The organism is Pseudarthrobacter sp. MOO14 (genome assembly GCF_058267675.1).
This window is the reverse complement of sequence record NZ_CM177849.1, coordinates 4,082,985-4,313,670: the sequence shown is the minus strand read 5'-3', so window position 1 is coordinate 4,313,670 and position 230,686 is coordinate 4,082,985. Positions and strand designations below refer to the sequence as shown.

Below are 230,686 nucleotides of genomic sequence, written 5' to 3'. Positions count from 1 at the left end.
AGAGCACACGATCTCATCGGGCCGGAGACTGTGTTGCACGACCACTGCCGGGGCAGGCTCGCAGACCTGCGGTCAGACCTGCGCGATCTGTTCACCGCGCACACCACAGGGGACGTCCCCACGACAGCGGCCGTGCAAGCTCTCAATTGTGCGCTGACTTGTGCGCCCGGTGCACTCCTGCTTCAGTTTGACCCGGATTCAGGGTTTACCCGCAGCGCCAACCACCCCGTGACGCAGGTCGTCGAGCACGTCATGGCCCTCATCGCCGACGACGCTGCCTCACTGCTTAGCGGCGACCAAGCATCGGTGCTCGCTTCCTGCGAAGCGGACGGGTGCCAGCGATTCTTCCTCCGCACCCACGCTCGACGGCAATGGTGTTCAACCCGCTGCGGCGACCGCGTCCGCGCCGCACGCTCCTACGCGCGCAAACGGCGCGCAGCTCCAAAGTAGCTATGTGAGCGAGGCCAGACCCTGGCGCAGTGGCCTTGGGGAGCATTCCGTCGCGCTCTGAGCCGCCTCGGAAAAGGGAATTTCTCTCAACCGGCTCTTGTGACTTGCTCTGGTGCACGGCCGCCTCAACGTCAAGCCGGAAGACTCCCGGATGCGGTCGCGAGATCGCAAAGGTAACAACTTCAGCGGCGCCAGCGGGTGACGGTTTACGTGTTCTGCGATGCCCTAGGGATGGCCCCAGAAGGAATCTTCCGATTGGCTGTCAGCTGAGAAAAGCCTCACCTCCGCGATCTTTCCCTCACGGATCGTGAGGAGATCGACGCCGGACATATCCATCGATGCATCCGCGCGCTTGCCTGAGAACTGCACCGGAACGGCAACGAGTTCTCCGTTAGCCATTGCCGGCCCGGTGACGGCGATGGCGAAGGTCCCCTGGCTCGCTTCCATCATCCCGCCGAGCAGCGCACCCACGCCGTCGACCCCCGTGTGATCACCGGAAAACCGGTTGGAGCCCGGCTGATACCAGACGACGTCCGGGCTGAACAATTCCATTGCCGAGGGCATATCACCCCTGCTGAGGGCGTCGAAGTACGCTATTGCTACAGCAACGGGTGTCTGGTCAGTCATCTTGATCTCCTAGATTGGGTTACGATCCCTATGGTTACATTCGGTAACCTGTTACCTCAACGTAACTAAGGAGGCCGACTCTATGAACGTACCTGCCTGGAACGTCATGGTGGCCACCTGCCCCTCGCGGACCTCCCTCGCGAAAATAGCCAACAAGTGGACTGCGATGATCATCATCGCCCTGAGCGGCGGTCCACTGAGGTTCGGTGAACTGCGTGATGCCGTGGACGGTGTCAGCGGCAAAGTCCTGGCCGATACCCTGCGTGATCTGGAGCGTGATGGCATCGTAGAGCGAACGGCCTATGACGAGATGCCCCCGCGGGTTGAATATGAGCTAACCACCCTGGGCCAAACGCTTCGAGAGCCACTATCGGCGCTTGGCCGCTGGGCTGAACAACATATCGAAGCTGTACTGTCAGCCCGGGAATCCTACGACAACCGGGCCGACCCAACGACCCTCAATAGGCGCGCGTAGTTGGGCGGTCACACCCTAGCGGCCCATGTCGAGAAACGTCCCCAGCCGAGGCGCTGGAAGCACCGTTGTCGTTCCCGAGCACACCCCACCTGGCGGCGGTGCTGCAGTAGACCATCTCGCGCTGGGGCAGCCAAGCAAGCCGTCGCTCAGACGCCGTTTCGACGCCCAACCCCGGGTCTGGCTCCGGGCGCTGATTCCGAGTGCTGGCTCTTCCGCCACGTGTCAGTCCTTCAAGTGACGGGAGAGGCCGTTCGTTCGGGATTGAGGGGGACCCGGTCGGCGGGGCGGTTGATCCGGCCCACCACTTCGGTTTTGTACGTCTGGGATGAGTCCATGCTGCCGCGGAACCACACGACGGCGTGGACGGCCGGTTCTCCCGGGACCACCATGGGGCGGAGGTTGTCCGCGTCCGAGTTTTCCGTCACCTCCGACCATTGCCAGGAGGCGCCGTTGTCGGATGTGCGCCCTCTATAGATCTCGTAGTGGCCAGTGGCTTGACTGGTCCCCGGGTGTAGGGGTGTGGAGATGTACACCTGGTCCAGATCGTTCGGATCCACGGCGCCGAGCCCCGTGTAGTCCTGTTCGTGGGGCAGCAGCGCCGAGCCCGCGGCGGCCAGCGGGTGTACCAGCCAGCGCGTCCCGTCGAAGCGCGCGTAAAGCAGCCGATGGTCGTCGACCTCAAGCCGCTGCAGACGCTCGAGAGGTCCGTCGACGTCGTTGGCGCGGCAGCTGATAATTGCCGCGAGTTGGTCGCCCTTCCCTCGCAGGTCCGTGGTCCAGGCATGGGTGAGGACATCACCGTCGATCCTGGTGCCGGATTTGAAGACGGTCGTGAGAGCATTCTGGTTTATGCCCGCCGAGCCCAGGAGAGGTTTTTCCATGACCCTTCCAGCGGCGTCGTGGAGGGCGTTGTCGCGGATAAAGCCGTGGTAGATGCTGTTGTTGTAGTCGCGGGGGTGGTGGTCCGTGGTGATGAGGTCGATCCGGTCCACCCCGTTACCCCAGTACCGGGTGTAGCCATTGACGTAACCCACCTTGGGCCGGGTGAACAGCTTGCCGCCGTAGCGCCACGTCCCGCCGTCGTCGTCGGAGACCATCATGCTCGGGTCGTCGTTGACGGCACGGACAAAATTGTAGACACGCGATTCGGCGTCCAGGCGGTGCAGGTTGGAGTAGGTGGCCCCGCGTCCGCCAGCCAGGTCTGTCCAGTCAAAGGCGTGCTCCGGGCCCCATTCTGATGCGTCGTGCGGACGCAGTGAAACCCGCCAGCGCGAGTAGTTGTCGGTCTTGTGTTTGGCGTACATCGCCACGTACCTGCCGTCGGGCCTTATCAGCAGGGCGGGTGCATTGTGGTCGTCCGATTCCAGTCGCTGGTGGAGCACCTGGACGCGTCTTTGGCCCGTTTTCAGGTCCACCACGGCGATTTCTATGTTGCCTCCCCGGGTCTCACCGCCGGGGCCTTCGGGTGCGGCTACGGAGCCTACCAGCAAGGTGTTGTTGGCGGGATCGATGAGGGCGCGTTCGTCCTGGAACCAGCACCACGCCCCGTTGTCGTTGATGCGAATTTGACAGCCGTTCTGCTTGTTAGGGAAGGTCTTGTTCTTTATTCCAGCAGGGGAAGACAAGGATGGAAAGGGCTTTCCGCGTATGATGTGCCGGCTCTCCTGCGCCGGTCATCTTTCAGAATTCCGTCTTGATCACGGCGACGCCTGAGGGTTCGAGGGTGAGGGTTTGACCCTTGCACACCGTCTGTCCGGCAAGGAGCTCCCAGCCGCTGATTTCCGCCTCAAGAATCCTTGTTTCCTCTGAATGGTTAAGGAAGAAGAGATACTTGTGCTCTCCGGTGCGGCGTTCGGTGACCTCCACGTCGTCGGGCGCCCCGTGAGGGGCTTCCACCCGTGCACGGGCGATGAGTGCTGAGCAGACTTCGTCCAGGGCGCGTTGGGGTAGGTGCGTTCCAATGTAGATCGCGCTGCCCTCCCCCATTCGGTGGTCCAGGATCGCTGGTTTGCCGTCAAGGTGCCCGCCTACGTACCTGGCCGCGACGCTGGCTCCTTCGGGTGCTATATCGTCCTGCCAGCGGCTTGTGTCCGTTGAGAACGATTGGCTAAGCAGCTCTGCTTCCGGCAGCGCCTGGACTAAGGCGGTCTCTTCTGCCGGCAGGGGTGCAAAGTCGCGGACGTGAGCGCCTATTACATCGCGAAGACCGCCCGGGTAGCCGTTACCGATGATCTGGTCGTTTTCGTCGACGATGCCGGAGAAGTACGAGATGAGCGCGTGGCCGCCGGCTTCCACGAAGGATCGCACAGCCGTGTGCTGTTCATCGCTGATGAGGTACTGATTTGGTATGACCAGGACGCTGTACTGGGATAGGTCCGAGGTGAGGGTTACGACGTCGATGGAGGCATTGGTCTTCCAGAGGGCCCGGTAATGGCTGGTGACCACCTCCTTGTAGCTGTAGTTGTTCAGGGGATGGGCAGGGCCTTCGACAGCCCACCAGTTATCCCAGTCCCAGACGATCGCGACCTTCGCGGTGCTGCGGGCGCCGGCAACGGCGTCCAGCAGCGATAGTTCGTTGCCCAATGCCTTTACTTCTTGCCAGCCTCGGGTTTTAACGCCGCCGTGCGGAAGCATGGCGGAGTGGAACTTTTCTTGGCCAAAGCGGGCGGCCCGCCATTGGAAGAACATCACGGCGTCGGCCCCGTGCGCGATCGCCTGGTAGGAGCCCAGCCGCATTGCCCCAGGCTTTTTGGGCACATTTACCGCCCACTGGCTGACCGCACCGGCGGCTTGTTCCATCATCATCCAGGGTGATCCGTTACCGAGATGGCGCATGAGATCGTACTGCATCGCGGCGTCTGAGAGTGCCTCGGGGTTGGCAGGATCCGGATAGATATCGAGGGCGATGACGTCAAGCTCTGGCGCCCATCTGCGGTAGTCCTGAACCGGGAAGAATTGGACGAAGTTGGTTGTCGCCGGGATGTGGGGGGTCACTTCCTTCAGCAGGTCCCGTTCGCGCCGGTAGAGATCGATCTGGATATCGCTGTTGAAGCGGGCGTAGTCGAGTTCTCTGGCAGGGTTCACCCAGCCGCGTACAGGTTTGGGTACGTGCAGCTGCGACCAGTCGCTATAGGACTGGCTCCAGCAGCTGGTGCCCCAGCGTGTGTTGAGTTCATCCAGCGTCCCGTACTTCTGCTGCAGCCAGTGACGGAAATTGTCGTCGCAGAGGTCGCAGAAGCAGTACTGGTGATACTCGTTGCCGACGTGCCACATGGCGAGGGCGGGGTGGTCGCCATACCGTTCGGCCAGGAGCCGTGCGATGCGCTGGCTGCGGTTGCGGTAGACCGGCGAGGAGGGGCAGAAATGGCCTCGGCTGCCAATTGCCATTCGTGTTCCCGATCGCTCGACCATGAGGGTCTCCGGAAAAGAGGAGGCCAGCCAGGGTGGTGGAGCGGCGTTCGGGGTGGCCAGATTAGCGGAAATTCCGTTCGTGGCGAGCAGATCCATAATCTCGTCGAGCCAGTCAAAGGTAAATGCCCCGTCCGAGGGCTCCAACATCGCCCAAGAGAACACGCCCAGGCTCACAAGCCGAACTTTGGCCTCGCGCATCAGCCGGACATCTTCGTGCCACGTTTCCCGCGGCCACTGTTCCGGGTTGTAGTCACCGCCGTAGATGATGCCCGGGAGGCGTTGGCGGAAGGAGGCAAAGTCAGCAGGGTGCATCGTCGAGGTCTCTCGTGTTGGAGGTGGAAGCGTAAAGGTCCAAGCCGCTATGCCGGTTGCCCGCAGGCCCCGTGCCACGGGGCCTGCGGTTACCTACATGGCGGCTTTGACTGTCTTGATCAGTTGGTCGGCTGCCTGTTCCGGGGTCATTCGGTCGAAGACGACTTCTTGGGACAGCCGCTTGACCGTGTCGATGAGGACGCCCCCGGCTTTGGTGTTCGGGACGGCGTAGGGCGGGGTGCCCAGATCATTCACGCGCGTGACGTAGTCGGCGACCTTTTTCTCGACCGGCGTCAGGGACGGGGTGATGGCTTCCAGCACCTTGGAGTTGGAGGGGACACCTCGGTCGAACTTCAGTAATTCGGCAGCATCGGAGGAGTTGGTCATGAAGTCGATCAGCATTGCCGCTTCCTTTGGGTGTTCGCTGTTGGCGGCTATTGAGTAGTAGATGCCGGGTTTGGTCCAGCCCCCTTGCGTGGAGAACTGTTTCTCGCCCGGGAGTCTCATCAGTTTGAATTCCTGGCCCGCGGCCTTTTCCAAGTTGCCTACCTGGTTCACCGAGACCAGTGCCATTGCTTTCTTGCTCATGGCAAGCGGGGACTGTTCCAGGGCGACGCTGGCGGATTCGAGTTCTGCCTCCACTGACTGGGTGCCACCACTGTCACGGACCTTTTTGACGAATTCCCACCAGTCCTTGGCGGTATCGGCAGAGAATCCGATTTCCGTTCCGTTGTTCTTCCAGTAGTCCTCCCCGTGCTGTCGGATCCACATGTTCATGGTCTGCTCGTCCATGGGTATGGACGTGCCGGCCACGCCTGGAAGAGCCTTGGAGAGGGCAACGGCTTTGTCTATGTATTCGTCCCAGCTCCACGTGTTGTCGTCCGGCAGCGGAACCCCGGCCTTTTCGAAGAGGGCGGGATTCAGCGCGATACCGAAACCTGAATCACCGGACGGGATTCCATAGAGCCCATCGTTGATACTTGTTCCGCCAAGCGAGGACTTGGAGAAGTCCGACGTCGGCAGAACGTCGGAGAACTTCTTGAGATCCAATATCTGGCCGTTGTCAATGTACGAGTACATGTAGGGATCGGTCTGCTGCATCACATCGGGCAGATCCCGGGATGCAGCACCGGTCGACAACTTGTTGAAGTAGTCGGAGAAGTTCGAGAACTCCGGCTGGACCTTGATGTTGGGATGTGCCTGCTCAAACCGGTCGATTGCGGCTTGGGTCTGTTTGTGCCGGGCGTCCGAGCCCCACCAGTTGAAGCGAATCGTAACGTCCTGATTGGAAGACTGGGAGTCTGGGGAACCGCACCCGGCCAACATTGCAACACAGGTCAGGGCGGAAAGGATGCCAGCAGCCATCCTCCTGCGGGCCGGACGTGCTTTTCTTGCTCGCATGCGTGAGCTCCTTTGCTTGGTGATGGGGAGGCGGGACGGCTATTGAAGTCCTGCTGCCATGCTCGGCGGCGTGGTCAGGCGTCTCGACGAAAATTGAGCTAGTGACCGGTAACCATTAGATCACTGACGTCTTTCAGAGGTTCTAAGGACCTGATCAAGAACACTAGTGACCGGTAACGTAGCCGTCAAGACCTTGACGAAAGCGTTTTCCCGATGTCATGCTCGACTGCACCCGACCAGCCACAAACCTATGTCCGGAGTACCCATGTCAACGCTGACGCCTCCCAAACGGAGCACTGCACCCTCTCGCATGGTGCCACCGAAAGGGCGCACCCTCATGAAACGGTTGGAAGAACGAGCTGCCTGGTCTTTTCTGCTTCCGTGGTTTCTGGGAATGCTCGTCATCACCATCGGCCCGATGATCGCCTCGCTGTATTTTTCGTTCACTGACTACAACCTGCTCCGCGCCCCACAATGGGTCGGGTTGGACAACTACGAGCAGATGTTCAATGACCCGCGCCTGCACAAATCCCTCGGCGTAACTTTTGTCTATGTTCTGATCGGAGTGCCCTCCCTCCTGGTCGTGGCACTCTCGCTGGCGATGGTCCTGAATAAAGGCATCCGGGGCTTGGCTTTCTACCGGTCGGTGTTCTACCTGCCCTCCCTGCTGGGCGGTTCGGTCGCCGTTGGCGTCCTGTGGCGGCAGGTATTCGGCAGTGGCGGGCTGGTCAACCAGTTCCTCGCCCTTTTCGGCATCCAAGGGCCGGGGTGGATTTCGAACCCGGACACTGCTCTCAGCTCGCTCATCATGCTGCATGTCTGGAGCTTCGGTTCCTCGATGGTGATCTTCCTTGCCGGCCTTCGGCAGATACCGGAAGATCTCTACGAAGCTGCGTCACTCGACGGGGCAGGACGGTGGCGCCAATTCATTAGCGTCACCTTGCCGCTCCTGACGCCCATTCTTTTTTTCAACCTCATCCTGCAAATCATCAATTCATTCCAGACCTTCACCCAGGCGTTTGTGGTGAGTGGCGGAACAGGCGGCCCGGCTGATTCGACCCTCTTCTATTCGCTCTATCTCTACGAGCAGGGATTCGGACGCCTGAACATGGGCTACGCCTCCGCGATGGCCTGGCTGCTGGTGGCGATCATCGGCATCTTCACGGCCATCAATTTCTATTTCAGCAAACGATGGGTGTACTACAGTGACCGCGATTGAGACAGAGACAGTCAAAAGCCTGCGCCGGAGCAACACCCCTGAGCCGGTACTCCGGAGGCAAACCCACCGGTTCAGGGGTGCCCTGAAGCACGCCGCCCTGATCCTGGCGGCGGGACTAATGCTTTACCCGCTGCTGTGGATGGTTGCCAGCTCGTTCCGCCCCGAAGCACTGATATTCAGGGACCCTGGCCTAATTCCCACCGAGGTGGACACAGGCCATTACGCAGACGGTTGGACGGCGCTGGCAAATCCGTTCAATGTCTACCTGCTGAACTCCGCCGTGGTCGTCGCAGGATCCCTCATCGGGAATCTACTCACTTGCTCCATGGCCGCCTACGCCTTCGCCAAGCTGGAATTCCGTGGCCGGAACATTTTCTTCGCAGCCCTATTGCTGACCCTTATGCTGCCGATGCACGTGGTACTGGTCCCTCAATACGTACTGTTCGCCAACCTCCACTGGGTCAACACCTTCCTGCCACTGATAGTGCCCAAATTCCTGGCCACGGATGCCTTCTTCGTATTCCTCATGGTCCAGTTCTTCCGCGGACTGCCAAAGGAACTGGACGAAGCCGCCAGGCTTGACGGGGCAGGTTACTGGCGAACCTATTTTCAAGTCATACTGCCCCTGTCAGTGCCTGCGCTGGCGACGACCGCAATCTTTACCTTCATCTGGACTTGGAATGACTTCTTCGGACAGCTGATCTACCTGACAAAACCCGCGCTGCACACCGCGCCGGTGGCACTGCGCAACTTTGTCGATGCCACGAGCGGCGCCTCCTGGGGCTCCCTGTTCGCGATGTCCATCGTGACGTTGATCCCGGTCTTTGTGGTTTTCCTTCTTGGACAGAAGTATCTCGTCAAAGGCATTGCCACAACCGGGCTGAAGTAACAAGGAACGTAAGCTAGAGAGATAATGAGGCACCAAAATGAGGACCCGCCGGCCAGCCTGACCATGCGGCGCGCTACCATCGTGGACGTGGCAACGGCTGCCGGTGTCTCGAAACAGACAGTGACCCGGGCTATGAACGACATGCCCGGCATCAAAGCCGAGACACGCCAGCGAATAAGGAAAATAGCACAAGAGCTCGATTACGTACCCAGCAGATTCGCCAAGGGCCTTGCCCAAGGAACCGGCACTTCCCTCGGACTTGCTGTCCCAGGGCTCTCGAACCCCTACTTCCCCTCTTTCGTTTCAAGCGTCGTCGAGCAAGCAACTAAGCGTGGCTGGCAGGTCGTCATCAACGACTACGGAGACGGAGCAGTCGACCCCGTCTCCGCAATTGCACAGCTCGCACCGAACGTGGATGTCGTCATCGGCTGGCTCGGCGATGAGCACGGCGCCTCCCAAAAGGCCCTTGGGAGGCGCCCCCTTGTGCTCCTGGACCTGGCCGATGCCGGGGCTGCTGGAGAGGTAACCTTCGACTACACCCACGCCGCCCAACTGGCGCTGGACCACCTCCGCGCTCAGGGCCACGAGAAGATCGTGTACTTGGACTACGTCCGCCACCAGGGCCTGTCCGTCCGCGCGCAGGCCTTCGCCCGATACGCCGGAGAACAAGGTCTTCCCCTAACATTCAAAAATTCCAAAGACTCCGCCTTTGGAGCCCGGCAAGCAGTGATAAACATGCTGGAAAGCGGCACCGAACCCGACGCCATCATCACCTTCAATGACGTGATGGCCATCGGAACAATCAAAGCCCTCACCCAGATGGGCAGGTTGGTTCCCCGGGATTGCGCCGTCATAGGCATGGATGGCATCCCACTCGGAGAACTCTTCATGCCCGAACTAAGCAGCCTATCCATAGACTTCAAAGAAACAGGAGCGGCAGCGGTACAACTGGCAGAAAGGCTACTTTCCGGCCAGACAGTTGCCGGCACGCCCGACGCCAAGACCGTACTCAAACACAAGCTCTGCCTCCGCCAGTCCGGTTAGCGCACACCCAACCTGACGTCAGGGGTGCCCGCTAACGGCAAATGACGCCTGGGCGCGGAGCTCCGGCTTTCTTGGAGGAGCCCACCGGCGTGTCCTATGGCGGGGGTGCCCAGCGGGACAACATGAACGACATAGCTTACTACAGCCAGTCCGGTACCGAGCTTTTTACCGACGACGCCGACAGCATGGGCTCGACCAAAAACCTCCCCAGGTTCCAACACCTACGTCGCCGCAAGCCCCGGATGGTCGCCCATAGCTGGCGAGGTGCTGGCGGACCAGCCTCGGTAGGGACGGACAGGCGATGACGGATCCTACCGTCGGTGAAGCGGCGCGAGAGCTGCGTCCTCGCCCTCTGGTGAGTACGCACCAAGAAACGTGATGGAGGCGACGCCAGCGATGATCCCCGTTGCACCACTTGCCACTGATTGATGGTGGACACCGATACAACGGGACCATGGTTCGAGCTCGTGCTCGTCAGGAGGACTAGCCCCGTCACGATCTGTCCCGTGGGTCTGGACAAATCGGCGGCATGCTTTGGCCACTCCTAGCGCCCGTAACGGAGGTATGCGCTCATGGAACCCGCCACAGGCAACGCGATCCGGGCCAGGTCCGATAGGGTCGTGCCCGCACATCTCCAGCTGTCATGGCGAGCATCGCAACGATCATCGTGATCGCGCCGGCAACGGCGGTAAAGGAGGGGTGTCGGCTGTGTTCTTCATAGGTGATGACGCTGCGAATTCAATTGTTTGAGCGGTACGAAAGGTGCTCGCGCAAGTAGCGCCCAGTGATGCTGGAGGGGTTATTCGCGAGCTCGTCGGGTGAACCTGTTGCGATGATGCGGCCGCCTGCGGTACCACCGCCGGGCCCCATATCTATGATGTGGTCAGCGTTCGCGATCACGTCCAGGTCGTGTTCAATCACGACGACGGTTGCACCTTTGTCTATGAGTCGCTGCAGAACTCCCAGGAGGGTTCGAACATCGAGGGGGTGGAGGCCGACGCTGGGTTCGTCGAAAACGAAGATGGCTTTGTGTTGGTCTCGATGGAGTTCCGTAGCGAGCTTGAGCCGCTGTGATTCTCCTCCGGAGAGTGCAGGAGTACCCTGTCCAAGGGTGAGGTACCCCAGTCCTAGATCAATAAGTGCCTGGAGTTTTTTTCGGACCTTGCGGATATCCCGGAGGTTGGTGAGCGCTTCGGTGAGGGACATGTCCAGCAGTTCCGGCAGCGACACTCCGGACCCTTCAGGCTTCTGCTGCGACGGGCGTCGAATGTCGCCAGTCTCGGGTGCATAACGCGTTCCGTTGCAGTCGGGGCATTCAATGTCAACGTCGGGCAGGAATTGCACGTCAAGGACGATCTGGCTGGTCCCTTCGCAGAGCGGGCACCGCAAGGAGCCGGTGTTGTAGGAAAAATCGGCGGCGCTCAACGCACGGTCCTTAGCGGCTCCCAGGGATGCGAATGCCCGCCGCAGATCATCCATTATCCCGCTGTAGGTGGCGATGGTGGAGCGTACGTTGACCCCGATGGGTGTTGCGTCGACGACGTGGACTTGCTCGATCCCCGCGACGTCGATGCTTTTGACATGTGCGGGGGCTTTCGAGTTCTTCCCGGTCTGGAGGGCGGGGACAAGGCTTTCGAGGATAAGCGTTGTCTTGCCCGAGCCGGACATCCCGGTGACGGTAGTGAGCTGCCCAAGAGGAATGTCGGCAGATAAGGCCTTGACGGTATGCAGAGGGGCTGTTTCGAGGTGAATGGCGCCTCGGTGGAAAACCGTACCGGGCGCCGTACGCTCGCGGACGATAACCGGCTCCTTCCCGGTGAGAAACCCGCCTAGGAGTGATGCGGGATTTGTTCCGATGTCGCCGACAGTTCCAGCAGCCAGGACCGTGCCACCCTGCGGACCAGAGCCCGGACCGATCTCAATAACAAAGTCTGCTTGCCGCAGGACCTGGACATCGTGATCGACAAGGACGACTGAGTTGCCGTCCTTCAGCAGGTCGCGCATGACGCCGGTAAGGCCGTCTACGTTGGCCGGGTGCAACCCGATCGAGGGTTCGTCAAGGACATACAGGACCCCGGTGGTCTCGTTGCGTACAGCCCGGGCCAATTGCACCCGCTGTCGTTCACCAGTGGATAGAGTTGAGCTGGTCCTGTCAAGGCTTAAGTAGCCCAGCCCGAGATCGATGAGGCGCACGGCCATGTTCTGAAGCGTTGCGACGAGGTTTGTGGCCATCTGCCGCATTGCCCCTGGCAAGCTGTCAGGAACGATAGATGCCCAAGAGATCACCTCTTCCAGGGTCATGGCTGTGACCTCAGCGAGATTCAAACCAATAACCTGGCTACCTCGGGCCTTCTCGCTGAGTCGGGTGCCGTGACAGTTTGGGCAGGTGGCCGCGGTGATGAATCGTTCGACCCGGTTCAAGCCTTTCTCAGTTGTCGCGTTATCGAGGGCTTCCTGCACTGCCTGGCGCGCATTGCGGTAGGTGAAGTTGAGTTCGAACAGTTTTCCGTTCTTCGATGGCACGGTGACACGCCTTTGTTCCGCAGGGCCCTGCATGACGATCCAGCGTTCATCGTCTGTAAGGTCGCGGTATGGGATGTCGGTGCGGACGCCGAGGTCAGCGGCAACACGGGGCATCACGGTCAGGCCGAACATGGACCACGGCGCCACCGCGCCTGCATCGATGCTCTTGTCATGGTCAGGAACCAGCGAGGCCTCGTCGATTCCGCGGGCGACGCCGGTGCCGGAACATGCCGGGCATGCCCCGTCCGAGTTGAAGGCCAGTACCTCGGCGCCTGGCGGGTAGAACGCCACTGCGCATTTCGGGCACACAAGGTCCTTATCCTGTGCCACCTCAATTGTTGGTGCCAGCCGGTGGCCGTTCGGGCATAAGTGCGAGCCGAGCCGGGAGAACATGAGGCGCAACACGTTCAGCAGCTCTGTCGACGTTCCGAAGGTAGACCTGACGCCCGGCGTACCAGGACGCTGACGCAGTGCGAGTGCCGCGGGAACATGCCGGACGGAATCGACTGCCGGCCGGGGTGCATGCGACATGCGCCGGCGAGTATACGTGGATAACGCTTCTATGTAGCGGCGGGAGCCTTCAGCGTATAGAACCCCCATCGCCAGCGAGGATTTCCCTGATCCCGACACTCCCCCGATCGCGACCAGTTGGCGGGCCGGTACGGCGATGTCGATGTTCTTCAGGTTGTGAACCCTGGCGCCCCGAACTTCTATAGCCAGCGGTGTCTTCGCGCTGACATCCTTAAATTCCGCCATCGGTCTCCTGTCATAGGTTCTTCGGTGCCCTACCAGTTCCTTCCCAGGGAAACTAACTTCACACTGGGTTTCGGACCGGAGCGCTGGCCCTAAGCAGCTTCAGGTTCAAGGACATCCGCTCCAGTTCCGCGCGCCCGAGTACGGCGCTAAAGCGGCGCTCCAGTTCATCCTCAAATGTTGGTATCGACGCCTGAAGCTTCGCCTCACCGGACTCTGTGAGTTCGAGCAGCGATGATCGTCGATCGTCCGGATTCCGAAGACGGCGGCAGTAGCCGGCCTCTTCGATCCGGTCGATCACTTTGCTGACGCCTCCAGCGGAGATCGCGAATTCTTTCCCGATGTCGTGAACGCGCCGTCGGGGCGTAACCGAGAGGAACTGCATGACCTCGAACCAAGTCAGGTGCAGCCCGCAGTCCCGGCGGAGCCTTACATCCAAAGCCGCCCACAGTTCAGTTTCAAAACGCACCAGGTCGTGGTAAAGGTCTTTCAGTTCGGCCACAAGCCCACCCTTCAGTCGCATCGACAGCTTATTGGACACACCCTAGTATAGTTTTCACGGAAGATTCTTCCAAGGAAATATCTGATGCTTTGAAGGAGCAATACGTGACCACCGCTCATGCTGCCGAGGTACCGATAAGAGTGTTGAACGGCCCCACCGTGCTGATCGAGTACGCGGGGTTGCGATTTCTGACGGATCCAACCTTTGATGATCCGGGCGAGTACCCCACCCCGGTCCCTGGTTTTTCGTTGATTAAGACATCATCCTCCACCGTGCCCCCGGCAAAGGTTGGACATGTTGACGCCGTACTTCTCTCGCACGACGAACACGACGATAACCTCGACCATAGTGGTCGGGAATTTATCGGCCACGTCCCCCTGACGCTGACGACAATCAGCGGGGCAGGACGTCTCGGCGGGTCGTCCAGGGGGCTCGGGTTCTGGGGAGAAGTTCACCTGACCGCACCCGACGGAACAGAAGTTACGATCACTGGGTTACCCGCACTCCATGGCCCCGAGGGCAATGAATCAATATCTGGTGATGTCATTGGCTTCCTGCTCACTGCCGCCGGCCACCCCAGCGTATACATCAGTGGAGACAACGCTTCGATGGAGTGCATCGAGCAGATCGCAGAGCGGCATGGCCCCGTGGACATCGCAGTGCTCTTCATTGGCGGTGTTAGGCACAAACCATTCTTCGATGGTGCGCTCGTGACCATCAACAACGCGATGGCGGCCCAAGCCACGAAGGTCCTCGGGGCCCGTCGGGTTGTGCCGGCCCACTTTGAAGGATGGGCACACTTCAGTGGCGGGCGCCAAGAGCTGGTTGACGCCTTCTCTGCTGCCGGCCTGGGGGATCGTCTCAGCTTCGACTAGGACAATCCGGCCGGCTGCTGGCCGCTCAAGTGACAACTGACGGAATGGCAGCTCCTCAAGGAGGCAAAAGTACCAGTGCGGTGCATGGAGCCCGAAAAGAGGGCCTGATCTGCCAGGGAAGCCGCTAACATGCTTCCTTCGCGCACGTCAGGACCCTGTGCAGCGCTTCCGCGCCGACGAGACCTTGTGCGTGTCAGCGCTGGTCGAAAAGTGAGCCATTTCGCTGGCTGAAAACTGAGCCACTTTGACGTTGGTTATTCTGCCGTATTTTCCGGTCTTGTCGAGGGCAGCGAGTCGACCTGAGTGTGTTTGAGCCGGTAGCTGGAGCCCTTGAGGGTGATGACTTCGGCGTGGTGGACGATGCGGTCGATCATGGCTGACGCGACGACCTGGTCGCCGAAGACGTCGCCCCAGCGGGCGAAGGGCAGATTTGAGGTCAGGATCAGCGAGGCGTGTTCGTAGCGCGATGAGACCAGTTGGAAGAACAGGTTCGCGGCGTCCTGCTCGAACGGGATGTAGCCGACTTCGTCGACGATGATCAGTCCGTAGCGGCGTAGCCTGACCAGTTCTTGGGGCAGCCGGCCGTTCTGGTGGGCTGCCTGGAGCCGGGCGACCCAGTCGATGGCGGTGGCGAACAGGACGCGGTGACCGAGCTGGGTGGCTCGTAAGCCCAGCCCGGTGGCGAGGTGTGTTTTGCCGGTGCCGGGCGGTCCGAGCAGGACGATGTTGGACGCTTCGGTGAGGAACGCGCCGGTGGCCAGGTGCGCGATGGTGTCGCGTTTGAGGCCGGGTTGGTGATCGAAGTTGAAGTCCTCGAGTGATTTCCGGGCCGGGAAACCAGCTGCCCGGGCCCTGAGCTCGGCGCCGGAGGCTTCTCTGGCTGCGACTTCCCGGGACAGGACAGCGGCGAGGTATTCCTCATGGCTCCAGCCTCCTTCACGGGCCTGGTCCGCGAGCCGGGTTGCTGCTTCCCGGATCCGGGGTGCCTTCATCGCCCGGGAGTAGTACTCGATCTGGCCAGTCGTTTCTTTGACGTTGGCCATCAGGCGACCTGCCCGTCATCGAGGACCACACCGAAGGCGCGGTCGTAGTCCGCCAGGTCCCGCAGCCCGGTTGTTTCGCCCGCGGGCGGTGGGGTTTGGAAGGCCTTCCGCAATGCCCTTGCCGCCTCGACGTGGGCCGGGTCGGTGATGGTCAGTCCGGAGCCCCACGACCGAGGGTGGGTGCCGACGGATCTGCCGTCCAGGCTGATCATGACGGTCGTCAGGTCCGCGGTGACGTCGACGAACCGGCCGATGGCCTGCGGGTGAACGGAGTAATCATTTGATCCCATCCTGACGTAGTAGTCCCTCGGCAGGCGGACCCGCGCGACGAATCCCGTCACCGGTGGAACCGGCGGCAGCGCCAGCATGGCTGCTTTGTCCGCTGCGAGCAGCTCCGTGGGCCGGGCGCCGATCCGCCTGACCATCCGGGCGTTAGCCTTCGGCAGCCACTGCCCGAGCTGATTATTGAAGTCTTCCGGCGAGGTGAAGATTCGGCCCGGCAGGAAGGACGTCTCCAGGAACTGGTTGGCCCGTTCGACCACGCCCTTGGTTTCCGGGTCGTAGGGTTTGACCTGCACGACCCGGGTGGCCAGGACACCGGCGAACGCGGAAACGCCGGCAGCGTAACTGTTCCGGCGGCCGATGCCGGTTTCGTTGTCCCAGATCAGCCGCCGCGGAACAGCCCCCAATCCACCGAGCAGTTCCCACATTCCGGCCAGCAGGTCCCCGGTCATCCGGGACGGGATCATCCGGGCCATGATGAACCTCGAATGGGAGGAGACCATCACCAGTACCGGCAGCACCCTGGCTTTGCCGGCGCCAACGGGTATTCGGACCTCAGGGAACCACAGGTCGCACTGCGCCTGGTCCCCGGGCTCGTAGCTAACCCGGTCTGCAGGATCAGCTGGGGCATATTCCGGCCGGATCCTGGCCACGTTCTCCCGGAACCAGGCTGCCGATCCGGACCAGCCCACCCGCTCAGCCAATACTGTCGCCGGCATCCGCGGGTTCTCCAGCAGCAGCGCACGAATTGCCGGTTCCACAGCTTTGATCCCGGAGTTCCGCGGCGCACGGACGTACGCCGGCGGACCATCAGCACTGACAGCTTTCGCGACGGTATTCCTGGAGATCCCCAACCGTGCCGCTATCGACCTCATCGACTCACCCTCGGCAAGATGCAACCGCCGAATAAGCGCCCAATCCTCCACTGTGATCACCCACCCAATCGTTTGGAACGGGTGGCTCAGTTTTCAACCGTCACAATGGCTCAGTTTTCGACCGTCACCGACAGTGCGACAGCGCGACTGACAGACATTGACGTTCAGCCTCATAACCGACCGCCGGCTAGGGACTAGTGGCATGCCTCGTACTTTTTCTCGAGTCCGCGTGCAGTAACAACCCTGCCTTGCAGTAATGAGCATCCCGGGCTGCTTGCATCTCGTCCCGGCGGGCCTCGGCGCAAGCTTAAGAGCAATGGGGATTCCAAAGTTCGCCTCGGATACACCCAGGCACGACGTTGGCGACATCAGTCTTGAGGTGGTAGGGCCCCGGGCTAAGTCGACCCACGCTGAAATCGATTCGAGAAGGCGCGGCCACGGCTGATGAGCAGTGACTTCTGAAACGGGATCCCCGGCGTAAGCCGCTCCCATTCAGGCTCCCGGTTTGTGCCCCTTCGCCCTTTTCTGGCGTAGTTATCGACCGTCTATCGCTCGATCAGTGATCAGAGGAGATGGGTGGACCTAGGGTAGGTAATCGAATACGTGCTCGGACCATCTCCATACCTGCGGGCCAGTGATCAGGCGGCCATGAAAGGTGCCGAGATTCAAACACTCCGGTGCTGGTTCTGCCTTCCAGCATTGGTATGTGCCCGAATATTCAACGGTGGGGCCGTCGTGCCGAAGGCTGAGGTTGCTTGTTGTGATAAAAGTGCTGATGTTGTCCTGGACGAGTCGGTCGATTGTTTCTTCGGGAGTCAAGAGATAGAGCTCGCCGTCAACATCCTCCGCCAGTGTCCTTCCACCCTGGAGCACAGTATTTAGCCCTGCCCGATCTCTTCTGCTCAGCGAATCAAAGAAGGCGGCGAGAAGGTTCTCGACATAGTGTCGGGCAACTGGGAGGCTGGACTGGAATACCATCTCCTGGTTGGCTCCAGCGAGAAGGGCAGAGGGCACTCGCCGTTTTTCGAGGCAAGCGACCTTCATATCAGCTGAGCACAGGCAGGTGATGGGTCAACTGATACCCGCTGCCGGCGGGAAGGGCTCCAAGCAAACAGCCCAAGGAGCACGGGCCCGGTACTGGCCGCGCCTAAATAACTTTGATAAGAGCTGTGCTGGTCTATCACTGGTCTACGTGCCCCTTAGTTCTCATCGTTCCAACTCGTCCTATGGCGAGTGCTGTTCGTAGTGCTTTAACGTGTTGCTCGACTTTCCCCGTAATTACGCTCCTACAAAGAGGAAGTTTTGCTTGCAGCCGAAGCTTCCTCTTTGTAGGGCTTTCTAGCTCCAGGTTGTCTTGATGCTCTGGATGAAGTTTCTGAACTGTGCCACCATTGAGAAACTTCCGGGGGCGCACAGCCATTGCTGCTGAATGCCATCCATGACGGCAATGGTGTTGTTCACAAGGAAGGTCACGGGGGCGTCTTGTTTGACGTCGCCCTGGATCTTGCCTTGTTCGAGGGCTTCGCTGAGCCACTGGCGCAGGCTGCTGTAATGATCCAGGAGCCACTGGTGTGCTGGGTGTCCGGGCTCGGTAGCCTCCGCCGATAGCCTGACAAAGAGCCCTACCCAGTCAGGACGTGTGGAGTTGCGGGCCACGAGCGAGACGAGGGCGTCGAAGGCCTCCCACCCAAGAGGAGCCTGTTCCCCACCGAAAAGAAAATCTGTGTCCTCTTTGGAACGGTGCTCAAGGACGGCCGTCAATAAAGCCGTTTTAGAAGGGAAGTGGTGGAGCAGTCCGGATTGAGAAAGTCCCGTTTTGGCGGCGACGTCGGCAATGGATGTTCCGCCGTAACCGCCGACGGCGAAAAGCTCGATCGCGGCATGGATGGCCTTGAGTCGCGCGGCTTCGCCGCTGCTTCGCCGTCGGGGGCGTTCCCGTTCGATCCGGTATCCCGCTGGATACGACATGCTTACTCCTTTAAGTCCCAGCCGTCACGGCTGTGTTCTGAACGAGAGACAGTTCAAGTCTGACATCGCCAAGGCCACGGGCGACCACGATCCGGCCTCCTGTGATTTCCTTCCATTGGCATGACGGAGTATGCCAAACCCGTTGCGCCCGGCTGTCGCAGCTGACCTCGATGGTGGCTTCCTCGCCCGGCTGGAGATGCGCCTGGCGCCAGCCGATGAGCCGAGGCGGAACGGTCGGATCATCCGGGAAACGATAAATTTGGACAGTTTCCGTTCCCGGGTACTCTCCGGTATTCCTGAGGGTCACCTCAACGGCAGTAACATTTTCCTCTTGGGTGGCAGTGATTTCCGCTTTTTTGTATTCCCACTCGGTGTACCCGAGTCCGTGGCCGAACCAGAACAGGGGCTTGTCCTTGGACCGGCTCCAGCCCCGATACCCGACGTCGGTGTCCTCCGTGTAGGACAGCTTGCCGTCGCGTGGCGTGACGGACCATGCCGGTCCTTGGCCATCCTGAGCCGGGAAGGTTGTCACCAGACGGCCGGCGGGCTCAATGTCCCCGGTCAGCGCGGCAGCGATGGCGTTGCCTGCTTCCTGTCCGGGCAGACCAGCAAACAGTACGGCGTCCACATCCGCGATCCACGGCATCAGCACGGGCGTGGCAGCGTTGACAACAACAACTGTGCGTTTTGCCACTGCGGCCACTGCGGCGACCAGGGCATCCTGGTCACCTGGGAGTGCGAGGGTGTTTTTGTCCTGCCCTTCCGTTTCTTGTTCCTGGGTATTGCCGACGACGACGATGGCCGTGTCCGCCCCTGCAGCGGCCGCGACGGCGTCGCGGATGGCTGCTGCACTGTTCTTCAATGCAGGCTCTACCACCAGCCCGATGAGGCGGTTTTCGTCTTCGGCGTCCGTGACGGCGGTTATGCGGGCACCCGGTTCGACTTCCAACGGTACGGCGTGGCTTTTTGGACGGAAAAAGCCGCCGCCGGGACCGTTGTGGAACGGCGTCCGTACCGATTCGCTGTGTCCAGGAGTAGAAATTGTCCAGTTGCCGGCCCCCCGGCTGCCAATCATCATCTTGGCACGCCGATCGATGGCCAAATCCGCGGAGAGCTCAATGGACGCTGCCCCTGCAGCCCAGCTTTCCGCGCTGATTTCCAACTCTGGAACGTCCAGGTGACGGGTCTTGAGCAGATTTCCTTCCTTATCAAACGTGCGTGCGCGTGCTCCCCGTGTTCCGCTTACCGGATCCCTAACAAGATCGGGATTCGCTGCCAACCATTGCGTTCGGGTCTGGACGCCGTCCACGACGGTCACGCGATCCTTGCCAAGGGCCTCGGTGATGCCCTTCGCGGCGCTGATAACGTATGGCGGCCTCACGATAGCCGATCCGCCACCTTGCGCGACTGTGTCAATGGCATGGCGACCGATGACCACAATGCGCTCGTCAGAATCTTTGCTGAGCGGGAGGGTTCTGTCACGATTGACCAGCACCGACATGCCGCCGGCGGCGAGCCGGCGGAGCTGCTCGCGGCGTGTTGGACTGTCGGGGCTAGGCACATTCCGCGCCCAAGTGCGGGTGCCAGTGAAGGCACCCACCCGGTGGGCGAGCCTCAGGAGCCTGCGAAGATGATCGTCTATTGTTTCCTCAGTAACGTCGCCGGCTACCACCGCCGCCACAAGGGACCGACTCCACGGGGTATCCGGGCCTGGCATGACGAGGTCAAGGCCTCCGTTAGCGCTCTCGACCGCCGTTTTGGTCGCGAGCCAATCGGACATCACCAACCCATCGAATCCCCACTCCTCCTTCAGGATCTTGTTCAGGAGCTGATCGTGTTCGGTGGCGGTGGTTCCGTTTATGCGGTTGTAGGAGGCCATGATCGTCCACGGTTGGGCATCCTCGACAATAATCTGGAAGGGCAGCAGATACAGTTCCCGGAGTGCAGAATCCGAAACCACGGAATCCACGGTTGTTCGTTCGGTTTCGGATTCATTAGCCAGGAAGTGTTTCGGCGTTGCGCCGATGCCACGCTTTTGAAGGGAGCGCACGTAAGCTGCCCCGAGATGGCCCGTGAGAACGGGATCCTCGCTGAAGCACTCAAAGAGGCGACCGCCCAGCGGAGTTCGATGGAGATTCACAGTTGGGCCAAGAACCACATGCGTCTGTTGGTCCTCGGCTTCATCGGCGAGAATCTCCCCCACCTCGTCCATGACGTCCACATTCCAGCTCTGGGCAATGAGGGTCGCGTTCGGCAACAGGCAGCTGACCCGTCCACCGACAACCAGTGGCCCTCGCACCCCTGTTGGCCCATCCGACATAACTATTTCCTCAAGCCCGATTGCGGGCTCACCCCAGAGGCTGAACATCCGGGCACCCGAGAGAAGCTTGACCTTTGAAGTCAGGTCCAGGGTTGCGATTGCATCTTCAATTGCCTTGTTGCTCGTGTTACTACTCATTCGTGGACTCCTGTCCTGTTTGTGCGCTTGTAGTAGACGCAGCCGCTTAGCGGACCTTCTTCACAGGGAGGATGGCCAGTGCGCCAAGTAGCGCGACGGCAGCCGCCACGGTAAGCAGGAGGTCATAACCGCCTCCACCGAGTCCGAGCAGCGCTGCCGAGATCGCCGGCGCAATGGTTTGGGGTCCTGCCATGGCGATGTTGAATACTCCCAGATCTTTGGCGGCGTCATCGGGGCTGGGAAGAACATCGACTACGAGGGCAAGGTCAACTGCGACGTAGACGCCGAAACCTATGCCAATGACAAGTTCGGCCCAGTAGAAACCGGATGCTGAGCCGGCTTGGCTGAGTATCCATGTGCCGAGGCCGAAGATGACGGCTGAGACCCAGATGAAGACCTTGCGGCGTCCAAGTCGGTCCGAAAGCCAGCCTGCGGCCTGGCCGGCGATCATGAGTGCCACGGTGTAGATGAGCACGCCGGTCGCCATAACGCTGACGGCATCGGCTTTCTCCAGCTGCAGGTCCTGCTGCAGGTAGAGGAGACGGAAAGTGACAAACATGAACATCGCCAGCACCACGAGGAAGCGGGAGATCCAGGCGAAGGCGAAGTCAGGGTGCTTGGCAGGGTTGACCCAGAAAGTCTTCAGAACGGTGCGCAACCCCCCTTCCGATGCTGGGCGACGGGACATTGGCTGGTCTGGCAGCACAAAGGCGAAGACAGCCACGAGCAGCAGTCCTACGACTCCCGGCACGAGAAAGAGAAGGAGCATGTTTTGGCCCAGGAAGCTCGCAGAATATGCTGCGCCCAGTCCGGCAGCTTGCTGGGCGATGCCGATCATCCCACTGACCTTGCCGCGCTGCCACTGCGGAATCTGGTCTGCCAGGGACGCGGTGTGCGCGGCAACCGCAGCGTTGCCAAGTGCCTGAGCGAAGAACCATCCAAGGCCCAGGACTACGACGTTCGGCGCGAGAGCGATAACCACCAGGCTCGCCAGCAACCCCAAAGAACCGAAGACGAGCCAAGGGCGCCGGCGCCCGAATCGGCCTACCGTACGGTCACTGAGCCGGCCAAACACCGGATCAAAAAAGAGTGCCGCGAAGGCCCCCATGGAAATGACCGAGCCAAGCGTTAGGGCCACGTCGCCAGGAGCCACCAAGGTCTGCACCTTGAGGGTCATTCCGGCCAGCGCCGGAGTGCTCAGAGCAAGCATGATTCCCAGTCGGGCGGCCACCATGGCGGCGATAACGCTGGCCTTGGCCTTTTCTTTGGGGACAGAGACAACAGGGGACGGCAACGTCGCTCCTGCAGCCGGATCAGACACAACCATGGGTCTCATCGCTTTCTATGTGTGGTGAGGGACCGGAGTACCAAGTCCCGACGTGATGGAAACCACAATATCACGAAACGGACCGTTCACTCGGTCTGTTGGGAAAGATTTTTGCCCATACTCACCCTCACTTAGCTGGAAGTTACTGCGCCGACCCGCCTGGCGGTATTTACAGACCGAGTACTCGGTCTGTATGCTTGGGGCCGTAAGCCGGCCATATGCGTCCCGAAATATGCTTGCCCGTCAAAGGCGGCCGGAGTGGCGTCCTCGAAAATTCAACGAGTGATAGGAGTCAATACGATGCTGATCAGCGTTGGAATACTTGGTTTGGTCATCGGCGGACTAACGGGACTACTGGGCGCAGGAGGCGGAATCCTAGCGGTCCCTGCACTGGTGTACCTGGTCGGGATTCCTCTTGGGACGGCTATCTCAACGTCACTGGTGATGGGCGCCGTCGGACCCGTGGCCGCCCTCCTTCCGCGTCTGCGCGCGGGCGTGCAATGGCAGACCGTGCTGGCGGTTAGTGCCGCCGGAATCCCTACCGCGTTCCTTGGCACACTCGCAGGGGCTTCTCTTCCAGAGAACGTCGTGCTGCTCGCCTTCGCGGTCCTTATGATCGCCGCAGGCACGCAGATGCTCAGGAGCCGTCCACGCGGCAAAGACATTGGCGTTCGCCCGAGGCTTTGGCTAGTACGTGGGCTGGCTGTGGGCGCGCTCGTAGGTTTCCTTACCGGATTGCTCGGAATCGGAGGCGGTTTCATCACCGTTCCGGCGCTCATGCTGATCCTCGGTCTCCCGATTGGACTGGCTATCGGAAGCTCGCTCGTCATCGCTATCATCAACTCTTTTGCCGGAATCCTTGCACACGCGGGAACCACGAGTCCTGACTGGGCAGTAGCAGTAGCATTCGTAGTGCCATCAATGGCGGCAGCGCTAGTATCGGCGCAACTATCCAAGCGGGTCAGCGGGCCTGTCCTGCAGAAATCATTCGCCGGCCTTGTGCTAGTGGTGGCGGCTATCACCATCACTCGGGTAATCCTTACTGCAACGACATCCTGACCGGAAGAGCATCAAGTTCCACCTGACCGGGGGCCGGAGCCGCTGCGGTTTTGCGGCCGCGATCTTCGCCTGCCAGCAGCCCAAGTCCCCACCCACAAGGGCGATTCTGAGCGGGACGTGGCCAACGAATCAGGAAATGCGCATGTCGGGAGGGCACACGCCGCGAACGCACCTGGACAATCGGCCCGACCCTGCTGCGATGTCCGCCGCCTTGGGCACCAATCACGAACTGTCTGAAATCGTTGACGAAGACCTCCTGTCCCTCAGCGAACAGACCGGTGAAACCATCACGCTCGCCCTCTATGACGCCTACCAAGAAAGGGCCTACATCGCCAGATCCCACATGTGCGCCCGGAATGTCCGGTACGTGCTGGATGAAGGATCGGAAACACCGCTTACAGCAGGAGCGGCAGGCAAGGCAATCCTCGCCTACCTACCGCAGACCACGAGCGCACCGATCACCCATGAAGCCAATGCCCGGGCAGAAGAGCTGGAAGACATCCGCACGCGGGGTTGGGCCACCACCGACAGCGAAAGAGTCCCCGACGCGCACGGAATAGCAGCCCCGTTTTTCATTAACGGCGCCGTCGGCGGATCAGTCACAGCCACGATTCCCAACCACCGCATCGCCGGAACGCCAGCTGAAGAGCTTATTACCGCCGTCGTCCAAGCAGCACACCGGTTTACCCGCCTGCTGTCCACGGACCCACACCCGCCAGCCCACGAACCCGAAGCAACAAACTCGTCGGAAACCCGAACTCGAACGGTCATCGCGTAATAACGGTCATCGCGTAATAAAGGGCGGCAACCGTCAGAGCCACCGGGACTCCTCCGGGAGACGCTGATGCCCAAATCCTCACTGTCCATAATTGGGGTCAATTGCGGTCATCCACTCTCTTCAGCACCGAGAGTGTTGACGTCGATACCTTTAGGAAAATACTGGCGAAGAAGGCCGTTGGCATTCTCGCTGGAACCGGCGCTCCCTCTATTGGAATGTTGCGAGAATGATGTCGGCAACTTTTTCGACGATTCCACGCGTGACGGGTTGGCGGACCAGCCATGTCTCAAGGGCCATGGCTGGGTCCACGAGTTGTTTCCAGTGCCAATCGGGCAGGAGGCGGTGTGCGCTTGCTTCGGTCAGCATTACGGCGACGGACGACGTGGAGTCCGCACACGCCCGGGCGTGCTCGTTGAACGTGGCGATTCGCCAGGCTGGGGCCCAACCCATCTCATGGGAGGTTGCCAACAGCCGGTCATGGCCGAGGGGGAATTGCTCCCTGGAATGAATCAGCACTGGTTGGTCATGAACGTCGGCCAGCCGGCAGCTTGTCTCGTCGCCAATCGCCGGAAGGCCCGGACGGCAGGCGAGCCCGAAGAACTCCTTCCGGACATGGCCGCCGACCAGGTCCTGGGAAGGCTCCTGATGAACCAAGCCAATATCAAGGCGCCCTTCCCGGACCATCCTTAACTGGCTTGTCGTGTCTCCGTCCGTCAACTCCAGCTCAGCCAAGGGAACCTGTGCACTTACCGTCGTCAGGAGCCGGTCCACCCACTCGAAAGGCAGGCCCGGCGCCAGCCCAACAGCAACAGGTTGCCTGACTGGCCCAGCTTGGCGCGCTACCTCTCTGGCAGACCCGGCCATCGCAAGCATGGTGAGCGCGTGTTTGTGCAGGGCCACGCCGGCGGGGGTGGGGAATGTGCCCTTCGGCAGCCGCTCGAAGAGGGGCGTTCCGCATTCGTGTTCCAGGAGGCGGATTTGTCTGGTCAGGGCCGGCTGGGATATGAGCAACTGTTCAGCGGCCCGGGAAATCGACTTCTGGTTGAACACGGCCACGAAGTAGCGCAGTTGCCGAAGTTCCATGCCGCTTCCTCTCCACTAAGTATCTGAGGTGGTGGACCCATAACTTCAGGGTATGCCCCCTCGTGGAAAAGAGTATTGGATACCTGCAATTCAGGGCTTCTATATTGTGATGTGCGACATAGAAGCGGCCCCTGGTTATGGGAACGACTCTAGACCGTCACAGCAGGGACCAGCTGCAGCAGCCCTTTCATCCTTCTGTTAATTGCCTCAAAGAAAGAAAGTCAATGACGACTTCGCTACCTGCGATCCGCCAGTCACCATACCGTTGGGTGATCCTGACATTGGCCTGGGCTGCTTTCACCATGACCTCGGTTGACCGCGCTACTTGGGGCCCCGCGGCGGGCTTTGTTGGCGAGGACCTGGGCGTTGCCGTGGCCGGCCTGGGCCTGTTCGCGACCACCTATTACATCGGCTACGTCGTTTCCAACCTCTTCGGTGGTTTCCTTGCCGACTGGCTGGGTGGCCGGCTCATAGTCGGACTAAGCATATTGCTCTCCGGTTCCTTCATGCTCGCCTTCGGCGAATCGACATCCAAAGACATGGGCCTTGTGTTCCAAGCCTGTATCGGGTTGTTCGCGGGCGCAGAATTCGGCGGAGGCGTCAGGCTCATCGCCAACTGGTTCCGGCCGGAAAAGCGCGGCACGGCAATGGGCATCTTTATGACGGCAACCTCCCTGGGCCTCGTCATCGCCAATGCCGTGGTCCCGTCCCTGATCCAGCAATCAAGCTGGCGGACTTCCTACCACCTGTTCGGATTCATCTCCCTCGGCCTCGGTATTCTCTGCTTGATCTTCCTGCGCGGCGGAAAACGACAAGCAGAACCCCAAGAGAAAACCCGGCCCCAGATCATGCCGCTCCTGCGCAACAGGAACCTCCTCATGCTCGGCCTGGCCGGTTTCGGCGCCCTCTGGGGCACCTACGGGTTCGTCACCTGGTCAAACCTCCTCATGACCAAAGGCATCGGCATCAGCCCAGTTCAGGCCGGCGTTGTCGTCGTGATCTTCGGCTCCGCCGCTATCTTTTCAAAGCCCCTCATCGGCTTCGTTTCCGATGCCATCAAGATGTCCCGACGTAACCTCACCATCATCATCCTGCTGGCATTCTCGGCCACCCTGGTCGCATTCAGCATGGCCACCAACAACGTGCAGTTCCTCTGGATCGCACCTTTGCTGGGCATCGCCGCCTACGTCTACAGCCCCATCATGCTCGCCATGATCCCCTCCCTTGCGGGAGAAAAACTCGCCGGATCCGCCGCCGGCGGCATCAACGCCTTCTGGCAGCTGGGCAGCACGATTGTCCCTACGGTCATCGGGATGATCTTCGGCGCCACATCCTCCTTCCAGCTAGCCTTCCTCGCCCTGGCGGCAGGACCCCTGCTCGCCGTCATTCCCATGCTGGCAATCCGCCCGGCAAACACCACCAGTGGCAAGAACGTTCCGGTGGCAGCCACCGAGCCGGCCCGGTAACACCTCTACACCTGAAGCAACACTTGAAAGGCAAGACTTTGGACAACCATTACGACGTCATTATCGCCGGCGGCGGCTCGGCAGGAGTGGCTGCAGCCATCGGCGCCAGTCGTACCGGCGCGCGCACGCTGCTCCTTGAGAAGGGGCCCTGCCTGGGAGGCGCCGCAACCCTCCGCAATGTGGTCACCTATGCCGGGATCTTCACCCAGGAAGACCAGCGGCAGGTCGTGTTCGGCGTGATGGAAGAGGTCTACGCGAGACTCCGCGGGCTGGGGGCTGTCAGCGAACCACGGAAATACAACGCGGTCACGGTCGTCTTCGAGCCAGAAGACGTGAAATTCGTCCTCGATGAGCTGTGCGCCGAGGCCGGTGTCGACGTTCGGCTTCACACCCTCATCGTGGGTGCCGAGACAGATGACAACGGATCGATCACCGCGGTGAACGTCGCAGACCACGAAGGACTGCACTACTTCACAGCCGCCGCGTTCGTCGACGCTACCGGAGATGCAGACCTCGCTCACCACAGCGGGGCGGAAGTGCGATATGGCCGGGACGGCAAAGTCCAAAACGGCACCCTCGGAGTCCGCTTCGGCGGCATACCCCTGGACGTCGATGCCGGACGCGCCGCACTGAAGAAAGCGGTCACTGCCAGCAAGGCGGCCGGCATGCCGAACCTCCTCGCCGAAACCGGACTCGTCGCCCGACTCCCGCTCTCCGGAGACATCATCACCTACCTGGTGGACGAGGGCTACGACGCCCGTAGCGCCACGGACACCAGCCGCGCAGAAGCCCACGCCCGCCTGCAGGCCCAGGCATACCTCCAAGCGCTCAAAACTGTGCCCGGCTGCGAGAACGCCTACATCGTCTCCACCGGACCCGAGCTCGGCACCCGGGAATCCCGACACGTCGTCGCACCCCTGCGCCTCACGGAAGAAGACATCCTCCTCCCGGAACCCCGCGAAGACGCCGTAGCCATTGGAGCCTGGCCAATGGAATACCACCCCGGCCCCGGAGTCCCCTCGATATGGAAATTCATCGCCGACCCGGGCTACTTCGGCATTCCCCTGGACTGCCTCAAGAGCGTAAACCGGACCAACCTCTTCGCCGCCGGCCGAGTCCTCGACGGAGACCAAGCAGCCGGGTCATCACTAAGGGTCATGGGCACAGCGTTCGCCACCGGCCACGCGGCCGGGATCGCCGCCGCCCACATCGCCTTGGACAGGCTCTGCGACACCTACACGGTGCAGGCAGAGCTCCAACGTCAGGATGCCCGACTCCCGCTCCCCGTCAGCTCGGCAGCTCACCTCGACGTGGCTGCCTACTAGCCCACTCCCAACCCTTTCTCGGTCTGGCCCTACGGCCACACCGCCCTTCACCTATGCCAAAGGAATGAACATTCATGGTTGCCAAGATCGCCCTTGAAGAGCACTTCGGTGCTACCGACCCCAACATCGTTGAGCAGTCCGCGGAGCACTTCACCGCCGACGCATGGCCCGCACGCCGGGACATGCTGCTCGACATCCACGAAGACCGGCTTCGCCTGATGGACAAGTGCGGAATCGAAAAGTCCGTGCTGTCGCTGCTGTCGCCCGGCATCCAGTCGCTGCACAATTCCGAGCAGGCCGTGGACTGGTCGAAGCGACTGAACGATTACGCCGCCAAACAGGTCTCAAACAATCCGGACCGATTCGCTTCCTTCGCAGCACTTCCGATGCAGGACCCCGACGCCGCCGTCGCGGAGCTGCGCCGCGCCGTGACTGACCTGGGCCTTGTCGGGGCCTTGGTGAATGGCTATTCGCAGATCGGTACCGAGGACACGGTGGTGTACCTGGACGACGCGCGGTACGCCGAGTTCTGGGCCACGGTCGAGGAACTCGATGTGCCCCTCTACCTTCACCCCCGTGACCCGCTGGCTTCACGCAGCCCGCAGTACGACGGACACCCGTGGCTGTACGGGTCCGCCTGGGCATTCTCCGTCGAAACCGGCACCCACGCGCTGCGGCTGATGGGCAGCGGACTGTTCGACAAGCATCCAGGAATCCAAATCATCCTCGGCCACCTGGGCGAACTGCTGCCCTTCAACATCTGGCGCACCGACCACAGGGTCGCCGTCGCTCCCCGCGGCATCTCCATCGAAAAGACCTTTGGACACTACCTGCGCAACAACTTCCACCTCACGACCAGCGGCAACTTCCGAACCCCTGCACTGCTGAACACCATCCAGGAGATCGGGGCAGACCGGCTGCTGTTCTCCTCCGACTACCCGTTTGAGCGCATGGATGAGGCTGCGACCTGGTTCGACAACCTCGAAATCAACGAAAACGATCTGACCAAGATCGCACGCACCAACGCTGCGAAGCTCCTGAAGCTCTAGCGAACTCAACCTTTAGCCAATCAAGTATTAGGAACAAAGACATGAGCGCACAAGCAACCGCTGCCGCCTCCGGCGCTAACGCAACACAGCGATTCCGTGAGAACAAGCAGACCAGCGCAGCCGCCAACCAAGAGCGTGTCGCCCTGCTCGCCGGCCGGCTGATTAAGTCCGCGAACGATATCGTGCTCGAGGAACGGGTCACGTACGAGGAGTACAACGCTCTCAAGGCCTGGTTGATCCAGGTCGGTGAGGACGGTGAATGGCCGTTGTTCCTGGACGTCTGGCTGGAGCACTCCGTCGAGGAGGTCGCAACCAGTCACCGCAAGGGCAACAAGGGATCCATCGAAGGGCCCTACTACGTCCCGAACTCGCCGGAACACCAAAGCCCGGCAACTATCGGCATGCGCCCTGAGGAGAAGGGCACCCCGCTGCTCTTCCAAGGACAGGTCCGCAGCACCGACGGCAGCCCCCTCCCGAAGGCGAGGATCGAGCTGTGGCACGCCGACGAGGACGGCTTCTACTCCCAGTTCGCACCGAACATCCCCGAGTGGAACCTGCGCGGCACGTTCATCGCCGATGAGGAGGGCAACTTCCAGATCAATACGATCCAGCCGGCCCCGTACCAGATCCCAACCGACGGGGCATGCGGTCACCTGATCAACGCTGCGGGTTGGCACGCCTGGCGCCCGGCCCACCTGCACCTGAAAGTCTCAGCTCCAGGGCACGAGCTTCTGACCGCGCAGCTCTACTTCCCGGGAGACCCGCACAACGAGGACGACATCGCCACCGCAACCAAGCCAGAGCTCATGCTCGACATCCAGCCTGGCCCCGATGGGCATGGAGTTCAGACCAGCTACAACTTCATCCTGGACCCCTCTTCCTAACCAGAAGCGAAGGTCCGAGCTGCCGTTGCGGGATCTGTCCCTGGATCCCGCAACGGAAGTTCCCGTCCCACGCCAGCATTCAGACCCCCTCTTGCGCTGCCACACCCTAGGCTGAGACCGGAAGGACCGCCCCGTGAAAATCGAGCGGATCGAAGCGATCCCGTATGCGATCCCTTACACGCACCCTTTGAAATTCGCCAGTGGCGAGGTCGCCACCGCCGACCACGTCCTCATCCGCGTCTACACGGACGACGGAGTCGTGGGAATCGCTGACGCTCCTCCCCGCCCCTACACCTACGGGGAGACCCAGGAATCCATCACGGCGATCATCGACAAGGTGTTCGCTCCACAGCTATTGGGCACCGAGGTTCTGGACCGGGAACGGATTCACGCGGTACTGGGGCGGACAGTTAACAACCACGTCGCCAAGGGAGCCATCGACATCGCCATATGGGACGCGATCGGCAAGACTCTCGGAACACCGGTCCACAAGCTCCTCGGCGGCTACACCGACCGCATGCGGGTCAGCCACATGCTCGGCTTCCGCCCGGCGGTAGAACTACTCGACGAGGCACAGCGCTTCGGCGAGACATACGGCATCACCACCTTCAAGCTCAAGGTAGGGCGCCGGCCGCTCGCACTCGACATTGAGGCGTGCCGCGTACTGCGCGAAGGGCTGGGGGAGGACGTCGAGATCTATCTCGACGCCAACCGTGGCTGGACCGCAAACGAGGCCCTGGAAGTTCTCCGCCGAACAGAGGGACTGGGCCTGACACTGCTGGAGGAACCGTGCGATGCCAAAGAACGATTTCGAAGGACTGGCCGTTGGCGTCCATCAACCTCTTTAGGGTTTCAGCCTCGGTGAGACTAGCGACTGTGAGGCCCTGTTGCTCGCGGCTCTTCGGGTCCCGCCACAGCACCATGTAGGACGATGAACCGTCCTTTTTGGTGCGTTTGCGAATGCTGGCCACACAAAAACGGTACGCCGCTGTCAACACTTTGGGCGTTTTTGTCAACACCCAAAGAAGAAACAGGCCCTTGACCTGCGTAAACACTGTGCCCGAGGTGGGACTCGAACCCACACACCTTTCGATACCGCATTTTGAGTGCGGCGCGTCTGCCAATTCCGCCACTCGGGCGCGGAATACATGGAGTGAAACACTACGCCCACAGCTGACTGTGAGCAACGCGATCGCTTCACGTACGCGGAATTACTCTACATGCAGATAGGCTGAATTCCAGAATCGCGCCGCCGTCGCCGCAAACAAACCCTGCAAGCCAAGTACAGCCGCGGTGGCACCTAAGATAGTGATGTCCCGCCGTACCTTTTCAAGGAGATCCCGTGACTGAACAGACGGAGTCCAAGCCCACGTCCCAGCCGGCGCGCCGCGTTATTGTGGCGGAGGATGAAACCCTCATCCGCCTCGACATCATCGAGATCCTGCGCGGCGAAGGCTATGACGTTGTGGGCGAGGCGGACAACGGTGAGAAGGCCGTCCAGCTCGCCGAGGAACTGAAGCCGGACCTGGTCCTCATGGACGTCAAGATGCCCGTCATGGACGGCATTTCAGCGGCCGAGAAGATCGTCAAGGCACGCATCGCCCCCGTGGTGCTGCTGACCGCCTTCAGCCAGAAGGAACTGGTGGAGCGTGCCCGCGACGCCGGCGCCATGGCCTACGTGGTGAAGCCGTTCACGCCCGCCGACCTCATCCCGGCCCTGGAGATCGCGCTTTCCCGCCACGAGGAAATCAAGGCCCTCGAGAGCGAGGTTTCCGACCTCCAGGAGCAGTTCGCCACCCGTAAGCTCGTGGAGCGCGCCAAGAGCCTGCTGACCACCAAGATGGGCCTGACCGAGCCGGAGGCCTTCCGCTGGATCCAGAAGACCTCCATGGACCGCCGCCTCAGCATGCGCGAGGTCGCCGAAACCATCATCAACCAGGTCAACTAGCGCTCCGGCCGGGGCCCAGAGAATTACGACGGCGGCCCGGGCCCCACGCGTAAAGTCCCCTAACGCGCACAGCACAAAGCAAAGGACCCCTGCCAACCGGCAGGGGTCCTTTGCTTTATCCGAAGACCAGGCTAGGCCTTCTTCTTCTTTTCCGGCCAGGGGCCGAGCTTTTCCTTGTTGCTGCTGACTTCACCGGCGCGGGTGGAGTCGGCCAGGTCGCCTACCTTGTGCACCTTCAGCGAGTTGGTGGAACCGGCCTTTCCGGGAGGCGAACCGGCGGCGATGACCACCAGGTCACCATCTTCCACCAGGCCCATTTCCTCGAGGCTGCGGTCCACCTGGGCGGTCATGGCGTCCGTGTGGTCCACCATCTGCACCAGTACCGGCTGGATGCCCCAGGTGAGCGCCATCTGGTTCCAGACCTGTTCCACCGGGGTGAACGCGAAGACCGGCTTGATGGGCCGCAGGCGGGACAGGCGGCGGGCGGAGTCGCCGGACTGGGTGAACGCACAGATGTACTTGGCGTCCAGCTGGTCGGCGATTTCGACGGCGGCACGGGTGATGGCGCCACCACGGGTCTTGGGCTTGGTCCCCAGCGGGGGGACGCGCTCCAGGCCGTGGACCTCGGTGGATTCGATGATCCGGGCCATGACCTTGACCGTTTCGATCGGGTACTTGCCCACACTGGTCTCACCGGAGAGCATGACGGCGTCGGCACCGTCGAGGACGGCGTTGGCGCAGTCGGAGGCCTCTGCACGGGTCGGGCGCGGGTTGTCGATCATGGACTCGAGCACCTGGGTGGCCACGATGACCGGCTTCGCCCAGCGCCGGGCGAGCTCGATGGCGCGCTTCTGCACGATCGGCACTTCCTCCAGGGGAAGCTCCACACCGAGGTCGCCGCGGGCCACCATGATCGCGTCGAACGCGTCGATGATCTCCGGCAGCTGCTCGACAGCCTGCGGCTTCTCGATCTTGGCGATGACCGGCACGCGGCGGCCTTCTTCGTCCATGATCTCGTGCACGCGGGTGATGTCGGACGCATCCCGGACGAAGGACAGGGCCACCAGGTCCACGCCCCGGCGCATTGCCCAGCGGAGGTCGTCCTCATCTTTTTCGCTCAGCGCGGGAACGTTGACTGCCACGCCGGGCAGGTTGATTCCCTTGTTGTTGGACACCATGCCGCCGACGGTCACCTCGGCAACCACCTTGACGTCGTCGACCTCAATGGCGCGAAGGGCCACCTTGCCGTCGTCGATCAGCAGTGCGTCTCCCACCTTGACGTCCTCGGTGAGGCTCTTCAGGGTGGTGGAGCAGATCTCCTGGGTGCCGGGGACGTCCTCGGTGGTGATGGTGAAGATGTCACCAACCGCGAGTGCGTGCGGGCCATCCACGAAACGGCCCAGGCGGATCTTGGGGCCCTGCAGGTCGGCCATGATGGCCACGGCCTTGCCCAGGTCCGCTGCCGCCTTGCGGACGTTTTCGTAGGTGTTGTCGTGCACGGTGTAATCGCCGTGACTCATGTTCATGCGGGCGACGTCAACGCCGGCCTCCAGCACAGCCAGGGTGTTCTCGTAGCTGGCAATTGCCGGGCCAAACGTAGCCACAATTTTTGCGCGTCTCATATACCTACCCTATTGGTCTCTTGCATTGGTTAAGTTGTCGGCGAGGTGAACCCTCGATGCACCCCTAGAGGACGGCGATGGCGCGGTCCGTCGGCGCGACGGGAGCGGGAAGGATAGTGCTTCCCATCAGGTACTTGTCCACGGCTGCTGCGGCGGCGCGGCCCTCGGCGATGGCCCACACGATCAGGGACTGCCCGCGGCCGGCGTCACCGGCAACGAAGACACCGTCGGTGTTGGTCATATAGTAGCCGTCGCGGGCCACGTTGCCGCGTCCGTCGAAGTCCGCGTGCACCTGTTCGGTGAGGCCGGCCGGTTCGGCTCCGGTGAACCCCAGGGACAGGAACACCAGGTCTGCGGGGATGACCCGCTCGGTGCCCGCCTTGGGGAGTCGCTTGCCGTCGACGAATTCGGTTTCGGCCACCTTGACGCCGGTGAGCTTGCCGTTCTCGCCAACGAATTCCACGGTGGACGCGAGGTAGGTGCGTTCGCCGCCTTCCTCGTGGGCGCTGGCCACTTCGAAGAGGTTGGGGAACGTGGGCCACGGCTGGTGGCTGGCACGTTCGGCCGGCGGCTGCTTGCCGATCGCCAGCGTAGTGACGGACGCTGCGCCGTGCCGGTGGGCGGTGCCGAGGCAGTCGGCCCCGGTGTCACCGCCGCCGAGGATCACCACGTGCTTGCCGTTGGCGTGGATCTGGTTTTCGATGGCTTCCCCGGCCACCACGCGGTTGGCGGGTACCAGGTAGTCCATGGCGAAGTGCACGCCTTCCAGGTCCCGGCCCGGGATGGGCAGGTCCCGCGGGACGGTGGCGCCGGTGCACACCACGACGGCGTCGTAGCGCCTGCGCAGCTGCTCCCACGTCACGTCGGTCCCCACGGCCACGCCGGTCCGGAAGCGGGTGCCTTCGGCCTTCATCTGCTCGACGCGGCGGTCCACCTGCTCTTTTTCCATCTTGAAGTCGGGGATGCCGTAGCGCAGCAGGCCGCCGATCTTGTCGTCCCGTTCGTAGACAGCGACGGTGTGGCCCACGCGGGTCAGCTGCTGGGCGACGGCCAGGCCCGCCGGCCCGGAACCCACCACGGCGACGGTCTTGCCGGTCAGGCGCGTCGGCGGCAGCGGGTTGACCCAGCCGTTCTCGAACGCCTCGTCGATGATGGAAACTTCGACCTGCTTGATGGTGACGGCGGGCTGGTTGATCCCCAGCACGCAGGAGGCTTCGCAGGGGGCGGGGCACAGCCGGCCGGTGAACTCGGGGAAGTTGTTGGTGGCGTGCAGCCGCTCAATCGCTTCCTCGCCCTTGTCCCGCCACATGAGGTCGTTCCACTCCGGAATGAGGTTCCCCAGGGGGCAGCCCTGGTGGCAGAACGGAACGCCGCAGTCCATGCAGCGGCCGGCCTGCGCCTTCAGGACGCCTTTCTCCTGCGCTTCGTAGACTTCCTTCCAGTCCATGATGCGCACGGGAACGGGACGGCGCGGCTGGGTTTCACGCTGGCGTACTTTCAGAAATCCGCGTGGATCAGCCACCGGTCACCTCCAGGATTCGAGACCATACTTCTTCGCCGTCGGGGTCAAGGCCCTCTTCGATGGCGTCAAGACGGGTTTGCAGCACGGCCGCGTAGTCGCGCGGCAGCACCTTGGTAATGCGGGCAGCGGTGTCGTCAAAGTTTTCGAGGAGCCGCGCCGCCAGCTGGGATTCGGTTTCTTCGATGTGCTTCACCAGCAGTCCATGGACAATGTCGCGGTCCTCGGCGTCGAGCTCGCGCAGCTGCAGCTCGCCGGACTCGAGGGCCTGCTTGTTGACACGGGTGGTCCGCAGGTCCAGCACGTAGGCGGTGCCGCCGGACATGCCGGCGCCGAAGTTGCGCCCGGTGCGTCCCAGGATCAGCGTCTGGCCGCCGGTCATGTACTCGCAGCCGTGGTCCCCGATGCCTTCGACGACGGCCGTGGCACCTGAGTTGCGGACCAGGAAGCGTTCGCCCACCTGGCCGCGCAGGAACATCTCGCCGCTGGTGGCGCCGTAGCCGATGACGTTGCCGGCGATGACGTTGGTCTCTGCCTTGAAGACGTTGGTACGGTCCGGCCGGACGATGATCCGGCCACCGGACAGCCCCTTGCCCACGTAGTCGTTCGAGTCGCCGAACAGCCGCAGGGTGATGCCCGCCGGCAGGAAGGCGCCGAGCGACTGGCCGGCAGTGCCGTTCAGCGTGATGTCGATCGTGTCCGTGGCCAGCACGTCGGTGCCGTAGGTCTTGGTGACGACGTGGCCCAGCATGGTGCCCACGGAACGGTCGGTATTGATGACGTCCACGTTGATCTTCACGGGGCTGCGGTCCGTCAGCGCCTCGGTGGCCATGGTGATCAGCCGCTGGTCAAAGTGCTTGTCCAGCTCGTGGTTCTGGCCGGTCATGTTCCGCAGCGGCGCGTCGTCGTCGAACTCCAGGCCGTGCAGGATCGGGTCCAGGTCCAGGCCGTCGGCCTTCCAGTGGTTGACCGCGTCGCGGGCATCCAGGACTTCCGCGTGGCCAATGGCCTCTTCGAGGCTTCGGAAGCCAAGCTCGGCAAGGATTTCACGGACTTCCTCAGCCAGGAACTCGAAGAAGTTGACCACGAACTCCGGCTTGCCGCTGAAGCGGGCACGAAGCTCAGGGTTCTGGGTGGCAACGCCCACCGGGCAGGTGTCCAGGTGGCAGACGCGCATCATGATGCAGCCTTCCACCACGAGCGGGGCGGTGGCGAAGCCGAATTCCTCGCCGCCCAGCAGGGCGGCAATGACGACGTCACGGCCGGTCTTGAGCTGGCCGTCGACCTGGACCACCACGCGGTCGCGCAGGCCGTTGAGCATCAGCGTCTGCTGGGTCTCGGCCAGGCCAAGTTCCCAGGGGACACCGGCGTGCTTGAGCGAGTTCAGCGGCGAGGCGCCGGTTCCGCCGTCGTGCCCGGAAACCAGGACGACGTCGGCCTTGGCCTTGGTCACGCCGGAGGCCACGGTGCCGATCCCCACTTCGGACACGAGCTTCACGTGCACCCGTGCGGACGGGTTGGCGCGCTTGGCATCGTAGATCAGCTGCGCCAGGTCCTCGATCGAGTAGATGTCGTGGTGCGGGGGCGGGGAAATGAGTCCGACGCCGGGAGTCGAGTGGCGGGTCCGGGCCACCCACGGGTAGACCTTCTGCGCCATCAACTGGCCGCCTTCGCCGGGCTTGGCGCCCTGGGCCATCTTGATCTGGATGTCGTCGGCGTTGGTCAGGTAGAGGCTGGTGACGCCGAAACGGCCGGAGGCGATCTGCTTGACCGCGGAGCGCCGCTTGGGGTCCAGCAGGCGGTCCACGTCCTCGCCGCCTTCACCAGTGTTGGACTTGCCGCCCAGCTGGTTCATGGCGATGGCCAGCGTCTCGTGGGCTTCCTGGGAGATGGAGCCGTAGCTCATGGCTCCGGTGGAGAACCGCTTGACGATGCTGGAGACCGGTTCCACTTCTTCGAGCGGAACGGAGGGGCGCTCGTTCTTGAACTTGAGCAGCCCGCGCAGGGTCATCAGGTTGGTGGACTGGTCGTCCACGCCCTTGGTGTAGGCCTTGAAGATGTCGTACCGGCGCTCACGCGTGGCGTGCTGCAGCCGGAAGACGGTCTCCGGGTTGAACAGGTGCGGTTCGCCGTCGCGGCGCCACTGGTACTCGCCACCGCCCAGCAGGGGCCGGTGCGGCTGTTCGATGCCGCCTTCCGGGTATGCCATCTGGTGGCGTGCGGAAACTTCGGCAGCGATAACGTCCAGGCCAACGCCGCCGAGCTGGGAGTGCGTGCCGGCGAAGAATTCGTCCACCAGTTCCTGGCCCAGGCCCAGTGCCTCGAACGTCTGGGCGCCGGTGTAGGACGCAACAGTGGAGATGCCCATCTTGGACATGATCTTCAGGACGCCCTTGCCGAGGCCCTTGATCAGGTTGTAAACGCCGTCCTGCGGGGTAACCCCGGTGACGTCGCCTGCGGCAATGAGCTGTTCCACGGATTCCATGGCCAGGTAGGGGTTGACGGCGGACGCGCCGTAGCCGATCAGGACGGCCACGTGGTGCGTCTCGCGGACGTCGCCGGCCTCCACCACCAGGGCGGTCTTGGTGCGGTTGGCGCTGCGCAGCAGGTGGTGGTGCACGGCGCTGACCAGCAGCAGGGACGGGATCGGGGCCCACTGGGCGTTCGAGTCACGGTCGGAGAGCACGATGTACTGGACTCCGCGGTTGATGGCGCCGGAAACCTGCTCGCAGATCTCGGTCAGCCGGGCGCGCAGTGCGTTCTCGCCACCCTCCGGGCGGTACAGGCCGCGGACCTTCATGGCCACGCGGTTGCCGTCGGCGTCCTCGATGTTGGCGATCTTGGCGAGCTGGTCGTTGTTGATCACCGGGAACGGCAGCTGGACCTGCGGCTGGCGCACCTGCTTGGTGTCCAGCAGGTTGCCGTTGGGGCCGATTGCGCACGTCAGGGAGGTGACCAGTTCCTCGCGGATGGCGTCCAGCGGCGGGTTGGTCACCTGCGCGAAGGACTGCACGAAGTAGTCAAAGAGCAGGCGGGGGCGCTTGGACAGGACCGCCACCGGGGTGTCGGAGCCCATGGCGCCGAGGGGCTCGGCGCCGGTGCGGGCCATCGGGCCCAGCAGGATCTTCAGTTCCTCGGTGGTGTACCCGAAGGTGCGCTGGCGGATGTTCACCGACGCGGCGGTGTGGACCACGTGCTCGCGCTCGGGCAGGTCGTTGAGGTCGATCAGGTTGTCCTTGACCCACTCGGCCCACGGGTTGGCCGCGGCGACTTCGGCCTTGACCTCTTCGTCGTCGATGATGCGGCCGGCCTCGGTGTCCACCAGGAACATCTTGCCCGGGGAGACGCGGCCCTTCTTGACCACCTTGGAGGGCTCGACGTCGATCACGCCCACCTCGGAGGCGAAGACGATCAGGCCGTCTTCGGTGATCCAGAACCGGCCGGGGCGCAGGCCGTTGCGGTCAAGGGTGGCACCCACCAGGTTGCCGTCGGTGAAGGAGACGGCGGCAGGGCCGTCCCACGGTTCCATCAGCAGTGAGTGGTACTCGTAGAACGCGCGCCGTGCCGGATCCATGGTGGCGTGGTTTTCCCACGCCTCGGGGATCATCATCATGATCGAGTGCGTGATGGGGCGGCCGGAGAGCCAGAGCAGCTCGGCGACCTCGTCGAAGGACGCCGAGTCGGATGCACCCGGGGTGCAGATGGGGTACAGCTCTTCGGGAGAGTCGCCCAGCAGAGGGTTGGCCAACTGTGACTGGCGGGCACGCATCCAGTTCCGGTTGCCCTTGACGGTGTTGATCTCACCATTGTGGGCGATGGTCCGGAACGGCTGCGCCAGGGGCCAGGACGGAAAGGTGTTGGTGGAGAAGCGTGAGTGGACGATTGCCAGCTTGGTCTTGAACCGCTTGTCCGAGAGGTCCGGGTAGAACGGCTCCAGCTGCGCGGTGGTCAGCATGCCCTTGTAGACGATGGTCCGGGAGGACAGCGAGGGGAAGTAAACGCCGAACTTGTTCTGGGCGCGCTTGCGGATCCGCCAGGCGCGGGAGTCCAGTTCGTTGCGGTCCAGTTCCTCACCATTGGCCGAGGCCAGGAAGGGCTGGGAGAAGTAGGGCATGCAGGCGCGGGCCATGGCGCCCACGAGGTCGGCGACAACAGGTACCTCACGCCAGCCGAGGACCTTCAGGCCTTCGTCGGCGGCGAGGCCCTCGATGCCGGCCTTGGCTGCGTTGGCCTCACGCTGCTCGGCAGGCAGGAATGCCGTGCCCGCCACGTACTGGCCGGGGGCAGGCAACTCGAACTCGGTCACCGCCCGGAAGAACTCGTCGGGGATCTGCATGAGCAGGCCCGCGCCGTCGCCCGTGCCCTCGTCGGCACCCACGGCACCGCGGTGTTCAAGGTTGCGCAGGGCCGTCAGGGCGGCATCGACGATGTCATATCCGGGCTCGCCGCGCAGGGTCGCGATGATGGCGAGGCCGCACGCGTCCTTTTCCTGCTCCGGGTTGTAGAGCCCGGCAGCTTCCGGCATGGCGGCGAAGCGCTTGAACGGCGACAGTGCAGTCTCAGGCTGGTCCGGTTCGGACCAGCTGGGAGTGTTAAGAGTTTGGGTCATGGGAGACGTCCTTCCTCCTGATCGTGCGTATGGAAGGGACACCGTTGGCCCCACTCGTCGGCGCCGTTGCAAGGGCACAACAAAGTGTTGATTACTGGAAATTGTAGGTCAGCGCAGCCTGCTGAACTAACGGTTACGCAGGCACCTGCCCGGGGCTTCATCCGTCAGCATCTCTTTGCTGCCAGGAGTGGCCCCATGCCACGACATTGTGGTTTCGGGCCCTTCGAGCGGTGGCTCTGCTGCCCTGCCTGGCCGGCTTCCTATTTACCGGCGCCGGCCTCTGATGCGGGTCCTGTGGCTGTGCTGCCGGATGTTCCGGAAGCCGTGGCATCCGTGCCAGGCTTGGAGCCTGCCGGAGCCGCCGCGGGTTCTTCCGTGGAATCGGAAGCATGCCGGGAACCGCTTTGGTTATCAGGGAGATTACCACGCGAATCACTATCTGAGACAACAGTGTCCGGATCACGGACCTCCTGTGCGTCCTCGGCGGCTGCCCCGGGCAGGGCTGCTTCGGCCGCGGCTGCTTCGGCCGGTTCACGGCCGGGCAGGTAAACGGTGTCCGGCTCCGGCCGGCCCTTGAGCCCCAGCAGGAGGAAAGCAAGCAGGGCGGCCAGGAACACGAAGATGCTGGTCCACACGTTGAGCCTGGTGGTGATGCCGAGGATGTTGATCTGTTCGGCGTCGTCGATGCGCAGCAGTTCGATCCAGACGCGGCCCAGGGTGTAGTACATGGCGTAGAGCCAGAAGAGCCTGCTCCGGCGGAAGTTGAAGCGCCTGTCCAGGGCGAGCAGGATGAGTACCCCTGCCACATTCCAGAGCGATTCGTAGAGGAAGGTCGGGTGGAACAGGGTATCCGCCGGCAGGCCGGCCGGGAAGTTCGGGTTGTTGGCGTCGATCTGCAGCCCCCACGGCAGCGTGGTGGGGCCGCCGAAGAGTTCCTGGTTGAAGTAGTTGCCCCAGCGTCCCAGGGCCTGGGCCAGGAGCAGGCCGGGTGCGGCGGCGTCGACGAAGGCGCTGAGCTTGACGCCGCTGCGGCGGCAACCGATCCAGGCACCGACGGCGCCCAGGACGACGGCGCCCCAGATTCCGAGCCCTCCACGCTGGATCTGCGGAATCAGCGAGAGGTCGCCGGTGCCATCGAAGCCGGGGCCGAAGTAGGCATCGGGGGACGACACCACGTGGTACAGGCGCCCGCCAATGATGCCGAAGGGAATGGCCCAGATGACGATGTCCCAGACGCTGCCCTCGGGGGCCCCGCGCTTGGCCCAGCGGACCGAGGTCAGCCACAGGCCAACCACGATGCCGGCCAGGATGCACAGCGCGTAGGCGTGGATCCGCAGGCTGCCCCACGGCAGGGGGATGTCGAACCCGGACCAGCTGGGGCTGGGGATGCTGCCCGGCACCAGTGCGGGTGCCAGGGCGGCTGCCTGGATCAGTGCCTGCATGGGTTATGCCCCGTCCGTGGTGTGGCCGGCTTCCGGCGCGAGGCCGGTGCTGAGGTCCTTGGTGAGCGTAGCGACGGCATCCACTCCCCCGTCGCGGAGGGCCGCAACCAGGGCGGTGCCCACAATGACGCCTTCGGCGTAGGCGGCGATCTCGCGGACCTGGTCCGCGGTGGAAACTCCGAGGCCTACGCAGACGCGTTCCGCTCCGGCGTCGTGCGCGGCGGCAACGACGTCTTTGGCGGCGGTGCTGACGGACGTGCGGGCACCGGTGACGCCCATGATGGAAACGGCGTAGACGAACCCGCGGCTTGCATCCACGGTCCGCTGCATGCGCTCGGCGGTGGAGGACGGGGCAACCAGGAACACCCGGTCAAGGCCGTACTTGTCCGACGCTGCCATCCACTCGGCGGCCTCGTCCGGGATCAGGTCCGGCGTGATGAGCCCGGCTCCCCCGGCCTCGGCAAGGCGGCGGGAGAATTCGTCCACGCCCATGCGGACCACGGGGTTCCAGTAGGTCATGACCAGGACGGCGGCGTCGGTCTTGCTGGTGATGCCGGCGACGACGTCGAAGACCTGCTTGACGTGGAAGCCCTTGGCCAGTGCCTCGGTGGTGGCAGCCTGGATGACCTGGCCATCCATGACGGGGTCGGAATAGGGGATCCCGATCTCGATCAGGTCCGCGCCGTTCTCCGCCAGGGCGATGCCGGCGGCGATGGTGTCCTCGACGCTGGGGTAGCCGGCGGGGAGGTACCCGATCAGTGCCGAGCGGCCCTGGGCGCGGGCGCGGTCAATGGCGGCTGCCGACTTGCTGGTCATCTCTGCGCTGTTCACAGCTGCTCCCCCTCTTTGCCGATTTCCGATTCGGCGGAATCCTTGTCAAGCAGGTCAAACCATTCGGCGGCGGTGGCCACGTCCTTGTCGCCGCGGCCGGAGAGGTTCACGATGATGATCTTCTCCGCCGCGGTGGCGGGGTCTTCGGCGGCGAGCCGTTGGCCCACCTTGATGGCACCGGCCAGCGCGTGCGCGGATTCGATGGCGGGAATGATGCCCTCGGTGCGGCACAAAAGGCGGAAGGCTTCCATGGCTTCGGTGTCGGTGATGGGTTCATAGCTGACCCGTCCGATGTCCGAGAGGTAGGAGTGTTCCGGGCCGACCCCGGGGTAGTCCAGGCCGGCGGAGATGGAGTGTGATTCGATGGTCTGCCCGTCGTCGTCCTGCATCAGGTAGGAGCGGGCGCCGTGCAGGACGCCGGGCTTGCCCAGCGAAATGGTGGCGGCGTGCCGGCCGGTCTCCACGCCGTCGCCGCCGGCCTCGAAGCCGTAGATCTTCACGGACGGGTCATCCAGGAAGCCGTGGAAGATGCCGATGGCGTTGGAGCCGCCGCCGATGCAGGCGCAGACGGCGTCGGGGAGCCGGCCCTCCTGCTCCAGGATCTGGGCACGGGCTTCCTCCCCGATGACCTCGTGGAAGTAGCGGACCATGGCGGGGAACGGGTGGGCTCCGGCCGCTGTCCCGAGCAGGTAGTGGGTGTTGGCGACGTTGGCCACCCAGTCCCGGAGGGCGTCGTTGATGGCGTCCTTGAGGGTCTGTGATCCGCTGGTGACCGGGATGACCTTGGCACCCAGGAGCTCCATCCGGGCAACGTTCAGCGCCTGCCGGCGGCAGTCCTCGGCGCCCATGTACACCACGCAGTCCAGCCCAAGCAGGGCAGCGGCGGTGGCGCTGGCCACGCCGTGCTGGCCGGCGCCGGTTTCGGCGATGATCCGGGTTTTGCCCATCCGCTTGGCGAGCAGCGCCTGGCCCAGGACGTTGTTGATCTTGTGCGAACCCGTGTGGTTGAGGTCCTCCCTCTTGAGGAACACCCGCACTCCCCCGGCATGCTGGGAGAACCGCTTGGCTTCGGTCAGCAGCGACGGCCGGCCGGAGTAGTTCTTGTTCAGGTCGGCAATCTGGGCCCGGAAGTCGGGGTCGTCCTTGGCCTTGTTGAAGGTTTCCTCAAGTTCGTCCAGGGCGGCGATCAGGGACTCGGGCATCCACCTGCCACCGTAGCCGCCAAAGTACGGCCCCGGCGCGTGGCGGAGGGATCCGCCCTGCAGGAATGCTTCCGCGGTGTTGTTCTCAGCGTGCCCTGAGGGTGCGTCGGCCATCAGTCCCGTCCTGTTCCAAGTTGATCGGTCAAAAGTGTGCTGTTCCAGCCTGGGCCGGATCGGTGATTGCAGGCACTGCGGTGCCGGCCCGTGCCGGCACCGCAATGCAGGGTGCGCCGGGGTGCCGTCAGCGCGCGGCGATCGCGGCGGCACCCGCGGCAGCGAATTCGGCGATTCGTTCCCGGGGAGTCGCATGGCTCACCAGGGCCTCGCCCACCAGTATGGCGTTGGCGCCGTTTGCGGCGTAATGCGTGACGTCCTCGGCGTCGCGGACGCCCGATTCGGCGACCACCACTGCGTCGCCCGGGATCAGGCCCGCCAAGGAGGCGAAGACTGAACGGTCGACGTCGAGCGTCTTCAGATTGCGCACGTTGACGCCGATGATCCGGGCGTTCGCCGCCACGGCGCGCTCGATTTCCTCTTCGGTGTGGGTCTCCACAAGCACGTTCATGCCCAGTTCGGCGCTGAGGGCGCTGAACTCGGTGAGCTGGGCGTCGGAGAGTGCGGCAACGATCAGCAGGATGAGGTCGGCGCCGTGGGCACGGGCCTCCCAGACCTGGTACTCGTCAAGCGTGAAGTCCTTGCGGAGCAGCGGGACGTCGACGGCGGCGCGCACGGCGTCAAGGTCGGCGAGGGATCCGTTGAAGCGGCGCTGTTCGGTGAGGACACTGATGACGGACGCGCCGCCGTCGGCGTACTGCCTGGCCAGCGACGCCGGATCCCCGATGCTGGCGAGGTCGCCCTTGGAGGGGCTGCGGCGCTTGATTTCCGCGATGACTTTCAGCTGTTCCCGGGTTGCGGAGGTGCCGCCGAGGGCCGCCCAGGCGTCGCGTGCGGGCGCGGCGGCCTGGGCCCGGTCCTTCAGCTCAGCCAGCGAAACTAGACGCTTCCTGGCCTCCATGTCCTCCCGGACACCGGCGTTGATGTCGTCGAGAACAGTTGCCATCAGTGGCCGGAGTTCTTCAGCTTGCTGCCTTCGACGCCGTAGCCTGCCTTGCGCATGACGTAACCGAGGATCAGCCCGATCACCATGACCACGGCTCCGCCGATGAAGATGGGGGTGCTGGCGATGACGAACGCGATGGCTGCGATGAGCGCGCCGACGAGCATGACGATGACGCAGGTCCAGGCGGCCGGGCTGTTGCCGTGGCCAAGTTCCTGGCTGTGGTCAATGACGCCGGGGGCCACCGTGCGGGTGCCGGACGTGGAAGCGGACGCAGGTGCTTTGCTCATGGAAATCTCCTCAGGATGGATACTGCTTACATTCTGCCATTTTTTGGTTGCCGCCCGCGTACCGTCAGGCGTCCCGCCGGTTCCGGCGCCGGCGGCGGCGCCGCTCAGGTGGGGTCGTCGCCGCGCGACAGCCGGTCCCAGCTGTCGATCTCGTCCACGGGTCCGGCCGGCGCCGCCTGCCCGGCTGCGACGGGCGCGTCATATTTGGTGCGCGCCTTCCAGTGCCGGGATGCGGGAATGATCAGCAGGGCGCCCAGGGCCAGCAGGCAGCCGGCGACGACGGCCACTGCCGGGAAAGCGGTGAGTTCAACGTGCGCCTGGCTGCCGGAGACGCCGGTGGCGGTGGCAATCGTTCCCTGCGCCGCTGCCAGCGGGTCCGCAAGGACGGTGGCGGCGGCAGTCAGGATGCCGGCCGAGGCAAGGACGATGATGGCGGTGATGACCCACCGGGCGATCCTGCCGGCAATGGACGCTGCCAGCCCGCCGGCCAAGGCCACCAGGGCCAGGGCCGTGACGGTGGTGGCCGCTTTGCTCCCCTGCACGGGCAGGACGCTTTGCGCGGCGCCTGCCTGGTTGGGGTCCAAGGTGGCGGTCATCCACGTCTGGGTGGTGGTGCCGAACGCGGCCAGGGCCAGGAGGGTGATCAGCAGGACCAGCGTGGACTTGCGCGCCCACGCGGGTGTGGTCCGGCCTGCCTTGGCTTTGCCCGCTTTGCCTGCTTTTCCTGCATTGTCCGCTGTTCCCGCGCTGCCGGCAGCCGCTCCGGAGTCAGCCATCAGGACTCCGTCCGGCCGGGAAGGGATTCCGCAGAGATGTTGTGCAGGGAGCCGGCGGTGTGGACCGCGCGCAGCGGGGCGGCGGCCTTGTTGACGGTTTCGAGGGCCTCCGTGGGATTCACGGAGTCGGCCACGATGCCGCCGCCGGCCTGGACGTAGGCCCGGCCTTCGCGGATCAGGGCGGACCTGATGGCGATGGCCATGTCCATGTCGCCGGCGAAATCGAGGTAGCCCACCACGCCGCCGTAGATGCCGCGGCGGTGCGGTTCGAGTTCGTCCAGCAGGCGCAGCGCCCGGGGCTTGGGCGCGCCGGAGAGGGTGCCGGCCGGGAACGTCGCTTTCAGGACGTCGTAGGCCTCGGCCTGCGGTGCCAGCCTGCCCACCACGGTGGACACCAGGTGCATGATGTGGCTGAAGCGCTCCACCTCCATGAACTGGGTGACGTCCACGGTGCCGGCCACGCAGACCTTGGAGAGGTCGTTGCGGGAGAGGTCCACCAGCATCAGGTGTTCGGCACGTTCCTTCTGGTCGGCGAGCAGTTCCTCGGCGAGGGCCTTGTCCGCTTCCACTGTCTTCCCGCGGGGACGGGATCCGGCGATCGGGTGGGTGATGACTTCCTCGCCGGTGACCGTGACCAGGGCTTCGGGCGAGGATCCGACGATGGAGTATTCGCGGCCCTCGGCGTCGGCAAGGCTGAAGATGTACATGTAGGGGCTGGGATTGGTGTTGCGCAGGACCCGGTAGACGTCCAGGGCGGACGCGTGGCATTCCATCTCGAACCGTCGCGAAATCACCACTTGGAAGACCTCGCCGTCCACGATGGCTTCCTTGCCGCGGTCCAAGGCGGCCAGGTACTCGGCCTCATCCCAGCGTTCCTGGACGCTGGACGCAAAATCCAGTGCCGCCGGTTCCAGAACGGAGACCGGCTGCGGGACGGGGGCGCTGATCTTGGCCAGGAGTTCCTTTACCCGCGCGACGGCGTCGTGCCAGGCCTCGTCCACGCGCTCGGAGCTGTTGTCGAAGTTGATGGCGTTGGCAATGAGCAGGACCGTGCCGTCAACGTTGTCGTGCACGGCCATGTCGGTGACCAGGTTCAGGGCCATCTCCGGCAGCTGCAGGTCGTCCTCGGGCGGGCTGACCAGCCGCTCCCAGTGCCGGACGGTTTCCCAGCCCAGGAACCCCACCAGGCCGGAGGTGAAGGGCGGGAGCCCCTCGAAGCGGTCGGTGCGCAACGCGTCGATGGTGTCGCGGACGGCGTCGACGGGGCTGCCGCTGACGGGGACGCCGGCGGGCGGCTCGCCCAGCCAGTGGGCCTGTCCGTCCTTGGTGGTCAGGGTGGCGCGGGACCGGGCACCGATGAAGGAGTAGCGGGACCAGGCGCCGCCAACGGCCGCGGATTCCATCAGGAACGTTCCGGGCTGGCCCTGCGCCAGCTTGCGGTACAGGCCGATGGGTGTTTCGGCGTCGGCCAGTACCTTGAGCCTGACGGGGATGACCCGGCTGTGGCCGGCGAGTTCCCGGAATTCCTCAAGGCTTGGGCTGATGGTTCCAAGGTCCTGCATGGCTATGCTTGTCCGCCTGTTCTTCTGAAGGGCCGGCCGCGCCGGACTCCTTGAGTGTGCTTGCTGGGTTGGCCGCGGCCGGCTGGGACGCCGTGGCCCGGCAGCCGGTCCGGCCTAGCGTGCGTGGCCTGTGACGACGGTGAGGTCCCTGCCGTCGAAGCAGGTGCGGGTGCCGGTGTGGCAGGCGGCACCGACCTGGTCGACGCGCACCAGGAGTGCGTCGCCGTCGCAGTCCAGGGCAACCGACTTGACCCATTGGACGTGGCCGGAAGTGTCGCCCTTGCGCCAGTACTCCTGGCGGGACCGCGAGTAGAACGTGACGCGTCCGGTGGTCATGGTCCGGTGCAGTGCCTCGTCATCCATCCAACCGAGCATCAGGACTTCGTTCGTGTCGAACTGCTGGACCACCGCTGCCACCAGGCCGGCGGCGTCGCGCTTGAGCGCGGCTGCCACGTCCTCGGGAAGCGGTCCGGAGCCGGGTGTTGCCGGGTCGGATTCAGCGGACGACGACGGTACCTGGGATCCGTTGGATCCAGCGGTTGGGGCGGGGGTTGGCTGCTCAGACATCGGGTCAAGTCTAGTGCCTTTGGCGGCCGCCCTCCCGATGTGAACAACGGCACGCCACCGGGCGGTGGGATGCTGCCCAACTTCGCGGCTCTCGTGCTAGTTTCACAAGTGATGCATTTCGTCGAACCGTCCCGAGAAGTCCTGGCCGAGACCCTGCTTGCGGCCGGCCCTGATGCGCCCACGCTGTGCAAGGGCTGGCGCACCAGGGACCTTGCCGCGCACCTCTACCTGCGGGAGCGCAAGGCCGCCGTCGGGCTCGGTTTGATCATCAAGCGACTGGCCAAGGCCTCCGACCAGGCCACTGCCAAGCTTGCGGCCAAGCTGACCACCACCGAAGACTACGCCCGGCTGGTCAACACCTTCCGTGCCGGGCCGCCGGCCCTTTCGCCGATGAGCATCAAAGCCCTGGACGAAAGCGCCAACCTGATCGAATACTTCGTGCACACCGAGGACGTCCGCCGGGCAGTGGACCGGTGGGCGCCGCGGGCCCTGGACGAGGCGTACTCTGATGCGCTCTGGGACGAACTGGTCAAGCGTGCCGCCATCCTGTACCGCGGCGTGGACCTCGGCATCGTGCTGGTCCGTCCGTCCGGTCCCCGCCACGTCGCCAAGCGGGCACCTGTCTCCGTGGCCATCGTGGGCGAGCCGGGCGAACTGCTGATGCACGCCCACGGCCGCACGCGCCACGCCCTGGTCACCTTCGAAGGCCAGCCGGACGCCGTCGCCCTCCTGCAGTCAGCCGAAGTAGGCCTCTGACCGAAACCGGCTTGCAGTTGTTGCCGTTAAGAGCATTCGTAACGACAACAGCTGCGAGCCAGTCGGGTTAACGGACTTCGAAGCCGGCGTCCCGGATGGCGTCCTTGACCTGGGACATCATGTCGTCCGGGCCCCAGTGGAATATTGACGCCGCCAGCACGGCATCCGCGCCGGCAGCAACCGCCGGCGGGAAGTGTGCGGGCTCCCCTGCGCCGCCGGAGGCGATGATCGGCACCCTGACCGCGGCCCGGACCAGCTTGATGAGTTCGAGGTCGAAGCCGTCCTTGGTGCCGTCGGCGTCGATGGAGTTGAGGAGGATCTCCCCCACGCCGCGGTCGGCGGCTTCCTTCGCCCACGCGATGGCGTCAATCCCGGTCCCGGTGCGGCCGCCGTGGGTGGTCACTTCGAATCCCGACGGCGTGGGCCGGGACCCCGGGCGGGTGCGGCGGGCGTCGACGGACAGAACGAGCACCTGGGATCCGAAGTGGCGGGTGATTTCGTCGATGACGTCCGGCCGCGCCACGGCAGCGGTGTTGATGGAGGCCTTGTCGGCGCCGTACCGGAGGAGTTTGTCCACCTCGGCGACGCCCCGGACGCCGCCGCCGACGGTGAGCGGGATGAAGACTTCCTCGGCGGTGCGGCGGACCACGTCGAAGGTGGTCTCGCGGTTTCCGGAGGAGGCCGTGACATCGAGGAAGGTCAGTTCGTCGGCGCCGGCATTGTCGTACCGGTGGGCCAGTTCCACGGGGTCCCCGGCGTCGCGGAGGCCCTCGAAGTTGACGCCCTTGACGACGCGTCCGGCGTCGACGTCGAGGCAGGGAATGACGCGTACTGCTACTGCCATGGGAACTCCTGGATTTTCAGTGCTGCTGAGGGTCGCCGGTGATCAGATGCGGCAGGCGTGGATGCTGCTGACCAGGATGGCGCGGGCGCCGAGGTCGTACAGTTCATCCATGATCCGGTTGGTTTCCTTCTTGGGAACCATGGACCGTACGGCGACCCAGTCCGAGTCCCGGAGCGGCGAGACCGTGGGCGATTCCAGGCCGGGGGTCAGGCCTGCGGCCTTTTCCACGAGTTCCTTGCGGATGTCGTAGTCCATCAGCACGTACTGGCGCGCCACCAGGACACCCTGGAGGCGCCGGATGAGCACCTCGATTTCCTTGGCGGTGCCGTTCGCCGCGCCGCCATTGCCGGTGCGCCGGATCAGGACGGCTTCGGACTTCAGGATGGGCTCGCCGAAAATTTCCATGCCGGCGGCCTTGAGGGTGTTCCCGGTCTCCACGACGTCGGCGATGGCATCCGCGACGCCAAGCCGGACGGAGGACTCAACGGCGCCGTCGAGCCTGACCACCTTGGCGTTGATGCCCCGTTCGGCGAGGTAGTTGCGCAGGAGTCCGTCGTAGCTGGTGGCCAGTCGCTTGCCTTCGAGCTCTGCGGCAGAGCTGAAGTCGCCCACCGGACCGGCAAAGCGGAAGGTGGAGGCGGCGAATCCAAGCGGGAGCAACTCCTCGGCTTCCACCTCGGCGTCCAGCAGGAGGTCGCGGCCGGTGATGCCGACGTCGAGCGTTCCCCGGCCGACGTAGACCGCGATGTCACGGGGGCGGAGGAAGAAGAACTCGATGTCGTTGTCCGGGTCCACCATGACCAGTTCGCGGGTGTCGCGGCGTTGGCGGTATCCGGCTTCGGACAGCATGGCGGAGGCGGCTTCTGACAGGGAGCCCTTATTGGGGACGGCTACTCGCAGCATGGGGAATTCTTTCTGGGCTGGAAGGTCTGGATTTTCAGGCAAATGAAGGCCACAGCGGGGCCGGCGGCAGGCGCCGGACCAGTGGCTACAGATGCTTGTAGACGTCTTCCAGGGTCAGGCCTTTGGCGAGCATCAGAACCTGCAGGTGGTACAAAAGCTGGGAAATTTCCTCTGCCGCGGCTTCATCGGATTCATATTCGGCAGCCATCCATACTTCGGCTGCTTCCTCAACGACTTTCTTGCCGATGCCGTGAACACCGGACTCCAATTCTGCGACGGTGCGGGAGCCTTCCGGACGGGTGGCTGCCTTCTCGCTGAGCTCAGCGAACAGCGTCTCGAAATTCTTCACGCCCTCCAGCCTACTTGCTGCGGCCGCACGGGCGCTTCCCGGGCCGTTGCATGACGGGCGCGATGTGAGCGAATACACACCGCGCCCGCCACCTGGACATCGGTGTTAGGCGTACTGCTTCAGGACCACGGCCGTGGCCAGGGCAGCGGTCACTGCCTCATGCCCCTTGTCTTCCTTGGAGCCGGGAAGTCCGGCGCGGTCCAGGCCCTGCTGTTCGTTGTCGCAGGTGAGCACGCCGAAGCCCACTGGCACACCGGTGGAAACACTGACATCGGTGAGGCCCGACGTCGCGGCCTGGCAGACGTAGTCAAAGTGCGGCGTTCCACCGCGGATCACGACGCCGAGGGCCACTACGGCGTCGAAATGCGGGGCCAGGCGTGCGGCCGCCACCGGCAGCTCGAAGCTGCCGGGAACACGCAGGACGGTGGGTTCGCTGATGCCTGCGTCCTTCGCGGCCCGCAGCGCGCCGTCCAGGAGGCCGTCCATGATCTGCGTGTGCCAGCTGGCCGCCACGATGGCGAGCTTCAGCTGCGAAGTCTCGGCCGGGTTGAGGGTGCTGAGGTCGATGTCGGGGGCGCCGTGTCCGCTCATGGGTGTGTGGTGTTCCGTTCAGTCTTGTTCGTGGTCGTAAGGGGATTCGGGGGCCGGTACAGGCACCGGTGCGACGCTGGTGTCCAGCAGGAGCCGGTGCTCCATCCGGTCCTTCTTGGTGCGCAGGTACCGGATGTTCTGTTCGCGGGAGGGGACCTCGGTGGGGACCATTTCCACCACCTTGACGCCGGCCTGGGCCAGCCTGTTCTGCTTGTCCGGGTTGTTGCTCAGCAGCCGGACCTCGTGCAGGCCCATTTCGGCGAGGATCTGGGCTGCGGCTTTGTAGCACCGCGCGTCAACCGGCAGGCCCAACTGCTCGTTGGCTTCCACGGTGTCGAAGCCCGCTTCCTGCAGCGCGTAGGCCTTGATCTTGTTGGCGAGGCCGATGCCCCGGCCTTCCTGCCCGCGCAGGTAGAGCAGGGTGCCGCCGTTGTCACGGATCAGTTCCAGCGCGAAGGCGAGCTGCTCGCCGCAGTCGCACCGGTAGGAACCGAAGACGTCACCGGTGAGGCACTCGGAGTGCAGCCGCACCAGTGGTGCTTTGCCGTCCGTGGGGGCGTTGGGTGAGCTCACGGCCAGGTGCTCCACACCGGTGAGGACGTCGGTCCAGGCCTGGGCCACGAAATCGCCGAAGGCGGTGGGCAGTTGCACAATAGGACCTCCGCTGACGGGGTAGGTCCCGGCACCGGGTACCGAGTGGTGGTCCCTGTGGCCGTCCTGGTGGCTGTCGTCTCTGGCTGCCGATGCCGTCATGGCTTCTCCTTCTCTTCGCCCGGCGTGACCCGGACCTTCTCGCGCTGGGTTCCCCCGGCCCCGGCTTCAAGATACGCCACCAGGTCCTCGATCGAGATCAGCGGGCACCCATGGTCGGCCGCAAAAGTCCTGAGGCCGTCCAGGCGCATCATTTCACCGTCGTCATACACTACTTCCGCGATCACCCCGACAGGCTCCAGGCCGGCAAGGCGGCACAAGTCCACCGCGGCCTCGGTGTGGCCCTGGCGTTCCCGCACACCTCCCTCAACCGCGCGAAGCGGGAAAATATGCCCCGGCCGGGTCACAGAGGCCGGAACCGCGTGCGGGTCCGCCAGGATGCGGGCCGTCAAGGCACGGTCCGTCGCGGAGATTCCCGTGCTCACGCCGGTGGCCGCGTCGCAGGAGACCGTGTAGGCGGTGCCCTTCGCGTCCTGGTTGACGGCCGTCATCGGGGGAAGCTCCAGGGCATCGGCCCGGGCGCCCGTCAGCGGCACGCAGATTACGCCCGAGCTGTAGCGGATGGTCCAGCCCATCAGCGCCGGTGTGGCGTGCTGGGCCGCGAAGATGATGTCGCCTTCGTTCTCGCGGTCCTCATTGTCGACCACCAGCACCGGCCGGCCGGCGGCCATGGCGCGCACAGCGTCCTCGATCGGGTCCAGGCCTTTGCCCGGCGCCTGGGCCACCGGCTGGCCGGTGGCCGGGTCTCCGGCGACGGGCGTGTCCAGGTGTACCGCGGCGTTCACCGTGCACCTCCAGCGGTGGCAGCCTCGCCGGCACCGGCCGCGGAGGCCGGTTCGCGGAAGGCCAGCAGCCGTTCGGTGTACTTGGCCAGCACGTCGACTTCCAGGTTCACCCGGCTGCCGGTGTGCTTGGTGCCCAGGCCGGTCTCAGCCAGCGTCGTGGGAATGAGGCCTACCTCAAACCAGGGTTCCTGCTCGGCCGCGGGGCTGACGGCAGTAACCGTGAGGGAAACGCCGTCGATGGCGATGGAGCCTTTTTCTGCAATGTAGCGGGCCAGGTTGGCGGGAACGCCGAAGCGCAGCCGCTCCCAGTTGCCTTGGGCTTCCCTTTCCAGCAGGACACCTACGCCGTCCACATGGCCTTGCACCACATGCCCGTCCAGGCGGCCGCCGGCGGGGACGCAGCGTTCCAGGTTGACGGAGTCGCCGGCAGCGAGTTCGCCGATGGTGCTCCGGAGCAGTGTTTCGCCCATGACGTCGACGCTGAACTCCTTGCCGTCAATGGCGGTGGCCGTGAGGCAGACCCCGTTGACGGCGATCGAACCGCCAAGTGCCAGGCCCTCCGTGGACCCGGGTGCGTGGAGCCGGACGGTGGCGCTGGTGTCGCCGTCGCGCTCAACGGACAGCACCTGCCCCTGCTCGGCGATAATTCCAGTGAACATCAGCGGCCTCCCTGGGCTTGCTCCGCGGTACCGCGGGTTGGTTGGTGGTCCAGTGCAACTCTGCGTTGCGGTCTTAGGTGAAGTCTCAGGTCCCGGCCGAGCGTCCGCACGGCGCCGCCGTCGGACTGGTCCCATTCCCATTGCTGGGCGTCGGCAAGGGTGGTGATGCCCAGCCCGTCCAGGGCCGGGGTGCCCGAGCCCAGCAAAGTGGGGGCGAGGTACATGATCAGTTCATCCACGAGCCCGGCCGAGAGGAATGAGCTGAGGATCCGTGATCCTCCCTCCACCATGATGTGGCGGGCGGCTGCGTCGTACAGCATGGACAGGGCCTCGGCGGGGTCGCGGGTGGGCAGGTGGACGGCCAGGCCGTCATCGCCGCGGATTGCTGCGTCGTCGGGAATGTCCCGGAGCCCCATGACGGCCCGTACGGGCTGTTTGGCGGCCAGCCCACCGGAGGGGTTTCGGGCGGTCAGGCGCGGGTTGTCCACCAGCACGGTCTGCGTGCCCACCAGGATGGCATCGATGCGTCCGCGGATCCCGTGGTTGTCCGCCAGCGATTCCGGGCTGGAGATCCACTGGCTGGTGCCGTCTTCGGCAGCGATCCTGGCGTCCAGGGTTTGTGCGATGTGCAGCGTGACGAAGGGCCGCTTGGCCGCGACGGCCTCAAACCATTGCCGGTTCAGGTCCAGCGCTTCCTCGGCGCCGAGGCCGCTGCGGACACTTACCCCGGCGGCGCGGAGGGTGGCTGCTCCCCCGGCGGCAGGGTCATGGGGGTCGTCGATGGCGTAGACCACGTCGGTGATCCCCGCGGCGATGATCGCTTCCGTGCACGGCCCGGTGCGGCCCACGTGGTTGCAGGGTTCGAGCGTGACCACCATGGTGCAGCCGGAGAGGTCCATGCCGACGGCGGCAGCCTGGGCTATGGCGTCGGCTTCGGCGTGGGCGGTGCCGGCACCGCGGTGGTGGCCGGTGACCAGGTGGCGGCCGTCGGGGCCGATGACGACGGCACCCACCAACGGATTGGCGCCGCGCGGACCGCGCAGGGCTGCCTCGAGGGCTTCCTCCATGGCCCGGATTTCATCCGTGCTGAAGGCTGTGACTACTCCGGCGGCTGGTTTCAGTTCAACTGCACCGCTCATGCGGCGGCCGTCGGGGAGTTGGTGCCTGCCGTGGAAGCAGCAGGACTTGTGGCGTTGAAGAGCCATCGCTGGGGGTTCATTCGTGTCGTTCCTTCCCTCTCGAACCGCGATGGCTCCGGGGATATACGACAGCAGAACGCTGCGGAGCCCAAAGGCCCGCAGATACAGCTGTACGTGCTTCTCTCATCCAGACTTTAACTGTCGGTACCGGAATTCCACCGGTTCAACCGTCTGCCGGGTCCCTGTGGAAAGGGCACCGGCTCGCGGGTCGCGGACTGTCACCGCCGGTTCGGACTTACACCGACCCCGGAGCACGTATGTGTGTTGTTATTGTGCCACAACCGGCAGGGCCAGCCGGTTATTCCGTCGCCGCACGTAACGTCCGGCTGGCCTTTGCACGGAGCAGCTCGATGGCTGCGGCCGGATCCTCCGCACCGTAGACCGCGGAGCCGGCGACGAAGACGTTGGCGCCGGCTTCGGCGGCGCGGGCGATGGTGTCCTCCGAAATACCGCCGTCCACCTGGATGGCGACTCCCAGTCCCGAACCGTCCACCGCTTCCCGGGCCCTGCGGATCTTGGGCAGCGTGATATCCAGGAAAGCCTGGCCGCCGAAGCCCGGCTCCACGGTCATGATCAGCAGCATGTCCAGTTCCGGCAGCATGTCCAGGTACGGTTCAACCGCCGTGGCCGGCCGCAAGGCCATCCCGGCCTTGGCGCCCCTGCTACGCAGTTCCCGCGCGAGCTTGATGGGGGCGATGGAGGCCTCGGCGTGGAAGGTGACCGAGGCGAGCCCGGCGTCGGCGAACCCGGGCGCCCAGCGGTCGGCATCGGCAATCATCAGGTGCGCATCCAGCGGAACGGGGCTGACCGCCTGGATCCGCTGCACGACCGGCAGCCCAAGGGTGAGGTTGGGGACGAAGTGGTTGTCCATCACGTCCACGTGCACGGCGTCGGCGTTGCTGATCCGCTGGAGTTCGGCCTCAAGGTTGACGAAGTCGGCGGAGAGGATGCTCGGGTTGATGCAGCATTGCGCCACGGAAGTGCCTTTCGCTGAAGGTGTGGGGGTGTTGCCGGGAGTGTCCCTGCCCTGGCAGGGACACTCCCGGTCAGGATGTCTTTTTGATGAGGGCCAGGAACATGGCGTCGGTGTGGTGGACATGGGGCCAAAGCTGGGCGGTCAACTCATGTCCGGCGCCAAGGTTGCCGGTGAGGCTGACCGCGTCCAGGGCGGCGCCGGCATCAAGGAGCTCAAGGTCGTCGCGTTTCCGGAGTGCGTCAGCCACGACGGCGGTGGTTTCGGCCGGATGCGGCGAACAGGTCACGTAGGCAACGACTCCCCCGGGACGGACCGCGGCCAGCGCGGATGCCAGCAGCTCACGCTGCAGCGGGCCGAGGTCCGCGATGTCCTTGGGTGAGCGCCGCCACCGTGACTCCGGACGGCGGCGCAGCGCTCCCAGGCCCGTGCACGGGACGTCCACGAGGACGCGGTCGAAACCGCCGGGCTGCTCCGTTCCGACATCACGGCCGTCTCCGGTGCGGACCTGCCAGCTGTCGCGCGGGACGGCGGCCAGGGCCTGGCCCACGAGCTTTGCCCGGTGCGGTGCCGGTTCGTTCGCCAGGAGCGTGGCATCACGCTGGTGGGCCAGGGCCCCCAGCAGTGCCGCCTTCCCGCCGGGCCCCGCACAAAGATCAAGCCACGCCTCCGGGGACTCGGCCGCCGTCGGCCCGCCAGCGGCATCCGCCGCTGGGCCGAGGTCGACGGCGGCAAGCGCCCTGGCCACCAATTGGGAACCGACGTCCTGCACGCGGGTGGTTCCGGCCCGGACAGAGGCCAGGCGGCCCAGGTCCCCGCCGCTGGACAGCGCGGATCCCTCCACCAGTTCACCGGGCGTGGCACCGGTTTCCAGGGCTTCCTCCAGGCTCCCGAGCCCGGGCAGCGCCACCAGGTTGACCACGGGTGCCGCATTGTCAGCTTCGAGCAGCGCGTTGATCTCGGTGGCGGGGCGGCCGTGCGCCACCAGCGATTGCCGCATGGCCCGGACAATCCACTCCGGGTGGGCGTACCGCAGCGACGCGATCTTCGTGTCGTCGGTTTCGCCCGCCACCAGAAGGTCCAGCCATTCATCAAGGGTGCGGGCCGTGACCTTGCGCAGGACTGCATTGATCAGTGCCGAAGGGCCTGCACCGATGACGGCGCGGGCCAGTCCAACCGTTTGGTCCAATGCCGCATGGGCCGGGACCCTCATGGCCAGCAGCTGGTGGACGCCGATCCGGAGGGCGTCGAGGACGGCCGGATCAAGCTGGTCAAGCGGCCTGTCCACGCACCGGGCCAGGATGGCGTCGTAGGTGCCTTGGCTGCGCAGCGCACCGTAGCTCAACTCGGTGGCGAAGCCGGCGTCCCGCTTGTCCAGGTGGTGGTGCCGGATCCGTGCGGGCAGCACCAGGTTGGCGTAGGCATCCTCCTGTGCGACGGCGCGCAAAACCTCGAAGGCCACCAGCCGTGCGGGGTCGGCGCGCCGGGTCCGCTGCGACGGCGCCTGCTCGGTGAAGCTCCGTTGCGGCCCGCGGTTGCGTTCCCGTCCCTTGGCGTTCCGCCGGCTGGCATCGCCGGAACCGCCGCTGCCTCGACCGCGGCCGCCGGAAACGCCGCTGCCGCCTTGGCCGTTCCGCCCGGCGTTCCCCCGCCCTCCGGGCCTGCCCTGGCCGCCCGGGTTTTCTCCGGAACCGCTCATTCGAACACCACGCCCTCCATAGAAGCCATCCCGCGCGCCCAGTCGGCGGCAGCCATCATTTTCTTGCCGGCGGGCTGGATCCGGGTGAGTTCCACCGCGTGCGATCCCGTTCCCACCATGACGCTCTTTCCCTGGACGGACACCGACCCCGGCGCCAGGCCAGCAACATCCGGCCGGAGCCGGACCGGCTCAAGCTTGATCCGCTGGCCATCCAGCATGGTCCAGGCTCCCGGCTCGGGGGTGACGCCGCGCGCCTGCCTGCTGATGGCAAGCGCCGGGTGGGCCCAGGTGAGTCGGCCGTCGTCCAAGGTCAGCTTCGGGGCGAGGGTGACATCGCCCGTTTGCGGCTGCGGCACCGCTTGTCCGGCGTCGATGGCGGACAGTGTCTGGGCCAGCAGGACCGCTCCGCTGCGCGACAGCCGCTCGAGCAGGTCGCCCGCGGTGTCGTTGGCGCCCACCGGCTCGGTCAGCGTCCCGAAGACGGGACCGGTATCGAGCCCCTCTTCAAGCCGGAAGGTGACGGCACCGGTGAGGTCGTCTCCGGCCATCACGGCCCGCTGCACCGGCGCTGCTCCACGCCACGCCGGCAGCAGGGAGAAGTGCAGGTTGACCCAGCCGTGGCGGGGCACGGCCAACGCGGCCGGCGGGACCAGGCCGCCGTAGGCAACGATGGCTGCCACGTCAGGCGCGGCAGCCGAGATGCGTGCGGTGGTGCCGGCGTCCACCTTGGCCGCGTGGATGATATCGATGCCCAGCTCAGCCGCGCGCCGGGCAACCGGGGAGGGCGTCAGCACGCGCTTGCGCCCCAGCGGCGCATCGGGGCGGGTCAGGACTGCGACGACCTCAAAGCCGGCGTTGACCAGGGCATCGAGCGAGGGAACGGCGACTGCCGGAGTACCGGCAAAGAGGACCCTCATTCGGCGTTGCCAAAGCTGCCGGGGGCACCAAAACTTGTGCCGCCGAAGCTGGACCCGACGCTCTTGGCGCGCTTGGCCGTGGTGCGTTCGGCGACGGCGTCGTAATTGGCATTGCGGATGGAGCGCAGCGCTGCCTTCCGGTCTTCACCCTCCAGCCGGTCGGTGTAGAGGATGCCGTCCAAGTGGTCGTTTTCATGCTGGAAGCACCGCGCCAGCAGACCCTCGCCGTCGACCGTCACCGGATTGCCGTGCATGTCGACGCCGGTGACCCGGGTGGTGCGGAAACGGCGGACCGGGAAGCCGAGGCCGGGGATGGACAGGCAACCCTCCACCTGGTCCGGTTGGTAGTCCTCGCTGTTCTCCAACACCGGGTTGATGATGTGGCCCTCCACGCCGTCAATGCGGTAGGTGAAGACACGCTTGCTGACGCCGACCTGCGGCGCGGCAAGGCCGGCGCCTTCCACATCCTCCATGGTCTCGGTCATGTCGGCGACCAGTTTGGCAAGCTCGGGTCCGAATTCCGTCACGGGATCGGCCACGGTGCGGAGCACGGGATCCCCGATGATGCGGATATTCAGGATAGCCATGCGCAGTTATTCCTCACGGTTGGCGGCAAAGGGAACCTGTCCAGTTTAGGTGCAGTCCCCCGCCGCTCGGCTCGGTCCTAGGCGGTACGGGCGGCCTGTGCCAGCGGCGGCGGCGCGATGGGCAGCAGCGCCGTGCCGGCGCTGAGGGTGTCCGCGGACAGTTCCCACACCCGGCGCAAGGCGCAGAACTTCCACCAGTGGTGCTTGAGGACTTCGGGATTGGCACGGACCGGACGCACCTCGGTTACACCGATGGCGACAGCCAGCAGGACCGGGTTGTCGCCGTATTTCCAGGGCTCCCAGGTTCCGGCCTCCGCATCCACCAGGCTTTCCTCCGCCTTCATGCCGGCAACCAGCTGCATGACCACCTTGTCATCGAGCGGTTTGACCAGTCCGTCGCGGGTGGTGCCCTTGGTTTTGTAGTCGATCAGGCAGACTCGTCCGTTGATCCGGGCCACCAGGTCAAGGGTGCCTGCATAGCCCACCGTATTGTTCCAGACCGTGATCTCGGGGGCGATGGGCTCCACCCGGAAGAGCTCCCACCACTCGTCAAAGCGGACGGCGAAGGCTTCTTCCCCGTTCGCGGCCAGGGCCTCGCGGGCTTCCTTCATGGTGTGCGGGCGACCCAGCGCGCGGAGCGCCACCTGCTCGCAGTAGTTGTGGACCCGGTCCCCCCGCCTGGCGGCGTCGTCCCGGTAGGTCTCGGCTGCCTTCGCCGCGCGGTTGACGGCCTGCTTGATTTTCGCCGGACTCCCCAGGCAGTCCGCGAGCAGGGGGTCGTTCGCCAGGCTGCTGGCACCCATGTATCCGAACCAGCCGTCCAGGCCGTGCGGCTGCTGGCTGATGACGGTGGTGATGGACGGCACGGAAAACTGTTCAGACGTGGACCGTGCGTACATCCGGCCGTATTCAGTAGCGTGGGCAAGAAGCGGATCAGTCATACAAAAGACTCTTTCACAGGGGGCCGACAAAATCTCCGGACGCTGGATCCGAACGCAAAAAAGGTCCGTCTCCGCTGCGTATGAGCGGAAACGGACCTTTGCGGTGGGCGATACTGGGTTCGAACCAGTGACCTCTTCGGTGTGAACGAAGCGCGCTACCACTGCGCCAATCGCCCCGATGCATTTGAATGCTAGCCGACCTTCCGGACATTTCAAAAATCGGCTTCCCGAGGCAGGACGCATGCCCGGGGGTCGGGGGCTGGGCACTGCTTCCGTCACCCTCGAGAGAGGCCCGGGTCGAGGTGGACGGTGGGCCCGCGGAACCTATGCGCGGCAAACGCACCATGGTGGAGGCACCAGGGTGAGCCCCCGCGGCCGCTTCCGCCGGATCCCGGCCACGGTCGAATTACACGCTTGTAAGTCACAAAATCCGCGTCATGACGCCGAAGAGGAGCCGCATGACCATTGCCGGCCGGAGGCAATTTGGAGAATCCCGGAACCTCCTATATTGTTTTTACTCGTTGGAACGCGAGGAAATGCCGGAAACGGCAGGGAATCAAGCCTCCAAAATGCGGACGTAGCTCAGCTGGTAGAGCACCACCTTGCCAAGGTGGATGTCGCGAGTTCGAATCTCGTCGTCCGCTCGCAGGACACTGTCACAGCAAATATTCTTCGGAATTGACGCTAACACGGTGGGTTGGCCGAGAGGCGAGGCAGCGGCCTGCAAAGCCGTATACACGGGTTCGAATCCCGTACCCACCTCGGTGAAAACCATGGTTTCCGGGTTACCGGAGGCAATGGGCGATTGGCGCAGCGGTAGCGCGCTTCCCTGACACGGAAGAGGTCACTGGTTCGATCCCAGTATCGCCCACTCGGCAAGGAAACTTGCCGGCAGTACCACCGGAATATCCGGGACAAGCTGCAAAATGCGGACGTAGCTCAGCTGGTAGAGCACCACCTTGCCAAGGTGGATGTCGCGAGTTCGAATCTCGTCGTCCGCTCTCTTTTATCCCATACCGGTCTTCCGGTTCCGGGCGATTGGCGCAGCGGTAGCGCGCTTCCCTGACACGGAAGAGGTCACTGGTTCGATCCCAGTATCGCCCACACTTATGCAGCAGCTCTCCGGAGCTGCTTTTTTGTTGCCCGGGGATACGCTGCGGGCGAACGGGATTTCCTTGGCATGCCTTCCCGCCGCGGCTAGGATCGATTGCGCGAGGAGCGACCTGGCTCCGCGATCGAAGGGAGGTGCTCGTGGGTTTACTTGACGATCTAAAGGGCAAGGCTCAGGGTCTGATCCAAGGCAACGAGCAGGCCATCAAGGACGGCATCACCAAGGCCGGCGATTTCGTCGACACCAAGACCGGCGGCAAGTACGCGGGCCACGTCGACAAAATCCAGGATGGCGCTTCGAAGCTCGTTGACAAGAACGGAACTCCCGGCCAGGCACCTGCCGCCGGGCAGGTTCCGCCGGTTGCTCCTGAAACCCCGGTTCCGCCGGTTGACAGGACGCCCTAGAGGATTTGGCCAGGGGCCCGTGCCCCGGCACGTCAAGGAGGTGCAGGTCCCGCCGGGAGGCGGCACCTGCACCTTTGTCGTTTAACGGCAGGCCCTCGCTGCGACCAACCAGCGGAGCACCCAATTGCCGGTTCGCCAAGCCGCGCCGGTAACCTGCCGGTATGCCAAAGTCCGCAGCATCTCCCACAACAGCCTGCGGTGGGCGGTCCCGGATGGACTCCCGGCCCGTGGTCGCCGGAATCGTCACCGCGCTGGTGGGCTTTACGTCGTCCTTTGCTGTGGTCCTCGCCGGCCTGAGGGCGGTGGGTGCCGATCCTGCCCAGGCTGCCTCCGGTCTGCTGGCGGTCACGCTCGCCGTCGGGCTTGGTGTGCTGCTGCTTGCCTGGCGCTCCAAAGTTCCGGTGACGCTGGCATGGTCAACGCCGGGCGCCGCTTTGCTGGCAGCTTCGGGAATGCCCGACGGCGGCTGGCCGGCCGCCGTCGGGGCCTTCCTCGTGGCGGGGGTACTGCTGGCGCTGACCGGCCTGGTGCCCGCGCTCGGCAGGCTGCTGACAGCCATCCCGCCCACGCTTGCGCAGGCGATGCTGGCAGGTGTCCTGCTTCAGTTGTGCCTGGCGCCCTTCAAGGCCTTGGGCACGGTTCCATGGTTCGTAGCCCCCGTGATCCTGTGCTGGCTGGTGATGATGAGGTTCGCTCCACGGTGGGCCGTGCCGGCCGCGCTGCTGGTCGCCCTGCTGGTGATCGGGATCCATGTCGCGGCCGGCGGGACTGCCCTCAGCGCCGCGACCCTCATCCCCACCCTGGTGTGGACCACACCCGCCTTCACCCTGCAGGCGTTGATGGGCATCGCGGTCCCGTTGTTCGTGGTGACCATGGCATCCCAGAACGTCCCCGGGGTGGCAGTCCTGCGGTCGTTCGGATATGAAACCCCGTGGCGGCCGGCCATGCTGGTGACGGGTGCGGGGACCGTCCTGGGGGCACCGTTCGGCGGCCATGCCATCAACCTTGCAGCGCTCAGCGCGGCTCTTGCCGCCGGCGAGGAGGCAGGCGCGGACCGGAGCAGGCGGTGGATCGCCGGTTTCGTGTCGGGCCCCGCGTACCTGCTGTTGGCAGCGTTTTCCGCTGCCCTCGTGGCCGTGGTGGGTGCGGCACCGGCGGGGATGCTGGAAGCAGTGGCCGGGCTCGCGCTGCTGGGGACCCTCGCCTCGGCGGTGTCGGCCGCGCTGGCGGACCCGGAAGACAGGATAGCTCCTGCGGTCACGTTCCTGATGGCGGCGTCCGGCCTGGCCTTCGCCGGAATCGGGTCCGCGTTCTGGGCGCTCCTCGCCGGCCTGGCGGTGCGGGCGCTGCTGGTTCCACGACGGCGCGCCGCCCCGGAGAGGGCCGGGAACTAGGAGGGTTCGTGGTTCTGGCCTTCACGGGCCAGCGCGGTGAGGCGGGAAACAGCGCGGAAGTACTTCTTCATGTATCCGCCGGTCATCATTTCCTCGGTGAACAGCTTGTCGAACGGGACACCGCTGGCCAGGATGGGAACGTCCTTGTCGTAGAGCCGGTCCGCCAGGACGACGAACCGCAGCGCCACGGCCTGCTCGCTGATGGTTTCCACGTTCCGCCACACCACGCCGTCGATGCCGTCGATAAGTTGCCGGTAGCGGCTGGGATGCACGCCCGCCAGGTGGTGGATCAGGGTGGCGAACTCGTCCTGCGCCACGGTCTTGCCGTCGAACTCCGCTTTCATGTGCGTGTTCAGTTCGCTGTTCTTCAGCGGTGCCGGGGCAGCGGGAAGGCCGCGGTGCCGGAAGTCCTCACCGTCGATGCGGATGACCTCGAACTGGTCCGCAAGCACCTGGATCTCGCGCTGGAAGTCGACCGCCGCGAAACGGCCGTCGCCCAGGGAACCGGGGAGGGTGTTGGACGTGGCAGCGAGCTTGACGCCGGCGTCGGCCAGTTCCCGCATGAGCCGGGACATCAGGACGGTGTCGCCGGGATCGTCAAGTTCGAATTCGTCGATGCAGACCAGCTTGTAGCTGCTCAGCGCTTCCACGGTCCTACGGAACGACAGGGCGCCCACCAGGTTGGTGTACTCCACGAAGGTACCGAAGGCCTTGGGACCGGGCGCAGCGTGCCAGAGCGATGCGAGCAGGTGGGTCTTGCCCACGCCGAATCCGCCGTCGAGGTAGATGCCTGCCCTGGATTCGTCCTTCTTGCCGAACAGCTTCTTGAACAGCCCGCCCCCATTGCCCGCTCCCACGCCGCCGGCAAATTCCTCAAGGGCGCGCACTGCTGCGGCCTGGCTTGGCTGCTTGGGGTCCGGGCGGTAGCTCGAAAAGGAAACCTCCCCGAACCGCGGCGATGGGTAGAAGCCTTTGAGGAGCTCGTCCACCGAAACTGCCGGCGTACGGGCGGCAAGCTGTTCGATCTGTACCAAGGTGGTCCGTTCTGCTCGTGGTTGGTCCCCAGAAAGGATACCGGCAACCGGGACCGCACCCGGGGTTGGCGGTATCTCCGGCACGCCCGCGTGACCAAGCCAACATTTCGCCCTGTTAACGGAATACGGACAACGCCGGGGGCGCTGGCTAGGGTGGGAACAGGTTCCAATGCCGGTCCCACGGTTTTCCGTGCCCTTAGTGAAAGGCCAACGCCATGCCCTACCCGGTTGAACAGAATGAGAAGTTCGCAGCCTACGCCCACCCCGAACGGCTTGTATCCACGGAGTGGCTGGCCGCCGCCATCGAAGGCGGCGCGGTAGCCAACGGCGAGCTCATCGTGGTCGAATCCGACGAGGACGTGCTCCTGTACGAAACCGGGCATATCCCCGGTGCCGTGAAGATCGACTGGCACACGGACCTGAACGACGACGTCTCCCGCGACTACGTCAACGGCGCAGCTTTTGCCGAGCTCGCGGCGTCGAAGGGGATTTCCCGGGACAGCACCGTGGTGATCTACGGCGACAAGTCCAACTGGTGGGCCGCGTACGCCCTGTGGGTGTTCACGCTGTTCGGCCACCAGGACGTCCGGCTGCTCGACGGCGGCCGGGACAAGTGGATTGCCGAAGGCCGCGAACTGACCAGGGACAAGCCCTCCCCCGCACCCGGCAGCTACCCGGTGGTTGAGCGCGAGGATGCGCCCATTCGCGCGTTCAAGGACGACGTCCTGGCGCACTTGGGCAAGCCCCTGATCGATGTCCGCTCCCCCGAGGAATACACCGGCCAGCGCACGCACATGCCGGCCTACCCGGAGGAGGGCGCCCTGCGCGGCGGCCACATCCCCACTGCCGCATCCATCCCATGGGCCCGTGCGGCCGCCGAGGACGGGACGTTCCGCAGCCGCGAGGAACTCGAAGCCATCTACCTTGGCGAGGCCGGACTGACGGAGGGCGACGACGTGGTGGCGTACTGCCGGATCGGCGAGCGGTCCAGCCACACCTGGTTCGCCCTGAAGTACCTCCTGGGCTTCGAGACCGTCCGCAACTACGACGGTTCCTGGACGGAATGGGGCAACGCCGTCCGCGTGCCGATCGTCAAGGGCGCCGAGCGCGGTTCCGTTCCGGTCGGCGTCGGGGCCTGACGCCCGGCGTGCCCGCGTAGACTTGGAACGATGAGTACTCAAGCGTTGCCCACCGCCCTGGCGGCGATCGTGGACGATTTCCAGGCCCTGTCCGAACCCGAGCGGCTCCAGCTGTTGCTGGAGTTCTCGGAGGGGTTGCCGGAACTGCCCGACCGCCTCAAGGACCACCCTGAACTCCTTGAGCAGGTGGTGGAGTGCCAGTCACCGCTGTTCCTCACCATCGAGACGGAGAAGAACGACGACGGCCCGGCCGGCGTGGTGCACCTCTACTTCAAGGCCCCGGCCGAGGCTCCCACCACGCGGGGTTTCGCCGGTGTGCTGCACGAGGGCCTGGATGGCTTGTCCGCCGGGGAAATCCTGTCCGTCCCCGATGACATGCCGGAACTGCTGGGCCTCACCCGGGCCATTACCCCGCTCCGCATGCGGGGCATGACGGCCATGCTGGGCCGGATCAAGCGCAAGGTGGCCGCCGCTTCACGCGTCCACAGCTGAGAGCGTCCACCCGATGGCGCGCAAGAATGCTTTCCAGGGAACCCCGGCCACGGCGGCATTGACCGCGGCCGGGGTTCCTTTCGTGCTGCACCCGTACATCCATGACCCGGGCGCCGGCAGCTACGGCGCAGAGGCAGCCGCCGCCCTGGGAATCGATCCGTCCAAGGTTTTCAAGACCCTGATGGTGGACGTGGAGGGGAGGCTTGCTGTCGGCATCGTGCCGGTCAGCGGCACCCTTGACCTCAAGGCAATGGCCGCGGCGCTCGGGGCAAAGAAAGCGTCCATGGCTGATCCCGCTGCCGCCCAGCGGCGCACCGGCTATGTCGTGGGCGGCATCTCGCCCCTCGGCCAGCGCCTGCCCTCCCCCACGGTCCTGGATTCCTCCGCGTTGCGGCTGGAGACCCTGCTGGTCTCCGGGGGCAGGCGCGGACTGGACATCGAACTGGCGCCAGCGGACCTGATCCGGCTCACGGACGCTGTTTCGGCGCCCATTGGTTCGCCGGCTGCGGGCAGCTCCCGTCCATAGCAGTGCAGGGGCTGGGAGCCCCCGGCTACTCGATCAGGTACCGCTGCATCATGTCGTTGTCCTCGTGCTCCAGGATGTGGCAGTGCCAGACGTATTCACCCGTGAAGGAGGTGCCCATGGCCAATGGGGCTCCTCCTGCCGCGGCCGCACCGAAAGGCACGCGGATCCGCGTTACTTCGCCAGGCATCGCCACCACGGTGTCCTTCCATCCCTGTTCATTGGCCGGCGCGGCCTTGGGACGGCCGATCAGGAAGGGCTTGACCGGTACAGCGCACCCCCTTCCGGGCGTGACGAGTCCGGTTTTGGGGTCCACGAAGTCCGAGGCCTCAAGGTAGGAGTCGGCATCAAACTTTTGCCGGTTGAGCACCTGGAACTGGGTGAAGTGAAGGTGGATCGGGTGGGCGTCCACGGTGGTGTTGATGAGCTCCCACTGCTCAAGTGTGTCTTGCTTCACTACCGTGATGTCGGGGCTGTCGAACATCCTGTTGTTCAGCAGCGCCATGATGGGAACGTCATCCGCGTTCGCCACTTCCACCAATGCCATGGACCTGGTCGCCACGGTGGGCAGTTCCACGAGCCGGGTGAGAGGCTCGGACCGCAGCTGGGCCGGCAGCGGCACCGTGTAGCCGGAGTGCGCCAGCACGGTGAACTGCATGATCTGTGGGAGCGGGATGGCGCCGCGCTGGACAGATTCCGGCCCGTTCGGGAAGGGCACCCGGGCGCTGTTGGCCAGGACCACCTTCGAACCTGGCTTCAGCCCGGCGAAGTCCACCACAATGTCTGCCCGCTCACCGGGTCCCATCACCAGCCTGTTGAGCCTGACCGGGGCGTCCAGCAGGCCGCCGTCGGACCCTATCTGGTGGAAAATGGCCGCGTTGCCGTCCGCGATGAATGTGAAGTCGTAGAACCGCGCGTTGGAGCCGTTGAACATCCGGAAGCGGTACTTGCCGCGGGCCACGTCCAGGTTGGGCCGGCATTTTCCGTTGACCGTGGCAACGTCGCCGAAGAACTCAGGGGCCCAGGGCCGGGCCGTTCCGTCTGCGCCCACCAGGTCAGGGTTGGGCGGGTAGGCAAACGAGCCGTCCTGGTTGAACATGCGGTCCTGGATGACCAGCGGCAATTCATATGGCGGCGGTGGAAGATGTGTCCCGTCGCCGGTGTCGATGCCCGTGCTGCGGTTGTCCCGGAGCAGGTAGCCACCAGCCAGCCCGGCGTAGACATTCAGGCGGGTGAGGCCCAGCGCATGGTCGTGGTACCAGAGGCCGGCCGCATCCTGGGTGTTGCCATAGTGGTAGGTGTACGAGGCGCCGGGCCGGAAAGTCTGTCCAGGGCCGCCGTCGGACGTTGGTGCAGTGTTGCCGCCGTGGAGGTGGACAGCCGTCCTGGGAGATCGGGCGTCGTTGCTGCCGGGCGGGACCAGCTCGGGGTCGATGGCGAAGGCAAGGGGATGCCGCCCAATATCGTTGTGGACGGTGAGGCTCAGGGGCGTACCCTTCCGGGCAATGATGACCGGCCCGAGGTAACTCCTGGATGATGCAGCGTCCTGGTACGTCAGCGTGTCGGTAAGGCCCATTTCGGCCTGGAAGCGGTGGCGGGAGTTGCGGGCCCACAACTCAAGGTTGCCGCCGGACCGCATGTCGATAACCCCCAGGTCGGCGAGCGTGGGAAGCTGCTCCGTAAAGGTGCCGGGCGGGGAACCAGGGGCCGCCAGTCCCGGGCTGGCCCCGGATCCATAAGCCTGGGTCAGAACACCTGCACCGGCCACAGCGCCGGCCTGCAGCAGTTGTCGTCGTGTGATGCGCATTTTGGGGCCCCATTTCTTCGCAGCGGTATCCCCCCTTGGGCAGCAGGATAAACCTGTGCTTTAGTCCGTCATAGGGTCCCGGGTCCCCTCTGTAAGGGGGTGGGCCACCCCGGTATTCCCTCCAGTCCGCCCCGCGGCCCGGCCGGTGAAATGGTCCATGGTTTGGTTGACCCCCAGCACGTCCATGACCCGGTCGAAGACGCCAACCGGAAGGATCCGCAGCACGGGCAGCAGGTTGACGACCGGCGGCAGGAACAGCTTGCGGCGGCCGGCCTCGACGGCGTCAAGGACGCGGCTTGCCACCTGCTCTTCGTGCAGGATGGGCAGGAGCCGCGGCCACCGGGTCCGGACGCCGTCGAACATCCCGGTGTCAATGTAATAGGGGCAGACCACCAGGGTGTTGACCGGCGTGTGCGCGGCCCGGAGCTCGGCGCGGAGGGACTCGTCGAAGCCGAACGCGGCGAACTTGCTGGCAGAGTAGTCCGTCTGCCGGGCGACTCCAACCAGTGCGGCAGCACTGGCGACAGTCACCACGGTCCCGCGGCGCCGGCTCACCATGCCGCCAAGGAACGCGCGCGTGACCCAGTACAGGGAAAGGACGTTGACCTGCATGGTCCGTTCGATGTCCTGGTCCGCGGCCTCCAGGAGCCTCCTGCCGCTGACCACGCCGGCGTTGTTGACCACAATGTCCACGGACCCTGCCAGTTCTGCGGCAGCCTTGACGGCCTGGTTGTCGGTGACATCCACGGCCTGTGAATCGGCGGCGCCGCCGGCGGCGCGTATTTCGTCGCGGACTGCTGCACCCCGTTCGGCGTCGACGTCCCAGATCACCACCCGGCTCCCGCGTGCGGCGGCACCAAGCGCCAGGCGCCGGCCCAGCCCGCGTCCGCCTCCCGTGACCAGCAGCGTTGCACCGGAAAGCCGGGTTCCTTTGGCCATGTCATTCCTCCTGGGATGTCGGCGCCTTAGACACTGTCCTAGCGGCCTCTGGGAAGTCGGCCCATCAGGGTGATGGCCCGTTTCATGATGCGGGCGTATGCCTTGTTCGACATGCCGGCGGCCGGAGCCACCCGCAGCAGCCGCTGCACCGCAATGGTCTGCGGCTCGGTGTACTTCAGCATGCCTTCCCGGCCGTGGCGGCGCCCGGCCCCGGAATCCTTCATGCCGCCGATCGGTGCGTCATGGGAGGCCCAGGTGGCGGCATAGCCTTCGTTGACGTTGACCGTGCCCGTCATCAGCCGGCGGCCAACCTCTTCGCCGTGGCGGGCGGACCAGACGCTGGCGTTCAGGCCGAAGTCGGAGTCGTTGGCCTGGGCGACTGCTTCGTCGTCGTCGGCAGCCCGGTAGATGGCAACCACCGGACCGAAGGTTTCTTCGCGGGCCATAAGCATGTCGTCGGTCACGCCTGCCAGGACGGTGGGTTCGTAGAAGAGCGGTCCAAGGTCAGGCCGCCGGCGTCCACCGGCCAGAAGTTCAGCGCCCTTTGCGAGCGCGTCCTGGACGTGGCGGTCCACCCGATCGACCTGTGCCTGGCTGATAAGCGAGCCCATGCCGATGTCCCAGTCGGGGCCCGGCCCCAGGCGGATGGCCTTCACCCGGGCGGTAAAGGCGGCCACGAAGGGGGCGTGGACTGCCGCGTGCACATAGATCCGTTCAATGCTGACGCACAGTTGGCCGGAGTTTGAAAAGCAGGCGTGCACCGCACCCGCGGCCGCCCGGCCAACGTCTGCATCTGAGAGCACGAGCATGGGATTCTTGCCGCCGAGTTCGGCGGAGAAGCCGATGAGCCGGGCGCTGCACTGCCGGGCGACGGTCTTGCCGGTTTCCGACGATCCGGTAAACATCAGGAAATCGACCTGCCCGATCATCGCGGGGCCAATCTCCGTGCCGGGCCCCGTCACCACCTGGAACAGGGCTGCCGGAAGTCCGGCATCCCGGAGCAGCCTGAGCATCAGGAGGGCCGTGAACGGCGTCTGCGAATCCGGTTTCAAGACGACGCTGTTTCCGGCCAGCAGCGCAGGAATGGCGTCCGAGACCGCGAGCGTCAACGGATAGTTCCACGGGCTGATGACGCCCACCACGCCCTTGGGCAACAGATATTCGGTGGTGCGGGTCAGGACCGGCAATGCTCCCTTCCGGCGGCGCGGCCGGAGGTACCTTTCCACGTTGCGTTGGTAGTAGTCCGCCGTCATCACGACGTCCGCAAACTCTTCGAAGGCGCTCAACCGCGATTTTCCGCTTTCGGCCTGGACCAGGTCCAGGACGTCCCGCTCCCGGTCCAGCAGGAGCTCCCGGAACCGCCGGATGACTGCCCGGCGTTCGGCAACCGGCATGGCCGCCCAGCTACGCTGTGCCTCGCGGGCCGTGCCGACGGCGGTTTCGACATCAACGGTGCTGCATACCGGGACGTCCCCTACCGGCGAGCCGTCGAACGGTGCATTCGTGGCGTGCCGCGGGCGGCCCGGAGCCGCGGACACCAACCCTTGGAGTCCGGCAGCCAGGTCCCGGCCGCGGGCCGTCAAGGCGGCGACGCCGTCCGGCGCGCCCAACTCAGGCTCCGGCCGGGGTGACCCGGCCAACCGATCCCGGATTGAGCCGGGGTGCGAGTTGTTGCCGGAGCCACGCTTTGACCAGGCGCTCCCAGCGGTCCGGGTCAACATTCCATTCCTTGGTGTGCCGCGCGTGGTTGAACGTCTCGAACGTCACCATTTCGGGGTTGCGCTCGGCCAGCATGGCTGAAGGTCCATAGGGCACGTACTCGTCATCCACGCTGTGGATCACGAGCGTGGGGGTCCGCAGCTCGACGGCACGGGACACCCAGTCCATGATTTTCAGGTCAACGGGAGCCGAGAGGCCGGTGAGCCGGCGTCCCAGCGGATGGCCCAACATCAGTTGGCCGTACCGGCCCACCAGCGAGGGGATCCGGTTCAGCTGGGCGTGGTGGGCCAGCACCGTCACCCAGTCGATGACCGGCGCATCAAGCACCATGGCCCGGATCAGGTGCCGGTAGCGGGACAGGTCCGCAGTCTGCAGGCAGATGGCCCCGCCCATGGACCAGCCGAACAGGACCACTTCCTCTGCGCCGTTGGCCAGGGCGTACTCGATGGCGGCTTCGATGTCCTGCCATTCCGTTGAGCCCAGGCCGTAGCGCCCGTCATCGGCCGATGGCGCCAGGCCGTCGTTCCGGTACGACACCAGCAGGCTGGTCAGGCCCAGTTCCAGGGCCGGGCCCACCGCGCGCAGGGCTTCCTGCCGGGTTGCGCCGCGGCCGTGGACCATGATGGCCCACGTCCGCGCAGCCCCCTTGGCCCGCACCAGCCAGGCGGGCGCCTCCCCGCGCTCCACGGGGATGGGCACATCCTCGAACGGAATCCCGGCCGCGGCCGGGTCGGGATAGGTGGCGCCGCTCCACCATCCCCAGCGAGCCGATGCGAGGTCCCCGCTGTAGACGGCTTCCACCTCGCGCAGGACTGTCCGCTCCGCGGGCGAGTAGGACACGATCCGGCCGATCCGGGCGTGGCCCTTGCCGCCGTCGAAAAAGAAGCCGTACACACCGTCAACGGTGGTGTCGTCGTTGGCTGCCAGGATCACCTGTTGTTTGTGGCCGTCACGGATGACGGCCAGGACTTCCTTGTCCGCCGTGCGCTGCCGCGCCGGAGTAATTACCCTGCGCGCGAAGTAGACGGCCAGGGCGGAGGAACCGGCTCCCAGGAGGCCGGCCAGTGATCCGCCGGCAATCGCGCCGCCCACTGCCCACTTCGCTCCCGGCGACATCCCGCCGGAATCCCGGGTGGGTGCAGTCATTGCAGGGCGCGCTCGCCGGAAAGGTGCCATGGCTCTATTCTTACCGGCGTTGAGTCAGATACCCGCATTCCCTGCCGGCCGCGGCATGCCCTGCGGCAATCCGCCGGTGTCCGCGGGGCGCGGTGCAGGCGTGCACGGGCCCGACTAGGCTATGGCCATGAGTGATCCAATCATCATCCTGACAGAAGAACCCCTGGGCGCGGACGACCGCCTGAACATCGAACAGCTCGTGGACGGGTCCGACAGCAGCCTGGTGGTCCTGGTGCCGGCCAACACCGAGCGGCACCTGCTGGTGGACTTCCTGGAAAACCTCTCCATGCTGGACGTGGCGAAGGCGTTCCGGGAGCTTGCGGGCGGCACTCCGGATGACGCCACCGAGCGGGCTCATGCGGATGAGACGCTCGCAGCCTCCCTCGCAGCACTGGCGGGGCTGGGCTCAGGGGTCACCGGACAGGTGGTGGCCGGCAAGGCGGTGGACAGCCTCGTCGCCAAGGTCAAGGCAACCGGTGCCTCGCAGGCGGTGGTGATCACGCGGCCGCATGCCGTGGCGGATACGTTCCACACCGACTGGGCCAACAAGGCCCAGGACCAGCTCGGCGTTCCCGTCCTGCACCTGTACGCGGGTTCGGGATTTATCGGCGACTCCTGAGCGTTGGTATTGCCATGAGCATCTTTGGAAACAGCATTTTCGGTCATAAGGCAACGGGCATGGTGGATGTTGGCGGGCAAGCGGACACCACGGCAAGCGCGACTGAATCGCCCGTGCAGAAAAGCGATGCCCAATGGCGGGAAGAACTGACGCCGGAGGAGTACCGGGTCCTCCGCCAGGCCGGCACGGAACGTCCCTACACCGGCGAATACTGGGACACACATACGGCTGGGGTCTACCAGTGCCGCGCCTGCGGGACTGAACTGTTCACCAGCAGTGAGAAGTTCGATTCCCATTGCGGCTGGCCTTCCTTCTGGGCACCCCTGGCCGAGGGAACCGTGCGGTACATCCACGACCGGACCTTGGGCATGGACCGCGTGGAGGTCCGCTGCGCCGCGTGCGACTCCCACCTGGGCCACGTGTTTGAGGGGGAAGGCTATGGCACTCCCACCGACCAGCGGTACTGCATCAATTCCGTGTCCCTGCGGCTCGTGCAGAAGGAAAACGCGGACGACGTTCCGTCCGGGAACTGAAGGACTCCCCTGAGGCCACCGATCAACCAGTTCCATGCAGGCCTCGACGGTCGTGAAAGCACATGGAGACCAACAGTTTCTTACGCTCAGCACTGCCAGGCATAAGTCATTCTGGTTGCTTGTTACGCTCGCCAGAGAAGCAAGCAACCAGAAAGGCAGCCGACGATGACAGAGGCCCTGACCACCGCTGTGGCGGGAATTTCCGCCCGGAACGAAGACTGGCTCCGGCTCAAGGGTGCCGCGACCGCCCTGCAGGCCCTCCAGGCCCAGGACGGCTCGGTTCCCGAGGCCGGAAACCACCCCGAGGCCTCCCGGCAGGTGTCCGCCATCGTCGACGCCATCGAGGCCCTCGCTCCCGCGTTCCCCCACGACGCGGCCTACCTGGACGCCCTTCGCCAGGACTTCTCCGTGTGGGCTGCCGGCGGGTTCGCCGTGCCTGACTTCCTGGCCTCACTGCTGGCGTTCCAGCCCCAGCAGCAGCGCCAGGATGGCCTCCAGCACCTGGTGGTCTTCCCCATGTATACCCAGAACGGCAGCAGCCACCGGCTGGTGGAGGCCGTGCTCATCGAGGTCATCTGGCCCGAATTCATTGCCGGGCTGGAGGCCGGGGATTATTCGAACAAGCTGTTCGTCCCCATCCGTTTCCTGGACTTCACTCCCGGCTACGACACCAACTCCGCCGTGCTCTTTCCCGAGACCGTGGCGGTCAGCCAAACTCCCACCTTCACCTGGGGCGCCATCTTCGCAGACCGCGAAGCAGCGAGGTTCCGCCGCGTCCTCAAGGCCGCGGCGGACATCACCTCGCTGGAACTGCCGCCAGGCGCCGCCGAGCTGCTGGCCGACCAGGACCTGACCGAAGCCACCTTCGTCATGTGGGACCTTATCCACGACCGGACCCACATGCGCGGCGACCTGCCCTTCGATCCGTTCATGATCAAGCAGCGGATGCCCTACTTCCTGTACTCCCTCGAAGAACTTCGCTGCGACCTCACGGCCTTCCGCGAATCTGTCCGGATTGAGAAGGACGACGACGCCGACCCGCAAGCCCGGCGCCATGCGAAGCTGGTGCAGTACGCCATCATCTTCGACCGGATCTTCCGCTTCGCCATCACCGGCAGCCGGGTCAGGAACTATGACGGCCTGGGCGGCCAGCTCCTCTTCGCCTGGCTCCACCAGCAGCATGTGCTGCACTGGACGGACACCCGCCTGACCATCGACTGGGACGAGGTCGCAGACGCCGTGATCGCCCTGGGCGAAAGCATCGACGAACTCTACTGGCGCTCGATCGACCGGCCCAAGACAGCACACTGGCTGGCCGCGTATCAGCTGGTGTCGGCTACCGTCACCCCCAACCCGGCCTCCGTCTGGGCCAAGGGACCTGACGCCCTGCCGTTGGCTGGAACCCCGCGCGGACTGACGGACCAGGTGCTGGACGACGAATTCCCGCTGTCCATGTTCTACGAAGCATTGGAGAAGAAGATGCGCCCGGTCATCGATTCGACCGCGGGAATCACCGGCCGGTCAGCACTGTGAGCCAGTTGCCGGACGGCACGGCATTGACCGTCCTGGTCGCCGGCGGCAGCGGTGCGTCCGGAATTGCCGTTGCCCGGGCCCTGGCCGCCGCCGGGCACCGGGTAGCCACGGTGGGTTCTGATGCAACCCGCATCAAGGCGGCCGCAGGGGAGGCGGGCGACGGCGTCACGCCCTTCACGTGCGACCTCGCCGAGATGGCCGGGGTCCGCCGGCTGCGCGATGACGTCGGGGACGCCTTGGGGACGGTCGACGCGGTGATCCACCTGGTGGGCGGCTGGCGGGGCGCCACGGGCATCGCCGACCAGTCCGACGACGACTGGGAGTTCCTGGAACGGAGCGCCATCACCACCCTGCGCAACGTCTCCCGCGTCTTCTTCGACGACATCGCCGCCTCCACGCACGGCCGCTTCGCGATGGTGTCCTCCACCTCACTCGATAAGCCCACCGCAGCGGTGGCCAGCTACGTGGCCGCGAAGGCAGCCGCCGAAGCCTGGACCATGGCCATGGCGGACGGCTTCCGAAAGGCTTCGAAGGACGGGGGCGGGCAGGCAGCCGCTGTGGTCCTGGCAGTGAAGGCCCTGGTGGACGACGGACTGCGCCGCAAGCATCCGGAGCGGTCCTTCCCGGGGGCGACGGACGTGGCTGACCTCGCTGCCGCCGTCGTCCGGCTGCTCGGCACCCCGGCCGCCGAACTGAACGGTGCCCGGCTCCGGCTGGCGGACTGACCGCCGCGACTGTCCCTACACTGAAAGCGTGAGCAATCCAATGACGACAACAGCAGAAACACGCGCCCCGCAGCGGCTGCACGACCCCGGCGTGCGCGGGTTTGCCTCCGACAACTACTCGGGGGTCCACCCCGAGATCCTGGCAGCCCTGGCCGCCGCCAACGAAGGGCACCAGGTCTCCTACGGCGAAGACGACTACACCGCGCGGCTGCACGAACTGATGGTTGACCACTTTGGCCCGGGCATCGAATGCTTTCCGGTCTTCAACGGCACCGGCGCCAACGTGGTGTCGCTGCAGTCGCTGCTCCCCCGCTGGGGCGCCGTGGTATGCGCCTCCACGGCCCACATCAACATGGACGAGAACGGCGCACCGGAACGCATCGGCGGCCTGAAGCTGCTCCACGTCCCCACCCCCGACGGCAAGCTGACGCCGGAACTCATCGACCGGGAGGCCTGGGGCTGGGGTGACGAGCACCGCGCCCAGCCACTGGCAGTCTCGATCACCCAGACCACGGAACTGGGCACCTGCTACACCCCGGAGGAGGTTCGGGCCATTGCCGACCATGCCCACGCGAAGGGCATGAAACTGCACATGGACGGGGCGCGGCTGGCCAACGCGGCCGCCCACCTGGGCGTCCCGCTGCGGGCCTTCACCAGCGATGCGGGCGTCGACATCCTCTCCTTCGGCGGCACCAAGAACGGGCTGCTCTACGGGGAGGTGGTGGTGGCCCTGAACCCGGAGGCGGCCCACGGCCTGGTGTACCTGCGCAAAATGGACATGCAGCTTGCCTCGAAGATGCGATTCCTGTCCACCCAGTTCATCGCCTTGCTCGAAGGCGACCTGTGGCTGCGTTCGGCCTCGCACGCCAACGCCATGGCCACCCGGCTCCGCGCCGCCGTCGACACCATCGACGGCGTCCGGCCCACCCAGGACACGGAGTCGAACGGCGTATTTGCCGTCCTTCCCCCCGGCGTGGCCGACCGGCTCCGCGGCTCCTTCCGTTTCTACGACTGGGATGAGGCAGCCGGCGAAGTCCGGTGGATGTGCTCCTTCGACACCACGGAGGAGGACGTTGATGCCTTTGCCGCCGCGATCCGGCACGAACTCCGGGACTACCGGGACGGCCGGACCGGGTGACCGGGTGACCGGCCCGCGACGGCGAGCCTTCCCGCGGTGCCGCGTCCGGCCCCGTAATCTGCCAAGGTGAACGCACTTGACCAGGTTCCCCCGGCTTTCGTCCATGCCTTGGGAACCCTCAGGAAGGCACAGTGCCGCAGTGAACTGCGCCTCGCCGAGATCCCGGCACCCGCCCGCCTGGCACCCTTCGCCGTCGCTCTGGGCGCCGAAGTCATGGCGCCCGGCGCCGGCGCCCCCGCAACTCCGGTGCACGGCCCGGCAGCCATGGCCTTCGCCTCGGCCCCGGCCTCGGGGGACGAGGACGAAACGGAACTCGCCACGGGGCGTTTCATCCTGCTCCACGACCCCGACGGCTCGGCCGTCTGGGACGGCGAGTTCCGCATCGTCACCTATATCCGCGCTGAACTCGAACCGGACATGGGCAATGACCAGATGCTGGGGACCGTGGCCTGGACCTGGCTGGTGGAGGCGCTCGAAAACCACAAGGCGGCCTACCGGGCGGCCGGCGGCACCGCCACGCGTGTCCTCTCCGAAAGTTTCGGCACCCTGGCCGGCCGCCCGGGCTCCATCGACATCGAACTCCGGGCCTCCTGGACACCGGATTCCTCCGACGTCCAGGCCCACCTGGAGGCGTGGTCGGACATGGTGTGCACCTTCGCCGGGCTGCCGCCGCTCCCCGACGGCGTCACCGCCCTCCCGCACCGGCGCCGAAGCTGACCGGGCTTTGACGGACCTGCCCGGTAAACTGGGGAAACCATGACCCCAAACATTCCGGAAAACACCACAGCCGGCGTCCCGGCTGCTGCTGCCGCACCCCATATCACCGTGGAGGGCTTCGACAGCCCCATCCCCGAAATCATCGACCTTGACTCGCCCCGCGACGGCGTTCCCCTGGTCATCGAAACGCAGTCCGGGCTGGAACGCTGCGCCGCCGCCATCGCCGCCGGCACCGGACCGGCGGGGGTGGACGCCGAGCGCGCTTCCGGATTCCGCTACGGCCAGCGGGCGTTCCTGGTCCAGATCCGTCGCGAAGGCGCCGGGACCTGGCTGATTGATCCCGAACCCTTCGGGAACCTGGGCATCATCAATGACGCCCTGCGCGGTGTGGAGTGGATCCTGCATGCCGCCAGCCAGGACCTGCCCTGCCTTTCGGAACTTGGCATGTGGCCGGACAAGCTCTTCGACACCGAACTCGCCGCACGCCTGGCCGGGCTGCCCCGGGTGGGCCTTGCCGCCGTCATCGAGCAGCTGCTGGGGTTCGGGCTGGCCAAGGAGCACTCCGCGGCCGACTGGTCCACCCGCCCGCTTCCCGAACCCTGGCTGCGTTATGCCGCCCTCGACGTCGAGGTCCTCACGGAGCTGCGCGAGGAACTCATTGAACTGCTGCAGGCTGACGGGAAGCTGGAGTACGCGGAGCAGGAGTTCGCCGCCATTCTTGCTGCCGGGATCGCTCCCCCGCGGGTGGATCCTTGGCGGAAAACCTCAGGCCTGCACCAGATCCGGGACCGCCGGCAGCTTGCCGCGGTCCGGGAGCTCTGGCTTGAACGCGACTCCCTCGCACAAAAGCGCGACGTCGCGCCTGGCCGTCTCATTCCGGACTCCGCCCTGGTGGCAGCGGCCAAGGCCATGCCCGCCACGGTGCCCCAGTTGCTGGGAACCAAGGGCTTCCACGGCCGGGCGGCGCAGCGCGAGGCACCGCGCTGGCTCCGGTGCATTGCCGCCGCGCGGGACCTCGAGGACCTGCCTCCCCTGCACCTGGCCACCAACGCCCCACCACCGCCGCGGGTCTGGGCAGACCGGGATCCGGAGGCCGCCGCCCGGCTGGCCACCGCGCGGCCGCTGCTCCAGGAGAAGGCCGAGGAACTGAAGTTGCCCCTGGAGAACCTGCTGACGCCGGACTTCCTGCGGCGCGTGGCCTGGCGCCCGCCTGCCGAGGTCACGGAGGAAACCATTTCCGCCGAACTGCAGACGCTCGGTGCCCGCCGGTGGCAAGTGGAACTGGCGGCACCGCTGATCGCGGCGGCTTTCCTGAACCCGCAGCCGCTGCCGCCCAGGGAGCCCAAATCCGCTGCCGCCGCGGACGACCAGTAACCAAGGCCTCCGGCCCTTGCGGCCTAAGTTACTCACGAGTAACATCGGTGGAACCGACGCCATGCTGCTGCCGTCCTCCGGCATGCATCCGGCGCTACGTCTCGATGAGGAGTTACACGTGAGCCAGCACGGAAGCGGCGCATCCCCGCGCACTGTCCGCGACGTCGTCTTTGTGGACGGCATCCGCACACCCTTCGGCAGGGCCGGCGAGAAAGGAATCTACGCCGGGACCCGGGCCGATGACCTGATCGTCAAATGCATCCGCGGCCTGCTGCGCCGCAATCCGTCCCTTCCGGCGGAGCGGATCGATGAAGTAGCTGTCGCCGCCACCACCCAGACCGGGGACCAGGGGCTCACCCTCGGCCGGACCGCCGCGCTGCTGGCGGGACTTCCGCGCACGGTCCCGGGCTTTGCCATCGACCGGATGTGCGCCGGCGCCATGACCGCCGTGACCACCACGGCAGGCAGCATCGGTTTTGGCGCCTACGACGTGGTGATCGCCGGCGGAGTGGAGCACATGGGCCACCATCCCATGGGCTCCGGCGCAGACCCCAACCCGCGGTTCATGTCCGAGCGCCTGGTGGACCCGGCGGCCCTGAACATGGGCAACACCGCCGAAAACCTGCACGACCGGTTCCCGGCGATCACCAAGCAGCGTACCGATGCCTACGCGGTGGCCTCTCAGGACAAGCTTGCCGCCGCCTACCAGGAAGGCAGGATCCAGCCGGACCTGGTTCCGGTGGCCGCCCGGAAGCCGGGCCAGGGCTGGACCGTCCACAGCAAAGATGAACCACCCCGCCCCGGCACCACGATGGCGGACCTCGAATCCCTTCGCACGCCCTTCCGCGCGCACGGCAGGGTCACCGCCGGAAACGCCGCCGGGCTGAACGACGGCGCGACAGCCGCTGTCCTGGCGTCCTCCGAGGCCGCCGTCGAACTGGGGCTGCCCGTGAAGATGCGGCTGGTCAGCTACGCGTACGCCGGCGTGGAACCCGAGGTCATGGGCATCGGACCGGTACCGGCCACTGAGAAGGCCCTCAAGAACGCCGGCCTGACCATCGACGACATCGGCCTGTTCGAGATCAATGAAGCTTTCGCCGTGCAGGTCCTAAGCTTCCTGGACCACTACGGCATTGCCGACGACGACCCCCGGGTCAACCGCTACGGCGGGGCGATCGCCGTGGGCCATCCGCTGGCATCATCAGGAGTCCGGCTGATGATCCAGCTGGCCCGACAGTTCGAGGAGGACCCCTCGGTGCGCTACGGCATCACCACCATGTGCGTGGGACTGGGAATGGGTGGCACAGTGATTTGGGAGAACCCGCACCACCCCGACTACAGCGGAGCCCCCTCGGGGCAGACCGCCGCCACCACCGTTTCCGAAGGAGCCACCGCATGAGCGCCGCAGATTACCGCAAGTTGGCGGATCTTTTCCCCAACGAAACTGTCACCCACTCCTACGTGCAGGACATCGTCCTTCCGGGCACGGACGGCAAGCCGGGACCTGGCACATTCGCCCTCATCACCCTCGATAACGATCTCGACCACACCAAACCCACCACCCTGGGCCCCAACACGCTGGTGGAACTCGGTACGGCCCTGGAGGGCCTGCGCGAACGTGCTGTTCGCGGCGAGATCGTGGGCGTCGGCGTCACCGGAAAACCGCACTACCTGGTGGCCGGTGCGGACCTCTCCGCGGTGAAATCGCTGGAAAAGCGTGAGCACGGCCTGTGGATGGCACAGCTGGGCCACGACGTCTACGCCACCCTGGCCAACCTTGGCGTCCCCAGCTTCGCCTTCATCAACGGGGCAGCGCTGGGCGGTGGCCTGGAAATCGCCCTGCAGTCCACGTACCGCACCGTGTCCACCGGCGCCGGGGCCCTGGCCCTGCCGGAGGCATTCCTTGGCCTCGTTCCCGGGTGGGGCGGCGTCTACATCCTCCCCCGCCTGGTGGGCCCGGAGAACGCCGTCAAGGTCATGATCGAAAACCCGCTCAGCAACAACCGGACTTTGTCCGGCCCGCAGGCGTTCGCGCTGGGCATCGCCGACGCCCTCTTCGAACCCGCGGATTTCCTGGAACAGTCGCTGGCATGGGCCGCGGACGTCATCTCCGGCGGCGTCGTTCCGGAACGCGCCAACGCCGTCGACCCTTCCGCCACCGGGGTGGAAGCCCGCTGGCAGGCCGCAGTTGCGGCCGGCCGCAAGTTCGTGGAGGCCAAGACGTCGGGCGCGTCGCCGGCGCCGGGCAAGGTCCTTGACCTCCTCGAGGCCAACCGCACCATGACGGCGGCGGAGTCCGCCGCCGTTGAGTGCGAGACGCTGGCCGAGTTGATGCAGACCGATGAGTTCCGCTGCACCGTGTACGCGTTCCTGGACCTGGTGCAGAAGCGCGCCAAGCGGCCCGCCGGGGCGCCCGACCGCAAACTGGCCCGCCCCGTCACCAAGGTGGGCGTGGTGGGCGCCGGACTCATGGCCGGCCAGCTGGCGCTGCTCTTCGCACGCCAGCTCAAGGTGCCCGTTGTGCTGACGGACATCGACCAGGCCCGCGTTGACAAGGGCGTGGCCTACGTCCATGCAGAAGTGGACAAGCTGCTGGGCAAGAAACGCCTCAGCCAGGACGCTGCCAACCGCACCAAGGCGCTGGTGACCGGCTCGGTATCCAAGGACGCCTTTGCGGATGCGGACTTCGTGATCGAGGCGGTCTTCGAAGAACTCAGCGTCAAGAAGCAGGTGTTCAAGGAGGTTGAGGCGATTGTCTCGCCGGAATGCATCCTGGCCACCAACACGTCCTCGCTGTCCGTGACGGCGATGGCCGAGGACCTGGAGCACCCGGAACGCCTGGTGGGGTTCCACTTCTTCAACCCCGTGGCCGTGATGCCGCTGCTGGAGGTTGTCCGCGCCCCGCGGACAGACGACGCCGTGCTGGCCACTGCATTTGAACTGGCGAAGGCCTTGAAGAAGAGCGCCGTGCTGGTCAAGGATGCGGCCGCGTTCGTGGTCAACCGCATCCTCCTGCGGCTGATGGGAGAGGTCACCGCGGTATTCGATGAGGGAACCCCGGCCGAGGTGGCCGACAACGCCTTGCGGCCCATGGGACTTCCCATGACCCCCTTCACGCTCCTGGCCATGGTGGGCCTCCCCGTGGCACAGCACGTCCAGGAGTCACTGCACGCAGCATTCGGCGGACGCTTCCCGGTCTCCGCCAACCTGGCTGCGCTCATCGACAACAACGTCAAGGCGCTCTGGGAAACTGCACCTGACGGCACCCGGGCTATCCCCGCCTCCACCCTTGAACTGCTGTCCTTCGGCTCCAGCCCCTCCACCGGGGAGCAGGTGCTGCGGCGCGTCCAGGATGCACTGGCCGAGGAGATTGGCCTGATGGTGGACGAGGGCGTCGTGGCAGGACCTGAGGACGTGGACCTGTGCATGATCCTTGGCGCCGGCTGGCCCCTGTTCCTCGGTGGCATCACGCCTTACCTGGACCGGGTGGGAGCGTCGGAGCGTGTGAACGGACGGCGTTTCCTGGCCCCCGGCGTGGCGTCCCGCCCCGCCTAGGCGCTTCGGTCCAACCTGGCCATCCCCACCAGGCGCTGCGGGCGGGGATGGTCAGGCAGGAACCAGGCGGCCGCCGTCGAGCGCCAGAAGGCGGTGGGCCGCCGAACGTGCGTAGCCCAGGTCATGGGTAACCAGCACGACGGCGGCGCCTTCCGCGGCTGCCCGGCGGACGGCTGCATCCAGCAGGGCCAGCCCGTCGCCGTCCAGCGCCACAGTGGGTTCATCCAGTGCCAGGACGGCCGGCTTGCGCGCCAGGACGGTGGCCAGGGCCAGGAGGCGCTGGGCTGACGCCGGCAGTTCGGCGGGGTGTTCGCGCGCAGCGCCTGCCAGCCCGACTGACTCCAGCGCCGCCGCAGCACGGCGGGCTGCCTGGGCCGGACCCACCAGGCGGTCAAGGCCAAAACCGACCTCCCGCACGGCGGACCGTTCGAACAGTTGGTCGCGGGGCTGCTGGAACAGCAAGCCCACCGAGGCCGCCGTCCGCCCCACGGGTGCGCCGGAGATGTTGGCACCCCGCACCTGCACCGACCCCGCGCTGGGGCGAAGCAGTCCGTTGAAATGCCGCAGGAGGGTGGATTTTCCCGCCCCGTTGGGTCCGGTCACCGCGACGATCTCCCCCGGATGGACGGCAAGCTCGACTCCCCGCAGCACGGGTGCAACGCCACCCGGATGCCCCGCTTGAACAATTCTTCGCCGCCACCTGCCGGCCCCCGGCCCGCCCGGGTACGCGAAGTCGACACCCCGCAGCTCCAACGCGGGGGTACCCGTCTGCGGCACCACGGGACGGGGTCCGGCAACCGCTGCCGCCGCGGCGGCGGGGCGGCGGATGGCCGGCGGCACCACCCCGGAGCAGGCCCCCATGGCGGCGGGCGGACCGCTCGCGGTGACGGTCCCCCCGGACAGCACCACCCACGTCCCGGCCTCCAGGAGCAACGGATCGATGGACTGGCTAAGGATGACGACGGCGGTCCCCCGGGCCAGGAGGTCCCGCACCACAGCGGCGAGCCCGTCGGCGCCGGCCGCGTCAAGGGAGGCGAACGGCTCGTCCATGACCAGCACCGGCGGCCCGGTAATGATGGCGCAGCCGATTGCCAGCCGGCGGAGCTGGCCGCCCGAGAGCCGGGCCGGGTCCTGTTCCAATTGATCGTGCAGGCCCAACAACGCTGCGGTGCGCCCCACCGCGGCTTGCATGGCGGTACGTTCCATCCCGGAGTTCTCCAGGCCGAACGCGAGTTCCTCGGCCACGGTGGACCGGACGGTGGACAGGACCGTGGCTGCATCCTGTGGAACGAAACCCACGTGCCGGCCCCACTGGGCGGGATCGATCCGAGGGTCGTCGGGGCCGCCGTCGAACTCGAGCCGGGAACCGGACAGCTCCAGGAAGCCGGCCAGCGCTCCGTGGCCACCCGGCGGCAGCCACGCAGCCATCAGGCGGCCCAAGGTTGACTTGCCGCTGCCGGAGGCACCCAGGATCGCCGTGAAGGAACCTGCCGTGAAGGAAACCGTGACGTCGCGCAGGGCCGCTGTTTCGTCGTCGTGGAATGTGAAGGACCGGATGCCGGCCGCCAGGACCGGGAGGTTGCCGTGAACGGCGGTGTCGGCGTCCCTCAGGCGCTCAGGCACTGGCACCTGCCTGTACCAGCCGCAGCACCAGCGCCGCCGCGGCCGCCAGCACCAGGACGGCCCGTGCCGTGCGCTGCAGCCGCGAGTCGGGCACTTCCCGGTAGCTGGTGCGGGGTCCGGTGTTGCTGAGTCCCCGTGCTTCCAGGGCCGCGGACCGGGTGCCGGCATCCTCCACCAGGGACAGGACCAAGGGGACAGCCTGGAGCCGGAACGCGGCAAGCCTGGACAGGAGGTTCCGTGTCACTACCAGCCCCCGCGACTCCTGGGCCTGGCGGATCCGCCGCGCCCGGGCGCTGATGGCCGGCAGCAGGGTCAGGGTGGAGGCCAGGACGAACGCAAACCGGCCCTGCACGCCGCGGGCGGACAAAGCCGCCACGAGGTCCGGGAGGCTGACGTTGAAGGAGAAGACCAGCAATGCCAGGACCACGGCGCCCAGCTGGAGGATCCGCTGGCTGGCGAACCCGAGTCCTTCCGCCGTGACCCGCGCAGGCCCCCATGCGGCCAGGACGGTGGTCCCCTCGGGGAAGAACAGCCCGTGCATCATCAACAGTGACAGGCCCAGGGGAACCAGGATTGCCGCGGCGGCAGCCAGGACGCGGCGGGCGGTCCCGCCTGCCGCCGAAAGACCCAGGGAGGCGCCAATCACGGTGAGCGACAGCGGCCAACTGCCGGCCGCCGTCGTGATGACCGCTGTACTCCCGGCAGCAGCCAGCAAGGTCAGCGGATTCAGGCGCACCGGCCTGGCCGGTCCGGCGGCACTGCGTTCAGGGGATGCGGTCACGGCGGTGCGGTCAGTGGTCCCGGGCAGCGCCCTGTGCCGGCGCCTCGGTGGTCCCGGCCGGGGCCTTGCCTGCCAGGACACGGTGGCGGCGCAGGAACGGGAACTGCTGCCGGGCCCTGCGCGGCAAAGCATAGACGAGGATGGCCACGATGGTGAACACGATCGCCTTGTCCATGGGGTCGGAGATCAGTGCCTGCTTGGTGATGGCCGCCAGGAGGGTGTCACCCATGGCACGGAAGGCGCTCACGATCGCGCCGGTGGCCACGCCCGAGGTTCCGCCGAAGACAAACGCGGCCACGGGGGCAGACACCACACCGGCGATGATGCCGGTGACGAAGCCGGCCACCGGGGCGAGGTAGAAACGGCGGAAGAGGCCGTAGCGGGCGGCGAGCCCGGCCAGGCAGCCGATGAGTGCGGCGCCTGCCGCGAAAGGCAGCACGGTGGGGTTGAAGAACGACCAGACGATGCTGCTGAGGGCGCCGGTGGCAGCGCCCGCGGCGGGACCGGCCAAGACGGCGATCAGCACGGTACCGATGGCGTCAAGGTAGAAGGGCACCAGGGTGCTGCCGACGAACTGGCCCAGCACGATGTTCAGGACCAGCGCCACCGGGATCAGCACCAAGGTGGATGCGGGAAGCGTGGGCAGGACGGCCGCGATGAGCAGGACCGCCCCGGCCAGGAAGCCGGAGAGTGCGATCAGGGCCGAGGCACTGCCGGGGCCTCCGGTGATGTCCGCGGGCTGGTTCAGGACCAGGTAGACGTAAGTTGCGGCGATGGCCAGGGCGCCGAGGATCTCCAGCAGCCGGCGGCGGCGGGCCGCCGGGCGTTCCTGGGACGGAAGCGTCAGGGAGGGCGATGACATGGGAAATGTTCCTTCGGGTGCGGGCAGTGGCCCGGCAGAACCGGGCTGGGGTGGGGCTGCCTATGTCACCTCGGCAGCAGCCGGCGGCAACTGCGCCGGGCCGGTCCGTGGCCCATTCTACCGGGCATTTCGGGGGTGGAAGCCGGCCGCGGTCCGGTAATCCTTCGCCGCCTGGTGGGCAGTCAGGCCGGCAGCCAGGCCAGCGGCCGTCCCAGCCGCCGGGCCAGGCCGCCGACGGCGGACACCAGCTCGCGGAAGGCCTGCTCCGGGCTGTTGCCGGAAACAATCCTGGCGTTCGGCGGAGCGCCCCATAGTCCGCGGAAATCGGCCACCGTGGTTCCCATCAGCAACGGCGAGCTGGTTTCGACGTCCACCGTGGCCGGGCGGACGTCGTACTCGAGCGTGCCGGCGGCAACTCCGGCGGCGAAGAAATCATGGACGTGCGCCACATAGCCCTGGCCGTACAGCCGGTGGAACTCGAAGTAGAACCGCAGTGCGTCGGACAGATGGCGGATGAGGGCGTTGCCGGACGTGCTGCGCAGGCCCTCAGGCTGGTCCGGCAGGACCAGTTCCGGCACGGCTGCACCGGCGGCCTCGGCGAGTTGCCGGACGTGTTCCGGGCGCAGCTCCATCCGCTCGGTGGTGTCCAGCGAACAGACGATCGGCAACTTGGCCAGCGGCTTGCCGCGGTACGCCGCGAACACCTCCTTGGCCGCGTGCGGGTCCACATGCGTGTTCCACTCGGCCGTCGGGGTGGTGTTCCCCTGGTGGTAGAAGCTCCCGCCCATGATCACCACGCCGGCCAGGAGGTCCGGCAGGCCGGGCTCCCGGCGGAGTGCCAAGGCGAAGTTGGTCAGCGGCGCCGTGATCAGGGCGGTGAGCTCCCCCGGCCTGGCGCGGGCGTGTTCGATCCACAGGTCGACGGCGTTCCGCGCCGAGACCTGTCCGGCGGGCTCGGGCAGCACCGCGTATCCGATCCCCTGCGGCCCATGCGTTTCGGGGGTGGTGGTCAGCGGAATGGACAGCGGCCCGCGCGCCCCGATGGCCACCTCGACGCCCGGCCTGCCGCACAGCTCCAGCAGTGCCAGGGTATTGCGGGCCACCTGGTCGGCGTCCACATTTCCCGGTGTCGCAGTGACGGATACGAATTCCGTCTCCGGCAGCGCGGCGAGGTAGGCCAGGGCGAGGGCGTCGTCGATGCCGGTATCGACGTCGAGCAGATATGAGGTCACAGTCGCGGTACGGGGCGTGTGGGTCTCCGGTGTCCTAGAAGAGTGCAACCTTGGGAACGGTGGGGAAAATCGCATCCAGCTCTGCGAGGTCTTCGGCCGTGGGCTGCCAGTCGGCGGCCGAGGCGTTCTGGCGGACCTGCTCCGGTTTGGTGGCACCCGCGATCACGCTGGCCACGGACGGCTGTGCAGCCAGCCAGGAGAAGGCCACCTCCACCTCGGTCAGGCCGCGTTCCTTGGCAAACAGGCTGAACCGGCCCAGCTGGTCCCAGTCGGCGTCCTCCACCATGTTGGTGCGTGTGTGGCTGAGGCGGGAACCGTCGGGCGCGTGGCCGGGCGCGTACTTGCCCGTGAGCAGGCCGTTGGCCAGCGGGAAATAGGGCAGGACGCCCAGGCCAAGGGCTTCGGCGGCGGGGGTGACTTCCTGCTCTGCCCGGCGGTCCAGGAGGTTGTAGTGGTTCTGGGTGGAAACGAAGCGTGCGCCGCCGAGTTCCCGGGCCACGTACTCGGCCTGGGCGATCTGCCAGCCGGCCCGGTTGGAGTGGCCGATGTACCGTACCTTGCCGCTGCGGACGAGGTCGTCGAGAGCGGCGAGGGTCTCGTCGATGGGCGTCAGCGGGTCCGGGGTATGGAACTGGTAGAGGTCGATCCAGTCGGTGCCGAGCCGCCGCAGTGACGCTTCGACGGACTGGATGATGTAGCGGCGCGAGCCCCGGTCACCGAAGTCGGGGCCGTTCGCGCCCTTGGCGTCCATCCCGAACTTGGTGGCCACCACAGCCTGGTCCCGCCGGTTTCCCAGCGCCTTTCCCAGCATGGTCTCGCTCAGTCCCGGTTCCCGGCCGTAGTTGTCCGCGACGTCGAACAGCGTGATCCCGGCCTCCAGGGCTGCGGAGACGACGGCGTCCGTGCCTTCCTGCGACTCAGTGGCGGTGTTGGCGCGGCCCAGGTTGTTGCATCCGAGGCCCACCGTGGAGACGGTGAGGCCTGATTTTCCAACGCGGCGGTAACTGGTCACGGACGACTCCTAGAGGCTGAAGCTGTTGGCGGGCTTGGCTGAGTGCTTGAGTTTGAACTGCCCGGGTTCGGTATAGGGGGCGGCACCAATGCTGAGCTTGGTGAAGTCAAGGTCCTCGCCGCGGGCGCACACCTTGATGGCATTCACGGCCTTGTTCACCTCCGGGCAGAGGCAGAAAATGTTGAGTTTGTAATCCGTGAACTCAGACCGTTCCACCGTTCCAAGGCCCCGCCAGGCAAGGTGGCTGATGAGGGCATCCTTGGCCTTCTGCTCCAGGTAGCGGTCCCGCTCCGTGCCCTCCCTGGTCTTGAGGCCGAACTGGGCCACCACCCAGGACTGCTCCTCGTTGGGGATTTCGGCGTAGCCGTCCTCCTGGCACTGGGCTGCGAAGGCATCCAGCAGGCTCTCGGCACCCTCGGCGTCGCTGACGTCGGTTTCCTCGGTCTTGCTCTGGTGCCCCACGACGCCGAAATTCATGACGAACTGGGAGTACTCCTCATCGAACCAGGCTTCCCGGAAGTGGAGGGTGCCCTCGTCGTCGCGCTTGTAGACCCTGACTATGCCGCTCATATGCGTCCCTTTGTAAACCATTCAACGTCGGTACCGTCGAAAGGCGCCTGCTGCGCCTTCACGGCATGGAAAAGCTCATCCGCGGCCGCCTGGATGTCCTCGACCAGCCGTTGGGGGTAGCGCATGGACACGCTGTGCTCGGCGAATTCGTCTTGGTCGTCGATGAAGACGCCGCGAGATTCGGTGCGGATCACGTCCAGGTCCATGTCGATCACATGGAACTCCGTGACGGCGGGCCGGATGTCCGTCCATTCGTGGCCCACGGCGAGGTCGATGTAGAGCCGCACGCCGGCGGGATGGGCAGAATCGTAGAACGTGGCCACCCAGTCGCCCTGCCGCGGCACCAGGAGCACGGCGTCCGAGCGCGTATAGAACGCGGCGCCGGGGCGCGAACAGAACTCGTTGGTGCCCTGGAAGATCCACCAGCCGTGCCGGTCTTCGCCAAGGTACCGGCCGGGGACCACCCAGTGCGCCTTGCCGTTCCATTTCCGGTTGCGGGAGACCACCAGCTGCCCGGGCTGGAGTTTGCCGGGCACGCGGGTGGTGGTGGTATGCAGAACCGGCCCCGACTCCCCCACGGCCCCCGGGTATTTCAGTGCGTCTTCGTCCCTCACAGGATCGGGAGGCTGCCAGTGGTGGGGTGCTGCTGCCCGGGCAGGGGACGCGCGAACGGGACCTTTGTACCCAAAACCTGCGCGACGATGTCGTGCGTTATTTGCTGGGCGGTGAGCCCCACGCGCTCCATGACCTGGGCGCGGGTGCCGTGGTCGAGGAACTCGACGGGCAGGCCAACCTCGTTCAGGGCGGTGTCCACCCCTGCTGCGCGCATTTCCTGCCGGATGCGGGAGCCGACTCCGCCGGCCCGGACGCCGTCCTCGATGCAGACCACCAGGCGGTGGTGCGAGGCCAGCGCGATGATGGAGCGGCGGACCGGGAGCACCCAGCGCGGATCCACCACTGTGCTGCTGATGCCTTGGGCACCGAGCCGGTTGGCGACATCGAGGGCGAGCTCGGACATGGCACCCACGCTGACGATCAGGACGTCGTTCTCCGTGGATCCGGAGGGTCGGCGGGCCAGGATGTCAACGCCGTCGCTGAGCCGTTCGAGGGCGTCCACTTCGGGACCCACGGATCCCTTGGAGAAGCGGACCACACTGGGCGCGTCGCTGATGGCCACCGCTTCCCGCAGTTCTTCCCGGAGGCGGCTGGCGTCGCGTGGTGCGGCGAGGTGGAGGCCAGGAACGATCTGGACCATGGCCATGTCCCACATGCCGTGGTGGCTGGCGCCGTCCGGGCCGGTCACGCCGGCGCGGTCCAGCACGATGGTGACGCCGGCCTTGTGGAGGGCGACGTCCATCAGCAACTGGTCGAAGGCCCGGTTCAGGAAGGTGGCGTAGACGGCGACGACGGGGTGGAGGCCGCCGAACGCCATGCCGGCAGCAGCGGTGAGGGCGTGCTGCTCTGCGATGCCGACGTCGACGACGCGTTTCGGGTGCTTGACCGCGAACTTGTGCAGGCCCACCGGGATCAGCATGGCGCCGGTGATGCCGACGATGTCTTCACGTTCGTCGGCAATGGCGGCGATCTCGTCGGCGAAGACGGACGTCCAGGACTGCGCGCCGCCGGTACCCGTTGGTTCGCCGGTTTCGGGATCGATGATGCCTACCGCATGGAACTGGTCCGCTTCATGGGCGCGGGCCGGCGCGTAGCCATGGCCCTTTTCGGTCATGGCGTGGACGATGACCGGGCCGCCGTAGTTCCTGGCGGTGGAGAGCGCATGCTCCATGGCCTGGAGGTTGTGGCCGTCCACCGGTCCGATGTACTTCATGCCGAGGTCCTCGAACATGCCCTGCGGAGCCCACCAGTCCTTGATGCCTTTTTTCATGGCGTGCAGGCTCTTGTAGGTGAACTGTCCTGCGGGGCCGCCGTTCTGGAGCTTCTTCTTCCACCAGTCCAGGGCGCCTTCATAGGCGGGTGCGGCGCGGAAGGAGTCGATGGTGGGGCGCAGGGACGCGAGGTAGTCGGCAAATCCGCCCACGGTCGGGGCGTAGGAACGGCCGTTGTCGTTGACTACGATGACAACCCGGCGTTTCTTGTCCGCGGCGATGTTGTTGATGGCTTCCCAGGCCATGCCACCGGTCAGGGCGCCGTCGCCCACGATGGCCACCACGTGCCGGTCGCCTTTGCCGGTGAGCTGGCGGGCCCGGGAGATGCCGTCCGCCCAGGACAAGGATGAGGATGCGTGCGAGCTTTCCACGATGTCGTGTTCGGACTCCGCGCGTGAGGGGTAGCCGGAGAGGCCGCCTTCCTGCCGGAGGGTACTGAAGTCCTGGCGTCCGGTCAGGAGTTTGTGGACGTAGGACTGGTGGCCCGTGTCAAAGACGATGCTGTCGCGGGGGGAATCGAAGGTGCGGTGGACGGCCAGCGTCAGTTCCACCACGCCAAGGTTGGGTCCGAGGTGTCCGCCCGTCTGTGAGACGTTCGTGATCAGGAACTCCCTGATCTCCGAAGCCAGCTGCTCCAGCTGTTCCTCGGTCAACTCGTTCAGGTCCTGCGGATTCCGGATGGTGTCCAAGATTCCCAATGACCCCTCCTTCGGGTGGTAGACGTGCCGTTTAACTCTAACGCCTTGGCTTGGTTGCAAAGCCGAAGCCCCGGCTGGTCGGTGACCGGCCGGGGCTTCGGGGAGGATGCTGGCTGCCCAGCTGTTCCGCTAGTTCGCGGAGATCTGCCGCAGCACGTACTGCAGGATGCCGCCGTTGCGGTAGTAGTCGGCTTCACCCGGGGTATCGATGCGCAGGACCGCGTCGAAGCTCGTGGTGGTGCCGTCTTCGGCCGTCGCGGTGACCTTCAGGGTCTTCGGCGTGGTGCCTTCGTTCAGGGCGGTGACGCCCTCAACCGCGAAGGTTTCCGTGCCGGTCAGGCCCAGGCTGGCGGCGTTCTGGCCGGCCGGGTACTGCAGCGGAAGGACGCCCATGCCGATCAGGTTGGAGCGGTGGATGCGCTCGTAGCTTTCGGCGATGACGGCCTTGACGCCCAGCAGCGCCGTGCCCTTGGCGGCCCAGTCGCGGGACGAACCGGAGCCGTACTCCTTGCCTGCCAGGACCACCAGCGGGGTGCCGGCTGCCTGGTAGTTCTGCGCGGCGTCGTAGACGTAGGCCTGGGGGCCGTCTGCCTGGGTGAAGTCGCGGGTGAAGCCGCCCTCGACGCCGTCGAGCAGCTGGTTCTTGATCCGGATGTTGGCGAACGTGCCGCGGATCATGACCTCGTGGTTGCCACGGCGCGAACCGTAGGAGTTGAAGTCCTTGCGCTCCACGCCGTTGGCCAGAAGGTACTGGCCCGCCGGGGTGTCGGACTTGAAGGAACCGGCCGGGGAGATGTGGTCGGTGGTGACGGAGTCGCCAAGCTTCAGCAGCACGCGCGCACCGGTGATGTCCTTGACCGGCTCCGGCTGGGCCTGCATGCCCTCGAAGTACGGGGGCTTCCGGACGTAGGTGGACTTCTCGTCCCAGGCGAAGGTGTCGCCGGCGGGGGTGTCCAGGGCTTTCCAGCGGTCGTCGCCTTCGAAGACGCCCTCGTAGCCGCGGGCGAACATGCCTTTGTCGATCGAAGAGTCGATGACCTGCTGGACCTCGACCGGATTCGGCCAGATGTCCTTGAGGAAGACATCGTTGCCGGCCTCGTCCTGGCCCAGGGCATCGTTTTCGAAGTCGAAGTCCATGGTTCCGGCCAGGGCGTATGCGATGACCAGCGGCGGGGAGGCCAGGTAGTTCATCTTGACGTCCGGGTTGATCCGGCCTTCGAAGTTGCGGTTGCCGGAGAGGACGGCGGTGACGGAGAGGTCGTTGGCCTGGATGGCCTCGGAGATCTCGGGGTCGAGCGGGCCGGAGTTGCCGATGCAGGTGGCGCAGCCGTAGCCCACGATGTAGAAGCCGAGCTTCTCAAGGTACGGAGTCAGGCCCGACTTGTTGTAGTAGTCGGTGACCACCTTCGAGCCGGGAGCCACGGAGGTCTTGACCCAAGGCTTCGCGGCCAGGCCCTTTTCCACGGCGTTGCGGGCCAGCAGTGCGGCGGCCAGCATCACGGAGGGGTTGGACGTGTTGGTGCAGGAGGTGATCGAGGCGATCGACACGGCTCCGTGGTCCAGTTCGAACTCGCGGCCGTCGGCGGTGGTGACAGCCACCTTCTTGGACGGACGTCCGTTGGACTTGGGACCGTGGGCGTGCGGGGCCTGCTCGGTGAGGTGGGTCGCCGAGGCGGTGAAGGACGGCGAGTCGGAAGCAGGGAAGCTCTCGTCGATCGCTTCGTCCAGGCTGCCGTCGGCGAGGTCCACCTTGACGTAGTTGCGGAGGTCCTCGCGGAACTGGGCCTTGGATTCGGTGAGGATGATGCGGTCCTGCGGGCGCTTCGGTCCGGAGATTGACGGAACGACGGTGGACAGGTCCAGCTCGAGGTACTCGGAGAACTTGATCTCACGGGAGGGATCGTGCCAGAGGCCCTGTTCCTTGGCGTAGGCCTCGACCAGGGCGACGTTCTCGTCTGACCGGCCGGTGAGGCGCAGGTAGTCGAGGGTGACGTCGTCGATCGGGAACATGGCGGCGGTGGAACCGAATTCGGGGCTCATGTTGCCGATGGTGGCGCGGTTGGCCAGCGGCACAGCCGCGACGCCTTCGCCGTAGAACTCAACGAACTTGCCCACCACGCCGTGCTGGCGCAGTTGTTCGGTGATGGTGAGGACGACGTCGGTGGCGGTGGCACCGGCCGGGATGGATCCGGTCAGCTTGAAGCCGACGACGCGCGGGATCAGCATGGAGACGGGCTGGCCCAGCATGGCAGCCTCGGCCTCGATGCCGCCGACGCCCCAGCCGAGCACGCCCAGGCCGTTGACCATGGTGGTGTGCGAGTCGGTGCCGACGCAGGTGTCGGGGTAGGCGCGCAGGGCACCGTCAACCTCGCGGGTCATGACGGTGCGGGCCAGGTATTCGATGTTGACCTGGTGCACGATGCCGGTTCCCGGCGGGACGACCTTGAAGTCGTCGAACGCGGTCTGGCCCCACCGGAGGAACTGGTACCGCTCGCCGTTGCGCTGGTACTCGATCTCCATGTTGCGCTCCAGTGCGCCGGAGTTGCCGAAGGCGTCGATCTGCACGGAGTGGTCGATGACCATTTCCGCCGGTGCCAGCGGGTTGACCCGCTTGGGGTCGCCGCCGAGTTCCTTGACGGCTTCACGCATGGTGGCGAGGTCCACAACGCAGGGCACGCCAGTGAAGTCCTGCATGATCACGCGCGCCGGCGTGAACTGGATTTCAGTGTCGGGCTCGGCGTTGGGATCCCAACCGGCCAGTGCGCGGACGTGGTCGGCCGTTATGTTCGCGCCGTCCTCGGTCCTCAACAGGTTTTCAAGCAATACCTTGAGGCTGAACGGAAGGTTTTCTGCACCTTCAACGGAGTTCAACCGGAAAATTTCGTAATCGGTTCCGGCTACATTAAGTTTGCCTTTTGAACCGAAGCTGTCCACAGTGCTCATCGCAGGACTCCTCTCGCAACAGTTTCATCTTTGTCGCGCGGTTGACCGCCTGCTAGTTAGGATGCCCTAAGTAGTTCGAGGGCCCGAAAATTGCACACGGCCGGCCGAGAATTCGGGCGCGACGTGGGACTACTACGGCCATCGTAGTCCAAAACGCCGGTGGCATCACGGACCGGGAGCCAGCAGTGCCACGGTCTCCAGGTGGTGGGTGTGGGGGTACAAGTCGAAGGCACGGAGCCCGGCGAGTTCCCAGCCCGAGCGTCGAAAGTAACCGAGGTCACGGGCAAACGACGCCGGATCGCAGGACACATAGGCAATGGCACGGGGCTGCGAGGCAATGAGTTGCCCGACGACGGCTTTCCCTGCCCCCGCACGGGGCGGATCGAGGATGAGGGCGTCGAAATTCCGCGGTTTCTGGCGGAGCACGCGCTCCACGCGGCCCTGGACCACCTCCACCTGCGGAGCGGAATGGAGGTTCTTGCGTGCATCGCGGCTGGATCCGGGCGCACCTTCGACCGACAGGACGGACCCGGTCTCCCCCACGGCATCGGCCAGCACGGCAGTGAACAATCCGGCCCCGGCGTACAGATCCGCCACCACCGCCCCGGGGTGCAGGAAGCCGCCGCCGCGCAGGAATTCCGTGACGGCGCCCACAAGTGTCCCGGGCGCGTCGCGGTGGATCTGCCAGAAGCCCGCGCCCGACACGCGGTAATCGTGGCCGGCCGCCGTTTCCTGCACCCACGTCCGTCCCCGGACCTGGGTCGCGTCGCCGCTGACCGGATCGAACGCCGCCACGGATACCTCCGCCGGCAGTCCGGCGGCAATGGCCCGCAGCCGCTTGTCCTTGGTTCCCGGCGCCGGAGCCAGGAGCACCAGTGGGCGGGAGCCGTTCGCCGGAGCCGCCACCTCAACGCGTTCGATGCCCTGCAGGTCCAGCTCCCACAGGCGGAGGGCGTTGACCGCTTCCGTGGCCAGCGGCATATCCCGCACCGGAACGATATGCCCGGAACGGTGCGCGTGCATCCCCAGCTTGCCGCCGGGGGTGACCGAAAAGCTCGCCCGCGTCCGCCACCCGAGGCCGGAGCCGTCGTCGTGCGCCTCCCCCACGGCTTCGACGCTGCCGGCCCACACGGACGGTGCAGGGTCAACGCCGGCGAGCCGGGTGAGCTGCTCGGCCAGGACGTCCGCCTTGAGTTGCCGCTGCCGGGCCAGCGTGATGTGCCCGAATTCGGCGCCGCCCACCGGCGGATGGCCGTGGCCCCAGGCCCGGGCTGAATCGGCGAGGTGCCAGAAGTGCTCCACCCGGTCCGGGGACGCTTCGAGGATCTCCACGGCGTCCGCCCGCCAGAACTTGGCGTGGTCTCCGGCATCGGTCAGCCGGACACGGACCTTTTCGCCGGGGATGGCGTGCCGGACAAAGACCACCCGGCCTTCGTGGCGGGCCACGCAGTGCCCGCCGTGGGCAACCGGCCCGACGTCGAGCACGGCTTCTTCGCCGGCGTGGCCGGCCTGGTCGGATGCCGGCACTGCCGTGGGCGAGGTTCTTGTGGTCACTGGACGTCCTGCAGGTTCTTGGCTTCTTCGGATGATTTGAGCTGCCAGGGAACGCTGGCCACCATGACGCCGGGTTCGAAGTGCAGCCGGGTCTTGATCCGCAGCGCGGTCTGGTTGTGCACCAGCTGCTCCCACCATTTGCCCACGACGTATTCCGGAATGTAGACCACGATGAGGTCCCGCGGGGAGTCAAGGCGCATCTGCTTGACGTAGTCCATGATGGGCGTGACCGTCTCGCGGTACGGGCTGGCAAGGACCGTCAGCGGGACCGGGATTTCGAGCTTTTCCCAGTCGGTAATGGTGTGGGCGGTCTCTTCCGGATCGATGTCCACCGTGATGGCGTCCAGCCGTGAGGGCCTGGACGCGCGGGCGTAGGCCAGGGCACGCAGCACGGGCTTGCGGACGTGCGAGACCAGCAGCACGGCGTGGACCCGGGTGGGCAGCGCGCGCGGCGAGGAGTCCTCGTCCACGGCAAGTTCCTTGGCCACATTGTCGTAGTGCGCCCGGATGCTCCACATGATCAGGAAGAGGATGAACATGGCCAGCAGTGCGATCCAGGCGCCTTGCTGGAACTTGGTGATGAGGACGATGACGAGCACCAGGCCGGTCATGCCGAACCCGATGGTGTTGATGGTGCGGGATTTCAGCATCCGGCGCCGGACGGCCTTGTCCTTGACGAGTTTGAGTTCGCGGCCCCAGTGCCTGATCATGCCGAGCTGGCTGAGGGTGAAGGAGATGAAGACGCCCACGATGTAGAGCTGGATCAGCTTGGTGACGTCGGCGTCGAAGGAGATGATCAGCACCAGGGCGCCGGCGGCAAGGGCCAGCACGCCGTTGCTGAAGGCGAGCCTGTCGCCGCGGGTGCGCAGCTGCCGGGGCAGGTAGCCGTCCTGCGCCAGGATGGAGCCCAGCACTGGGAAGCCGTTGAAGGCGGTGTTCGAGGCGAACACCAGGATGACGCCGGTGGCTGCCACCACGATGTAGAACGGGATGGAACCGGGGCCGAAGATGGTCTGTGCGATCTGGCTGATGGCGGGGTTCTGGATGTAGCCCTCGGGCAGCGGCTTGCCGTCGAGCAGGAACTCCTTGGCCGGGTCCAGCACGATGTGGACCTTCGTGGCGTTCGCCAGGTAGATGATGCCTGCGAGCATCGCGGCACCGATGATGCCCAGGAGCAGCAGGGTGGTTGCCGCGTTCTTGCTTTTGGGGTGCCGGAAGTTGGGAACGCCGTTGCTGATCGCTTCGACACCCGTCAGTGCCGCGGCGCCGGAGGAGAAAGCCCGCAGGAGCAGGAAGGCACCGGCGAGGCCCACGAGGCCCTGGTCGAAGCCTTCGGTCGGGACGATGGTGAAGGCTGCAGACGGCGCCTGGCCAAGCTGCCCGGTGGCCGCCTGGAAGATGCCTACCGCGGTCATGCCCAGGATGGAGGCCATGAAGATGTACGTGGGGACCGCGAAGACGCTGCCCGCTTCCTTGATGCCGCGCAGGTTCACCAAGGCAAGGATGACGACGCCGATGGTGGCAATGATTGCCTGCTGGCCGTGCAGCGACGGTACAGCTGTGGTGAGGTACGCCGCGGCCGAGGACATGGACACGGCAACCGTCAGGACGTAGTCCACCAGCAGCGCGGAGGCAACAGTCAGGCCCGCGTACTTTCCCATGTTCACGTTGGCAATCTCATAGTCGCCTCCGCCGGAGGGATAGGCGTGGACGTTCTGCCGGTAGGAGGCAACGACGGTCAGCAGGACCACCATCACGGCCAGGCCCACCAGCGGTGAAATCGCCACCGCACTGACGCCGGCCAAGGCAAGGGTCAGCAGGATCTCATCCGGGGCATAGGCAACGGACGACAACGCGTCCGACGCGAAGATCGGCAGTGCGATCTTTTTCGGCAGCAGGGTATGGGCAAGGCGGTCATTCCGGAAAGGCCTGCCCACCAGCACGCGTTTGACGGCGTTCAGTATTGTCAACACCCCACAAAGCTAGTCGGAATCGCGGACGATGTCATGACGGAGCCGGGCCGGGCCGAACCGCGGACGTGCCGGTAGAGTTCTAGCTGCACGATCGTGACGTACATACAGAGGAGATACGGTGGCGCATTTCGTGATCATGGGATGTGGCCGGGTGGGGGCAACGCTGGCGCACACGCTGGAGGATGCCGGCCATTCCGTGGCCATCATCGACCAGGACGACCGAGCGTTCCGCCGGCTCCGCCAGGGGTTCACGGGCCGGAAGGTCACGGGGGTGGGATTCGACCGGGACACCCTGAAGCAGGCCGGCGTCGGTGAAGCCTATGCCTTCGCGGCGGTGTCCAGCGGCGACAATTCGAACATCCTGGCCACCCGCGTGGCCCGCGAGACGTTCCATGTCCCGCACGTGGTTGCAAGGATCTACGACCCGGGACGTGCCGAGATTTACCAGCGCCTGGGCATTCCCACCGTGGCAGCCGTCCGCTGGAGCGCGGACCAGGTATTGCGTCGGATCCTGCCCGAGCAGCACCTCGCCGGCGATTTCCGCGAACCCTCCGGGCGCCTGGTCCTGGCTGAGCTGGACCTCGACGGTGGCTGGATCGGGCACCGGATCAGCAGCATCGAGAAGGCAGCCGGTGTCCGCGTGGCCTATCTCACGCGGTTCGGCGAAGGCCTGCTGCCGGACGCGGGCACCGCGTACCAGGACGGCGATACCGTGCACGCCATGCTGCAGGTGGACCGCAGCGCCCTGATCGCCCAGATCCTCGCCAAAGCCCCTGCCAAGGAGTATCAGTGAAAGTAGTCATCGTCGGCGCCGGCAGCGTCGGATCATCCATTGCCCGGGAGTTGCTGGCGCACAAGCATGAGATCCTCCTGATCGACCTGAAGCCGGAGGTGATCGGGCGCAGCGGCCTGCGCGGTGCCCATTGGCTGGTGGGTGATGCATGTGAGCTCTCGACGCTCCAGGGCGCCAAGGTGGAAGATGCCGACGTCGTGGTTTCCGCTACGGGTGATGACAAGGTCAACCTGGTGGTGTCGCTGCTGGCGAAGACGGAGTTCGGCGTGGGCCGCACTGTTGGCCGGGTCAACAACCCCAAGAACGACTGGATGTTCAACGACTCCTGGGGCGTGGACGTGGCGGTCAACACCCCGCAGCTGATGACTGCCCTGGTGGAGGAAGCAGTTGAGATCGGCGACCTTGTCCGGCTTCTGACGCTCCAGACCGGCGTTGCATCGCTGGTGGAGTTCACAGTGCCGCACGACTCGCACGTTATCGGCATGACCGTTGGGGACATCCACTGGCCGGAAGACGCCACCCTGGTGGCAATCCTCCGCGACCAGGCCCCCATCACCCCGAGCCGGGACGATGTCATTGACGGCGGCGACGAACTCTTCTTCGTCACCACGATCGCCGCCGAGGACAGGTTGCGTGAGCTTCTCTCCTCGGCTCCTGGCAGCATCGACGCCGGCACCCCGCCGCAGCCCGCCGTCGGCGTCCAGCATGCCGCAAGCGAATACGGTCCGGTGCCGGACGACGACGGCTTCGACGGCTAGGTGCCCCGGGCCCTGGGTCCTCAGGCGGCTGGGGGCATCAGGTGTCCTGGCCGGCGCCTGCCCGGTCTTCGGCTTCGGCCGGAGCCGGGCGGGTGACGAGCCACGCCACCCACACTCCAAGAATGTACAGGGGCGCGCCCATGATCAGGCGCGTCGTGGCGAGGGCGGCCAGGCCGTCTGAGCCCATCAGGTACAGGGGAACCTGCACGATGAGCCGGAGCGCCAAGACCGCAACGATGATCCAGGTGCCCAGCCGGTAGGCCTTGACCCGGTCCGGGTCTTTGCGCCATTCCACTCCCTCGTTGCGGATGAAACCGAAGAGGAGCCCGGCGACCGGCCATTTAACGATGATTGAAACCACCATCGCCAGGATGTAGGCGGCGTTGGTGAAGAAGCCGGGCAGGTAGAAATCCTCAGCCTTCCCGGTGGTGTTGGCCAGCCATGCCGAAATGCCGACGCCCACCACGCCCGCCAAGGCCTGGGTCAGGGGGCGCCGTTGTGCCAGCCTGGCGATGGTGAACGCAGCTGCCGATGCCAAGGCAGCAACCAGGGAGAGTGTGAGCTCCCGTGTCACGGTGAACGCCACGAGGAAAACCAAACCGGGAACAATGCTTTCCGCAATGCCCTGGACTCCCCCGGCGCTTCGCAGGACGTCCACCCTGCCGTCGTGGGTGCGGTGGACCCCCGCCTTGGCCGCGTACTCCGCGGCCAGCCCGGCTACCGGCGACGGCGCGGCTGCCGGTGACGGGTCCGCCCCCTGCCGCCGGCCCGGGGCGGCGTTTTCGGAGGACTGTTCGGGCTGCTGCTCGGTCATTCGTGCTCCTGGCGGGACATGATCTCGTAACGGGGATTAAAGATGGTGGGCATGTCCTTGCCGCGGGCAAGCATTCCTTCGACCCGGATCTCGGCGCCCGCTTCGATGCCCGGCACCCGTCGTCGGCCCAGCCACACGATGCGAAGCCGTGCGGGCTTGTTCCGTCCGGGGCCGGGGCCTGGCCGTCCGGTTCCGGTCTCGGAGACGATGGCAATGAACTCTGCCGTCCGGTCCGCGGGTACGAAAGTCACAGATTCGATGTGCCCCTGGCACAGCACGCGTCCCTTGTCCGGGAGTTGGGCCAATGGGGTCAGCCCACCGGACGCCTGGGCGGGTCCGCCGTGTGCGGCCTCAGCCGATTTGGGTGATTTCGGGACCACGTTCTGGTTCCTCCAATGTGGGACCGGCGGGCGGAGGAGTAGCGGAGGCATCCTTGGGCAGCCGCAGCTGCAGGAGATCCCGCGGCGGCATGGGGCTGTCGCCCCGGACCACCACCACCTTCCGGAACAGGGTCTCCAACGGTTCGGCGGCGGGTCGCTCCAAGGCTGCGGGTCCACCCAGGACGCCGCGCAGGAACCAGCGCGGACCATCGACGCCGATGAAACGGGCCACGCGGTAGCCCTGGCTGCCGTCCGGAAGCCCGGCTGGGAGTTTGGCAACCAGCTCCGTGCCAAACGCGCCCTCCACCTCCTCGACCTGGCCGCCCTGGGCGCCGACCGACTGGCCGATCTGTTCGCGGATTTCGTCCCACAGCGTTTCTGTCTTGGGGGCGGCGAACGCCTGCAGTTGAAGGCTGGATCCGTTCAGGTCAAGGGTTACGGCCACCACCCGCTGCGTCGCCTCTTCAACCTCGAGGCGGAGCTGGAGTCCCTCGCTGGGCGTGATCAGCAGGGCACCGAGGTCCACGAAGCCGTCCCGGCTGCCTACCTCGGATTCGTCGAAGGGGCCATCCTGGCTGCGCGTTGAAGCGGCGGTTGGGCCTTCTTCGGATTCCGCTGCCGTCAGCTCTTCGGCCGGTTGCGCCGGCTCTTCCTTCTTGGCTTTCCTGCCGAGCCCAAAGACCATGGGTGACTCCTTCGTTCCTAGAATGTGCCAGTTCTCAAAATCTGCCGGCCGGGACCAGGTCCCGCCGTCGTTTGCGCTGGCGTGGCAGCGGTTGTGGGTGGAGGTGTCAGGCTCCGGGAACGTTGAACCCGCCGGTGGAGCCGAAGCCTCCCGCGCCGCGCACGGAACCGCTCAATTCGCTGACAGGAATGAAGTGCGCGTGTTCCACCCGCTGGATAACCATCTGGGCAATTCTATCGCCGCGGCGCAGCTCGATCGGCTGGGAAGAGTCGGTGTTCAGCAGGGTAACCGATATCTCTCCGCGGTAGCCCGCATCCACGGTGCCGGGTGCGTTTACGATTGTCAGCCCGTGCTTCGTGGCGAGTCCGGAGCGCGGGTGGATCAGGGCGACGAACCCGTAGGGCAGGGCAATGGCAACACCCGTGGGGACCAGTTTGCGCTCCCCCGGCAGCAGGACCACGTCTTCGCGCGCGCGAAGGTCCGCTCCGGCGTCGCCCGGGTGTGCGTAGGAAGGAGCTTCCAGGTCCGGATCCAGCATCTTCAACTGGACCTGCACGGTAGGTGCGGCCGGGGAGGCCGTGTCCGGGACGAGGTCTGCTGCGGTGGGATGTTCAGTCACAGTCACTCACTCTAACCCGCGCCCCCGCACCAGTCCCAGATGGCAGGATCCGGAGCCGCGGCACCCAAGATGAAATAGCTGACCAAAGGTGGAAAGCTTGGCATATGCCCGAATCAAGCACGCCAGCGTCCGTTCCCAGCACCCCCTCGGCCGGGACACCTGTCACGTACCAGGAGAAGCTCTGGCCCAACGTCTGGATTTGGGTCATAGCCGTGGGCGTCTCCGCGGCCGGCATCCTGGTCTTCGCACCCATCAGCATGGCGGCCGGGTATACCGCGGCGGTGGTGCTCCTTGCCATCATCAGCGTGCTCCTGGTCCTGTCCACGCCCACCATCACCGTTACCGGCGACGCACTGACGGTCGGACGGGCCAGCATCGACCGCAAATTCGTCGGCAGCGTTGAGCCGTTCACCTCCGGGGAGGCCACAGCAGAGCGGGGCACGAGGCTCAACGGGCTCGCCTACCTCTGCATCAGGGGCTGGATCGACCCCGTCGTGAAGATCGAGATCACCGACCCGGCCGACCGCACTCCGTACTGGCTCGCCTCCACCCGGCATCCTGACAAGCTGACCGCCGCCCTGACCCGGACCTGAGCAAACAAGTATCCGCGGCAGCCTCCCCCGCCTGCGGGTTCTCCTCCTCCGCGCAGGGCGGTCCCTGACTCTTCGAACCGGAATCAGGCGGAAAATCACGGCGCGCCCTGCCCCTTGAGCCAATTCCGCGCCACCGGGTGGCAGAGTTTCGATTGATAGTAATGCCAGGGTGGAGGATTTGTATGCAGGATCTACGGCTTGTAGGCGTGCACGACGACGGGACGCATCTCCTGTTGAGCGGGGCCGGCGGCGAGATGTTCCAGCTGCCGATCGATGAGGCCCTCAGGACGGCCAGCCGGTCAGCGGCCAAACCGCGGGCGGAGCGGCCGGCCGTTCCGATGTCCCCGAGGGATATCCAGGCCCGGATCCGCGCCGGTGCCACCGCTGCCGACGTGGCCGAGTTGTCCGGCATGCCGCTGGCCAAGGTGGAGCGTTACGAAGGTCCGGTCCTCGCCGAGCGCGAATACGTTGCGCAGCAGGCGCGGAAAGTCGAAGTAGCGGCGCCCTCTCCCGGCCACGACATCTACCGGTCCGCGTTCGGCGATTCCCCGGCCACCCTGGACGACATGGTTTCCCACCGGTTGTCCGCACACGGCATTGATCCGGCGACGGTGGAATGGGATTCGTGGCGGCGCCAGGACGGCACCTGGACGGTATCCGCCAGTTTTGAGGCCAAACCGGGCGGGACCTCCGGCATTGGCGAGGAGCCTCCGGCCCTGTGGACGTTCAGTCCGGCACGCAAGTCGCTGCAGAACACCAACCGGTGGGCACAGCAATTGAGTGAGCTTGAGCCGCTGGACGGACCTGTTCCGGCCCGCCGCCTCACCGCTGTATCGGACCGCCCCTTCGACTTTGAAACCGACGCGGATTCGTCTAAGGCGTCCGGCAGCCCAGGCGCCACGGCCCAGGAGTCAGGCAAGGAGTCCGACGGCCTCCTGGATATGCTGCGGTCGCGGCGTGGCCAGCGGATAGGCGTCGACGAAGATTCTGATGACGCCTTGGCGCTGCTGCTGACCCATGGGGTACCGGCGGCCCATCCCCGCCCGTCCGAGGTGGTTCCCGAACCAGAGTCAAACGAACCGGAGCCCCAGGACGACCAGCGTGACGGACCGGCAGCCCAAGGTGATTCGTTTATCCGCCGCAGGGATGCCAGGCCGTCCATGCTGTCCAGGCTCAGCCTTATCCCGCCGCACCGCGACATCCAGGACGATGCTTTGCGGCTTCACGACGGCGTCAGCACGGACACGAGGGAAATCACGATTGCCGCGTCCCCGCAGAAACCTTCGGGCGGCAGCCAAGGTGCAGCACCAGGCGCCGGGCTGGATGAGTTGCTTGGCGGGAACGCCCGCCGCACCACGGCGAAGCCGGACGACGCTTCCCCCGCCACCGGCCAACTTCCGGAGGCCGAGGCGCCGGAACGGTCGGCTAAGCCAAAGCGATCCAGCGTCCCCTCCTGGGATGAGATCGTTTTTGGAACCCGAAGCGACTAGGAGCTTTCCTCCAGCAGCCCCTGATGGACTTGGGCACGTGCTAGGATCCCCAGCACGCGGCCGCGTGTAAAGCGCAATTACCAGGAGGTTCTCGGTGCCGGACACAACCTGCCATATGTCCATCTCGCTGGACGGCTTTGTCGCCGGACCGGACCAGAGCCGCGAAAACCCGCTGGGTAAACGCGGGCTCGAGCTGCATGGCTGGCATATCGGCGACCCCCGGGCCACCGAAACCAACCAAGTCGCCGCCAATTGGCTCATGCGGCCTCGCGGCGCCTATGTGATGGGCCGGAACATGTTCGGTCCCATCCGCGGTGAGTGGAGTGGGGAATGGAACGGCTGGTGGGGCCCGGAACCGCCTTATCACGCACCCGTTTTCGTCCTCACCCACTATGAGCATGACCCGATCCAGATGGAGGGCGGGACCACGTTCCACTTCGTCACCGAGGGATTCGACGCCGCCTATGCTGCCGCGTCCCAAGCCGCCGGAGACAAGGGCGTGGACATCGCAGGTGGAGCCTCGACCGTCCGCCAAGCACTGGCTGCCGGCGTCGTGGACGAATTGACGCTCGACATCGCCCCGGTGCTTCTCGGTTCGGGCGAACGTATCTTCGACGGCATTGAGTCTTTCGACTTCGACCCCGTCGAGGTGCTTCACTCGCCGTTGGCAACCCACATCCGCTACCGGCGCAGGCAGTAGCTCCGCCTGGTGGCGTTGGCTCCGCCTGTCCCAGCGAGGGCGTTCACGCGTGGGTGTGCAGGTATCCCTCCCGGCCATCCCCTGGGCCATGTGGGTGGTCCCCAGTCCTGGTGTTCGCTGGTGTAGTGGCGGCCGGCCGGTGAGGTCCAGCCCGGTGGTTCGGTTTTGCTGGCCGGGGTGGGTTTCCAACCGGTGGTATGCCGGAGCCGGTGGTGTTTCGGGCAGGGCTGTCCCAAGTTGCTGACTCCGGTGGTCCCGCCGTTGGCCCAGGCCAGGATGTGGTCGGCCTCCGTGTCCAGTGAGCTGTTGCTGCAGCCGGGGAACGGGCACTTACCATCCCGGAGCCGGAGCCAGTTCCGCATCGCCTTGCCCACCCGGTAACTGGCCCTGCCGATCTCCAACGGTGCCCCGTCCCGCGGATCCACGAGCACCCGGTAAAACGAGCCCGCCCCCTCAGCGACCAACCGGCGCGCCATCGAAGCCGGGATCGGCCCATACCCATCCAGCACCGCCGCCTCATCCGTCAACCCCAGCAACGAAAACACCGGCACGGTCACCAACACCTGCGCCCGGACCGCATCAGGCGGGACATCGGCAGGCCTCTCGAGGTCATCGGGGCTGGTGCAACCTTCGCCTGGCCCCGCGTTCCTCCCGGCAGCCTGTCCCGTGCTCAGACCGGCGGTCAGAAGGGACGTGGCAAACACATCGGCCCGGAGCTGGGTGAGGGTCCTGGCCTCGCCGGGTCCCTGCACGCCCCGGGCAACAGCGGTCAGCCGGTTCCAGCCCGCTGCTGCCTGGTCCGCGGGCAGATACGCACCCAGCCAAGCCATCCCGTCCCGGTCCGGCCGGAACTCCACCCGCCGGTCCACCACCCCCTTGGCGTGACGCTGCTCGATGCTCCCGGCATGGTGGCGTTCCCGCCAAACCCTGGCCTTGGCCCGGAACCGGTGCGCCGGCAACTCCCCCACCGCACACCCCCGCACCGGATCCGGTGCACCGGGGTCCAGGAAATGGGCCTCCAACCCCGCCGCCCCCGCAGCATCCAGCCCGGCCGTTTCATCGGCCATCACCGTGGCGTGCTGCCAGGAGATCATCCCCGCCTGCAACGCCGACAAGGTCAACGGCAACCCCTTGACCACAGCCTGCGAGGTGGCCAGGAACGCCGCAGCCGCCCGCGGACCCAGCGCCAGCACACACCCGACCTCCGCCGCGACCGCCATCTCCTGCGCCACCACCGGCACCCCCGGCCCCGCCACAACACCCGCAGCATCCGCAAACGCCACCGCAGCCCGCGCCTTCAAACCAGCGACACGGGCCTCCACCTCACGGACACCGGCCAGGACATCAAGGCAACCATCCGCCAACCCAGCCAACGGATCAGCCACCGAAAGCGGCTCCGCACCGCACCCATCCACCTCAGCATTAAGCACAGCAAGGGCAGCACGAATATCCGCCAACGCCCCCACCACCGCCGCTTTCCCCATAAACCCATCATCACAAGGGGGTACGACATTCAAGGGGCCGAGATTTAGGCGCCCGCCCACCACAACCGGGCACCAAGACTGAACAGGCTTCGACAAGCCCACTACCGGCAGGCTCAACCACCGGGTCTGCGCGGACACTTACGTCCCGCGGGGCTCCCCTGGTCCACCTGAACCGCGCCAGAGGCAGGCGTCCACTTCGAACGGCAGCAATTCGTCCTGCTGGGCCATCAGTTTGGCGCCGTGCGCCGTCACCCTGCGCATGAAATGCCGGCGGCACAGCGTCTCGTAACCCACCACGGGGACGTGTTCGGCAGCCTGCGCGGTGGCGGCGTCGGCCACCATGTCCACGTCGCCGACCACCACCTGCGCACCCTCGGTGACCATGACGCCGTCGACCGTTCTGGCGTTGTGCGTGGCCCGGCGGCCGCACCAGCACAGCGCCTCCACTTGGAGCACCTGCACCCGGTCAGCCAGCTCAATAAGGCGTTGGGACCCGGGGAACAAACGGGTGCGGAAGTCGGCGGTGATGCCGAATGCGAAGACGTCGACGTCGATCTCGTCCACCACCTTGGCCAGTTGCTCCACCTGCACGGGGGTGTAGAACTGGGCTTCATCGCAGATAAGGTAATCCACCCGCCTGCCCTGGGTGCGCCGGACCATGACTTCCTCCCAGAAGTCCGTGCTGTCCAGCACCTCCACGGCGTCCGTCTCCAGGCCCAACCGGCTGGAGATGCGGGATTCGCCGGCGCGGTCGTTGCGGCTGAACCGCACACCGCCGCGGCCGCGTGCCCGGTGGTTGTAGTCCATCTGCAGGGCCAGCGTGGATTTTCCGCAGTCCATGGTGCCGGAAAAGAAAATGAGTTCAGCCACGCCGGCGGCTCCTTCCGTCGGCTGCAAAACAGAGCAGCGGGACCTCACGCTCGGCTTTGGTCAGGGAGCCGTGCTGGCCTACCACTTCCATGGCGGTGGGCCGCATGCGCCGCCCGTCATAGAGGGCGACGGCGTCCCGCGCCGCGATCATGACGTCACCGATCCTGCCCTCCACGGCAGGCCGGACGTCACCAAAAAGTCCCCCGGCGATTGCTTCTTCCCGGGTGAAGGCCCATACCCGGTCGCCAAACCTTGATTTCCAGGCAGCCACCAGCCGTTCCCGGCCGGCAGAGCCGTCCAGGTGCGTCTCTTCGAGGTACAGGTGGACCATCCGGGGTTCGCCGGCAGTATGCCGGACGCCGTCAACCAGCGCAGAGTCGGCGGAGAAGTCGATCCGCTGGGACTCGGGAATGTCGAGCATGCCGTGGTCTGCGGTGAGCAGGATCGTGGTCCCGGCGGGCAGTGAGGAATTGAGCCGCTTGACCGTGGCGTCGAGCTCCTCCAACTGGTGTTCCCACTGTTCCGACCGGCAGCCGTAGCGGTGGCCGGCTTTATCCAGCTCATTCACGTAGAAGTACATCAGGGATGGACCGGCGCCCGCCATGGCGTCGGCGGCAGCGCCGGTGCGGGCATGGGCGGTGGTTCCGGAGATGAACCTGCCGCCGCGCAGGGCGGCCCGGGTCATGGGCGAACCGTTGAACTGGGCGAGGCTGACGGTGCTGACATCCGCCTGCCCGGCCACCCGCTCAAAGACCGTGGGGAACGGCTGCCAGGTGGCCGGATCGACGCCGGGGTCCCAGTTGCCCAGGAGGTTGACTACCTTGTCCTGCCCTGGGTCCAGGACGTCGTACCCCACCATGCCGTGCTGGCCGGCGGGGAGCCCGGTCCCGAAGCTGGCCAACGCTGCGGCCGTGGTGGAAGGAAACGCCGAGTCCAGCCATACAGGGACGTCGCCCTGGCCTGCCTGGACCACCGAACGCAGGAAGGGGGTGTGGGCGGCTTTCTGCTTCAGCAGGTTCCTGCCCAGGCCGTCGGCGAGGACCACGCAGACACGGCTGGCGGCGGGGAGGCCCAAGGTGTTGTCGAAGCCTTCCATCCCCAGGCTCGCCGCAGCACTGGTCAGGACTTCGGCGACGGAACGGTGCCCGTAGGCAGGAGCGGGCGGAAGATCGGGGGTGTATCCGGAAGCGGGAGTTTGTTCGGCTTGGTGGCTGGCTTCGGGCATCTCAGCGCTGCTGGTGCCCGCGGCTGAGCCGGTTTCCGAACACCCCGGACCGCGGACGGGGAGCCATGGACTGCACGTGGGGCACGGGCGCTGCCGATGCGGTGTTGACGGCGCGCAGGGCCCGGGCAAAAAGCTTGGCGTCCTGCACGGCCTGCAGCCCGTCGGCCTCGGCGCTGATGCGGAGCACGATGTCTTCCTGCGCGATGGTGCCCGTGTAGCCGTGGTCCGCTTCGCACTGCGGGTCCCCGCAGCTGGCGGGACCCATGTCCAGGCGTTGCCCGCCGGACCACGCAATCGACAGGGTCAATTCGCGGACGGGATCCGAGGGCTTGTAGTTCTGCGGCTGGGCGTACATGTAGCTCAGGACCACGGAGCGGATCTGGGCCACGGGAACTGATTCGGTGGAGATCTGCGCGACGATCTGCTCCCCCGCCTCGTCCAGCTGCTGGTCGTCCACGTGGGTGATGACCAGCATGTCCGCGGTGAGCACCAGCACCGTGATGTGGCGCCGCACCTCCGCCCGGTCAAAATGGGTTTCCAGGTGCACCAGGTGCGCTACGCAGTCCCGACCATCCAGGGCGTCGTCAACGACGTCGGAGACCAGTCGCGGGTAGAAGCCGGCCTTCTGCAGCGCGTCTTCGAGGCTCTGGCCCTGGAGTCCGTGGTGGTGTGAGCTGTGCTGGCGGAGTGCCTGGTTTTCATTGCCGGGCGTTTCGGGCGCCGACGCGGGAGGCTGGAAGCTCATGCCCCCATTTTCACAGATCGGCCGGTCACTTGCTAACCGCCTCAGCCCAGCATTGCCCTGCGGGCACTGTCTGTCCGCTGCGCCGCGTTGCCAATCCGCACGTCAGCGGCGAGGATCGTGGCCCCGGACGTGCCGCACAGGACGGGGTTGAATTCCACGAGCGCGATCTCCGGGTGGTTGTCCTTCATCCAGGCCAGCCTGGCGGCCAGGTCCTCAAGGGCCGGCACATCAACGGCCGGCAGCCCTTGGTACCCGAACAGTTTCCTTGATGCCCTGGGGGCACGGATGAAGTCGTGGACGTCGGCGGCGGACAGCGGCGGAACCCGGTGAGCCCAGTCGTCGAGCAGGTTGACGGCGTCACCGGCGAGGCCGAACGAGATCACCGGGCCAAGCAACGGGTCTTCGATGGCCCGGAAAGTGCAGGCCTGGCCCACCGGTGCCATGGACTGGACCTCAAGGGCCGGGTCACCGTAGGCCGCGAGCGCCCGCCGCATCTGCGCCACGTTCTGGCGCAGCGACTCGGCGTCCTCGATGCCGAGGCGTACCCCGCCCAGGTCCAGCCGGTGCCGGAGGGCCGGGTCCGTGGTCTTCAGTACGACGGGCCAGCCGAGGGCTTCCGCGGCCTGCACGGCCTCATCCGGTGTGTTGAAGGCTGTCGACGGCAGGACGGTGATGCCGTAGTGCCCCAGGAGGGACGCCGCTGCTGCCGGTTCCAGTTGCTTGAGCTGTTCACCGGTGACGTCCCGCAGCAGCTCGTCGAGTTCGGCCTCGGCCTTGCGGGGATCGCAGCCGGCCGGTTCCACGAAGTGTCCTTGGTCGCGGGCAGCCCACTCCGCATACCGCACCACGGCAGCAAGGGCAGCAACGGCGGCGCCGGGGTTGGAGAAGCAGGGAACAGTGGACCCGTCGGCGCCCACCAGGCCCTCCACGTTGATGGCGGGGTCCAGGATGCCGGTGAAGGCAGCCACCACCGGTTTCCCCGCCGCGGCCGCACACTCCGCCAGGACCCGGGCCACGGCGTCGACGGTCAAGCCCCTTGCGGGCAGCAGGGCTGCGACGGCGGCGTGCACGGTATCCGAGGCCAGGGCGTCAAGGAGTGCCTTCCGCAGCGCTGGCAGCGCCACCGACTGGCCCGTGTCCAGGTCGAGGCCGGCGACCACCTGGGCAACGCACAGCCCGTGCGCCACTGCGCTGTCCGCCACCACGTTGCCGAGGGCCTGGGAGTTGCTGAAGATGGCGACGTCGGGCCCGGCCGGAAGCGCCTGGCCCGACACCACCTGGGCAACGTCCACGAGTTCTTCCACGGTTTCCACGCGGATCACGCCCGACTGGCGCAGCATGGCGTCCAGGGCACCGGCCGGTGCCTGCGTGGTCCGGACGGCGTGCCCGGGCGGCAGCCGCAATCCCATGGTGTCCGACTTGGCAACGATCACCGGCTTGGTGCGGGCCAGGCGCCGGGCGATCCTGGAGAACTTGCGCGGGTTGCCAATGGACTCCAGGTACAGGCCCACGGCGGTGGTGTCGCCGTCGTCCTCCCAGTACTGCATCATGTCGTTGCCCGAAACGTCTGCCCGGTTGCCGGCCGAGAGCAGGCTGGAGAGCCCCAGGCGGCGCCGGCTGGACGCCGCGTACAGCGAGACGCCGATCGCCGCTGACTGGCTGAACAGGCCCAGCCCGCCACGCAACGGCATGGCGGGAGCCATCGACGCATTCAGCGACACGTCCGGGTGCGTGTTGGCGATGCCCAGCGACGCCGGGCCGATCACGCGCATCCCGTTGGCCCTGGCCTGGCGCACCATGGCGCGCTGCCGCAGGAGGCCGCGTTCGCCGTCGTCCGCGAAGCCTGCCGTGGCCATCACCACGCCCTTTACCCCGGCGGCTGCGCAGTCTTCCATGACGCCGGCCACCTCCTCGTAAGGAACGGCGACGATGGCCAGCTGGACGGGTTCTGGAACTTCGGAGAGCCTTCCGTAGGACATCATTCCCGCCAGTTCCAGCGCCTCCGGGTTGATCGCGTATACGGACCCGTGGAAGCCGCCCTCGATGATGTGCTCCAGCAGCTGGTACCCCACGGTGCCCCACTTGCGGCTGGCACCGATGACGGCAACGGACGACGGCGCCAGTAGGCCCCGGACGCTCCTCGCCTCGGCGCGGTGTTCGCGGGATTCCATGACGGCACGCGATTTCTCGGTAGGCTCCACGTTGAACTCAAGGCTGACGACGCCGTCATCGAAATGCCGCTTGACGTCGTAGCCGGCGTCGGAGAACACCATCAGCATCTTGCGGTTTTCCGGCAGCACCTCGGCGGTGAACTTGCGGATCCCGTTTTCGTGCGCGGCGGCGGCCAGGTGCTCCAGCAGGATGGAGCCGATGCCCCTGCCCTGGTGGGCGTCGGCGATGTTGAAGGCCACCTCTGCCTCGGTGGGGTCGGCGAGGCGGTCGTAGCGGCCGATACCGATGATCTCGCCGTGGATGGTGATGACGAACGCCACCCGGTCCTTGTAGTCGACCTCAGTGAAGCGCTTGAGTTCCTTGGCGGACAGCCTGGCCTTGAACGCAAAGAAGCGCATGTAGATTGAATTCTGCGACTGCCGGGTATGGAAGGCCTGGACAGCGTCGGCATCCGACGGGTGGATGGGCCGCAGGTGCGCCGTTCCGCCGTCACGCAGGACGACATCGGCTTCCCAATGTTCCGGATATTCGCCGTCCCCGGGCTGATCCACCATAGGCTTAGCCTAGCCAAGAACTCCCGCAGCATGCCCGAAAAGCTGCAAGCACCCCCAGAAGGATCCACCAAACCCCATGGCCCGCCGCCAAAGTTCAAAACCCATCGTGGAAGACACCTACACGGAGAACATCGTCGATATCGATGTCACGTCCGAAATGCAGGGCTCCTTCCTGGAGTACGCGTACTCGGTGATCTACTCCAGGGCACTCCCGGACGCCCGCGACGGGCTCAAGCCGGTGCAGCGCCGCATCCTGTACATGATGAGCGACATGGGCCTGCGCCCGGACCGCGGCCACGTCAAAAGTGCCCGCGTGGTGGGCGAGGTGATGGGCAAGCTGCACCCGCACGGGGACGCAGCCATCTATGACGCCATGGTGCGCATGGCCCAGGACTTCTCCTTGCGGCTGCCGCTGATTGACGGGCACGGCAACTTCGGCTCGCTCGACGACGGCCCGGCTGCGCCGCGGTACACCGAGGCACGGATGGCGGCGGCGGCCCTCACACTCACCAACCACCTCGATGAAGACGTGGTGGACTTCGTCCCGAACTACGACAACCAGTTGACGCAGCCGGACGTCCTGCCGGCAGCCTTCCCCAACCTGCTGGTGAACGGGGCCACCGGCATCGCCGTCGGCATGGCCACCAACATGGCCCCGCACAACCTGGTGGAAGTGATCGCGGCCGCCCGGCACCTGATCGCCCACCCGGACGCCACGCTGGAGGACCTCATGCGGTTCGTGCCGGGCCCTGACCTGCCAAGCGGCGGCAGGATCGTGGGCCTGGACGGCATCCGGGACGCGTACGCCACCGGCCGCGGCTCCTTCAAGACCCGGGCCAAGGTGGAGATCGAGCAGCTCACGGCACGCCGCACCGGCCTGGTGGTCACCGAACTGCCGTACATGGTGGGCCCGGAAAAGGTCATCGAGAAGATCAAGGACGCGGTCAACGCCAAGAAGCTGACCGGCATCAGCGACATCGTGGACCTCACGGACCGCAAACATGGGCTGCGGCTGGTCATCGAACTGAAGAACGGCTTCAACCCCAACGCCGTCCTGCAGCAGCTGTACCGCTACACGCCTATGGAGGACTCCTTCGGCATCAACAACGTCACCCTGGTGGACGGCCAGCCGCAAACCCTGGGCCTGGTGGACCTCCTCTCGGTCTACGTCAACCACCGCATCAACGTGGTGCGCCGCCGCACCGTCTTCCGGCTGGGCAAGAAGAAGGACCGCCTGCACTTGGTGGAGGGCCTGCTTATCGCCATTGTGGACATCGATGAAGTCATCCAGATCATCAGGTCCTCGGACGAGGCCGCCGCCGCCCGCGAACGGCTGATGTCCATCTATGACCTCACCGAGGTCCAGGCCAACTACATCCTGGAACTGCGCCTGCGCCAGCTGACCAAGTACTCCCGGATCGAGCTTGAAAAGGAGCAGGACGAGCTCCGCCGCGAGATCGCGGAACTGCAGGCCATCCTGGACTCCGAGGAACTGCTCCGCACGGTGGTTTCCGACGAACTCGGTGCGATCGCCGAGGAACACGGCACCCCGCGCCGGACCGTGCTGCTGGAATCCGAGGCCGTGTCCCCCACCGTCGCCGCCGAGCTCGCAGCGGCCCCCGGGAAGGGCAAGGCAGCCCCGCTGGCGCTGGAAATCGCCGACGACCCCTGCTGGGCGATCCTCACCGCGTCAGGGCAGGTGGCGCGGACCAGCAACCAGGAGCCCCTCGCCGAAGCAGGGCCCCGGAACAAGCACGACGTGTACGCATCGGTGGTCAAGACGTCGGCACGCGGCGAGATCGCGGCCGTCACCTCGCTGGGCCGCATGCTCCGGCTGCAGGTCATGGACATGCCCGTCCTGCCGCCGGTATCCGGGCTGCCCAACCTGGCCGGCGGCGTGCCGGCCAAGGAATTCCTCACCCTGGTCAAGGGTGAGTCCCTGGTGGCATTCGTCCGGTTGGATGAGGTCCTGGCCATCGGCACCGCCCAAGGCGTGGTGAAGCGCGTGCAGCCGGACTACCCGCTGAACCGCGAAGACTGGGAAGTCATCACCCTCAAGGACAAGGATTTCGTGGTGGGTGTGGCTCCCGCCGGCACGGATGACGCCGAGCTGGTCTTCGTGACCAGGCAGGCACAACTGCTGAAGTTCCCCGCCGCCGTCGTCCGCCCCCAGGGGCGCACCGCAGGTGGCATGGCCGGCATCAAACTGGCTGCGGGTGACCAGGTGATCTTCTTCGGCGCGGTCCAGCCGAACGATGCCGCCGCCGTCGTGGTCACCATCGCGGGGACCAACGGCGCCCTTCCCGGCACTGCGCCCGGGACCGCCAAGGTCACCGCCTTCGATGAATATCCTGCCAAGGGACGCGCCACCGCGGGCGTCCGGGCACACCGGTTCCTGAAGGGCGAGGACACGCTCCTGCTGGGCTGGGCAGGACATGGGCCGGCCAAGGCGTCGTCCGCGGCCGGCGTGGCACGGTCACTACCGCAGGAGCATGGCCGGCGCGACGGCTCGGGTGTCCCCCTGTCCCAGGCTGTGGAGGTCGTGGGACCTGCCATGGCGTGGGAGCCGGAACCGGCCGCCGGAGACTAGCAGCCGTTGCCGGGGACCCACCCGGCGTTCAACCCGGGGGTTACCCGGCCACGTCACGGCGGCGGAAACCGGCGACGGCGAGCGCCACGAGCACGGCGATGGTGGCTGCCGACACCAGGACGCTGTCCCAGGCGGTGCCCTGCCGCAGCGGATCGTGGCCGATGTACTGGAAGAACGGTGACACCTGGTGGATCCGGTCGAAGGCATCCACCAGCGGGGCGAGCGCGTTGACGATGTAGGCGAGCACCGCCAGGACGGCGGGTATGCCGCGGCTGAGCCCGGTCCGTCCGGTGCCGGCCGACAGCGCCAGGGCAAGGCTGCCAAAGACAACACCCAGCAAGGCCAGGTGCAGCATGGCGGCGGCCACTTTGTCGGCCGGCAGGACCATATCCACCAGGCGGCCCTCCAGCACCAGCGAAACGCCCATGACGGCGGCCAGCAGGAAGGTGCCCAGGGCCATGGCCGCGAACTTGTCCACTACCACCCTGCCGCGGCCCACCGGGTTGGAGAGCAGCAGGTCCATGGTGTGCCGGTCCTCTTCCCCGCCGATGGCGCCCGCGCCGGCGCTGACGGCGAAGATCAAGACGGCGATGGGTCCCATGAAGGACATCAGCTCCACTTGGATGTATCCCGTGGGGGTGGACATATCCGCGCTGGAGGTGGCGAACAAGGAGCGAAACGCCTCGGGCATCTGGTCGATGAAGCCGCTGATGGACGGTTGGGACTGGACCGCCGGCCACACAGCAGCGTACATGGCGACGATCAGGGCCAGGGAGACGGCCCAGGCCAGCAGCGTCCTGCTTTGGTCGCGGAGCGTTTTCACCAGGACGTTAGCCAGCATGGCGCGGCCCTGTCCCCGCTGTGTCCAGGGCATCGGCGCCGCCCTGGTCCGAGCCGTAGTAGGTCAGGAAGGTTTCCTCCAGCGGAGCCTCGGAGCACTCAAAGTCCTCCACGTCCCGGGCGCTCACCAGCTTCAGGAGTGCATCCAGGGCCGACTGCGGGGCGTTGCAGCTGAGCGAGCGGCCATCCACCGTCAGGTCCCGTACGCCCGGGACACCCGCGAACCCTGCCGCGGACACCGTGGTGGTGAACCGGGCCCGCACCCGGTGCAGGGACCGCGCAGCGAGATCCTGCAGCCGCTCCACCGCCACGAGCTTCCCCGCCCGGACCACTCCGATCCTGTCCGCGACGCGTTCCACCTCCCCCAGGACGTGCGAGGAGAAGAGCGCGGACCCGCCGCCGGCCGTGTGCTCGCGGAGGATCGAGTGGAATACCTGCTGCACCAGGGGGTCGATCCCGCTGGTGGGCTCGTCCAGCACCAGCAGCCGTGGACTGGACATCACCGCGAGGACAACGGCAAGCTTCTGCCGGTTTCCGCGCGAGAGGGTGCGGGCCTGCCGGTTCAGGTCCAGGTCGAGCCGGTCCGCCAGTTCGGCGGCGCGCGGGGCATCGTCCCGGTTCCGCAGGTGGGCGCAGTACGCCACATGCTGGTGGCCGGTCAGGCGGTCGTAGAGCGCCGGCTCTCCCGGTACATAGCCCACCAGCCGGTGGACGTCCCGGGCCTGCCGCCAGGCGTCCAACCCCAGCACCGCCGCTGTGCCGGACGTGGGCCGCAGCATGCCCATCAGGAGCCGGATGGTGGTGGTCTTGCCCGCCCCGTTGGGGCCCAGGTACCCGAAGACCTCTCCCGGCCCGATGGTGAGGGTCACGTCGTCGAGCGCTGTGTTCCGGCCGAACCGCTTGGTCAGGCCGGACAGCTGCACCATGCTGTCCGCATCCACTGGTGCTCCCGCATCCCGGCGGCCATCCGCACTCATGCTGCAAGGCTAGGCAGGCGTCCCCTGGCGTCCCAGAGTCTTTCGGCCCGGACCCCCTAGACTGCTCTCATGCCTATCGTTCCTGATGAAAAGGACTGGACCTGGGTCCTGTCCCGCACCTGCCCGGAATGTTCCTTCGACGCTTCCACCGCGACCCCGGCAACCGTTCCCGGCATCATCGAAAGCATGCTGCCCCGGTGGCGGGCCGTCCTGCGCCGGCCGGATGCGGCGGAGCGCCCGGACGACCGGACGTGGTCCGCCTTGGAGTATGCCTGCCATGTACGGGACGTCTTCAGCCTCTTCGACCACCGGCTCAACCTGATGCTCGCCGAGGACGGCGCCCGCTTCGAGAACTGGGACCAGGACCTGACCGCGGAGGAAAAGGACTACGCCAATTCCGATCCAGCCGAGGTGAGCGCCGAACTGGCCGCCGAAGGGCACCAGGCCGCGGATGCCTTCGCCGGTGTCCGCGAAGAAGACTGGGCACGGAAGGGCCTGCGCAGCAATGGATCCGAATTCACGGTCCTGACCCTGGCCCAATACTTCCTGCACGACGTCGTCCACCACCTGCACGACGTCGACGGCTAGCGGCGCGGGCAGCCGAGCTAGCAGCGGCGCGGGCAGCAGGCTCAGCGCGACGCTGGCACGCGGTCCCCGGGCACGCCGGACACGGCCGGAAGTTCCAGCCGGGCGTCCGTCCCGGCGATATCCGCCCCGTTGTGGGTTACCAGGACCACGGTACGGTCCCGCAGCCCCCTGCGAAGGTCCGCCAGCATGGCTGCGGCAGCTTCCGCATCCAGGTGGGCGGTGGGTTCGTCCAGCAGGATCACGTCCGCGCCGGTCAGCAGAGTCCGCGCCACGGCCAGGCGCTGCCGTTCGCCGCCGCTGAGGAAGGCGCCGCCGGGGCCGATCCTGGTATCCAGGCCGGCAGGCAGCCTCTCCACCAGCCCGTCAAGTCCCACGGCGGCCAGCACCGCGCCCAGGTCATCATCGGAAACCGGCGGCCCACCAGTCCCGGCGGCACGCCCCAGCAGCAGGTTGCCCCGGATGGTGGAATCGAAGAGGTGGGCCTCCTGCGGGCACCAGGCCGCGCGGCCGGACACCTGGGCCCGGCCCGCCGCCGGCGCCAGGAAGCCGAGCAGGACGGAGAGCAGGGTTGATTTCCCCGAACCGGACGGCCCGGTGACTACCAGCCAGCGGCCGGGCTCCGCCACGGCATCCAGCCCCGTGAAGACCGGGGGCCCATCCGGCCATGCAGCGGCCAGCTCCGTCAGCGCTATGCCCGGGGCGCCGCCGTCGCGGGCCGGGAGGGCGTGCAGCCCGGAGGTATCCCCGTCCGGAGAGGCCACGCCCGCGCCGCTGCCGGACGGACCGCCGTCCAGGGCCCCGGACTCCCCCACCCGCTGCAGGACCTCACGCAGGGCAGGGAACTGGCGCACCGCCGTCGTCATGGCTGCGTAGGGTTCCACGAGCGCGAGCAGAAGCAGCACCACCACGGCTGCCGTGGCCGGGGCAACCCGGGCAGCCAGTACGTCGGGGCCGGCAAGCCAGGCAGCGGCCAGGGCCGCGGCACCGCATCCGATGGTGGCAATGGCGTGTCCCAGCCCGTCCGCCCAGGCGGAGCGCCGCGAGGCGTCCGTCGCCTCCCGGTCCTCGGCCCGGAGCGACTCGAGCACGGGTGCTGCCAGGCCGTTCGCGTGCAGGTCTGCCCGGGCGTCCAGCGCCGCCGCTGTCCGCCGCAGCACACCGGAGCGCAGGGACTGCTCGGCAGTGGCCGACCGCCGGTCCCCCCACAGGGCGGCCGCCGGCGCGAGCAACAGGCCACCGGCAGCTGCGCCGATCACGGCAGGCAGCGCGGCGGGCACCAGGATTCCCGTGGCAGCCAGGGCCAGGGCGGACACTGCGACCGCTGTGACGGGCGGCAGGACCACGCGTGGCAGGAGGTCGCGGATGGTGTCGACGTCGTCAATCACCGTTCCCAGCACGTTGCCGCCCTGCAGGAGCCGGCGCAGCGACAGGGCCCTCCGGCTGAGGGATTCCCAGAGCCTGCCGCGCAGGCGGGTGAGGGCGGCGAAGACGGCATCGTGGAGCAGCAGCCGTTCCCAGTAGCGGAGCACCGCGCGGCCGATGCCAAAGAACCGGACGCCCACAATAGCGGTCAGCAGGTAGAGGATGGGCGGCTGTTCGCTGGCCCGGATGATGAGCCACCCGGAGAGGCCCGACAAGGCGACGGCGAAGATGGCCGCCAAGGTGCCCACCACGGCTGCGGCCGCAAATTTGCCGCGCACCGGTTCCAGGAGCGCCGCGAGGAGTCCAGCCGCGCCCGAGGTGGACCGGGCAGTACGGTTGGTGCCGCTGCGGTCAGTGCCGGGTGCGCTCGACGCGGCATCAAGGGATGAGGGGTCTTCGGACGGCGGATTGCCCGTGCCGGCGTAAGCGGCCATGACCGGGGCATGCGGGGGCTCGTGCGGTTCCACGGCCTGCCCGGGACCTGCCACCGGAACCAGCTGGTCCGCAAGGTGCCGGGTGCGGTGGTTGTGGGCCACCAGGATCACGGTCACCTGGCCGCGGAGTCGGCGGATGGCATCTTCGACGACGGCGGCGGACGCGTCGTCCAGGTGCGCGGTGGGTTCATCGAGCAGCAGGATCGACGCCCCGGCATCAATCCTGGCCAGTCCGCGGGCCAGCGCCACCCGGCGCAGTTCCCCGGGGCTCAGCTCCGCCTGGTGTTTGGCCGCCAGGTGGCCGGCGCCTGCCCGCTCGAGGCAGCTCCGGGCGGCATCTTCGGCGGCGAACCGGTCCGGGCCGTGGCCCGGGTCCCGTGTCAGGTACAGCAGCACCTCGTCCAGGACCGTCGGGGCCACCATGACGGGGTGTTGCGGCACCCAGGCAATGGCAGCGCGGTCCAGTCCCCTGATCGAGCCCGAAATACTGGTGCCGTTGCCCGCGCCGACTGTCCCGGCCAGGACGCCGAGGATGGTGCTTTTGCCCGCACCGCTGGGGCCGTCAAGGGCGGTGATCCTGTCAAGCGGCGCGGTGAAGGTGAGGGGCCCGACGGCGGTCCCGGACCGCCCGGCATAGCGCACCGTCAGGCCGGTCACTTCGAGGGGGGCGCCCGGCCGGCCGGCTTTGGCGGCGGGCAGCGGTGCCGCCTCGGGGGCGCCGGTCACCGCTGCCGCTTCCGCCAAAGCCACGCGGCCATCGTCACTGGCGTGGTGGGCGGTGCCCAACTCCCGGAGCGGGAGGTAGCAGTCCGGTGCCAGGAGCAGCGCCAGCAGGCCTGCCTCCAGCGGCATGTCCCCGTGGACCAGGCGGACGCCGATGAAGACCGCCACCACTGCCACCGAGATGGTGGCGATGAGTTCCAGCGCCAGCGCGGAGAGGAATGCGGTGCGAAGGGTGCCCATCGTGCGGGAGCGGTATTCCTCGGAAATCTCTTCCAGGGCTTTGCGCTGCGCGGTGGCACGGCCCAGGCCCACCAGGACCGGCAAGCCCTTGGCGAGTTCGAGCATGTGCGCTGACAACCGTGCCAGCGACGCCTGGGCCTGGCGCACGCTGTCCTCGGTGTAGCGGCCTATCAGCACCATGAAGACCGGGATCAGCGGGACCGTGAGGACGATGACCACGGCGCTCACCCAGTCCGCGAAGAGGATCCGCGCCCCCAGGAGCAGCGGGATGGCCGCGCAGTTGACCAGGGCGGGCAGGAACTGGGTGTAGTAGTTGTCCAGTGCGTCCAGTCCGCGGGTTGCCAGCACCGCCAGGCCTCCGTCGCCGGGCCCGGATCCGCGGACGCCGGTGCGGAGGGCATGCTCCAGCAGCCCGGCGCGCAGCTCCTCCTTGACCCCCAGGGCGGCGCGGCGGGCCGCGACGGCCTGTCCCCAGACGGTCAGGGACCTTAGCACCACGCCGGCAAGTCCGGCGGTGATGTGGGTTCCCCACGCGGGGTTGCCGGCCACCAGTCCGGCCAGGACGGCTGCCACCGCCTGGCCGATCAGGACGAGCGAGAGTGCCTTGAGCGCCGCCAGGACCCCCAGCCAGTAGATCGCTGACCGGGTGGACGGGCCTGCGGGGAACGTTGGCCGCACGTCAGCCCTTGATGGTGAACGCCTTGGCGGCCACGGCCGGCAGGAAGCTGTGGGCTTCCGGGATGTGGGCGGCGCTGACGCGGCGGCGGAACACCCAGTAGGTCCAGGCCTGGTACGCGATCACCAGGGGAAGGCCAACGGCTGCGACGATGCTCATCAGGCCCAGGGTGTAATCCGAGGAGGAGGCGTTGGAGATGGTCAGGTCAAAGGCACTGTCCAGCGTGGAAGGCAGCACCACCGGAAACACCGCCCCGAAGATGGCAGTGGTGCCCAGCACCAGGAAGGCGCCCAATGCGAGGAATGCCCGTCCCTCGGAGCCCTTCCGGGCCAGCAGCCAGGCCGTTGCGGCAGCGCCCACGGCGAGGACGACGGCGGCCCAGGTCCAGGGCTTGCCGTCCATGAACTGGATGGCAAGGGCCCATGCGGCAATCGGCAGGAGCAGGACAGGCAGGAGCCGCACGAACCACCGGCGCGCACGGTGCCGCACGTCGCCGTCGGTCTTCAGGGCCAGGAAGGCCAGGGCGTGCAGCAGGGAGAATCCCACCACGGCCGCACCCCCCAGCAGGGCGTAGCCGCTGAACCATGCCAAGGGGCCACCTTCCCGGTCGCCGTTGGCGTTCAGCGGCAGGCCGGTGGTGGTCAGGGCCAGGGCGGCTCCAACGCCGAAGGCCGCGAAGAAGGAGCCCAAGGCAATGGCCCAGTCCCAGCGGTTCCGCCAGCTGTCGGTATCCACCTTGCCTCGGTATTCGAAGGCCACGGCACGGAAGATCAGGGCCAACAAAACCACCAGGAGCGGCAGGTAGAGCGCGGAGAACAGGGAGGCGTACCAGAGCGGGAAAGCCGCGAACGTTGCGCCGCCGGCGGTCAGCAGCCACACCTCGTTGCCGTCCCATACGGGTCCGACGGTGTTCAGGAGCACCCGGCGCTCGGTGTCGTTGCGGGCGAAGATCTTCATCAGCATCCCGACGCCCAGGTCGAAGCCCTCCAGGAAGAGGTAGCCGGTCCAGAGCACCGCGATGGCGATGAACCAGATGGTGGGAAGCAGTTCCATTGTTCGTTTCCTCTGCTCGTTGGAGCCTGTTGGGTCCGGTGCGGCTAGTAGGCGAAGGCTAGGACGTCGTCGGCGGCCCTGGCTTCCCCGGTGCCGCCGTCGCCCGGGGTCCGGTCCTCATTCTCATCGGCCGGTGCGTGGGCAAGTTCGGGCATCGCGGAGACCACGCCGCCGCGGATGTACTTCACCAGCAGTTTCACTTCCACCACCAGCAGGACGGCGTAGACGGCGGTCAGTGCCACCAGGGAAGCGATCAGCTCGCCCGCGGAGACCCCGGGGGAAACGGCGGCGGCGGTGAACATGAACACCTGGTCGATGCCGCTGGGGTCCGGGTTGGGGGCCACAACGAACGGCTGGCGGCCCATTTCGGTGAAGATCCAGCCGGCGGCGTTGGCGCCGAAGGGTGCCAGGATGCCGAACACTGCCAGGCGCATCAGCCAGCGGGATTCCGGTACCGTCCCCTTGCGGGTGATCCAGAGTGCCACCAGCGCGGCCAGGGCGGCAAGGCCGCCAAAGCCGATCATCATCCGGAAGCCCCAGTACGTGACTTCCATGACGGGTACGTACTGGATCTCCTGGCCGGCGCGGTCACCGTAAATCGGGTTGTCCGGCAGGTTGGTTCCGTATTTCTCCTTGTACTCGGGCAGCAGGCTGTTGACGCCCTTCACCTCGGTGGTGAAGTCACCCTTGGCCAGGAAGGACAGGATGCCGGGGACCTCGATGACTGCCACGACGTCGTCGCAGTTCTTCGATCCCACGTTGCCGACGCTCAGGACGGAGAAGCCCGTGCCGTCGTGGCAGGCAGCTTCGGCGGCGGCCATCTTCATGGGCTGCTGCTGGAACATAAGCTTGCCCTGGAGGTCACCGGTGACCGCTGTGCCTGCGAACGAGATCATGGCCACCACGGCGCCGATGCGCAGGGACCGGATCCACACGCTGTAGTCGGCGCGGTCCCGGCCGGGGATGCGGGCGTCCTCACCGGGGATGGCCCGGCCGTCGGCACCCACGGTGTCGACGCCGTCGTGCCGCCTCCGCCACAGGTGGTACCAGGCGATGCCGAGGAGGAAGCCGCCGGCTACGGCGAGGGCGCCGAACAGGGTGTGCGGGACGGCCACCAGGGCAGTGTTGTTGGTGAAGACTGCCCAGGCGTCGGTCATCACGGGCCGGCCGTTCACCATTTCCACGCCCACCGGGTGCTGCATCCAGCTGTTGGCCACGATGATGAAGTAGGCAGAGAGGGCTGAGCCGATGACGGCCACCCAGAGGCAGGCGAGGTGGATGGCCGGCTTGAGCTGTTTCCAGCCGAAGATCCACAGGCCCAGGAAGGTGGACTCCACGAAGAAGGCCAGGAGGGCTTCCAGCGCCAGCGGGGCGCCAAAGACATCGCCCACGAACCGGCTGTACTCACTCCAGGCCATGCCGAACTGGAACTCCTGCACGATGCCGGTGGCGACGCCCATGATGAAGTTGATGAGGAACAGCTTCCCCCAGAACTTGGTCATCCGCAGGTATTCCGGCTTGCCGGTGCGGTACCAAGCGGTCTGGATCACCGCTACCACGAGGCCCAGGCCGATGGTCAGCGGCACCATCATGAAGTGGTAGACGGTGGTGATACCGAATTGCCAGCGTGCGATTTCCAAGGCGTCCATGGCAGTCCCTACTGTTAGCAGTGCAGTTTTCTACGCTTCGTAGAAATCTAACTTCTACACAGTGTAGAACATTATCGGTGGCTGCAAAAAACCATCCGCCACACCCCTAGGATGGCGCGTCCCGGCCCGCCACGCCAGATGTTCTACCATATGTAGAAAGAAGCAGGGTTTCGGGGTAAATTTAGTTCTGTAGTTGAACAGCCGCGTGACGTCATCGGCGCAGCGAAAAGCGCACGGTGCGGGGAAATAAAGGAAAAGTGAAATGGCTAGTCTTGGTGAACTGGAACGGGCGGTCATGGACCTGCTCTGGGCGGGCCAGGAAGCAGCTACGGCCAACACCCTGAGGGACCAGTTGGCGCGCTCGTCGGCTGCACAGGGCGGGGCGGGCCACGAGGGCAAGGAACTGGCTGTCACGACTGTACTTACCGTGCTCTCCCGGCTGGAGAAAAAAGGGCTGGTGGAACGCGAACGCGGCACCCGCCCGCACCGCTACCAGGCTGTTTCCAGCCGCGCCGACCACACTGCCGAACTCATGCATGAGGTCCTCGGGTCAGCACCCGACCGCGAGGCAGTCCTCGCCCGCTTCATAGGATCGGTCTCCGAAGGTGAAGCCGCTACGCTGCGCAAACTGCTTGGCCACCTCTAGCAAACCATGTTCTGGGCCTCGTACCTGCTGGCGGTCCTTGCGATAGTCCTTGCGTGGCCGGTGCCGATCCTCCTTTCGAAGGCACAATGGCCGGCCAGGTCGCCCTTCACCGCGATGCTGCTCTGGCAGGCGATCGCCCTCGCAGGTGGCTTGTCCATGATCGGCGCCATGCTGGTCTATGGCCTGGAGCCGATTGGCGACAACCTGGTGGCCGGCCTTCGGGCCCTCGCCGGCATGGTACTTTTCAGCGCTCCCACCACGGCATTGGGGTTCTGGCACATCTTCGCCCTGTCCGCCGCGGCCCTGCTGACCGCTCACCTGGTCTTCACCCTGCTGCTCACCTACTACAAGATCCAGCGGCAGCGGCGGCGGCACCGTGAACTCCTGGCCCTGCTGGCCTCACCGTCCGGACAGGACACCGGAACCCTGGTCATCAGCCATGATTCCCCGGTGGCCTACTGCCTGCCGGGTGGGGCCCGCTCTGTGACCGTCCTGTCGGACGGCCTGATGGCCGCCCTCGAGCCGGCTGAACTCCGCGCCGTCCTCATCCATGAGAACGCCCACCTGAGCCAACGGCACCACCTGCTGCTCTGGGCGTTTGCCGCCTGGCGGCAGGCGCTGCCGTGGCTGCCCACCACCCGCCTTGCCCAGGAATCGGTCAACTCACTCATCGAGATGCTGGCTGACGACGTCGCCCTGCGGACCGAGAGCAAGGCGACCCTGATCAAGGCCATCGCCATCGTCGCCAGCGGCTCGGCAGCGAACCCCGAAGCTGGTGGCATCCGGCCGTCCTCACCCAGCCTGGCGCTTTCAGGGCTGGAGGCGGCCTCCATGGGACCGGGCTCGGACGCGGTCCGGACTGCAGCGTCCAGGGTCAGCCGCCTGCTGACACCCCAGCCCCAACTGCCGGCCGCGGCCCGCAGTGCCGTCCTGGCCGGCTGCATCCTGCTGCTCGCGCTGCCAACCGCTTTGCTCGTGGTTCCGGGGCTGCTCGGCTGACCTGCCGCCGCGGTGGTTGACCTGCCGAAGGCCGGCACCCTCAGGCGTCGATGCGCTCCCGGTCAAGGCTGGACGCCCCGGCGATGATGAAGTCCTTGCGCGGGGAGACATCCGAACCCATCAGGAGGTCGAAGATCTCCTCCGCCTGCTGGGCATTCTCGATGCCCACCTTCCGAAGGGTCCGGTGGCGTGGGTCCATGGTGGTCTCGGCCAGTTGCTCGGCGTCCATCTCCCCCAAGCCCTTGTACCGCTGGATGGGTTCCTTGTACCGCTTCCCCTCCTTGGCCAGGCGCGCCAGCAGCACGTGGAGCTCGGCTTCGGAGTAGGTGTAGATCATCTCGTTGGCCTTCTGGCCGGCGTTGATAACCTCCACCCGGTGCAGCGGGGGAACCGCCGCGAAGACCCGGCCTTCGAGGATCATGGGCCGCATGTAGCGGAAGAACAGGGTCAGCAGCAGGGTCCGGATGTGGGCGCCGTCCACGTCGGCGTCCGTCATGAGGATGACCTTGCCGTACCGGGCGGCGCTGATGTCAAAGCTGCGGCCGGAGCCGGCGCCCACCACCTGGATGAGGGCCGCGCATTCGGCGTTGGAGAGCATGTCCCCCACCGATGCCTTCTGTACGTTCAGGATCTTGCCGCGGATGGGCAGCAGGGCCTGGAAATCGGACGAGCGGGCCAGCTTGGCGGTGCCGAGGGCGGAGTCGCCTTCCACGATGAAGAGTTCGGAGCGTTCGACGTCGTCCGTGCGGCAGTCAGCGAGCTTGGTGGGCATCGAGGACGTTTCCAGGGCATTCTTGCGCCGCTGCGTCTCCTTGTGCACGCGGGCCGAGATGCGGGACTTCATCTCGTTGACGATCTTTTCCAGCAGCAGGGCCGACTGCGCTTTGTCGTTCCGGTTGCTGGAGGTGAGCTTGGCGGTGATCTCCCGTTCCACCACCCGCGCCACGATGGCGCGGACGGCGCTGGTGCCGAGGATCTCCTTGGTTTGCCCCTCGAACTGCGGCTCGGCGAGCCGGACGGTCAGGACTGCGGTCAGGCCGGCGAAGATGTCGTCCTTGTCGATCTTGTCGTTGCCGGCCTTGAGCTTGCGGGCATTGGTTTCCACGGCTTTGCGGAACGTCTTGACCAGGGCTTGCTCGAAGCCGGACTGGTGGGTGCCGCCTTTCGGGGTGGCAATGATGTTCACGAAGCTGCGGACGGTGCTGTCGTAACCAATGCCCCAGCGCAGGGCCACGTCCACTTCGCAGTCCCGTTCGACCTCCGCCAGCTGGCTGTGGCCCCGTTCGTCCAGGACAGGGACGGTTTCCTTGAACTTGCCGGAACCGTGCAGCCGCCACACATCGGTGACGGCCGGATCGGCGGCCAGGAATTCGACGAACTCCGAGATGCCGCCGTCGTGGTGGAAGATTTCTTCGTGCGGGCCTGCCTCACCGGGGGTTCCCGGGAGCTTGCGTTCGTCGCGCACGGTGAGCTTGAGCCCGGGAACCAGGAACGAGGTCTGCCGGGCACGGGCTGCGAGGTCCTCGTAGGAGAACTTCGCGTCCGGCGTGAAGATCTGCCGGTCCGCCCAGTAGCGGATGCGGGTCCCCGTTACTCCGCGCTTGGCCTTGCCCGTGACGTCCAGGACAGAGTCGTTGACGAACGGCGTGAAGGGCGCTGCCGGATCGGGCTTGGACCCGGTGTCCTTGAACCGGCCGGGTTCGCCGCGGCGGAACGACATCCGGTAGGTCTTCCCGCCGCGGTCCACCTCAACGTCGAGGCGTGAGGAGAGGGCGTTGACCACTGAGGCGCCAACGCCGTGGAGGCCGCCGGACGCGGTGTAGGAGCCACCGCCGAACTTGCCGCCTGCGTGCAGCTTGGTGAATACCACCTCGACGCCGGTGAGCCCCGTCTTGGGCTCCTTGTCGATGGGAATGCCGCGGCCGTCGTCGTGGATTTCGACGGAATTGTCCGCGTGAAGGATGATGCGGATGTCGTGGCCGAAGCCTGCCAGGGCCTCGTCCACCGAGTTGTCGATGATTTCCCAGAGGCAGTGCATAAGGCCGCGCGAGTCGGTTGAGCCGATGTACATGCCCGGGCGCTTGCGGACAGCTTCGAGCCCTTCCAGGACGGAAAGGTGCCGGGCGGTGTACTCAGAGCTTGGTGCCACTGGTGATGAACTCCTTCAGGGACGTGGGAGCGGCACTGGAACCGCTCCCTCTAGGGTAGTCGGCGGCAGCGACAGGAGCCTGCTGCCACACCCGCCGGCCGCTGTGCGGCGCGCCACGGGCAGGGTCCCGGCAGTCGGTGGGACATTCTTGACCCAACCTTGCGGATACGCGCACAGCGAACTTGCCCCATCCTTGCGATGGATTGGATACGAATGCTGGTTATATAGATGTACTGATCTACTAAGGAGGCCGACATGACAACAGCAGTGGCAGACCGCACGCTCAACGCACTGGACCGGTGCGACCGTTGCGGAGCTCAGGCATATGTCCGGGTTGTACTCGAGTCCTCCGGCGGTGAGCTGCTGTTCTGCGGCCACCACGCCCGTGCAGTGGAGGCAACGCTTAAGCCGTTGAGCTCCGACTGGCACGACGAGACGGGAAAGCTTCACGAGAAGGCTCCCGTCGAGATCGACTAGATGAGGCATCGGTAACAACGAACCCGGTGGGACCTGTCCGAATGGATGGGTCCCACCGGCGTTTAACCATCCCTACGGGGAACCTCACAGGGGTTAAAGCCAAGCCGCCCCGAGCCCACCGCAGGGTGGGGTCGGGGCGGCCTGGCTTCTTGCGCTGGAAATCTAGTCCAGGTAGTCGCGCAGCACCTGCGACCGTGACGGGTGGCGGAGCTTGGACATCGTCTTCGATTCGATCTGCCGGATCCGCTCGCGGGTGACTCCGTAGACCTTGCCGATTTCGTCTAAAGTCTTCGGCTGTCCGTCGGTGAGGCCGAACCGCATGGCAACGACGCCTGCTTCGCGCTCGGAGAGGGTATCCAGTACCGAGTGCAGCTGTTCCTGCAGCAGGGTGAAGCTCACTGCGTCGGCAGGGACCACCGCCTCGGAGTCCTCGATCAGGTCACCGAACTCGGAATCGCCATCCTCACCCAGGGGAGTGTGCAGCGAGATTGGTTCGCGGCCGTATTTCTGGACCTCGACGACCTTTTCCGGAGTCATGTCCAGTTCCAGCGCCAGTTCCTCGGGCGTGGGTTCGCGGCCGAGGTCCTGCAGCATCTGGCGCTGGACGCGGGCCAGCTTGTTGATGACCTCAACCATGTGCACCGGAATACGGATGGTACGGGCCTGGTCGGCCATGGCGCGGGTGATCGCCTGCCGGATCCACCAGGTGGCGTAGGTGGAGAACTTGAAGCCCTTGGTGTAGTCGAACTTCTCCACGGCGCGGATCAGGCCCAGGTTGCCTTCCTGGATGAGGTCCAGGAAGAGCATGCCGCGGCCTGTGTAGCGCTTGGCCAGGGAAACCACGAGGCGGAGGTTGGCCTCCAGGAGGTGGTTCTTGGCGCGCTTGCCGTCGTGGATGATGAATTCGAGTTCGCGCTTGTACTTGGGGTCCATGGTGTCCCCGTCGGCAGCGATCTTTTCTTCGGCGAACAGTCCGGCTTCGATCCGGAGAGCCAGGTCGACTTCCTGCTCGGCGTTGAGCAGTGCCACCTTGCCGATCTGCTTCAGGTAGTCCTTGACGGGGTCGGCGGTGGCGCCGGCGGACATGACCTGCTGGACCGGAGCGTCGTCGTCGTCGGCGTCGGAGTAGACAAAGCCCTTGCCGCTGCCGGCGGCACCCTTGACCGGATCGGCGTCGGCATCCTCGACCGCGTCGGGGCCTTCGAGGACGATGTCGTCGATGTCCTCCTCGACCTCCTCGACGTCGTCCGGGTCAACGTCACCGGTGGACTTGCCGGCAGCCTCTGCTGCAGCCTTGGCGCCCGGTTTGGGCCCGCGCTTCTTCGGCTCGCGCTTGCCGTCCGCTGCAGCCTCACCGGACGAAGCCTTGTTGGCTGCCCGCGTAGCTGCCCGCTTGGCGTTGGTCGCGGCCTGCTTCTCCTCAGGGGACAAGACGTCCTGGGCGGCGGAATCCTTCTTCGTGGAAGACGGGGTCACAGAAAACCTTTCTAGCGGTGGTCTGTGGAATCACCATACGGGCAACACCACTATGACCCTGTCAAGTCCGTGGTGGAAACCAAGCGCCACCACGGCCGGCAGAGTCACTTAAGACAACTCCCGGAGCGGCTGTAATGTTCCCTTGCGGGCACGGTTACAAGCACTCGATACACGGACCCAACCGGGTCTCGGCATCCATTGTCTCATGATTTGGCCGAATCCGGCCTCTCCTGCCGGCATCCATTACCACCCCAGCGCTTCCGGCGCCCCTGAAAGGCGTGGCCCGGGGCCACCACGGCCGGGCGTCAGACCACACCTCCGCGCTCCGGCCCAAAGGGATCCGGCCCGAATTTCTGCCAGGCAGCGTCCTTCCGCGCCGCCCAGCCGCAGAGCGCACCCCGCGCGACAATGTCCAGCAACAATTCCGCCAGCCTGTACCCGGGCTCAAGCCGGAGCGCCTCGCCCAGGTAGGCGGCCGCGTACGATCCGCGGCCGCGGCACCAGGCTATCCATCCCCTGCCGGACAAGGCAGCAGCCCCGGCCCGTCCGCCCGGCGCTGCCAAGTGTTCAAGGACGCGATCCAACATGTCCAGGGCCGCCCAACAGGGCACCTCAGGCGCCACTCCCATCAGGATCTCGCCGTAACCGGCAACCGGAGGGCCGGCGGGGTTCAGCAAACGTGGCCGGCGGTCCCGGCCCAGCCGCGCAGGCGCTGTTGCAGCCCCGAACCCCGGCGTCCGCAACCGCGGCGCCGTGTCCCGGCATGCGGCCGGCGAGGCCGACGGCGCGGACACGGCGGAGTCGCCGGCAACCTCAGTGGCACCCACATCGTCAAGGGCCCCGAAAAGCTCAGCTCCTGCCTCCGCGGCGCTCCTGCCCGCTGCTGCCATGACCAGAACGGCATCGCGCCAGGTCGGCACGAAGATGGTGGCGCGAAGGAACGCATCGCGCTCGGCGTCCGGTTGCCACGGCGTTGCGGCCGGCTGGCCCAGGATCCTCTCCCAGAAATCCAGCACGGAGCTGAACTGGGCCCTGCTCCGGGTCCGCCCGGCCAGTTCTTCCATCCAGCCGTCCTCCCGCGCCAGGACGGAGGCCACATATTTGCCCGGCAGCGCCGGCAGGTGCGCAGTGCCCGATCCCGGCGCTGCCTCGATGCTGCTGCCCCGGTACACCATCTCGGCATTAAGCGTGCTGTCCCTGATCTGCTGGACCGGGCGGCCGGGCGGTGGGCAACACGACGAGTCCCGGCACAGGGCGTCCCGCCAATACGCGTCGCCCACGAACCACGCGTGACGGACAGGCATGCCCGCCTGGTCCAGGACAGCCTGCACGTCGCGGACCAGTTGGTCGTAGGCGGTAGGCGGCGCCGCCCCGGCGTCGGTGGTAAAAATCGCCAGCAGCGAGCCGTCGGCCTCAACGTCAGACTGCAGGTAGCGGCGGACGGCGCGGGCGAACCCCGACGGGTCCACCTGTGTCTCCAGGTCGGGAAGGTCAAGCCGCAGCGTGGCTCCCAGCGTGGTGCCGCGCAAGGTCATGGCCACGAGACTCGATGCCGGCCAGTATCCCAGCGAATGCGGGATGAAGCCGAGGATGTCTTCGGGGCCGTGGACTGTCAATCGTTCCGGAGCTGTCATGGCTCCAGCATTGGCCCCCTGCCGCGCAGCGCGCACCGGGCCGTTCGGCTATGTGGGAAACCCGAGCGGTGGAGGACCAGTGGCCTGCGCCCTTAGTCGTCGGTAGGTGCAGGCTGCCGGCGGCGGGCCAGGCTCTCCCGGCGCTGCCGCGCCAAGGCACTGCGCAGGGGCGGCACGACGATTCCCTGCGCAGCCATCTGCCGGCGCACCTTTCGCCTGGAGGCAACGATCGCTGCCGATCCAATCGCGAGCAGCAGGAACTGGACGCTGAGGGCCAGCCGGAACGGGTCCAGGCCATACAGGACACCCTGCGAGAATCCGGTGGCATAGAGCAGGTCCAACACCAGGCCGATCAGGAAGATGGACACCAGGGCGGCAATGAAACCGCCAACATTGACGATGCCGGTGGCCGTCCCGATCCGGTGCGCGGGGTTGAAAGTCCGCGCGAAGTCAAAACCGATCATCGACCCCGGGCCGCCGATGGCGAGGACGACCACCAGCATGGCCAGCAGCCACAGCGGAGACCTGCCGGGCAACAACAGCACCGCGGCCCAGGCGGCGGCCGTGAAACCGGCAATGAGCAGGACCATCGTGGAGCGGCGCAGCGGGTGGCGGGAAACGAAGCGGCCAATGAAAGGGCCCACGGCCATGGCAGCGGCAACATACAGCGCCATCAGAGCTGCAACGGTACCGGCGTCCAGGCCCTGGCCGGAGATCAGGAACGGGTAGCCCCAGGTCATCGCGAACACGGTGCCGCTGAACTGGATGGTGAAGTGGCTCCACATTCCCAGCCTGGTTCCGGGCTGGCGCCAGGCGCGCGCCAGCGAGACGCCGGTTGCTTTCAGCCCCTGCCGGGCGTCCGGGCGTTCGGTGCCCGGCGGAACGTCCTGCAGCAGCAGGAGGACCAGCACGACGGCGAGGGCTGACATCCCGGCCAGCATCAGGAAGGCGGGAGTCCAGCCCGACAGGTGCAGGACGAGCGCGAAGGGAAGGACGCTGAACAGCTGCCCCAGCTGGCCGGACATGCCGGTCAGCTGGGTCACCAGGGGGACGCGGACCGGAGCAAACCACAGCGGGATGAGCCGGATCACCGAGATGAAGGTCATGGCATCGCCGGCTCCCACCAGCACGCGGCCCAGGACCCCGCCCGGGATGCTCTCGGCAAAGGCAAGCTGCAACTGGCCCAGCCCCATCAGCACGGCACCGCCGGCGATCATTGCCCGGGAGCCGAACCTGTCCACCAGCAATCCGACCGGGATCTGCAACCCGGCGTAGACCAGCAGTTGGAGGACCGTGAAAAAGGATATGGCCGAGGCCGTGGCATGGAAGCGCTCGGTGGCCTCAAGGCCCACTACCCCGAAGGAGGTGCGTTGCGCCACGGCCACCAGGTACCCGAAAATTCCAACGGTCCAAATCAGCCAGGCGCGGGGAGCAGTCACTAGTTCATTATGCCCGGCCCCGGCAGGCTCCCCCGAAGCCGTGACGCGCCGCTACGGCTTCGGATTCTCCCTGGCCAGGTATGCTTCCACGGCGGCGCCGAGGTCGTCGGCGTCGGGAAGCTCGTCATTTTCATTGGCCAGGAGCGAGCGCCGCACCATGCCGTCGGCCTTCTCGTCGTAGCGCGTTTCGAGGCGGGCCACCACCTGCTGGACTTCCTCGGACGCCTCGATCTGCTCGGCGATCTGGCGGCTGACGTCACGGCCCGATTCACGCAGCCGGTCGGTGGGCAGCATGAGCGACGTCGCAGCACCGAGGTATTCGAGGCCGGCGACGGCGGCCGTGGGGTACTCTGCCTCCGCAAGGTAGTGCGGCACGTGGATGACGTAGCCGGCGACATTGCGTCCGGCTTCGACGAGGCGCAATTCCAGGATGTGGCCGACGGCGGCTGGAACTTCCACGGTGGGCTTCCACACCGAAATGCCTTCAATCAGCTCAGGCCGGTTTCCGTGCACGGTGACGCCCACGGGACGGGTGTGCGGGACCGGCATGGGGATCGAGTGGATCCACGTGACCAGGTTGACATCGAGTTTCTCCACGATGTTGACCACGGCGCGGGCGAACCGCTCCCACTGCAGGTCGGGTTCGAATCCAGCCAGGAGGAGGAACGGTTTGCCGAGTCCATCGACGAGGCGGTAAAGGGCCAGCCGCGGCTCCTGGTAGTCCTGGATGTGGTCTTCCACAAAGCTCAGGTGCGGGCGGCGGGACCGGTAGTCGATCAGCTGGTCGGCGTCGAAGACCGCCACCGGCTGGGCATCAAGGGTGTCCAGCAGTTCGGCGTTGATCTGCTTCACCACGTGGCCGGCGTCGGCGAAACCGGTGAAACCCATGACCAGGTTCAACCCCCGCAGATCGGGGCTGTGGAACAGCTCGATGTTGCTGGCGTAGAGCGCGTCGGGGTCCAGCAGGGAGCCGGAAATCCGTTCAAGCACGGCGTGTTCCTTTCAGGGGTTCGGGTGGACATCTTGCATAACGCGGCGGACGGGCCGGGCATTCCGGCACCCCGTGTGGCGCACATCTCAGGAAATTCTCCCGCCGTGGCACGGAAGGGCTACGATCGGAACTGGCCTGCCAGGCGGGCTGGCACGCACCCGGAGCGGTCCACGACGGCCGGAGCCGGGCCACCATGGCAGAGCGCCCAACATGCATTCCTGCCCGAACGTTTCGAGAATTGAGGACTCATCCCTGTGGTCAAGAATACTGAAATCAACCTTAGTACCGTCTCGCGGGACTTGAAGAAGAGCGCCAGCGAGGCAGTGGTCATCGGGGTGGGGCAGGGAACCGACGGGCCCGTTCTCCTGGACAACCCGTTGACGGCAAAGTCCGCGGAAGCCCTCACGGAATCCCTCAAGGCGCTGGGCGTTACCGGCGCAGCAGACCAGCTTGTACGCCTGCCGGGGCTGCCCGAAACCGGAGCCGGGATCCTGGCCCTGGCCGGGGTTGGCAAGGTCGCAGCCGGCGAACCGCTGGCAGGCGAGTCGCTTCGCCGCGCCGCAGGCTCGGCGGTCCGCCAGCTTGCGGGCCTGGCCACAGTCACCCTGGCGTTTCCGACGGCGACCGTGCAGGACGTCGCTGCTGTCGCCGAGGGTGCGGCGCTGGGCGCCTACTCCTTCACCGAGTTCCGGTCCTCGACTGACGGGCTGAAGGACCCGGTCCGGAACGCCGTGATCTTCACCGAACTGGCCGGCACCGCCGGGGTGGACTCCGCGCTGAAGCGCGCAGGCTTGGTGGCCAAGGCCGTGAATGCGACCCGGTCCCTCGTTAACACCCCGCCCAGCCACCTGTACCCGGAATCCTTCGCAGAGGCCGCCAAGGATCTCGCCAAGGGCCTTCCGGTGAAGGTGACCGTTTGGGACGAGAAGCGCCTGGAGAAGGAAGGCTTCGGCGGCATCATGGGCGTTGGCAAGGGCTCCTCGCGGCAGCCGCGCCTGGTGAAGGTCGAATACTCCCCCGCCAAGGCGACGTCGAAGATCGCCCTCGTCGGAAAGGGCATCACGTTCGACACCGGCGGAATTTCCCTCAAGCCGGCCCTGAACATGGGTGACATGAAGAGCGATATGGCGGGCGCCGCCGTCGTCCTTAACACTGTCCTGGCCATCGCCGGGCTGGGCCTGCCCGTCAAGGCCACGGCCTGGCTGTGCATCGCCGAAAACATGCCCGGCGGTGCCGCCTCCCGCCCCGCCGATGTCCTGACCATGTACGGCGGCAAGACCGTGGAAGTACTTAATACGGATGCCGAAGGCCGGCTGGTCATGGCGGACGGCATCGTCGCAGCGAGCGGCGAATACCCGGACGCCATCATTGACGTCGCCACCCTTACCGGCGCGCAGCTTATCGCACTGGGCAACCGCACCGCGGGCATCATGGGCTCGGACAGCGTCACCGGCGCGCTCAAGGTTGCCGCGGACCGCGCCGGCGAGCTGGTCTGGCCGATGCCCCTGCCGGAAGAACTGCGCCCCAGCCTGGACTCCCAGGTGGCGGACCTTGCCAATATCGGAGAGCGGCACGGCGGCATGATGACCGCTGCCGTTTTCCTGCGCGAGTTCGTGGGTAAGGATAAGGCGGGCGCGCAGATCCCGTGGGCGCACATCGACATTGCCGGGCCGTCATTCAACAACGGCAGCCCGTACGGCTACACACACAAGCAGGGCACCGGCTGCACCGTCCGGACCCTGGTCGCGTACGTCGAGGACATCCTCGCCGCGGCCTGATCAAGGCTTGACGGGCCGTGCCGCGCGGCTTTGCGGCGGGGGTGATCCGTCCGCCACAAAGCCGCGTGACACTGGCCACAAGCGCTCCACAAACGCGCCGCCAAGGTGGAGCATGGATAGGTGGTTCGCTAAGGTGAACCACGGTAGTCACAAATGCAAGAGAGTTGCCCTGCTGACATAATCACGGCAGTGCAAGTTCCAAGACCAGATGATGCGCGCTGATCGCGTCATCGTTCACGCGAGGGAGCGTTTTAGTGGCCGATCAGGCAACTGCGCAAGAATTCGACATCCTGGTACTCGGTGGCGGCAGCGGCGGGTACGCCGCGGCGCTGCGGGCGGTACAGCTGGGCCTTACCGTCGGCCTCGTGGAGAAGGGCAAGCTGGGCGGCACCTGCCTCCACAACGGCTGCATCCCCACCAAGGCCCTGCTGCACTCTGCAGAGCTGGCAGACCACGCCCGTGACTCCGCCAAGTACGGCGTGAACGTCACCCTCGACAGCATCGACATCAACGCTGTCAACGCCTACAAGGACGGCATCATCGCCGGCAAGTACAAGGGCCTGCAGGGACTCATCAAGTCCAAGGGCATCACCGTCATCGAGGGTGAAGGCAAGCTGCAGGGCACCGACACCGTCGTCGTGAACGGCACCGCCTACAAGGGCAAGAACATCGTCCTGGCAACCGGCTCCTACTCCCGCACCCTGCCCGGCCTGGAAATCGGCGGCAAGGTCATCACGTCGGACCAGGCCCTCACCATGGATTACATCCCCAAGAGCGCCATCATCCTCGGCGGCGGCGTCATCGGCGTCGAGTTCGCCTCGGTCTGGAAGTCGTTTGGCGTGGACGTCACCATCGTCGAAGGCCTCCCCTCCCTCGTTCCCAACGAGGACGCGACGATCGTCAAGAACTTCGAGCGTGCCTTCAAGAAGCGCGGCATCAAGTTCTCCACCGGCGTGTTCTTCCAGGGTGTCGAGCAGAATGACGACGGCGTCAAGGTCACCCTCGTGGACGGCAAGACCTTCGAAGCCGACCTGCTGCTGGTTGCCGTTGGCCGCGGCCCGGTCACCGCCAACCTGGGCTACGAGGACGCGGGGATCACCATTGACCGCGGCTTCGTCATCACCAACGAGCGCCTGCACACCGGCGTCGGCAACATCTACGCGGTGGGCGACATCGTTCCCGGCGTGCAGCTGGCGCACCGTGGTTACCAGCAGGGCATCTTCGTTGCCGAGGAGATCGCCGGCCTGAAGCCGGTGGTTGTCGAGGACATCAACATCCCCAAGGTCACCTACTCCGAACCCGAAATCGCCACGGTTGGCTACACCGAGAAGGCTGCCAAGGAAAAGTTCGGCGACGACCAGGTCCAGACCCAGGAGTACAACCTGGCCGGCAACGGCAAGAGCTCCATCCTGGGCACCTCCGGACTGGTCAAGCTGGTCCGCCAGAAGGACGGCCCCGTGGTTGGCGTCCACATGATCGGAGCCCGCATGGGCGAGCAGGTGGGCGAGGCCCAGCTGATCGTGAACTGGGAAGCCTACCCGGAGGACGTCGCCCAGCTGGTGCACGCCCACCCCACCCAGAACGAGGCCCTCGGCGAAGCCCACCTGGCGCTGGCCGGCAAGCCGCTGCACGGCTGATTTTCCACAGTATTACCAGGCCTGGTGCACCCGGCCGCGCAGGCCGGGTGCACTAGGCTTCCACCATGGCAGCAATCATTCGCACTAAAGATCAATAAGGAGAACGGGGACGACATGTCTGAATCCGTTAACTTGCCCGCCCTCGGTGAGAGTGTCACCGAAGGAACCGTCACCCGCTGGCTCAAGCAGGTAGGTGACCGGGTAGAGGTGGACGAGCCACTGCTCGAAGTCTCCACCGACAAAGTAGACACTGAAATCCCCTCTCCCGTAGCTGGCGTGATTGAAGAAATCCTGGTCGCTGAAGATGAGACCGCCGAGGTAGGCGCACCCCTGGTGCGCATCGGCGACGGCTCCGGCGGCGGTTCCGCACCCGCCGAAGAAGCCCCTGCGCAGGAAGCACCGGCCCAGGAAGCACCCGCACCGGCTGAGGCTGCTCCCGCCCAGGAAGCACCGGCCCAGGAAGCTCGTGCCCAGCAGGCACCGGCGGCCGGCGGCGAAAGCCACGACGTCACCCTGCCCGCGCTCGGCGAAAGCGTCACCGAAGGCACCGTCACCCGCTGGCTGAAGGCCGTAGGCGACTCCGTTGAGGTGGACGAGCCGCTGCTCGAGGTTTCCACTGACAAGGTGGACACCGAAATTCCGTCTCCGGTGGCAGGCACCCTGCAGGAAATCCGGGTCAACGAGGACGAAACCGCCGAGGTCGGCTCCGTGCTCGCCGTTATTGGCTCCGGCGCTCCCGCTGCTGCGGCTCCGGCTCCGGCTGCCGCACCTGCTCCCGAGGCCCCCAAGCAGGAGGCACCGAAGCAGGAAGCCCCCAAGCAGGAAGCTCCTGCCCCTGCCGCGGCTCCCGCCCCGGCACCTGCGGCGGCTCCCGTCCCGGCTGCAGCACCCGCTGCACCCGCAGCCCAGGAGGCAGCCCCGGCCGGCGGTTCCGAGTCCGGCTACGTCACTCCCCTGGTCCGCAAGCTCGCCAACCAGCACGGCGTTGACATCTCCTCGCTGTCCGGCACCGGCGTCGGCGGCCGCATCCGCAAGCAGGATGTCATCGCCGCGGCAGAGGCAAAAGCCGCTCCCGCCGCAGCTCCGGCTGCAGCGCCTGCCGCGTCCGCTCCGGCCGCTTCCGGCGCTGCTGCCTCCTCCCTGCGCGGCACCACCCAGAAGGCTCCCCGCATCCGCCAGGTCATCGCCCGCCGCATGCGCGAATCCCTCGAGGTCTCCACGCAGCTGACGCAGGTCCACGAGGTGGACATGACCAAGGTCGCCAAGCTGCGCGCCCGGGCCAAGAACTCCTTCCAGGCCCAGAACGGCACCAAGCTGACCTTCCTGCCCTTCATCGCCAAGGCTGTGGCCGAGGCCCTCAAGCAGCACCCGAAGCTCAACGCTGCCTACGACGAAGACAAGCAGGAAATCACCTACCACAACGCCGAGCACCTGGCGATCGCCGTCGACACCGACAAGGGCCTGCTGGTTCCAGTCATCGCCGACGCCGGCAACCTGAACCTTGCCGGCCTCGCCGGCAAGATCGCCGACGTCGCATCCCGCACCCGCGACGGCAAGATCGGTCCGGACGAACTCTCCGGCGGCACGTTCAGCATCACCAACATCGGTTCCGTTGGTGCCCTGTTCGACACCCCGATCATCAACCAGCCGCAGGTGGGCATTCTGGGCACCGGCGCCATCGTCAAGCGGCCCGTTGTGGTTGCTGACGAAAACAGTGACGACTCGATCGCCATCCGCTCCATGATGTACCTGTCCTTGACGTACGACCACCGCCTGGTGGACGGTGCGGACGCCGGCCGCTTCCTCCAGACCTTGAAGGCACGCCTGGAAGAGGGCGCTTTCGAAGCTGATCTGGGGCTCTAGCCTCCGCAGCAAAGACAACGACGGCGGTGCCGGCGCAGGTGGGAAACCGCCCGCGGCCGGCGCCGCCGTCGCGGTTTAACCAACGCAGCCGCTCCCGGGGCCGCCGTGGCGTGGCTTTGCTACGGGCCGTAGAATTGACTGGCTAAGCTGGTGCCATGACTATTCTCTTCAACATCCTGGTCTTCCTGCACGTCGTGGGAGCCGCCATGATCGTAGGCTACTGGATTGCCACGATGCGGACCCCCACCGTCCACCCGCGCCAGCGCGATGGCGCGTTCCTGCAGCTCCTCACCGGCATTGCCATGATGGGCATCCTGCCGTTCCTCCCGGACAAGGATCCGAACTACGCCAAGCTGGGCATCAAATTCGTCATTGCCGTCGTCGTGGCAGTCCTGGCCGTCATCGGGACACGCAAGGTCAAGAACGGGCAGCCTGTCTCCACCGGCCTGGCCCACGGCGTGGGCGGCCTGGCACTGGTGAACGTGGCCATCGCCACCATCTGGCAGTAGCCCCGCACCAGCCGGCCGTAAACGTCTGTCCGGTCATAATCCTCTGAGAGCGGACAACCCGTGCACCGGACGGACGTGGTCCCTAGGATGGGAAACGGCGGGCCCGGCCGCGGGTGGCCGGCCCGGATTCGAACCGACGTTGAGGAGAGACATGGCGACAACACGCAATGCGCACACTGTATGGACCGGAAGCCTGACGGAGGGTTCGGGCAACACCACCCTGGACAGCTCCGGCCTTGGCACCTTCGATGTCACCTGGAAGGCGCGCACCGAGGCCGCCGGCGGAAAGACCAGCCCGGAAGAGCTGATCGCCGCCGCCCACTCGGCATGCTTCTCCATGGCGTTCAGCCACGAACTGAGCCAGGCCGGCTTCACGCCTGAGGAAGTCAACACCAAGTCCGAGGTCGGCTTCCAGCCGGGGACCGGCATCACGGGCAGCCACCTGACCCTGAATGCCCGCATCCCCGGCATTTCGGAGGAGGACTTCCAGCGGATCGCCGAGGCCGCGAAGAAGGGCTGCCCGGTCTCCCAGGCCCTCGCCGGGATCGAGATCACCCTGGATGCCACGCTTCAGGCCTAAGCCTTGCCGGCATAGAGCACCAAAAAGGCCCTGTCCCGCCGGATGTCCGGCGGAGCAGGGCCTTTTGGTTTACCCGGAAAAACCTAGGCAGGCGTCTCCGCCTGGCCGGCCTGCCGGCGGGCGGGCAGCGGCGCAGGCTTCAGGCGGCGGTATCCGGAGCGGGCCGGCGGACGGTCGGTGGGCAGTTCCTGGATCATTTCCTTGAGCGCGCCGATGCCGTACTCAAGCTGGGGATCGCGGCCAGCGGCGTAGGCGTGCGGTGGGTAGGTCACTTCGATGTCCGGGTCCACGCCGTAGTTTTCAACGCTCCACCCAACACCGCCGCCGAACCAGGTGGCGTACCTGGGCTGGGTGACTCCCGTGCCGTCGGCCAGGGAGAAGCGGTTGTCGATGCCCACCACGCCGCCCCAGGTCCGCGTTCCGATGACCGGCCCGATCCCCCGCAGTTTGGAGACCTGGGTGATGATGTCACCGTCCGAGCCCGCGAATTCGTCGGCGAGAATGATCACCGGCCCGCGCGGAGCGTGGTGCGGATACGTCCGGGGCTTCTCCCCGCGCGGCATGCTCCAGCCGGTGACCTTGCGGCCGATCAGCTCAGCGACCAGCTGGGACGTGTGTCCGCCACGGTTCCGGCGCACATCGACAATGAGTCCGTCCAGCGCGGTTTCGGTGTCCAGGTCCCGGTGCAGCTGGGCCCAGCCGTTGGCCATCATGTCCGGAATGTGGAGGTAGCCGAATGTTCCGTCCGAGGCCTCGCGGACGGTGCGCCGGTTGCCGGCGACCCATTCCTGGTACCGCAGCCGTTCCTCGTCCTTGACAGGCACGACGGCGACCCGCCGCTGGGTCCCTGCAGCGCCGCCGTGTCCCGGGCCGTTGAGCAGGGTCAGCTCCACTGCGCGTCCGGCCGCACCCACCAGCTGCATGGCCGGGGTGACGGCCTGTGACAAGGGGACACCATCGATGGCAAGGAGGATGTCCCCTGCCTTGGCGCTGACACCCGGCCGGGTCAGCGGCGACGTGGCGAGCGGATCGGAGGACTCACCGGCCAGGATGCGGGTGATCTCCCAGCCCTGCGGTGTGTGGGTGAGGTCGGCGCCGAGGCGGCCCTGCCCGCGGCTGCCCCGCTCGGTCACTGCGGCCGGGCGCACGTAGGCGTGGGATGTGCCGAGTTCGCCGTGCAGCTCCCACAGCAGGTCAATCAGGTCATCGTGCGAGCCGAGGCGGTCCACCAGGGGACGGTACCGGGCGCGGATGGATTCCCAGTCCTGGCCGGCCATGTCTTCGGTCCAGAAGAAGTCGCGCTGCAGGCGCCAGGCTTCATCGAACGCCTGTCCCCAGACGCTGAGCGGGTCCAGCAGGACCCTGATCCTGCCCAGGTCCACTTTGACGGCTTTGCCGGATTCCTCATCCGCCTTGGCATCGGATGGAACGGCAGTGACCTGCTTGTCCGAGACCAGGACCACCTTGCTGCGGTCCCCGGACAGGCGGTAGCTGTCCACGGCGTCCACCAGCGTGGCTTGCTTGCGGCGGGCGACGTCGTAGCGGACCAGGCTGGGGCGGGCGTCCTTGTCCTCCTGGCTGGCCTTGCCGTCGCCGGTCACGCCGGCCAGGACGGAGTCGAGCCACAGGAGTCCGCCGTCCACGGCCTTCAGTGAGCTGTAGTTGCCCTGGGGTACGGGAACCCCGATGACGCGGTGCGCCAGGCCTTCCGGGTCGACGTGGACAGCTGCCGCGCTGTCCTGCTGCCCTTCGCTTGCGTCCGCGCCGTCCTTTACGGTTTCGGGTGCGGTCTCCTCGCCGGCGGGATCCACCGACGGGCCAAAGGGCGACGGCGTGTCAGCTGCGAGTGCCACCAGGTAGGGCTTGATGGGGCTGGGGAAGGAAAGGTCGAACGAGTGCCCGTCGTAGACCGGATCGAAGCTGCGGTTAGACAGGAACGCCAGGAACTTGCCGTCAGGGGTGAACGACGGCGAGGCGTCGCGGAAACGGCCGTCAGTGACCTCCACGGGATCGGCGTCGAGGCGGTCCACGGTGGCCAGGCGCAGGCGGCTGCGTGAGCCGAAGGACGTGACCGGTTCCGACCACGCCAGCCAGCGCGAGTCGGCGGACCAGGCCAGCTCGGAGATGCTGCCTTCGCCGATGCTGGCAACGCGCGTGAGGTTACCGGTTCGAGTGTCGGCCAGGTGGACGTCGCCGAACGAGGTGCCCAGTGCTATCCACCGGCCGTCCGGGCTGGCTTCGAGCGAACTGGCCCGCGACGGCGTGGGGACGGTGATGCCGGTGGGCGCCGTGTCCTCCCTGTTTTCCGCGGCGGCCGTCGAGTCCTGCGGGGCGACGTCTGCCTGCTGGTCGTCGTCGGCGGGAACATGTTGGTTTCCGCCCGCAAGGACTGCGGCGCCGGAGGCCGGGACCGGTTGCGGCAGGTTGGGCGTTTCGGGGCCCTCCGTGCCCGTTTGTCCGGCGTCGGCGGAGTGGTCCGCCGTAGGTTCCTGGCCCGGTGCCGTCGCCTGCTGGGCACTGTGCGGGACAGGTGCGGCGATGTCCTTGATGTGCAGCGCCTCGACGCCGTCGTGGTCGGCGATGTAGGCGATGCGGCCGTCGCCCAGGGGCCGGGGCAGGCGCCCGCGGACACCCGGGGTTGCCTCGATGATGCGGGAGGGCCCGTCCTTGTGGCGCACCCAGTGGATGGTTCCGTGCGATTCGACGGCGCTGGCGGCTCCGGTGGTATCGGGTGCCACGGCGCCGAGGTGTTTTGCCGGGTCGAGGAGGGCCGGACGCCTGGTCTGCGAGGCAGAGCCCAGGGAGATCTCCAGCTTGACCGCCTCCGATTCGAGGTCACTCAAGACCCAAAGTTCACCGGCGGATTCGAAGATGACCCGTTTGCCGTCGGTGGCGGCGTGCCGGACGTAGAAGTCCTGGTGGTCGGTGTGCCGGCGCAGGTCCTGTCCGTTGGGCAGCACCGAGTAGAGGTTGCCGTAGCCCTCATGGTCGGAGAGGAAGGCGATCCGGCCACCCACCCACAGGGGGTCGGCGAGATTGCCGTCCAGGTCGGGCAGCAGCCGTTCGAATTCGCCGTTGCCGTCGTTGTCGATCCACAGCTTTCCGGCGGTACCGCCGCGGTACCGCTTCCACCATGCCGGTTCGCGGGACAGCACGGTCCCCAGCACCACCGGACGTTCGTCGCCCACCTCGGGGCCGAACGCAACCGATTCAACCGGGCCGTACGGCAGTTCCTGCGCCCACCCGCCGTCCAACGGGACACTGTAAGCGTACGTGTGCCGGCTTTCGGCCTGCCGGAATGCGCTGGTGACCACCACGGAACCGCCGGCGGTGAACCCCTTGACCCTGGTGCTGCTGTGCCCGAAGTAGGTGAGCTGCCGGTATCCGCCGCCGTCGACCTGTGCCGAGACAACCTCCGGCGCCGTGCCCTGCACCACCGTCCACACCAGCCGCTTGCCGTCCGGGGTGAACCGCGGGTTGCGGGCGGGTAATTGGAGGGACGAGACGCGCCAGGCCCGGCCGCCGTCCAGGGGCGCGATCCAGACGTCGTCCTCGGCCACGAAAGTGACCAGGTCGCCGTGCAGATGCGGGAAACGGAAGTAGCTCGAGGAAGTCATCGTTCGATCATAGTCAACCACCACCTGCCCCCGCGGGAGGTGCCGGAGCCGCGCTGGCGTGGTGAGATGGACCATGCACATCGTCATGGCCGGCGCCTCCGGGCTCATCGGCACCTCCATGTCCGCAGCCTTCCGCGACGCCGGCCACTCGGTGGTGACACTGGTCCGCCGACAACCTGCGGGCGCATCAGAGATCAGGTGGGATCCGGCGGCCGGCGTCCTGGACCCCGGCGCCCTTGCCGGCGCCGACGCCGTCGTCAACCTGGCCGGCGCCGGCATCGGCGACAAGCCCTGGACGCGGCGCAGGGTCGAGGAACTGTTCAGTTCGCGGCTGGCGCCCACCAGGACCCTGGTGCAGGCCATGGCGCAGCTTGAAACCCCGCCTGCCACCTTCATCAGCCAATCAGCGTCAGGCTATTACGGCGACGCCGGCAACACGGTCCTGCGCGAGGACGCACCTGCCGGTTCAGGCACGTTGGCACAGATCTGCATCGAGTGGGAACGCGAAGCCAACCTGGCGCCCGAGGGTGTTCGCGTCGTGACGCCCCGCACCGGGGTGGTGTTCAGCCGTTCCGGCGGAGCACTGGGCAAGCTGCTCCCCCTGTTGCGGCTGGGCGTGGGCGGCCCGTTCGGAAACGGCCGCCAGTTCTGGCCGTGGGTGACGCTTCCGGATGTCTCGGCCGCCTTCCTGTTCCTCCTCGAATCCCAGGTGGCGGGGCCGGTAAATGTCGCGGCCCCCGGGCAGGCGGACGTCAATGCGATCGTTGCGGCGCTGGCGCGCGCCCTGCACCGGCCTGCCGTGCTGCGGGTTCCGGCGCCCGTGCTGCGGACCGTGATGCCCGGGCTCGCTGAAGAGCTTCTGTTGTTCAGCCAGCGGATGGAGCCTGCAGTTTTGTCGGCTGCCGGCTTCCAGTGGCAGCACGGGAACCTTGACGCCGCAGCCCGCTGGGTGGTCGGGAAGGACAACGCCGGCTGACCAGGGGCACTGGTGCGGCAGCCCTGCCCGCGGGCGCGTCATCAGCCGCCCGGAAGGATGTTGCTGATCTTCCACCGGCCGTCCACGGACACCAGGACCAGCCTGAGCCGCTGCGCCGGGCTGGCCGGCCCTGTCGCCAGCACCTCGTTCTCCGGGCCCACGGCCTGGTAACCCGAGGAGGCGGAGGTCAAGCGCACGACGGCGTGGTCCTGCGTCGACCCGGATTCGGGCGTGACCTCCGAGACCATCGTGGCGAAACCGTCGAGGCGCTGGCGGGAAGCACCCAATGGCCCGGCAATGTCCTGGTCAGCGGCCGCGGCGGGCGATCCGGGCGCGTTGACGGCGGACAGCAGATCCACACTCCCGGTATTGAAGGCATGATCCCGCAGCGCGGCCAGCCCCCGAACAGCCACCGCAGGATCGGCAGCCGCAGCTTGCTGCCGGGCCTCGGCCAGCACGTCGACGGGGCTACGCCCGGCGTCGTGGCCTGGCGCGGCCGGTCCTTGCGGAACGCCGGCAGCGGACGGCATGCCCGGAGCGGAGTCGCCGAGCCACGGTCCTGCACCGGCGGAAGCGGCCAGCCACCACATCCCAGCCGCCGCCACGCCCACTGCCGGCAAGGCGAGCCGGGCCGGCAGCCGCGGAATATGCAGTGCCCGGACCCCGGCAGGGGCGCCCGCATGCTTCCCATGTGACGTTGCTTCGGCCTGGGGCGAAGGAAAGCGGCGGATCCGGGCCCGCGCTGCCGGGCCCGGCCACCGCAAGGTCGAGAGCCGCCGCCGCAGCCTCCGGAGTCTCGTGCCCAGCGCGGAACCCTTCGCTTCGGCCGGGATACTGCGGCGGGTGAGCAGCTCCGGAAGGACCGTGGGATGGACGGCACCCGAGAGGTCAAGAGGCAGCGCCTCCGCACTGCGGAAGACAGCAGTACCCAGCGCCATGGCAGTAGGCCGCAGCCGGCGGTCCTCGTTCAACCCTTGTTCGAGGGCTGCGGCAAGCTCCTTCGGGACACCGGGAACCAGCAAGGACAGCGGCGGGCGGTCCAGCGTGCGGCCGGGCGCTTCACCGGTCAGGCAAAACCAACCAATCGCGGCCAGCGAGAACACATCGCGTCCTGGCTGAAGCCCCGCGCGGGGGGCATCAACCGGCGACGGGTCAACGAAGCCGCCGGTTCCAGCCGTCACTGCCCGGCCAGGATCGCCGAGCATCCGGGCCACACCGACGTCGGACAGCATCGGTTTCCCCTGCCCGGTGAACAGGATATTCCCGGGCGCCACGTCCGAGTGCGTGAAGCCTTGGGCGTGCAGGTATCCCAGGGCCTGCGCAACGGGAGTCAGGACGGTGACGCTTTCTCCCACGCTGAGCCTGCCCCGGGATGCCACCAACTGCGCCAGCGAACCGCCAGCGGCGAAGTCCATGGTCAGGGCCGTCCCCGGCGCGGGCCCGGCGATGCGCACGGCATCGTGGGCCCTGATGAGGTGCGGGTGGTCCAAGACACTGAGGATGCGGATTTCCCTTCGCACTTCCTCCTCCCGCATGGCCTCGTCCCGGGCTCTGCCGTCCGGGGCACGGAAGCACTTCAGCGCAAAGTCCCTGCCCGTGCGCTGTTCCGTGGCCAGCCAGACATCCGCGCTGCCGCCGCGGCCAAGCAGCCGGCCGACGTCGTAGCCCGGGACTTCGGGAGCCTGTGCACCATCCATGCTCCATGTCTATCGGAATCCGGGGCGGGCTGCAGAAGTTATCCACAGGCCGTGGCCGCTGCAGTCACATTGGGTGCCCGCCGGTGAGCTTGGACACTAAACCGGGCCGGGACGGCTTCGGGGTCTAAGCTGGATTCCATGACTCTTGAGTTTTCACAGCTGGGTCTTGCCCCCGACTTCGTTGACTACATGGAAGGCTGGGAAGCCCAGCGCGAGCTCCATGACAAGGTTGTCGCCGGAGTTGCCCCCAGCACAGTCCTGCTCCTGGAGCACGCAGCCGTTTATACAGCCGGCAAGCTCACCGAGGACCACGAACGGCCGTTTGACGGCACGCCGGTCGTCGCGGTGGACCGCGGCGGCAAACTCACCTGGCACGGCCCCGGGCAACTGGTGGCCTACCCCATCCTGAAGCTGAAGAACCGTGCCGGCATCCGCGACTACGTGGAACGCCTCGAAGACATCATGATCACGGTCATGGCGGACTACGGCATCAAGGCGGAACGCATCAAGGGTCGCGCGGGCGTCTGGATCAAGGCGGACGCCAACGGTCCCGACCGCAAGATCGCCGCCATCGGCATCCGGGTCTTGAACGGCGTCACCATGCACGGCATCGCCATCAACTGCAGCAACGATCTCGCCCCCTACGGCCAGATCATTGCCTGCGGCATCACCGATGCAGGCGTGACCACCATGTCCTTGGAAACAGGACAGGACATCCGTCCGGCCCATATTGTGGACCGGTTCGTGGAGGAATTCCACAAGCACGAAGAAGCATTGGTTTCGAGCCCTGAAGGAGCTCTACTGTGACATTGGCACCCGAAGGCCGGAAGATGCTGCGGATCGAGCAGCGCAATGCTGCCGTTCCGGTGGAGCGGAAGCCGGAATGGATCAAAGCCAAGGTCCAGATGGGCCCGGAGTTCGTCGGGCTGAAGAACCTGGTCAAAAAGGAAGGCCTGCACACCGTCTGTGAAGAGGCCGGCTGCCCGAACATCTTCGAATGCTGGGAAGACAAGGAAGCGACCTTCCTGATCGGCGGGTCCGAATGCACCCGCCGCTGCGACTTCTGCCAGATCGACACCGGCAAACCCTCCCCCGTGGACATGTTCGAACCCACCAAGGTGGCCCGCTCCGTCCAGTCCATGCAACTGCGCTACGCCACCGTCACCGGGGTGGCCCGCGACGACCTCGAAGACGAAGGCGTCTGGCTCTACGCCGAAACCGTCCGCAAGATCCACGAACTGAACCCCGGCACCGGCGTGGAACTGCTCATCCCCGACTTCTCCGGCAACCCCGACCACATCAAAGCGATCTGCGACTCCGCCCCCGAAGTCTTCGCCCACAACGTCGAAACCGTGCCCCGGATCTTCAAACGCATCCGCCCCGCGTTCCGCTACGACCGCTCCCTGGACGTCATCACCCAGGGCCGCAACCTGGGCATGGTCACCAAATCCAACCTCATCCTGGGCATGGGAGAAACCCGCGAGGAAATCTCCGAAGCCCTCCGCGACCTCCACGAAGCCGGCTGCGACCTGATCACCATCACCCAATACCTCCGCCCCTCCGAACGCCACCTCCCCGTGGACCGCTGGGTCAAACCCCAGGAATTCGTCGACCTCCAGCACGAAGCCCAGGACATCGGCTTCCTCGGCGTCATGTCCGGCCCCCTGGTCCGCTCCTCCTACCGCGCCGGCCGCCTCTGGGCCACCGCCATGCGCAAAAAAGGCCGCGACATCCCCGCCGAACTCGCCCACATCGCCGACGGCATCCAAGACTCCGGCACCACCCGCCAGGAAGCCAGCACCCTCCTCGGAGCGCATTCCTGACGCGCCCCCGCACTGGCTGGCCCCAGGCCGGACACCGGACGATTCCGGCGTCCGGCCTTGGCGTTTAAGTCACGTAGAATTGAGGCACTATGGCTAAATCCCCTGACTCCAGCAACTCCACCCCGGCGGGCCCAAGCGCGGTGAAGCGCGGCCTGTTCTCGCGCAAGCCGAAGGAAGCGAAGGCCAAGAAGCCCAGCAGGCTCAAGCAGATCGGCGAGGTCTTCACCATGACCCGCCGCCACGACCCCATGGTTCCGTGGCTGATGCTCCTGGTGTTCCTGGGCGTTGTAGCCGTGAGCTTCCTGGTGGGCTTCTGGCTGGATAACTGGATCACCGGCCTGATCATCGGTATTCCGCTGGGCCTGCTGGCGGCCACCTTCATTCTCTCCCGCCGTGCCGAACGCGCAGCGTTCGCGCAAATCGAAAACCAGCCCGGCGCCTCCGGTGCCGCGCTGGGCACGTTGCGGCGTGGCTGGATCACCGAGGAACAGCCTGTGGCTGTCAACCCCCGCACGCAGGATGCCGTGTTCCGTGCGGTAGGCCGTCCCGGCGTCGTCCTTGTCAGTGAAGGCCCCACCCACCGCGTGAAGCCCCTGTTGGATGCCGAGCGCAAGCGCCTCGCACGGATCCTGCCCAACGTTCCGGTCCATACGATCCAGACCGGGCACGGCGAAGGCCAGGTCCCGCTGAGCCAGGTGGCCAAGAAGATGGGCAAGATGAAGAACGAACTGACCAAGCTGGAGGTCAGCACCGTGTCCAAGCGCATTGCCTCCATGGGCACCCGGCTGCCGATCCCCAAGGGCATCGACCCGTACAAGGCCCGTCCCAACCGCGGACGCTAGCTGGCCGAACGCCCCGGAACCGGCACAGCCGGCTGCCGGGGCGTTTTTTCTTGCCGCCCACGCGGCGGCCACCGTATGACGGACCGTGCACCTACCAACGACAGGAACACCACCATGCCGCTGAGGACCACCGTGATCCGGGCTTTCCGGATCCTCGCCATCGCCGAAGCCTGCAGCTGGGCAGCACTGCTGGCCGGGATGTACTTCAAATGGATCGCCGGAACCACCGAAGTTGGCGTCCAGGTGGCGGGCCCGGTCCATGGCGCGCTGTTCATCGGCTACGGCCTGGCAGCGCTCACGCTATGGCGTGTGCAGCGGTGGCCTTTCCGGGTGGCGGCGCTGGCGGGCTTCTCCGCGATCTTCCCGTTCGCGACCATCCTGTTCGAGCGCTGGGCCGGACGCCGCGGCTACCTTGGCGCCCCCGCGCCGGAGGGCACCCCGGCCCGCCTCACGTCCAGCCGCACCTAGCAAGAGCAGCGGCTACCGGCGGACCAGCAGCGTATTCATGGCCTTGTCATGAAGGCCGCGCTGGTCGGGGTCGAATATGACGGCGGGGATGACCAAGCAGAGCAGCACCGTCCTCACCAGGGCCGCGAGCGGTCCCGGGGTACCGCCGCCGGGCCTCACCACGGCGATGCCCATCACCCGGTGGCCGATGCTGTAGCCGAGGGTTCCCACCAGCAGGATCTGCTCGATCGCGAAGACCCCGAGCGTCGCCCAGGAGTCGCCACCGAAGGCGAAATTGCTGATCAGCAGCGCAATGCCCCAGTCGATCATGATCGCGACGATCCGCCGCCCTGCCCGTGCGATGGAGCCGGGACCGGACTCCGGCAGGCCCAGCCGCTCCCCCGGATATTTCGAGACGCCGGAGGTGTCCGGTCCGCTGAGCCAGGAGCCAATGTCTTTGCGATCTACCACCGTCCAAGCCTACCGGCCCTGCGGCCGGCAGGGGCGCCCACAGTGTGGATGGGGTTGGACCACACTGTGGACGGGCGATAGCGTTTCCATAGCAGGGCATTCTGTAACCTGCCCGAAACAATGCGGACACGGACGGGAAATGCCTGATCCATAGGCTGTGAGAAGTTTCAAGCAAATCCCCACGGCAGGTGTACCAGCAGGGAAAACCTTGCGTTCTCCCTGCCTTTGGATTGCGCTGGACCACATGGCTTGCATGCCAGATATTTACATATGCGTTAGGAGCATAGATGTTCAAGACTGCGGACGAAGTCCTCAAGTTCATCAAGGACGAAGATGTAAAGTTCGTCGATATCCGCTTCACCGATCTTCCGGGCGTCCAGCAGCACTTCAACGTCCCCGCCAAGAGTGTTGACGCCGATTTCTTCGTCAACGGCCAGCTCTTCGACGGTTCCTCCATCCGCGGATTCCAGGGCATTGCCGAATCTGACATGCAGCTGATCCCGGACGTGACCACCGCGTTCCTGGACACCTTCCGCATGGAGAAGACCCTCGCGCTGAACTTCTCGATCGTGAACCCGCGCACCGGCGACCCGTACCACCGCGACCCCCGCGGCGTGGCCGAGAAGGCAGAAGCCTACCTGGCCTCCACCGGCATCGCCGACACCGCGTTCTTCGCTCCCGAAGCCGAGTTCTTCGTGTTCGACAACGTCCAGTACCAGTCCTCCCCGCAGGGCAGCTTCTACAAGATCGACTCCGAGGAAGCCCACTGGAACACCGGCCGCGAGGAAGAGGGCGGCAACCTGGGCTACAAGACCCCGGTCAAGGGTGGTTACTTCCCGGTCTCCCCCACCGACAAGCAGGCCGACCTGCGCGATGCCATGTGCGTTGCCCTGGACGAAGCCGGCCTCGAGGTCGAGCGCAGCCACCACGAAGTTGGCTCCGCCGGCCAGGCCGAGATCAACTACAAGTTCACCACCCTGACCCACGCGGCCGATGACCTGCAGAAGTTCAAGTACGTCATCAAGAACACCGCGGACGCCTGGGGCAAGTCCGTCACCTTCATGCCCAAGCCCGTCTTCGGTGACAACGGCTCGGGCATGCACTGCCACCAGTCGCTGTGGAACGGCGGCGAGCCGCTGTTCTACGACGAGAAGGGCTACGCCGGCCTGTCCGACACCGCCCGCTGGTACATCGGCGGCCTGCTCAAGCACGCCTCCGCCGTCCTGGCCTTCACCAACCCCACGGTGAACTCCTACCGCCGCCTGGTCAAGGGCTTCGAAGCACCGGTCAACATGGTCTACTCGCAGGGCAACCGCTCCGCTGGTATCCGTATCCCGATCACGGGCTCCAACCCCAAGGCCAAGCGCATCGAATTCCGCGCTCCGGACCCCTCCTCCAACCCGTACCTGGCCTTCGCGGCCCAGCTGATGGCCGGCATCGACGGCATCCGCAACCGCATTGAGCCGCCGGCTCCGATCGACAAGGACCTCTACGAGCTCCCGGCCGAGGAAGCCAAGGACATCCCGAAGGCTCCGGGCACGCTGGAGGAAGCCCTGGAGGCGCTGCGCGAGGACAACGAGTTCCTGCAGGCCGGCGGCGTCTTCACCCAGGACCTGATCGACACCTGGATCGAGTACAAGTACGAGAACGAGATCCGCCCGCTGTCGCTGCGCCCGAACCCCTACGAGTTCGAGCTCTACTACGGCGTCTAGCCGGCAGCCTGCCTGCCAGGCCTGCTGACCTAACGAAAAAGGCGGCCACCGGAACCATCCGGTGGCCGCCTTTTTCCGTACCCTGGCGCAAGCCCGCGGGAACGGTGAGCGGAAAGGTGGGGGCCCGGCTCCAGACGTGCTGAGACCGGGAGCCGGACCCCCTGACGAATGCCCCCCGAGACGAAGACTCAGTACAGCCTTCCCCCCAACAAGGTTGAAGAACACCGCCAATCCACATGATCGGGCAAACGCTTGCTGAGCGCAATGCCGGTCCGGCGAGTTACGGCCGCGCCGCGCAGCCGAAACGGTGGAACATGGTCCGTTGCGGCCCCGCGGAGCCACCCAGGTACTGTCCGGCATCGGCGAAACCGGCCCGCCGGTAGGCGGACAGTCCTGCCAGGTTTGCCTCATTGACGGACAGCACGACGCCGGCCTCACCGCTGTGGTGCCGGTCGGTGAGCCGCCGGGCGGCGTCCACGGCGGCAACGGCGGCGAGCGTCCCCAGCCCTTTTCCCTGGAACCTGCGGTCAATGAGGAAACCGCGAAGCAGCCAGGCTGAATCGTCGTCACGCCAACCGGCCAGCCGAGCGGCGCCCAGCTGTAGCGTCAACACCCCAACGGCGGACCCGGAGGACTCGACGACGTACGGGCGCCGGGATTCTTCTTCCAGCCCTGCCAGTGCCATGCGCAGGGGGTCGCCGACGAAGCGCTCTTGGCCTGGCAGCAGCCCCAGGCCGGCAACGGCACCGAGCTGGATGGCGCGGGCGTCCGGGTCGAGGTCGCCGAGCGGGATGAGCCAGACCCAGCCCGGAGCCTCATTGCCCATAGAAGACGCGTTCAAAGACCGCCCGGGCCCGCCGGCTCACCCTCAGGTAGTCTTCTTCCAGCGCTGCGGCCCGGCCCGGCTCGTAGCCGCACCAGCGCGCTACGGCTTCCAGGTCCCGGCGGGAGGATGGCAGGAGGTCAGAGGCCTTGCCGCTCCAGATGACGTTGGCGGACCGGATCCGGCTTGCCAGCCGCCAGGCATCTGCCAGGAGGACCGCGTCGGAATCGTCCAGCAGCCCCAGGCCGGCCGCTGCGGACAGGGCTTCCAGCGTGGACGTGGTTCGCAGTTCCGGATGCTTCCCGGCGTGCTGGAGCTGCAGCAGCTGCACCAGCCACTCAACGTCGCTTAGGCCGCCGCGGCCCAGCTTCAGGTGCCGTGCGGGGTCGGCGCCGCGCGGCAGCCGCTCCGATTCAACCCTGGCCTTGATGCGCCGGATCTCACGCACGTCCTGGTCGGACAGCGACGCCGGATACCGGATGGGATCGATCAGGTCCAGGAAATCAGCGGCGAGTGCATCGTCGCCGGCCATCGGACGTGCCCGCAGCAGAGCTTGCGCCTCCCACACCAGGGACCACCTGCGGTAGTACTCGGCGAAGGAGTCCAGGGAGCGCACCATGGCCCCGTTCTTGCCCTCCGGCCGGAGGTCGGCATCCATCTGGAGCACGCGTTCGGCCATGATGGCCGGTTTCAATGGCTGGGTGAGCAGGCTGGAGACCTTTGCGACAAGGCGGGTGGCCTGTTCCTGTGCCTCGGCCTCCGTGAAGCCCGGGAGGGCCCGGTGCACGTACATGACATCGGCATCGGAGCCGTAGCCGATCTCCCGGCCGCCCTGGCGTCCCATGGCGACCACCAGGACGGTCGTCTTCAGTGCCCCGCCGGCGGAAACGATCCCCTCTGCCACCCTGAGTGCGCCCAGGACCGCCGCACGGTCCGTATCCGCCAGCGCCCGGCCCACCTGGTCCTGGTCAAGGAGGCCCGCCGAGTCGGCGATGGCAATGCGCAGGATCTCCCGGCGCCGGATCAGGCGGATCAGGCGCATGGCGCTCTCCGGGTCCGCGTGCCGGGACATTTTGGCGGTGATTTCATGCCACTGGGCTTCGAAGCCCACCGGCACCAGGTCCTTGTCCTGCCCCAGCCATGCCACGGACTCCGGCGATACTTCCAGCAGGTCGGCGATCAGCCGGGAGTTGGACAGCATGTGGCACAGTCGTTCAGCGGCGGCGTTGGAGTCCCGGAGCATGCCCAGGTACCAGTGCGTGGTGCCGAGCGCCTCGCTGACGCGCCGGAACGCCAGGAGGCCGGCGTCGGGGTCGACCCCCTCGGCGAGCCAGTCCAGCAGGATGGGCAGCAGCTGCCGCTGGAGCGCCGCGCGGCGGCTGACTCCGGCCGTCAGCGCCTCGATGTGGCGCATCGCCCCCTGCGGGTCGCGGTAGCCGAGGGCGGCAAGGCGCCCCTGGGCGGCTTCCGGCGTCAGCTTTGCGTCCTCGGTGCTGAGCTTGGCTGCCGTGTTCAGCAGCGGCCGGTAGAAAATGCGTTCGTGCAGTTCCCGGACCGAGCGTTTGGTCCGCTGCCACGCGGACAACAGTGCATCGGGTCCGGGCCGCTCATTGGAGAACGGTCCCAGCACGGCCTTGGCCAGGGAGCGCAGGGCCGGCTCCGCCACGGGCATGAGGTGGGTACGGCGCAGCTGGAACAACTGGATCCGGTGTTCCAGCAGGCGCAGGTACCGGTAGGCATTATCGAACGCGGCGGCGTCAGACCGGCCGATGTACCCCCCGGCGGACAACGCGGCGATCGCGGAGGTGGTGTCCCGTCGTCGTAATGACTCATCAGCCTTGCCGTGCACCAGCTGAAGGAGCTGGACGGTGAATTCGACGTCACGAAGCCCGCCGCGGCCCAGCTTGATCTGCCGCTGTTCCTCCGCGGGCGGGATGTGCTCGGTCACCCTTCGCCGCATGGCCTGGACGGATTCAACGAAGCCTTCGCGCCCCGCCGAATTCCAGATCAGCGGTGCCACGGCTTCCTCGTACCGCCGGCCCAACGCGGCGTCGCCGGCCATGGCCCGTGCTTTCAGCAACGCCTGGAATTCCCAGCTTTCAGCCCACCTGGCGTAGTACGTTTCGTGCGAGGCGAGGGTGCGGACCAGCGGACCGGATTTCCCTTCCGGACGGAGGTTCGCGTCCACCTCCCACAGCCCGGGCTCCCGTGCCACCGACGAGATGGCCCGCGAAATGCCGCTGGCCAGGGCGGTGCCGATAGTGTTGGCGTGCGCGTCTTCCAGGCTTCCGGCGTCCACCACGTAGATGACGTCGACGTCGGAGATGTAGTTAAGCTCGCGGGCTCCGCATTTGCCCATGCCGATAACGGCAAGGCCCACGTCCGCGACGTCGGCGGCGCCGAACTGGCCGGCCGCTTCGGCGCGTGACACCGCGAGGGCGGCTTCGATGGCAGCGGCCGCGAGGTCCGCCAGTTCACGGCCCACCGACGGCAGGAAGTCCAGCGGATCGGCGGCGCAGAGGTCCTTGACGGCCAGGTCCACCAGGCCGCGCCTGTACGCCGTGCGCAGGGCGGCATAGGCGTCGGCGCCGGTCACTGCGGCGACGGGGCGGGCGGCGCGCGGGTCGGCACCCACTGACTGCAGGAGTGTGGCCCGCAGCCTGTCAGGATCGGCGGGCAGCGGTTCGGGGCTGGCACGGACCCGGAATGCGGCCAGGTGTTCGGGGTGCCGGATGAGGAACTCCCCCAGCGCCTCGGAGGCTCCCAGGACACGGTACAGCGGTTCGCTGGCCTCCAGTTCGGCGCCCGCCAGGTCCCGGAGCTGCGGGTGCCTTTCGATCAGCCGGACCAAGGACTGCAGTGCAGTGTCCGGGCTGGCAGCAAGCTGGAGTCCGGCGAAGAGCCTGTCCTGGTCCAGCCCCTCGAGTTCGCGCGCGGCCAGGAACCGTTCGCCCTTCTCCAGGTCGCTGAATCCGGCCGCGATGAGACGGCGTGCCAGGCTCACGCCGGGCACCTAGAGAATGCCGAGGTTGCGCTGCAGCTCGTAGGGCGTCACCTGCAGGCGGTAGTCCTGCCATTCGGCTCGCTTGTTGCGCAGGAAGTGCTCGTAGACCTGTTCGCCCAGGATCTGCGGCATCAGTTCGGAATCTTCCATGGAACGGATGGCATCGTGCAGGCTGGCCGGGAGCGGATCGTGGCCCATGGCGCGCCGTTCGGCCGAGCTCAGCGACCAGACGTCGTCCTCGGCCGCCGCAGGCAGGTCGTAGCCTTCCTCGATGCCCTTCAGGCCTGCACCAAGCAGGACGGCGTAGGCCAGGTAGGGGTTGGCCGCTGAGTCGATTCCACGGTATTCGATCCGTGCGGACTGGCCCTTGCCCGGCTTGTACAGCGGCACGCGGACCAGCGCGGACCGGTTGTTGTGACCCCAGCTCAGGTAGCTCGGAGCCTCGCCCCCGCCCCAAAGGCGCTTGTAGGAGTTGACGAACTGGTTGGTGACGGCGGTGAATTCCGGGGCGTGCTTGAGGATGCCGGCAATAAACTGCCGGGCCGTCTTGGACAGCTGGAACTCGGCGCCGGCTTCGAAGAACGCGTTGGTATCGCCTTCGAACAGGGAGAAGTGCGTGTGCATGCCGGAGCCCGGGTGGTCGGTGAACGGCTTGGGCATGAAGGTGGCGTACGTGCCCTGCTGCAGGGCCACTTCCTTGATCACGGTACGGAAGGTCATGATGTTGTCCGCCGTCTGCAGGGCGTCGGCGTAGCGGAGGTCGATCTCGTTCTGTCCGGGTCCGGCCTCGTGGTGGCTGAATTCCACCGAGATGCCCACCGATTCCAGCATGGTTACGGCGGTGCGGCGGAAGTCCTGGGCCACGCCACCCGGGACATGGTCGAAGTAGCCGCCCTCGTCAACCGGCACCGGTGCACCGTTCGGGCCCGGTTCCTGGGACTTCAGGAGGTAGAACTCGATTTCGGGGTGGGTGTAGCACGTGAAGCCCATGTCCGCGGCCTTGGCCAGCGTGCGCTTAAGGACGTTGCGGGGGTCCGCTGCCGAGGGTTCGCCGTCGGGAGTGAGGATGTCGCAGAACATGCGTGAAGTCTGTTCCGTCTCGCCACGCCACGGCAGGATCTGGAAGGTGGATGGATCGGGCTGGGCCAGCATGTCGGATTCGAAGACCCGGGCCAGCCCTTCGATGGCGGAGCCGTCGAAGCCAAGGCCTTCCTCGAAGGCACCCTCGACCTCGGCCGGCGCCAGGGCTACGGACTTCAGCGATCCCACGACATCGGTGAACCACAGGCGCACGAAACGTACGTCGCGCTCTTCGATCGTGCGCAGGACAAATTCTTGCTGGCGGTCCATGATGGCCTCTTCTCCGGTCAACGTTCATGCTCCGGGGCCCGCGCAAAGGGGAAAGCCGGCAGCAGTTCATCAACACTGTACTAATCATTCGGCGCCGATGCTTGAGCCTGAGCCGTGCGTAACACAGCATTAACCTCCGGAGCGGTCCGGGAGTTGCCCTGGCGGCTTCCATGCGGGACGTCAACGGCGTTCCGGCACGGCCGCTATGACGCTAATCACCTTTGCCCGGAACCGGCTGCGGTAGAAAGCACGGCAGGTCCCGCACTACGCTCATCCCATGGCCACCAGCAACAGCTCCGACTCCAGCGCGTCCGCCGAAGTACCCGCCCCGTACGGCAGCGGACCCGGCCAGCACGAGGCTCCTGCCGCCGGACGAAAACCGGCCAAGGTCCGGATCCACCACCTGCAGCAGGCCAAGCGGGACGGCACCAGGTTCGCCATGCTCACCGCCTACGAGCAATATACGGCGGAGATCTTTGACGCTGCCGGCATTGAAGTGCTGCTGGTCGGTGATTCGGCCTCGAACAACGTCTACGGCAACGAAACCAGCCTTCCGGTCACCGTGGACGAACTGCTGCCGCTGTGCCGCGCCGTGGCCAGGACCGCGAAGCGCGCCATGGTGGTCGCGGACCTGCCCTTCGGCAGCTACGAAGTCAGTGCCGAACAGGCCGTCGCCACCGGTGTCCGCTTCCTGAAGGAAGGCCTGGCGCATGCTGTGAAAATCGAGGGCAGCGCGTACTACGCCCCAACGGTGCGAGCAATGGTGCAGGCGGGCATCCCGGTCATGGCCCACATCGGTTTCACCCCGCAAAGCGAACACGCACTGGGCGGATACCGCGTGCAGGGCCGGGGCGACGACGCCCAACGCCTGATCGACGATGCCCGCGCCCTCTCCGACGCAGGCGCATTCTGCGTGCTCATGGAAATGGTCCCGGCCGACACCGCGGCCGCGGTGGACGCTGCCGTGGACGTCCCCACCATCGGCATTGGCGCCGGGAACGCGACCACGGGCCAGGTCCTTGTCTGGCAGGACATGGCCGGCCTGCGGGGCGGCCGGATGGCCAAGTTCGTCAAACAGTACGCGGACCTGCGCACCACCCTGCTCGACGCCGCCACCGCCTACGGCGACGACGTCCGCTCCGGCCAGTTTCCCGGCCCGGAACATTCCTTCTAGCTTTCAACTTCACCCCGCCGACGCGGGCGGAACAGGCGGGCCGGCACCCGGCCGGCCTGCCCACCCAACCGGTCAGTCGTCGTCGCCCTTTTCCCAGGCCTCGTTGCGCGCCTTGACCTTCTCGATGGCGTGTTCAGCTTCTTCCCGGGTCTTGTAGGGCCCAATGAGCTGGCTCCAGTCGGAGAGCCGGTCTTCTTCCACTTCGTGGGTGTTGACGTTGAACCAGTACTCAGTCATCGTTGCTCCTCGTTCCGGCGACAGGAAAGCCGCGGGGTGATGCACGTAACACAAATACTTACGTGTGCCCTCCGCCGCTTGTCGGTTGTTAGGCGTTCTGCGGTGCCTTATATGATCAATCTATGCCTTCCCTTGCCTCTACTGCACCCACCGGAACCCTCACCCCGGGTACCGTAGGCCCGCAGCGTTCCGTCCCGGCGTCCATCCCCCGTCCGGAGTACGTCGGCAAGCCTGCCCCGGCCAAATTCACGGGTTCGGAGGTCAAGTCCGCCGAAACGATCGAGAAGATCCGCGTCGCCGGGCGGATCGCGGCCCAGGCCATCGTGGAGGTCGGCAAGCATATCCAGCCCGGTGTCACCACCGATGAACTGGACAGGGTGGGCCACGAATTCCTGCTGGACCACCACGCGTACCCCTCCACGCTCGGCTACCGCGGATTCCCCAAGTCCCTGTGCTCGTCGCTGAACGAGGTCATTTGCCACGGCATCCCGGACAGCACCGTGGTCCAGGACGGCGACATCCTGAACATCGACATCACCGCCTTCATCAACGGGGTCCACGGCGACACGAACTACACGTTCCTGGTGGGTGACGTGGACGAGGAATCACAGCTCCTGGTGGAGCGCACCCAAGAGTCGCTCAACCGGGCCATCAAGGCGGTGGCACCGGGCCGGGAAATCAACGTGATCGGCCGCGCCATCCAGTCGTACGCCAAGCGTTTCGGCTACGGCGTGGTGCGGGACTTCACCGGCCACGGTGTCGGCGAGGCTTTCCACACCGGACTGATCATCCCGCACTACGACGCCGCCCCCGCCTACAACACCGTGATCGAAACGGGGATGGTGTTCACGATCGAACCGATGCTCACCCTCGGCACCGTCGAGTGGGACATGTGGAGCGATGACTGGACCGTGGTGACCCGCGATCACAAGCGCACCGCCCAATTCGAGCACACCCTGCTGGTTACCGAGACCGGTGCGGAAATCCTCACCCTGCCGTAGTCTGTCCCCTGCCCGCACACGGCATCCGATGCCGGTGCAGGACCCACCCTGTTGTGGGGCTGCCCCCGGCCGCCCCTTCCCTGCCCGCCCCAGCCTAGAACGGAATCCCATTGGCCAAGAAGGACGAGAAGTCGCACAAGAACGCACCACTGATCGGCATCGACATCGGCGGTACGGGCATCAAGGGCGGCATTGTCGACCTGAAGAAGGGCAAGCTCCTGGGCGAGCGTTTCCGGGTGCCCACCCCGCAGCCCGCCACGCCCGAGGCCGTTGCCGAAGCAGTGGCCCTGGTGGTCGCCGAGCTCTCTGCGCGCCCCGAGGCCCCGGAGGCCGGCTCCCCCGTGGGCGTGACGTTCCCCGGCATCATCCAGCACGGCGTGGTCCACTCCGCCGCCAACGTGGACAAGAGCTGGCTGGATACGGACATTGACGCCCTCCTCACCGAGCGGCTGGGCCGCCCCGTGGAGGTCATCAACGACGCCGATGCCGCCGGCCTGGCCGAAGCCCGGTACGGTGCCGGCGAAGGTGTCGCCGGCACCGTCCTGGTCATCACCCTGGGCACGGGCATCGGCTCCGCCTTCATTTTCGACGGGAAACTGGTACCGAACGCGGAACTGGGGCACTTGGAGATCGACGGCTTCGATGCCGAATCGAAGGCCTCCGCCGTGGCCCGCGAACGGGACGGGCTCTCATGGGACGAGTACAGCGTGCTGTTGCAGCGGTACTTCTCGCATGTGGAGTTCCTGTTCTCCCCGGAGCTGTTCATCGTCGGCGGCGGAATCTCCAAGCGCGCGGACGAGTACCTTCCCAACCTCAAGTTGAGGACGCCGATTGTTCCGGCCGTCCTGCGGAACGAGGCCGGGATCGTTGGCGCGGCCCTGGAAATCGCATTGCAGCACAAGCTCACCAAGTAAAGGTGGTGCCGGTGGCGGCTGCGGCTTCCCCTCCGCTGCCGCCACCGGAGCTTAGAGCGGGCTCTTCTCGGAGCTCTTCGGGCCGGAGGCGCCCTTGGCGCCTTCCACGGCTTCGTGGCGGAGCAGGGCAATGGCCGATTCGAAGTCCTCCAGGGACTCGAAGGCCTGGTACACGCTGGCGAAGCGCAGGTACGCTACCTCATCCAGCTTCTGGAGCGGTCCGAGGATGACCAGGCCTACCTCGTGAGCGTCGATTTCGGCGGCGCCGGAGGAACGGATCTGCTCTTCCACCTCCTGGGCCAGCATGGCGAGGTCGTCTTCGCTGACCGGCCGGCCCTGGCATGCTTTGCGCACGCCGTTGATCACCTTGCTGCGGCTGAACGGCTCGCCCACGCCGGAGCGCTTGATGACGGAGAGGCTGGTGGTTTCGACGGTGGTGAACCGGCGCCCGCATTCGGGGCACTGGCGCCGGCGTCGGATAGCCGAGCCGTCATCGGCCATCCGGCTGTCAACGACGCGGGAATCGGGGTTGCGGCAGAACGGACAATACATGGCGTTTCCCCTTCCCTTCCGGCGTCTAACGGCAACGAAACCGGCAGTGCCGCCGGACCGCAGTGTTACCGTCCCAGTTTACGGCTGCATCCCGGGTAATAACAAGCCTGTAATTACTACATGTAGTGCCCGGCAGCCTATATGTAGTGGCTAGTCCTGTGCAGGGAACCGCGCGCTGACGGCGTCCCCGTGGGCCGGCAGGTCCTCGGCGCGGGACAGGCTCACAATGTGGCCGCTGACCTCCGCCAAGGCCTCCCGGCTGTAATTGACCACCTGGATGGCGCGCAGGAACGTGGTGACGTTGAGCCCGGACGAGAACGCAGCGGTCCCGCTGGTAGGCAGCACGTGGTTCGAGCCTGCGCAGTAGTCCCCCAGGCTGACGGGGCTGTAGTCGCCCACAAAGATCGCGCCGGCATTCCGGATCCGCGCGGCCACGGCGGCGGCGTCCCGCGTCATGATCTCCAGGTGCTCGGCGGCGTAGGCATCGCACGCGGCGATTCCCTGGTCCAGGTTGTCCACCAGGACGACGCCGGACTGGGGGCCGGACAAGGCCTCCCGGACGCGGGCGGAGTGCTTGGTTGCGGCGGCCTGCCGATCGAGCTCGTCCCGTACCGCCATGGCCAACGGCTCCGAATCGGTGACCAGCACCGATGCTGCCTTGGGGTCGTGCTCGGCTTGGCTGAGCAGGTCGGCGGCCACCAGCGCCGGTTGGGCGGAGTCGTCGGCAAGGATGGCGATCTCCGTGGTTCCTGCCTCCGAATCGATGCCCACCACTCCCTTGACCAGGCGCTTGGCGGTGGCGACGAAGATGTTGCCGGGCCCGGTCACCACGTCCACCGGTTCCAGTGCGGGGCCCGCGTCGCCGGCGTCCACCCCATAGGCAAACGCGGCGATGGCCTGTGCGCCGCCGATGCCGTAGACCTCGGTGATACCCAGCAGCGCCGCAGCGGCGAGGATGGTGGGGTGCGGCAGGCCGCCGAATTCTTTCTGGGGCGGCGAAGCAAGGGCAATGGATTCCACCCCTGCCGCCAGCGCCGGCACCACGTTCATGATCACCGATGACGGATACACTGCCAGGCCGCCCGGAACGTACAGCCCAACGCGCGTTACCGGGACCCAGTTCTGGCTGACGACGGCGCCGTCGCCCAGTTCGACGTCAACGTTGCGGGGCCGCTGCCGGTCGGCGAATTTCCGTGCCCGGCTGATGGATTCCTCCAGTGCTGCCCGCACCTTCGGGTCAAGACCGTCCAGGGCTGCGGCGATCGCCTCCCGGGGAACCAGCGGATGGCGCTGATCCACGCCGTCGAACCTTGACGCAAGGTCAGACAACGCCGCGAAGCCGCGCTGCCGGACGGCGGCGATAATGTCCAGGACCTTTTCCTCGGCGTCCGCCACGGTCTGGCCCTTGGCGCGCGGAACGGCGGCGCGCAGGGCCGCCAGGGTCAGGGTGCGGCCGCGAAGGTCGATGGTGCGGAAGTCGACGGCGGTAGTCGCGGGGGCAGGAGGCTGAGGGGAAGTGGTCACCTGACTATTTTACGGCGCTGTTCCCGCCCGCCGTTCCGCCGGGGATGCCGGCGGGTTTCCGGCCTGCCATCCCCACCAACTCCAAAACGAAGACCGAAACCGCCGTGGCAGCCGGCCACAGCAGCAGCACCGGCAACGCCCGGAGCGAGAAGGCGATGCTGGCATTGGCCGAGGTGTCCACCGCCGGCCCCCAGAGCCGGGCCGCGAGGAGACCGGTTCCCCAGGCGGCCAGGCTGCCGGCCACCGCGCCGACCAGGCCCGCCAGCAGAGCCGTCCGGGGGTCCGGACGCTTGCCGTCGGCCAGGAACACGGCCAGCAGGCAACCGGCCAGCACCATAATCCCGGCAAGTGTCAGGTCGCGTGGCAGCCACACCAACGGTGCCGTTCCCGATGCCAGGGCGGGGTTCCGGGTGATCAGGTTCAGGCCGCCCGGGGCAAGCAGCCACCAGAGGAGCCCGGCCGGAACGCCTGCCGCCGCCGGGACCAGCAGCAGGGACCAGGGCAGCCGCCGCGCGGGGCGGCCAAAGTTCGTCATGACAGACACCTTAACAAAGGTTCCTGCGGAGCCCGTCAGCGGTTCAAGGGCTCTGTGTTTTCCCGCCTGGCCCGCGGGCCAATACGCTTGGGGAAAGAGATATGCCACTTAGTGCAGGAGTTCCGGTGACCGACAACAGCGAGCCCTTTGAGCAGACGTTCAGGGAGATGTTCCGGCGGCATGCCGCGGGCGTCGCCATCATCACCGTGAACTACCAGGACGAGCCCTACGGATTCACCGCAACATCGGTGGCCTCCCTGTCGGCCAAACCGCCGCGATTCACGTTCAACATGGCCCGCAGTTCCAGGTCCTGGCCCGCCGTTGCCAACACCCAGTTCCTGGGCGTGCACATGCTGGGCCTCGAGAACCAGGAACTGGCAGCCCGGTTCGCCCGGCCCGGCAACCGGTTCGAGGGGAACCACTGGGAAATCGGACCGCACGGGGTGCCCATCCTGAAGGATGTGGCCGGCTGGCTCATCGGCGAGGTGCAGATGCGGCTGTCGTTCGAAAACAATGCCGTGGTGGTGGTCCAGGTGGTGGACGGCCAGGTGGGCGGCGATGGTGCGCCGCTGCTCTACCATGGGGGCGCCTACGGACAGCCTGTCCCGCTGGACTACGAAATCTAGCGCACTCCATCGTCCCGGGTCCGGGCTGAAGCGACCAGACGCCAAAGGCGCGGACGACGCCGGAAGCCGGCTTCCGGCGTCGTGCTCCCCTGCGTCAGGCGTCCAGGCAAGCCGGCCCCAGCAGCACTTTCAGGTCGCCGAACAGCGACGGGCTGGGGTTCACCCGCAGGTGGACGGGCAGGCCCATGATTTCCGTGCGGGTGTCGCCCTGGAGGTGCAGCCGCACCTCCGAGTTGCCCCGGTGCGTGCGCAGCACGTCCCCCAGCTCCGTCACCACTGCCTCGGTTGCCTTGTAGGTGGGCATGGTGATGACCAGCGGCCCGTGCAGGCCTTCGCTCAGGTCCGGAACGGACAATTCCATGCAGTTGAGGGTGATTGCGCCGTCGTCGCGCTTTTGCAGGCGGCCCTTGACCACCACGATCAGGTCCTCGGCGAGCACGGAGGCGATAGGCCCGTAGACCTGGCCGAAGAACATCACTTCGATGGAACCGCCGAGGTCCTCGATCTCGGCCCGGGCGTAGGCATTGCCGCTGGCTTTGGCGATGCGGCGGCTCAACGAGGTGATCATGCCGGCGATGGTGATGATGGCGCCGTCCTGCGGCCCGTCTTCGCCGATGATGGTCGTGATGCTCATCTCCGCGTGCTGGCTCAAAAGCCCCTCGAGGCCCTGCAGCGGGTGGTCCGAGACGTACAGGCCCAGCATGTCCCGTTCGAAGGACAGTTTGTCCTTCTTTTCCCACTCGGGCAGGTCCGGGATTTCGATGCTGAGCGACGCTTCCGATTCGGCTTCCTCAAAACCGGCGAAGAGGTCGAACTGGCCGATCGCCTCGTTCCGCTTCAAGGTGATGACGGAATCGATGGCCTCTTCATGGATCATGGCCAGCGCACGCCGGTGATGGCCCAGGGAGTCGAAGGCCCCGGACTTGATCAGGGATTCGATGGTCCTCTTGTTGCACACCACCGCCGGAACCTTCATCAGGAAGTCCTTGAAGGACGTGTAGGCACCTTCGCTCTCGCGCGCGGTGACCATGGCATCGACGGCGTTCGCACCCACGTTGCGGATAGCGCCCATGCCGAAGCGGATGTCGTTGCCCACCGGGGTGAAGTTCAGGGCCGACTCATTGACATCCGGCGGAAGCACCGTGATGCCCATGCGGCGGCATTCGTTCAGGTAGATGGCCGACTTGTCCTTATCGTCGCCCACGCTGGTCAGCAGTGCAGCCATGTACTCCGGCGCATAGTGCGCCTTCAGGTAGGCCGTCCAGTAGGAGATCACCCCGTACGCGGCGGAGTGGGCCTTGTTGAAGGCGTAGTCGGAGAAGGGCAGGAGGATGTCCCACAGGGTCTTGACGGCCTCCATGGAGTAACCGTTGTCCTGCATGCCCTGGGAGAAGCCGGCGAACTGCTTGTCCAGTTCCGACTTCTTCTTCTTGCCCATGGCCCGCCGGAGGATATCTGCCTGGCCCAGCGAGTAGCCGGCCAGCTTTTGCGCCACGGCCATCACCTGCTCCTGGTACACGATCAGGCCGTACGTGCCGCCGAGGATCTCCTTGAGCGGTTCCTCCAGCTCGGGGTGGATGGGAATGACTTCCTGGATCCCGTTCTTGCGCAGCGCGTAGTCAGTATGGGCATTGGCGCCCATGGGGCCTGGCCGGTACAACGCCAGCACGGCGGAGATGTCTTCGAAGTTGTCCGGCTTCATGAGCTTGAGCAGGGAACGCATGGGGCCGCCGTCGAGCTGGAACACGCCCAGGGTGTCGCCGCGGGCCAGGAGTTCGTAGGACGGGGCGTCGTCGAGCTCCAGGTTTTCCAGGTCGAGGTCGATGCCGCGATTCATTTTGATGTTCTCGAGGGCATCGGAAATGATCGTCAGGTTCCGCAGGCCCAGGAAGTCCATCTTGATCAGGCCAAGGCCCTCGGACGTCGGGTAGTCGAACTGGGTGATCACCTGGCCGTCCTGGAAGCGGCGCATGATGGGGATGACGTCGATGATGGGGTCCGAGGACATGATGACGCCGGCTGCGTGCACGCCCCACTGGCGCTTCAGCCCTTCAATGCCCAGGGCCGTTTCGAAGACCTTGGCGGCTTCCGGGTCGGTGGCGATCAGCTGCCGGAAATCGCCGGCCTCGCTGTAGCGCTTGGCTTCGGGGTTCTGGATATCCGCGAGCGGAATGTCCTTGGCCATCACGGCGGGGGGCAGGGCCTTGGTCAGCTGTTCACCCATGCTGAACGGGTAGCCCAGGACCCGGGAGGAGTCCTTGAGGGCCTGCTTGGTCTTGATGGTGCCGTACGTGACGATCATGGCGACGCGTTCGTCACCGTACTTGCGGGTCACGTAGTCGATCACTTCGGAACGGCGCCGGTCATCGAAGTCGACGTCGAAGTCGGGCATGGAGACGCGGTCCGGGTTCAGGAACCGTTCGAAGATCAGGCCGTGGCGCAGGGGGTCGAGGTCGGTGATGCGCATGGCGTAGGCCACCATGGAACCGGCACCCGAACCACGGCCGGGGCCAACACGGATGCCGTTGTTCTTGGCCCAGTTGATGAAGTCGGCAACCACCAGGAAGTAGCCCGGAAACCCCATGGACGTGATGACGCCGAGCTCGTAGTCCGCCTGCTTGCGGACCTCGTCCGGGATGCCTCCCGGGTAGCGGTACTGCAGGCCCTTGTCCACTTCCTTGACCAGCCACGAGGTCTCGTCCTCGCCGGGCGGGCAGGGGAACCTGGGCATGAAGTTGGCGTCCGTATTGAAGGACACCTCGCAGCGCTCAGCGATCAGCAGGGTGTTGTCGCAGGCTTCCGGGTGGTCGCGGAAAAGCTCGCGCATCTCCTGCGGGGATTTGAGGTAGTAGCCGCTGCCGGAGAAGGCGAACCGCGAACCGCCGTTGTCGTACGTGGGTTCGAGCAGCGTGGAGCCCGACTGGATGGCCAGCAGGGCCTCATGGGCCTTTGCATCGTGCTCGTGGGTGTAGTGGAGGTCGTTGGTGGCCACCAGCGGCAGGTTGAGGTCCTTGGCGAGCCTCAGGAGGTCGCCGTTGACCCGACGCTCAATGTCCAGCCCGTGGTCCATCAGCTCGCAGAAGTAGTTTTCCGCGCCGAAGATGTCCCGGAACTCGGCGGCCGCCTCCAGCGCTTCGCGGTACTGGCCGAGCCGGAGCCTGGTCTGCACTTCGCCGGAGGGACATCCGGTGGTGGCAATCAGCCCCTCGGAGTAGGTGTTGAGCAGTTCGCGGTCAAGCCGCGGCCACTTGCCGAACACCGAATCGAGGGAGGCGATGGAGGAGGCCCGGAAGAGGTTCCGCATGCCCACGTTGTTGTAGCTCAGGAGCGTCATATGGGTGTACGAGCCACCACCGGAGACGTCGTCCTTGCGCTGGGATTCGTCGCCCCAGCGGACGCGTTCCTTGTCCGTGCGGGCCGTGCCGGGGGTTACGTAGGCTTCGACGCCGATGATCGGTTTGATGCCCTTGTCCGTGGCCTTGCGCCAGAAATCGAACGCCCCAAACAAGTAGCCGTGGTCTGTGGTGGCAAGGGCCGGCATCCCCAGGCGCTCGGTTTCATCGAACAGCTCGCCCAGGCGGGCAGCTCCATCCAGCATGGAATATTCGGTGTGGGTGTGCAGGTGGACAAACGAATCTTTGCTGGAACTCACCGCACCATTCTAAGCGCTGGCAGTTGGCGGCCCGGCCAGGCCGCCCGTGTCAGGCCTGTCCCGACTCCAGCAGTTCCAGGGCGTAGGCCAGGTCCTGCGGATAGTCGCTGGTGACAGAGACGCGTTCCCCTGTCACCGGGTGGTCGAATCCCAGCTGGCGGGCGTGGAGCCACTGCCGGGTGAGCCCCAGGGTGGCCGCGAGGCGCGGGTCGGCGCCATAGGTGAGGTCACCGGCGCAGGGATGGCGGAGGGCTGAGAAGTGGACCCGGATCTGGTGCGTCCGGCCCGTCTCCAGGTGCACTTCCACCAGGCTTGCCTTCCCGAAAGCCTCCAGGACTTCGTAATGGGTTACCGAGGGCCGGCCGTCCTCGATGACGGCAAAGCGCCAGTCGTGGCCGGGATGCCGTCCGATGGGCGCGTCGATGGTGCCTGTCAGCGGGTCCGGGAGGCCCTGGACCACCGCGTGGTACACCTTGTCCACAGTGCGCTCCTTGAAGGCCCGCTTGAGGGCTGTGTAGGCCCGCTCGGACTTCGCCACCACCATCACCCCGGAGGTGCCGACGTCGAGCCGGTGCACGATCCCCGCCCGCTCCGGTGCGCCGGAGGTGGAGATGCGGTAGCCTGCACCGGCCAGTCCGCCCACCACAGTGGGGCCAACCCAGCCGGGCGAGGGATGCGCAGCGACACCCACGGGTTTGTCGACGACGACAAAGTCCTCGTCGTCCAGCAGGATCTTCAGGCCTTCCACAACTTCCTCCACGACTTCCAGCGGGTCCCGCCGCTCCGGGACGGTGACGTCAAGGACATCCCCCGCCACAAGTTTTGCCGATTTCCCGAGCGCCCTCCCCCGGGTGACGACATGGCCCTCGGCCAGCAAGGATGCGGCCACGGACCGGGACACGCCCAGGAGGCCGGCCAGTCCGGCGTCGGCCCGGGTCCCGCCGAATTCCTCGGCCACGACGATTCGCTCACTCATGGCCGGGCTTGTCCTTGTGTGCAGTCCCGAGGCGCGTTCCGTCCAGCGCGATTCCGCGAATGGTCAGGATGCAGATGATGGCGACGGCAGACACGACGGCGGAGTCCGCGATATTGAAGATCGCGAAGTTGGGAAGCTGAATGAAGTCCACCACATGGCCCATCCCGAAGGAGGGCTCGCGGAAGAGCCGGTCGGTGAGGTTGCCCAGGGCGCCGCCCAGCAGCAGCCCGAGAGCCAGGGACCACCAGGCCGAGCCCAGCTTCCGGACCTGGAAGAGAATGGCGATTGCGACGCCGGCCATGATGATCGAGAACACCCAGGTGACGTTCTCCCCGATCGAAAACGCGGCACCTGAGTTCCGGATGAAGTACCAGTGCAGCAGGGGCGGCAGGACCGGGATCCTTTCGCCTTCCACCATGGTGGACGTCACCCAGAGTTTGGTGAGCTGGTCCAGGACGTAGGCAAAGACCGCGAACCCGCCGAAGAGGGACAGCAGCACAGCCCGTCGGGGGCGCGGAGAGGAGGGGGCCGGCCGTGCGGCGTCGGCTGCGAGTTCGTCAGTCATGGTGCTTTCACTTCGAAGAACTTAGGTGTCAATGCCAAAAGCCGGTGGCCGAGGAATCCTCAGCCACCGGCTTTCAGAATACGTGTTGCCAGGGTTAGTTTGCTTCGCTGACTTCCGGCGTCGCAACGGAACCACGTGCGTCCAGGTCGCGGAGCTGGCCTTCGATGTAGGCCTTCAGGCGTGAACGGTAGTCGCGTTCGAAGCCGCGGAGCTGCTCCACCTTGCGCTCGAGGACCGAACGCTGCTGCTCCAGTGCGCCCAGGATCTTGCGGGACTTTTCCTGTGCGTCGTTGACGAGGCTGCTGGCTTCGATCTGCGCCTCGGCGATGATCTTGTCCTTCTGGGCCTGGCCTTCGGCGACGTGGCGGTCGTGCATCTGCTGCGCCATGGCCAGCAGGCCGGCAGCGGACTCGGCGGAAGGAGTGGAGGCGGCGGGCGCTGCGGGGGCGGCTGCAACCGGAGCGGCCGGCTCGACGTCCTTCTTCTTGCTGGCTTCGGCGGCCTTCGCTTCGGCTTCAGCCTTCTCGCGGGCCTCATCCTTGTCGGACTTGCCCGGGGCGGGGACCTTCTCAACCACAGGTGCGGCGGTGGTGCTTGCCGGGACGCTGGAGCCGGCGTCGGCGAGCTTCTTGCGGAGCTCGTCGTTTTCCTGGTTCAGGCGGCGGAGTTCGACGACGATTTCGTCCAGGAAGTCGTCAACCTCGTCCTGGTCATAGCCCTCGCGGAACTTGGTGGGCTGAAAGCGCTTGTTGACAACGTCTTCTGGCGTCAAAGCCATCTGGTCACCTCACTGGTCTGGTTAGTCAGTAGGCCTTCCGGCCGTCAAAACTACGGTACCTAAATTTGGTCTGCTTACTCTAATTCAACACCGCGGTGTCAAACGGGAGGTTTCTTCGCTTTACAGTAGCTGTTCCCGGGAGGATCATCCTGCATTGCCAAGTCTTTGTTGGTGGATCAGGCCAGATTCCTGGTGATGCTCATCGCAATGCTGACGCCGATGAACAGGATCAGGAAGCCCAGGTCCAGGGAGATGCCGCCAAGCCGAAGGGGCGGGATCAACCGCCGCAGCCCCTTGAGCGGCGGATCAGTGATGGAATACACAGCGTGCGCCACCACGAGGGCCGCACCGCGTGGCCGCCATTCCCTCGCGAACATCTGCACCCAGTCGTAGACCAGGCGGATGATGAGGGCCACGAAGAACAGCAGCAACACGAGATAGAGAAGTCCGAAAACAATTCCCATGACTTATTTCATATCTCCATATTTCGTGCGGACCATCCCGTTCGGATGCCGCGGTGTGCTGCAGTTGTCTTGTCTATTTCAGCACAGATGCCAGACAGGTGTCCCTGCCTGGCATCTGTCGTCGGCCTTGGCCGTCAGCTCTGGTTGAAGAAACTGGCCTGGGTGTCGCTGACTTTCTTGTCGTCACCGATCACTTCGACGTAGGACGGTGAGAGCAGGAACACCTTGTTGGTCACCCGTTCGATGCTGCCGCGGAGGCCGAAGACGAGTCCGGCCGAGAAGTCCACCAGGCGCTTTGCGTCTGCCTCACCCATGTCCGTGACGTTCATGATCACCGGGATACCGTCCCGGAAGCTCTCACCGATGAGCTTGGCATCGTTGTAGGAGCGGGGATGGATGGTGGTGATCTGCCGAAGTCCGGTGTTTTCTTCACGGCTCGAGGCCGCACGCTTAATCGGGGTCACTGGGGCGCGGTATTCCTCTTCAGGGGTGTAGGACGCCTCACGGCTGACTTCGCGGACCGGTGCCGGGGCACGGCGTTCCTCGCGGTCGACTTCCATGGGTTCGTCCTCATCCTTACGTGTGGTCTGTTGCTCGGACTCGTAATGCTCATCGCCGTCGGCGAGCCCAAGATAGATCATTGTCTTGCGCAGAGCGCCGGCCATGGTCGACTCCTAATCGTGTCCCGTAAGCGGGCCGCCCAATGACTTGACAGCACTGGAGTCCCCCGCCCATCACTTCCAACAGGTCCGACGCTACCCCACCGCGGGACGCGAACCGAGAATATCGGAACCGATCCGCAGGTGTGTCGCCCCGAACTTGATGGCCGCCTCCAGGTCCTGGCTCATGCCGGCCGAGATGGCAGCTGCCCCCGGGTGGTCGGCCACCAGGCGGGCCGAGACTGCGGCGAGCTTCTCGAAGGCCGGCTCCGGCGGCGCGCCCAGCGGCGCAACGGCCATGACGCCGGCAAGGTGGAGGCCGGCTGACGCCGCGATCCTCTCCGCCAGGAGTGGCACATCGGCCGGGGCCGCCCCGCCGCGGTGCGTGCCGCCGTCGTCCTCCAGGCTGACCTGGATGAAGCACGCCAAAGGGTCCCGCCCGCCGGAATCCATCTCGTTCCGCACTGCCTTGGCGAGGGCGTCCACGAGCTGGAGGCGGTCCACTGAGTGGACGGCGGCGGCGTACCGGACCACCGATTTTGCCTTCTTGCTCTGCAGTTGGCCCACGAAATGCCAGTTGAGGGCCAGTCCGGCCAGTTCGGCGGCCTTCGCGGCCGCCTCCTGGTCCCTGTTCTCGCCCACATCGGTGACCCCGAGGGCCGCGAGCCGGCGGATGTCCGCGGCCGGGTGGAACTTGGTGACCACGATGAGCGACGGCGGCCGGCCGCTGCGGCCGCTCGCCTCGGCGGCGGCCGCGATCCGATGGCGTACCGCGGCCAGCCTGATGGCGAGTTCCGCGGCGCGGGGATCGGACGCCGGGTCCCGGGGGTCCTGCGGATACTCAGTCATGGCACCACACCAGTCCGGCGAAACGGCCGGTGTTCCGGTCGCGGCGGTAGGAGAACAGCGTGTCGGTCTCGAGGGTGCAGGGACCGGAGTAGGCCACTTCCACGCCGGCGGCCTTGAGCTGGCTCCGGGCACCGGCCGGGAGGTCCAGCCCGGGGGTCCCCCAGGAGGTGGTACTCCACGTTGCGGGCACCTTGGCGGCTACCTCCTCGCGCAATGCGGCGGGTACTTCGTAGCAGGCACCGCAGATGGAGGGCCCCAGCCAGGCACGGACGCGGGACGCCCCCAGGGATTCCATGGCCTCCACGGCCGCCGGGAGCACACCGTTGGCGGTCCCGGGACGGCCGGCGTGGACGGCGGCGAGAACCGGCCCGTTGGCCGACTCCCCCGCGAGCAGGACCGGGATGCAGTCCGCCACCATGACGGCCAGGGGAATGCCCTGGGACACCATGGCGTCGGCTTCGGGAACGGGAGAGTCCGCGTCCATTAAAGCGACGGTGGTGCCGTGGACCTGGTTCATGAAGCGCAGTGACCGCGGAGCGGCACCGATGGATTCCTCCAGGCGGCTCCGGCGCTCCATGACCCGGGCGGGGTCGTCTCCCACGTGGAGGGCCAGGTTTCCGGCACTCGCGTCGGTGAATGCGGCCGACACCCCGGGCAGGATGTCGGCGCGCCAATGGAACAAGCCGGTGCCTACTTCAGGAAGTCGGGGACATCCAGGTCGTCCGGGTGGTTGCCGGTCAGGTCCGGCTCCACGACGGACGGGAGGTCGACGTCGAAGCCGGAGTCGGCCGGGACGGCAGACGGACGCTGCTGGCCCCAGTTGCTCAGGCCCGCCGCACCAACGCCGGCGTGGATGGGCTGCACGTTCTGCTGGTGGCTTCCGTTGCCCTGGTGGTTTCCGCCCTGGGAGTGGGCCGAGGCGGGGGCGGCAGCGGGGGCAGCGGGCCGCTGGGGGGCGGTCTGCGGCTGTGACTGGTCCATGGACGGTGAGGTGGCCTTGACGTCGTCGAAGCCGGCGGCGATGACGGTGACGCGTGCTTCGTCGCCCAGGGCGTCGTCAATGACGGCACCGAAAATGATGTTGGCCTCGGGGTGGGCCACCTCCTGGACCAACCGTGCGGCTTCGTTGATCTCGAACAGGCCCAGGTCGGAGCCGCCCTGGATGGAGAGCAGCACGCCGTGGGCGCCGTCGATGGAGGCTTCCAGCAACGGCGAGGCAATGGCCAGTTCGGCAGCCTTGACGGCGCGGTCTTCGCCGCGGGCCGACCCGATGCCCATGAGCGCGGAACCGGCACCCTGCATCACGGACTTGACGTCCGCGAAGTCGAGGTTGATCAGGCCGGGGGTGGTAATGAGGTCGGTGATGCCCTGGACACCGGACAGCAGGACCTGGTCGGCGGAGCGGAAGGCGTCCAGCACCGAAACGTTGCGGTCGCTGATGGAGAGCAGGCGGTCATTGGGGATCACGATCAGGGTGTCCACTTCATCGCGCAAGGCGTCGATGCCGGCTTCGGCGGAGCCGGCGCGGCGCCGGCCCTCGAAGGTGAACGGTCGGGTGACCACGCCAATGGTCAGGGCCCCCAGGGAGCGTGCGATCCGGGCGACGACGGGAGCGCCGCCGGTGCCCGTTCCGCCGCCTTCGCCGGCGGTCACGAAGACCATGTCGGCGCCGCGGAGGACTTCTTCGATCTCGTCAGCGTGGTCCTCGGCAGCCTGCTTGCCCACCTCCGGGTTGGCGCCGGCACCCAGGCCTCGGGTCAGCTCGCGCCCGACGTCGAGCTTGACGTCGGCGTCGCTCATCAGCAGGGCCTGGGCGTCGGTGTTGATGGCGATGAACTCAACACCCCTGAGGCCGACCTCGATCATGCGGTTGACTGCGTTCACGCCACCGCCGCCGATGCCGACGACTTTGATGACGGCCAAGTAATTCTGCGGAGCTGCCACGTTACGTGTCCCTTGTTCGTGTCTGTATTGCGAAAACTGATGGTGAGCTTGAAGCCTGCAACCTTAACCTTCGACTTGAAGGTTATAGTTATGTCAAGTAACTCATGTCTGTGACGGTATTTCCTCTGGTTCCGACATTCAATGACCGGGTCCGCGTGTCGGATTAATACGGGGAAAGAAAGCGCTCAGCGCGTCACGGGGTGCCGGGGCACACTGACATCGTAGACCCTGACGGGGTTCTTCGGATCCGCCGGAACCTTCAGGAGCGCGGCCAGCACCTTGGCCTTGAGTTCCTTCTCCGACGCGTTGCCCCACACGATCGTCTGGCCGTCCACAAGCTTCAGCTCCACGGCATCCACGGACTGGGCTGAGGCGTTGGACAGCTTGGCCAGCACGTCCGCGGGCAATGCACCCAGGACTGCCGCCGTGGCACGGAACAGGTCCTGGCCGATCGCTCCGGCACCGCCGTCAATCACCGGCAGCGAGGCCGATGCCGGGTCGGCCGTGGTACCCAGCTGGACGCCGTCGACGTCCACCAGCTGGTACTGCTCCCCCTGCTTGACCAGGGCTACCGGAACCCGCTCATGCACGGAAATGGCGAGCGTGGAAGGCGGCCGTGCCTCGACCGAGACGGACTTGACCTGGACCAGGGGCCCGAGAAGGCCGCGTACGTCGTCTTCACTGATCTGTGGCAGCGGCTTGCCGCGGAGCGGCTCCAGGGCCGCCTGGACCTGGGCGGGCGTCAGGATCCGGGTGCCGCTGACCGAGATCGTCTGCAGGGCGAGGACGGGTGAATAGATGGCACCGGCCAGGATGCCTGCCACCAGCACCAACACGGTTCCGAGGGCAATGAGGAATCTCTTCCGGCGTCGTTTGGCTTTGGGCTCCGGGAACGCCAGGACCGTCGCGCCGGCGGGTTTCTGCGCTGTCGCCGATTGTTCCGGGGCCGGGTCCTGGATGCCGCGGGAGGCGGTGATGACCTCCCCACCGGTGGCACGGGGCGCCCCGTTCGCCGGGTCTTTCCGGGAAGCGGTGCCCGCCGTGGTGTCGGCACGATTGCTTCCCTTCGGAGGTGCGTAGGTGGGCCGGCGCGAGCTAGGCATGGAGCGCCTCCACGATCCGGGGACCGTAGGCCGTGACGTCGCCGGCACCGACAGTGAGGACGACGTCGCCGTCCCCAGCAGCTGCCGCCAGGGTGGCGACGGCGTCATCGGCGGCTACCAGCCGGCCTCCCCCGGTGAGGTGGTCGGCGATGAGCTGGCTGGTGATGCCCGGAATGGGGTCCTCCCTGGCAGGGTAGATGTCCAGGACCAGGGCGGTGTCTGCCAGGTTCAGGGCATCGGCGAATTCGGCGGCGAACTCCCGGGTCCGGGAGAACAGGTGCGGCTGGAACAGGACGTGCACCTTGTGGTCTCCGGCGACGGAGCGGGCCGCGGCAAGGGCAGCGCGGACTTCCGTGGGATGGTGGGCGTAGTCGTCGAAGACGCGAACCCCCCTCGCCGTGCCCTTCAGTTCGAAGCGGCGGGACGCTCCCGAGAAGCTGGCAAGGCCGGCTGCGGCGGCCGCCGGCTCCAACCCCAGCTCCAGGGCCACGGCAAACGCCGCCGCGGCGTTGAGTGCGTTGTGCCGGCCGGGAACCTGCAAGGCCAGCGGAAACTGCCCGGCGGGGTTTGCCACGGCGACGCGGCCAGGACCGTCGTCGAGCAACCGAACGTCCGCGGCTTCGTTCGTGCCGTACAGGACCACCCGCGTGGCGCCGCGGGCCTTGGTCCTTTCCGCGAGGGCCAGCGCCCCGGCGTCGTCAGCACAGGCAATGAGGAGCCCGTCAGGGGGCAGCAGGGCGGTGAACCGGTCGAAGGACTCGTAGACGGCTTCGGCTGTGCCGTAGTAGTCGAGGTGGTCGGGCTCGACGTTGGTGACGACGGCGATCCGTGGCCGGTAATTGAGGAAGGAGCCATCGGATTCGTCGGCCTCCGCCACGAAGATGCCCGATGTCCCGTGGGCGGCATTGACGCCAAGCGCCGGAATGTTGGCCCCCACGGCGAAGGAGGGGTCCAGCCCGGCGGCCCGCAGCAATACGGTGATCATGGAGGTCGTGGTGGATTTTCCATGCGTTCCCGCCACCGTCACCACGGCGTCATCCCCCATGGTGGCGGCGAGGGCCTCGGAGCGGTGCAGGACTGGCAGCCCTGCCTGCCTCGCGGCAGCCAGTTCCGGATTATCGTCCCTGATGGCCGATCCGGCCACCACCGTCTCCGCGTCCCCCAGGTTCTCCGCGTCGTACCCGACCGCGATGCGGGCACCTGCCGCCGCGAGGTCCGACATGACGGGCAGGTCCTTGGCATCGGATCCGCTGACCGGGACGCCGCGGGCCACCATGATCCGTGCCACGGCGGACATGCCCACTCCCCCGATGCCGATGAAGTGCACCTTGCCGAGGATGTCCGTGCCTGCGTTGGTGTGGGGGTTCATGCGGATACCGCTTCCAGGACGAGACCAGCCATCCGCTGGTCGGCGTTTCGGATACCGAGCCGGTAGGACTTGGCTTCCATGGCCGCGAGCCGGGCCTTGTCGGTGACCAGGGGGATCAGTTCGCGTTCCACCCAGTCGGGCGTGAAATCACGGTCGGCCACCAGCAGCGCGCCGCCTGCGGCCACCAGGCCGGCGGCGTTGAGGGCCTGTTCACCGTTGCCGATGGGCAGCGGTACCAGGACGGCGGGAACGCCCACGGCGGCTACCTCGCAGACGGTGGCGGCGCCCGAGCGTGCCAGCAGGAGGTCCGCCGCGGCGTAGGCGAGCTCCATGCCGTCAATGTATTCCACCTGCCGGTACCCCGCTGCGGTGAGGGGTTGGCCGGCCCCGTCCAGCACGGTCTTGCCGCGGCCGGTGACGTGCAGCGTCTGGATGCCCGCGTCGGCAAGCCGGCCCACGGCGGCGGCGATGGTCCGGTTGATGCTTTGCGCCCCGGAGGAACCGCCCGTCACAATCAACGTGGGCTGCTGGGGATCAAGCCCCAGGGCTGCCCTGGCCGCAGTCCGGGCAGCTTTGCGGTCCAGCCCGGAGATTTCCTTCCGCATGGGCATTCCCACGTGGACGGCGTTCCGGAACGGGGTGCCTTCGAACGCCACGGCCACCCTGCCGTTGAGGAATGCCCCGACCCGGTTGGCCAGTCCCGGGCGCGCGTTGGCCTCGTGGATCACCACGGGAATGCGGCGCTTTCGGGCGGCCAGGTACATGGGGGTGCAGACATACCCTCCCACTCCCACCAGAACATCAGCGTGCGCCCGGTCCAGGATGGCCCCGGCCTGGCGGACGGCGCCGGCCAGCCTGCCGGGCAGGCGCAACAGGTCCGCTGACGGTTTCCGCGGGAAGGGCACGCGGTCGATCGTGGCCAGTTGGACGCCGGCCGCCGGCACCAGCCGCGTTTCCATCCCCGAGGGTGTTCCGACGGCAAGGATGTCCGCCCCCGGCGCTTCGCTCCGGAGCGCCGCGGCGATGGCGAGCAGCGGGCTGATATGGCCGGCGGTTCCGCCGCCGGCCAGGACGATAGAGGGTGTGGCAGGTGTCATCTGAGGTTAAGCACGCTTTCTGGAATTCTTGGGTTGGCTCTTGTGGCGGTCTTTCCGGGCCTTGAGCTTGAGCATCCGTTTGGGCCGGATGGCTGGGGCCATTTGTTCCCGGGCAAGGGAAAGAACCACGCCGATGGCGCACAGTGACATCAGCAGGGCCGAGCCGCCGTAGGAAATGAACGGCAGCGGCACGCCGATGACGGGCATCAGCCCGGTGACCACGGACATATTGACGGTGGCCTGCCCCAGCAGCCAGACCATGATGGTGCCGGCCAGGACGCGGTGGAACATGTCCTCCTGTGCCACCACGACGCGGTAGATCGCGGCGCCCAGGATGGCGAACAGGACCAGTACGACGACGGTCCCCACCAAGCCGAGTTCCTCGCCGATGATGGCGAAGATGAAGTCGTTGTGGGCCTCGGGGATCCAGCTGTACTTTTGCCGGCTCTGGCCCAGGCCCACGCCGAGCCAGCCTCCGGAGGCGAGGCCGTAGAGGCCGTTGGTTGCCTGGTAGTTGGCGTCGATGCCGTCGGCGCAGGACTGCCCGGTCCACCAGGAGGTAATCCGGCACATCCGGTTGGAACTGGTGACGGCCATGAAGGCGGTACCGGCGGCGGCGATGATGCCCGCGATCCCGAACAGATAGAGCGGTACGCCCGCGAAGAAGAGGGCCGCGGCCACGATCATCATGATGATCATGGCCGTGCCGAGGTCGTTGCCCACCAGGATCAGGACGATGACGACCGCGGCCATGGGGACCGCCGGAACCAACACGTGCTGCCACCGGCTGAGCAGCCTGCCCTTCATGGCCAGGACGGTGGCCATCCAGAGGGCAAGGGCCAGCTTTGCCGCTTCCGAGGGCTGGAAGGTGATGCCGCCGACGTCGATCCAGTTCCTGTTGCCGTTGATCTCCGAGCCGACTACCTGGACCAGCCCCAGCAGCAGCACGGCGGCACCGACGGCGGGCCATGCCAGCCGCTTGAGCCACACGACGTTGATGCGCGAAAGGACGAACATGGTGAAGATACCGATCGCCGCGAAAACGCCCTGCTTCATGGCGTCCCCATAGGGGGATTTGCCGGCTGCGATCGATTCGACGCTGGAAGCGGAGAGGACCATCATGATGCCGATGGCGGTCAGCGCAAGGGTGGCTCCGAGGATCAGGTAGTAGGTAGAGCCGTTCCTGGAGGTTCCGGTACCCTCCAGGGCGGACCAGAACTTGTGGTGCAGTGCCTGCAGTCTCATCCGGGCTGAAGCCGGCGGCCGCGCGTCCTTGGCTGTGGAACCGGGGCGCGACTTGCTGCCCGGCGGCCGGGTGGGCGTGCTGACCATTGTTACTCCTCGCCGGTCTGGGCCTGCCCTTCCACCAGCTCGCGGACAGCGTCGATGAATGTACCACCACGGTGAGCGTAGGAAGAGAACTGATCCATGGAGGCCGCTGCCGGAGCCATCAGCACGGTGTCGCCTGATTCGGCGAGCCGGGCTGCTGACGCGACGGCCCGGGTCATCACCAGTTGTCCGTTGGCTGGGGAACCGGCCGGTGTGGCACCGGGCGCCGAAGCAGTCTCCACCTCTTCAGTGTCGCCCGCGTCCGGCTCGATGACCGGGACATCCGGCGCGTGTCGCTGGAGGGCCTCACGCAGCGGGCCCGTGTCTGTTCCGATCAGGACCACCGCTTTGAGCCGGGCGGCGTGCTGCCTGACAAGGTCGTCGTAGCTGACGCCCTTTGAGAGCCCACCGGCTATCCACACCACCTTGGTGAAGGCGGAGAGGGATGCCGACGCGGCATGCGGGTTGGTGGCTTTCGAGTCGTTGACCCAGAGGACGCCGTTCATGCGAGCCACCGGCTGGATGCGGTGGTCCCCCGGCACATAGTCGAGGATGCCTTGGCGGACAGCCTTGGCCTCAACCCCGTAGGCACGGACCAGGCCCGCGGCGGCGAGGGCATTGGCCACCATGTGGCGCGGTGCCAGCGGACCGAGATCGGCCATGGAGGCAAGTTCCGCTGCACTGTCGCGGCGTTCTTCAATGAACGCCCGGTCCACGAGCAGCCCTTCCACCACTCCGAGCATGCTGACGGCGGGCGTGACCGTGGTGAAGCCCACTGCACGGCAGCCCTCAACGACGTCGGCGTTTTCCACCATGCGTTCGGTTTCAATCTGCTCGGCGTTATAGATGCAGGCCTTCTGGGTGTGTTCGTAAACCTTGGCCTTGTCCGCCAGGTACGAGTCATAGGAGCCGTGCCAGTCAACGTGGTCCTCGGCCACGTTGAGGCACACGCTGGCCACCGGGGAGAGCGATTCGGCCCAATGCAGCTGGAAGCTGGAGAGCTCGACGGCGAAAACGTCGTAGTCAACCGGATCGCGAAGGGCATCGAGGATGGGTGTCCCGACATTGCCCACGGCGATGGCCTTGAGCCCGGCAGCCCGGAGCATCGATTCCGTCAGGCCGACCGTGGTGGTCTTGCCGTTTGTTCCCGTAATCGCCAGCCAGTCGGCAGTCTTGCGGCCTTCCCTGATCCGGACCCGCCAGGCGAGCTCGACGTCTCCCCACACGGGGATGTGCGCACGGGCCGCAGCGGCGAGGAGGGCCTGGTCCGGGCGCCAGCCTGGTGAGGTGACGATAAGTTCAGGGAGTTCGCCGTCGATCAGCGGAACATGGTTGACGGCTTCCGCACCGAGCAGGACGTCGGCCGCACCCACGATTCTCAGGGTGTCGGCGTGGGCCCGCGCTGTGTCGCTGGTGGCGGCATCCACCACCACGACGCGTGCGCCAAGTTCGATCAGGGTGTCTGCCGCTGCGAACCCGGAGACGCCGATGCCGGTGACGGCAACACGCAGGCCGGCCCAATCGGAGTCCCAGGAGACGAGGTTGGCCAGGCGGGGGGAAACGGTCACAGCAGTACAACCCATTCAGCGTAGAAGATGCCCAGGCCCACGGCGACGAAGAGGCCGCCCAGGATCCAGAACCGGACCACAACGGTGACCTCGGCCCACCCCTTCAGTTCGAAGTGGTGCTGCAGCGGCGCCATTTTGAACACTCGCTTTCCGCCCGTGGCTTTGAAGTAGCCCACCTGGATGATGACTGACAGGGTGATCAGGACGAAGAGGCCGCCAACGATCCCCAGGAGCAGTTCCGTCCTGGACAGGATGGCGAATCCGGCCACCGCTCCACCGATGGCCAGCGAGCCGGTGTCGCCCATGAAGATCTTGGCCGGCGAGGTGTTCCACCAGAGGAATCCCACCAGTGCTGCACTCAGTATGGCGGCAAGCAGTGCCAGATCCAGAGGATCCCGGACCAGGTAGCAGCCGCTTCCGGCTTCCCGGGGCGACCCGCAGGCCTGGTTGCTCTGCCATATGCCCATCAGCGTATATGCACCGAACACCATGATGGAGGCGCCGGCGGCCAGGCCATCCAGGCCGTCGGTGAGGTTGACGCCGTTGGTGGCCGCCGTGACGATCAGGTTGGACCAAATGACGAACAGGATCGCCCCCAGGACAGTCCCGCCGAAGGCGAGGTCCAGCCATGGCAGGTCCCGGACCAGGGAAATCTTGGTGGACGCCGGCGTGAGCCCGGCGTCGTTGGGAAAGTTCAGCGCCAGGATGGCGAAGATGATGCCTACGGCCGCCTGGAGGATCAGCTTGGCCTTCGCGTTCAAACCAAGGCTCCGCTGCCGGGAGATCTTGATGAAGTCGTCCAGGAATCCCACCAGGCCCATGCCCACCATCAGGAACAGCAGGATCAGGGCAGAGGCGGAGGGACCGGGCGAGTCGGGGTTCATCATCAGCATGATGAGGTGGGTGAGCCCATAGCTGAGCAGGACCGCGGCAACGACGACGGTGCCACCCATGGTGGGCGTGCCGCGTTTGGTGTGGTGCGAGGTGGGGCCGTCGTCCCGGATGAATTGGCCATAGCCGCGGCGGACCAGCAGCCGGATGAACAAGGGGGTGCCGACGAGGGCGCACAGCAGGGCGAGGCCCGCACCGATCAGGAGAGCAATCACAGCAGAGTGCTCCTTTCATCGGCAGGTGTCGGGGATGGGGGTAATGCTATCCGATCGCCCAAATGGCGAAGCCCAACGCTGTTGGACGACTTGAACAGCACCAGGTCCCCTGGCTGCAGTTCGGCGTCAAGGATCTGGTAGGCCTCTTCGGCGGTTTCGGCGAAGAGGCATTCGTCGCCCCAGGATCCTTCCTGGACGGCGGAAACGTAGAGTGCACGGGCTTCGCGGCCAACCACCAGCAACCTGGAGATGTTGAGCCGTACCACCTGGGTGCCCACCGCGGTGTGCTCGCGAATGGAATCTTCGCCAAGTTCCAGCATGGCGCCCAGGACCGCCCAGGTCCGGCGGCCCCGGCCAAGGTCGGCCAGGGTGCGCAAGGCGGCACGCATTGATTCAGGGTTGGCGTTGTAAGCGTCGTTGATGATCGTGACGCCGTCCGGGCGTTCGGTGCGTTCCATCCGCCAGCGGCTCGCGGCGGCCTGCTGGCTCAGTGATTCAGCGATGCGGTCCCCCGGCACCCCTGCGGCACACGCAGCTGAGGCTGCCGCCAGCAGGTTACCCACGTGGTGGGCGCCGATGAGCCGGCTGCGGACGTGCCGTGGCGCTTCGCCGTCCGGCAACTGGAGATCGAATTCCGGGCAGCCCTCAGCGTTCGTGTCGGCATTCAGCGCCTGCACCACGGCATCCGGGCGGCCTTCCGCGGAGAACCCGAGGACCGTCGCGGAGGTCCGGCTGCGCATCGCAGCCACGCGTTCGTCGTCGAGGTTGATGATCGCGGTGCCCGCACTGGTGAGTCCTTCAACCATCTCGCCCTTGGCCCGGGCGATGTTATCCACTCCCCCGAATTCGCCTGCGTGGGCCGTTCCTACGGCGAGCACAACTCCGATGTCGGGTTTGACCATCTCCGCCAGGTAGCGGATGTGTCCAATCCCCGTGGCACCCATTTCAATGACCAGGTAGCGGGTGCCGGTTCCGGCCCGGAACACTGTCAGCGGGACGCCAACCTCACCGTTGTAGGAACCCTGTGGCGCTACGGTTGCCCCCTGGGTGGAGAGTATGCCGGCCAGGAGGTCCTTGGTGGTGGTCTTACCCGCTGAACCGGTGATGCCAACGACCGTCAGCTGGTCACCTGCTGCCGAGCGAGCGGCGCGGATCCGTCGGACTGCTTCGGCGGCGAGGGCGCCCATGGCGAGGACGGCATCGGCAACCAGGACTGTCGGGTAGCCCCGGCCGTCCGGCGCAGCGACCGGGCGTTCAACGAGGGCCAAAATGGCCCCGGCAGCAAAGGCGGCGTCCACGAAATCGTGGCCGTCGGCCTGTTCGCCCGGCTTCGCGACGTAAAGCGAACCCTGCGTGGCTTCGCGTGAATCCGTCACCACCGAAAGGGGCGTAATTCCGGGATCGGCGTCCAGGCGCCCGTTGGTGATTTCGGCGATTTCCGCCGCAGTAAATGCAATCATCTCGGTCTAGGACTCTATCCGGTCGTCATGGAGAACGTTGAATCCCCTGGCTGTCAAGGCGCTGCGGAGTTCCACCCGGTCGTCCAGGGCGAGGTTGACGCCTTTTACCTCCTGCCAGACCTCGTGGCCGCGGCCTGCGACAAGAAGGGTGTCCTGCGGGCGTGCGAGTTCTGCGGCTCGGCGGATGGCCTCCGCCCGCGGGAAGACTTCCAGCAGCTCTGTTTCAAGCGCTTCATTCTGCACGGCCTCCCGGGCCCCCGCCAGCACGTCCGCGCGGATGGCCGCGGCATCTTCGTCGTGCGGGTCGTCATCGGTGATGATCACGGTGTCAGCGAGTCGCGCGGCAATGGCGCCCATGGCCGGACGCTTGCCTTGGTCCCGCTGCCCCGTGGCGCCGAACACCACGATCAGCCGTGAGCCGGGCTCGGGTGAGCGGACCGCTTCCAGTGCCCGCGCCAGTGCGTCGGTGTTGTGGGCAAAGTCGACGACGGCGGCGGGCCGGTCGGAGACCAGCTGCATGCGGCCCGGGACTTCGACGGTAAAAGGGTCGGCACTGTCCAGTGCGGCTTGGAGGTCTGCGGCGTCCACGCCGGAGGCAAGGACCATCAGTGCGGCAAGGGCCGCGTTGGCAACGTTGAAGCTGCCCGGCAGCCCGGTGTGGAGGTTCAGGACGGCCCCTGCCGGCCCCGTGAGGGTGACGTCGGTTCCGAGCCCGCGCGGCGACGTCGATGTCACGCGCCAGTCGGCGGGCGTATGGCCGCCGGTGCTGAGCGTGGTGACCGGCATCTGGGCATCGCCGGCCAGCCGGCGGCCCCACTCGTCGTCGACCGTCACCACGGCCTTCCGGGCGCGCGCGGGGGTGAACAGGTCCGCCTTCGTGGCGAAGTAGCCGTCCATGGTTCCGTGCAGGTCCAGGTGGTCCTGGGTGAGGTTCGTGAATCCGGCGACGTCGAAGAGCAGCCCGTCCACCCGCTGGTAGGAGATGGCGTGGGAGGACACTTCCATGGCTGCGGCGTCGAGCCCGCGCTCATGCATGAGCGCCAGCAATCCGTGGACCTCGGGTGATTCAGGAGTGGTGAGGAGGCTGGGAACAGGTTCTCCCCCGGCCTGGATTTCGATGGTGCCGATCAGGCCCGCCTGCCGTCCAAGGGCCCGCAGGAGCGAGGTGATGAAGTAGGTGGTGGTGGTCTTCCCGTTGGTTCCGGTAACCCCAAAAAGCTGCAGCGGACGGCCAGCCGCGGACTGGCTCCGGTAGATCAACGCGGAGAGGGGCCCCACCTCGTTCCGCGGGCTGTCCACCACCAGCACCGGGACGGGCGTGTCCGCGGCAAGGGCAAGGAGCCGGGCGCCGGCGTCGTCTGTCAGCACTGCGGCCGCACCGGCTTCGATGGCGTCCGTGGCGAAGTCCGCGCCGTGCCGGCTTGCCCCGGGCAGTGCCACATACAGGTCGCCGGGCTCCACGGTGCGGGAGTTGATGGAGATGCCGCTGACCTGCACCTCGGCGGCCGGAGCGGGAACCGTTACTCCCAGGGCATTGCCGACGGCGGCCAGCGGAACGGGCGCTACGGCAGAAGGCCGGAAGCGGGCCGGGTTTTCATCCCGGGCAGCGTCGCCGCCGGGCGTCGTGAACTCTGACAAGGGGATCTCCGATGGTGCTAGTGCGTGCCCGCCATGGTTCGCGCCGGGCACTGTGATGCGCTGGATGCTGCTGGTGTTTCCAGCGTGGCGCAGCGGCTACTTCGCGTACTGGGGCAACCTGGCCGGCGCTCCGGTTGAAGGCTGTACGTTGTAGGTCCGCAGCGTCTGGCTCATGACGGACCGGAAGACCGGCCCGTTGGTGATGCCGTAGATGCTGCCCTTCGGCCGCTGGAGCACCACCTCCACAATAAACCGCGGATCATCCATCGGCGCCATTCCAACGATGGAGGCCGTGTAGCCGCAGTAGCCTGATTTGCCGTCGTCACACGGGGATTCCGACGTGCCGGTCTTGGCGCCCACCCGGTAGCCGTCGATACCGGCGTCCTTGATCTCGCCTTCTGTGACGGCGCTCTCCAGGATGTCCTTGACCTGCTGCGCGGTGCTTCCCGAAACCACCTGGCGCGAGGGTTGGGCCGGGACCTTCTCTTCCGTGCCGTCGGGGGAAATGTAGGAATCGATCAGCCGCGGCTGCAGCATGACACCGTTGTTGGCGATGCTCTGGTAGGCGCGGACGGTCTGGAGCGTGGACTGGGAAACGCCCTGTCCAAACAGGACGGTGTACTGCTGGCGTCCGTCCCACTGGTCAGCCGGCGACAGGATGCCCGCTGCCGTTGCGGGCAGTCCGATGTCGGGCGCTTCGCCGATGCCGAATTTCTTCAGCCAGTCGTAGCGCTGTTCCTTGCTGAGCCGCTGGCCGGCCATGACGGTTCCGGTGTTCATGGAATACCCGATGATGCCGGCCAGGGTCCGTTCCTCTGTCCCGTGGGTGAAGGCGTCACTGAAGGTCTGGCCGTCCACGGTGTACGTCGGCGGAATGGTGAACTTGTCCAGCGGGCTTGCCAGCCCTTCATCGATGACCGCCGCCGCGGTCATCATCTTTTCCACTGATCCGGGCTCGTAGGCCGCGGTCACTGAACGTGTGCCGCGGTCCTTCGCGGCCACCAGCCCCGGGTTATTGGGATCGGGTGCGTTGGTGTCCGCCAGGGCAAGGAGGTTGCCGGTTTTGGCATCCATCACGATGATGACGCCCCATTCGGCACTGAGCTTGTCCGCTTGGCTCTGGATGGCCTGCTGGGCGAAGTACTGGAGGTCGGAGTTGAGGGTGAGCTTGACGTCCTTGCCATTCTGGGGCGGTGTCAGCTGGTCGAGGCCCACGGGGATGCGCAGTCCGTCCGCGCCGATCTCGAACAGCCGCTTGCCGTCCGTGCCCTTCAGCTTGTCGTCCTGTGTCTGCTCGATGCCGGCCTGGCCGGTGGTGCCGTCCTGCAGGAATCCCACCACGCCGCCCGCAACCGCGCCGTTGGGGTAGACGCGCTTGCTGACGCCCTCGGCAACAATGCCCGGGACCTGGAGCTTGGAGATGCGGTCCTCGACGTCGGGTTTCACGTCCTTGGCCACGATGTAATAGGGCTGCTGGCCGGTCACGGCGTCCCGGACAGCGGCGGTGTCCATTCCGAGGGCTGCAGCGAGTTCCGAAATTGCCTGGTCGCGGCTGATGTCCACCAGTTTGTCGTGGCCGTCAGCCTGCGGTTCGTACCGCTTGTAGGAGTCTGTCTTGGTGTTGACGCGCTGGTCCACCACGATGTTGTAGCGGATCACGCTGTTGGCGAGCACGGTGCCGCGGGAGTCCAGGATGCTGCCGCGTTCGGCCGGCAGGATCGCCGAGGTCATCCGGCTGTTCAGGGCTGCTTCCGCCATGCCGCCGACGTCGAGTCCCTGGACCAGGAACAACTTCCCGCCCACCACCAGCAGGAGGGTGAGCATGATTCCCAGCCCCAGGCGCAAGCGCTTCGTGGCGTTGGGTGCCTTGCCTTTTCCGGCTTTGCCGGTCGTTTGCGCCACCGTGATATTCCTTGCTGTTCGACCTGCTGCTTGTCCTGCCTGGCGACTTACTGTCCGGGGACCTTCTGCTGCGGCGCCGGGATGGAGCCGCCGTGCAGTTCAGGCGCCGGAGCCGCGGCAGCGGCCGCTGCTGCGGCCTGCGCGGCGGCTTGTGCCTGTGCCGCGGCCTGGGCCGCCTCCGCTGCCGGGGCCGAGGACGTCCTGCCGGCGTCCGGCGGCGTCGCCTTGCCTGCCGTTGCGTCATTGGCCGCCGGGGGCACGATGAGCTGGCCCGCCACAGCCGGCGACGGGATGACTGCCCCTGCCGGTGCGCCCTTGACCGCGGGCGTCGCCTTTCCGGTCACGGACAATGTGGACAAGTCGATCTGGCCTTTGACCGTGGAGGCCACCATGCCCAGTTCAGTTGCCTTGGCGGCCAGGTTCTGCGGTGCCTCGAAGTTCTGCACCTGCTGGGTGAGGTCCTGGTTTGCCTTGGTCAAGGAGCTCTGTTTGGCCCGGAGCTCAACGAGCTGGTACTGGGCCGTGGAGACCGAAATGTTAAGGACGAGCACTGCCACCAGCGCGACGGCCAGCATGGCGAAGCACATCACGACGAACGGGGCCCGGCGCTTGCGCGGGGCCGTGCGGACCACGGAGAGCGGGGTCCGTCCCTTGCGAACTTCGTCAGGCCGGCCCGCGGGCCTGCTGGCGGGCGCCGAGCTGCCGGAAACGACGGGAAAGTTCTTGACGGCGGCGGTGCTCATGCAGCTCTCCTGGCTCTGATTCGTTCTGCGGCACGAAGCCTGGCGGAGGCAGCGCGCGGGTTTTCGGCGATTTCGACGGCGGTGGGCACCTCGGTGCCCTTGGTGAGGGTTTTCAGCTCGGGCTTGTGCTCTTCCAGCTCCACCGGGAAGCCGAGGGGAGCCGATGACTTGGACCGCGCCTGGAACACGCCCTTGACGATCTTGTCTTCCAGGGAGTGGTAGGACATCACCACGATGCGCCCGCCCATGGCCAGGGAGTCGACGGCGGCAGGTACGGCCCGTTCCAGGACGTCCAGTTCCTCGTTGACCTCGATCCGCAACGCCTGGAACGTCCGCTTGGCGGGATGTCCGCCCGACTTCGCGGCCGAGGCAGGGACAACCGAGCGGATCTGTTCCACGAGCTCGCCGGTGGTGGTGAACTCCTTGACGGCGCGGGCGGCGACAATCCGGTTTGCTATGCGTCCTGCAAACTTTTCCTCGCCCCATTTGCGGATGATCCTGACCAGGTCCGCTTCGCTGTAGGTGTTAACAACATCCGCCGCCGTTTGGCCCCGGCTGGTGTCCATCCGCATGTCCAGGGGTGCGTCGAAGGAGTACGCGAAGCCGCGCTCACGCTCATCCAGCTGCAGGGAGGAGACCCCCAGGTCCATGAGGATCCCGTGTACTTCGGCTACGCCGAGGTCTGCCAGCACCTCCGGGATTTCGTCATAGACGGCGTGGACGAGGTCGGTGCGCGCCGCAAAAGGCGCCAGCCGCTCCCCCGCGAGGGCCAGCGCTTCTTCGTCGCGGTCGATCCCGATGAGGTGGAGGTCGGGAAACCGCTGGAGCATCGCCTCTGAGTGACCGCCCATGCCCAGGGTCGCGTCGACGGCTATAGGAGTCTGGCCCCGCAGCCTCGCAGCTTCAAATCCCGGTGCCAACAAATTGATGCACCGGTCCCGAAGGACCGGCACATGGCGTTCGGACGTGGGCTTCGGTTCATCTGTCATGCCTGGTCCTTTCCCGCCGTCGTTGTCACCTTCTGCTTCTGGGACCAGATCCCCATCCGCGCCTACCGTCCTGCCCGCCTGGCTCAGGGGAAGTTGAGCCAGGTTGGCAGCCGATGGGCCGGCTGGAGATCTCATCCAAGAAGCCACCTGCTGCCCGTTCCGGATTCAGAGAATGCCAGGAATGGGATCGTCAGTTTCGGAGAAGGCGGTTTCCTTCTCCGCAAGGTATTCATTCCAAGCCTGGGCGTCCCAGATCTCGGCGCGGGTACCGGCGCCGATCACGGCAAGTTCCCTTCCGAGTCCTGCATACTCCCGGAGCGCTGGTGGAATGGTCACGCGCCCCTGCTTGTCAGGTACCTCGTCCGAGGCTCCAGAGAGAAAAACGCGGATGTAGTCACGTGCTTGCTTGGAGGAGATTGGCGCCTCCCGCATCTGCTCGTGGACCCGTGCAAATTCCTTCTCGCTGAAGACGTAGATGCAACGTTCCTGGCCCCTTGTGAGCACCAGCCCGCTGGCAAGCTCCTCCCGGAACTTTGCGGGGAGAATGATCCGTCCCTTTTCATCCAGACGTGGCGAGTGAGTGCCCAAAAACACTGGCCCACCGCCTGTCCGCCGTCAGGAACTGCACATCCCCTGTGTTGCAACCACCCTCTTATGTCCTCCACATTACTCCACTTTCCACCACAGTCAACGCAAAACGGCCTTTCCAGCGCGGCGTTTATGGGATGTCACCCCTGAAAAGATGCGGAAAATGCCCTGGTGGTGGAAAGTGGAGGACTTTTACCCAAAACCGGCCCACTCGGGACCATGAGGCGGCCACCCGCCGGTTAAACAAGGAAAGGCCCGCCGAAGCGGGCCTTTACGTGCGATTCCCCGACGTCAGGGGAGCGAAATGGAGGGGCGGGGCGGCTTAGCCGGGAGGCCGCTCAGGACTCTCCCCTGCGGCGCTCGTCCCATCGTTCCTCGAGGCTGCTCATGAAGGAACTCCGGGGCTTGCCGGCCTTTCCCGTTCCGGCCTTGGAACCAGGGCGGCCCCGGGAACTGCGCATGGTGGCAAAATATACTCCGCCGCCCATGACCACAAAGCCCAGGACGCCGACGAAAATGTTCTGCAGGGTTACGCCAACCAGTAACAGGAAGACGCCGGCAAGCGCGCACAGGACTCCGATGACCACGTGCCTCGTGGACCATGACCGCCCGGGGTCCGAACCCATCGAGTTCGCGAACTTCGGATCGTCCTCGTGAAGCTGCTTCTCAAGCTGCTCAAGCAGCTTCTGTTCGTGCTCCGACAGCGGCATCACGACCTCCTTTTGTAGGCCAACGTCCGGGCTGATCCCAGCCACTACTTCTGACCCCTAGAACGTCTGCTGTAGCTGGAAAGTTCCCGTCCGGCCGGCGGCGGCCAAGACGGGAACCTTACATGCAGTCGCGGGGGCGGGAGCATGTCCAAGAGGGTCCGGCAGTAAGTCCATTCACTCGAAAACTATGTATATCCAAGGATAGATTGTTGAGGCCTGATCTGAAAGACGGCAATGACTTCGGCGGTCAGGCCGGACCTGCCGCTCCGTCCCCTGAAGGGATGTCCGGCTCCATCAGGCGTGCGGGCAGGACAGACTTGCTGCCAAACCTGCGCGTTACCTCGTCCAGCGCCTGCTCGGCGGCCCGCCAGTTCTCATCCCTGCGGTCGATGCTCAGCTGCAGCGAGGTCCGCGCCGCTTCCTCAAGCTGTTCGGCCCGGACCCCCACGAGCCGCACGGTCATTGCCCTGGTTCCAAGGGACTCCAACAGCTGGAGTACCACCGCATAGATCAGCTGGGCGCTGTCGACCGGGGTGTGGACCGTCCTGCTGCGGGTGATGGTGGAGAAGTCTGCAAACCGGAGCTTCAAGGCTACGGTCCGCGCCACCATGCCCGAGCTGCGCAGCCGCGTCGCCGTCCGGTGGGACAGCCGGAGCAGTTCCCGCCTCAGGAGCGCGTCGTCGGCCGTATCCACGGCGAACGTCTCTTCCGCCCCGATGCTCTTTTCCAGCCGCACCGGGGTCACGGGACGGGGGTCAATGCCCCAGGCGAGCTGGTGCACGTGTTCCCCGGCGGCGCCGAGGACCTTCTTTAGCGAGGAGACCGGGGTTGCCGCGACGTCGGCCACGGTCTTGATGCCCATGTTCGCCAGCGCCTCACCCGTCTTGGCGCCGACGCCCCACAGTGCGCCAACCGGGAGGCTGTGGAGGTACGGAACGGTTTCGTCGGGCCCAATCATCAGGAGCCCGTCGGGCTTGCACCGGGTGGAGGCGATCTTGGCCACGAACTTCGTTTCCGCTATCCCCACCGAGGCGGTGATCCCCAGCTCCGAGGCCACCCTGCGCCGGATCAGCTCCCCGATCCCCCGGGGCGGCCCCAGCCGGCGCAGCGCACCGGTGACGTCAAGGAAGGCTTCGTCAACACTCAACGGCTCCACGAGCCCGGTGATGGATTCGAAAATCGCCATCAGCTGCCCGGAGACCTCGTAGTAGAGCTTGTGCCGGGGTTCAATCACCACGGCCTGCGGGCACATCCGCATCGCCACGGCCATGGGCATCGCAGACTTCACTCCAAAAGCCCGGGCTTCATAGGAACCCGACAGGACCACGGACCGTTCCCCCGGGAACCCAACGATCACGGGCTTGCCGCGGAGTTCGGGGCGGGTACGGAGTTCGACAGAGACAAAGAAGGCATCCATGTCCACATGCATGATGCAGGAACGCCGGCGGCCCGGAAGGGGCGCGGCGGCTGGCTGGTTCATACCTGCGGGCACCACGGCTGCAATCCTATCGGTTTGCGCCGCCCCCTCCGGAGGCTGGCTAAACTGGAGGCTGATTCCGCCCACAACACCAGGAGGAAAGTCTCTGTGACGGTTATTGGAAACTTCAAGCCAGCTGGCCTGGCCGCGCTTGCCGCCGTCGGGGTCCTCGCCCTTGCCGCGTGCAGCCAAGCCCCGTCAGGCCAGGCAGAGTCCTCCCAGACCGCTTCCATTGCCGCCACGCAGTCCACCCTCACGGCCTCGCCCAGCCCGTCGGCATCCCCCAACACGTCGGCAACGGTCGGCGCCGTCGTCGAAGGATTTCCCCAGCAGCTTCTTCCCCTGATGACCGGGGCCACGGTGGTGTCCAGCAGCTTTGACAAGGCATCCACCCCGGCAGCGGCCGCACTGGTGGGCACGGTATCGGCTCCCACCAGCGCCGTCATCGACTTCTACACCAAGGCCCTCGAAGGCCAGGGCTTCAAGGCGGTGCCGGGCGATACCGTGGGCGGGGTTGCTTCCAAGGACTTCGTCCGTGGCGACAATGAGACCGTGAACCTCGCGGTGGTGGAGGCTTCCGGCGTTTCCACGTTCACGATCGGCGCGAACGTCGCAGCTGAGTCGGCCAAGTGACGGCCGCGGAGCAGCTGAGGAATGAACAGGCAGACTTCGTGGCGGGAGTGGCCGGCGAACTGACCGGCTTCCTGACCCAGCGACAGTCCATCATGTCCGGCATCTCGCCGGACATCGAGCCCATCATGGGCTCCATCTCGAACCTGGTCACCGGCGGCAAGCGCCTGCGGGCGCTCATGTGCTACTGGGGCTGGCGCGGCGCCGGCGGGGAGGCCGGAGCCAGCCAGGTTGTGACGGCAGGTGCCGCCCTTGAACTGTTCCAGGCCGCTGCCCTGATCCACGATGACATCATCGACCGTTCGGACACCCGGCGTGGCGGTCCCAGCGTGCACCGGCGTTTCAGCCAGCTGCATACCGCGCAGGGCTGGGCCCTGGACGGCGAACGCTTCGGCCAGGCAGCAGCCATCCTTGCCGGCGACCTTTGCCTGTCCTTCAGCGAGGAAGCGTTCACCGACATCGGCGAGCGTGCAGCCTCAGGCAGCAGGGCACGGCTGATCTTCAACCTCATGCGCGCCGAGGTAATGGCCGGACAGTACCTGGACATCCTAGAGGAAGTGGCAGGGCCAGTCCGGGACCGCGCCGGAGCGGTCGGCAGGGCCCAGTCCATCATCCGGTTCAAGAGCGCCAAGTACTCCACCGAACATCCGCTGGCACTGGGCGGAGCCTTGGCTGGAGCGTCCAACGAGCTGCTCCGCGGCTACTCGGCGTTCGCCCTGCCGCTCGGCGAAGCATTCCAGCTCCGCGACGACGTCCTGGGGGTATTCGGCGATCCGCTGACCACGGGCAAGCCCGCGGGGGACGATTTAAGGGAGGGCAAGCGCACGGTCCTGGTGGCACTGGCCCTGGACCAGGCATCACCCGCGGAGTCGGCCTTTATCGACGCCAGCCTCGGCAGCCCCGATCTTTCCGAGGCGGACATCCTCGACATCAGGCGGATCATCGAGGATTCCGGCGCGCTGCAGGCTACGGAGGTCCTGATCGGGGAATTCGGTGCCGCGGCATTTGATGCCCTCGAGGAACTCGAACTGGAAGACCTGCCCAAGACCGCCCTGCGGAGGCTGGCTGAAGCAACCGTCAGCCGAGCCTCCTAAAGCGGCAATTTACCAGGCGAGAGTTTGGGCCCTGCGCCTGATTTCCGTCTTGCGACCTTCCCGCAATGCATCAATAGGGCGGCCGCGCAATGATTCATCGGCGGTAAACAGCCACACAATGAGGTCTTCATCCGAATAACCTGCATCGGAGAGCACCACAATGGTGCCTTTGAGGCTGTCCACTACCTGGCCATCCTGGATGAATTCTGCGGGAACCGAACGGATCTTCCGCTCCCCAACCCGCACCGCGGCCAAAGCATGGTCGTCAATCAGGCCATGGACCTTCGTGACGGAAACATCCAACAAACGTGCGACGTCGGGCAGCGGCAACCACTCGCCCACCAGGTTTTCTACATTACTCACGGACCAAGGTTGCCACGCTGCGTACCTTGTCGCCTAGTTGTATTGACCTGAGAGGTTGATGACGCGGCTGGCCGGTGTCTTACCTTTGAGTGCAGTGTGGGCTCGATGGTGATTGTAAGCATGGAGCCAGTCGGGGAAAGCAGCAACTCGCTCGGCTTCTGAGCGGTAGGGGCGGATGTAGGCCCATTCCTCAAGCATGGTGCGGTTGAACCGTTCGACTTTGCCGTTGGTTTGTGGTCTGTAGGGGCGGGTGCGTTTGTGTTTGATATTCGGACCCAGCGCTTCGGCGAAAGCATAGGACCGGTAGCAGTTCCCGTTGTCAGTCAGAACACGTTGGACGGTAACTCCGTGTTCTTTGAACCAGGCGTTTGCCCGCACCCAGAAGCCTGCTGCCGTTTCCTTGGTTTCGTCAGTGAGGATCTCGGTGTAAGCCAGTCGTGAGTGGTCATCCACGGCATTGTGGAGGTAGTGGTAGCCGGGCCGGCGGTTGGCCTTGGTGCCGGTCTTGTTCTTCCAACCAGCGGTCCTGCCCACAACTCGATGTCCGCCGCCATCGGGGATCCGGCCCAGCTTCTTGATGTCCACGTGGACCAAATCCCCCGGCCTGTCGTGTTCATAGCGGCGGATCACTCGTCCTGTGCCGCGATCGAGCCAGGTTAGTTTCGCCAGCCGGTAGCGGGACAGTACCCGGTGGACGGTCGAGGGGTGCAGACCCAGCAGATAGCCGATCCTGGCAGGGCCCCACCGGCGGTTCACACGCACGGCGATGATCCTCCGTTCGGTACGCGTAGCAGTCCTGCGGGGCGAGGAATGTGGCCGACTCGAACGGTCCACCATTCCTTCGGGTCCCTCCTGGCGATAGCGCTTCGCCCAACGTTCAGCAGTCGGGACCGAAACCTGAAACCGCTCCGCGGCACGGCGTAGGCTCCAGCACTGATCAACAACACACTGCGCGAGCTGCAACCGGCCACGAGGAGTGAGGAAAGCATTAGGGTGGGACACGAAGACCTCCGTGTGTGGAAAAAGGACTCTAGACAAGCCCCACTCCACCCGGAGGTCTTCTTCATGTCACCAAACCACGCCGGGCGTCACTAACGTCCGTGGTCAATACACCTAGTCGGGGCAATTCATTTGCCTGGCCGCCCCGGGACACTCCATGAAAGTGGCCATTCCGGGCATTCTCCGGCTTCTTGTGCTAATCGCAAATTCGTGAGAGATTCACTTTGATCACAGTTGTAACACGAATAACTTAAGTCACAGTAGTATCAAGATTGACAGCGGCATCCCCGCCCGCGTCCGCGCCCGCAGTTGAGAAGAGGATTCTTTCCATGTCGATGTCCCGCTCGCCCAAGCAGCCCCCCAAGCCGAGCCTGCCGATGATTGCCGCCACCACCGCGGCACTGCCAGCGGTTGTCCTGTCATCCTTGGCCCTTGCCCAACCCGCAGCGGCAGCGCAGCCGGTACGCACCATTCCCAGCAGCCTTGCAGCGGCCATGAAAGCCCAGGCAGCTGCCCAGGTTTCCGGCGCGGTCATCCCCGCCTCTTCTGTCTCCACCACCATTCCGGCCACCCTGCAGCCCGCACAGCCGGCGCCCCCTGCGGAGTACACCATCGTCCGGGGCGACACCGTGAGCGCGATCGCCGGCCGCTTCGGACTGGACACAGGGGAAATCCTCAAGCTGAACAACCTCCAGCCGAACACCATCATTTACCCCGGCCAGAAGATCAAACTGTCCGGCTCGGCAGCACCGGCAGCCCCCTCGCCGGCTCCGGCAGCGCAGGCTCCGGCAGCACCGGCAGCCCCGGGCGGCGCAACCTATACGGTGAAGCCTGGAGACACCTTGGGTGCCATTGCCGCGCGGCACAATGTGGGCCTCTCCGACGTCTTTGCCTGGAACAACCTGTCGATGCGCTCCATCATCTACCCGGGCCAGAAGATCAAGGTCAGCGCCGGAAACGCCGCTCCCGCCCCTGCTGCACCGGCACCGGCGGCTCCGGCCCCGGCTGCTCCTGCACCCGCCTTGGCCGTCACGTCCGCTCCGGCCTCCGGTTCCTACACGATCAAGGCCGGTGACACCCTCTCAGCCATTGCCTCCCGGCACGGGGTCAAGTTGTCGGACCTGCTCTCCGCGAACCAGTTGAGCATGACCACCGTCATCTACCCCGGCAGCAAACTGGTCATCCCCGGCGGCGCCGGACAGGCAAGCCCGCAGCCCGCCCCCGCAGCCCCGCAGCCTGCCCCCGCTCCCCTGGTCCCCAGCACCTTCCTCGGCTTCAGCTACCCGGCAGCGGTCGTGAGTTCGGCCAACGAGAACAAAGCCCTCCTCAACGCGTCCCCCGTCCCTTCGAGGGATGAAATGAAGAACATCGTGGCGGATACCGCCCGTCGAATGGGCGTGGATACTTCGCTGGCCCTCGCCTTTGCCTACCAGGAGTCAGGCTTCAACCAGCGGGCCGTGTCACCGGCGAACGCGATCGGAACCATGCAGGTCATTCCCAGCTCCGGGCAGTGGGCATCCGACTTGGTCGGGCGCAAGCTGAACCTGCTCGACCCTTACGACAACGCGACGGCAGGCATCGCCATCCTTCGCCAGTTGCTGGCAACCAGCAAGGACCAGGACACGGCCATCGCCGGGTACTACCAAGGCCAGTACTCGGTGAGCAAGTACGGAATGTACGACGACACCAAGGCCTACGTAGCCGCTATCAAGGCAAACCAGAAAAACTACAGCTGAGCCCCCGGGCATCACCGGCTCCGGATGAAACACCGCGGGTCCGAACCGTTACCGGTTCGGACCCGCTTCCGTTTCGGATGCCTTTTGCCGCGGGATTAGGATCGTAAGGTGCAGGAACACGTGACAGACCCCCTTGCAGGGACACTGGTGGACAACCGCTACGCAGTGGCCTCCAGACTCGCCCGCGGCGGAATGTCCACCGTCTACCTGGCCGTCGACCAGAGGCTGGACCGCGAAGTGGCGCTCAAGGTGCTCCACCCGCACCTCGCCGCCGACGAAAGCTTCCTTGGCAGGCTTGGCCGCGAAGCGAAGGCCGCCGCGCGCCTCTCGCACCCGCACGTGGTGGGTGTCCTGGACCAGGGCAACGACGGCAACACCGCCTACCTCGTCATGGAGTACATCAAGGGCCACACGCTTCGGGACGTCCTCAGGGAACGGGGCGCCCTCTCGCCGCGGCTGGCGCTGGCCCTGATCGACCCCGTGGTGGAGGGCCTGGGAGCCGCGCACGCAGCAGGCTTCATCCACCGGGACGTCAAGCCGGAGAATGTCCTGATCGCCGATGACGGCAGGATAAAGATTGGCGATTTCGGCCTGGCCCGCGCGGTCACCAGTTCCACCAGCACCGGTGCGCTGATCGGCACCGTCGCCTATATCTCCCCCGAGCTGGTCCTGGGCCAACAGGCGGACGAGCGCAGCGATGTCTATTCCGTGGGCATCATGTTGTACGAAATGCTGACGGGGCGGCAGCCGTTCGAGGGTGACGTCCCCATCCAGGTCGCCTACCAGCATGTCAACGGAACGGTCGGGCCGCCGTCGGCCTTGGTTCCCGGCCTCGCAGCGGAAGTCGATGAGCTGGTGCAGTGGTGCACCGCCAATGATCCGGAAAACCGGCCGGTCGACGGCAATGCGCTGCTCCAGGAGCTGCGCCACATCCGGACCAACCTCATGGATGCCGAACTTGACCTGCAGCCGCCCGCAGCTGCAGCAGCAACGGCCCAGCACCAGACCGAGATCCTTGCCCGCGCCAGCAATCCCACAACGCTGATGCCCCCCGCACGGCCGGCTGCCCCCGGCTATCCCCCCGGACGGCAACCGTTGCAGCACAACAGCACGGACGGCGGGGCTGCTACGGAAGCCCTGATGTTCCACTCCCGGCGGCCGGACCTCGCACTTCCCGACGACGCCGACGACGCCGACGACGCCTGGACTGCGCCGCCGCCCCGGCTCAGCAAGCGGGCGCAGCGCCGGTCGGACAGGGAGGACGAAAAGGTCCGCGCGCGGGCGGCCGCCACTCCGGCGCGGACACTCCGTGAAGGCAACCCCCGCCGGCGCGGCATCCTGTGGATTGTCGTGCTTATTGTTGCCGCCCTGCTGGCCACGGGCGCCGGATGGTTTTTCGGCATGGGACCAGGCGCCGCGGCCGAGGTGCCGGCCGTCGCCAATAAAACGGTGGCGCAGGCCCAGCAGCTGCTCAACGGGGTGGGTTTCCATTCCACCACCAGCGATGTCTTCGATGACCAGGTGCCCACCGGGCTGGTGGTGGGCAGCGATCCGTCCGCCGGAACGGAGATCCGGAAATTCCAACCGGTCTCCCTGCTGGTCTCGAAGGGACCGCAGCTCTTCCCCCTGCCCAAACTCACGGGCGCAACCCTGACGGACGCGAAGAACGCCCTCAACGCAGCCCAAATGGCGCTGGGCCCGGTCAACGAACAGTATGACGACCAAACCGCGGCCGGCACGGTGCTCTCGCAAAATCCGGCGGCCGGCACTCCCGCCCGGCACGGCACGCCTGTGGAGATGGTGGTATCCAAGGGACCGCAGCCGATCCCCGTTCCCTCCGTCGTGGGCAAAGCCAAGGACGACGCCGTCGCCGCAATTAAGGCCGCGGGGCTCACTGCCGACACATCACCCGATGCGGTGTTCGACAAATCCGTTCCCGAGGGCGCCGTGGTCAGCCAGACTCCGGCTACCGGGACACTGACCCGCGGCGGGACGGTCACCCTGACCCTTTCCAAGGGGCCAAAGATGGTGGATGTCCCCAGCTTCATCGGCAAGCAGGCTGCAGACGCGCGGAAGGCCTTGGAAGCGCTGGGCTTCCAGGTCCGGGTCAACAACATCCTCGGCGGCTTCTTCGGCACCGTCCGGGACCAGGAACCGGTTAACCGGAAGGTCCCGGAGGGTTCCGTCATCACCATCACCGTGGTGTAGGAGGTTGGGGCCGGCAGTGCCGGCCCCAACCTGGCCTAGTTCTTGGCGAGCGCCCCGGCGACGAGGAACGCCATTTCCAGCGACTGCATATGGTTCAGGCGGGGATCGCACACGGATTCATAGCGGTCCAGGAAGGCATCCTGGTCGATCGGGTCCGCGCCGCCCAGGCACTCGGCCACATCGTCGCCGGTCATCTCCACGTGCAGGCCGCCCGGTACCGTGCCCAACCCGTGGTGCACTTCGAAGAAGCCGCGCACTTCGTCGATGACGTCGTCGAAATTGCGCGTCTTGTAGCCGTTGGGCGACGTGACGGTGTTGCCGTGCATGGGGTCGGTGACCCACAGCACCTGGGCACCGGACGCTGTGACCTTCTCGACGACGGCAGGCAGCTTCTCGCGGATGTTGCCGGCACCCATGCGGGTGATGAAGGTCAGGCGGCCGGGCTCGCGGTCAGGGTCCAGCTTGTCGATCAGGCGCAGGGCGTCATCACCGGTGGTGGACGGGCCGAGCTTGACCCCGATGGGGTTGCGCACCCGCGAGAGGAAGTCGACGTGTGCGTGGTCCAGTTCCCGGGTGCGCTCCCCGATCCACAAGAAGTGGGCCGAGGTGTCGTAGGGGAAACCGGTGCGGGAGTCGATGCGCGTCAGGGCGCGCTCGTAATCAAGCAGCAATGCCTCGTGGCTGGCGAAGAACTCCACCCGCTTGAGGGCTTCGAAGTCGGCGCCGCAGGAGTCCATGAATTTGATGGCGCGGTCGATGTCCCGGGCCAGTGACTCGTAGCGCGCGTGGGCCGGGTTTTCGGTGAACCCCTTGTTCCACTGGTGTACCGAGCGGAGGTCCGCGAATCCACCCTGGGTGAAGGCCCGGATGAGGTTCAGGGTGGACGCCGAGGTGTGGTAGGCGCGGAGCATCCTGGCGGCGTCATGGCCGCGGGACTCAGGCGTGAAATCGTAGCCGTTGACAATGTCGCCGCGGTAGGCGGGAAGCGTGACGCCGTCGCGGGTTTCGTCGTTTGAGGAACGGGGCTTGGCGAACTGGCCCGCCATCCTGCCCATCTTGATGACCGGCATTGCCGCCCCGTACGTGAGCACCACCGCCATCTGCAGAATGGTCTTGACGCGGGCGCTGATCTTGTCCGCCGTGGCGGCCTCGAACGTTTCGGCGCAGTCGCCGCCCTGCAGCAGGAAAGCCTTGCCCTGGGCCGCGGCGGCGAGCCGCTCGCGCAGCACGTCCACTTCACCGGCGAAAACCAGCGGGGGGAGGACGGAAAGTTCCTTTACCGAGGCCTCGAAGACGCCGCGGTCCTGCCAGCTGGGCTGCTGCGAGATGGGAAGGTCCCGCCAGTTGTCGAGTCCGGGATAGTTGGCCGCCCCGCTCTGGGCGGTACTGGACAGCGAAAAGGCAGGTTTTGCGGATAGCTCAGTCACCATCTAAGACTAGCGTCCGGGCGGGACCGGCGGGCACAGCGTCGTCACTCAGCCCGGCACCGGCGTCATAACAGCACAGGAAAGCCCAGTGCTGTTACCTGGCGGCGGATGTCCCGGCGTCGTCCTCCGGGGCCGGAGTGCCTTCCGCCGGGGCCTTCGGGCCGCTGCCCTGGACGAACTCGCCGTCGGCGGCGACCGGCGCGGCCAGTGGCTCGGCTGCCGCCTGAGGTTTCACGGGCTTGCCGGCAAGCCGCAGCTTGACCACGGCGGCGTACTCGTCCACGTACTCCTGGCCGGACAGCCGCATCAGGTTGGTCATGATCTCGTCGGTGACAAGCCGCTGCACGGTGCGGTCTTCCGCCTGGTCGCGGTATTGGCTGAAATCCAGCGGCTCGCCGAAGATCATGCCGATCCTGCGGATGTTGGGCAGCCGCTTGCCGATGGGCTGGACTTTGTCGGTGCCGATCATGGCCACCGGAATGACGGGAACTCCCGCCTGCAGCGCCAGCCGGGCCACACCCACTTTCCCGCGGTACAACCGGGCGTCCGGGCTGCGCGTGCCCTCGGGGTAGATGCCCAGCAGGCCGCCGGAGGTGAGCACGTCCATCCCGGCGTTCAGGGACGCCGCCGAGGCCGCACCGCCGGACCGGTCCATGGGCAGCTGGTTGGTCAGGCGGAAGAACGCCGCCGTCAACCTGCCCTTGATCCCGGTTCCCGTGAAGTATTCCGACTTTGCCAGGAACACCACCGGGCGGCGGACCATGAGCGGCATGAAGATGGAATCCGAGAATGACAGGTGGTTGGAGGCGATAATGGCGGCCCCCTGCGCAGGGATGTTGTCCAGGCCCTTGACCCACGGCCGGAAAAGCATCTTGATCACCGGACCGAGGAAGATCCTTTTCATGACCCAATAGAACACGTGGCGAACCTCTCCGGAAGGCGGCTTCCAGCCCCGGCGTCGGGCCTGGCCAGCGATTCAATGCAACCCTACTCTAGTGAGATTTGGCAGGAACAGTGACACGATGGAGTCATGACTGAAAGCAGCACCCCGCCCCGTCCGGCCGCTTTCAGCTATCCAGGCCACGGCCCCAATGCGCGGATTGGCATCGCCATCTGCCACGGGTTCACCGGCAGCCCGTTAAGCGTGCTGCCGTGGGCAACCCACCTGGCGGACCAGGGATACGCGGTGTCCGTTCCCCTGTTGCCGGGACATGGGACCCACTGGCGCCAGCTCGCCCGAACGGGGTGGCAGGACTGGTACCGCAGTTACGAGGAAGCTTTCCTGGATCTTTCCGCGCGGACGGAAATGACGTTTACCGCCGGCCTCTCCATGGGCGGCGCGATCGCCCTGCTTGCGGCCTCCCGCCACCACGCTGCGGGGGTCACCATCGTCAACCCGGGCCTGAGCTTCTATGACCGCCGGGTGCGCGTGATCGGTGTCCTCAAGTACTTCCAGCGGACCACGATTCCCATCCAGGAGGACCAACCTACGGCGGCGGCAACGGACGACGGCGACTATTCGCGGACTCCGTTGGCGGCCGTGCATGAGCTCAAGAAGCTCTTTGGTGCCGCAATCCGCGGGCTGCCGAAAGTGGACGCCCCGGTCCAGGTCTTCAAATCGCGGACGGACGCCGTGGTCCCGCCATCATCCCTGGCCCTCCTGGAGAAAGGGCTGCGGGGAAACCTCGCCGAGGTGGTGGAGCTTGCCAGCAGCGGACATGTGGCTACTCTGGACGTGGACGCGCCCGCGATCTTCGAGAAATCGGAAGCATTCGTCGCCGCCCACGCCCGCCGCACCAGTACCTTGGAGACCCCATGACCTCCGGCCCCGACCACAGCCCCTTCTCCAGTGCCTTCAGCGGCGAAGGTCCCCGCACCGGAATCGTCCTGTCCCATGGCTTCACGGGAAGCCCGCATGGTTTGCGCGCCTGGGCCACGGCGTTCGCCGAGGCCGGGTTCGCCGTCCGGATGCCGCTGCTTCCGGGCCACGGCACGACGTGGCAGGACCTCTCGCGGACCCGCTGGCAGCAATGGCACAGCGCCCTCGATGAAGCGTTCCTCGAGCTGGACTCCCAGTGCGACCGGGTTTTCGCTGCCGGGCTGAGCATGGGCGGTGCCCTGGCGCTGAGGATTGCCGCAACCAGGCCGGTGGCGGGAGTGGTCCTGGTGAACCCCGGCCTGGTGGTCGACGACCCCCGCGCGCCGCTGGCGGGCATCCTGAAGCTGGTCCTGAAGAGCACCCCGTCCATCGGCAACGACATCCTCAAAGCCGGCGTGGATGAGGGCGCCTACGCACGCACCCCGGTGGCCGCCGCCCACGAACTCAACAAGATGTTCAAGGACACCGTCCGGCTCCTCCCCCGGATCACCGCCCCGGTCCAGGTGTACCGGTCAACCGTGGACCATGTGGTGTCCGATGCCAGCATGGCTGTCCTTCGGCGCGGGCTGGCGAACGCACCCCTGGACGTGGTCCGGCTGGAAAACAGTTACCACGTCGCCACCCTGGACAACGACGCAGATCTGATTTTCGAGGGCTCGGTGGATTTCATTCGGCGGGTCCTGAACGCCGCGCCCCCGGCCAGTCCCGCCGCTGCTGGGCAGGAGGGCCGCCATGAACAGGCATGACCCGGGCCAGCCGGATCCGGGGGCCAGCCAGGATGACGCCGTCTGGCTGGACCTGGTGGCACGGCTCGAATCGGACACCGTGGCAACGCGCCCTGATACCCCGGCAGGCGGCCAGCTGCCACCGTCCGGGAAGGTGTCCGGAGCGCCGGAAACCCACCAGCCGCCGTCGTTCCAGGACTTCGACCCCCTGGGGCTGGCCGGGATGCCGGCGGCGGAGCGCCAGGCGGCAGCCGCCGGCGGGACGGGCACGGAGCCTGCCGACCCGTCCGAGGGACCCCGCGACTATGAGGTTGACGACGACGGCGGTGAGTTCGTGCCCGAGGAGCCGCCCAGCCTGGCCGGCACCGATCCGCTGACCATGCTGGCGTGGCTGGGAGCCGTGGGCGGACCGGTGGCGCTGCTGTTGTCGGCAATGTTCTGGCGGTCGGCACCCCTGCTGGCGATCGTCGGCATTGTTGCCGTCTTCGTGCTCGCGACCGTGTACCTGATCATGAAGCTGCCGCAGGAAAAGAACGGCGACGACGACGGCGCGAGGGTCTAGCAGGGCTCCCCGGCCAGGTCAGCTGCGGACGCGGCTGCTGACGCGGGAGAGGTCGGCTGCGCCGATCAGGCCGGCATTGGGACCCAGGGCCGCCAGTTCGATGGCCGCTTCCGGCCGGAAGCCACGGCCGGTGAGGTTCCGGGAGAACGCCTTGCGGGCCGGCTGCACCAGCAGGTCACCCGCAGAGCACAAGCCCCCGCCGATGACGAACATGCCTGGATCGAGGGCTGCGGCCAGGTTGGCCAGTCCCAGGCCAAGCCATTCGCCCACTTCCTCGATCAGTTCGCGCGAGGCACGGTCGCCTGCCAGGGCCAGTTCCGTGACGATTGCACCCGTGATTGCTTCCGGACGTCCGCCCACGGCCGCCAGCAGGTCCTGGGCTACGGGCGAATTTGCCCGGGCGAGGAGCCGGGCCTCCCGGCCCAGGGCGTTGCCCGATGCGTATTGTTCCCAGCATCCGCGGTTGCCGCACTCGCACCGGTGGCCGCCGGGCATGATGATCTGGTGGCCAAACTCGCCGGCAACTCCGAAGCGGCCGCGTTCCACCCTGCCGCCCATCACCATGGCCCCGCCGATTCCAGTCCCAAGGGTGATGCACACCAGGCGGTCCTCCCCTTGGCCGGCACCGAAGCGCCATTCCGCCCAGGCCGCAGCATCGGCGTCGTTGGTCAGGAGCACGGGACGGCGAAGGAGCCGTTGCAGGTTCTCGCGGAGAGGCTCGTTGCGCCAGGCCAGATGCGGACTGAAGAGGACGGTTCCGCCGGCCAGGTCCATCCACCCTGCGGCGCCGATTCCCACCGACCAGATGCGGTGGCCCCGGCCCAGTTCCTCGACGAGTTCGACAATGACCTGCTCCACCGCCCGCGGGTCGGTGCCAGGCGTGGACCGGCGCGCTTCGCTGAGAATCCGGCCTTCGGCGTCCACAACGCCCGCGGCGACCTTGGTCCCCCCGATATCGATCCCGATGGCCAATCCCTTGCGGCCAAGGCGGAGGTGCCCGCGGACGCCGCCGCCGTGCAACCGTCCGGCGCGCTGGATGGCGGGACGGCGCCGCCAGGGAGCCGGTCTTCCAAGGGGGCCGGCCTGATCGCCGGGCAACGCTCCGTACATAGTCCACCATTCTAGGCGGGCACCGGAATTGTCTTGACATACGCGGGCGCACACGGCTCTCATTGACGGCTAAGTTACTCGCCAGTAGGTTTATGTACTGCACAGTCCCGCCCGGGGTATTAGTCTTTAGGCAACCCCCTGCGCGGGACTTCAGATATCAAAGGAGCTATAGTGCGCGAATTCAGTGTTCCGCCCCTGGTTGTTGTCCCACCCGAATCCAACATCACCGACCTGGTGTTGCGGCAGGCAGGCAAGGCCAGCAATCCGGCACTGTTTTCGCGCCTGGATGCCGGGGGCGCGTGGCAGAACGTTGCCGCCACGGACTTCCTGGCAGATGTCAGAGCCTTGGCCAAGGGCCTGATCGCCAGCGGCGTTGCTGCAGGCGACCGCGTGGGCATCATGTCCCGCACCCGTTACGAGTGGGCACTGGTCGACTTCTCCATCTGGTTCGCCGGTGCAGTGTCGGTCCCCATCTATGAAACGTCGTCCCCGTCCCAGGTCGCCTGGAACCTCGGGGATTCGGGCGCTGTGGCCGCTTTCGGCGAATCCGCGCACCACGAGAACGTCATCCGCCAGGCCGTTACGGCTGAGGGGCTCACCGCCGTGCAGCACGTCTGGCAGCTTGAGGGCCAGGGACTGGACGCGCTCCGCGATGCCGGCCGGGACGTCAGCGATGAAGAACTCGAAAAGCGACGCAGCGCAGCGAACCTTGGCGACGTCGCCACCATCATCTACACCTCCGGAACCACGGGACGGCCCAAGGGCTGCGAGCTGACGCACGGGAACTTCGTGGAGCTCTCGGACAACGCCCTGGCCATCATCGGCGACATCGTCCACGAGAACGCCAAGACCATCATGTTCCTGCCGATGGCCCACGTGTTCGCCCGCTTCATTTCCGTGCTTGCGATGGCCGCCGGCACCACCGTGGCCCACACCCCCGACATCAAGAACCTCCTGGGCGACCTGCAGAGCTACGAGCCCACCTTCATCCTGGCGGTACCGAGGGTCTTCGAGAAGGTCTACAACTCCGCACTGACCAAAGCGGAGGACGGCGGCAAGGGCGCCATCTTCCACCGGGCAGCCGACACCGCCATTGCGTTCTCCAAGGCACGCCAGGACGGACGGGTGGGGCTGGGCCTGAAGTTGCGCCACGCCCTGTTCGACAAACTGGTGTACGGCAAGTTGCGGGCGGCAATGGGCGGACACGTCGCGCACGCCGTGTCCGGCGGCGGCCCCCTGGGCGAGCGGCTGGGTCATTTCTTCCAAGGAATCGGGCTGCAGGTGCTGGAGGGATACGGCCTCACCGAGACCACCGCTCCCATCACGGTCAACACGCCGTCACGGATCAAGATCGGATCGGTGGGCAAGCCGCTGCCGGGCAACGCGGTCAAGATCGCCGACGACGGCGAGATCCTGGCCAAGGGCGTCTGCGTCATGCGGGGCTACTACCGACGGGAGGACCTCACCGGCGAGGCGTTCACCGACGGCTGGTTCCACACCGGAGACATCGGCCGGCTGGACGAGGAAGGCTTCGTATGGATCACCGGGCGGAAGAAGGAGATCATCGTTACCGCCGGCGGCAAGAACGTGATCCCGGCCCTCCTGGAGGACCAGATCCGCGCCGACGCCCTGGTCTCCCAGGTCCTGGTGGTGGGCGACAACAGGCCCTTCATCGGCGCCTTGGTGACCCTGGACCAGGAAGCACTGCCGGGCTGGCTCCAGCGCCACGGCCTTCCAGCGGACACGACGCTCGAGCAGGCCGCGGGCAATCCGGTAGTGAAGGCGGCGGTGCAGGACCTGATCACCGCGGCAAACACGTCGGTCTCGCAGGCCGAAGCCATCAAGTCCTTCCGGATCGTTCCGGCGGACTTCACCGAGGCTTCCGGGCACCTGACCCCTTCCATGAAGGTGAAGCGGGCCCAGGTGATAAAGGACTTCGAAACGGTCATCGAGGAAATGTACTCCGCGCCGCGTTCGTAGCAAGGCGCCGGCAAACGAAGGGGGCCTCCCGTTGCCGGGAGGCCCCCTTCGTTTACCTGGCTGTGGCCCGTCTACTCCTCGATCACCAGCAGCAGATCCCCGCCTTGGACCTGCTCGACGGCGGAGATGGCGAGCCTGGCCACCTTGCCGGCTACCGGCGTCGTGATGGAAGCTTCCATCTTCATCGCTTCGATCGTTGCCACGGTGTCTCCGGGCTTGACGGTGTCGCCGGGCTTGACGGTGACAGTGACGGCGCCGGCGAAGGGTGCCGCCACCTGGCCCGGCTGGCCTGGATCGGCTTTCTCGGCCGCCTTGACGTTGCTGACCACGGAACGGTCCCGCACCACGACCGGCCGGGACTGGCCGTTGAGGGTGCACATGACGGTGCGCATGCCCTTCTCGTCCGGCTCCGAGACGGCTTCCAGGGAGGCGATGAGGCGGACGCCGCGTTCCAGCTGGATTTCGTGCTCGGTGCCGCGCTGGAGTCCGTAGAGGTAGTCCCGGGTATCCAGCACGGAGATGTTGCCGTACGTGTCCACGCTCTTGAGGTAGTCCTTGGTGGGTCCGTCGAAAAGCAACCGGTTCAGCGTGTGCTGGCGGGTCCTCGAATCGGACTTCAGGGCCGCGCTGTCCTCGGCGCTGAGCTCGACATCGCGGACCTTTACGCTCCTGCCCTGCAGGGCCTTGGTGCGGAAGGGCTCGGGCCAGCCTCCCGGAGGATCACCGAGCTCGCCGGACAGGAAACCGATGACGGAGTCGGGGATGTCGTAATTCTGTGGATTCGCTTCAAAATCCGCGGGATCGGCGTTGAGGCCCACCAAGTGGAGCGCGAGGTCACCCACCACCTTCGAGGACGGCGTCACCTTCACCAAGTGGCCCAGGATCCGGTCCGCGGCCGTGTACATGTCCTCGATCGCTTCGAAGCGCTCCCCCAGGCCCAATGCCATGGCCTGCTGGCGGAGGTTGGACAACTGGCCGCCGGGGATTTCGTGCTTGTATACGCGGCCGGTGGGGCCCGGCAGGCCGGACTCGAACGGGGCATACACGCGGCGCACCGCTTCCCAGTACGGTTCCAGCGAGCTGACCGCGTCCAGGCTGATGCCGGTGTCGCGCGGCGTGTGGGCCAGGGCCGCTACAAGGGCCGACGCCGAGGGCTGGCTGGTGGTGCCGGCCAGCGATGCCGCTGCGACATCCACGGCGTCCACACCGGCGTCGATGGCGGCGAGCAGGGTGGCCAGCTGGCCGCCCGCCGTGTCGTGCGTGTGCAGGTGGACGGGCAGGTCGAACCGTTCCCGCAAGGCGGCCACGAGCTTTGCCGCGGCCGCAGGGCGGAGCAGGCCCGCCATGTCCTTGATGGCCAGGATATGGGCGCCGGCGTCCACGATCTTCTGCGCCAGCTCCAAGTAGTAGTCAAGGGTGTACAGCTTCTCTTCCGGGTCCAGCATGTCGCCGGTGTAGCAGAGCGCCACTTCGGCGACGGCGGTGCCGGTGGCGCGGACCGCCCGGATGGCCGGGGCCATCTGGCTGACGTCGTTCAAGGCGTCAAAGATACGGAAGATGTCGATGCCGGTGGCGGCGGCCTCGTTCACGAAGGCCTCCGTCACTTCTTCGGGGTACGGCGTGTAGCCAACCGTGTTGCGGCCGCGAAGGAGCATCTGGATGCACACGTTCGGCATCGCCTTGCGCAGCGCGGCGAGCCGGTCCCAGGGGTCCTCACCGAGGAAGCGGAGGGCGACATCGTAGGTTGCGCCGCCCCACGCCTCAACGGACAGCAGCTGCGGGAGCAACGCCGTGACGGCGGGCCCGGCGGCAACGAGGTCGCGGGTGCGGACGCGGGTGGCCAGCAGGGACTGGTGTGCGTCGCGGAACGTGGTGTCCGTGACCGCCACGGCGGTCTGCTCGCGCAATGCCTTGGCGAAGCCCTCCGGGCCCAGCTCAAGGAGCCTCTGGCGCGAACCCGCTGCCGCCTCCTTGCCCTTGACGTCCGGCAGCTTGTCGGCGGGGTTGGAGTGCACGGTCAGCTCGCCGTTGGGCTTGTTGACGGTGACCTCGGCCAGCCACGTCAGGAGCTTGGTGCCACGGTCGGCCGACACACGGGCCTTGAGCAGTTCAGGGCGCTGGTCGATGAAGTTGGTGGCGACATCGCCTGCGATGAAATCGGGGTCGTCCAGGACGGCCTGGAGGAAGGGAATGTTCGTGGAGACACCGCGGATGCGGAACTCGGCCAGGGCACGGCGGGCACGGGCCACCGCTGACGGGTAGTCCCGGCCGCGGCAGGTGAGCTTGACCAGCATGGAGTCGAAGTGGGGGCTGATCTCGGCACCGGAGTACACAGTGCCGCCGTCGAGCCGCACGCCGGCGCCGCCGGCCGAGCGGTAGCCGGTGATCTTTCCGACGTCGGGCCGGAAACCATTGGCGGGATCCTCGGTGGTGATGCGGCTCTGCAAGGCGGCGCCGCGGAGTTTAACGGTGTCCTGGGACAGTCCAAGGTCGGCCAGGGTCTCGCCGGAGGCGATCCGCATCTGGGCCTGGACCAGGTCCACGTCCGTGACTTCCTCGGTGACGGTGTGCTCCACCTGGATGCGAGGGTTCATTTCGATGAAGACGTGCTGGCCGGCCCGCTCACCCTCGGTGTCCACCAGGAATTCGACCGTGCCCGCGTTGACGTAGTTCAGGGCCTTGGCGAATTTCACGGCGTCCCGGTAGAGGGCCTGCCGGATTCCCTCATCGAGGTTGGGGGCGGGAGCGATCTCGATGACCTTCTGGTGCCGCCGCTGGATGGAGCAGTCGCGCTCGAAGAGGTGCATGACATTGCCCTCTGCGTCGGCAAGGATCTGCACCTCGATGTGGCGTGGGCGCAGGACGGCCTGCTCCAGGAACATGGTGGGGTCACCGAAGGCCGCGTCCGCCTCGCGCATGGCGGACTTCAGGGCCTCAGGCAGCGCGTCGCGGGTGTCCACCCGGCGCATGCCGCGGCCGCCGCCGCCCGCTACAGCCTTTGCGAAGATGGGAAATCCGATCTCGTCGGCGGCCGCCAGCAGCTCGTCCAGGTCCCTGGAGGGCTCGCTGGACTTCAGTACGGGGACACCGGCCTCGCGGGCAGCCTTGAGGGCCGCCACCTTGTTGCCGGCAAGCTCCAGCACTTCCGCAGGCGGACCAACGAAGGTGATGCCGGCGGCCTTCGCCGCGCGGGCAAGCTCAGGGTTCTCGGAGAGGAAGCCATAACCCGGGTAAATCGCGTCCGCGCCCGACTCCTTGGCAACCCGGACCACCTCAGCCACGTCCAGGTAGGCCCGGACAGGGTGTCCTTCCTCGCCGATCAGGTAGGCCTCGTCCGCTTTCTGGCGATGGATCGAGTTTCGGTCCTCCTGCGGAAAAACGGCAACGGTCTTGGCACCCAGCTCATAGCCGGCGCGGAAGGCCCTGATCGCGATTTCACCGCGGTTGGCCACCAGAACTTTGGAAAACATACTTCTCCTGCATCATTGCGGGGTGGATCGAATGAGTGGTCACAGTGTCTAGGACCTACAAGGACAAACACAAATCTTTGTGGCCACCATCACAGATTTCCCCGTCATGTCCCGAACGCTTTCAGCGTGGCTGGCGGAAACCGCCCCGGCAGCACAGTCGGTGCCATGCCGACGCCCGATAAAACAGGATTCGCCGACGCATCAACATATGATGAGTAGGGCGGCAGGACCGTCCGGCTTCGGCTCTGCCGAGGCAAACATTACCCCCAACACGGCATCCGGCGTTAGGTTTTGGTCTCTCAAGTGCAAGTAGTCAGCATCAGCAGCCTTAAGGGTGGAGTCGGCAAGACTTCCGTCACCACAGGATTGGCGTCTGCGGCGCTGGCCGCCGGAATTCGCACACTGGTGGTGGACCTGGATCCGCACGCCGACGCCACCACGGCACTGGGAGTCCAGCCCGGAGACCATCTGGACATCGGCAGGATGCTGAAGAGCCCCCGCCGGGCAAAGATGGCCGAGAACGTGGTGCGAAGCAACTGGGCTGACCGCGTCCCGGCCAACGGTTCCGGGCCCGCCGTCCTGGACGTCGCCGTCGGCTCCGCCTACACGGGCATCTACGATCGGCCGGACCTTGGCCGCCGCGACCTCCGCAGGCTGTCGGCCGTACTTGCCGGCGCCGGGGACTACCAGCTGGTCCTGATCGACTGCCCGCCGTCCCTCAACGGGCTGACCCGCATGGCATGGGCCGCCAGCGACAAGGTGGCCCTGGTCGCCGAGCCCGGCCTCTTCTCGGTGGCAGGCACGGAACGCACCATGCGCGCCATCCAGCTGTTCCGCCAGGAGTTCGCCCCCAATCTTTCGCCTGCCGGCATCGTGGCCAACCGGGTCCGCACGGGTTCCTCCGAGCACACCTACCGGCTGGCGGAGATGGAGTCCATGTTCGGCGAACTCCTGCTGAGCCCGAGGATCCCGGAGCAGGCCAATTGGCAGCAGATCCAGGGTGCGGCCCACCCCGTGCATCACTGGCCCGGCGATTCGGCCAAGTCCGCGGCGGCATTGTTTGACGACCTCCTGGCCAACCTCATGGCCGCAGGCGCCGGCCTGCGGAGCCGTACCCGCTAGGACCCGTTCCAACGTTTAAGGGCCACCCTCCGTCCGGAGGGTGGCCCTTAAATATTGGAACGGGTGTCAGCTGATCTTCCGCGCCGCACGGCGCTTGCTCAGTTCGTCGTCGGGAAAGGATTGCTCCGCGGCATGTTCGCTGGGCAGCGACGCGAGGCTGCCTTCCACTTCCCGCCAGACACGGCCAACGGCGATGCCAAAGACTCCCTGGCCACCCTGGACGAGGTCTATGACCTCATCCGCGGACGTGCACTCGTAGACGCTTGCACCGTCGCTCATGAGCGTAATCTGTGCCAGGTCCTCGACGCCGCGCTCCCGGAGGTGTTCGACGGCGGTCCGGATCTGCTGCAGGGAGACCCCGGTATCCAGGAGGCGCTTGACCACTTTGAGGACCAGGATGTCCCGGAAGCCGTACAGCCGTTGTGAGCCGGAGCCGGCGGCACCGCGGACGGCGGGTTCAACCAAACCGGTCCTCGCCCAGTAGTCGAGCTGCCGGTAAGTGATGCCTGCGGCTTTGCAGGCAGTGGGGCCGCGGTAGCCTGCGTCCTCATCCAGTACCGGAAGGTCCTCGGTGAACAGGAGGCCCTGGGCACCGCTCACGGGCACAGCAACACCAGCTGTGGGCTGTTTCAGCCCGCCTGCTTCGCCTTTGGGACTCACCTGGATCCTCCTTGTCGTACGCTCCCAGGAACTCTCTAAGGCAGCTTCGGCATGAAGACCATGCGTGTAATTGTCGCGGGGCGCACTTTCCAGTGTGACTTGCGCGGCTGCCGTAAGCAAGGGAACTTGATACTTCGACGTTAGGCCCGGCAGGTCCCCAGGTCAAAGACGTTGGGGGGTTGAAAGAGGCGTGTCGAAACTTTCAGCCTCAACTTTAACCTTAACGTGACCTTAGCCGTCGAAATCCTCGGGCTCCACGTCGTCAAGGAACTCGCGGAACCGGCGCATTTCGCGTTCTTCGTCCACCGTGGGGCCCGGCTCGGTGTCCTCCCCCTCATCATGTTCCGTGATGCGCACTCCGGCCTCGTCCATGACCGAATCGGCACACCAGATCCGGCACTTGGCCCGCAGCGCGATGGCCAGGGCGTCGGAGGCCCGGGAGCTGACCGTGGTGCCGTTCTCGAACTGCAGCTGGCCATAGAAAATGTTGTCTTCCACGGCCACGATGTTGACGCTGACCACGGAGTGCCCCAGCGACTCCACCACGTCCACCAGGAGATCGTGCGTCATGGGCCGGGGCGGGACAACACCCTGCTGGGCGAGCGCAATGGCACTGGCCTCGGGGGTGCCGATCCAGATGGGCACGTGGCGTTCGCCGTGCATCTCCTTGAGCAGGACCAGCGGCTGGTTGGACGGCAATTCGATGCGAACGCCTACGATCTCTACTTCAATCATCAGATGTCCATGCGTGAGATGTGGTCTTGCACCAGGGCCCGGTGCAGGGTGAGGCAAAGATCGCTGATCTCGCGGGCGGCCTCGGCCGCGCGTGCCTGCGATGCCGAGTCCTTGCGCGAGGCCAGCGGCGCGACGGCACGTTCCACGAGGCCGAATTCCCTCTCGGCCGCCGCCTGGAAGGGGCGAAGGTGGCGCGGCTCGAGCCCATGGCTTTCCAGCTGCACGCACGCGCGGGCAACCTGGAGGGCATGCTCATCGAACTGGCCGTTGCTGTGGCTGATGAGGCCGAAGCTCAGCAGGGACTGCAGCAGGGGGACGCTGGCTCCGGATTCGGTCCGAAGTTGCTCCTCGCTCAGTTTCCTGCCCCGGTTCTGCAACTCGGCGGCAAGTTCGTCCGAGACAATACGAGGGGACACCACGACGCCGGGGGGCAGGTTTTCCGGCCGCTCTCCCCTGTCGATTGCGTCAAGGTAGTCCTTGATGACCTTCAGGGGCAGGTACTGGTCGCGCTGCAGGGCCAGCACGAACCGCAGGCGTTCGACGTCGCCGTCGGAGTACTGGCGGTAGCCGGCAGGTGTGCGGCGCGGATTGATCAGGCCCTTTTCCTCAAGGAAGCGGATTTTCGACGCCGTCATGCCCGGGAAGTCAGCGCTGAGCTGGGCGAGGACCTCGCCGATATTCAGGACCTGGGGGCCCCGGCGTTCCGGTTGTGCCATTGCCACAGGCAGTGGTCCCCGGGTCAGCTGCGGCCTGCAGCCGTGGCAGGGCTCAGGTAGAAGGTGAGGCGGAACTTGCCGATCTGGACTTCGCTGCCGGACTTGAGCTCCACGCTGTCCACCCGGTCGTGGTTGACGTAGGTGCCATTGAGGCTGTTCTTGTCCACGACTTCGAAGCTTCGAGCGGTGCGGCGGAATTCGACGTGCCGGCGCGAGACCGTGACATCGTCCAGGAAGATATCCGCATCCGGGTGGCGGCCGGCGGTGGTCACGTCCGAATCCAGGAGGAACCGGGCACCGGCGTTCGGGCCGCTGTGCGCTACCAGCAGCGCGGAACCGGCAGGCAGGGCCTCCACGGAATTGCGCTCGTCCGAAGAAAGCTTCGGGGCGATGGTGGGCTCATCGGTGACCGGCGTGAGATGGATCGAGGTGGTCTCCGACGCCTTAGCCGCACCCGTGCCGTAATCCCCATCGGCAGGGTTGTGTCTGTGGCCAGCCATGGATTCCTCCTCTTAGATGTGCAGGGCCTTGGCCCGCAACCGACGATTGCTCACCGGCCCTGCCCGGCAGGTCCGGCGCCGGCGCCCGATCCGGCCACTGACGTGCGAAGACGTCCTGCCTGCGACGCGGGGCCGGACCGGATTAACCGGTTAGCTTTAGCCTACCTGTTGTTCGTACTCCGATGCACTGAGCAGCGACTCGACGGCGTCAGGTTCGGCCAGTTTGACCTCGATCAGCCAGCCATCACCGTAGGGATCGGTGTTGATCAGGGCGGAATCGCTGTCCAGGGAGTCGTTGCGCGCCACGACTTCGCCGGAAACGGGTGCGTAGATGTCGCTCACGCTCTTGGTGGACTCGACCTCGCCCACCACTTCGTTCGCCGTAATCTTCGTGCCGACTTCGGGCATCTGGGCGTAGACGACGTCACCAAGCGCGTCCTGGGCGAAGTCGGTGATTCCCACGCGGACCACGCCGTCGGCATTGGGGGCCGTAACCCACTCATGTTCGGCGGTATAGGACAGGTCTTCGGGAATGTTGCTCATGGGGGGCCTTTCATCGGGGTGCGCGCCAAGGTCACGAGGGGCCCGGAAATCGGGCCGCCGCTGAAAGTATAGGCACAACTGCCGGGGCGGGCACCGGGGTTTCTGACAAGATGGGACCCATGAGTGCAAGCACTGGTGCAGCATCCCTGCGGCGGGGCGGGTAAGCCATGCCGGAACTGCCCGAAGTGGCCGGCCTGGCCACGTTCCTGGACGAGCAGCTGCGCGGGTGCACGATCTCAAGGTTGCAGATCGTGTCCTTCGCCGTCCTCAAAACCGCCGACCCGCCCTTCAGCGCCCTTGAGGGACAGCTGGTCTCCGGGGTCCGGCGGTTCGGCAAATTCATCAGCATCGACACTGCGGGCGTGTCGCTGGTATTCCACCTGGCGCGAGCGGGGTGGGTGCGCTTCACCGACTCCCCCGCCGACAGCCAGCTTCGAATGGGCAAGGGCCTGATCGCCGTCAGGTGCACCTTTGCAGGCCCGGACGGCCCGCGGGGCCTGGACCTGACCGAAGCGGGCACCAAGAAAAGCCTGGCGGTCTATGTGGTGCGCGATCCGCAGGATGTACCGGGAATTGCGGCGCTGGGTCCCGATCCGTTCACGGAGGCGTTCGACGCCGGCATGCTGGCGGAGATCCTGCAGGGCAGTTCGCAGCAGATCAAGGGGCTGCTGCGCAGCCAAAGCGTCATTGCCGGCATCGGCAATGCCTACAGCGACGAAATCCTGCACGCCGCGCGGATCTCCCCGTTCGCCATCGCCAAGTCCCTGGACCGGGAAACGGTCCAGGTGCTCTACGACGCCATCCACAGCGTGTTGGGCCAGGCGCTGGTGGAAGCCCGCGGCAAGCCGCCCAAAGACCTCAAGGACGTCAAGCGAAGCCACATGCGGGTGCACGCCCGCGCCGGCCAGCCCTGCCCCGTGTGCGGCGACACCGTGCGTGAAGTGTCGTTCGCGGACACGGCGCTGCAGTACTGCCCCACGTGCCAGACCAAGGGCAAGATCCTGGCGGACCGGAGGACGTCGAAGTTCTTGAAATAGGCAGTCCCGGAACCAGGCATCCGGCCGGACCTGGAACGCCCGGAAACGCCAAAAAAGCGGAAAGCGCCGGAGATGATCTCCGGCGCTTTCCGCTTTTTGGTCGGGCTGACAGGATTTGAACCTGCGACCCCTTGACCCCCAGTCAAGTGCGCTACCAAGCTGCGCTACAGCCCGCTGGTTCAGCCGTTCTCCGCTGACCCGGATCCAAGGATTCCTCCAAGGATTTCCATCAGCAGTCCGGCCGAACCACCTAGAAGAGCTTACACGATCCGGAGGGGTGCCAGTGACACTTTCCGGCGATCAGCCCCAAGGTGTGTCGCAATTAACGCTTGCGGCCGCGCTTCTCACGCACGCGCATGCTCACCTCGATGGGAGTACCTTCGAAGCCGAAGGTTTCCCGCAGCCGCCGGGTGATGAACCGGCGGTACCCGGGGTCCAGGAAGCCGGTGGTGAACAAGACGAACTTCGGCGGCCGGCTGGAGGCCTGGGTGCCGAAGAGGATGCGCGGCTGCTTGCCGCCACGGACCGGGTGCGGGTGCGCGGCCACGAGTTCGCCGAGGAAGGCATTGAGGCGCCCGGTGGGGATGCGCCGGTCCCAGTTCTCCAGGGCCAGGTCCAGGGCCGGAACCAGGCGGTCTTTGTGCCAGCCGGTCTTGGCGGAGATGTTGACCCGCGGAGCCCATTCGACGTGGGCAAGGTCCTGCTCGATTTCCCTCTCGAGGTAGCGGCGGCGTTCGTCGTCGAGCAGGTCCCACTTGTTGAAGGCCAGCACCAACGCGCGTCCGGACTCGATGGCCAGCTGCAGGATACGGACGTCCTGTTCACTGAGGACCTCGTCCACCGCCAGGAGGACGACGGCGACCTCCGCCTTTTCGAGGGCGGCCTGCGTCCGCAGGGAAGCATAGTAGTCCGCACCCTGGGCCATGTGCTGGCGGCGGCGGATACCGGCGGTGTCCACGAAGCGCCACGTGCGGCCGCCGAGTTCGATGAATTCGTCCACGGGGTCACGGGTGGTGCCGGCGGTGTTGTCCACCACCACGCGTTCGGATCCGGCGAGCTTGTTCAGCAGGGAGGACTTGCCCACGTTGGGACGGCCGATCAGGGCGATTCGGCGGGGACCGCCGGATCGTTCCACGCCCTCGACGGTGGAGAACTCGGGGAGGATGTCCATGACGTGGTCCAGGAGGTCTGCCACGCCGCGGCCGTGCAGCGCTGATACCGGGTACGGTTGGCCGAAGCCGAGGCCCCACAGTGCGGCGCTGTCCGCTTCCTGGGCGAAGTCGTCCACCTTGTTGGCCACCATGATGACCGGCTTCTTGCTGCGGCGAAGCATCTTCATGACGCCTTCGTCCGTGGCGGTGGCTCCGACGGCGGAGTCCACCACGAAGAGGACGGCGTCGGCAAGTTCCACGGCCATCTCGGCCTGCTCGGCCACGCGGGCGTGGATGCCGCGGGCGTCATGTTCCCATCCGCCGGTGTCCACCAAAGTAAAGTTGCGGCCGTTCCAGTTCGCCGAGTACATGACGCGGTCCCGGGTGACGCCGGGGGTGTCCTCCACCACGGCCTCACGCCGGCCCAGGATCCGGTTCACCAGCGTGGACTTGCCCACGTTCGGGCGGCCGATAATGGCCAGGACCGGATCCAGCTTAAGCGGACCCTCAAGGTCTTCGTCGCCGTAGTCTCCGCTGAGCAGGGCGGCGTCGTCCTCGTCGAGGTCGTAGTCCTCAAGGCCGGCCCGGAGGGAGGCGGCACGCAGCTCTGCTTCGTCGTCGTCTATTGCCGCCAGCCGTTCGGCGACCTGGTCGCTGCCGGAGGGTACGTATTCGTCATCGCCGGCACCGGAATGCCCGGAAGTCTGGGTGGTGTCGCTCATTGCACTGTCCTTAGTGGTCATCTGCCGGCGTCCCCGGCTACTGCTGTCAGGTCTTGGTGATCAGCGAAAGGCAAGGGCTGCCCGCTGATGGTGATGGTGTCCTGGACATGCCCCGCCAGGGCCGCACGGATTTCCTGCGCCGCCCTGTCCATTGAAGCACGCCCGCTTTCGCCGGCCCGGCGGGCCAGGGTAAGGGCTGTCCCGAAGCTGACGTGGAAACGCCGCCCGGGCCGCGGAACCGAATCCAGGCGTTCGGCTCCCTGGCGGGTCCCGAGGATGGCCACCGGAACCACCGGCGCGCCGGTGTTCAGGGCCAGCCACGCCACGCCGCCGTTGATGTCTTCTGCTGCCCCGCTCCCCCGCGTTCCCTCGGGGAGAATCCCAACGCAGCGTCCGGCGTCGAGCACGGCCTTGCAGCGCTGCAGCGCACCCCTGTCCCCCCGGCGGTCCACAGGAAGTTGTCCGGAGGCGGTGAGCACCCGGCCCAGGAAGCCTTTGAACATCTCCTGCTTCACCAGGATGTGCATGGGCCGTGGGGCCGCGCCGAACATCACCGGCCCGTCCAGGAAGCTGATGTGGTTGGCCGCAAAGATGACGGGACCGCCGGTGGGGACGTTGCTCCTGCCGGTCACGGAGGTCCGGTAGACCACATGGTCCAGCACCCAGCCCACGGGCCTGCTCCATACCGTGGTCAAACCGGACGGCAGGCCGGCTCCGGCGTCAGTCACGGTTGAGCACCTTGATGACGATCACGAGCGCGGCGTCCACCGTCTGCTCGAAGTCCAAGTCCGAGGAGTCCAGGGTGACCACGCCGTCCGCCGCCTGCGTGAAATTGACCACGGTTGAGTCCTTGGCATCCCGGTGCGTGACCTGGGCGGCAAGTTGCTCGGCGTTCTGGGTGCCGCCCAGTTGGATGCCGCGCCGGCGCAGCCGGGCTTCCTCGCTGGCGGTGAGGAGCATGCGCACTTCGGCGCCGGGCGCGACGACGGTAGTGATGTCCCGGCCTTCCACCACCATGCGGCGGTGGTGCTTTTCGATCAGGTCGCGCTGCCGGCGGATCAGTTCGGTCCGGGCGCCGAGCGTGGTGGCGACGGCGCTGACGGCCGAGGAGATCGCGGGCTCACGGATGGCATCAGTGACGTCCACGCCGCCTACCCGCACGTATTCCTCCTGCGGGCTGGTGCTCAATTCCAGCACAAAGTCGCGGGACGCCTGCTCCACGGCAGGGGTGTCCGCCAGGTCGATGCCCTCGCTCACGCAGTACCAGGTCAGGGCACGGTACATGGCACCGGTGTCCAGGTAGGCAAGACGGAGCCGGCGGGCGACCTCCTTGCTCACGCTGGATTTGCCGGAGCCGGACGGCCCGTCGATGGCGACCACCAGGGGCCGGCCGATGCGCAGCGCGCGCATGGTTTCGAGAAGTTCCTGTGTCATTACTGAAGTACCCGCCATCCGCGGTCGTTGAGGGCTTCGATCAGGTGGTCGTGCTTGTTCGGCAACACTGACAATTCCACCATGCCGACGTTTTGTCCGGATGAATGATCCAGCCGAAGATCTTCGACGTTCACGCCGATTTCACCGATCTCGGTGAGCAGCTGCGCGATCTGGCCCGGTTTGTCATCCACCAGCACCGTCAGCCAGGAATACGCCTGTGGTGGCCCGCCGTGCTTGCCGGGAATCCGCGCCTGCCCGGCGTTGCCCTCACTGATGAGCTGGGCAAGGTCCAGGCGGGCACCCGGTGCAGTGGGCTGCTCCAAGGTTCCGATGAGCCGGTTCAGGTCCTCGCGGACGCCATAAAGGATCTCTACGACCTTGGCCGCGTTGCCGCCAAGGATTTGAACCCACAGGGTGGGATCGCTGGCGGCGATCCTGGTGACGTCGCGCAGGCCGTTCCCCGCCAGGGACAAGGCATGCAGCGGCGTGCCCTGCAGCCTGCTCGCCAGCAGCGAAGACATGACCTGGGGCAGGTGCGACACCAGGGCGACGGCTTCATCGTGCTCTTCCGCCGTGAACTGCGAGACGACGGCTCCCAGGTCCGAGGCAAGCGAGCGGGCCACCTGCAAAGCGTGGTCTGAGGTTTCCTCCGACGGGCAGAGCACCCACGGCATGGAAGTGAACAGCTCGCCGCGGGCGGCTACCGGACCGGACTTTTCCCTTCCGGCCATGGGATGGGTGCCTACATACCGTGAAAGGTCGGCGCCCAGGCTCCGGAGCCGGGCAAGGATGTCCGCCTTGACACTGGCAATGTCCACGACCACGGCGTCAGGGTAGTCGGAGAGTGCCTGGCAGACGACGTCGGCCGTAACGTCCGGCGGGGCGGCAACCACGACGAGCTGGGCTTTTCCGCTGCCGAGCTCGGACAGCGGGCGGCCCGCCCCGATATCCACCGCCACCGCCTGGTTGGTGGGTGAGGGGTCGGACAGGAACACCGCTACGCCGCGCCCACGCAGGCCCAGCCCGATGCTGGCACCCAGCAGTCCGGCGCCAATGACCACCACAGGCCCGTCCAGGTGGCCGCGGCCGTGGCTTTTGAACGCGGACATGGATCAGAGCCCTACGGATGCCAGCAGGTGGCCGACTTCCTGCTTGCCCAGGTTGCGGATGCTGCCCTGGCGCTGGTCTCCGAGCCCAATGGGGCCCACCTTGACGCGGACAAGCCGCTGGACCGGGAACCCGACAGCGTCGAAGAGGCGGCGCACAATCCGGTTCTTGCCGGAGTGGAGCACAACCTCGATCAGCACGTGGCCGGGCGTGGAGTCCACCAGCCGGAAGGAATCGACGCTGGCAAAGCCGTCCTCAAGCTCGACGCCGGCCTTCAGCTGGGCACCGACACCCTGCGGGAACGGCCCGCGCACCTGGACCAGGTAGGTCTTGGGTACCTCGTAGGAGGGGTGGGTCAGCCGGTTGGCGAGCTCGCCGTCGTTGGTCAGCAGCAGCAGCCCCTCGGTGGCGACGTCCAGCCGGCCCACGTGGAAGAGGCGTTCGCCGGTGTTCTTGTTGTTCTTGAGGAAATCGCTGATGCAGGGGCGGCCCTCCGGGTCCTCCATGGTGGACACCACGCCCTTGGGCTTGTTGAACACCATGTAGACCAGGTTTTCGTCCAGCTGGATCCGCAGGCCGTCGACGTGGATGACGGCGGTCTTGGGATCGACGCGGACACCGAGCTCGGTGACCACCTGGCCGTCCACTTCCACGCGGCCCTCCGCGATCATCTCTTCGCAGACACGCCGGGACGCCACACCAGCCGACGCCATCACCTTCTGGAGGCGGACGCCGTCGGCATCGTGGAGTTCGGACTGGGGAACGTTGCCGCGGGGGCCCTTCCTGCGGGCAGGTTTGCGGACCGGGCCAAGGTTCTGGCCGAAGCGTTCGCTGCCGAAGGCGCGGGACGCAGCAGCGCCGGGTGCACCCGTGCGCGATTTGGTCTTGGGTGCGCCGGGAGTTCCGGGTGCCTTCTTGGATCCCGGTTTGCGGGCAGCGGGCTTGCGCGACGACGGCGCCGCCGGCTTGGAGCCTCCTGCTGGGCGTCCTTGCTGGTCCCCGGCAAGGTCGGGGTCGATGAAGCGCTCCTCGCGCGGCTTCGGCGCCCGCTGCGGGCGGTCGCCGCCGAAGGCGGACGAACGCTTTGCCGCGCCGCCCCGGGAGCCTCCGCCCTGGTTGCCGCGCTGGGGTGAATTCCCGCGCTGTGACGCGTTGCGGTCGCTCCCGCCGCGTCCTGATCCGTTACGTGGTGAACCCTGGCGTCCCGCCTGTGTCATGACCCGTCCTTCGATGTTTTGGCCCGCAGAGATGTCCAAGGACAACCCTAGCCAGCCGTGCAGACTTCGTCTGCCCTGGTAAGTGAATTGACGCGGACAGGGAGTGCCCTGCCTACATCATGTCGGCGTCGTAGAACTCTGCGATCCCATCGAGACCCGGTAGGTGCGGCGACAGGTGGGGCAACTCCTCCACTGAACCGATTCCCATCCGTTCAAGGAAATAGGAGGTGGTCCGGTAAAGGATTGCGCCGGACTCGGGATCGGTTCCCGCGTCCTCGATCAGCCCGCGCTGGGCGAGTGTCCGTACGACAGAATCAACATTGACTCCGCGAATTGCAGACACCCTGGCCCGTGAAACGGGTTGGCGGTACGCGATGACAGCCAGTGTTTCCAATGCCGCCTGGGTGAGCCTGGTGGTCTGCCCGTCGAGCACGTACTTGCCCACGATGTCGGCAAATTCGGCGCGGGAGTAGATCCGCCAGCCACCGGCGATGTTCCGCAATTCAAAACCCCGGGGCCTGGAGCCAAAGCCAGCGTGGCTGGCATTCTCCATATCCGGGGCGTTAACAGTATAGCCGTCATACTCGCGTTGAAGTTCTTCCAGCAGGGAGCGCACCGTGGCGGGCGTGAGGCCAACCCCCGCGGCGAGTTCATCCTCCGTAGCCGGCTCGTCCAGGACCATCAGGACGGCCTCAAGGGCGGCCTTGGCGCCCCCCGGAAGCCCGTCGGGGTCGTGGTCATCCCCAAAGTCCGCCCCCGGCTCCGGTTGTTGCGGTTCCAGGTTCACAGTTGTTCCTCGTATTCTTCGCTGAGATGCTCGGCCGACCAGTCCCGGCCATCGGCTGTCCAGTGGATTGCCAGCTCTGCCAGCGGGGACAGCTGGTCGAACGAGACCGCCTTGTCCCGGAACAGCTCCAACAGCGCCAGGAACCGGGCGACCACCACCAGGGTTGACCCGGCGTCGGCGATCAGGGAGCGGAAGGTCAGCGGGGACTGCCGTTGCAGGCGCAGGCCCAGCATCTCGGCCTGCTCCTTGACGCTGACGTTGCCCCCGTGGAGGTGGCCAAGGGCCACCTGCGGCGGCTGCGCCGGGGCCTTGGGCCGCAGTGCGGCCCCGGCCAGGGCGGCGAATTGTTTAGGCGTGTGCTTCCAGACGAGTTCGGGAAGCATCGCCGCGAACTGCTCCTCCAGTGCCACCTGCCGCGGGAAGCGCCGGCCCTCCTGATGCAGGGTCTCGCCCAGGATTCCGGCCACGTGCTTGAAGGCCTTGTACTGGAGCAGCCGGGCGAAGAGCAGGTCCCTCGCTTCGAGGAGGGCGATGTCTTCGTCATCCTCGACCTCGCCGGCGGGGAGGAGTCGTGCCGCCTTCAGGTCGAGAAGCGTCGCGGCGATCACCAGGAATTCGCTTGCCTCATCCAGCGCCCATTCTTCGCCGAGCTCCTGGAGTTTCCGGATGTACTTGATGAACTCATCCGTCACCGTGGCGATGGCCACCTCGGTGATGTCCAGCTGGTGCTTGGCAATGAGGCCCAGGAGGAGATCGAAAGGGCCGGTGAAGTTGGCCAGCCGCACCTCGAAGCCGGGCTTTGATTCGGCCACGGCGTTGGTTACGGTGCGCCGCCGCGGGCGATCAGTTCCTTGGCCAGCCTGCGGTAGGCGTCAGCCCCCACGTGGTTCCCCGCGTAGCTGGTGATGGGTTCGGCGGCGACGGTGGCGTCGGCGAACTTGATGGAGCGCTTGATGACAGTCTCGAAGACTTTGTCGCCGAAGGCCTCCACCAGGCGGGTGATGACCTCCCGGCTGTGCAGGGTGCGGGCGTCGTACATGGTGGCCAGCACGCCGTCCACCTGCAGGCGCGGGTTCAACCGGTCCTGGACTTTGTCGATGGTTTCGACCAGGAGCGCCACCGCGCGGAGCGCAAAGAACTCGCAGATCAGCGGAATGATGACACCGTGCGCTGCCGTGAGGGCGTTGACAGTCAGGAGGCCGAGGGACGGCTGGCAGTCGATGAGGACGACGTCGTAATCGTCTTCGACTTTCTTGAGCGCACGGTCCAGGACCTGCTCGCGTGCCACTTCGTTGACCAACTGGACTTCCGCGGCGGAGAGGTCGATGTTGGCCGGCAGGAGGTCGACGTTCTCGACGCCGGTCTGGTGGATGGCGTCGCGGATGTCCACCTTGCGGTCCATCAGGACGTTGTAGACGGTGAGGTCAAGCTCGTGCGGATTGACGCCAAGGCCAGCCGAGAGCGCGCCCTGGGGGTCAAAGTCCACCAGCAGGACGCGGCGGCCGTATTCCGCGAGCGCTGCGGCGAGGTTGATGGTGGAGGTCGTCTTCCCGACGCCGCCCTTCTGGTTGACCATGGCAATGACGCGGGCCGGGCCGTGGGAGGACAGCGGCGCGGGTTCCGGGAACTCCCGGTATGGGCGCCCGGTGGGGCCCATCACCGCGTTTTCCAGGTCGAATTCCGTGCCCTCCAGAGTTGCTGAACCCTGTTCGCTGCTCACGTATCTGTCCACACTTTCGATGACGGTGATTTCCTGCCGCTGGCTCGCCAGCGCCGTTCGTTCTGATCCTTAGGTTACAGCGCCCGACACGGCATTCGACGGAACTTGACTTTCCGCGAATGTTGAGCCTTGACCCTCTAGTAGAGGTCGAAGGTTGTGGGTTGAACACAACAAAACCGCCCCTGCAGCGGGGGCTGCAGGGGCGGTTTCGGGCGTTGCCGCAGGTGACGGTCAGGCCTTGGCGACCTCGCGGGCGCCTTCTTCCTTTGGTGCCATTTCGCCATGCCCGGCGATCATGGTCTGCTCATCGAACGGGGCCTCGCCGGAGAGGACGCGGGTGACCTGGCCGCCGTCGATCTCCTTGACCCAGGTGCCGATCAGGACGGTGGCGACGGCGTTGCCGGTGAAGTTGGTCAGCGCACGGGCTTCGGACATGAAGCGGTCGATGCCGACGATCATTCCCACGCCGCCGAGCAGCTCGGGACGGTGTGCCTGCAGGCCCGCGGCGAGGGTGGCCAGCCCGGCGCCGGTCACGCCGGCGGCGCCCTTGGACGCAATGATCATGAAGATCAGCAAGGAGATCTGGGCGCCGAGGTCCAGCGGGGTACCCATGGCGTTGGCAACGAAGAGGGACGCCATGGTCAGGTAGATGGCTGTTCCGTCAAGGTTGAAGGAGTATCCGGTGGGAACGGTGACGCCGACGACGGGCTTGGACACGCCCAGGTGTTCCATCTTGGCGATCAGCCGCGGGAGCGCAGCCTCGGAGGAGGACGTGGAGAAGATGAGGAGGTATTCGCGGGCCAGGTACTTCATGAGCTTGAAGATGTTGACGCCGGCCACCACCTGGAGGAGCCCGCCGAGGATCACGACGATGAACAGCGCACAGGTGATGTAGAACGCCACCATCAGGGTGAACATGCTCACGATGGCCTGGACGCCGGTAGCGCCCACGACGGCGGCGATGGCACCGAAGGCGCCGACCGGAGCGAGCCACATGATCATGATGAGGATGCGGAACACCAGGGCCTGGCCGTGGCCGATGGCCTTCAGGATCGGAGCGCCCTGGGGGCCCATCTTTTGCAGTGCGAAGCCCACCAGGATTGCCGCCAGCAGGGTGGGCAGCACGGGGATGTCGCTGGGGATGATGCCCAGCAGGAAGTCGACGGTGCTGTCCGTAGCTGCCTTCTTGTTGGGATCGTAGGGCGTGAGCTTCAGGCCCTCACCGGGGTGGATCAGGTTGCCGACCACCAGGCCGATGGCCAAGGCGAAGGTGGACATGATGACGAAGTAACCCAGCGCCAGGCCGCCCACCTTGCCCACGGTAGCCGCCTTGGCGATGGAACCGATGCCCAGGACGATAGTGCAGAAGATGACCGGCGCGATCATCATCTTGATGAGCTTGATGAACCCGTCGCCCAGCGGCTTGAGGTTCTTGGCGACCTCCGGGAACAGCAGGCCCACCAGTGCGCCCAGGATAACTGCCGCGATGACGGCGATGTACAGGTAGTGGGACTTGTCCAGTCCCTTGCGCCGCGGCGTCGCAGTTCCGAGCGACTCTCCTCGTTGAGAAGCCATGATGTGTCTCCTTGTGGATATTCTGATAGACGCTGCGGCACAGGCTCTGGGCTCGACACGTCCTTGCAATGTGATATCCATCATTGGGCACCCCGTGATCCAGCTCACCGTTGCGTTCATATTGGTCGCGGCACCCGCAGGGTCAGATGGAGGTACGCATGATCCACCATTGGAGTATCGCCCGCCGGCTCTTCGTGGCAAACCTGCTGATCGTGGTGTGCTTCATCGCCATCGTAGGAACTGCCGCCTACCTCGACGCACGGGACCGGACCTATGATGAAGCCGGCCGCCGGATGGAGGGCGTGGCTGCCTCCATCGCCGCCAATCCCTTGGTGCTCCAAGCAGCAGCCACGCCGGATCCCTCCGTCCTGCTGCAGCCGTACGCCAAGGATGTCACCGCCGCGGCACGGGTGGACTTCATCACCATCATGGCTCCCGACCGGACCCGCTGGACGCATCCCCGGGATGAGGAACTGGGCCGGCCATATATCGGTTCCATCGATGCCGCCCTCCAGGGGCGCACCTTTACGGAAGTCACGGCGGGTACCCTCGGCCCTTCCGTCCGGACCATCGTTCCGGTCAAGGATTCAGCGGGAACAATCAAGGCACTGGTGGCTGTTGGCGTTACGGTCCGCAACGTCGACGTTGCCTTCGCTGCCCGGCTCCCCGTGCTGCTCGCCTTGGGAATTGCCCTGCTGGTGGGCGGGTCCCTGGCCTCGTGGCTGCTGGGCCGGTACCTCCGCCGAGTGACCCGCGGCTGGGGCCCCGAACAATTGGCCCAGCTCTTCGCCTACTACGAGTCGGTACTCCACTCGGTCCGCGAAGGGCTGATCCTGATCGATGCCAGGAAGCGGGTGGTGATGTACAACGACCAGGCCGCCGAGCTGCTGGGCCTTGCCGAGACCGGAAGCAATGATCCCACCAAGCCGCCATCGTTGGCCGATCTCCCGCTGGACAGCGAGCTTCGCAGCCTCTTCGAGTCCGGACGCACCACCAAGGACGAGATGGTCCTGACAGGTTCCCGCGTGCTGGTGGTCAACCAAGGCCCCGCCCGGGGTCCGGAGTCCCCCGGTGCGCGCGGCAAGGTGCCGGTGTACGGAACGGTTGCGACACTCCGTGACAGGACGGAGATCGAAGCGCTGGGCAACGAGCTGCAGACCATGCGGACCCTGTCCGATGCGTTGCGGGCGCAGACCCACGAACACGCCAACCGGCTGCACACCATGGTCTCGCTCCTTGAGCTGGGCCGGACCGGGGAGGCCCTGGACTTTGCCACGAAGGACCTGGCGTTGAGCCAGCAGCTGACCGATGACATGGTGAGCTCCATCGACGAACCGGTGGTGGGCGCCTTGGTCATGGGAAAAGTGGCCGAGGCCCACGAACGCGGGGTGCAGCTGGACGTGTCCACCCTGGGTTCGGGCTCGACGCCTGGTGTGGCCGTCCAGGACCTGGTGACGATCATGGGCAACCTGCTGGACAACGCCATTGACGCGGCAGCCGATGCTCCCGCTCCGCGGCGGGTCCAGCTGACCCTGGAAGCGGACGAGGAAGGACTGGACATCGCCGTCAACGATTCCGGGACCCCCATCGACCCGGCCGATGCCGAACTGATCTTCCGGCATGGCTTCAGCACGAAGCCGGCCGGTCCCGGAGGCCGGGGGGTCGGACTGGCGCTGGTCCGGCAGGCTGTGGGGCGTTTGGGCGGTACGCTGGCCATCAATGGACGGAACGGCGCCAAGTTCGAAGTATTCCTGCCCGCAGCGGTGCCCCCGGAAAAGGAGCACAGCCAGTGAGCAACATCCGGGTCCTCGTCGTTGAGGATGAAGCGATCGCCTCCGCAGCCCACGCCGCCTACGTGGGGCGGCTGCCCGGATTCGAGCTCGCCGGCACTGCCCCGGACGGCCAGTCGGCCCTGCGGCTGCTGAACGAGTTCGTGGCGGCCGGAGAGCCCGTGGAACTGGTCCTGCTGGACATGAACCTGCCGGACCTGCACGGCCTGGACATTGCCCGGCGCATGCGTTCGGCCGGAATCCTTGCCGACATCATCGCCATCACTGCCGTCCGCGAATTGGCCATCGTCCGTAGTGCCGTCGCCATCGGCGTGGTCCAGTACCTGATCAAGCCGTTCACGTTCGCCACGTTCTCCGACAAGCTCGAAAGCTACCGCCAGTTCAGGCAGCAGCTGGCCGGGGCAGGTGCCGGGGCAGGCAGAGGGGGCGCTTCGCAGAGTGATGTGGACCAAGCCTTCGCCAGCTTGCGGGCTCCCTCGGAGTTGCCGCTGCCCAAGGGGCTTTCCACCTCCACCCTCGGCTCAGTCCAGGAGTTCCTCCGCCAACAGCCCGGGGCAGTCTCTGCCACCGAAGTCATGGAGGCCCTGGGAATGTCCCGGGTAACGGCACGGAGGTACCTGGAGTACCTTGCCGATGCCGGCACCGTTTCCCGTACGGCCCGCTACGGCACCCCCGGCAGGCCGGAGAACGAATACCGGTGGACCGCCCGCTGAGGTCCAGGGCCGTATACTCCTGCGGCTCAGTCTCCGGCTGCGCGTTCCGGCCGCAGTACGCCGGCCAGTTGGACGATGACCCCGGGGTCCTCGATGGTTGACGGCACGTTGTACTCCTCTCCGTCGGCGATCTGCCGCATGGTCTTGCGGAGGATCTTTCCGGATCGGGTCTTGGGCAGGGCCTCCACCACCGTGACGTGCTTGAAATCCGCCACCGCGCCGATGTCCCGCCGCACCAGGGCGACCAGGTCTTTCTCCAGGAGTTCCGGGGGTATGTCCACCCCGGATTTGAGCACCACATAGCCGCTGGGGCGCTGGCCCTTCAGGGAGTCCGCGACGCCGATCACCGCGCATTCGGCAACGGCCGGGTGCTGGCCGATCACCTGCTCCATGGCACCGGTGGAAAGCCGGTGCCCGGCGACGTTGATGATGTCGTCGGTGCGGCCCATCACGAAGAGGTAGCCATCCTTGTCCCGGTAGCCGGAGTCTCCGGTGGCGTAGCTCCCCTCGAACGCCTGCAGGTAGGAGGAGATGTACCGTTCGTCATTCCGCCACAGGGTGGCAAGGGTGCCTGGCGGGAGCGGCAGGTCGAGGACTATGTTGCCCTCGGTGCCGGCCTCCACCTCCTGGCCGGCCGCGTCGAGGATCCGCAGCCTGAAGCCGGGCATCGGAACACTGGGCGAGCCCGGCTTGATCGGCAGTGTGTCCAGTCCGCGCGGGTTGGCGCAGATGGCCCAGCCGGTCTCGGTCTGCCACCAGTGGTCCACCACGGGCACGCCGAGGACGCGGGAGGCCCAGTGGAAGGTGTCCGTGTCCAGCCGCTCCCCCGCGGCGAAGAGGGTCCGCAGGCTGGAGATGTCGTAGTTCTTCACCAGCATGGCCTCCGGGTCGGCCTTGCGGATGGCCCGCAGCGCGGTCGGGGCGGTGAAGAGCACGTTGACCCTGTGGTCCTGGATCACCCGCCAGAACGCACCGGCGTCGGGGGTTCCCACCGGTTTGCCCTCGTAGATCACGGTGGTGGCGCCGGCCAGCAGCGGACCGTAGACAATGTAGGAGTGGCCCACCACCCAGCCCACGTCCGAGGCGGTCCACATGACGTCGCCGGGACCGACGTCGTAGATGTTTTCCAGGGTCCAGCGCAAGGCGACGGCGTGGCCGCCGTTGTCCCGCACCACGCCTTTGGGGGTGCCTGTGGTCCCGGAGGTGTACAGGATGTAGAGGGGATCCGTGGCCATGACGTCCACCGGTGCGGCGGGATCCGCGGATGCCATTTCGCTCTCCCAGTCCAGCCAGCCGGCGTGGTCCGCCGCGGAGTCCTTGAAGCCGTCCCGGCCCTTGACCAGCACCGGGGTCGCCGGCGTTCCGGCGAGCTCCAGCGCCTCGGCGACGGCCGGCAGGTACTCGATCCGGCGGGAGGGCTCGAGCCCTCCCGAGGCGGTGACGACGACGGCGGGGGCGGCGTCGCGAATCCGGGCGGCAAGTTCCTTGGGGGCGAAGCCGCCGAAGACCACCGAATGGATCGCGCCCAGGCGGGCAGTGGCCAGCATGGCGATGGCGGCCTCAGGAATCATGGGCAGGTAGATCACCACCCTGTCGCCCTTGCCCACACCGTTACGCCGGAGCACTCCGGCGAAACGGGCCACAAGTTCGGTGAGTTCTGCATAGCTGAAGCGCTGCTGGATGCCCAGCATGGCGGAGTCGTAGATCAGTGCCGTCTGGTCTCCGCGGCCTGCGGCCACATGCCGGTCCAGCGCGTTGTAGCAGGTATTCAGCTCACCGTCAGGGAACCAGCGGTAGAGCGGGGCGCGGCTCGAATCCAGGGCGCGGGTGGGCTGGACGCTCCAGTCGACGGCCCGGGCGGCGTCTCGCCAGAAGTCCTCCGGCCGCTGCACGCTGCGCCCATAGCATTCCCGATAGCTGCTGGTGCCCATGAAGTCATCCCGTCCACGACATTGTGATGCAGGTCATGCTAGTTCCTTAGGAGGCTCACCACAAGACCCGTGTATACAGAACTGCGGCAAAAGGCAGGAGATGGGTGAATTTGCTTGGTCGATCAGCAGTCTTTGTATACACTGATGTTCATCTACCGAGGAAGGAGACTCCCATGCGTGCCAGCGAGAAGGCCTACGCCGCCCTCCGGGACGACATTGTCGAATGGCGGCTTGCCCCCGGGACGGTCCTGGCCGAGGTGGAGCAGTCCGAACGGCTCGGCGTCTCGCGCACCCCGCTCCGCGAGGCCCTCGGCCGGCTCACCGCGGAAGGCCTGACGACGCCGGGCGGCCGCGGTGTGGTGGTCACGGATATCTCCCTTGAGGACATCGACGAACTGTTCGAACTGCGCGAAACCCTTGAAGGCAAGGCTGCTGCGCTGGCTGCCAGCCGAGGCGATGCCGCCACTTTCGAACAGTTGCGGGGTGAACTGGTCCGCGCACCGGAGATGATCAACGGTAACGATCCCACGCGCCACGAGTACTACGAGCTGGTGGGACGCCTGGATACCGCCATCGATGCCGCCATCTCCAACTCCTACCTGGCCCAGGCCATGCGAAGCCTTCGCGTGCACTTGGTCCGCATCCGCAGGTTGGCCGCCGATGACGCCGCGCGCCTGGCGGCCGCGGCCGCCGAGCACGCCGCGATCGCCGAGGCAATCGCCGCAGGCAACCCCAGGCTCGCCGAAGCAGCCACGATCGTGCACCTGCACCGCAGCCTCTCCCACGTCAAAGCAACCCACGCATCCCACCACAAGGAGCACCATGGTTAAGGAACACCACGTCCGCGTCTACAAGAGCGAAGAGAACCTGGCCCGCGAGGACCAGCTTGCCTACAAGATCGCCAAGGTGGCCGCGGATCCTGTGGCGGTTACCGATGACGTCACCAACATGGTGATCAACCGGATCATCGACAACGCCTCCGTGGCCATCGCGTCCCTGAACCGGGCCCCCATCGTTGCCGCCCGCGCCCAGGCGCTCACCCACGGCCCCACCACCGGCGGCAAGGGCTCGAAGGTCTTTGGTATCGAGGAGCGCGTGGCCCCGGAATGGGCGGCCTGGGCCAACGGCGTCGCGGTCCGCGAACTCGACTACCACGACACCTTCCTGGCCGCGGACTACTCCCACCCCGGCGACAACATCCCGCCGATCCTCGCCGTTGCCCAGCACGTCGGCTCCAGCGGCCAGGACCTGGTGCGCGGCATCGCCACCGGCTATGAGATCCAGGTCAACCTGGTCAAAGCCATCTGCCTGCACAAACACAAGATCGACCACGTGGCCCACCTCGGCCCCTCCGCCGCGGCCGGCATCGGCACCCTGCTGGGCCTCGACGTCGAAACTATCTTCCAATCCGTCGGCCAGGCACTGCACACCACCACCGCCACCCGCCAGTCACGCAAGGGCGAGATCTCCACCTGGAAGGCCCACGCCCCCGCCTTCGCCGGCAAGATGGCCGTGGAGTCCGCCGACCGTGCCATGCGCGGCCAGACCTCCCCCGTGCCCATCTACGAAGGCGAAGACGGCGTGATCGCGTGGATGCTCGACGGCCCGGACGCGTCCTACATGGTCCCGCTCCCCACCCCCGGCGAGGCCAAGCGTGCCATCCTGGACACCTACACCAAGGAGCACTCCGCCGAATACCAGGCCCAGGCCTGGATCGACCTGGCCCGCAAGCTGCACGGGGAACACCCGGAGGTCACCGACCCGGCCAACGTCGAGTCCGTGCTGATCAAGACCAGCCACCACACGCATTACGTGATCGGCTCCGGCGCCAACGACCCGCAGAAGTACAGCGCCACCGCGTCCCGCGAGACCCTGGACCACTCCATCCCGTACATCTTCACCGTCGCCCTGCAGGACGGCGCCTGGCACCACGTCGACTCCTACGCCCCGGAACGAGCCGGCCGCCCGGACACCGTGGAACTGTGGCACAAGGTCACCACGGTCGAGGACCCCGAATGGACCCGCCGCTACCACTCCCTGGACATCGCCGAGAAGGCCTTCGGCGGCTCCGTGGAAATCACGCTCAAGGACGGCACCGTCATCACCGACCAGATCGCCGTCGCCGACGCCCACCCGCTGGGCGCCCGGCCGTTCGCCCGGGAACAGTACGTCAACAAGTTCCGCACCCTCGCCGCCGGGCTCGTGGAGGAGGCCGAGATCGAACGGTTCCTCGCCGCCGTCGAACGCCTCCCCGAACTCGCCGCAGGCGAGTTGGACCAGCTGAACATCACCGCCGCCCCCGGCGTCATCGACCTGGCGGCAGCACCGAAGGGACTCTTCTGATGCTGTATTCGAAGACCACCCCGGAACAGAAGCGGATCCGGTTCCGGGAACTGCTGGCCTCCGGGACCATCCAGCAGTTCCCCGGCGCCTTCAACCCGCTCTCCGCACGGCTCATCGAGGAAAAGGGCTTCGCCGGGGTGTACATCTCCGGCGCGGTCCTCGCCAACGACCTCGGCCTGCCGGACATCGGGCTGACCACCCTTACCGAGGTGGCCACCCGGGCCGGGCAGATCGCCCGGATGACAGACCTGCCCTCGATCGTGGACGCCGACACCGGCTTCGGCGAACCCATGAACGTGGCACGCACCGTGCAGGAACTCGAGAACGCGGGCCTGGCCGGCCTGCATATCGAGGACCAGTTCAACCCCAAGCGCTGCGGCCACCTCGACGGCAAGAACGTGGTGGACCTCGAGACCGCCACCAAGCGGATCCGCGCCGCGGCCGACGCCCGGCGCGATCCGAACTTCCTGATCATGGCGCGCACCGATATCAGGGCCACCGACGGACTCCAAGCAGCAAAAGAGCGCGCCAAGGCCCTCGTGGACGCCGGAGCGGACGCAATCTTCCCGGAAGCCATGAAGGACCTCAGCGAATTCCAGGCCATCCGCGATGCCGTGGACGTCCCGATCCTGGCCAACATGACCGAGTTCGGCAAAAGCGACCTCTTCACGGTTGACCAACTGGCCGGCGTCGGCGTCAACATGGTGATCTACCCGGTCACGCTGCTCCGTAGTGCCATGGGCGCTGCTGAGCGTACTCTGGAATCGATCAAATCCGACGGCACCCAGGAGGCCCAGGTTTCGAGCATGCTGACCCGCGCGCGTCTCTATGACCTCGTCGACTACGAGGCCTACAACCGCTTTGACACCGGGGTCTTCAACTTCCAGATCCCCGGAATCTGACACCCCCACCGGACTGCCGGCCCCGGCCGGTCAACAGGCGTTAGGAACAAAGGAGTTTCAGCATGGCTGAAAATGAGATCAAAAAAGGCCTCGCCGGCGTCGTGGTGGATTACACCGCGGTATCGAAGGTCAACCCGGACACCAACTCGCTGCTCTACCGCGGCTACCCTGTCCAGGAACTGGCTGCCAAGTGCAGCTTCGAGGAAGTCGCCTACCTGCTGTGGAACGGGGAGCTGCCCGCGAAAGAACAGCTCGCCGAGTTTTCCGCGCGGGAACGGGCCGGCCGGGCCCTGGATCCGGTGGTCAAGACAGTCATCGACGCGTTGCCCACCACGGCCCATCCGATGGATGTTTGCCGCACCGCAGCCTCGGTGATGGGCGCACGGCACCCCCTGGCCGAAGATTCGTCCCGGGACGCCAACATGGCCAAGGCCATCGACCTGTTCGCCGCCATGCCCGCGGTGGTGGCCTACGACCAGCGCCGCAGGCACGGCCAGGACGTGGTTGAACCGCGCGATGACCTGGGCTACTCGGCAAACTTCCTCTGGATGGCCTTCGGCGAAGAACAGGTCCCGGAAGTGGTGGAGGCCTTCAACGTCTCGATGATCCTCTACGCTGAGCACTCCTTCAACGCCTCGACTTTCACCGCCCGCGTGATCACCTCGACACTCTCGGACCTGCACTCCGCAGTGACCGGAGCCATCGGAGCCCTCAAGGGTCCGCTGCACGGCGGCGCCAACGAAGCCGTCATGCACACCTTCGACGAGATCGGCATCCGGCAGGAGGAATCCCTCGAAGAAGCCGCCGCCAGGGCCAAAGCATGGATGGAAGATGCCCTGGCCCAGAAGAAGAAGGTCATGGGATTCGGCCACCGGGTCTACAAGCACGGCGACTCCCGGGTTCCCACCATGAAGGCCGCCTTGGACAAGATGATCGCCCACTACGGCCGCCCGGAGCTGCTGGGACTGTACAACGGGCTGGAAACCGCGATGGACGAGGCCAAGGCCATCAAGCCCAACCTCGACTACCCCGCCGGGCCCACCTACCACCTCATGGGCTTCGACACCCCCACCTTCACTCCCCTGTTCGTGGCCAGCCGGATCACCGGCTGGACCGCGCACATCATGGAGCAGTTGGACTCGAACTCGCTGATCAGGCCGTTGAGCGAGTACAACGGCGTGGAGGAACGGCACCTTCCCTAGCGTTTGGTGGACGACGGCGGCCCGGGCACCGAAGTGCCCGGGCCGCCGTCGGGCGTTAATCGCCATGGCTGTCCGGAAACACCGTGGCTGTCCAGGCGAAGGTTGCCCGGCAGGTCAGCCCAATAGGCTTTCGGACGAGGCGACGGATTCGTTGTCGGCCTCCATGGTGACCACGACCCTCACGGTCCCGCCTTCGAGCACCACGGGGAGCCAGTGGTCCGCGTCCTGCCACATCCGCTCGACCGGCAAGGTATCCACCGGGAACCATTCGGGCAGGATTTCGTCGCTGGGGGCCGGCTCGCCGTGCCACAGGCGGGCGGTGAAGAGCCTGGTCTGCATGTTCCATTCCGGCCGGGCCGGGAAGACGAAGTGGACCGATCCGGCGTCGGCCAGGTCTTCCACCTGCAAAACCACACCGGTTTCTTCCAGGACTTCCCGGACCGCGGCCTGCTGGTCGGTCTCCCCCGGTTCAACGTGGCCGCCGATGCCCACGATCTTGCCCTTGCCGAAACCTGTCTGCTTCAGCCCCAGAAGGACCTCAGTCCCGTCGGCCCCGTCGCGGAGCAGGAA

General features: G+C 66.2%; 194 protein-coding genes, 8 tRNA genes, 2 pseudogenes and 1 riboswitch (2 of these 205 only partly in view). Of the genes and pseudogenes, 75 read left to right on the top strand and 129 right to left on the bottom strand.

Annotated elements, in window-relative coordinates; genetic code table 11:
* Window positions 1-450, top strand: the 3' portion of a protein-coding gene (locus AC4EEV_RS19815) for a CGNR zinc finger domain-containing protein (protein WP_491329784.1). Its footprint begins 138 nt before the window's first position; only the last 450 of its 588 coding nucleotides appear in the window; its start codon lies beyond the left edge, outside the window; its stop codon occupies window positions 448-450.
* 225 nt (window positions 451-675) lie between these two features.
* Here the strand turns inward: AC4EEV_RS19815 and AC4EEV_RS19810 are convergent, their stop codons facing one another.
* On the bottom strand, window positions 676-1,077 hold the full coding sequence (locus tag AC4EEV_RS19810) for a nuclear transport factor 2 family protein (protein ID WP_491329783.1): 402 nt from the start codon (window positions 1,075-1,077) through the stop codon (window positions 676-678).
* Window positions 1,078-1,159: 82 nt separating this feature from the next.
* Between AC4EEV_RS19810 and AC4EEV_RS19805 the strand changes: the two genes are divergently transcribed.
* Complete coding sequence (locus AC4EEV_RS19805) at window positions 1,160-1,552, top strand: winged helix-turn-helix transcriptional regulator (protein WP_491329782.1); 393 nt, start codon at window positions 1,160-1,162, stop codon at window positions 1,550-1,552.
* Window positions 1,553-1,782: 230 nt separating this feature from the next.
* On the opposite strand, the gene AC4EEV_RS19800 is transcribed toward AC4EEV_RS19805, so the two are convergent.
* From AC4EEV_RS19800 to AC4EEV_RS19790, 3 genes are all read right to left on the bottom strand, one after another.
* On the bottom strand, window positions 1,783-3,117 hold the full coding sequence (locus AC4EEV_RS19800; RefSeq protein WP_491330916.1) for a BNR-4 repeat-containing protein: 1,335 nt from the start codon (window positions 3,115-3,117) through the stop codon (window positions 1,783-1,785).
* A gap of 115 nt (window positions 3,118-3,232) precedes the next feature.
* A complete protein-coding gene (locus tag AC4EEV_RS19795) occupies window positions 3,233-5,275 on the bottom strand; it encodes a beta-galactosidase (protein ID WP_491329781.1) in 2,043 nt (680 codons plus the stop codon).
* A gap of 93 nt (window positions 5,276-5,368) precedes the next feature.
* Window positions 5,369-6,676 (bottom strand): ABC transporter substrate-binding protein, encoded by a 1,308-nt coding sequence (locus AC4EEV_RS19790; protein WP_491329780.1) that lies wholly within the window; start codon window positions 6,674-6,676, stop codon window positions 5,369-5,371.
* Window positions 6,677-6,986: 310 nt separating this feature from the next.
* Between AC4EEV_RS19790 and AC4EEV_RS19785 the strand changes: the two genes are divergently transcribed.
* From AC4EEV_RS19785 to AC4EEV_RS19775, 3 genes are all read left to right on the top strand, one after another.
* Window positions 6,987-7,895, top strand: coding sequence for a carbohydrate ABC transporter permease (locus tag AC4EEV_RS19785; RefSeq protein WP_491330915.1), 909 nt, complete (start codon window positions 6,987-6,989; stop codon window positions 7,893-7,895).
* Window positions 7,896-7,914: 19 nt separating this feature from the next.
* Window positions 7,915-8,784 carry a carbohydrate ABC transporter permease gene (locus AC4EEV_RS19780; protein WP_491330914.1) on the top strand — a complete coding sequence of 290 codons (870 nt, stop codon included), beginning with the start codon at window positions 7,915-7,917 and terminating at the stop codon, window positions 8,782-8,784.
* An 87-nt stretch (window positions 8,785-8,871) separates the two neighbouring features.
* Entirely contained in the window at window positions 8,872-9,828 is a 957-nt protein-coding gene (locus AC4EEV_RS19775) for a LacI family DNA-binding transcriptional regulator (RefSeq protein WP_491329779.1), read from the top strand.
* A gap of 738 nt (window positions 9,829-10,566) precedes the next feature.
* Here the strand turns inward: AC4EEV_RS19775 and AC4EEV_RS19770 are convergent.
* Both AC4EEV_RS19770 and AC4EEV_RS19765 read right to left on the bottom strand, forming a co-directional pair.
* The gene (locus AC4EEV_RS19770; RefSeq protein ID WP_491329778.1) at window positions 10,567-13,107 is read right to left on the bottom strand and encodes an excinuclease ABC subunit UvrA; all 2,541 of its coding nucleotides are present in this window, start codon (window positions 13,105-13,107) and stop codon (window positions 10,567-10,569) included.
* Between the two features lie 58 nt (window positions 13,108-13,165).
* Entirely contained in the window at window positions 13,166-13,645 is a 480-nt protein-coding gene (locus AC4EEV_RS19765) for a MarR family winged helix-turn-helix transcriptional regulator (RefSeq protein ID WP_491329777.1), read from the bottom strand.
* A gap of 65 nt (window positions 13,646-13,710) precedes the next feature.
* On the opposite strand from AC4EEV_RS19765, the gene AC4EEV_RS19760 reads away from it, so the two are divergent.
* Window positions 13,711-14,481, top strand: coding sequence for an MBL fold metallo-hydrolase (locus AC4EEV_RS19760; protein WP_491329776.1), 771 nt, complete (start codon window positions 13,711-13,713; stop codon window positions 14,479-14,481).
* 254 nt (window positions 14,482-14,735) lie between these two features.
* Here AC4EEV_RS19760 and istB read toward each other — a convergent pair whose 3' ends face one another.
* The 5 genes from istB to AC4EEV_RS19735 all read right to left on the bottom strand — a co-directional run bounded on the left by istB (window position 14,736) and on the right by AC4EEV_RS19735 (window position 22,401).
* Window positions 14,736-15,524 (bottom strand): IS21-like element helper ATPase IstB, encoded by a 789-nt coding sequence (gene istB, locus AC4EEV_RS19755; RefSeq protein WP_440745464.1) that lies wholly within the window; start codon window positions 15,522-15,524, stop codon window positions 14,736-14,738.
* On the bottom strand, window positions 15,524-16,741 hold the full coding sequence (gene istA / locus AC4EEV_RS19750) for an IS21 family transposase (protein ID WP_440745465.1): 1,218 nt from the start codon (window positions 16,739-16,741) through the stop codon (window positions 15,524-15,526). Before istA ends, istB begins: the two co-directional genes overlap by 1 nt.
* Window positions 16,742-18,019: 1,278 nt before the next feature.
* Entirely contained in the window at window positions 18,020-18,649 is a 630-nt protein-coding gene (locus tag AC4EEV_RS19745; RefSeq protein WP_491329775.1) for a TetR/AcrR family transcriptional regulator, read from the bottom strand.
* 10 nt (window positions 18,650-18,659) lie between these two features.
* A complete protein-coding gene (locus tag AC4EEV_RS19740) occupies window positions 18,660-21,107 on the bottom strand; it encodes a glycoside hydrolase family 3 C-terminal domain-containing protein (protein ID WP_491329774.1) in 2,448 nt (815 codons plus the stop codon).
* A gap of 46 nt (window positions 21,108-21,153) precedes the next feature.
* A complete protein-coding gene (locus AC4EEV_RS19735; protein WP_491329773.1) occupies window positions 21,154-22,401 on the bottom strand; it encodes an MFS transporter in 1,248 nt (415 codons plus the stop codon).
* A gap of 333 nt (window positions 22,402-22,734) precedes the next feature.
* On the opposite strand from AC4EEV_RS19735, the gene AC4EEV_RS19730 reads away from it, so the two are divergent.
* On the top strand, window positions 22,735-23,493 hold the full coding sequence (locus tag AC4EEV_RS19730; RefSeq protein ID WP_491329772.1) for a sulfite exporter TauE/SafE family protein: 759 nt from the start codon (window positions 22,735-22,737) through the stop codon (window positions 23,491-23,493).
* A 142-nt stretch (window positions 23,494-23,635) separates the two neighbouring features.
* Complete coding sequence (locus tag AC4EEV_RS19725) at window positions 23,636-24,271, top strand: IclR family transcriptional regulator domain-containing protein (RefSeq protein WP_491329771.1); 636 nt, start codon at window positions 23,636-23,638, stop codon at window positions 24,269-24,271.
* A gap of 207 nt (window positions 24,272-24,478) precedes the next feature.
* Here AC4EEV_RS19725 and AC4EEV_RS19720 read toward each other — a convergent pair whose 3' ends face one another.
* Window positions 24,479-25,354: a LysR family transcriptional regulator gene (locus AC4EEV_RS19720; RefSeq protein WP_491329770.1), complete on the bottom strand. Its 876-nt coding sequence runs from the start codon at window positions 25,352-25,354 to the stop codon at window positions 24,479-24,481.
* A 224-nt stretch (window positions 25,355-25,578) separates the two neighbouring features.
* On the opposite strand from AC4EEV_RS19720, the gene AC4EEV_RS19715 reads away from it, so the two are divergent.
* From AC4EEV_RS19715 to AC4EEV_RS19695, 5 genes and pseudogenes are all read left to right on the top strand, one after another.
* Window positions 25,579-26,820, top strand: a complete 1,242-nt coding sequence (locus tag AC4EEV_RS19715) for an MFS transporter (protein ID WP_491329769.1) — start codon at window positions 25,579-25,581, stop codon at window positions 26,818-26,820.
* Window positions 26,821-26,843: 23 nt separating this feature from the next.
* Window positions 26,844-28,145 carry an FAD-dependent oxidoreductase gene (locus AC4EEV_RS19710; protein ID WP_491329768.1) on the top strand — a complete coding sequence of 434 codons (1,302 nt, stop codon included), beginning with the start codon at window positions 26,844-26,846 and terminating at the stop codon, window positions 28,143-28,145.
* 74 nt (window positions 28,146-28,219) lie between these two features.
* On the top strand, window positions 28,220-29,194 hold the full coding sequence (locus AC4EEV_RS19705) for an amidohydrolase family protein (protein WP_491329767.1): 975 nt from the start codon (window positions 28,220-28,222) through the stop codon (window positions 29,192-29,194).
* A gap of 41 nt (window positions 29,195-29,235) precedes the next feature.
* The gene (catA, locus tag AC4EEV_RS19700) at window positions 29,236-30,078 is read left to right on the top strand and encodes a catechol 1,2-dioxygenase (RefSeq protein WP_491329766.1); all 843 of its coding nucleotides are present in this window, start codon (window positions 29,236-29,238) and stop codon (window positions 30,076-30,078) included.
* A 133-nt stretch (window positions 30,079-30,211) separates the two neighbouring features.
* Window positions 30,212-30,895, top strand: a pseudogene (locus AC4EEV_RS19695) (mandelate racemase/muconate lactonizing enzyme family protein); the annotation flags it as partial.
* A gap of 240 nt (window positions 30,896-31,135) precedes the next feature.
* Here AC4EEV_RS19695 and AC4EEV_RS19690 read toward each other — a convergent pair.
* A tRNA-Leu gene (locus tag AC4EEV_RS19690) sits at window positions 31,136-31,217 on the bottom strand.
* Window positions 31,218-31,420: 203 nt separating this feature from the next.
* Here AC4EEV_RS19690 and AC4EEV_RS19685 point away from each other — a divergent pair.
* Entirely contained in the window at window positions 31,421-32,026 is a 606-nt protein-coding gene (locus AC4EEV_RS19685) for an ANTAR domain-containing response regulator (RefSeq protein WP_009358190.1), read from the top strand.
* A 131-nt stretch (window positions 32,027-32,157) separates the two neighbouring features.
* Here the strand turns inward: AC4EEV_RS19685 and pyk are convergent, their stop codons facing one another.
* The 11 genes from pyk to hisI all read right to left on the bottom strand — a co-directional run bounded on the left by pyk (window position 32,158) and on the right by hisI (window position 47,503).
* Window positions 32,158-33,648 carry a pyruvate kinase gene (gene pyk, locus AC4EEV_RS19680; RefSeq protein ID WP_043423794.1) on the bottom strand — a complete coding sequence of 497 codons (1,491 nt, stop codon included), beginning with the start codon at window positions 33,646-33,648 and terminating at the stop codon, window positions 32,158-32,160.
* Window positions 33,649-33,712: 64 nt separating this feature from the next.
* Window positions 33,713-35,170, bottom strand: a complete 1,458-nt coding sequence (locus tag AC4EEV_RS19675) for a glutamate synthase subunit beta (protein WP_491329765.1) — start codon at window positions 35,168-35,170, stop codon at window positions 33,713-33,715.
* A complete protein-coding gene (gltB, locus tag AC4EEV_RS19670) occupies window positions 35,163-39,776 on the bottom strand; it encodes a glutamate synthase large subunit (RefSeq protein WP_109863998.1) in 4,614 nt (1,537 codons plus the stop codon). Before gltB ends, AC4EEV_RS19675 begins: the two co-directional genes overlap by 8 nt.
* A 260-nt stretch (window positions 39,777-40,036) precedes the next feature.
* A complete protein-coding gene (gene lgt, locus AC4EEV_RS19665) occupies window positions 40,037-41,218 on the bottom strand; it encodes a prolipoprotein diacylglyceryl transferase (protein WP_018761160.1) in 1,182 nt (393 codons plus the stop codon).
* Between the two features lie 3 nt (window positions 41,219-41,221).
* Entirely contained in the window at window positions 41,222-42,034 is an 813-nt protein-coding gene (gene trpA / locus AC4EEV_RS19660; RefSeq protein ID WP_133832326.1) for a tryptophan synthase subunit alpha, read from the bottom strand.
* 11 nt (window positions 42,035-42,045) lie between these two features.
* The gene (gene trpB / locus AC4EEV_RS19655; RefSeq protein WP_133832274.1) at window positions 42,046-43,365 is read right to left on the bottom strand and encodes a tryptophan synthase subunit beta; all 1,320 of its coding nucleotides are present in this window, start codon (window positions 43,363-43,365) and stop codon (window positions 42,046-42,048) included.
* A 127-nt stretch (window positions 43,366-43,492) separates the two neighbouring features.
* On the bottom strand, window positions 43,493-44,311 hold the full coding sequence (trpC, locus tag AC4EEV_RS19650) for an indole-3-glycerol phosphate synthase TrpC (protein WP_109864001.1): 819 nt from the start codon (window positions 44,309-44,311) through the stop codon (window positions 43,493-43,495).
* Window positions 44,311-44,598, bottom strand: a complete 288-nt coding sequence (locus AC4EEV_RS19645; RefSeq protein WP_018761156.1) for an HGxxPAAW family protein — start codon at window positions 44,596-44,598, stop codon at window positions 44,311-44,313. Before AC4EEV_RS19645 ends, trpC begins: the two co-directional genes overlap by 1 nt.
* A 104-nt stretch (window positions 44,599-44,702) precedes the next feature.
* Entirely contained in the window at window positions 44,703-45,374 is a 672-nt protein-coding gene (locus tag AC4EEV_RS19640) for a Trp biosynthesis-associated membrane protein (RefSeq protein ID WP_491329764.1), read from the bottom strand.
* On the bottom strand, window positions 45,374-46,936 hold the full coding sequence (locus AC4EEV_RS19635) for an anthranilate synthase component I (RefSeq protein WP_491329763.1): 1,563 nt from the start codon (window positions 46,934-46,936) through the stop codon (window positions 45,374-45,376). The genes AC4EEV_RS19640 and AC4EEV_RS19635 overlap by 1 nt, the downstream gene beginning before the upstream one ends.
* Window positions 46,937-47,050: 114 nt before the next feature.
* Window positions 47,051-47,503 (bottom strand): phosphoribosyl-AMP cyclohydrolase, encoded by a 453-nt coding sequence (hisI, locus tag AC4EEV_RS19630; RefSeq protein ID WP_018761153.1) that lies wholly within the window; start codon window positions 47,501-47,503, stop codon window positions 47,051-47,053.
* A 111-nt stretch (window positions 47,504-47,614) separates the two neighbouring features.
* On the opposite strand from hisI, the gene AC4EEV_RS19625 reads away from it, so the two are divergent.
* Entirely contained in the window at window positions 47,615-48,259 is a 645-nt protein-coding gene (locus AC4EEV_RS19625; protein ID WP_026264411.1) for a TIGR03085 family metal-binding protein, read from the top strand.
* 67 nt (window positions 48,260-48,326) lie between these two features.
* On the opposite strand, the gene hisF is transcribed toward AC4EEV_RS19625, so the two are convergent.
* From hisF to AC4EEV_RS19555, 14 genes are all read right to left on the bottom strand, one after another.
* Complete coding sequence (gene hisF / locus AC4EEV_RS19620) at window positions 48,327-49,103, bottom strand: imidazole glycerol phosphate synthase subunit HisF (RefSeq protein ID WP_109864005.1); 777 nt, start codon at window positions 49,101-49,103, stop codon at window positions 48,327-48,329.
* A gap of 42 nt (window positions 49,104-49,145) precedes the next feature.
* Window positions 49,146-50,006 (bottom strand): ATP phosphoribosyltransferase, encoded by an 861-nt coding sequence (gene hisG / locus AC4EEV_RS19615; protein ID WP_491329762.1) that lies wholly within the window; start codon window positions 50,004-50,006, stop codon window positions 49,146-49,148.
* Window positions 50,007-50,091: 85 nt separating this feature from the next.
* Window positions 50,092-50,355 (bottom strand): phosphoribosyl-ATP diphosphatase, encoded by a 264-nt coding sequence (locus AC4EEV_RS19610; RefSeq protein ID WP_009358176.1) that lies wholly within the window; start codon window positions 50,353-50,355, stop codon window positions 50,092-50,094.
* Between the two features lie 105 nt (window positions 50,356-50,460).
* Complete coding sequence (ribH, locus tag AC4EEV_RS19605; RefSeq protein ID WP_109864007.1) at window positions 50,461-50,946, bottom strand: 6,7-dimethyl-8-ribityllumazine synthase; 486 nt, start codon at window positions 50,944-50,946, stop codon at window positions 50,461-50,463.
* Between the two features lie 18 nt (window positions 50,947-50,964).
* Window positions 50,965-51,699: a GTP cyclohydrolase II gene (gene ribA, locus AC4EEV_RS19600; RefSeq protein ID WP_018761148.1), complete on the bottom strand. Its 735-nt coding sequence runs from the start codon at window positions 51,697-51,699 to the stop codon at window positions 50,965-50,967.
* Window positions 51,696-52,442, bottom strand: coding sequence for a 3,4-dihydroxy-2-butanone-4-phosphate synthase (gene ribB, locus AC4EEV_RS19595; RefSeq protein ID WP_018761147.1), 747 nt, complete (start codon window positions 52,440-52,442; stop codon window positions 51,696-51,698). The genes ribA and ribB overlap by 4 nt, the downstream gene beginning before the upstream one ends.
* Window positions 52,439-53,101, bottom strand: coding sequence for a riboflavin synthase (locus tag AC4EEV_RS19590; protein WP_285318239.1), 663 nt, complete (start codon window positions 53,099-53,101; stop codon window positions 52,439-52,441). The genes ribB and AC4EEV_RS19590 overlap by 4 nt, the downstream gene beginning before the upstream one ends.
* A complete protein-coding gene (ribD, locus tag AC4EEV_RS19585) occupies window positions 53,101-54,240 on the bottom strand; it encodes a bifunctional diaminohydroxyphosphoribosylaminopyrimidine deaminase/5-amino-6-(5-phosphoribosylamino)uracil reductase RibD (RefSeq protein WP_285318240.1) in 1,140 nt (379 codons plus the stop codon). Before ribD ends, AC4EEV_RS19590 begins: the two co-directional genes overlap by 1 nt.
* 170 nt (window positions 54,241-54,410) lie before the next feature.
* Window positions 54,411-54,559: riboswitch (FMN riboswitch) on the bottom strand.
* Window positions 54,560-54,598: 39 nt separating this feature from the next.
* Complete coding sequence (gene rpe / locus AC4EEV_RS19580; RefSeq protein ID WP_133832268.1) at window positions 54,599-55,276, bottom strand: ribulose-phosphate 3-epimerase; 678 nt, start codon at window positions 55,274-55,276, stop codon at window positions 54,599-54,601.
* A 70-nt stretch (window positions 55,277-55,346) separates the two neighbouring features.
* Window positions 55,347-56,972 carry an RsmB/NOP family class I SAM-dependent RNA methyltransferase gene (locus AC4EEV_RS19575; protein ID WP_491329761.1) on the bottom strand — a complete coding sequence of 542 codons (1,626 nt, stop codon included), beginning with the start codon at window positions 56,970-56,972 and terminating at the stop codon, window positions 55,347-55,349.
* Window positions 56,969-57,889, bottom strand: coding sequence for a methionyl-tRNA formyltransferase (gene fmt, locus AC4EEV_RS19570; RefSeq protein ID WP_285248901.1), 921 nt, complete (start codon window positions 57,887-57,889; stop codon window positions 56,969-56,971). Before fmt ends, AC4EEV_RS19575 begins: the two co-directional genes overlap by 4 nt.
* Window positions 57,886-58,476 carry a peptide deformylase gene (gene def, locus AC4EEV_RS19565; protein WP_018761141.1) on the bottom strand — a complete coding sequence of 197 codons (591 nt, stop codon included), beginning with the start codon at window positions 58,474-58,476 and terminating at the stop codon, window positions 57,886-57,888. The genes fmt and def overlap by 4 nt, the downstream gene beginning before the upstream one ends.
* Window positions 58,477-58,553: 77 nt before the next feature.
* Window positions 58,554-59,417, bottom strand: a complete 864-nt coding sequence (locus tag AC4EEV_RS19560; protein ID WP_285248902.1) for a PD-(D/E)XK nuclease family protein — start codon at window positions 59,415-59,417, stop codon at window positions 58,554-58,556.
* A gap of 104 nt (window positions 59,418-59,521) precedes the next feature.
* Window positions 59,522-59,593 (bottom strand) — tRNA-Val (locus tag AC4EEV_RS19555).
* A gap of 395 nt (window positions 59,594-59,988) precedes the next feature.
* Here AC4EEV_RS19555 and AC4EEV_RS19550 point away from each other — a divergent pair.
* The 7 genes from AC4EEV_RS19550 (at window position 59,989) to AC4EEV_RS19520 (ending at window position 62,326) form a co-directional block, all read left to right on the top strand.
* Window positions 59,989-60,061, top strand: a tRNA-Gly gene (locus tag AC4EEV_RS19550).
* A gap of 47 nt (window positions 60,062-60,108) precedes the next feature.
* A tRNA-Cys gene (locus AC4EEV_RS19545) sits at window positions 60,109-60,179 on the top strand.
* Between the two features lie 37 nt (window positions 60,180-60,216).
* A tRNA-Val gene (locus AC4EEV_RS19540) sits at window positions 60,217-60,288 on the top strand.
* A 57-nt stretch (window positions 60,289-60,345) separates the two neighbouring features.
* Window positions 60,346-60,418 (top strand) — tRNA-Gly (locus tag AC4EEV_RS19535).
* Window positions 60,419-60,449: 31 nt separating this feature from the next.
* Window positions 60,450-60,521 (top strand) — tRNA-Val (locus AC4EEV_RS19530).
* A gap of 147 nt (window positions 60,522-60,668) precedes the next feature.
* Window positions 60,669-60,932: an antitoxin gene (locus AC4EEV_RS19525; RefSeq protein WP_026264404.1), complete on the top strand. Its 264-nt coding sequence runs from the start codon at window positions 60,669-60,671 to the stop codon at window positions 60,930-60,932.
* A 161-nt stretch (window positions 60,933-61,093) separates the two neighbouring features.
* On the top strand, window positions 61,094-62,326 hold the full coding sequence (locus AC4EEV_RS19520) for a benzoate/H(+) symporter BenE family transporter (protein WP_491329760.1): 1,233 nt from the start codon (window positions 61,094-61,096) through the stop codon (window positions 62,324-62,326).
* On the opposite strand, the gene zapE is transcribed toward AC4EEV_RS19520, so the two are convergent.
* Window positions 62,323-63,360 (bottom strand): cell division protein ZapE, encoded by a 1,038-nt coding sequence (gene zapE / locus AC4EEV_RS19515; protein ID WP_109864014.1) that lies wholly within the window; start codon window positions 63,358-63,360, stop codon window positions 62,323-62,325. The two genes, AC4EEV_RS19520 and zapE, sit on opposite strands and share 4 nt — an antisense overlap.
* A 215-nt stretch (window positions 63,361-63,575) precedes the next feature.
* Between zapE and AC4EEV_RS19510 the strand changes: the two genes are divergently transcribed.
* The 3 genes from AC4EEV_RS19510 to ybaK are packed head-to-tail and all read left to right on the top strand — an operon-like array spanning window position 63,576 to window position 65,517.
* The gene (locus AC4EEV_RS19510; RefSeq protein ID WP_109864015.1) at window positions 63,576-64,499 is read left to right on the top strand and encodes a sulfurtransferase; all 924 of its coding nucleotides are present in this window, start codon (window positions 63,576-63,578) and stop codon (window positions 64,497-64,499) included.
* A gap of 30 nt (window positions 64,500-64,529) precedes the next feature.
* Complete coding sequence (locus AC4EEV_RS19505) at window positions 64,530-64,991, top strand: SufE family protein (RefSeq protein ID WP_043423786.1); 462 nt, start codon at window positions 64,530-64,532, stop codon at window positions 64,989-64,991.
* Window positions 64,992-65,004: 13 nt separating this feature from the next.
* A complete protein-coding gene (gene ybaK / locus AC4EEV_RS19500; protein WP_285318250.1) occupies window positions 65,005-65,517 on the top strand; it encodes a Cys-tRNA(Pro) deacylase in 513 nt (170 codons plus the stop codon).
* Window positions 65,518-65,542: 25 nt separating this feature from the next.
* On the opposite strand, the gene AC4EEV_RS19495 is transcribed toward ybaK, so the two are convergent.
* From AC4EEV_RS19495 to AC4EEV_RS19480, 4 genes are read right to left on the bottom strand one after another with little or no spacing between them, the layout of a single operon-like run.
* Window positions 65,543-67,321 carry a multicopper oxidase family protein gene (locus AC4EEV_RS19495; RefSeq protein ID WP_491329759.1) on the bottom strand — a complete coding sequence of 593 codons (1,779 nt, stop codon included), beginning with the start codon at window positions 67,319-67,321 and terminating at the stop codon, window positions 65,543-65,545.
* Window positions 67,322-67,381: 60 nt separating this feature from the next.
* Window positions 67,382-68,260, bottom strand: a complete 879-nt coding sequence (locus AC4EEV_RS19490; RefSeq protein ID WP_491329758.1) for an SDR family oxidoreductase — start codon at window positions 68,258-68,260, stop codon at window positions 67,382-67,384.
* A gap of 38 nt (window positions 68,261-68,298) precedes the next feature.
* On the bottom strand, window positions 68,299-69,870 hold the full coding sequence (locus AC4EEV_RS19485) for a succinic semialdehyde dehydrogenase (RefSeq protein WP_491329757.1): 1,572 nt from the start codon (window positions 69,868-69,870) through the stop codon (window positions 68,299-68,301).
* A 1-nt stretch (window position 69,871) separates the two neighbouring features.
* Window positions 69,872-71,125: an alpha/beta hydrolase family protein gene (locus AC4EEV_RS19480; protein WP_109864020.1), complete on the bottom strand. Its 1,254-nt coding sequence runs from the start codon at window positions 71,123-71,125 to the stop codon at window positions 69,872-69,874.
* Window positions 71,126-71,282: 157 nt separating this feature from the next.
* On the opposite strand from AC4EEV_RS19480, the gene AC4EEV_RS19475 reads away from it, so the two are divergent.
* The 9 genes from AC4EEV_RS19475 (at window position 71,283) to AC4EEV_RS19435 (ending at window position 81,349) form a co-directional block, all read left to right on the top strand.
* Window positions 71,283-71,774, top strand: a complete 492-nt coding sequence (locus tag AC4EEV_RS19475) for a hypothetical protein (RefSeq protein WP_026264401.1) — start codon at window positions 71,283-71,285, stop codon at window positions 71,772-71,774.
* Between the two features lie 59 nt (window positions 71,775-71,833).
* Window positions 71,834-72,307, top strand: a complete 474-nt coding sequence (gene msrB, locus AC4EEV_RS19470; RefSeq protein ID WP_018761128.1) for a peptide-methionine (R)-S-oxide reductase MsrB — start codon at window positions 71,834-71,836, stop codon at window positions 72,305-72,307.
* A gap of 165 nt (window positions 72,308-72,472) precedes the next feature.
* Window positions 72,473-73,840, top strand: coding sequence for a DUF6421 family protein (locus tag AC4EEV_RS19465; RefSeq protein WP_109864022.1), 1,368 nt, complete (start codon window positions 72,473-72,475; stop codon window positions 73,838-73,840).
* Complete coding sequence (locus tag AC4EEV_RS19460) at window positions 73,837-74,565, top strand: SDR family NAD(P)-dependent oxidoreductase (protein WP_018761126.1); 729 nt, start codon at window positions 73,837-73,839, stop codon at window positions 74,563-74,565. The genes AC4EEV_RS19465 and AC4EEV_RS19460 overlap by 4 nt, the downstream gene beginning before the upstream one ends.
* Window positions 74,566-74,605: 40 nt before the next feature.
* Window positions 74,606-75,703 carry a threonine aldolase family protein gene (locus AC4EEV_RS19455; RefSeq protein WP_491330913.1) on the top strand — a complete coding sequence of 366 codons (1,098 nt, stop codon included), beginning with the start codon at window positions 74,606-74,608 and terminating at the stop codon, window positions 75,701-75,703.
* A 66-nt stretch (window positions 75,704-75,769) separates the two neighbouring features.
* Window positions 75,770-76,420 carry a DUF3000 domain-containing protein gene (locus AC4EEV_RS19450; RefSeq protein ID WP_109864024.1) on the top strand — a complete coding sequence of 217 codons (651 nt, stop codon included), beginning with the start codon at window positions 75,770-75,772 and terminating at the stop codon, window positions 76,418-76,420.
* Between the two features lie 39 nt (window positions 76,421-76,459).
* The gene (locus tag AC4EEV_RS19445; RefSeq protein WP_018761123.1) at window positions 76,460-77,794 is read left to right on the top strand and encodes an HRDC domain-containing protein; all 1,335 of its coding nucleotides are present in this window, start codon (window positions 76,460-76,462) and stop codon (window positions 77,792-77,794) included.
* 118 nt (window positions 77,795-77,912) lie between these two features.
* The gene (locus tag AC4EEV_RS19440) at window positions 77,913-79,193 is read left to right on the top strand and encodes a thiolase family protein (protein ID WP_491329756.1); all 1,281 of its coding nucleotides are present in this window, start codon (window positions 77,913-77,915) and stop codon (window positions 79,191-79,193) included.
* Window positions 79,190-81,349, top strand: coding sequence for a 3-hydroxyacyl-CoA dehydrogenase NAD-binding domain-containing protein (locus AC4EEV_RS19435; RefSeq protein ID WP_491329755.1), 2,160 nt, complete (start codon window positions 79,190-79,192; stop codon window positions 81,347-81,349). The genes AC4EEV_RS19440 and AC4EEV_RS19435 overlap by 4 nt, the downstream gene beginning before the upstream one ends.
* A gap of 51 nt (window positions 81,350-81,400) precedes the next feature.
* Here AC4EEV_RS19435 and AC4EEV_RS19430 read toward each other — a convergent pair whose 3' ends face one another.
* The 11 genes from AC4EEV_RS19430 to AC4EEV_RS19380 all read right to left on the bottom strand — a co-directional run bounded on the left by AC4EEV_RS19430 (window position 81,401) and on the right by AC4EEV_RS19380 (window position 96,483).
* Window positions 81,401-82,972 carry an ABC transporter ATP-binding protein gene (locus AC4EEV_RS19430; RefSeq protein WP_491329754.1) on the bottom strand — a complete coding sequence of 524 codons (1,572 nt, stop codon included), beginning with the start codon at window positions 82,970-82,972 and terminating at the stop codon, window positions 81,401-81,403.
* Window positions 82,965-83,753 (bottom strand): energy-coupling factor transporter transmembrane component T, encoded by a 789-nt coding sequence (locus tag AC4EEV_RS19425; protein WP_491329753.1) that lies wholly within the window; start codon window positions 83,751-83,753, stop codon window positions 82,965-82,967. Before AC4EEV_RS19425 ends, AC4EEV_RS19430 begins: the two co-directional genes overlap by 8 nt.
* Window positions 83,754-83,763: 10 nt before the next feature.
* Window positions 83,764-84,615 (bottom strand): hypothetical protein, encoded by an 852-nt coding sequence (locus AC4EEV_RS19420; protein ID WP_018761118.1) that lies wholly within the window; start codon window positions 84,613-84,615, stop codon window positions 83,764-83,766.
* Between the two features lie 182 nt (window positions 84,616-84,797).
* Window positions 84,798-85,847: a nucleoside hydrolase gene (locus AC4EEV_RS19415; RefSeq protein ID WP_491329752.1), complete on the bottom strand. Its 1,050-nt coding sequence runs from the start codon at window positions 85,845-85,847 to the stop codon at window positions 84,798-84,800.
* A gap of 34 nt (window positions 85,848-85,881) precedes the next feature.
* Window positions 85,882-86,859 carry an aldo/keto reductase gene (locus AC4EEV_RS19410; protein WP_109864031.1) on the bottom strand — a complete coding sequence of 326 codons (978 nt, stop codon included), beginning with the start codon at window positions 86,857-86,859 and terminating at the stop codon, window positions 85,882-85,884.
* Window positions 86,860-86,868: 9 nt separating this feature from the next.
* Window positions 86,869-87,429 carry a hypothetical protein gene (locus tag AC4EEV_RS19405; RefSeq protein WP_491329751.1) on the bottom strand — a complete coding sequence of 187 codons (561 nt, stop codon included), beginning with the start codon at window positions 87,427-87,429 and terminating at the stop codon, window positions 86,869-86,871.
* Window positions 87,426-88,043, bottom strand: a complete 618-nt coding sequence (locus tag AC4EEV_RS19400) for a DUF402 domain-containing protein (protein ID WP_018761114.1) — start codon at window positions 88,041-88,043, stop codon at window positions 87,426-87,428. The genes AC4EEV_RS19405 and AC4EEV_RS19400 overlap by 4 nt, the downstream gene beginning before the upstream one ends.
* A complete protein-coding gene (gene dxs / locus AC4EEV_RS19395; protein ID WP_491329750.1) occupies window positions 88,040-90,013 on the bottom strand; it encodes a 1-deoxy-D-xylulose-5-phosphate synthase in 1,974 nt (657 codons plus the stop codon). The genes AC4EEV_RS19400 and dxs overlap by 4 nt, the downstream gene beginning before the upstream one ends.
* Window positions 90,014-90,142: 129 nt before the next feature.
* Entirely contained in the window at window positions 90,143-92,956 is a 2,814-nt protein-coding gene (locus AC4EEV_RS19390; protein ID WP_018761112.1) for an aconitate hydratase, read from the bottom strand.
* Window positions 92,957-93,121: 165 nt separating this feature from the next.
* Window positions 93,122-94,510 carry a class I SAM-dependent RNA methyltransferase gene (locus AC4EEV_RS19385; protein WP_491329749.1) on the bottom strand — a complete coding sequence of 463 codons (1,389 nt, stop codon included), beginning with the start codon at window positions 94,508-94,510 and terminating at the stop codon, window positions 93,122-93,124.
* Window positions 94,507-96,483, bottom strand: a complete 1,977-nt coding sequence (locus AC4EEV_RS19380; RefSeq protein ID WP_043423783.1) for an APC family permease — start codon at window positions 96,481-96,483, stop codon at window positions 94,507-94,509. Before AC4EEV_RS19380 ends, AC4EEV_RS19385 begins: the two co-directional genes overlap by 4 nt.
* 118 nt (window positions 96,484-96,601) lie before the next feature.
* Here AC4EEV_RS19380 and AC4EEV_RS19375 point away from each other — a divergent pair, with 118 nt between their 5' ends.
* Together AC4EEV_RS19375 and AC4EEV_RS19370 are read left to right on the top strand one after the other, a co-directional pair.
* Window positions 96,602-97,276, top strand: a complete 675-nt coding sequence (locus tag AC4EEV_RS19375) for a potassium channel family protein (RefSeq protein WP_018761109.1) — start codon at window positions 96,602-96,604, stop codon at window positions 97,274-97,276.
* Window positions 97,273-98,034: a potassium channel family protein gene (locus tag AC4EEV_RS19370; protein WP_018761108.1), complete on the top strand. Its 762-nt coding sequence runs from the start codon at window positions 97,273-97,275 to the stop codon at window positions 98,032-98,034. Before AC4EEV_RS19375 ends, AC4EEV_RS19370 begins: the two co-directional genes overlap by 4 nt.
* A gap of 37 nt (window positions 98,035-98,071) precedes the next feature.
* Here AC4EEV_RS19370 and AC4EEV_RS19365 read toward each other — a convergent pair whose 3' ends face one another.
* The 4 genes from AC4EEV_RS19365 to dut form a co-directional block, all read right to left on the bottom strand.
* Entirely contained in the window at window positions 98,072-98,848 is a 777-nt protein-coding gene (locus AC4EEV_RS19365; RefSeq protein ID WP_491329748.1) for a DUF3159 domain-containing protein, read from the bottom strand.
* Window positions 98,845-99,099 carry a single stranded DNA-binding domain-containing protein gene (locus tag AC4EEV_RS19360; protein ID WP_231369850.1) on the bottom strand — a complete coding sequence of 85 codons (255 nt, stop codon included), beginning with the start codon at window positions 99,097-99,099 and terminating at the stop codon, window positions 98,845-98,847. The genes AC4EEV_RS19365 and AC4EEV_RS19360 overlap by 4 nt, the downstream gene beginning before the upstream one ends.
* Window positions 99,100-99,199: 100 nt before the next feature.
* Window positions 99,200-99,913: a DUF3710 domain-containing protein gene (locus AC4EEV_RS19355; RefSeq protein WP_018761105.1), complete on the bottom strand. Its 714-nt coding sequence runs from the start codon at window positions 99,911-99,913 to the stop codon at window positions 99,200-99,202.
* A gap of 106 nt (window positions 99,914-100,019) precedes the next feature.
* Window positions 100,020-100,532 carry a dUTP diphosphatase gene (gene dut / locus AC4EEV_RS19350; RefSeq protein WP_018761104.1) on the bottom strand — a complete coding sequence of 171 codons (513 nt, stop codon included), beginning with the start codon at window positions 100,530-100,532 and terminating at the stop codon, window positions 100,020-100,022.
* A gap of 104 nt (window positions 100,533-100,636) precedes the next feature.
* On the opposite strand from dut, the gene AC4EEV_RS19345 reads away from it, so the two are divergent.
* The 3 genes from AC4EEV_RS19345 (at window position 100,637) to AC4EEV_RS19335 (ending at window position 103,315) form a co-directional block, all read left to right on the top strand.
* Window positions 100,637-101,125, top strand: a complete 489-nt coding sequence (locus AC4EEV_RS19345) for a DUF3093 domain-containing protein (RefSeq protein ID WP_491329747.1) — start codon at window positions 100,637-100,639, stop codon at window positions 101,123-101,125.
* Window positions 101,126-101,307: 182 nt separating this feature from the next.
* On the top strand, window positions 101,308-102,615 hold the full coding sequence (gene sepH / locus AC4EEV_RS19340; RefSeq protein WP_491329746.1) for a septation protein SepH: 1,308 nt from the start codon (window positions 101,308-101,310) through the stop codon (window positions 102,613-102,615).
* Window positions 102,616-102,709: 94 nt separating this feature from the next.
* Entirely contained in the window at window positions 102,710-103,315 is a 606-nt protein-coding gene (locus tag AC4EEV_RS19335; protein ID WP_491329745.1) for a dihydrofolate reductase family protein, read from the top strand.
* Here AC4EEV_RS19335 and AC4EEV_RS19330 read toward each other — a convergent pair.
* The 5 genes from AC4EEV_RS19330 to AC4EEV_RS19310 all read right to left on the bottom strand — a co-directional run bounded on the left by AC4EEV_RS19330 (window position 103,297) and on the right by AC4EEV_RS19310 (window position 110,365).
* Entirely contained in the window at window positions 103,297-104,799 is a 1,503-nt protein-coding gene (locus AC4EEV_RS19330; RefSeq protein WP_491329744.1) for an HNH endonuclease signature motif containing protein, read from the bottom strand. The genes AC4EEV_RS19335 and AC4EEV_RS19330 overlap by 19 nt on opposite strands.
* Before the next feature lie 138 nt (window positions 104,800-104,937).
* On the bottom strand, window positions 104,938-105,669 hold the full coding sequence (locus AC4EEV_RS19325; RefSeq protein WP_018761100.1) for a thymidine kinase: 732 nt from the start codon (window positions 105,667-105,669) through the stop codon (window positions 104,938-104,940).
* Entirely contained in the window at window positions 105,662-106,894 is a 1,233-nt protein-coding gene (locus tag AC4EEV_RS19320; protein WP_018761099.1) for an alkaline phosphatase family protein, read from the bottom strand. The genes AC4EEV_RS19325 and AC4EEV_RS19320 overlap by 8 nt, the downstream gene beginning before the upstream one ends.
* Before the next feature lies 1 nt (window position 106,895).
* On the bottom strand, window positions 106,896-107,639 hold the full coding sequence (locus tag AC4EEV_RS19315; RefSeq protein WP_018761098.1) for a DUF5998 family protein: 744 nt from the start codon (window positions 107,637-107,639) through the stop codon (window positions 106,896-106,898).
* A 41-nt stretch (window positions 107,640-107,680) separates the two neighbouring features.
* Window positions 107,681-110,365 (bottom strand): bifunctional acetate--CoA ligase family protein/GNAT family N-acetyltransferase, encoded by a 2,685-nt coding sequence (locus tag AC4EEV_RS19310; RefSeq protein WP_491329743.1) that lies wholly within the window; start codon window positions 110,363-110,365, stop codon window positions 107,681-107,683.
* Window positions 110,366-110,441: 76 nt separating this feature from the next.
* Between AC4EEV_RS19310 and AC4EEV_RS19305 the strand changes: the two genes are divergently transcribed.
* A complete protein-coding gene (locus AC4EEV_RS19305; protein ID WP_491329742.1) occupies window positions 110,442-112,955 on the top strand; it encodes a DNA gyrase/topoisomerase IV subunit A in 2,514 nt (837 codons plus the stop codon).
* Window positions 112,956-112,995: 40 nt separating this feature from the next.
* Here the strand turns inward: AC4EEV_RS19305 and AC4EEV_RS19300 are convergent, their stop codons facing one another.
* Window positions 112,996-113,796, bottom strand: coding sequence for a DUF2705 family protein (locus AC4EEV_RS19300; RefSeq protein ID WP_491329741.1), 801 nt, complete (start codon window positions 113,794-113,796; stop codon window positions 112,996-112,998).
* Window positions 113,786-114,772: an ABC transporter ATP-binding protein gene (locus AC4EEV_RS19295; protein WP_243835501.1), complete on the bottom strand. Its 987-nt coding sequence runs from the start codon at window positions 114,770-114,772 to the stop codon at window positions 113,786-113,788. Before AC4EEV_RS19295 ends, AC4EEV_RS19300 begins: the two co-directional genes overlap by 11 nt.
* 69 nt (window positions 114,773-114,841) lie before the next feature.
* Here AC4EEV_RS19295 and AC4EEV_RS19290 point away from each other — a divergent pair, with 69 nt between their 5' ends.
* The gene (locus AC4EEV_RS19290) at window positions 114,842-115,360 is read left to right on the top strand and encodes a DinB family protein (protein WP_018761093.1); all 519 of its coding nucleotides are present in this window, start codon (window positions 114,842-114,844) and stop codon (window positions 115,358-115,360) included.
* A 41-nt stretch (window positions 115,361-115,401) separates the two neighbouring features.
* Here AC4EEV_RS19290 and cydD read toward each other — a convergent pair whose 3' ends face one another.
* The 3 genes from cydD to AC4EEV_RS19275 are packed head-to-tail and all read right to left on the bottom strand — an operon-like array spanning window position 115,402 to window position 121,557.
* Window positions 115,402-118,857, bottom strand: a complete 3,456-nt coding sequence (gene cydD / locus AC4EEV_RS19285; protein ID WP_491329740.1) for a thiol reductant ABC exporter subunit CydD — start codon at window positions 118,855-118,857, stop codon at window positions 115,402-115,404.
* A gap of 1 nt (window position 118,858) precedes the next feature.
* Window positions 118,859-119,908, bottom strand: a complete 1,050-nt coding sequence (gene cydB / locus AC4EEV_RS19280; RefSeq protein WP_491329739.1) for a cytochrome d ubiquinol oxidase subunit II — start codon at window positions 119,906-119,908, stop codon at window positions 118,859-118,861.
* A 44-nt stretch (window positions 119,909-119,952) separates the two neighbouring features.
* Window positions 119,953-121,557: a cytochrome ubiquinol oxidase subunit I gene (locus tag AC4EEV_RS19275; protein ID WP_133832239.1), complete on the bottom strand. Its 1,605-nt coding sequence runs from the start codon at window positions 121,555-121,557 to the stop codon at window positions 119,953-119,955.
* Between the two features lie 262 nt (window positions 121,558-121,819).
* Here AC4EEV_RS19275 and AC4EEV_RS19270 point away from each other — a divergent pair, with 262 nt between their 5' ends.
* Window positions 121,820-122,203 (top strand): BlaI/MecI/CopY family transcriptional regulator, encoded by a 384-nt coding sequence (locus AC4EEV_RS19270; RefSeq protein ID WP_018761089.1) that lies wholly within the window; start codon window positions 121,820-121,822, stop codon window positions 122,201-122,203.
* Between the two features lie 6 nt (window positions 122,204-122,209).
* On the top strand, window positions 122,210-123,202 hold the full coding sequence (locus AC4EEV_RS19265) for a M56 family metallopeptidase (RefSeq protein ID WP_018761088.1): 993 nt from the start codon (window positions 122,210-122,212) through the stop codon (window positions 123,200-123,202).
* A 40-nt stretch (window positions 123,203-123,242) separates the two neighbouring features.
* Here AC4EEV_RS19265 and AC4EEV_RS19260 read toward each other — a convergent pair whose 3' ends face one another.
* Window positions 123,243-125,351 (bottom strand): DNA gyrase/topoisomerase IV subunit B, encoded by a 2,109-nt coding sequence (locus AC4EEV_RS19260; protein WP_109864050.1) that lies wholly within the window; start codon window positions 125,349-125,351, stop codon window positions 123,243-123,245.
* 255 nt (window positions 125,352-125,606) lie between these two features.
* Between AC4EEV_RS19260 and AC4EEV_RS19255 the strand changes: the two genes are divergently transcribed.
* Window positions 125,607-125,828, top strand: a complete 222-nt coding sequence (locus AC4EEV_RS19255) for a DUF7455 domain-containing protein (RefSeq protein WP_018761086.1) — start codon at window positions 125,607-125,609, stop codon at window positions 125,826-125,828.
* Window positions 125,829-125,990: 162 nt separating this feature from the next.
* Here the strand turns inward: AC4EEV_RS19255 and AC4EEV_RS19250 are convergent, their stop codons facing one another.
* From AC4EEV_RS19250 to AC4EEV_RS19235, 4 genes are all read right to left on the bottom strand, one after another.
* Window positions 125,991-127,304: an RNA polymerase sigma factor gene (locus AC4EEV_RS19250; RefSeq protein WP_018761085.1), complete on the bottom strand. Its 1,314-nt coding sequence runs from the start codon at window positions 127,302-127,304 to the stop codon at window positions 125,991-125,993.
* A gap of 305 nt (window positions 127,305-127,609) precedes the next feature.
* On the bottom strand, window positions 127,610-128,938 hold the full coding sequence (locus tag AC4EEV_RS19245) for a DUF4192 family protein (RefSeq protein ID WP_491329738.1): 1,329 nt from the start codon (window positions 128,936-128,938) through the stop codon (window positions 127,610-127,612).
* A 92-nt stretch (window positions 128,939-129,030) separates the two neighbouring features.
* Window positions 129,031-130,377 (bottom strand): MFS transporter, encoded by a 1,347-nt coding sequence (locus AC4EEV_RS19240; protein WP_018761083.1) that lies wholly within the window; start codon window positions 130,375-130,377, stop codon window positions 129,031-129,033.
* A 51-nt stretch (window positions 130,378-130,428) separates the two neighbouring features.
* Entirely contained in the window at window positions 130,429-131,367 is a 939-nt protein-coding gene (locus AC4EEV_RS19235) for a proteasome assembly chaperone family protein (protein WP_018761082.1), read from the bottom strand.
* Between the two features lie 255 nt (window positions 131,368-131,622).
* Here AC4EEV_RS19235 and AC4EEV_RS19230 point away from each other — a divergent pair, with 255 nt between their 5' ends.
* The 5 genes from AC4EEV_RS19230 to AC4EEV_RS19210 all read left to right on the top strand — a co-directional run bounded on the left by AC4EEV_RS19230 (window position 131,623) and on the right by AC4EEV_RS19210 (window position 137,735).
* Window positions 131,623-133,146, top strand: coding sequence for a leucyl aminopeptidase (locus tag AC4EEV_RS19230; protein WP_109864051.1), 1,524 nt, complete (start codon window positions 131,623-131,625; stop codon window positions 133,144-133,146).
* A 254-nt stretch (window positions 133,147-133,400) separates the two neighbouring features.
* A complete protein-coding gene (lpdA, locus tag AC4EEV_RS19225) occupies window positions 133,401-134,783 on the top strand; it encodes a dihydrolipoyl dehydrogenase (RefSeq protein WP_109864052.1) in 1,383 nt (460 codons plus the stop codon).
* Window positions 134,784-134,897: 114 nt separating this feature from the next.
* Window positions 134,898-136,646 carry a 2-oxoglutarate dehydrogenase, E2 component, dihydrolipoamide succinyltransferase gene (gene sucB / locus AC4EEV_RS19220; protein WP_491329737.1) on the top strand — a complete coding sequence of 583 codons (1,749 nt, stop codon included), beginning with the start codon at window positions 134,898-134,900 and terminating at the stop codon, window positions 136,644-136,646.
* Between the two features lie 155 nt (window positions 136,647-136,801).
* Window positions 136,802-137,155 carry a hypothetical protein gene (locus tag AC4EEV_RS19215; protein WP_018761078.1) on the top strand — a complete coding sequence of 118 codons (354 nt, stop codon included), beginning with the start codon at window positions 136,802-136,804 and terminating at the stop codon, window positions 137,153-137,155.
* A 151-nt stretch (window positions 137,156-137,306) separates the two neighbouring features.
* Window positions 137,307-137,735 carry an OsmC family protein gene (locus AC4EEV_RS19210; RefSeq protein ID WP_018761077.1) on the top strand — a complete coding sequence of 143 codons (429 nt, stop codon included), beginning with the start codon at window positions 137,307-137,309 and terminating at the stop codon, window positions 137,733-137,735.
* Between the two features lie 83 nt (window positions 137,736-137,818).
* On the opposite strand, the gene AC4EEV_RS19205 is transcribed toward AC4EEV_RS19210, so the two are convergent.
* Window positions 137,819-141,352 carry a S41 family peptidase gene (locus AC4EEV_RS19205; RefSeq protein ID WP_491329736.1) on the bottom strand — a complete coding sequence of 1,178 codons (3,534 nt, stop codon included), beginning with the start codon at window positions 141,350-141,352 and terminating at the stop codon, window positions 137,819-137,821.
* Between the two features lie 73 nt (window positions 141,353-141,425).
* Between AC4EEV_RS19205 and AC4EEV_RS19200 the strand changes: the two genes are divergently transcribed.
* A complete protein-coding gene (locus AC4EEV_RS19200) occupies window positions 141,426-142,328 on the top strand; it encodes a TIGR01777 family oxidoreductase (protein ID WP_109864056.1) in 903 nt (300 codons plus the stop codon).
* A gap of 41 nt (window positions 142,329-142,369) precedes the next feature.
* On the opposite strand, the gene AC4EEV_RS19195 is transcribed toward AC4EEV_RS19200, so the two are convergent.
* On the bottom strand, window positions 142,370-144,025 hold the full coding sequence (locus AC4EEV_RS19195; RefSeq protein ID WP_491329735.1) for a serine/threonine-protein kinase: 1,656 nt from the start codon (window positions 144,023-144,025) through the stop codon (window positions 142,370-142,372).
* Window positions 144,026-144,163: 138 nt separating this feature from the next.
* Here AC4EEV_RS19195 and lipB point away from each other — a divergent pair, with 138 nt between their 5' ends.
* The 4 genes from lipB (at window position 144,164) to AC4EEV_RS19175 (ending at window position 147,158) form a co-directional block, all read left to right on the top strand.
* The gene (lipB, locus tag AC4EEV_RS19190; RefSeq protein WP_018761073.1) at window positions 144,164-144,832 is read left to right on the top strand and encodes a lipoyl(octanoyl) transferase LipB; all 669 of its coding nucleotides are present in this window, start codon (window positions 144,164-144,166) and stop codon (window positions 144,830-144,832) included.
* Window positions 144,829-145,848 (top strand): lipoyl synthase, encoded by a 1,020-nt coding sequence (gene lipA, locus AC4EEV_RS19185; RefSeq protein WP_491329734.1) that lies wholly within the window; start codon window positions 144,829-144,831, stop codon window positions 145,846-145,848. The genes lipB and lipA overlap by 4 nt, the downstream gene beginning before the upstream one ends.
* A gap of 89 nt (window positions 145,849-145,937) precedes the next feature.
* A complete protein-coding gene (locus tag AC4EEV_RS19180) occupies window positions 145,938-146,690 on the top strand; it encodes a DUF4191 domain-containing protein (protein WP_018763580.1) in 753 nt (250 codons plus the stop codon).
* A gap of 114 nt (window positions 146,691-146,804) precedes the next feature.
* Window positions 146,805-147,158: a DUF3817 domain-containing protein gene (locus AC4EEV_RS19175; RefSeq protein WP_109864312.1), complete on the top strand. Its 354-nt coding sequence runs from the start codon at window positions 146,805-146,807 to the stop codon at window positions 147,156-147,158.
* Between the two features lie 12 nt (window positions 147,159-147,170).
* Here AC4EEV_RS19175 and AC4EEV_RS19170 read toward each other — a convergent pair whose 3' ends face one another.
* Window positions 147,171-147,608 carry an RDD family protein gene (locus AC4EEV_RS19170; protein WP_018763578.1) on the bottom strand — a complete coding sequence of 146 codons (438 nt, stop codon included), beginning with the start codon at window positions 147,606-147,608 and terminating at the stop codon, window positions 147,171-147,173.
* A 287-nt stretch (window positions 147,609-147,895) separates the two neighbouring features.
* Between AC4EEV_RS19170 and glnA (AC4EEV_RS19165) the strand changes: the two genes are divergently transcribed.
* On the top strand, window positions 147,896-149,320 hold the full coding sequence (gene glnA, locus AC4EEV_RS19165) for a type I glutamate--ammonia ligase (RefSeq protein WP_018763577.1): 1,425 nt from the start codon (window positions 147,896-147,898) through the stop codon (window positions 149,318-149,320).
* Between the two features lie 280 nt (window positions 149,321-149,600).
* Here glnA (AC4EEV_RS19165) and AC4EEV_RS19160 read toward each other — a convergent pair whose 3' ends face one another.
* From AC4EEV_RS19160 to glnA (AC4EEV_RS19150), 3 genes are read right to left on the bottom strand one after another with little or no spacing between them, the layout of a single operon-like run.
* Entirely contained in the window at window positions 149,601-150,146 is a 546-nt protein-coding gene (locus AC4EEV_RS19160) for a GNAT family N-acetyltransferase (protein ID WP_109864313.1), read from the bottom strand.
* The gene (locus AC4EEV_RS19155; RefSeq protein WP_491329733.1) at window positions 150,136-153,147 is read right to left on the bottom strand and encodes a bifunctional [glutamine synthetase] adenylyltransferase/[glutamine synthetase]-adenylyl-L-tyrosine phosphorylase; all 3,012 of its coding nucleotides are present in this window, start codon (window positions 153,145-153,147) and stop codon (window positions 150,136-150,138) included. The genes AC4EEV_RS19160 and AC4EEV_RS19155 overlap by 11 nt, the downstream gene beginning before the upstream one ends.
* 9 nt (window positions 153,148-153,156) lie before the next feature.
* Complete coding sequence (gene glnA, locus AC4EEV_RS19150) at window positions 153,157-154,497, bottom strand: type I glutamate--ammonia ligase (RefSeq protein WP_109864349.1); 1,341 nt, start codon at window positions 154,495-154,497, stop codon at window positions 153,157-153,159.
* A gap of 277 nt (window positions 154,498-154,774) precedes the next feature.
* On the opposite strand from glnA (AC4EEV_RS19150), the gene panB reads away from it, so the two are divergent.
* Complete coding sequence (gene panB, locus AC4EEV_RS19145) at window positions 154,775-155,671, top strand: 3-methyl-2-oxobutanoate hydroxymethyltransferase (protein WP_018763573.1); 897 nt, start codon at window positions 154,775-154,777, stop codon at window positions 155,669-155,671.
* 72 nt (window positions 155,672-155,743) lie between these two features.
* On the opposite strand, the gene AC4EEV_RS19140 is transcribed toward panB, so the two are convergent.
* Window positions 155,744-155,908 (bottom strand): SPOR domain-containing protein, encoded by a 165-nt coding sequence (locus AC4EEV_RS19140; RefSeq protein ID WP_018763572.1) that lies wholly within the window; start codon window positions 155,906-155,908, stop codon window positions 155,744-155,746.
* Window positions 155,909-156,030: 122 nt separating this feature from the next.
* Between AC4EEV_RS19140 and map the strand changes: the two genes are divergently transcribed.
* Complete coding sequence (gene map / locus AC4EEV_RS19135) at window positions 156,031-156,909, top strand: type I methionyl aminopeptidase (protein WP_491329732.1); 879 nt, start codon at window positions 156,031-156,033, stop codon at window positions 156,907-156,909.
* Between the two features lie 110 nt (window positions 156,910-157,019).
* On the top strand, window positions 157,020-157,823 hold the full coding sequence (gene ppgK, locus AC4EEV_RS19130; protein ID WP_018763570.1) for a polyphosphate--glucose phosphotransferase: 804 nt from the start codon (window positions 157,020-157,022) through the stop codon (window positions 157,821-157,823).
* A 51-nt stretch (window positions 157,824-157,874) separates the two neighbouring features.
* On the opposite strand, the gene nrdR is transcribed toward ppgK, so the two are convergent.
* The 3 genes from nrdR to AC4EEV_RS19115 form a co-directional block, all read right to left on the bottom strand.
* Window positions 157,875-158,375, bottom strand: a complete 501-nt coding sequence (gene nrdR, locus AC4EEV_RS19125) for a transcriptional regulator NrdR (protein WP_018763569.1) — start codon at window positions 158,373-158,375, stop codon at window positions 157,875-157,877.
* Window positions 158,376-158,525: 150 nt separating this feature from the next.
* Entirely contained in the window at window positions 158,526-159,899 is a 1,374-nt protein-coding gene (hisD, locus tag AC4EEV_RS19120; protein WP_491329731.1) for a histidinol dehydrogenase, read from the bottom strand.
* A 4-nt stretch (window positions 159,900-159,903) separates the two neighbouring features.
* On the bottom strand, window positions 159,904-160,434 hold the full coding sequence (locus tag AC4EEV_RS19115) for a hypothetical protein (RefSeq protein WP_109864315.1): 531 nt from the start codon (window positions 160,432-160,434) through the stop codon (window positions 159,904-159,906).
* Between the two features lie 125 nt (window positions 160,435-160,559).
* Between AC4EEV_RS19115 and AC4EEV_RS19110 the strand changes: the two genes are divergently transcribed.
* Window positions 160,560-161,060, top strand: a complete 501-nt coding sequence (locus AC4EEV_RS19110) for a flavin reductase family protein (RefSeq protein ID WP_018763566.1) — start codon at window positions 160,560-160,562, stop codon at window positions 161,058-161,060.
* 94 nt (window positions 161,061-161,154) lie between these two features.
* On the opposite strand, the gene dnaE is transcribed toward AC4EEV_RS19110, so the two are convergent.
* The 23 genes from dnaE to dinB form a co-directional block, all read right to left on the bottom strand.
* A complete protein-coding gene (gene dnaE / locus AC4EEV_RS19105; RefSeq protein ID WP_491329730.1) occupies window positions 161,155-164,712 on the bottom strand; it encodes a DNA polymerase III subunit alpha in 3,558 nt (1,185 codons plus the stop codon).
* A 49-nt stretch (window positions 164,713-164,761) separates the two neighbouring features.
* On the bottom strand, window positions 164,762-165,688 hold the full coding sequence (locus AC4EEV_RS19100; RefSeq protein WP_491329729.1) for an RluA family pseudouridine synthase: 927 nt from the start codon (window positions 165,686-165,688) through the stop codon (window positions 164,762-164,764).
* Window positions 165,681-166,253 carry a signal peptidase II gene (gene lspA / locus AC4EEV_RS19095; RefSeq protein WP_018763563.1) on the bottom strand — a complete coding sequence of 191 codons (573 nt, stop codon included), beginning with the start codon at window positions 166,251-166,253 and terminating at the stop codon, window positions 165,681-165,683. The genes AC4EEV_RS19100 and lspA overlap by 8 nt, the downstream gene beginning before the upstream one ends.
* A gap of 94 nt (window positions 166,254-166,347) precedes the next feature.
* Entirely contained in the window at window positions 166,348-167,031 is a 684-nt protein-coding gene (locus AC4EEV_RS19090; protein WP_491329728.1) for a DivIVA domain-containing protein, read from the bottom strand.
* Window positions 167,032-167,207: 176 nt separating this feature from the next.
* Window positions 167,208-167,495 carry a YggT family protein gene (locus tag AC4EEV_RS19085; protein ID WP_018763561.1) on the bottom strand — a complete coding sequence of 96 codons (288 nt, stop codon included), beginning with the start codon at window positions 167,493-167,495 and terminating at the stop codon, window positions 167,208-167,210.
* A 134-nt stretch (window positions 167,496-167,629) separates the two neighbouring features.
* Entirely contained in the window at window positions 167,630-168,160 is a 531-nt protein-coding gene (locus tag AC4EEV_RS19080; protein ID WP_018763560.1) for a cell division protein SepF, read from the bottom strand.
* A gap of 90 nt (window positions 168,161-168,250) precedes the next feature.
* Window positions 168,251-169,003 carry a YggS family pyridoxal phosphate-dependent enzyme gene (locus AC4EEV_RS19075; protein WP_285318308.1) on the bottom strand — a complete coding sequence of 251 codons (753 nt, stop codon included), beginning with the start codon at window positions 169,001-169,003 and terminating at the stop codon, window positions 168,251-168,253.
* Entirely contained in the window at window positions 168,996-169,685 is a 690-nt protein-coding gene (locus AC4EEV_RS19070; protein WP_491329727.1) for a purine nucleoside phosphorylase YfiH/LACC1 family protein, read from the bottom strand. The genes AC4EEV_RS19075 and AC4EEV_RS19070 overlap by 8 nt, the downstream gene beginning before the upstream one ends.
* An 8-nt stretch (window positions 169,686-169,693) precedes the next feature.
* Entirely contained in the window at window positions 169,694-170,947 is a 1,254-nt protein-coding gene (gene ftsZ, locus AC4EEV_RS19065) for a cell division protein FtsZ (protein WP_018763557.1), read from the bottom strand.
* Window positions 170,948-171,132: 185 nt separating this feature from the next.
* On the bottom strand, window positions 171,133-172,050 hold the full coding sequence (locus AC4EEV_RS19060) for a cell division protein FtsQ/DivIB (RefSeq protein WP_491329726.1): 918 nt from the start codon (window positions 172,048-172,050) through the stop codon (window positions 171,133-171,135).
* Window positions 172,043-173,419 (bottom strand): UDP-N-acetylmuramate--L-alanine ligase, encoded by a 1,377-nt coding sequence (murC, locus tag AC4EEV_RS19055; RefSeq protein ID WP_491329725.1) that lies wholly within the window; start codon window positions 173,417-173,419, stop codon window positions 172,043-172,045. The genes AC4EEV_RS19060 and murC overlap by 8 nt, the downstream gene beginning before the upstream one ends.
* A complete protein-coding gene (gene murG, locus AC4EEV_RS19050; protein WP_491329724.1) occupies window positions 173,416-174,516 on the bottom strand; it encodes an undecaprenyldiphospho-muramoylpentapeptide beta-N-acetylglucosaminyltransferase in 1,101 nt (366 codons plus the stop codon). Before murG ends, murC begins: the two co-directional genes overlap by 4 nt.
* Window positions 174,517-174,522: 6 nt before the next feature.
* A complete protein-coding gene (ftsW, locus tag AC4EEV_RS19045; RefSeq protein WP_491329723.1) occupies window positions 174,523-175,848 on the bottom strand; it encodes a putative lipid II flippase FtsW in 1,326 nt (441 codons plus the stop codon).
* 2 nt (window positions 175,849-175,850) lie between these two features.
* Window positions 175,851-177,428: a UDP-N-acetylmuramoyl-L-alanine--D-glutamate ligase gene (gene murD, locus AC4EEV_RS19040; protein WP_491329722.1), complete on the bottom strand. Its 1,578-nt coding sequence runs from the start codon at window positions 177,426-177,428 to the stop codon at window positions 175,851-175,853.
* Complete coding sequence (gene mraY, locus AC4EEV_RS19035) at window positions 177,410-178,519, bottom strand: phospho-N-acetylmuramoyl-pentapeptide-transferase (protein ID WP_018763551.1); 1,110 nt, start codon at window positions 178,517-178,519, stop codon at window positions 177,410-177,412. Before mraY ends, murD begins: the two co-directional genes overlap by 19 nt.
* Window positions 178,516-179,979: a UDP-N-acetylmuramoyl-tripeptide--D-alanyl-D-alanine ligase gene (locus AC4EEV_RS19030; protein ID WP_018763550.1), complete on the bottom strand. Its 1,464-nt coding sequence runs from the start codon at window positions 179,977-179,979 to the stop codon at window positions 178,516-178,518. Before AC4EEV_RS19030 ends, mraY begins: the two co-directional genes overlap by 4 nt.
* Window positions 179,980-179,985: 6 nt before the next feature.
* Window positions 179,986-181,617: a UDP-N-acetylmuramoyl-L-alanyl-D-glutamate--2,6-diaminopimelate ligase gene (locus AC4EEV_RS19025; RefSeq protein ID WP_491329721.1), complete on the bottom strand. Its 1,632-nt coding sequence runs from the start codon at window positions 181,615-181,617 to the stop codon at window positions 179,986-179,988.
* Window positions 181,618-181,713: 96 nt separating this feature from the next.
* Window positions 181,714-183,519, bottom strand: coding sequence for a peptidoglycan D,D-transpeptidase FtsI family protein (locus tag AC4EEV_RS19020; RefSeq protein ID WP_018763548.1), 1,806 nt, complete (start codon window positions 183,517-183,519; stop codon window positions 181,714-181,716).
* Window positions 183,520-183,566: 47 nt separating this feature from the next.
* Window positions 183,567-184,262: a cell division protein FtsL gene (ftsL, locus tag AC4EEV_RS19015; RefSeq protein ID WP_109864328.1), complete on the bottom strand. Its 696-nt coding sequence runs from the start codon at window positions 184,260-184,262 to the stop codon at window positions 183,567-183,569.
* Entirely contained in the window at window positions 184,259-185,251 is a 993-nt protein-coding gene (rsmH, locus tag AC4EEV_RS19010; protein WP_018763546.1) for a 16S rRNA (cytosine(1402)-N(4))-methyltransferase RsmH, read from the bottom strand. The genes ftsL and rsmH overlap by 4 nt, the downstream gene beginning before the upstream one ends.
* A gap of 165 nt (window positions 185,252-185,416) precedes the next feature.
* Complete coding sequence (gene mraZ, locus AC4EEV_RS19005) at window positions 185,417-185,845, bottom strand: division/cell wall cluster transcriptional repressor MraZ (protein ID WP_018763545.1); 429 nt, start codon at window positions 185,843-185,845, stop codon at window positions 185,417-185,419.
* 332 nt (window positions 185,846-186,177) lie between these two features.
* Window positions 186,178-186,549, bottom strand: coding sequence for an SCO2097 family morphological protein (locus AC4EEV_RS19000; protein ID WP_018763544.1), 372 nt, complete (start codon window positions 186,547-186,549; stop codon window positions 186,178-186,180).
* Window positions 186,550-186,796: 247 nt separating this feature from the next.
* Complete coding sequence (gene dinB / locus AC4EEV_RS18995) at window positions 186,797-188,029, bottom strand: DNA polymerase IV (protein WP_491329720.1); 1,233 nt, start codon at window positions 188,027-188,029, stop codon at window positions 186,797-186,799.
* Window positions 188,030-188,134: 105 nt separating this feature from the next.
* Between dinB and AC4EEV_RS18990 the strand changes: the two genes are divergently transcribed.
* Both AC4EEV_RS18990 and AC4EEV_RS18985 read left to right on the top strand, forming a co-directional pair.
* On the top strand, window positions 188,135-188,659 hold the full coding sequence (locus AC4EEV_RS18990; protein ID WP_109864330.1) for a hypothetical protein: 525 nt from the start codon (window positions 188,135-188,137) through the stop codon (window positions 188,657-188,659).
* The gene (locus tag AC4EEV_RS18985; RefSeq protein ID WP_109864331.1) at window positions 188,656-189,750 is read left to right on the top strand and encodes a polyprenyl synthetase family protein; all 1,095 of its coding nucleotides are present in this window, start codon (window positions 188,656-188,658) and stop codon (window positions 189,748-189,750) included. The genes AC4EEV_RS18990 and AC4EEV_RS18985 overlap by 4 nt, the downstream gene beginning before the upstream one ends.
* A gap of 9 nt (window positions 189,751-189,759) precedes the next feature.
* On the opposite strand, the gene AC4EEV_RS18980 is transcribed toward AC4EEV_RS18985, so the two are convergent.
* Together AC4EEV_RS18980 and AC4EEV_RS18975 are read right to left on the bottom strand one after the other, a co-directional pair.
* Window positions 189,760-190,113: an Rv2175c family DNA-binding protein gene (locus AC4EEV_RS18980; protein WP_026265088.1), complete on the bottom strand. Its 354-nt coding sequence runs from the start codon at window positions 190,111-190,113 to the stop codon at window positions 189,760-189,762.
* Window positions 190,114-190,146: 33 nt separating this feature from the next.
* Entirely contained in the window at window positions 190,147-191,115 is a 969-nt protein-coding gene (locus AC4EEV_RS18975) for an IS481 family transposase (RefSeq protein ID WP_491329719.1), read from the bottom strand.
* Window positions 191,116-191,441: 326 nt separating this feature from the next.
* Here AC4EEV_RS18975 and AC4EEV_RS18970 point away from each other — a divergent pair, with 326 nt between their 5' ends.
* Both AC4EEV_RS18970 and pknB read left to right on the top strand, forming a co-directional pair.
* The gene (locus AC4EEV_RS18970) at window positions 191,442-192,848 is read left to right on the top strand and encodes a LysM peptidoglycan-binding domain-containing protein (RefSeq protein WP_491329718.1); all 1,407 of its coding nucleotides are present in this window, start codon (window positions 191,442-191,444) and stop codon (window positions 192,846-192,848) included.
* 108 nt (window positions 192,849-192,956) lie between these two features.
* On the top strand, window positions 192,957-195,056 hold the full coding sequence (pknB, locus tag AC4EEV_RS18965) for a Stk1 family PASTA domain-containing Ser/Thr kinase (RefSeq protein ID WP_491329717.1): 2,100 nt from the start codon (window positions 192,957-192,959) through the stop codon (window positions 195,054-195,056).
* A 35-nt stretch (window positions 195,057-195,091) separates the two neighbouring features.
* On the opposite strand, the gene AC4EEV_RS18960 is transcribed toward pknB, so the two are convergent.
* Window positions 195,092-196,486: a class II 3-deoxy-7-phosphoheptulonate synthase gene (locus AC4EEV_RS18960; protein WP_018763537.1), complete on the bottom strand. Its 1,395-nt coding sequence runs from the start codon at window positions 196,484-196,486 to the stop codon at window positions 195,092-195,094.
* 91 nt (window positions 196,487-196,577) lie between these two features.
* Window positions 196,578-197,402: a lysophospholipid acyltransferase family protein gene (locus AC4EEV_RS18955; RefSeq protein ID WP_018763536.1), complete on the bottom strand. Its 825-nt coding sequence runs from the start codon at window positions 197,400-197,402 to the stop codon at window positions 196,578-196,580.
* Window positions 197,403-197,513: 111 nt separating this feature from the next.
* On the opposite strand from AC4EEV_RS18955, the gene AC4EEV_RS18950 reads away from it, so the two are divergent.
* The 3 genes from AC4EEV_RS18950 to AC4EEV_RS18940 are packed head-to-tail and all read left to right on the top strand — an operon-like array spanning window position 197,514 to window position 199,649.
* Entirely contained in the window at window positions 197,514-198,302 is a 789-nt protein-coding gene (locus AC4EEV_RS18950) for an alpha/beta hydrolase (protein ID WP_018763535.1), read from the top strand.
* A complete protein-coding gene (locus tag AC4EEV_RS18945) occupies window positions 198,299-199,108 on the top strand; it encodes an alpha/beta hydrolase (RefSeq protein ID WP_109864335.1) in 810 nt (269 codons plus the stop codon). Before AC4EEV_RS18950 ends, AC4EEV_RS18945 begins: the two co-directional genes overlap by 4 nt.
* A complete protein-coding gene (locus AC4EEV_RS18940) occupies window positions 199,095-199,649 on the top strand; it encodes a hypothetical protein (protein WP_491329716.1) in 555 nt (184 codons plus the stop codon). Before AC4EEV_RS18945 ends, AC4EEV_RS18940 begins: the two co-directional genes overlap by 14 nt.
* A gap of 18 nt (window positions 199,650-199,667) precedes the next feature.
* Here AC4EEV_RS18940 and AC4EEV_RS18935 read toward each other — a convergent pair whose 3' ends face one another.
* Window positions 199,668-200,759 (bottom strand): ROK family glucokinase, encoded by a 1,092-nt coding sequence (locus tag AC4EEV_RS18935; protein ID WP_285318331.1) that lies wholly within the window; start codon window positions 200,757-200,759, stop codon window positions 199,668-199,670.
* 171 nt (window positions 200,760-200,930) lie between these two features.
* Between AC4EEV_RS18935 and AC4EEV_RS18930 the strand changes: the two genes are divergently transcribed.
* The gene (locus AC4EEV_RS18930; protein ID WP_018763531.1) at window positions 200,931-202,739 is read left to right on the top strand and encodes an AMP-dependent synthetase/ligase; all 1,809 of its coding nucleotides are present in this window, start codon (window positions 200,931-200,933) and stop codon (window positions 202,737-202,739) included.
* 71 nt (window positions 202,740-202,810) lie between these two features.
* Here AC4EEV_RS18930 and AC4EEV_RS18925 read toward each other — a convergent pair whose 3' ends face one another.
* A complete protein-coding gene (locus AC4EEV_RS18925) occupies window positions 202,811-206,209 on the bottom strand; it encodes a pyruvate carboxylase (protein WP_491329715.1) in 3,399 nt (1,132 codons plus the stop codon).
* Between the two features lie 303 nt (window positions 206,210-206,512).
* On the opposite strand from AC4EEV_RS18925, the gene AC4EEV_RS18920 reads away from it, so the two are divergent.
* On the top strand, window positions 206,513-207,331 hold the full coding sequence (locus AC4EEV_RS18920; protein WP_026265085.1) for a ParA family protein: 819 nt from the start codon (window positions 206,513-206,515) through the stop codon (window positions 207,329-207,331).
* Window positions 207,332-207,397: 66 nt separating this feature from the next.
* Here the strand turns inward: AC4EEV_RS18920 and AC4EEV_RS18915 are convergent, their stop codons facing one another.
* From AC4EEV_RS18915 to gcvH, 5 genes are all read right to left on the bottom strand, one after another.
* Window positions 207,398-207,991, bottom strand: coding sequence for a MerR family transcriptional regulator (locus AC4EEV_RS18915; RefSeq protein ID WP_018763528.1), 594 nt, complete (start codon window positions 207,989-207,991; stop codon window positions 207,398-207,400).
* 231 nt (window positions 207,992-208,222) lie between these two features.
* Complete coding sequence (locus AC4EEV_RS18910) at window positions 208,223-208,726, bottom strand: bifunctional nuclease family protein (RefSeq protein WP_018763527.1); 504 nt, start codon at window positions 208,724-208,726, stop codon at window positions 208,223-208,225.
* A complete protein-coding gene (gene ftsR / locus AC4EEV_RS18905; protein WP_018763526.1) occupies window positions 208,726-209,442 on the bottom strand; it encodes a transcriptional regulator FtsR in 717 nt (238 codons plus the stop codon). The genes AC4EEV_RS18910 and ftsR overlap by 1 nt, the downstream gene beginning before the upstream one ends.
* 23 nt (window positions 209,443-209,465) lie before the next feature.
* Window positions 209,466-209,942, bottom strand: a complete 477-nt coding sequence (locus tag AC4EEV_RS18900; protein WP_018763525.1) for an FHA domain-containing protein — start codon at window positions 209,940-209,942, stop codon at window positions 209,466-209,468.
* A gap of 156 nt (window positions 209,943-210,098) precedes the next feature.
* A complete protein-coding gene (gcvH, locus tag AC4EEV_RS18895; protein ID WP_018763524.1) occupies window positions 210,099-210,485 on the bottom strand; it encodes a glycine cleavage system protein GcvH in 387 nt (128 codons plus the stop codon).
* Between the two features lie 167 nt (window positions 210,486-210,652).
* Here gcvH and AC4EEV_RS18890 point away from each other — a divergent pair, with 167 nt between their 5' ends.
* Window positions 210,653-211,522: an Fpg/Nei family DNA glycosylase gene (locus AC4EEV_RS18890; RefSeq protein WP_018763523.1), complete on the top strand. Its 870-nt coding sequence runs from the start codon at window positions 210,653-210,655 to the stop codon at window positions 211,520-211,522.
* A gap of 97 nt (window positions 211,523-211,619) precedes the next feature.
* Here AC4EEV_RS18890 and AC4EEV_RS18885 read toward each other — a convergent pair.
* From AC4EEV_RS18885 to AC4EEV_RS18840, 10 genes and pseudogenes are all read right to left on the bottom strand, one after another.
* Window positions 211,620-211,696 (bottom strand) — tRNA-Pro (locus AC4EEV_RS18885).
* A gap of 148 nt (window positions 211,697-211,844) precedes the next feature.
* Entirely contained in the window at window positions 211,845-213,395 is a 1,551-nt protein-coding gene (gene der, locus AC4EEV_RS18880; RefSeq protein WP_018763522.1) for a ribosome biogenesis GTPase Der, read from the bottom strand.
* A gap of 10 nt (window positions 213,396-213,405) precedes the next feature.
* Window positions 213,406-214,123, bottom strand: a pseudogene (locus AC4EEV_RS18875) (lysophospholipid acyltransferase family protein).
* A complete protein-coding gene (gene cmk, locus AC4EEV_RS18870; protein ID WP_109864341.1) occupies window positions 214,116-214,829 on the bottom strand; it encodes a (d)CMP kinase in 714 nt (237 codons plus the stop codon). Before cmk ends, AC4EEV_RS18875 begins: the two are co-directional and overlap by 8 nt.
* Window positions 214,829-215,938: a prephenate dehydrogenase gene (locus tag AC4EEV_RS18865; RefSeq protein WP_018763519.1), complete on the bottom strand. Its 1,110-nt coding sequence runs from the start codon at window positions 215,936-215,938 to the stop codon at window positions 214,829-214,831. Before AC4EEV_RS18865 ends, cmk begins: the two co-directional genes overlap by 1 nt.
* A gap of 3 nt (window positions 215,939-215,941) precedes the next feature.
* Window positions 215,942-217,153, bottom strand: coding sequence for a pseudouridine synthase (locus AC4EEV_RS18860; protein ID WP_018763518.1), 1,212 nt, complete (start codon window positions 217,151-217,153; stop codon window positions 215,942-215,944).
* Between the two features lie 112 nt (window positions 217,154-217,265).
* Window positions 217,266-217,835: an SMC-Scp complex subunit ScpB gene (gene scpB, locus AC4EEV_RS18855; protein WP_231369930.1), complete on the bottom strand. Its 570-nt coding sequence runs from the start codon at window positions 217,833-217,835 to the stop codon at window positions 217,266-217,268.
* A gap of 101 nt (window positions 217,836-217,936) precedes the next feature.
* A complete protein-coding gene (locus tag AC4EEV_RS18850) occupies window positions 217,937-218,752 on the bottom strand; it encodes a segregation and condensation protein A (RefSeq protein ID WP_491329714.1) in 816 nt (271 codons plus the stop codon).
* A gap of 8 nt (window positions 218,753-218,760) precedes the next feature.
* Window positions 218,761-219,660 carry a ParA family protein gene (locus tag AC4EEV_RS18845; RefSeq protein WP_018763515.1) on the bottom strand — a complete coding sequence of 300 codons (900 nt, stop codon included), beginning with the start codon at window positions 219,658-219,660 and terminating at the stop codon, window positions 218,761-218,763.
* Window positions 219,661-219,891: 231 nt separating this feature from the next.
* Window positions 219,892-221,235, bottom strand: coding sequence for a cation:dicarboxylate symporter family transporter (locus AC4EEV_RS18840; protein WP_109864344.1), 1,344 nt, complete (start codon window positions 221,233-221,235; stop codon window positions 219,892-219,894).
* 158 nt (window positions 221,236-221,393) lie between these two features.
* Between AC4EEV_RS18840 and AC4EEV_RS18835 the strand changes: the two genes are divergently transcribed.
* Both AC4EEV_RS18835 and AC4EEV_RS18830 read left to right on the top strand, forming a co-directional pair.
* Complete coding sequence (locus AC4EEV_RS18835) at window positions 221,394-223,028, top strand: sensor histidine kinase (RefSeq protein WP_491329713.1); 1,635 nt, start codon at window positions 221,394-221,396, stop codon at window positions 223,026-223,028.
* Window positions 223,025-223,738: a response regulator gene (locus AC4EEV_RS18830; protein WP_018763512.1), complete on the top strand. Its 714-nt coding sequence runs from the start codon at window positions 223,025-223,027 to the stop codon at window positions 223,736-223,738. Before AC4EEV_RS18835 ends, AC4EEV_RS18830 begins: the two co-directional genes overlap by 4 nt.
* Before the next feature lie 26 nt (window positions 223,739-223,764).
* Here AC4EEV_RS18830 and AC4EEV_RS18825 read toward each other — a convergent pair whose 3' ends face one another.
* On the bottom strand, window positions 223,765-225,669 hold the full coding sequence (locus tag AC4EEV_RS18825; protein ID WP_491329712.1) for a propionyl-CoA synthetase: 1,905 nt from the start codon (window positions 225,667-225,669) through the stop codon (window positions 223,765-223,767).
* A 173-nt stretch (window positions 225,670-225,842) separates the two neighbouring features.
* Here AC4EEV_RS18825 and AC4EEV_RS18820 point away from each other — a divergent pair, with 173 nt between their 5' ends.
* From AC4EEV_RS18820 to AC4EEV_RS18805, 4 genes are all read left to right on the top strand, one after another.
* A complete protein-coding gene (locus AC4EEV_RS18820) occupies window positions 225,843-226,499 on the top strand; it encodes a GntR family transcriptional regulator (RefSeq protein ID WP_018763510.1) in 657 nt (218 codons plus the stop codon).
* On the top strand, window positions 226,492-228,012 hold the full coding sequence (locus AC4EEV_RS18815; RefSeq protein ID WP_491329711.1) for an MmgE/PrpD family protein: 1,521 nt from the start codon (window positions 226,492-226,494) through the stop codon (window positions 228,010-228,012). Before AC4EEV_RS18820 ends, AC4EEV_RS18815 begins: the two co-directional genes overlap by 8 nt.
* The gene (prpB, locus tag AC4EEV_RS18810; RefSeq protein ID WP_491329710.1) at window positions 228,012-228,914 is read left to right on the top strand and encodes a methylisocitrate lyase; all 903 of its coding nucleotides are present in this window, start codon (window positions 228,012-228,014) and stop codon (window positions 228,912-228,914) included. Before AC4EEV_RS18815 ends, prpB begins: the two co-directional genes overlap by 1 nt.
* 62 nt (window positions 228,915-228,976) lie before the next feature.
* Window positions 228,977-230,116, top strand: coding sequence for a bifunctional 2-methylcitrate synthase/citrate synthase (locus AC4EEV_RS18805; RefSeq protein WP_018763507.1), 1,140 nt, complete (start codon window positions 228,977-228,979; stop codon window positions 230,114-230,116).
* 114 nt (window positions 230,117-230,230) lie between these two features.
* Here the strand turns inward: AC4EEV_RS18805 and AC4EEV_RS18800 are convergent, their stop codons facing one another.
* Window positions 230,231-230,686, bottom strand: partial view of an 8-oxo-dGTP diphosphatase gene (locus tag AC4EEV_RS18800; protein ID WP_109864180.1) — the 3' portion only. The gene runs 27 nt beyond the window's last position; only the last 456 of its 483 coding nucleotides appear in the window; the start codon falls outside the window, past its right edge; it ends in the stop codon at window positions 230,231-230,233.

Coding starts and splice junctions, on each gene's coding strand:
- AC4EEV_RS19810 (WP_491329783.1), bottom strand. CDS start 1,077: ATGACTGACCAGACACCCGTTGCTGTAGCAATAGCGTACTTCGACGCC.
- AC4EEV_RS19805 (WP_491329782.1), top strand. CDS start 1,160: ATGAACGTACCTGCCTGGAACGTCATGGTGGCCACCTGCCCCTCGCGG.
- AC4EEV_RS19795 (WP_491329781.1), bottom strand. CDS start 5,275: ATGCACCCTGCTGACTTTGCCTCCTTCCGCCAACGCCTCCCGGGCATC.
- AC4EEV_RS19790 (WP_491329780.1), bottom strand. CDS start 6,676: ATGCGAGCAAGAAAAGCACGTCCGGCCCGCAGGAGGATGGCTGCTGGC.
- AC4EEV_RS19785 (WP_491330915.1), top strand. CDS start 6,987: ATGGTGCCACCGAAAGGGCGCACCCTCATGAAACGGTTGGAAGAACGA.
- AC4EEV_RS19770 (WP_491329778.1), bottom strand. CDS start 13,107: ATGGCGGAATTTAAGGATGTCAGCGCGAAGACACCGCTGGCTATAGAA.
- istB (WP_440745464.1), bottom strand. CDS start 15,524: ATGGCCAACGTCAAAGAAACGACTGGCCAGATCGAGTACTACTCCCGG.
- AC4EEV_RS19745 (WP_491329775.1), bottom strand. CDS start 18,649: ATGTCGTATCCAGCGGGATACCGGATCGAACGGGAACGCCCCCGACGG.
- AC4EEV_RS19740 (WP_491329774.1), bottom strand. CDS start 21,107: ATGAGTAGTAACACGAGCAACAAGGCAATTGAAGATGCAATCGCAACC.
- AC4EEV_RS19730 (WP_491329772.1), top strand. CDS start 22,735: ATGCTGATCAGCGTTGGAATACTTGGTTTGGTCATCGGCGGACTAACG.
- AC4EEV_RS19725 (WP_491329771.1), top strand. CDS start 23,636: ATGTCGGGAGGGCACACGCCGCGAACGCACCTGGACAATCGGCCCGAC.
- AC4EEV_RS19720 (WP_491329770.1), bottom strand. CDS start 25,354: ATGGAACTTCGGCAACTGCGCTACTTCGTGGCCGTGTTCAACCAGAAG.
- AC4EEV_RS19715 (WP_491329769.1), top strand. CDS start 25,579: ATGACGACTTCGCTACCTGCGATCCGCCAGTCACCATACCGTTGGGTG.
- AC4EEV_RS19705 (WP_491329767.1), top strand. CDS start 28,220: ATGGTTGCCAAGATCGCCCTTGAAGAGCACTTCGGTGCTACCGACCCC.
- catA (WP_491329766.1), top strand. CDS start 29,236: ATGAGCGCACAAGCAACCGCTGCCGCCTCCGGCGCTAACGCAACACAG.
- pyk (WP_043423794.1), bottom strand. CDS start 33,648: ATGAGACGCGCAAAAATTGTGGCTACGTTTGGCCCGGCAATTGCCAGC.
- gltB (WP_109863998.1), bottom strand. CDS start 39,776: ATGACCCAAACTCTTAACACTCCCAGCTGGTCCGAACCGGACCAGCCT.
- lgt (WP_018761160.1), bottom strand. CDS start 41,218: ATGCAGGCACTGATCCAGGCAGCCGCCCTGGCACCCGCACTGGTGCCG.
- trpA (WP_133832326.1), bottom strand. CDS start 42,034: ATGACCAGCAAGTCGGCAGCCGCCATTGACCGCGCCCGCGCCCAGGGC.
- trpB (WP_133832274.1), bottom strand. CDS start 43,365: ATGGCCGACGCACCCTCAGGGCACGCTGAGAACAACACCGCGGAAGCA.
- trpC (WP_109864001.1), bottom strand. CDS start 44,311: ATGGCAACTGTTCTCGACGACATCAACGCCGGTGTCCGGGAGGACATG.
- AC4EEV_RS19645 (WP_018761156.1), bottom strand. CDS start 44,598: ATGAGCAAAGCACCTGCGTCCGCTTCCACGTCCGGCACCCGCACGGTG.
- AC4EEV_RS19640 (WP_491329764.1), bottom strand. CDS start 45,374: ATGGCTGACTCCGGAGCGGCTGCCGGCAGCGCGGGAACAGCGGACAAT.
- AC4EEV_RS19635 (WP_491329763.1), bottom strand. CDS start 46,936: ATGCAGGACCTTGGAACCATCAGCCCAAGCCTTGAGGAATTCCGGGAA.
- hisI (WP_018761153.1), bottom strand. CDS start 47,503: ATGTCTGAGCAGCCAACCCCCGCCCCAACCGCTGGATCCAACGGATCC.
- AC4EEV_RS19625 (WP_026264411.1), top strand. CDS start 47,615: ATGCATTTCGTCGAACCGTCCCGAGAAGTCCTGGCCGAGACCCTGCTT.
- hisF (WP_109864005.1), bottom strand. CDS start 49,103: ATGGCAGTAGCAGTACGCGTCATTCCCTGCCTCGACGTCGACGCCGGA.
- hisG (WP_491329762.1), bottom strand. CDS start 50,006: ATGCTGCGAGTAGCCGTCCCCAATAAGGGCTCCCTGTCAGAAGCCGCC.
- ribH (WP_109864007.1), bottom strand. CDS start 50,946: ATGAGCGGACACGGCGCCCCCGACATCGACCTCAGCACCCTCAACCCG.
- ribA (WP_018761148.1), bottom strand. CDS start 51,699: ATGACGGCATCGGCAGCCAGAGACGACAGCCACCAGGACGGCCACAGG.
- AC4EEV_RS19590 (WP_285318239.1), bottom strand. CDS start 53,101: ATGTTCACTGGAATTATCGCCGAGCAGGGGCAGGTGCTGTCCGTTGAG.
- ribD (WP_285318240.1), bottom strand. CDS start 54,240: ATGAGCGGTGCAGTTGAACTGAAACCAGCCGCCGGAGTAGTCACAGCC.
- AC4EEV_RS19575 (WP_491329761.1), bottom strand. CDS start 56,972: ATGAGCGGTTCCGGAGAAAACCCGGGCGGCCAGGGCAGGCCCGGAGGG.
- fmt (WP_285248901.1), bottom strand. CDS start 57,889: ATGAGGGTCCTCTTTGCCGGTACTCCGGCAGTCGCCGTTCCCTCGCTC.
- def (WP_018761141.1), bottom strand. CDS start 58,476: ATGGCTATCCTGAATATCCGCATCATCGGGGATCCCGTGCTCCGCACC.
- AC4EEV_RS19560 (WP_285248902.1), bottom strand. CDS start 59,417: ATGACTGATCCGCTTCTTGCCCACGCTACTGAATACGGCCGGATGTAC.
- AC4EEV_RS19520 (WP_491329760.1), top strand. CDS start 61,094: ATGCCAAAGTCCGCAGCATCTCCCACAACAGCCTGCGGTGGGCGGTCC.
- AC4EEV_RS19510 (WP_109864015.1), top strand. CDS start 63,576: ATGCCCTACCCGGTTGAACAGAATGAGAAGTTCGCAGCCTACGCCCAC.
- AC4EEV_RS19505 (WP_043423786.1), top strand. CDS start 64,530: ATGAGTACTCAAGCGTTGCCCACCGCCCTGGCGGCGATCGTGGACGAT.
- ybaK (WP_285318250.1), top strand. CDS start 65,005: ATGGCGCGCAAGAATGCTTTCCAGGGAACCCCGGCCACGGCGGCATTG.
- AC4EEV_RS19495 (WP_491329759.1), bottom strand. CDS start 67,321: ATGCGCATCACACGACGACAACTGCTGCAGGCCGGCGCTGTGGCCGGT.
- AC4EEV_RS19490 (WP_491329758.1), bottom strand. CDS start 68,260: ATGGCCAAAGGAACCCGGCTTTCCGGTGCAACGCTGCTGGTCACGGGA.
- AC4EEV_RS19480 (WP_109864020.1), bottom strand. CDS start 71,125: ATGACTGCACCCACCCGGGATTCCGGCGGGATGTCGCCGGGAGCGAAG.
- AC4EEV_RS19475 (WP_026264401.1), top strand. CDS start 71,283: ATGAGTGATCCAATCATCATCCTGACAGAAGAACCCCTGGGCGCGGAC.
- msrB (WP_018761128.1), top strand. CDS start 71,834: ATGGTGGATGTTGGCGGGCAAGCGGACACCACGGCAAGCGCGACTGAA.
- AC4EEV_RS19465 (WP_109864022.1), top strand. CDS start 72,473: ATGACAGAGGCCCTGACCACCGCTGTGGCGGGAATTTCCGCCCGGAAC.
- AC4EEV_RS19455 (WP_491330913.1), top strand. CDS start 74,606: ATGACGACAACAGCAGAAACACGCGCCCCGCAGCGGCTGCACGACCCC.
- AC4EEV_RS19445 (WP_018761123.1), top strand. CDS start 76,460: ATGACCCCAAACATTCCGGAAAACACCACAGCCGGCGTCCCGGCTGCT.
- AC4EEV_RS19435 (WP_491329755.1), top strand. CDS start 79,190: ATGAGCGCCGCAGATTACCGCAAGTTGGCGGATCTTTTCCCCAACGAA.
- AC4EEV_RS19420 (WP_018761118.1), bottom strand. CDS start 84,615: ATGTCATCGCCCTCCCTGACGCTTCCGTCCCAGGAACGCCCGGCGGCC.
- AC4EEV_RS19405 (WP_491329751.1), bottom strand. CDS start 87,429: ATGAGCGGCATAGTCAGGGTCTACAAGCGCGACGACGAGGGCACCCTC.
- AC4EEV_RS19390 (WP_018761112.1), bottom strand. CDS start 92,956: ATGAGCACTGTGGACAGCTTCGGTTCAAAAGGCAAACTTAATGTAGCC.
- AC4EEV_RS19365 (WP_491329748.1), bottom strand. CDS start 98,848: ATGACCGAGCAGCAGCCCGAACAGTCCTCCGAAAACGCCGCCCCGGGC.
- AC4EEV_RS19355 (WP_018761105.1), bottom strand. CDS start 99,913: ATGGTCTTTGGGCTCGGCAGGAAAGCCAAGAAGGAAGAGCCGGCGCAA.
- AC4EEV_RS19345 (WP_491329747.1), top strand. CDS start 100,637: ATGCCCGAATCAAGCACGCCAGCGTCCGTTCCCAGCACCCCCTCGGCC.
- sepH (WP_491329746.1), top strand. CDS start 101,308: ATGCAGGATCTACGGCTTGTAGGCGTGCACGACGACGGGACGCATCTC.
- AC4EEV_RS19330 (WP_491329744.1), bottom strand. CDS start 104,799: ATGGGGAAAGCGGCGGTGGTGGGGGCGTTGGCGGATATTCGTGCTGCC.
- AC4EEV_RS19320 (WP_018761099.1), bottom strand. CDS start 106,894: ATGCCCGAAGCCAGCCACCAAGCCGAACAAACTCCCGCTTCCGGATAC.
- AC4EEV_RS19315 (WP_018761098.1), bottom strand. CDS start 107,639: ATGAGCTTCCAGCCTCCCGCGTCGGCGCCCGAAACGCCCGGCAATGAA.
- AC4EEV_RS19310 (WP_491329743.1), bottom strand. CDS start 110,365: ATGGTGGATCAGCCCGGGGACGGCGAATATCCGGAACATTGGGAAGCC.
- AC4EEV_RS19305 (WP_491329742.1), top strand. CDS start 110,442: ATGGCCCGCCGCCAAAGTTCAAAACCCATCGTGGAAGACACCTACACG.
- AC4EEV_RS19300 (WP_491329741.1), bottom strand. CDS start 113,796: ATGCTGGCTAACGTCCTGGTGAAAACGCTCCGCGACCAAAGCAGGACG.
- AC4EEV_RS19295 (WP_243835501.1), bottom strand. CDS start 114,772: ATGAGTGCGGATGGCCGCCGGGATGCGGGAGCACCAGTGGATGCGGAC.
- AC4EEV_RS19290 (WP_018761093.1), top strand. CDS start 114,842: ATGCCTATCGTTCCTGATGAAAAGGACTGGACCTGGGTCCTGTCCCGC.
- cydB (WP_491329739.1), bottom strand. CDS start 119,908: ATGGAACTGCTTCCCACCATCTGGTTCATCGCCATCGCGGTGCTCTGG.
- AC4EEV_RS19275 (WP_133832239.1), bottom strand. CDS start 121,557: ATGGACGCCTTGGAAATCGCACGCTGGCAATTCGGTATCACCACCGTC.
- AC4EEV_RS19270 (WP_018761089.1), top strand. CDS start 121,820: ATGGCTAGTCTTGGTGAACTGGAACGGGCGGTCATGGACCTGCTCTGG.
- AC4EEV_RS19265 (WP_018761088.1), top strand. CDS start 122,210: ATGTTCTGGGCCTCGTACCTGCTGGCGGTCCTTGCGATAGTCCTTGCG.
- AC4EEV_RS19255 (WP_018761086.1), top strand. CDS start 125,607: ATGACAACAGCAGTGGCAGACCGCACGCTCAACGCACTGGACCGGTGC.
- AC4EEV_RS19245 (WP_491329738.1), bottom strand. CDS start 128,938: ATGACAGCTCCGGAACGATTGACAGTCCACGGCCCCGAAGACATCCTC.
- sucB (WP_491329737.1), top strand. CDS start 134,898: ATGTCTGAATCCGTTAACTTGCCCGCCCTCGGTGAGAGTGTCACCGAA.
- AC4EEV_RS19215 (WP_018761078.1), top strand. CDS start 136,802: ATGACTATTCTCTTCAACATCCTGGTCTTCCTGCACGTCGTGGGAGCC.
- AC4EEV_RS19210 (WP_018761077.1), top strand. CDS start 137,307: ATGGCGACAACACGCAATGCGCACACTGTATGGACCGGAAGCCTGACG.
- AC4EEV_RS19205 (WP_491329736.1), bottom strand. CDS start 141,352: ATGACTTCCTCGAGCTACTTCCGTTTCCCGCATCTGCACGGCGACCTG.
- AC4EEV_RS19200 (WP_109864056.1), top strand. CDS start 141,426: ATGCACATCGTCATGGCCGGCGCCTCCGGGCTCATCGGCACCTCCATG.
- AC4EEV_RS19195 (WP_491329735.1), bottom strand. CDS start 144,025: ATGGATGGTGCACAGGCTCCCGAAGTCCCGGGCTACGACGTCGGCCGG.
- lipB (WP_018761073.1), top strand. CDS start 144,164: ATGACTCTTGAGTTTTCACAGCTGGGTCTTGCCCCCGACTTCGTTGAC.
- AC4EEV_RS19180 (WP_018763580.1), top strand. CDS start 145,938: ATGGCTAAATCCCCTGACTCCAGCAACTCCACCCCGGCGGGCCCAAGC.
- AC4EEV_RS19175 (WP_109864312.1), top strand. CDS start 146,805: ATGCCGCTGAGGACCACCGTGATCCGGGCTTTCCGGATCCTCGCCATC.
- glnA (WP_018763577.1), top strand. CDS start 147,896: ATGTTCAAGACTGCGGACGAAGTCCTCAAGTTCATCAAGGACGAAGAT.
- AC4EEV_RS19160 (WP_109864313.1), bottom strand. CDS start 150,146: ATGGGCAATGAGGCTCCGGGCTGGGTCTGGCTCATCCCGCTCGGCGAC.
- glnA (WP_109864349.1), bottom strand. CDS start 154,497: ATGGACCGCCAGCAAGAATTTGTCCTGCGCACGATCGAAGAGCGCGAC.
- panB (WP_018763573.1), top strand. CDS start 154,775: ATGGCCACCAGCAACAGCTCCGACTCCAGCGCGTCCGCCGAAGTACCC.
- AC4EEV_RS19140 (WP_018763572.1), bottom strand. CDS start 155,908: ATGACTGAGTACTGGTTCAACGTCAACACCCACGAAGTGGAAGAAGAC.
- map (WP_491329732.1), top strand. CDS start 156,031: ATGCCTTCCCTTGCCTCTACTGCACCCACCGGAACCCTCACCCCGGGT.
- nrdR (WP_018763569.1), bottom strand. CDS start 158,375: ATGTATTGTCCGTTCTGCCGCAACCCCGATTCCCGCGTCGTTGACAGC.
- AC4EEV_RS19115 (WP_109864315.1), bottom strand. CDS start 160,434: ATGACGAACTTTGGCCGCCCCGCGCGGCGGCTGCCCTGGTCCCTGCTG.
- AC4EEV_RS19100 (WP_491329729.1), bottom strand. CDS start 165,688: ATGAGTGAGCGAATCGTCGTGGCCGAGGAATTCGGCGGGACCCGGGCC.
- lspA (WP_018763563.1), bottom strand. CDS start 166,253: ATGACTGACGAACTCGCAGCCGACGCCGCACGGCCGGCCCCCTCCTCT.
- AC4EEV_RS19090 (WP_491329728.1), bottom strand. CDS start 167,031: ATGGCTTTGACGCCAGAAGACGTTGTCAACAAGCGCTTTCAGCCCACC.
- AC4EEV_RS19085 (WP_018763561.1), bottom strand. CDS start 167,495: ATGGGAATTGTTTTCGGACTTCTCTATCTCGTGTTGCTGCTGTTCTTC.
- AC4EEV_RS19080 (WP_018763560.1), bottom strand. CDS start 168,160: ATGGCCGGCGCTCTGCGCAAGACAATGATCTATCTTGGGCTCGCCGAC.
- AC4EEV_RS19075 (WP_285318308.1), bottom strand. CDS start 169,003: ATGACTGAGTATCCGCAGGACCCCCGGGACCCGGCGTCCGATCCCCGC.
- AC4EEV_RS19060 (WP_491329726.1), bottom strand. CDS start 172,050: ATGCCTAGCTCGCGCCGGCCCACCTACGCACCTCCGAAGGGAAGCAAT.
- murC (WP_491329725.1), bottom strand. CDS start 173,419: ATGAACCCCCACACCAACGCAGGCACGGACATCCTCGGCAAGGTGCAC.
- murG (WP_491329724.1), bottom strand. CDS start 174,516: ATGACACCTGCCACACCCTCTATCGTCCTGGCCGGCGGCGGAACCGCC.
- ftsW (WP_491329723.1), bottom strand. CDS start 175,848: ATGGTCAGCACGCCCACCCGGCCGCCGGGCAGCAAGTCGCGCCCCGGT.
- murD (WP_491329722.1), bottom strand. CDS start 177,428: ATGGGTTGTACTGCTGTGACCGTTTCCCCCCGCCTGGCCAACCTCGTC.
- AC4EEV_RS19030 (WP_018763550.1), bottom strand. CDS start 179,979: ATGATTGCATTTACTGCGGCGGAAATCGCCGAAATCACCAACGGGCGC.
- ftsL (WP_109864328.1), bottom strand. CDS start 184,262: ATGAGCACCGCCGCCGTCAAGAACTTTCCCGTCGTTTCCGGCAGCTCG.
- rsmH (WP_018763546.1), bottom strand. CDS start 185,251: ATGACAGATGAACCGAAGCCCACGTCCGAACGCCATGTGCCGGTCCTT.
- AC4EEV_RS19000 (WP_018763544.1), bottom strand. CDS start 186,549: ATGCCGCTGTCGGAGCACGAACAGAAGCTGCTTGAGCAGCTTGAGAAG.
- dinB (WP_491329720.1), bottom strand. CDS start 188,029: ATGAACCAGCCAGCCGCCGCGCCCCTTCCGGGCCGCCGGCGTTCCTGC.
- AC4EEV_RS18970 (WP_491329718.1), top strand. CDS start 191,442: ATGTCGATGTCCCGCTCGCCCAAGCAGCCCCCCAAGCCGAGCCTGCCG.
- AC4EEV_RS18960 (WP_018763537.1), bottom strand. CDS start 196,486: ATGGTGACTGAGCTATCCGCAAAACCTGCCTTTTCGCTGTCCAGTACC.
- AC4EEV_RS18950 (WP_018763535.1), top strand. CDS start 197,514: ATGACTGAAAGCAGCACCCCGCCCCGTCCGGCCGCTTTCAGCTATCCA.
- AC4EEV_RS18945 (WP_109864335.1), top strand. CDS start 198,299: ATGACCTCCGGCCCCGACCACAGCCCCTTCTCCAGTGCCTTCAGCGGC.
- AC4EEV_RS18940 (WP_491329716.1), top strand. CDS start 199,095: ATGAACAGGCATGACCCGGGCCAGCCGGATCCGGGGGCCAGCCAGGAT.
- AC4EEV_RS18935 (WP_285318331.1), bottom strand. CDS start 200,759: ATGTACGGAGCGTTGCCCGGCGATCAGGCCGGCCCCCTTGGAAGACCG.
- AC4EEV_RS18925 (WP_491329715.1), bottom strand. CDS start 206,209: ATGTTTTCCAAAGTTCTGGTGGCCAACCGCGGTGAAATCGCGATCAGG.
- AC4EEV_RS18910 (WP_018763527.1), bottom strand. CDS start 208,726: ATGATTGAAGTAGAGATCGTAGGCGTTCGCATCGAATTGCCGTCCAAC.
- ftsR (WP_018763526.1), bottom strand. CDS start 209,442: ATGGCACAACCGGAACGCCGGGGCCCCCAGGTCCTGAATATCGGCGAG.
- AC4EEV_RS18900 (WP_018763525.1), bottom strand. CDS start 209,942: ATGGCTGGCCACAGACACAACCCTGCCGATGGGGATTACGGCACGGGT.
- gcvH (WP_018763524.1), bottom strand. CDS start 210,485: ATGAGCAACATTCCCGAAGACCTGTCCTATACCGCCGAACATGAGTGG.
- AC4EEV_RS18890 (WP_018763523.1), top strand. CDS start 210,653: ATGCCGGAACTGCCCGAAGTGGCCGGCCTGGCCACGTTCCTGGACGAG.
- der (WP_018763522.1), bottom strand. CDS start 213,395: ATGAGCGACACCACCCAGACTTCCGGGCATTCCGGTGCCGGCGATGAC.
- cmk (WP_109864341.1), bottom strand. CDS start 214,829: ATGACACAGGAACTTCTCGAAACCATGCGCGCGCTGCGCATCGGCCGG.
- AC4EEV_RS18865 (WP_018763519.1), bottom strand. CDS start 215,938: ATGTCCGCGTTCAAAAGCCACGGCCGCGGCCACCTGGACGGGCCTGTG.
- AC4EEV_RS18860 (WP_018763518.1), bottom strand. CDS start 217,153: ATGACACAGGCGGGACGCCAGGGTTCACCACGTAACGGATCAGGACGC.
- scpB (WP_231369930.1), bottom strand. CDS start 217,835: ATGGTCCTGGACGAGCCGGCTACGGAGGATGAACTCGCCGCGGGGGTT.
- AC4EEV_RS18840 (WP_109864344.1), bottom strand. CDS start 221,235: ATGGCTTCTCAACGAGGAGAGTCGCTCGGAACTGCGACGCCGCGGCGC.
- AC4EEV_RS18835 (WP_491329713.1), top strand. CDS start 221,394: ATGATCCACCATTGGAGTATCGCCCGCCGGCTCTTCGTGGCAAACCTG.
- AC4EEV_RS18825 (WP_491329712.1), bottom strand. CDS start 225,669: ATGGGCACCAGCAGCTATCGGGAATGCTATGGGCGCAGCGTGCAGCGG.
- AC4EEV_RS18820 (WP_018763510.1), top strand. CDS start 225,843: ATGCGTGCCAGCGAGAAGGCCTACGCCGCCCTCCGGGACGACATTGTC.
- AC4EEV_RS18815 (WP_491329711.1), top strand. CDS start 226,492: ATGGTTAAGGAACACCACGTCCGCGTCTACAAGAGCGAAGAGAACCTG.
- prpB (WP_491329710.1), top strand. CDS start 228,012: ATGCTGTATTCGAAGACCACCCCGGAACAGAAGCGGATCCGGTTCCGG.
- AC4EEV_RS18805 (WP_018763507.1), top strand. CDS start 228,977: ATGGCTGAAAATGAGATCAAAAAAGGCCTCGCCGGCGTCGTGGTGGAT.